The organism is Sorangium sp. So ce295 (assembly GCF_051527405.1).
Classification (GTDB): Bacteria; Myxococcota_A; Polyangia; order Polyangiales; family Polyangiaceae; genus Sorangium; species Sorangium cellulosum_B.
Genome location: NZ_CP150324.1, coordinates 2,760,176 through 2,990,861, shown reverse-complemented (window position 1 = coordinate 2,990,861; position 230,686 = coordinate 2,760,176). Strand labels below are relative to the sequence as shown.

186 protein-coding genes and 2 pseudogenes (2 of these 188 cut by a window edge) are annotated in these 230,686 nt (G+C 71.1%); 110 read left to right on the top strand and 78 right to left on the bottom strand.

Features of this window, described 5'->3' with window-relative positions:
• The 7 genes from WMF11_RS11545 to trxA form a co-directional block, all read left to right on the top strand.
• On the top strand, positions 1-964 hold the 3' portion of the coding sequence (locus WMF11_RS11545; RefSeq protein ID WP_437977484.1) for an FHA domain-containing protein. Its footprint begins 998 nt before the window's first position; only the last 964 of its 1,962 coding nucleotides appear in the window; its start codon lies off the left edge, out of view; the stop codon is at positions 962-964.
• Positions 961-2,763: a Stp1/IreP family PP2C-type Ser/Thr phosphatase gene (locus WMF11_RS11540; protein WP_437908456.1), complete on the top strand. Its 1,803-nt coding sequence runs from the start codon at positions 961-963 to the stop codon at positions 2,761-2,763. The genes WMF11_RS11545 and WMF11_RS11540 overlap by 4 nt, the downstream gene beginning before the upstream one ends.
• Before the next feature lies 1 nt (position 2,764).
• Complete coding sequence (locus WMF11_RS11535) at positions 2,765-3,874, top strand: S1 family peptidase (protein WP_437977483.1); 1,110 nt, start codon at positions 2,765-2,767, stop codon at positions 3,872-3,874.
• On the top strand, positions 3,874-5,493 hold the full coding sequence (locus tag WMF11_RS11530) for a trypsin-like peptidase domain-containing protein (protein WP_437979302.1): 1,620 nt from the start codon (positions 3,874-3,876) through the stop codon (positions 5,491-5,493). The genes WMF11_RS11535 and WMF11_RS11530 overlap by 1 nt, the downstream gene beginning before the upstream one ends.
• 16 nt (positions 5,494-5,509) lie before the next feature.
• Positions 5,510-7,039 carry an ABC transporter permease subunit gene (locus WMF11_RS11525; protein WP_437977482.1) on the top strand — a complete coding sequence of 510 codons (1,530 nt, stop codon included), beginning with the start codon at positions 5,510-5,512 and terminating at the stop codon, positions 7,037-7,039.
• Positions 7,036-8,028, top strand: coding sequence for an ABC transporter permease (locus WMF11_RS11520; RefSeq protein WP_437551859.1), 993 nt, complete (start codon positions 7,036-7,038; stop codon positions 8,026-8,028). The genes WMF11_RS11525 and WMF11_RS11520 overlap by 4 nt, the downstream gene beginning before the upstream one ends.
• Positions 8,029-8,190: 162 nt before the next feature.
• Positions 8,191-8,832 carry a thioredoxin gene (gene trxA, locus WMF11_RS11515; RefSeq protein WP_044964524.1) on the top strand — a complete coding sequence of 214 codons (642 nt, stop codon included), beginning with the start codon at positions 8,191-8,193 and terminating at the stop codon, positions 8,830-8,832.
• A gap of 73 nt (positions 8,833-8,905) precedes the next feature.
• Here trxA and larC read toward each other — a convergent pair whose 3' ends face one another.
• Together larC and larB are read right to left on the bottom strand one after the other, a co-directional pair.
• Complete coding sequence (gene larC / locus WMF11_RS11510) at positions 8,906-10,354, bottom strand: nickel pincer cofactor biosynthesis protein LarC (RefSeq protein ID WP_437977481.1); 1,449 nt, start codon at positions 10,352-10,354, stop codon at positions 8,906-8,908.
• A 67-nt stretch (positions 10,355-10,421) separates the two neighbouring features.
• Positions 10,422-11,174, bottom strand: a complete 753-nt coding sequence (gene larB / locus WMF11_RS11505; protein WP_437551855.1) for a nickel pincer cofactor biosynthesis protein LarB — start codon at positions 11,172-11,174, stop codon at positions 10,422-10,424.
• Positions 11,175-11,339: 165 nt separating this feature from the next.
• Here larB and WMF11_RS11500 point away from each other — a divergent pair, with 165 nt between their 5' ends.
• On the top strand, positions 11,340-12,092 hold the full coding sequence (locus tag WMF11_RS11500; protein ID WP_437551853.1) for a hypothetical protein: 753 nt from the start codon (positions 11,340-11,342) through the stop codon (positions 12,090-12,092).
• A gap of 78 nt (positions 12,093-12,170) precedes the next feature.
• Positions 12,171-13,553: a TldD/PmbA family protein gene (locus WMF11_RS11495; protein WP_437908451.1), complete on the top strand. Its 1,383-nt coding sequence runs from the start codon at positions 12,171-12,173 to the stop codon at positions 13,551-13,553.
• 241 nt (positions 13,554-13,794) lie between these two features.
• On the opposite strand, the gene WMF11_RS11490 is transcribed toward WMF11_RS11495, so the two are convergent.
• Together WMF11_RS11490 and WMF11_RS11485 are read right to left on the bottom strand one after the other, a co-directional pair.
• On the bottom strand, positions 13,795-14,424 hold the full coding sequence (locus WMF11_RS11490) for a helix-turn-helix domain-containing protein (RefSeq protein ID WP_437551849.1): 630 nt from the start codon (positions 14,422-14,424) through the stop codon (positions 13,795-13,797).
• Positions 14,425-14,623: 199 nt separating this feature from the next.
• The gene (locus tag WMF11_RS11485) at positions 14,624-16,234 is read right to left on the bottom strand and encodes a lamin tail domain-containing protein (protein ID WP_437977480.1); all 1,611 of its coding nucleotides are present in this window, start codon (positions 16,232-16,234) and stop codon (positions 14,624-14,626) included.
• A 78-nt stretch (positions 16,235-16,312) separates the two neighbouring features.
• On the opposite strand from WMF11_RS11485, the gene WMF11_RS11480 reads away from it, so the two are divergent.
• The gene (locus WMF11_RS11480; RefSeq protein ID WP_437908449.1) at positions 16,313-16,657 is read left to right on the top strand and encodes a helix-turn-helix domain-containing protein; all 345 of its coding nucleotides are present in this window, start codon (positions 16,313-16,315) and stop codon (positions 16,655-16,657) included.
• A 42-nt stretch (positions 16,658-16,699) separates the two neighbouring features.
• On the opposite strand, the gene scpB is transcribed toward WMF11_RS11480, so the two are convergent.
• Both scpB and WMF11_RS11470 read right to left on the bottom strand, forming a co-directional pair.
• Positions 16,700-17,698, bottom strand: a complete 999-nt coding sequence (scpB, locus tag WMF11_RS11475; RefSeq protein ID WP_437979301.1) for an SMC-Scp complex subunit ScpB — start codon at positions 17,696-17,698, stop codon at positions 16,700-16,702.
• Between the two features lie 547 nt (positions 17,699-18,245).
• On the bottom strand, positions 18,246-19,958 hold the full coding sequence (locus tag WMF11_RS11470) for a segregation/condensation protein A (protein WP_437977479.1): 1,713 nt from the start codon (positions 19,956-19,958) through the stop codon (positions 18,246-18,248).
• 125 nt (positions 19,959-20,083) lie between these two features.
• Here WMF11_RS11470 and WMF11_RS11465 point away from each other — a divergent pair, with 125 nt between their 5' ends.
• From WMF11_RS11465 to WMF11_RS11450, 4 genes are all read left to right on the top strand, one after another.
• Positions 20,084-22,447, top strand: a complete 2,364-nt coding sequence (locus WMF11_RS11465) for a protein kinase domain-containing protein (RefSeq protein ID WP_437977478.1) — start codon at positions 20,084-20,086, stop codon at positions 22,445-22,447.
• Positions 22,448-22,457: 10 nt separating this feature from the next.
• Positions 22,458-23,309 carry a hypothetical protein gene (locus tag WMF11_RS11460; RefSeq protein WP_437977477.1) on the top strand — a complete coding sequence of 284 codons (852 nt, stop codon included), beginning with the start codon at positions 22,458-22,460 and terminating at the stop codon, positions 23,307-23,309.
• Positions 23,310-23,438: 129 nt separating this feature from the next.
• Positions 23,439-24,287, top strand: a complete 849-nt coding sequence (locus tag WMF11_RS11455; protein WP_437908445.1) for a MaoC/PaaZ C-terminal domain-containing protein — start codon at positions 23,439-23,441, stop codon at positions 24,285-24,287.
• A gap of 51 nt (positions 24,288-24,338) precedes the next feature.
• Positions 24,339-25,061 (top strand): peptidylprolyl isomerase, encoded by a 723-nt coding sequence (locus WMF11_RS11450; protein WP_437908444.1) that lies wholly within the window; start codon positions 24,339-24,341, stop codon positions 25,059-25,061.
• 71 nt (positions 25,062-25,132) lie between these two features.
• On the opposite strand, the gene WMF11_RS11445 is transcribed toward WMF11_RS11450, so the two are convergent.
• Positions 25,133-26,239: a DUF6599 family protein gene (locus WMF11_RS11445; RefSeq protein WP_437977476.1), complete on the bottom strand. Its 1,107-nt coding sequence runs from the start codon at positions 26,237-26,239 to the stop codon at positions 25,133-25,135.
• A gap of 65 nt (positions 26,240-26,304) precedes the next feature.
• On the opposite strand from WMF11_RS11445, the gene WMF11_RS11440 reads away from it, so the two are divergent.
• From WMF11_RS11440 to WMF11_RS11395, 10 genes are all read left to right on the top strand, one after another.
• Entirely contained in the window at positions 26,305-27,141 is an 837-nt protein-coding gene (locus tag WMF11_RS11440; RefSeq protein ID WP_437977475.1) for a pilus assembly FimT family protein, read from the top strand.
• Positions 27,138-27,743, top strand: a complete 606-nt coding sequence (locus tag WMF11_RS11435) for a type IV pilus modification PilV family protein (protein ID WP_437977474.1) — start codon at positions 27,138-27,140, stop codon at positions 27,741-27,743. Before WMF11_RS11440 ends, WMF11_RS11435 begins: the two co-directional genes overlap by 4 nt.
• Entirely contained in the window at positions 27,740-29,092 is a 1,353-nt protein-coding gene (locus tag WMF11_RS11430) for a PilW family protein (protein ID WP_437977473.1), read from the top strand. Before WMF11_RS11435 ends, WMF11_RS11430 begins: the two co-directional genes overlap by 4 nt.
• Positions 29,086-29,685, top strand: a complete 600-nt coding sequence (locus WMF11_RS11425; protein ID WP_437977472.1) for a hypothetical protein — start codon at positions 29,086-29,088, stop codon at positions 29,683-29,685. Before WMF11_RS11430 ends, WMF11_RS11425 begins: the two co-directional genes overlap by 7 nt.
• 16 nt (positions 29,686-29,701) lie before the next feature.
• The gene (locus tag WMF11_RS11420) at positions 29,702-33,337 is read left to right on the top strand and encodes a hypothetical protein (RefSeq protein WP_437977471.1); all 3,636 of its coding nucleotides are present in this window, start codon (positions 29,702-29,704) and stop codon (positions 33,335-33,337) included.
• On the top strand, positions 33,334-33,876 hold the full coding sequence (locus WMF11_RS11415) for a hypothetical protein (protein WP_437977470.1): 543 nt from the start codon (positions 33,334-33,336) through the stop codon (positions 33,874-33,876). The genes WMF11_RS11420 and WMF11_RS11415 overlap by 4 nt, the downstream gene beginning before the upstream one ends.
• Before the next feature lie 106 nt (positions 33,877-33,982).
• Positions 33,983-35,104: a glycine cleavage system aminomethyltransferase GcvT gene (gcvT, locus tag WMF11_RS11410; RefSeq protein ID WP_437908436.1), complete on the top strand. Its 1,122-nt coding sequence runs from the start codon at positions 33,983-33,985 to the stop codon at positions 35,102-35,104.
• Between the two features lie 88 nt (positions 35,105-35,192).
• Complete coding sequence (gene gcvH / locus WMF11_RS11405) at positions 35,193-35,594, top strand: glycine cleavage system protein GcvH (protein WP_437551815.1); 402 nt, start codon at positions 35,193-35,195, stop codon at positions 35,592-35,594.
• A 56-nt stretch (positions 35,595-35,650) separates the two neighbouring features.
• Positions 35,651-37,015 carry an aminomethyl-transferring glycine dehydrogenase subunit GcvPA gene (gene gcvPA, locus WMF11_RS11400; RefSeq protein ID WP_437551813.1) on the top strand — a complete coding sequence of 455 codons (1,365 nt, stop codon included), beginning with the start codon at positions 35,651-35,653 and terminating at the stop codon, positions 37,013-37,015.
• Between the two features lie 98 nt (positions 37,016-37,113).
• On the top strand, positions 37,114-41,073 hold the full coding sequence (locus WMF11_RS11395) for a protein kinase domain-containing protein (RefSeq protein WP_437977469.1): 3,960 nt from the start codon (positions 37,114-37,116) through the stop codon (positions 41,071-41,073).
• 58 nt (positions 41,074-41,131) lie between these two features.
• Here WMF11_RS11395 and WMF11_RS11390 read toward each other — a convergent pair whose 3' ends face one another.
• From WMF11_RS11390 to WMF11_RS11380, 3 genes are all read right to left on the bottom strand, one after another.
• Entirely contained in the window at positions 41,132-41,698 is a 567-nt protein-coding gene (locus tag WMF11_RS11390) for a hypothetical protein (RefSeq protein WP_437908431.1), read from the bottom strand.
• 37 nt (positions 41,699-41,735) lie between these two features.
• Positions 41,736-42,509, bottom strand: a complete 774-nt coding sequence (locus WMF11_RS11385) for an esterase/lipase family protein (RefSeq protein WP_437551807.1) — start codon at positions 42,507-42,509, stop codon at positions 41,736-41,738.
• Between the two features lie 107 nt (positions 42,510-42,616).
• Entirely contained in the window at positions 42,617-44,677 is a 2,061-nt protein-coding gene (locus WMF11_RS11380) for a hypothetical protein (protein ID WP_437977468.1), read from the bottom strand.
• Positions 44,678-44,739: 62 nt separating this feature from the next.
• Here WMF11_RS11380 and WMF11_RS11375 point away from each other — a divergent pair, with 62 nt between their 5' ends.
• The 3 genes from WMF11_RS11375 to WMF11_RS11365 all read left to right on the top strand — a co-directional run bounded on the left by WMF11_RS11375 (position 44,740) and on the right by WMF11_RS11365 (position 47,521).
• The gene (locus WMF11_RS11375; RefSeq protein WP_437551803.1) at positions 44,740-45,267 is read left to right on the top strand and encodes a tetratricopeptide repeat protein; all 528 of its coding nucleotides are present in this window, start codon (positions 44,740-44,742) and stop codon (positions 45,265-45,267) included.
• A 50-nt stretch (positions 45,268-45,317) separates the two neighbouring features.
• Positions 45,318-46,715, top strand: a complete 1,398-nt coding sequence (gene sthA / locus WMF11_RS11370) for a Si-specific NAD(P)(+) transhydrogenase (RefSeq protein ID WP_437551801.1) — start codon at positions 45,318-45,320, stop codon at positions 46,713-46,715.
• Between the two features lie 161 nt (positions 46,716-46,876).
• Positions 46,877-47,521 (top strand): Uma2 family endonuclease, encoded by a 645-nt coding sequence (locus WMF11_RS11365; protein ID WP_437908429.1) that lies wholly within the window; start codon positions 46,877-46,879, stop codon positions 47,519-47,521.
• A gap of 56 nt (positions 47,522-47,577) precedes the next feature.
• Here WMF11_RS11365 and WMF11_RS11360 read toward each other — a convergent pair whose 3' ends face one another.
• A complete protein-coding gene (locus WMF11_RS11360; RefSeq protein WP_437977467.1) occupies positions 47,578-48,387 on the bottom strand; it encodes a hypothetical protein in 810 nt (269 codons plus the stop codon).
• Between the two features lie 516 nt (positions 48,388-48,903).
• On the opposite strand from WMF11_RS11360, the gene WMF11_RS11355 reads away from it, so the two are divergent.
• The 13 genes from WMF11_RS11355 to WMF11_RS11295 all read left to right on the top strand — a co-directional run bounded on the left by WMF11_RS11355 (position 48,904) and on the right by WMF11_RS11295 (position 68,237).
• On the top strand, positions 48,904-49,665 hold the full coding sequence (locus WMF11_RS11355) for an SDR family NAD(P)-dependent oxidoreductase (protein ID WP_437908427.1): 762 nt from the start codon (positions 48,904-48,906) through the stop codon (positions 49,663-49,665).
• Positions 49,662-50,093, top strand: coding sequence for a RidA family protein (locus WMF11_RS11350; RefSeq protein WP_437908426.1), 432 nt, complete (start codon positions 49,662-49,664; stop codon positions 50,091-50,093). Before WMF11_RS11355 ends, WMF11_RS11350 begins: the two co-directional genes overlap by 4 nt.
• Positions 50,090-50,668, top strand: a complete 579-nt coding sequence (locus WMF11_RS11345; RefSeq protein ID WP_049876225.1) for a MarR family transcriptional regulator — start codon at positions 50,090-50,092, stop codon at positions 50,666-50,668. The genes WMF11_RS11350 and WMF11_RS11345 overlap by 4 nt, the downstream gene beginning before the upstream one ends.
• Before the next feature lie 40 nt (positions 50,669-50,708).
• Positions 50,709-51,596: an enoyl-CoA hydratase family protein gene (locus tag WMF11_RS11340; RefSeq protein ID WP_437977466.1), complete on the top strand. Its 888-nt coding sequence runs from the start codon at positions 50,709-50,711 to the stop codon at positions 51,594-51,596.
• On the top strand, positions 51,593-52,870 hold the full coding sequence (locus WMF11_RS11335) for an acyl-CoA dehydrogenase family protein (protein WP_437977465.1): 1,278 nt from the start codon (positions 51,593-51,595) through the stop codon (positions 52,868-52,870). Before WMF11_RS11340 ends, WMF11_RS11335 begins: the two co-directional genes overlap by 4 nt.
• 2 nt (positions 52,871-52,872) lie before the next feature.
• Positions 52,873-54,372 (top strand): NADH:flavin oxidoreductase, encoded by a 1,500-nt coding sequence (locus tag WMF11_RS11330; RefSeq protein ID WP_437977464.1) that lies wholly within the window; start codon positions 52,873-52,875, stop codon positions 54,370-54,372.
• Positions 54,350-56,053, top strand: a complete 1,704-nt coding sequence (locus tag WMF11_RS11325; RefSeq protein WP_437977463.1) for a benzoate-CoA ligase family protein — start codon at positions 54,350-54,352, stop codon at positions 56,051-56,053. Before WMF11_RS11330 ends, WMF11_RS11325 begins: the two co-directional genes overlap by 23 nt.
• A gap of 3 nt (positions 56,054-56,056) precedes the next feature.
• Entirely contained in the window at positions 56,057-56,851 is a 795-nt protein-coding gene (locus tag WMF11_RS11320; protein ID WP_437908422.1) for a creatininase family protein, read from the top strand.
• A gap of 605 nt (positions 56,852-57,456) precedes the next feature.
• Complete coding sequence (locus WMF11_RS11315; RefSeq protein WP_437977462.1) at positions 57,457-59,298, top strand: SUMF1/EgtB/PvdO family nonheme iron enzyme; 1,842 nt, start codon at positions 57,457-57,459, stop codon at positions 59,296-59,298.
• Positions 59,299-59,520: 222 nt separating this feature from the next.
• Positions 59,521-61,410, top strand: coding sequence for a L,D-transpeptidase (locus WMF11_RS11310; RefSeq protein ID WP_437977461.1), 1,890 nt, complete (start codon positions 59,521-59,523; stop codon positions 61,408-61,410).
• A 62-nt stretch (positions 61,411-61,472) separates the two neighbouring features.
• Positions 61,473-62,657: an acyl-CoA dehydrogenase family protein gene (locus WMF11_RS11305; protein WP_437977460.1), complete on the top strand. Its 1,185-nt coding sequence runs from the start codon at positions 61,473-61,475 to the stop codon at positions 62,655-62,657.
• A gap of 131 nt (positions 62,658-62,788) precedes the next feature.
• On the top strand, positions 62,789-67,300 hold the full coding sequence (locus WMF11_RS11300) for a HipA N-terminal domain-containing protein (RefSeq protein ID WP_437977459.1): 4,512 nt from the start codon (positions 62,789-62,791) through the stop codon (positions 67,298-67,300).
• Positions 67,301-67,466: 166 nt separating this feature from the next.
• Complete coding sequence (locus WMF11_RS11295; RefSeq protein WP_437977458.1) at positions 67,467-68,237, top strand: type II toxin-antitoxin system HipA family toxin; 771 nt, start codon at positions 67,467-67,469, stop codon at positions 68,235-68,237.
• Positions 68,238-68,656: 419 nt separating this feature from the next.
• On the opposite strand, the gene WMF11_RS11290 is transcribed toward WMF11_RS11295, so the two are convergent.
• Positions 68,657-69,274 (bottom strand): SAM-dependent methyltransferase, encoded by a 618-nt coding sequence (locus WMF11_RS11290; RefSeq protein ID WP_044968202.1) that lies wholly within the window; start codon positions 69,272-69,274, stop codon positions 68,657-68,659.
• Between the two features lie 69 nt (positions 69,275-69,343).
• On the bottom strand, positions 69,344-70,042 hold the full coding sequence (gene rplC, locus WMF11_RS11285) for a 50S ribosomal protein L3 (RefSeq protein WP_437908415.1): 699 nt from the start codon (positions 70,040-70,042) through the stop codon (positions 69,344-69,346).
• Between the two features lie 337 nt (positions 70,043-70,379).
• Between rplC and WMF11_RS11280 the strand changes: the two genes are divergently transcribed.
• A complete protein-coding gene (locus WMF11_RS11280) occupies positions 70,380-70,889 on the top strand; it encodes a hypothetical protein (protein WP_437977457.1) in 510 nt (169 codons plus the stop codon).
• 37 nt (positions 70,890-70,926) lie between these two features.
• On the opposite strand, the gene WMF11_RS11275 is transcribed toward WMF11_RS11280, so the two are convergent.
• Complete coding sequence (locus tag WMF11_RS11275) at positions 70,927-71,322, bottom strand: cupredoxin domain-containing protein (RefSeq protein WP_437977456.1); 396 nt, start codon at positions 71,320-71,322, stop codon at positions 70,927-70,929.
• Between the two features lie 130 nt (positions 71,323-71,452).
• Positions 71,453-72,199, bottom strand: a complete 747-nt coding sequence (locus tag WMF11_RS11270; protein ID WP_437908412.1) for a Bax inhibitor-1/YccA family protein — start codon at positions 72,197-72,199, stop codon at positions 71,453-71,455.
• A 642-nt stretch (positions 72,200-72,841) separates the two neighbouring features.
• On the opposite strand from WMF11_RS11270, the gene WMF11_RS11265 reads away from it, so the two are divergent.
• The 7 genes from WMF11_RS11265 to WMF11_RS11235 all read left to right on the top strand — a co-directional run bounded on the left by WMF11_RS11265 (position 72,842) and on the right by WMF11_RS11235 (position 82,520).
• On the top strand, positions 72,842-73,963 hold the full coding sequence (locus tag WMF11_RS11265) for a DUF4419 domain-containing protein (protein WP_437551773.1): 1,122 nt from the start codon (positions 72,842-72,844) through the stop codon (positions 73,961-73,963).
• Positions 73,964-74,107: 144 nt separating this feature from the next.
• Complete coding sequence (locus WMF11_RS11260; protein ID WP_437977455.1) at positions 74,108-75,361, top strand: hypothetical protein; 1,254 nt, start codon at positions 74,108-74,110, stop codon at positions 75,359-75,361.
• Between the two features lie 45 nt (positions 75,362-75,406).
• Positions 75,407-76,525 carry a hypothetical protein gene (locus tag WMF11_RS11255; RefSeq protein WP_437977454.1) on the top strand — a complete coding sequence of 373 codons (1,119 nt, stop codon included), beginning with the start codon at positions 75,407-75,409 and terminating at the stop codon, positions 76,523-76,525.
• 25 nt (positions 76,526-76,550) lie between these two features.
• Positions 76,551-78,986 carry a DUF2169 domain-containing protein gene (locus WMF11_RS11250; RefSeq protein WP_437977453.1) on the top strand — a complete coding sequence of 812 codons (2,436 nt, stop codon included), beginning with the start codon at positions 76,551-76,553 and terminating at the stop codon, positions 78,984-78,986.
• Positions 78,983-80,722 carry a pentapeptide repeat-containing protein gene (locus tag WMF11_RS11245; protein WP_437908408.1) on the top strand — a complete coding sequence of 580 codons (1,740 nt, stop codon included), beginning with the start codon at positions 78,983-78,985 and terminating at the stop codon, positions 80,720-80,722. The genes WMF11_RS11250 and WMF11_RS11245 overlap by 4 nt, the downstream gene beginning before the upstream one ends.
• Before the next feature lie 10 nt (positions 80,723-80,732).
• A complete protein-coding gene (locus WMF11_RS11240; protein ID WP_437977452.1) occupies positions 80,733-81,440 on the top strand; it encodes a DUF3540 domain-containing protein in 708 nt (235 codons plus the stop codon).
• A 12-nt stretch (positions 81,441-81,452) separates the two neighbouring features.
• Positions 81,453-82,520: a S41 family peptidase gene (locus WMF11_RS11235; RefSeq protein ID WP_437977451.1), complete on the top strand. Its 1,068-nt coding sequence runs from the start codon at positions 81,453-81,455 to the stop codon at positions 82,518-82,520.
• A 215-nt stretch (positions 82,521-82,735) separates the two neighbouring features.
• Here WMF11_RS11235 and WMF11_RS11230 read toward each other — a convergent pair whose 3' ends face one another.
• Complete coding sequence (locus tag WMF11_RS11230) at positions 82,736-84,757, bottom strand: hypothetical protein (protein ID WP_437977450.1); 2,022 nt, start codon at positions 84,755-84,757, stop codon at positions 82,736-82,738.
• 471 nt (positions 84,758-85,228) lie between these two features.
• On the opposite strand from WMF11_RS11230, the gene WMF11_RS11225 reads away from it, so the two are divergent.
• The gene (locus WMF11_RS11225) at positions 85,229-85,657 is read left to right on the top strand and encodes a hypothetical protein (protein ID WP_437908404.1); all 429 of its coding nucleotides are present in this window, start codon (positions 85,229-85,231) and stop codon (positions 85,655-85,657) included.
• A 118-nt stretch (positions 85,658-85,775) separates the two neighbouring features.
• On the opposite strand, the gene WMF11_RS11220 is transcribed toward WMF11_RS11225, so the two are convergent.
• Positions 85,776-87,839 carry a hypothetical protein gene (locus WMF11_RS11220; RefSeq protein ID WP_437977449.1) on the bottom strand — a complete coding sequence of 688 codons (2,064 nt, stop codon included), beginning with the start codon at positions 87,837-87,839 and terminating at the stop codon, positions 85,776-85,778.
• Between the two features lie 124 nt (positions 87,840-87,963).
• On the opposite strand from WMF11_RS11220, the gene WMF11_RS11215 reads away from it, so the two are divergent.
• Positions 87,964-88,758: a sulfite exporter TauE/SafE family protein gene (locus WMF11_RS11215; RefSeq protein ID WP_437977448.1), complete on the top strand. Its 795-nt coding sequence runs from the start codon at positions 87,964-87,966 to the stop codon at positions 88,756-88,758.
• A 21-nt stretch (positions 88,759-88,779) separates the two neighbouring features.
• Here WMF11_RS11215 and WMF11_RS11210 read toward each other — a convergent pair whose 3' ends face one another.
• Together WMF11_RS11210 and WMF11_RS11205 are read right to left on the bottom strand one after the other, a co-directional pair.
• Positions 88,780-89,400 carry an SAM-dependent methyltransferase gene (locus WMF11_RS11210; protein WP_437908401.1) on the bottom strand — a complete coding sequence of 207 codons (621 nt, stop codon included), beginning with the start codon at positions 89,398-89,400 and terminating at the stop codon, positions 88,780-88,782.
• A 15-nt stretch (positions 89,401-89,415) separates the two neighbouring features.
• Entirely contained in the window at positions 89,416-90,549 is a 1,134-nt protein-coding gene (locus WMF11_RS11205) for a lysylphosphatidylglycerol synthase transmembrane domain-containing protein (RefSeq protein ID WP_437908400.1), read from the bottom strand.
• Between the two features lie 113 nt (positions 90,550-90,662).
• On the opposite strand from WMF11_RS11205, the gene rfbF reads away from it, so the two are divergent.
• The 4 genes from rfbF to WMF11_RS11185 are packed head-to-tail and all read left to right on the top strand — an operon-like array spanning position 90,663 to position 94,499.
• Positions 90,663-91,433, top strand: a complete 771-nt coding sequence (rfbF, locus tag WMF11_RS11200) for a glucose-1-phosphate cytidylyltransferase (protein WP_437979300.1) — start codon at positions 90,663-90,665, stop codon at positions 91,431-91,433.
• A complete protein-coding gene (gene rfbG, locus WMF11_RS11195; protein ID WP_437977447.1) occupies positions 91,430-92,506 on the top strand; it encodes a CDP-glucose 4,6-dehydratase in 1,077 nt (358 codons plus the stop codon). Before rfbF ends, rfbG begins: the two co-directional genes overlap by 4 nt.
• Positions 92,503-93,465: an NAD-dependent epimerase/dehydratase family protein gene (locus WMF11_RS11190; RefSeq protein WP_437908398.1), complete on the top strand. Its 963-nt coding sequence runs from the start codon at positions 92,503-92,505 to the stop codon at positions 93,463-93,465. The genes rfbG and WMF11_RS11190 overlap by 4 nt, the downstream gene beginning before the upstream one ends.
• Positions 93,462-94,499, top strand: a complete 1,038-nt coding sequence (locus tag WMF11_RS11185) for a glycosyltransferase family 2 protein (RefSeq protein WP_437908397.1) — start codon at positions 93,462-93,464, stop codon at positions 94,497-94,499. Before WMF11_RS11190 ends, WMF11_RS11185 begins: the two co-directional genes overlap by 4 nt.
• Here the strand turns inward: WMF11_RS11185 and WMF11_RS11180 are convergent.
• Positions 94,457-96,190, bottom strand: a complete 1,734-nt coding sequence (locus tag WMF11_RS11180) for a DUF6798 domain-containing protein (protein WP_437908396.1) — start codon at positions 96,188-96,190, stop codon at positions 94,457-94,459. The two genes, WMF11_RS11185 and WMF11_RS11180, sit on opposite strands and share 43 nt — an antisense overlap.
• Between WMF11_RS11180 and WMF11_RS11175 the strand changes: the two genes are divergently transcribed.
• The gene (locus WMF11_RS11175) at positions 96,189-96,359 is read left to right on the top strand and encodes a hypothetical protein (RefSeq protein ID WP_437977446.1); all 171 of its coding nucleotides are present in this window, start codon (positions 96,189-96,191) and stop codon (positions 96,357-96,359) included. The two genes, WMF11_RS11180 and WMF11_RS11175, sit on opposite strands and share 2 nt — an antisense overlap.
• Here the strand turns inward: WMF11_RS11175 and aqpZ are convergent.
• From aqpZ to WMF11_RS11160, 3 genes are all read right to left on the bottom strand, one after another.
• Positions 96,337-97,068, bottom strand: a complete 732-nt coding sequence (gene aqpZ, locus WMF11_RS11170; RefSeq protein WP_437908394.1) for an aquaporin Z — start codon at positions 97,066-97,068, stop codon at positions 96,337-96,339. The genes WMF11_RS11175 and aqpZ overlap by 23 nt on opposite strands.
• A gap of 350 nt (positions 97,069-97,418) precedes the next feature.
• Positions 97,419-97,808 carry a DUF4156 domain-containing protein gene (locus WMF11_RS11165; protein WP_437908393.1) on the bottom strand — a complete coding sequence of 130 codons (390 nt, stop codon included), beginning with the start codon at positions 97,806-97,808 and terminating at the stop codon, positions 97,419-97,421.
• Positions 97,809-97,951: 143 nt separating this feature from the next.
• A complete protein-coding gene (locus tag WMF11_RS11160) occupies positions 97,952-99,871 on the bottom strand; it encodes a GNAT family N-acetyltransferase (RefSeq protein ID WP_437977445.1) in 1,920 nt (639 codons plus the stop codon).
• 291 nt (positions 99,872-100,162) lie between these two features.
• Here WMF11_RS11160 and WMF11_RS11155 point away from each other — a divergent pair.
• Positions 100,163-100,264 (top strand): annotated as a pseudogene (locus tag WMF11_RS11155) (DUF433 domain-containing protein); the annotation flags it as partial.
• Between the two features lie 29 nt (positions 100,265-100,293).
• On the opposite strand, the gene WMF11_RS11150 reads toward WMF11_RS11155, so the two are convergent.
• Positions 100,294-101,097 (bottom strand): class I SAM-dependent methyltransferase, encoded by an 804-nt coding sequence (locus tag WMF11_RS11150; RefSeq protein WP_437977444.1) that lies wholly within the window; start codon positions 101,095-101,097, stop codon positions 100,294-100,296.
• Between the two features lie 287 nt (positions 101,098-101,384).
• On the opposite strand from WMF11_RS11150, the gene WMF11_RS11145 reads away from it, so the two are divergent.
• The gene (locus WMF11_RS11145; RefSeq protein ID WP_437977443.1) at positions 101,385-101,927 is read left to right on the top strand and encodes a DinB family protein; all 543 of its coding nucleotides are present in this window, start codon (positions 101,385-101,387) and stop codon (positions 101,925-101,927) included.
• Between the two features lie 88 nt (positions 101,928-102,015).
• Here WMF11_RS11145 and WMF11_RS11140 read toward each other — a convergent pair whose 3' ends face one another.
• Positions 102,016-103,533 (bottom strand): hypothetical protein, encoded by a 1,518-nt coding sequence (locus WMF11_RS11140; RefSeq protein WP_437977442.1) that lies wholly within the window; start codon positions 103,531-103,533, stop codon positions 102,016-102,018.
• Between the two features lie 598 nt (positions 103,534-104,131).
• Between WMF11_RS11140 and WMF11_RS11135 the strand changes: the two genes are divergently transcribed.
• Positions 104,132-104,473 (top strand): hypothetical protein, encoded by a 342-nt coding sequence (locus WMF11_RS11135; RefSeq protein ID WP_437908388.1) that lies wholly within the window; start codon positions 104,132-104,134, stop codon positions 104,471-104,473.
• A 69-nt stretch (positions 104,474-104,542) separates the two neighbouring features.
• Here WMF11_RS11135 and WMF11_RS11130 read toward each other — a convergent pair whose 3' ends face one another.
• Positions 104,543-105,499 (bottom strand): LysR family transcriptional regulator, encoded by a 957-nt coding sequence (locus tag WMF11_RS11130; protein WP_437977441.1) that lies wholly within the window; start codon positions 105,497-105,499, stop codon positions 104,543-104,545.
• Positions 105,500-105,708: 209 nt separating this feature from the next.
• Here WMF11_RS11130 and WMF11_RS11125 point away from each other — a divergent pair, with 209 nt between their 5' ends.
• Positions 105,709-106,332 carry an RNA 2'-phosphotransferase gene (locus WMF11_RS11125; protein ID WP_437977440.1) on the top strand — a complete coding sequence of 208 codons (624 nt, stop codon included), beginning with the start codon at positions 105,709-105,711 and terminating at the stop codon, positions 106,330-106,332.
• 234 nt (positions 106,333-106,566) lie between these two features.
• Here the strand turns inward: WMF11_RS11125 and WMF11_RS11120 are convergent, their stop codons facing one another.
• The 3 genes from WMF11_RS11120 to WMF11_RS11110 all read right to left on the bottom strand — a co-directional run bounded on the left by WMF11_RS11120 (position 106,567) and on the right by WMF11_RS11110 (position 109,185).
• Positions 106,567-107,619 carry a LacI family DNA-binding transcriptional regulator gene (locus tag WMF11_RS11120; RefSeq protein WP_437908385.1) on the bottom strand — a complete coding sequence of 351 codons (1,053 nt, stop codon included), beginning with the start codon at positions 107,617-107,619 and terminating at the stop codon, positions 106,567-106,569.
• Positions 107,620-107,938: 319 nt separating this feature from the next.
• Positions 107,939-108,316 (bottom strand): hypothetical protein, encoded by a 378-nt coding sequence (locus WMF11_RS11115; protein WP_437977439.1) that lies wholly within the window; start codon positions 108,314-108,316, stop codon positions 107,939-107,941.
• Between the two features lie 449 nt (positions 108,317-108,765).
• A complete protein-coding gene (locus WMF11_RS11110) occupies positions 108,766-109,185 on the bottom strand; it encodes a hypothetical protein (protein WP_437908383.1) in 420 nt (139 codons plus the stop codon).
• A gap of 582 nt (positions 109,186-109,767) precedes the next feature.
• Between WMF11_RS11110 and WMF11_RS11105 the strand changes: the two genes are divergently transcribed.
• The 6 genes from WMF11_RS11105 (at position 109,768) to WMF11_RS11080 (ending at position 116,649) form a co-directional block, all read left to right on the top strand.
• The gene (locus tag WMF11_RS11105) at positions 109,768-111,429 is read left to right on the top strand and encodes a glycoside hydrolase family 43 protein (RefSeq protein ID WP_437551714.1); all 1,662 of its coding nucleotides are present in this window, start codon (positions 109,768-109,770) and stop codon (positions 111,427-111,429) included.
• Between the two features lie 412 nt (positions 111,430-111,841).
• Positions 111,842-112,744, top strand: coding sequence for a haloalkane dehalogenase (locus WMF11_RS11100; protein WP_437977438.1), 903 nt, complete (start codon positions 111,842-111,844; stop codon positions 112,742-112,744).
• On the top strand, positions 112,741-113,580 hold the full coding sequence (locus WMF11_RS11095) for an RNA polymerase sigma factor (RefSeq protein WP_437977437.1): 840 nt from the start codon (positions 112,741-112,743) through the stop codon (positions 113,578-113,580). The genes WMF11_RS11100 and WMF11_RS11095 overlap by 4 nt, the downstream gene beginning before the upstream one ends.
• 103 nt (positions 113,581-113,683) lie before the next feature.
• Positions 113,684-114,739 carry an AraC family transcriptional regulator gene (locus WMF11_RS11090; protein WP_437977436.1) on the top strand — a complete coding sequence of 352 codons (1,056 nt, stop codon included), beginning with the start codon at positions 113,684-113,686 and terminating at the stop codon, positions 114,737-114,739.
• 75 nt (positions 114,740-114,814) lie between these two features.
• Positions 114,815-115,798 carry an alpha/beta fold hydrolase gene (locus tag WMF11_RS11085; RefSeq protein WP_437977435.1) on the top strand — a complete coding sequence of 328 codons (984 nt, stop codon included), beginning with the start codon at positions 114,815-114,817 and terminating at the stop codon, positions 115,796-115,798.
• 98 nt (positions 115,799-115,896) lie between these two features.
• Positions 115,897-116,649: a hypothetical protein gene (locus WMF11_RS11080; RefSeq protein WP_437977434.1), complete on the top strand. Its 753-nt coding sequence runs from the start codon at positions 115,897-115,899 to the stop codon at positions 116,647-116,649.
• Here the strand turns inward: WMF11_RS11080 and WMF11_RS11075 are convergent.
• The 5 genes from WMF11_RS11075 to WMF11_RS11055 all read right to left on the bottom strand — a co-directional run bounded on the left by WMF11_RS11075 (position 116,553) and on the right by WMF11_RS11055 (position 123,492).
• Positions 116,553-117,098: an RtcB family protein gene (locus WMF11_RS11075; protein WP_437977433.1), complete on the bottom strand. Its 546-nt coding sequence runs from the start codon at positions 117,096-117,098 to the stop codon at positions 116,553-116,555. The genes WMF11_RS11080 and WMF11_RS11075 overlap by 97 nt on opposite strands.
• Positions 117,099-117,295: 197 nt before the next feature.
• Positions 117,296-118,708: a c-type cytochrome gene (locus WMF11_RS11070; protein ID WP_437977432.1), complete on the bottom strand. Its 1,413-nt coding sequence runs from the start codon at positions 118,706-118,708 to the stop codon at positions 117,296-117,298.
• Complete coding sequence (locus tag WMF11_RS11065) at positions 118,705-121,059, bottom strand: PKD domain-containing protein (protein WP_437977431.1); 2,355 nt, start codon at positions 121,057-121,059, stop codon at positions 118,705-118,707. The genes WMF11_RS11070 and WMF11_RS11065 overlap by 4 nt, the downstream gene beginning before the upstream one ends.
• 2 nt (positions 121,060-121,061) lie before the next feature.
• Positions 121,062-122,753 carry an Ig-like domain-containing protein gene (locus WMF11_RS11060; protein WP_437977430.1) on the bottom strand — a complete coding sequence of 564 codons (1,692 nt, stop codon included), beginning with the start codon at positions 122,751-122,753 and terminating at the stop codon, positions 121,062-121,064.
• Positions 122,754-123,273: 520 nt separating this feature from the next.
• Positions 123,274-123,492, bottom strand: coding sequence for a hypothetical protein (locus WMF11_RS11055; RefSeq protein WP_437977429.1), 219 nt, complete (start codon positions 123,490-123,492; stop codon positions 123,274-123,276).
• Positions 123,493-123,598: 106 nt separating this feature from the next.
• On the opposite strand from WMF11_RS11055, the gene WMF11_RS11050 reads away from it, so the two are divergent.
• Positions 123,599-124,681 (top strand): transaldolase family protein, encoded by a 1,083-nt coding sequence (locus WMF11_RS11050; protein WP_437908374.1) that lies wholly within the window; start codon positions 123,599-123,601, stop codon positions 124,679-124,681.
• Positions 124,682-124,806: 125 nt separating this feature from the next.
• Here the strand turns inward: WMF11_RS11050 and WMF11_RS11045 are convergent, their stop codons facing one another.
• The 11 genes from WMF11_RS11045 to WMF11_RS10995 form a co-directional block, all read right to left on the bottom strand.
• Entirely contained in the window at positions 124,807-125,691 is an 885-nt protein-coding gene (locus WMF11_RS11045; protein WP_437908373.1) for a MurR/RpiR family transcriptional regulator, read from the bottom strand.
• A complete protein-coding gene (locus WMF11_RS11040; protein WP_437551696.1) occupies positions 125,692-127,191 on the bottom strand; it encodes a CoA-acylating methylmalonate-semialdehyde dehydrogenase in 1,500 nt (499 codons plus the stop codon).
• A gap of 31 nt (positions 127,192-127,222) precedes the next feature.
• Positions 127,223-127,939: an SDR family NAD(P)-dependent oxidoreductase gene (locus WMF11_RS11035; protein WP_437908371.1), complete on the bottom strand. Its 717-nt coding sequence runs from the start codon at positions 127,937-127,939 to the stop codon at positions 127,223-127,225.
• Between the two features lie 79 nt (positions 127,940-128,018).
• The gene (locus tag WMF11_RS11030) at positions 128,019-128,792 is read right to left on the bottom strand and encodes an SDR family NAD(P)-dependent oxidoreductase (protein WP_437977428.1); all 774 of its coding nucleotides are present in this window, start codon (positions 128,790-128,792) and stop codon (positions 128,019-128,021) included.
• Between the two features lie 9 nt (positions 128,793-128,801).
• Positions 128,802-129,419, bottom strand: a complete 618-nt coding sequence (locus tag WMF11_RS11025; protein WP_437551690.1) for an ATP-binding cassette domain-containing protein — start codon at positions 129,417-129,419, stop codon at positions 128,802-128,804.
• Positions 129,416-130,105, bottom strand: a complete 690-nt coding sequence (locus WMF11_RS11020; RefSeq protein ID WP_437551688.1) for an ABC transporter ATP-binding protein — start codon at positions 130,103-130,105, stop codon at positions 129,416-129,418. The genes WMF11_RS11025 and WMF11_RS11020 overlap by 4 nt, the downstream gene beginning before the upstream one ends.
• The gene (locus WMF11_RS11015) at positions 130,098-130,847 is read right to left on the bottom strand and encodes an ABC transporter ATP-binding protein (RefSeq protein WP_437551686.1); all 750 of its coding nucleotides are present in this window, start codon (positions 130,845-130,847) and stop codon (positions 130,098-130,100) included. Before WMF11_RS11015 ends, WMF11_RS11020 begins: the two co-directional genes overlap by 8 nt.
• The gene (locus WMF11_RS11010) at positions 130,834-131,811 is read right to left on the bottom strand and encodes a branched-chain amino acid ABC transporter permease (RefSeq protein WP_437908369.1); all 978 of its coding nucleotides are present in this window, start codon (positions 131,809-131,811) and stop codon (positions 130,834-130,836) included. Before WMF11_RS11010 ends, WMF11_RS11015 begins: the two co-directional genes overlap by 14 nt.
• Positions 131,812-131,883: 72 nt before the next feature.
• Complete coding sequence (locus tag WMF11_RS11005) at positions 131,884-132,789, bottom strand: branched-chain amino acid ABC transporter permease (RefSeq protein ID WP_437977427.1); 906 nt, start codon at positions 132,787-132,789, stop codon at positions 131,884-131,886.
• Positions 132,790-132,792: 3 nt separating this feature from the next.
• Positions 132,793-134,079: an ABC transporter substrate-binding protein gene (locus tag WMF11_RS11000; RefSeq protein WP_437977426.1), complete on the bottom strand. Its 1,287-nt coding sequence runs from the start codon at positions 134,077-134,079 to the stop codon at positions 132,793-132,795.
• Positions 134,076-134,975: an NAD(P)-dependent oxidoreductase gene (locus WMF11_RS10995; RefSeq protein WP_437977425.1), complete on the bottom strand. Its 900-nt coding sequence runs from the start codon at positions 134,973-134,975 to the stop codon at positions 134,076-134,078. The genes WMF11_RS11000 and WMF11_RS10995 overlap by 4 nt, the downstream gene beginning before the upstream one ends.
• A 607-nt stretch (positions 134,976-135,582) precedes the next feature.
• Between WMF11_RS10995 and WMF11_RS10990 the strand changes: the two genes are divergently transcribed.
• Positions 135,583-136,959 carry a porin gene (locus WMF11_RS10990; RefSeq protein ID WP_437977424.1) on the top strand — a complete coding sequence of 459 codons (1,377 nt, stop codon included), beginning with the start codon at positions 135,583-135,585 and terminating at the stop codon, positions 136,957-136,959.
• 160 nt (positions 136,960-137,119) lie between these two features.
• On the opposite strand, the gene WMF11_RS10985 is transcribed toward WMF11_RS10990, so the two are convergent.
• The 6 genes from WMF11_RS10985 to WMF11_RS10960 form a co-directional block, all read right to left on the bottom strand.
• Positions 137,120-138,682 (bottom strand): RtcB family protein, encoded by a 1,563-nt coding sequence (locus WMF11_RS10985; protein WP_437977423.1) that lies wholly within the window; start codon positions 138,680-138,682, stop codon positions 137,120-137,122.
• A gap of 364 nt (positions 138,683-139,046) precedes the next feature.
• Positions 139,047-139,184 (bottom strand): hypothetical protein, encoded by a 138-nt coding sequence (locus tag WMF11_RS10980; RefSeq protein ID WP_437977422.1) that lies wholly within the window; start codon positions 139,182-139,184, stop codon positions 139,047-139,049.
• A 302-nt stretch (positions 139,185-139,486) separates the two neighbouring features.
• Positions 139,487-139,672, bottom strand: a complete 186-nt coding sequence (locus WMF11_RS10975; protein WP_437908363.1) for a hypothetical protein — start codon at positions 139,670-139,672, stop codon at positions 139,487-139,489.
• 67 nt (positions 139,673-139,739) lie between these two features.
• A complete protein-coding gene (locus WMF11_RS10970) occupies positions 139,740-140,318 on the bottom strand; it encodes a protein kinase domain-containing protein (RefSeq protein ID WP_437908362.1) in 579 nt (192 codons plus the stop codon).
• A 33-nt stretch (positions 140,319-140,351) separates the two neighbouring features.
• Positions 140,352-141,692: a sigma 54-interacting transcriptional regulator gene (locus WMF11_RS10965; protein ID WP_437977421.1), complete on the bottom strand. Its 1,341-nt coding sequence runs from the start codon at positions 141,690-141,692 to the stop codon at positions 140,352-140,354.
• Positions 141,693-141,898: 206 nt separating this feature from the next.
• Positions 141,899-144,229: a 2OG-Fe(II) oxygenase gene (locus WMF11_RS10960; RefSeq protein ID WP_437977420.1), complete on the bottom strand. Its 2,331-nt coding sequence runs from the start codon at positions 144,227-144,229 to the stop codon at positions 141,899-141,901.
• Between the two features lie 541 nt (positions 144,230-144,770).
• Between WMF11_RS10960 and WMF11_RS10955 the strand changes: the two genes are divergently transcribed.
• The 4 genes from WMF11_RS10955 to WMF11_RS10940 all read left to right on the top strand — a co-directional run bounded on the left by WMF11_RS10955 (position 144,771) and on the right by WMF11_RS10940 (position 148,559).
• Positions 144,771-146,024, top strand: a complete 1,254-nt coding sequence (locus WMF11_RS10955) for a hypothetical protein (protein WP_437977419.1) — start codon at positions 144,771-144,773, stop codon at positions 146,022-146,024.
• 118 nt (positions 146,025-146,142) lie between these two features.
• On the top strand, positions 146,143-147,174 hold the full coding sequence (locus tag WMF11_RS10950) for an AraC family transcriptional regulator (protein ID WP_437977418.1): 1,032 nt from the start codon (positions 146,143-146,145) through the stop codon (positions 147,172-147,174).
• 757 nt (positions 147,175-147,931) lie between these two features.
• The gene (locus WMF11_RS10945; RefSeq protein ID WP_437908357.1) at positions 147,932-148,192 is read left to right on the top strand and encodes an AbrB/MazE/SpoVT family DNA-binding domain-containing protein; all 261 of its coding nucleotides are present in this window, start codon (positions 147,932-147,934) and stop codon (positions 148,190-148,192) included.
• Positions 148,179-148,559: a PIN domain-containing protein gene (locus WMF11_RS10940; RefSeq protein WP_437908356.1), complete on the top strand. Its 381-nt coding sequence runs from the start codon at positions 148,179-148,181 to the stop codon at positions 148,557-148,559. Before WMF11_RS10945 ends, WMF11_RS10940 begins: the two co-directional genes overlap by 14 nt.
• A gap of 126 nt (positions 148,560-148,685) precedes the next feature.
• Here the strand turns inward: WMF11_RS10940 and WMF11_RS10935 are convergent, their stop codons facing one another.
• Both WMF11_RS10935 and WMF11_RS10930 read right to left on the bottom strand, forming a co-directional pair.
• Positions 148,686-150,125 (bottom strand): DUF2252 domain-containing protein, encoded by a 1,440-nt coding sequence (locus tag WMF11_RS10935; protein ID WP_437977417.1) that lies wholly within the window; start codon positions 150,123-150,125, stop codon positions 148,686-148,688.
• A gap of 96 nt (positions 150,126-150,221) precedes the next feature.
• Positions 150,222-151,001 (bottom strand): hypothetical protein, encoded by a 780-nt coding sequence (locus WMF11_RS10930; protein WP_437908354.1) that lies wholly within the window; start codon positions 150,999-151,001, stop codon positions 150,222-150,224.
• A gap of 341 nt (positions 151,002-151,342) precedes the next feature.
• Between WMF11_RS10930 and WMF11_RS10925 the strand changes: the two genes are divergently transcribed.
• The gene (locus WMF11_RS10925; RefSeq protein ID WP_437977416.1) at positions 151,343-152,494 is read left to right on the top strand and encodes a hypothetical protein; all 1,152 of its coding nucleotides are present in this window, start codon (positions 151,343-151,345) and stop codon (positions 152,492-152,494) included.
• A 43-nt stretch (positions 152,495-152,537) separates the two neighbouring features.
• Positions 152,538-153,104, top strand: coding sequence for a hypothetical protein (locus WMF11_RS10920; protein WP_437977415.1), 567 nt, complete (start codon positions 152,538-152,540; stop codon positions 153,102-153,104).
• A gap of 98 nt (positions 153,105-153,202) precedes the next feature.
• Here the strand turns inward: WMF11_RS10920 and WMF11_RS10915 are convergent, their stop codons facing one another.
• Positions 153,203-156,007 carry a hypothetical protein gene (locus WMF11_RS10915; protein WP_437977414.1) on the bottom strand — a complete coding sequence of 935 codons (2,805 nt, stop codon included), beginning with the start codon at positions 156,005-156,007 and terminating at the stop codon, positions 153,203-153,205.
• A gap of 445 nt (positions 156,008-156,452) precedes the next feature.
• Here WMF11_RS10915 and WMF11_RS10910 point away from each other — a divergent pair, with 445 nt between their 5' ends.
• The 3 genes from WMF11_RS10910 to WMF11_RS10900 all read left to right on the top strand — a co-directional run bounded on the left by WMF11_RS10910 (position 156,453) and on the right by WMF11_RS10900 (position 162,118).
• Positions 156,453-157,469, top strand: a complete 1,017-nt coding sequence (locus WMF11_RS10910) for an ABC transporter substrate-binding protein (RefSeq protein WP_437977413.1) — start codon at positions 156,453-156,455, stop codon at positions 157,467-157,469.
• A gap of 56 nt (positions 157,470-157,525) precedes the next feature.
• Complete coding sequence (locus WMF11_RS10905) at positions 157,526-160,345, top strand: ATP-binding protein (protein WP_437977412.1); 2,820 nt, start codon at positions 157,526-157,528, stop codon at positions 160,343-160,345.
• 66 nt (positions 160,346-160,411) lie between these two features.
• Positions 160,412-162,118 carry a response regulator gene (locus WMF11_RS10900; protein ID WP_437977411.1) on the top strand — a complete coding sequence of 569 codons (1,707 nt, stop codon included), beginning with the start codon at positions 160,412-160,414 and terminating at the stop codon, positions 162,116-162,118.
• Between the two features lie 3 nt (positions 162,119-162,121).
• Here WMF11_RS10900 and WMF11_RS10895 read toward each other — a convergent pair whose 3' ends face one another.
• Positions 162,122-163,891 (bottom strand): hypothetical protein, encoded by a 1,770-nt coding sequence (locus WMF11_RS10895; RefSeq protein WP_437977410.1) that lies wholly within the window; start codon positions 163,889-163,891, stop codon positions 162,122-162,124.
• A 211-nt stretch (positions 163,892-164,102) separates the two neighbouring features.
• On the opposite strand from WMF11_RS10895, the gene WMF11_RS10890 reads away from it, so the two are divergent.
• From WMF11_RS10890 to WMF11_RS10830, 13 genes are all read left to right on the top strand, one after another.
• A complete protein-coding gene (locus WMF11_RS10890; RefSeq protein WP_437977409.1) occupies positions 164,103-166,391 on the top strand; it encodes a putative monovalent cation/H+ antiporter subunit A in 2,289 nt (762 codons plus the stop codon).
• Between the two features lie 3 nt (positions 166,392-166,394).
• Positions 166,395-166,814, top strand: coding sequence for a Na+/H+ antiporter subunit B (locus tag WMF11_RS10885; RefSeq protein WP_437977408.1), 420 nt, complete (start codon positions 166,395-166,397; stop codon positions 166,812-166,814).
• Positions 166,811-167,158, top strand: a complete 348-nt coding sequence (locus tag WMF11_RS10880) for a Na+/H+ antiporter subunit C (protein WP_437977407.1) — start codon at positions 166,811-166,813, stop codon at positions 167,156-167,158. The genes WMF11_RS10885 and WMF11_RS10880 overlap by 4 nt, the downstream gene beginning before the upstream one ends.
• The gene (locus tag WMF11_RS10875; RefSeq protein WP_437977406.1) at positions 167,155-168,666 is read left to right on the top strand and encodes a proton-conducting transporter transmembrane domain-containing protein; all 1,512 of its coding nucleotides are present in this window, start codon (positions 167,155-167,157) and stop codon (positions 168,664-168,666) included. The genes WMF11_RS10880 and WMF11_RS10875 overlap by 4 nt, the downstream gene beginning before the upstream one ends.
• Positions 168,663-169,136 carry a Na+/H+ antiporter subunit E gene (locus tag WMF11_RS10870; protein ID WP_437551647.1) on the top strand — a complete coding sequence of 158 codons (474 nt, stop codon included), beginning with the start codon at positions 168,663-168,665 and terminating at the stop codon, positions 169,134-169,136. Before WMF11_RS10875 ends, WMF11_RS10870 begins: the two co-directional genes overlap by 4 nt.
• The gene (locus WMF11_RS10865; protein ID WP_437551645.1) at positions 169,133-169,399 is read left to right on the top strand and encodes a monovalent cation/H+ antiporter complex subunit F; all 267 of its coding nucleotides are present in this window, start codon (positions 169,133-169,135) and stop codon (positions 169,397-169,399) included. The genes WMF11_RS10870 and WMF11_RS10865 overlap by 4 nt, the downstream gene beginning before the upstream one ends.
• On the top strand, positions 169,396-169,971 hold the full coding sequence (gene mnhG, locus WMF11_RS10860; RefSeq protein WP_437977405.1) for a monovalent cation/H(+) antiporter subunit G: 576 nt from the start codon (positions 169,396-169,398) through the stop codon (positions 169,969-169,971). Before WMF11_RS10865 ends, mnhG begins: the two co-directional genes overlap by 4 nt.
• Positions 169,972-170,447: 476 nt before the next feature.
• Complete coding sequence (locus WMF11_RS10855; protein ID WP_437977404.1) at positions 170,448-171,098, top strand: superoxide dismutase family protein; 651 nt, start codon at positions 170,448-170,450, stop codon at positions 171,096-171,098.
• A gap of 119 nt (positions 171,099-171,217) precedes the next feature.
• Positions 171,218-171,481, top strand: coding sequence for a cation:proton antiporter (locus WMF11_RS10850; RefSeq protein ID WP_437977403.1), 264 nt, complete (start codon positions 171,218-171,220; stop codon positions 171,479-171,481).
• 136 nt (positions 171,482-171,617) lie between these two features.
• The gene (locus tag WMF11_RS10845) at positions 171,618-172,874 is read left to right on the top strand and encodes a trypsin-like serine peptidase (RefSeq protein WP_437977402.1); all 1,257 of its coding nucleotides are present in this window, start codon (positions 171,618-171,620) and stop codon (positions 172,872-172,874) included.
• Between the two features lie 144 nt (positions 172,875-173,018).
• Positions 173,019-175,460, top strand: a complete 2,442-nt coding sequence (locus WMF11_RS10840; protein WP_437977401.1) for a hypothetical protein — start codon at positions 173,019-173,021, stop codon at positions 175,458-175,460.
• 26 nt (positions 175,461-175,486) lie between these two features.
• Positions 175,487-176,032 carry a hypothetical protein gene (locus tag WMF11_RS10835; protein WP_437908338.1) on the top strand — a complete coding sequence of 182 codons (546 nt, stop codon included), beginning with the start codon at positions 175,487-175,489 and terminating at the stop codon, positions 176,030-176,032.
• Positions 176,029-176,940, top strand: coding sequence for an HTTM domain-containing protein (locus tag WMF11_RS10830; protein WP_437908337.1), 912 nt, complete (start codon positions 176,029-176,031; stop codon positions 176,938-176,940). The genes WMF11_RS10835 and WMF11_RS10830 overlap by 4 nt, the downstream gene beginning before the upstream one ends.
• Positions 176,941-176,994: 54 nt before the next feature.
• Here the strand turns inward: WMF11_RS10830 and WMF11_RS10825 are convergent, their stop codons facing one another.
• The gene (locus WMF11_RS10825; RefSeq protein WP_437977400.1) at positions 176,995-177,216 is read right to left on the bottom strand and encodes a hypothetical protein; all 222 of its coding nucleotides are present in this window, start codon (positions 177,214-177,216) and stop codon (positions 176,995-176,997) included.
• Positions 177,217-177,587: 371 nt separating this feature from the next.
• Between WMF11_RS10825 and WMF11_RS10820 the strand changes: the two genes are divergently transcribed.
• Together WMF11_RS10820 and WMF11_RS10815 are read left to right on the top strand one after the other, a co-directional pair.
• Entirely contained in the window at positions 177,588-177,953 is a 366-nt protein-coding gene (locus WMF11_RS10820) for a hypothetical protein (protein WP_437908336.1), read from the top strand.
• A gap of 127 nt (positions 177,954-178,080) precedes the next feature.
• A complete protein-coding gene (locus tag WMF11_RS10815; RefSeq protein ID WP_437908335.1) occupies positions 178,081-178,494 on the top strand; it encodes a hypothetical protein in 414 nt (137 codons plus the stop codon).
• A gap of 108 nt (positions 178,495-178,602) precedes the next feature.
• On the opposite strand, the gene fbaA is transcribed toward WMF11_RS10815, so the two are convergent.
• The gene (fbaA, locus tag WMF11_RS10810; protein WP_437551623.1) at positions 178,603-179,676 is read right to left on the bottom strand and encodes a class II fructose-bisphosphate aldolase; all 1,074 of its coding nucleotides are present in this window, start codon (positions 179,674-179,676) and stop codon (positions 178,603-178,605) included.
• A gap of 209 nt (positions 179,677-179,885) precedes the next feature.
• On the opposite strand from fbaA, the gene WMF11_RS10805 reads away from it, so the two are divergent.
• On the top strand, positions 179,886-180,296 hold the full coding sequence (locus WMF11_RS10805; protein WP_437977399.1) for a nuclease A inhibitor family protein: 411 nt from the start codon (positions 179,886-179,888) through the stop codon (positions 180,294-180,296).
• 9 nt (positions 180,297-180,305) lie between these two features.
• Here WMF11_RS10805 and WMF11_RS10800 read toward each other — a convergent pair whose 3' ends face one another.
• Positions 180,306-181,268, bottom strand: a complete 963-nt coding sequence (locus WMF11_RS10800) for a DNA/RNA non-specific endonuclease (protein WP_437977398.1) — start codon at positions 181,266-181,268, stop codon at positions 180,306-180,308.
• Positions 181,269-181,458: 190 nt separating this feature from the next.
• Here WMF11_RS10800 and WMF11_RS10795 point away from each other — a divergent pair, with 190 nt between their 5' ends.
• From WMF11_RS10795 to WMF11_RS10760, 8 genes are all read left to right on the top strand, one after another.
• Entirely contained in the window at positions 181,459-183,972 is a 2,514-nt protein-coding gene (locus WMF11_RS10795) for a TonB-dependent receptor plug domain-containing protein (protein WP_437977397.1), read from the top strand.
• Between the two features lie 622 nt (positions 183,973-184,594).
• Positions 184,595-185,596, top strand: a complete 1,002-nt coding sequence (locus tag WMF11_RS10790) for an alpha/beta hydrolase (RefSeq protein WP_437977396.1) — start codon at positions 184,595-184,597, stop codon at positions 185,594-185,596.
• Positions 185,597-185,721: 125 nt separating this feature from the next.
• Positions 185,722-186,018, top strand: a complete 297-nt coding sequence (locus tag WMF11_RS10785) for a DUF2288 domain-containing protein (RefSeq protein WP_437908330.1) — start codon at positions 185,722-185,724, stop codon at positions 186,016-186,018.
• Between the two features lie 36 nt (positions 186,019-186,054).
• Positions 186,055-186,957 (top strand): WGR domain-containing protein, encoded by a 903-nt coding sequence (locus WMF11_RS10780; RefSeq protein ID WP_437977395.1) that lies wholly within the window; start codon positions 186,055-186,057, stop codon positions 186,955-186,957.
• Positions 186,958-187,194: 237 nt separating this feature from the next.
• Positions 187,195-190,020 (top strand): hypothetical protein, encoded by a 2,826-nt coding sequence (locus tag WMF11_RS10775; protein ID WP_437977394.1) that lies wholly within the window; start codon positions 187,195-187,197, stop codon positions 190,018-190,020.
• Positions 190,017-196,916, top strand: a complete 6,900-nt coding sequence (locus WMF11_RS10770; RefSeq protein WP_437977393.1) for a HEAT repeat domain-containing protein — start codon at positions 190,017-190,019, stop codon at positions 196,914-196,916. Before WMF11_RS10775 ends, WMF11_RS10770 begins: the two co-directional genes overlap by 4 nt.
• Positions 196,913-198,802 (top strand): SWIM zinc finger family protein, encoded by a 1,890-nt coding sequence (locus WMF11_RS10765; protein WP_437977392.1) that lies wholly within the window; start codon positions 196,913-196,915, stop codon positions 198,800-198,802. Before WMF11_RS10770 ends, WMF11_RS10765 begins: the two co-directional genes overlap by 4 nt.
• Before the next feature lie 386 nt (positions 198,803-199,188).
• Positions 199,189-200,691 carry a reverse transcriptase family protein gene (locus WMF11_RS10760; RefSeq protein WP_437977391.1) on the top strand — a complete coding sequence of 501 codons (1,503 nt, stop codon included), beginning with the start codon at positions 199,189-199,191 and terminating at the stop codon, positions 200,689-200,691.
• Positions 200,692-200,697: 6 nt separating this feature from the next.
• On the opposite strand, the gene WMF11_RS10755 is transcribed toward WMF11_RS10760, so the two are convergent.
• A complete protein-coding gene (locus WMF11_RS10755; RefSeq protein WP_437977390.1) occupies positions 200,698-201,348 on the bottom strand; it encodes a helix-turn-helix transcriptional regulator in 651 nt (216 codons plus the stop codon).
• A 90-nt stretch (positions 201,349-201,438) separates the two neighbouring features.
• Between WMF11_RS10755 and WMF11_RS10750 the strand changes: the two genes are divergently transcribed.
• Together WMF11_RS10750 and WMF11_RS10745 are read left to right on the top strand one after the other, a co-directional pair.
• Entirely contained in the window at positions 201,439-202,044 is a 606-nt protein-coding gene (locus WMF11_RS10750) for an MBL fold metallo-hydrolase (protein WP_437977389.1), read from the top strand.
• A 77-nt stretch (positions 202,045-202,121) separates the two neighbouring features.
• Positions 202,122-202,859, top strand: a complete 738-nt coding sequence (locus WMF11_RS10745) for a hypothetical protein (protein ID WP_437908323.1) — start codon at positions 202,122-202,124, stop codon at positions 202,857-202,859.
• A gap of 13 nt (positions 202,860-202,872) precedes the next feature.
• On the opposite strand, the gene WMF11_RS10740 is transcribed toward WMF11_RS10745, so the two are convergent.
• Positions 202,873-204,060, bottom strand: coding sequence for a PAS domain-containing protein (locus tag WMF11_RS10740; RefSeq protein ID WP_437977388.1), 1,188 nt, complete (start codon positions 204,058-204,060; stop codon positions 202,873-202,875).
• Positions 204,061-204,399: 339 nt separating this feature from the next.
• Positions 204,400-205,893: a hypothetical protein gene (locus WMF11_RS10735; protein WP_437977387.1), complete on the bottom strand. Its 1,494-nt coding sequence runs from the start codon at positions 205,891-205,893 to the stop codon at positions 204,400-204,402.
• Between the two features lie 249 nt (positions 205,894-206,142).
• Here WMF11_RS10735 and WMF11_RS10730 point away from each other — a divergent pair, with 249 nt between their 5' ends.
• Positions 206,143-207,267: a hypothetical protein gene (locus WMF11_RS10730; protein ID WP_437977386.1), complete on the top strand. Its 1,125-nt coding sequence runs from the start codon at positions 206,143-206,145 to the stop codon at positions 207,265-207,267.
• Positions 207,268-207,489: 222 nt separating this feature from the next.
• Here WMF11_RS10730 and WMF11_RS10725 read toward each other — a convergent pair whose 3' ends face one another.
• Positions 207,490-207,729: a type II toxin-antitoxin system RelE/ParE family toxin gene (locus WMF11_RS10725; RefSeq protein WP_437979299.1), complete on the bottom strand. Its 240-nt coding sequence runs from the start codon at positions 207,727-207,729 to the stop codon at positions 207,490-207,492.
• A gap of 63 nt (positions 207,730-207,792) precedes the next feature.
• Positions 207,793-208,020, bottom strand: a complete 228-nt coding sequence (locus tag WMF11_RS10720; protein ID WP_437977385.1) for an addiction module protein — start codon at positions 208,018-208,020, stop codon at positions 207,793-207,795.
• Between the two features lie 646 nt (positions 208,021-208,666).
• Here WMF11_RS10720 and WMF11_RS10715 point away from each other — a divergent pair.
• The gene (locus WMF11_RS10715; protein WP_437534569.1) at positions 208,667-208,990 is read left to right on the top strand and encodes an H-type lectin domain-containing protein; all 324 of its coding nucleotides are present in this window, start codon (positions 208,667-208,669) and stop codon (positions 208,988-208,990) included.
• A gap of 213 nt (positions 208,991-209,203) precedes the next feature.
• On the opposite strand, the gene WMF11_RS10710 is transcribed toward WMF11_RS10715, so the two are convergent.
• On the bottom strand, positions 209,204-211,444 hold the full coding sequence (locus tag WMF11_RS10710; RefSeq protein WP_437977384.1) for a WD40 repeat domain-containing protein: 2,241 nt from the start codon (positions 211,442-211,444) through the stop codon (positions 209,204-209,206).
• A gap of 536 nt (positions 211,445-211,980) precedes the next feature.
• A pseudogene (locus tag WMF11_RS10705) lies at positions 211,981-212,382 on the bottom strand (helix-turn-helix domain-containing protein); the annotation flags it as partial.
• A 73-nt stretch (positions 212,383-212,455) separates the two neighbouring features.
• On the opposite strand from WMF11_RS10705, the gene WMF11_RS10700 reads away from it, so the two are divergent.
• On the top strand, positions 212,456-213,301 hold the full coding sequence (locus tag WMF11_RS10700) for a class I SAM-dependent methyltransferase (RefSeq protein ID WP_437977383.1): 846 nt from the start codon (positions 212,456-212,458) through the stop codon (positions 213,299-213,301).
• Positions 213,302-213,410: 109 nt separating this feature from the next.
• Here WMF11_RS10700 and WMF11_RS10695 read toward each other — a convergent pair whose 3' ends face one another.
• The 5 genes from WMF11_RS10695 to WMF11_RS10675 all read right to left on the bottom strand — a co-directional run bounded on the left by WMF11_RS10695 (position 213,411) and on the right by WMF11_RS10675 (position 218,565).
• Complete coding sequence (locus WMF11_RS10695; protein WP_437977382.1) at positions 213,411-213,950, bottom strand: hypothetical protein; 540 nt, start codon at positions 213,948-213,950, stop codon at positions 213,411-213,413.
• Positions 213,951-214,088: 138 nt separating this feature from the next.
• Positions 214,089-215,351: a kynureninase gene (gene kynU / locus WMF11_RS10690; RefSeq protein WP_437979298.1), complete on the bottom strand. Its 1,263-nt coding sequence runs from the start codon at positions 215,349-215,351 to the stop codon at positions 214,089-214,091.
• Positions 215,352-215,501: 150 nt separating this feature from the next.
• Positions 215,502-216,686 (bottom strand): ARPP-2 domain-containing protein, encoded by a 1,185-nt coding sequence (locus tag WMF11_RS10685; protein ID WP_437551587.1) that lies wholly within the window; start codon positions 216,684-216,686, stop codon positions 215,502-215,504.
• Positions 216,686-218,317, bottom strand: a complete 1,632-nt coding sequence (locus WMF11_RS10680; RefSeq protein WP_437977381.1) for a hypothetical protein — start codon at positions 218,315-218,317, stop codon at positions 216,686-216,688. The genes WMF11_RS10685 and WMF11_RS10680 overlap by 1 nt, the downstream gene beginning before the upstream one ends.
• Before the next feature lie 32 nt (positions 218,318-218,349).
• Entirely contained in the window at positions 218,350-218,565 is a 216-nt protein-coding gene (locus tag WMF11_RS10675; protein WP_437908314.1) for a hypothetical protein, read from the bottom strand.
• A 416-nt stretch (positions 218,566-218,981) separates the two neighbouring features.
• On the opposite strand from WMF11_RS10675, the gene WMF11_RS10670 reads away from it, so the two are divergent.
• From WMF11_RS10670 to WMF11_RS10660, 3 genes are all read left to right on the top strand, one after another.
• Positions 218,982-219,245: a hypothetical protein gene (locus WMF11_RS10670; protein ID WP_157906582.1), complete on the top strand. Its 264-nt coding sequence runs from the start codon at positions 218,982-218,984 to the stop codon at positions 219,243-219,245.
• A 164-nt stretch (positions 219,246-219,409) separates the two neighbouring features.
• Positions 219,410-219,601: a hypothetical protein gene (locus tag WMF11_RS10665; protein WP_437977380.1), complete on the top strand. Its 192-nt coding sequence runs from the start codon at positions 219,410-219,412 to the stop codon at positions 219,599-219,601.
• 243 nt (positions 219,602-219,844) lie between these two features.
• Positions 219,845-220,915 (top strand): DDE-type integrase/transposase/recombinase, encoded by a 1,071-nt coding sequence (locus WMF11_RS10660; RefSeq protein WP_437977379.1) that lies wholly within the window; start codon positions 219,845-219,847, stop codon positions 220,913-220,915.
• Positions 220,916-221,851: 936 nt separating this feature from the next.
• Here WMF11_RS10660 and WMF11_RS10655 read toward each other — a convergent pair.
• A complete protein-coding gene (locus WMF11_RS10655) occupies positions 221,852-222,007 on the bottom strand; it encodes a recombinase family protein (RefSeq protein ID WP_373372284.1) in 156 nt (51 codons plus the stop codon).
• Between the two features lie 118 nt (positions 222,008-222,125).
• On the opposite strand from WMF11_RS10655, the gene WMF11_RS10650 reads away from it, so the two are divergent.
• On the top strand, positions 222,126-223,355 hold the full coding sequence (locus tag WMF11_RS10650; protein WP_437977378.1) for an alpha/beta hydrolase family esterase: 1,230 nt from the start codon (positions 222,126-222,128) through the stop codon (positions 223,353-223,355).
• A gap of 523 nt (positions 223,356-223,878) precedes the next feature.
• On the opposite strand, the gene WMF11_RS10645 is transcribed toward WMF11_RS10650, so the two are convergent.
• The gene (locus WMF11_RS10645) at positions 223,879-224,427 is read right to left on the bottom strand and encodes a JAB domain-containing protein (protein WP_437979297.1); all 549 of its coding nucleotides are present in this window, start codon (positions 224,425-224,427) and stop codon (positions 223,879-223,881) included.
• Positions 224,428-224,584: 157 nt separating this feature from the next.
• Here WMF11_RS10645 and WMF11_RS10640 point away from each other — a divergent pair, with 157 nt between their 5' ends.
• Entirely contained in the window at positions 224,585-225,169 is a 585-nt protein-coding gene (locus WMF11_RS10640) for a hypothetical protein (RefSeq protein WP_437977377.1), read from the top strand.
• A 233-nt stretch (positions 225,170-225,402) separates the two neighbouring features.
• Here the strand turns inward: WMF11_RS10640 and WMF11_RS10635 are convergent, their stop codons facing one another.
• The 6 genes from WMF11_RS10635 to WMF11_RS10610 all read right to left on the bottom strand — a co-directional run.
• Positions 225,403-226,014 carry a hypothetical protein gene (locus WMF11_RS10635; RefSeq protein WP_437908309.1) on the bottom strand — a complete coding sequence of 204 codons (612 nt, stop codon included), beginning with the start codon at positions 226,012-226,014 and terminating at the stop codon, positions 225,403-225,405.
• Between the two features lie 167 nt (positions 226,015-226,181).
• Entirely contained in the window at positions 226,182-227,204 is a 1,023-nt protein-coding gene (locus tag WMF11_RS10630; RefSeq protein WP_437977376.1) for a TauD/TfdA family dioxygenase, read from the bottom strand.
• An 87-nt stretch (positions 227,205-227,291) separates the two neighbouring features.
• Entirely contained in the window at positions 227,292-228,743 is a 1,452-nt protein-coding gene (locus WMF11_RS10625; protein WP_437977375.1) for a hypothetical protein, read from the bottom strand.
• Positions 228,685-229,725 (bottom strand): hypothetical protein, encoded by a 1,041-nt coding sequence (locus tag WMF11_RS10620; RefSeq protein WP_437908305.1) that lies wholly within the window; start codon positions 229,723-229,725, stop codon positions 228,685-228,687. Before WMF11_RS10620 ends, WMF11_RS10625 begins: the two co-directional genes overlap by 59 nt.
• Positions 229,722-230,468 (bottom strand): nucleotidyltransferase domain-containing protein, encoded by a 747-nt coding sequence (locus WMF11_RS10615; RefSeq protein ID WP_437977374.1) that lies wholly within the window; start codon positions 230,466-230,468, stop codon positions 229,722-229,724. Before WMF11_RS10615 ends, WMF11_RS10620 begins: the two co-directional genes overlap by 4 nt.
• Positions 230,469-230,471: 3 nt before the next feature.
• On the bottom strand, positions 230,472-230,686 hold the 3' portion of the coding sequence (locus tag WMF11_RS10610) for a DUF692 domain-containing protein (RefSeq protein ID WP_437977373.1). The gene runs 1,282 nt beyond the window's last position; only the last 215 of its 1,497 coding nucleotides appear in the window; its start codon lies off the right edge, out of view — the gene reads right to left on this strand; its stop codon occupies positions 230,472-230,474.

Below are 230,686 nucleotides of genomic sequence, written 5' to 3'. Positions count from 1 at the left end.
CTGTCGCGGTCAGTGCCTGGCGGGCACGCGGTTCTGCAAATATTGCGGTGCGCCCCTCGAGGGCGAGCGGCCCGCCTCCGAGCGCCCCTCCAGGGCCGCCTCCGAACGCCCGCAGCCCGCGCCCGCGCTCGCCCCGGACGCCCGGCGCGACCCGCAGCGGCCCCCGCAGACTGCCGAGCCCGCCGGGCCGATCTCGAATGAGGCGAGCAGCGCGCCGCCGGCCTCCCAGCGGCCGCTCGCGCCGCTGCGCGCGTCCCTCTCGGTTCGCCCGCCGGCGTGGGTTCCGGCTGACACCCAGCCGACCCGAGCGCTCGAGGGCAAGCTCATCGTGATCGTCGAAGACGGGACCGAGGGGAAGAGCTTCCCCCTGGCGGGGCCGCAGATCGACATCGGCCGCACCGAGGGGGATATCCTCCTCGAGGACGACCAGTACGTCTCGCCGCGGCACGCGCGGATCATCCCGCAGGAAGGGTCCTGGGTTCTCCGTGACCTGGGCAGCGTCAACCGCATCTACCTCCGCATCCGTAAGACGCACCCCCTCCGAGATGGCGACTTGCTCCTCCTGGGCCTCGAGGTGTTACAGTTTCAGACCGTGAACGACGGCGAGCGAGGCCTCGGCCATGCCATCCAGCATGGAACGTTGCTGTTTGGCTCGCCCGCCATCCACCGCCGGGCGAGACTCTGCCAGCGGACGGTGGAGGGCGTGACGCGGGACGTGTACCACCTCTACCGGGATGAGACGGTGATCGGACGGGAGACGGGAGACATCGTATTCACGGCCGATCCGTTCCTCTCGCGACGCCACGCCGCCATCCGGAGGAACCCGGCCACGGGGGAGTTCACGCTCAGCGACCTGGACTCGTCGAACGGGACCTACGTCGCCATCCGCGAGGACGTCGGCCTCCTCGATCGCGATTTCGTGCGCATCGGGCAGCACCTGTTCCGCGTGGATCTCCCCCGATGAGCGACCAGACCGTCCGCGAAACGCCGACCGAGGCGCTGGAAGTCGAGGGGCTCCCCGGCGCGACGTCCGCAGGAACCGACTCGAGCAGCCACGCCGGCAAGGCGCTTCATGACTCCCCGCACGGCGCCGCGTCGCTCGAGCCCGGCAAGGCGGGGTCTGTGGAAGCAGGCAAGCCCGTGAACTGGAAGCCCCCGCCGCCCAAGACGCGTCCGGCCGCGAACGCCGCGCACAAGGCTGGCATCGCCGTGAAGCCCGTGAAGGCGCCCAGCACATCGAGCCCGGAGAAGGTCGGGCGGAAGCTCCCTCCGCCGCCGCGGGTGCGGCTCACCGCAGGCGGGTCGCGCGAGGAGGAAACGGATGGAAGCGCCGCACGGTCGGACGACCTCGGAGACGCAGTGACCCCCGATGCTCCGCCGGCCGCCGCTCAGGCGCACGCCTCGCTCGCGGCCGCCTCGTACGATGGCGCGCTCGACGAGACCCCTGCTGCGGAGGCCGCCCACGGCGGGCGCTTCGCGGGCGAGGCGCCGGGGGGTGGCGAGCCTGACGAGGGCGGGCAGCGCCCCGACGGCATGGACGGCGCGGCGACACCGCCCGACGAGCCGCGTCGCCCCGAGGTCGTGCTGCGGCTGTTCGGCCGGACCGACGTGGGCCAGGTCCGCGAGCACAACGAGGACAACTTCATCGTCGCGGATCTCACGAAGGCGAGCCGCGGCCTGATGGAGATGGATCGCTACCAGGTCGTCGGCGAGCGGGGCGCCCTGCTCGGCGTGTGCGACGGCATGGGCGGCGCCGCGGCCGGCGAGGTCGCGAGCCAGCTCGCGGTCGACATCATCTACCAGCGGATGAGCGTCGCCGGTCCCCCGGAGAACCACGACGAGCTCGCGGCGCGGCTGGTGCAGGCGATCGAGGCGGCGGGCCTCCGGATCTTCAGCGAGGCGAAGCTCGATCGGACCCGGCGGGGGATGGGGACCACCTCGACCATCGCCGCGCTGATGGACGATCACCTGTTCCTCGGCCAGGTCGGCGACAGCCGCGCGTACGTCCTCCGCGGCGATCGGCTCGTGCAGGTGACGCGCGACCAGTCGCTCGTGAACCAGCTCATCGAGGCGGGCCAGCTCACCGAGGAGGAGGCCGAGACCTTCGAGCACAACAACATCATCCTCCAGGCGCTCGGCACCGCGGACTCGGTGCAGGTCGACCTCACCTTCGTGGAGCTCAAGCGGGGCGACACGCTGATGCTCTGTTCCGACGGGCTCTCGGGCATGGTGCGGAACGAGGAGATCCGCGAGGTGCTGCGGAGCGTCGACGATCCGATCGAGGCCTGCAAGGTGCTGACGGATCGGGCCAACCAGGCCGGCGGGCACGACAACATCACGGTGGTGGTCGCGAAGTTCGACGGCGACGGGCTCGCCGTGCCGGAGCTCGAGGACATCGAGGACCTCCGCTACCAGAAGTACGCGCTGCCCGAGCACCTCCTGGCCCAGAACGCCGCCGCGTCCGAGCCGGCGCGCAAGGTGAAGGAGCTCGACGAGAAGAAGATCTCGCAGCGCCCCCCCTCGCCGAAATCGTGGCTGAGCAGCGCGGACAGCGACATGGACGACGACGGGGACGACTACGACCACGTCGCCTCGCCCCTGCCGCCCGACGACGCGCTGGACGAGCGCAACGCCCGCGCGCCCGTCCAGGGCGACGAGCCGATCATGATCCCGACCGACGGCGCGCCGCAGTGGCTGGTGATCTTGATGATCGTGAGCGCCGTCGCGTGCGTTACCATCGCCGGCTACTACCTGCTTCGTTAGGGTGCGCGTAGCGCACGTGCGCGCGCCCCCCACCGCGATGCTGCGCAGCAACGACAAGCGTGGCCGGCAGACCCCGGCCGCCCCGCAGGAAGAGTGGCCCCCCGGGCGCCCCGACGCGGACGGCCGCGTCGACGTCGAGACCGCGCAGCGCATCGTCAAGGATGCCGTCGTGCAGGCGATGCGGCGCGAGGAGAAGGCGCTCGCGCTCGTGCGCGCCAAGGCGGACGAGGCGAGGCGCAAGGTGTCGCGCCACAACCTGCTCCTCGGGCTAGGCGTCGCCGCGGCGCTCGTCACCGTGGCCGTGGCGTTCGTGGTCACGTACCGGTCGCGCCAGGCGGCCGACGCGCTGGCGCGCGAGGTCGGCCTGGGGATCGCGCCCGCGGCGCGCCCGTCGGGCGCGATCCCGGAGCAGGTGCTCTCGGGGCGCGCCATCTTCGAGCAGAACAGGCTGGCGCTCTACGTGATGGGCTACAAGGTGGACAACCGCATCGGCGGTTGCTGCTCGGCGTTCGCCATCGCGCCCGATCTGCTCGCGACGAACGCTCACTGCGTCCGCGACTGCCGCGCCCGCGGCGGCACCTCGATCGTCACGCAGAACGACTCGATGGGGAAGATCCGCTTCCCCATCGTCGCGATGTCGGCCCACCCGGCGTACAAGCCGGGGCAGGCGGGCGCCGGCTCGCCGGACGTCGCCCTGCTCCGGATCGCCGGCAAGGCGACGCGCACGGTGAAGCTCGCGAACGACGCCGAGCTGCGGGCCATCGGGCCGGGCGACGACGCCTACGTCATCGGCTTCCCCGGTCGCCTGATGGACCCGCTGAGCCCCTCGGCGACGTTCCTGGAGGGCCGCATCGGGCGCGTGACCGGCATCGACGAGGAGGCGACGACGCCGGACCGAGCGGTCCTGATCCAGCACGACGCCGTCACGCGCGGGGGCAACAGCGGGAGCCCCATCTTCAACCAGTACGGGCACGTCATCGGCATCCACGCGGCGCACATCGACGACGAGGACAACGTCACGATCGACGGCCGGAAGGCGACGGTGACGCAGAGCTCGCCGTTCCGCATCGGGATGCGGATCGATCTGCTGCAGGGGGTCCCGGCGCCGTGATGTTACGCGTCGTACATACCTTCGGGCGCAACGCCGGCTCTGTGGAGATCCATGACCGGCGCGCGGTGCGCTTCGGTCGAGCGCCGGACAACGACGTCGTCTTCGACCCGAACCACGATCGCGACGCGAGCAGCCACCACGCCGAGGCCCGCCTCGAGGCGGCGGGCTGGGTGCTCTACGACCTCGACAGCCGCAACGGGACCTACGCGGGCGGGCAGCGGATCAAGCGGCACCCGATCGCGTCGGGCGACGAGATCACGTTCGGCGCCAAGGGCCCGCGGGTGCGGCTCGAGCTCGTCGAGCGCCGCACGTCGGGTCCGCCGCAGGCGCACGCTGTGGCCCATCACCCCTCTCCTGCCGCCGCTTACCCTGCGCCAGTGACGGGCCATCCCGCGCCCGCCGCGTACCCCGTGCCCACTGCGGGCTACTCCGCGCCCGCTGGATACCCGGCGCCCGCCGCGTACCCCGCGCCCGCTGCGTACCCCGCGCCCGCTGGATACCCGGCGCCCGCTGCGTACCCCGCGCCCGCTGGATACCCGGCGCCCGCTGCGTACCCCGCGCCCGCGGCCGCCCCCCCTGGGCACGTCCCGGCGGCGCCGCCGGCCGGAGCTCGGCGGGTCGGCGAGCGGACGATCGCCATGATGATCTCCTCGGCCGTCGCGGCTGCCACGGGGCGCGCGAAGCCCCGCGGCACCGTCGAGATCAACGCCATGCTCCACAAGGAGGTGCACGCCGCGACGGCAGGCCAGCGCCGCACGACCTACATCCTCGCCGCGCTCCTCCTGATCGCGCTCGCCAGCCTCGCCGCGCTCATCGTCTACAACCGCTCCTCCCACGACGAGATCAGCCAGCTGCGGGGGGAGCTCGCGGGCCTCTCGCCGGAGGACCCCCGGCGCAAGGAGATCGAGCGCCGCCTCGGGACGCTCCACCCCTCGAACGCCAACTTCGGGCGCAACCTCCACGACCGCTCCAGGAAGGGGATCTTCATGCTCGCCGCCGGGCGCGAGGGGTTCTGCACGGCGTTCGCGGTGCGGCCCTCCGTCCTCGTGACGAACGCCCACTGCATCACCGCGGCCAAGCGCCGGGGCGGCGCGATCGCGGCGCTCGAGAACGAGGGCCGGGGCCAGATAAGCTTCGCCGTGACCGGCATGCGGACGCACCCGCAGTACCGCGACAGCGCGGATCAGCTCACCCCGGACATCGGCACCGTGACGATCGCGGGGCGCGCGGCCGCCGTGCTCGAGCTCGCGACGCGGGAAGAGCTCGCCGCGGCCGGCGCCGGCGACGACGTGTACCTGATCGGCTTCCCGGAGCGGCTCACGGACACCGCGAACCCCGTCGCAACGTTCCTCGCCGCCAACATCGGCCGGATCACGGGCGCGAACGGCCGGCCCGCGCCCGCGGCGGAGGCCTGGCTGATCCAGCACGACGCCCGCAGCACGAGCGGCATGAGCGGGAGCCCCATCTTCAACGGCCAGGGCAAGGTCATCGGCATCAACGCCGGCGGGTACCTCGAGGGCAACGACGAGACGATCTCTGGCCAGAAGATGGAGGTGGTAAAGGCCTCCCCCTACAAGTTCGGGATGCGCATCGACCTGCTCGACGCCATCCTGCGCTGACTCCGGGCCGAGAGAGATGCTCCGCCACGCGCTCCGCAGGCTCCTCTGGACGCTGCCGACCCTCGTCGGCGTCTCGCTGCTGACCTTCTTCGTGCTCTCCTTCGTCCCGGATCCGACGGACGATCCGCTGCTCGCCAGCTCGCTCTCCAGCGCGGAGCTCGCGCGGCTCCGCCGGGAGCGCTTCCTCGACCTGCCGCGCTTCATCAACCTGGCGCCGCGCGACGTGCGCCTGCGCGCCCTCGCGGCCGCGCAGGCCATCGCGGCGGGCGGCGACGACGCGGCGGCCGCCGCCGACGAGCTGCGGCGCCTCGGCGGCGCCGCGCTGCCGCACATCCTGCCGCTCGACGCGCTCGCGCCCGAGCCGCGCACCCGCGTCGCGCTCGCGCTCGCGCCGGTCGCGGAGCGGATGGGCCTGCCGCGGGCCGACGACGCCGCGGACCCGGCGCACGCGGTCGCGTTCTGGACGCGCTTCTGGGACGACCGCGGCATCGAGTTCCGGAGCGCGTCGGTCCGGAGCGCCGTGCGGCGCCTGGTCCGCTACGGCTCCGCGTCGCGCGCCGCCGAGCTGCTGGAGCTCGACACGTTCGCCCTCCAGGCGGTGATCGCCGCGCTGCCGCCGCCGCGCGACGCCGCCACGCTCGAGCAAGCGCGCGCCCTCGTCGACGTCGCGGCCCACATCGCGGAGATCGACGACCGGATCGCCCCGGGCGACGACCTCGCGGAGGCCCGCGCGTGCGTCACGCGGTGGAGGTCGTTCTGGAACGTGTACCGCAGCGACTTCGAGGTGTTCACCGGCCCGGCGCAGCTCGCGGCGACCGTGCTCGAGACCCGCTACGGCAAGTGGGCGCTCGGCGCGGTCACCCACCGGCTCGGCGTCGCGGCGACCGGAGAGCCGGTGCTCGACGAGCTCGCGCGGCGCGCGCCCGTCACCCTCGCGCTCGTCTTCGGGGCGATCGCGCTGGCCTACGCCGTAGCGATCCCGCTCGGCGCGCTCAGCGCGGCCTCGCAGGGCCGGCGGAGCGACTCCGCGATCGCGGCCGCCGTGCTCACCGCCGCCGTCCTCCCGACCGCCGTCGTGGCCGTGGCCGCCGCGCTCCTCTCGGGCGGCGCGCGATCCCTGCTCCTGCCGACGTGCATGATCGCGCTCTCGCTCGTCGCCGCGCCGACGCGGCAGCAGCGCGCCGCGCTCGTCGCGGTCCTCGCGCAGGACTTCGTCCGGGCCGCGCGGGCGCGCGGCGCCGGCCCCGCGCGCGCCATCGCCGTCCACGGGCTCCGCAACGCCGTGCTCCCGGTCGTGACGCTCGCCATGCTCGAGCCGCCGATGGCGCTCGGCGGCGCCTTCGTCGTCGAGCGCGTCTTCGAGCTCCACGGGCTCGGCGAGCTCACGCTCCTCGCCGTCCAGGCGCGCGACGTGAGCTGGCTCATGGCCATCTCGATCGGCGCCGCGGCCATCGCCGCGCTCGGCGTGATCGCGACCGATCTCGCCTATGTGCTCGTCGATCCGCGGCTCGGCCCGGCGGTGCTCTCGCGGAGGAGCGAGGCGTGACCCACGCGACCGCGTTCCTCCGCCGGATGGTGGGCAGCAAGCGCGTCGCCATCGGCGCCGTGCTGCTCGGCGTCCTCGCCCTGCTCGCCATCTTCGCCGAGCTCCTCGCCGCCCCCGCGCCCATCGCCTGCTTCGGGCCGGGCCGCGCGGAGATCCTGCCCGCGGTCACCGAGGGCGCCGCGCTCGAGTCGCTCACCGAGGCCGAGCTCAGGGTGCGCTTCGAGGGCTTCGCGATCTGGCCGCCCATCCGCTACGGCCCGGAGCAGCGCACCGACGCCGGCCCGAACGCGTCGCCGTCCCTCGACCACCCGCTCGGCACGGACTTCGAGAGCCGCGATCTCGCCGCGCGGCTGATCTACGGCGCGCGCACGGCGCTCGGCCTGTCGCTCAGCGCGGTGCTCGTGGGCATGTTCCTCGGCGTCGTGCTCGGCGGGCTCGCGGGCACGCTGCGCGGCGTCTGGAACGACGGCCTCGTCCGCCTCGTCGAGACGGTCGACACCTTCCCGGCGATCCTCGTCGTGGCCATCGTGCGGGCGATCGAGCGCGAGCCCTCCGCGCTGTCGCTGGTGCTCGCGGTCGCCTTCGTCCGCTGGGCGGAGATCGCGCGCCTCGTGCGCGCCGAGGTGCTGCGCGCGTCGAGCGAGGAGTACGTGGCGGCCGCGCACGCGCTCGGCAGCACCCGGCTGCGCGTCTTCTACCGCCACATCCTCCCGAACGCGCTCGGCCCCGTGATCGTGAGCTCGGTGCTCGGCGTCGCGTCCGTCGTCCTGCTCGAGGCGGCGATCTCCTTCCTCGGGATGGGCGCGCCCGCGCGCGTGGCCTCGTGGGGGGAGACGCTGGGCCAGGCGGCGCGGCACCCGAGCGAGATCCGGCTGCTCGTCTTCCCTTTCGTGCTGCTCCTGGCGACGGTCGGCGGCTCTTACCTGATCGCCGACGCCCTGCGCGACTCCATCGATACACGCACCGTGCGCGCGCGCGTCCCGCGCTGACGGGGCGGGGCGCGGGGGCTGCACGTCCGCAGGCGCCGCCGGCCGTGCAGCGCTCTCGCGCGCCGAAATTGCGCTGAAATCCCGTTCATCTCCGCGATCTCGGCGGCGGAGCCCTCGCGCCGCTCGATCTCGCAAGAAAGGCCCGCTATGAATTCGCCCGCCATGGCCGTTCCCGAGATCAACGAGCAGGAGTTCGAGCGCGAGGTGCTCCGCAGCGAGTTGCCCGTGCTCATCGATTTCACCGCCACCTGGTGCGGACCGTGCAAGACGGTCGCGCCGGAGGTCGACGCCATCGCGCGCGAGCTCGAAGGCAAGGCCAAGGTGGTCAAGGTCGACATCGACCGGTCGAAGCGCATCGCCACCACGCTGCGCATCCAGGCCGTCCCGACGTTCATGGTCTTTCATCGAGGCCGCCCGGTGGCCGCCGAGCAGGGCGTCCTCAACCGGAAGCAGCTCCGCGAGCTGCTCGATCCGTTCCTCCCGCGCGCCGAGGGCGCCATCCGGGCGGCCGAGCTGGCGCAGCTGATCCGGGAGGGTCAAGTGGTCCCCGTGGACACGCGCGAGACCCCCGCCTACGGCCGCGCCCACATCCCGGGCGCTGTGCACATCCCGATCGAGGAGATCGAGGGCCGGCTCGCCGAGCTCCACATGCTGGCCGGCGCGCCCGTCCTCTATTGCCGCTCCGGCGACAAGTCGAAGGACGTCGCCGCGAAGCTCGCCGAGGAGGGCGTGCCCGTCGCGTTCCTCGAGGGCGGCTTCCTCTCGTGGGAGGCCGAGGCGCTCCCGATCCAGCGCCCCGACTGACCGCTACGGCAGGGTGACGCAGCGCCGCTCGGCGAGCTCGGCGCCGCGCGGCAGCACCCTGCGCGGCGCGGCGTCACCCCTTGGCGGCCGACAGCGCCGCCGAGACGACCTCGCGCACCGGCACGCCGTGCGTCCTCGCCGCCGCGGCGCAATCGTCGAACTCCGGCTTGATCTGCGGCGGCCCGAACGGCCCCTCGCTGATCTTCACCCGGATGGCTCCGTACGCCGTCTGCACCGTGATGATCCGCCGCGGCCGCTCGGTGCGCGCGACCGGGATCTTCCGTAGCCCGATGCTGGTCGTCTCGCGGAGCAGCGCCGTCGCGACGGCGTCGGCCTGGGGGGCGGCCGCGAGCGCCGCGATCGTCAGGGCGGGGCGCCCTTTCTTCATGGTGATCGGCGCCGCCCAGGCGTCGAGCGCGCCCGCCGCGAACAGCGCCTCGATCGCGTGCCCTGCCACCTCGCCCGTCAGATCGTCGACGTTCGCCTCGACGATCACGTGCGACGCGCTGCCGAGGCTCTCGTCTCCACCCGTGCGCGTCCCGAGCACGACCCGCAGCAGGTTGGGGCGGTCCGGCAGCTCGCGCTGACCGGCGCCGAAGCCGATCCGATCGGGGGCGAACGTCGGCCAGCGCTCGAACCGGGTCGCCAGCGTGGCGATGATGGCAGCGCCGGTGGGCGTGACCAGCTCGGCGTCGAGCTCGACGCCGTAGGTCGGGACGCCGCGGAGGCACGCGACCGCCGCGGGCGGCGGCAGCGGGAGGATCCCGTGCCGCGCCTTCACGAACCCGCGCCCCATGGGCAGCGGCGATCCGACGACCTCCGCTCCGATGTGCACGATCGCGGCGGCGGCGCCCACGATGTCCACGATCGCGTCGACGGCGCCGACCTCGTGGAAGTGCACGTCTTCCAGGCGGATCCGGTGCACGGCGGCCTCCGCCTCGCCGAGGCGCCGGAAGATCCGGCGCGCCAGCGCGGCGACCGGTGGATCGAGCGGCGCGGCGGCGAGCATGGCGTCGATGGATCCGTAGGTGCGCTCCGGCTGCGGCGCCTCGACGTGCACGTCGAACGAGGTCGCCACGATGCCGCTCCGATGGGCGTGCCCGCGGTGCAGGTGGAACCCATCGAGCGGCAGCGCGGCGACGGCGCGCTCGATGACGAGGAGGGGCACCCCGAGATCGAGCAGCGCGGCGATGGTCATGTCGCCCGCGATCCCGCTGAAGGCGTCGAAGAACAGGACCTTGCCCGTGCCCGCGCCCTCCTCGAGGAGCGGCGCCCGCGGATGGTCGTGCGCGTGCCCGTGGTCGTGATGGCCCCCGTGCGCGTGCACGTGATGGCCCTCGTGCGCGAGCCCGTGATCGTGATGGCCCCCGTGCGCGTGCCCGTGATCGTGATGGCCCTCGTGCCCGTGTCCGTGGTCGTGATGGCTTTCGTGCCCGTGTCCGTGGTCGTGATGGCCCCCGTGGTGGAGCTCGTCTCCGTGCGCATCCCCGTGCGCGTGGTCGTGATCGTGCCCGTGTCCCATCTCTCGCCTTCTCCGTTCCCCGGGCGCCTTCGCGGCGCGGCGCTCCCGCGGTCGCGCTCGCTCCGAGCTACTCCTTCGGCAACATGCGATGCGCCACCATCGCCGCGCCGAAGCCGCTGTCGATGTTGACCACGGCGACTCCGGAGGCACACGACGTGAGCATGGCGAAGAGCGGGGTGAAGCCGCCCAGGGCCGTGCCGTAGCCGACCGACGTCGGCACCGCGATCACCGGCGCCGCCACGAGCCCGCCGACCACGCTGGGCAACGCGCCTTCCATGCCCGCGACCACGATCACGGCCGACGCCTTGCGCAGCTCCTCGACGCGATGGAGAAAGCGGTGCAGCCCCGCGACCCCCACGTCGTACAGCCGCTTCGCCTCGAGGCCCACGGCGCGCAGCGTCTCGATGGCCTCCTCGGCGACCGGCAGATCGCTCGTGCCCGCGGTCACGACGGCGACCGCCCCGGCGGTGCGCTTCGGCGGCGGCGCGACCTCGATGCTGCCGGTCCGCGCGAGGGGCACATAACGGAACGCGGGCAAGAGCGCCGAGACCGCCGCGCCCTTCGCGGCGTCGACCCGGGTCACGAGCACGTTCTGCCCCGCCCCCGAGATCTCCCCGGCGATCAGGGCGATCTGCTCGGGTGTCTTCCCTTCGCCGAAGATCACCTCGGGGACGCCCTGCCTGAGCGCGCGGTGGTGATCGACGGTCGCGACGCCCAGGTCCCGGAAAGGCAGCCCTCGGAGGGCATCGAGCGCCTCCTCGACGGCAAGCTCGCCGGCCCGAACGCGCTCAAGCATCTCCCGGACGAGGCGCGGCTCCATGCGCGCAGCCGCTTAGCGCGGCGGCGTCCCCAGAGCAAACGTTCCGCCCCGCCTGCCCAGCGGCGCCCGGAAGAGCCCTTGTGTGGGCCGCTGGAGCCGTCCTGGTCAGGAAAAGGTCCAGGCACTTTGCTCAGGAGGGGGCGACAGGACTACTTTCGGCGCCGCGTGCCCGCCTTCGTCGCTCCCCTCGTCGGCTTTGCTCTCGGTGCGCTGCTCGCCTGGTTCAGCGCTGCAGCCCCTCACCGCCTGGGCGCGCTGCGCGCGTCGGAGCCTCGGCTGGCGCCGGGCGCGCGCGCTCGGCCGCTCGCGCTCGTCTCCTTGTTCGCCTGCCTCGTCTTCGCGCCGGTTTGCGCGTACTTCCTGGTGTTCGCCCCTGATTGGAGCTTCGCGTACCTCGTCGACACGCGTCGCATCCCGTCCGCCGTCGACCTCGTGCTCGTCCTCGTCAACGCCGCCTCGGTGCCCGCCGGGTTCGCCGCCGCGAATCGCTTCGCCGGGAGCGCTGGCGGCAGGTGGACCGCGCAGCGCGCGGTCCATGCGCTCGCCGTCCTCGCCGGCGCGCCGCTGTCGATCGCCTTGTTCGCCGTCCTGGCCCTGTCCCGGCGGCTCGCGCTCGACGGCACCTACCGGCAGGTCGAGGGCGACTTCGGCGTCCACCCGGTCGCCGGCGGTCCGCTCGGGTATGCGCTCCTCTGGATGTACACCATGCTGGCCGGCGGCTTCGCTGTCACCGTGAGCGCCCTGCTCCGGCGCGAGCCCCCGGGCGGCGCGCCGAAGGTCGAGCCCTCCCCCGGCGCGCGCCCCCGCGCCGTCCCGAGTGAGCCAGCGCCTGAGGTCGTTCCCCCCCGGCCCGCCTCGACACGCCCTCAGCGTCGGCTCGGCGTCGGCAGCGGCGGGCGCTCGAACCGGCCGGGCTGAGACGCCCCTGGTGCGCGCGCGGAGGCGACCGCGTCACCGCGTTGACGGAGCCAGCCCGCTCCACCACCCTGTCGCCCCATGTCCGAACGAGCCCGCGTGGAGCAGCAGGTCGAGGAACTCATGGAGCTCGCCGAGCAGGTGGTGACGCGCGCCAGGAAGGGCGGCGCCGACGTCGCGGAGGCGATCGCCCGCTCCGGCTCCGAGCTCACCACCAAGGTGCGCCTCGGCGAGCCCGAGCTCGTCGAGGAGGCCGTCCACAAGGGCCTCGGCATGCGGATCATCAAGAAGCAGCGCGTCGCGCTGACCTCGACGTCCGACCTCACGCCCCGCGGCATCGATCGCTTCGTGGCGGACGCGCTCGAGCTCGCCGACATCTCCCAGGAGGACGCGTTCGCCGGCCCCGCCGATCCGGAGCTCATCGCCAACGGGCCGTTCCCCGCGCTCGATCTCTACGATCCCTCGGGCGGCGAGGTCACGGCCGCGCAGGCGATCGACATCGCGCGCCGAGGCGAGCAGGCCGCGCGCGACGCCGACCCGCGGATCACGAACAGCGAAGGCGCGACGTTCTCGCGGAGCGCGGGCGCCTTCGCCCTCGTCCTGTCCGGCGGGTTCCGCGGCGGCTTCGCCGGCTCGTACGCGCAGCTCGTGGTCTCCCCGATCGCCGATGACAGCGGCGACAAGAAGCGCCGCGGCTTCTACTTCACCGGCCGGCGCCACCTCGCCGACCTGGACGCCCCGGACGCCGTGGGCCGCGAGGCGGCGCGCCGGACGCTGCGCAAGCTCGGCGCCCGCAAGGTGGCGACCTGCGAGGCGCCCGTCGTCTTCGACCCGGACGTCGCCCGGTCGATGCTCGGGTTGCTCGGCTCCTGCATCATGGGCAGCTCGATCTGGCGCAAGTCGAGCTACCTCGTCGGCCGCGAGGGGACGCGCATCGCCAGCGATCTCATCACGGTCGTCGACGACCCGCTGATCCCGCGCGCGCCCGGCTCGCGTCCGTTCGACGGCGAGGGCCTCCTCGCTCGGCGCAACGTCGTGGTCGAGCAAGGCATCCTGAAGACGTACCTGTGCGACAGCTACAGCGGCCGGAAGCTCAAGCGCCCGCCGACCGCCAGCGCCTCGCGCGGCGCTGGCGGCGGCGTCGGGCCGTCCACGTCGAACTTCCTCCTCCAGCCCACGTCCACGCCGGCGGCGGAGATCGTCCGTTCCACGCCGCGCGGGCTGTACGTCACCGAGATGATGGGCTTCGGCTTCAACGCCGTGACCGGCGACTTTTCCCGGGGTGCGTCCGGCTTCTGGATCGAGAATGGAGAGCTCGCCTATCCGGTGAGCGAGGTAACCATCTCACTCAACCTTGACGAGCTCTTGCAGCGGATCGACGCCGTCGGGGACGATCTGGATCTCCGGACGTCGACGTGCTCACCGACGTTCCGGGTCTCCTCCATGACCATCGCTGGAAGCTGAAGCGCCTCCGTCCGAGGAGCCGTGCTCCTCGGGCGCGTCTTTCTCCAGGAGACTCCGAAGCGGACTCGACAGCAGGGTTGCGAGCGACCCATCAACCGGCCCCTGGTTGTGCTGCAGGAGGGGGTCCTGACCTCAGCGGCTCGCTCTACAGTGCTGCGGCTCCTGGCGGAGCCTCCTCGGGCGCGACCGGCCGTCCTAGCCCAGCCTCTTCTGCTGGGCGTAGGACGGCCGGGGCCCTGGCTCAGCGCGAGGACCCGCCTGCGGCGAGGCTCCGCGGCGGCTCTTCCGACGCCGGACCGCTCGCCGCCTGGAGGGGCGCCGCCGTCTGCGCGGCCGCTTCGGGCACGAGGAAGCCCTTCAGCTGCTGCGCGTCGCTCCGGCCGATCCGGCCGACGAACGACGGCAGGCTGATCGGCTCATCTGATAAGGCGACGAAGGTCCCCTGCGAGTTCGCTCGGTGGAGCGCCTCGAAGAGAGAGGGGACGTCCACGTCGCTGGACACCGCCCGCACGTCGACGATGTACACGTCCGCGGGGTCCGCCCCCGCGAAGATCAGCGCGTCATACGGGTGGCTCGCGTGCCGGATGGGCACGCCTTCCCCGAGGGCTCGCGCCACGTGGGCCATCGTATCCTTGGTGCCGATGGCCATCATCGACTTGGAGGTCGCCTTGGCGAGCTCCCTGGGCACCGAATAGCCCCATGCACGGAGGAACTCGGCCACGTCCGCCGCCTTGAAGCGCAAGTGTCTCCCCGGCGTACGGAAATGGGCAATCCTCCCCCGATCTACCCAGTTATGGATTGTCTTCAAGTCGACCTCGCACAAGGCTGCGAGGTCCGATGCCGTCAACAGCTTTTCACGAACACCAGCCATCGCCGAACTCCACGCGAAAGGCACCTGCCGCACAGCTCGCGTTCACAGCGCGGCAGCGTCTCCTCAGGTGGCGGCCCCCCCACCCGTCTGTCTACTCGATTGAAACCTAGCTCTCATAGACGGGTCCGTCACCCGCTTTGCTCGAATTTTCTCGGCCCCATGGCGAGTTCGCCCCGCGCGGAGGCAAACTCCCCATCCTTCAGGGGATCTCCTTGTTCATTATGTTCACGCGACCGGGCGTCGGCCAGCTGGTCGCGAAGGAGCCAGCCGAGCCGTCTGGAGCGCGCGGAGCGACGCGGGCCAGGCTCATTCCCGGCTTTGGCACGGGCGCGGCGGGCGACCTGGACAAGACAACACCTCCTCGATCCTTCAATTTGAGCGGTTCTCCCGAGTTCGACAGCCCGTGGCTGCCAAGTTTGGGAACGCGGAGAAGAAGCGTCTCGGGAGGAGGCGGAGGGTCGAGCTCATCATCAGAAACGTAGTCCTCGTTGACGACCAGAGCGTACGCGCCGGGCATGAACGAAATAGGGGGCAATTCGGTCTCACCACCCACATCGGCGAGTACAACCCCTGTGAGCTCAGCAGGGACGTCTCCGTCATTGTAGAGCTCGACCCACTCCTGCCCTGGCTCTGGCCCGGCGGGGTTCGCCAGCACCTCGTTGATGATCACATGGGGCATGGGCGCGAGCGTCATGGCCGAGAACGTCCGGCGCTCCACGACCCCGGCGTTGTCGACGGTCGCAATGGCGAGCTCCACGGGGCTCGAGGGCGGCAGGGGAGCGAGGACGAACGGCTCGCCCGGCGGTACCGCGAGGACTTCGTCGAACCCCGCGCCCGCGATCGCCCAGAGCAGCGGCGCATCCGCCGAACGAACGAGGATCCGATCGTCGGCGACCCGAGCACAGCCCGGCCCGAGCGCGAGCTCGTCCGGCGCACACGCCGCCGCGATGGCGGGAAGCGGATCAGATTCCAGCATAAACGGACGCGGGTCGAGGCTCACTGCCGCCGGCTCGCCCGGTAGCGCAACGGGAGGCCCCACGAGGCGCACGCCGTCGGCCTCGGGCGGCGCCGTGGCGGTTGGCTCCCCTTCGAAGCGCAGGCAGCGCGCGCCGATGTCGTCGACAGCGCCGCGGCGCAGCTCGCCCGCCGGTCCGCCAGGCGCGAGTGTCGCTGCGGCGACCACCTCCGGGAGGGGCGCGTCGCCGCACCACACCCCCAGACCGAGGGTCGCGCCGGCGTCGGGCGGTGGCCAGAGCCGTGAGAGCACGGGCGGTGAGCCCTCCGTGGCGATCTGGATGTGGTGCGAGAACACAGGGCTGCCGCTCGCGATGGCGTAGGTCTCCCCGGGAGCGAGCGGGGCGAGCGGCGCCACGGTGAGCGAGAGGTCGCCAGGGGGAGTCCCGTTCAGCCAGGCGATCGAGGGGACGACGCGCTCCGACAGCGCCGTCGACAGCTCGCCTCGCTCTATCTGCCGGAGGTGCGCCGCGCTGAGCTTGCCGCGGACGACCAGCGCACGGGCGGGATCGACGCTCCCGAGAGCGGCGCCGGGGAGGAGCACCCGCGCCCGCAGCACCGGAGGCGCGGCGTCCAGCGGCGCGGCGGGCTCGATCTGGAGCTCGGGGCCCGCGTCTGCGGGGCCGGCGACCTCGGCGTCCTCTTCGTCACCGCCTTCATCGAGTTGCGGGGGAACGACGAGCTCCGGCGCGCAGGACAGGGGTGAGGCCGCGAGCGGCGTGAGCGCGAGCGCAAGCGGCAGCGCGCGGAGCGTGCGGGGAGTCCACGAGGGGCGAATCGGGCAACGATGGGTCATGACGCGGAGTTCGGCGGGAGCTCGCTGCCGGTTGCTCGACGTCGCTTTCTTTTTTCGAGGCCGCTACCCTCGCCCCGCATGGCCCCCGAGGACATCAAGAAGCTCCGGCAGGAGCTCGGCTGCACGGCCCGCGAGCTCGCCGGAGCGCTGGGCATCGAGCAGGAGACCGTGCTCGCGTGGGAGCACGGAGATCTCTTTCCCACGAAGCGCTTCGTGGGAATGATGGAGGAGCTGCGACGAAAAGGTCCGGAGGCGATCCCCCGCAAGAAGAGGAAACAGGTCGCTGCCTCGCCGCTCCAGCTGCTCGCCGATCCCGAGCTCTGGCGGCTCTTCCGCAAGCTCCTCGCCCACCCCGAGCTGAGGAGCGCCGCAACGAAGCTGGCCGAGGCCTATCCGGATCCGACGGATGCTCCACCGCCGTGAGCGACGGGGCGACGCGCTGGACGTTCAGACAAGGGTGAACGTTCAGTCCTCGTCATCTTCGTCGTCCTCCTCGTCTTCGTCGTCCTCATCCTCGTCGTCTTCGTCTTCGTCGTCCTCGTCCTCGTCGTCCCCGTCGTCTTCGTCGTCCTCGTCCTCGTCTTCGTCGTCCTCGTCTTCGTCGTCCTCGTCGTCCTCGTCGTCCTCGTCGTCCTCGTCCTCGTCGTCCTCGTCGTCCTCGTCGTGCGGTTCCTCCGCGACGTCGTTGGCGTGCTGGAAAGCGTCCTTTTCAGCAGGCTCACCAAGCGCTGCGTCCGCTCCCACGACAGAGATCTCCTCAGACATTTCGTCTTCCCTTGCTTCCATCGCGACCTCTCCCTCCCGCGGCGCAGCAGACGACGCGCCGACGTCTTCCGATAGGTTCTCGCTCGCACTGGCGACGCTCGTCCGGAGCGATCCCTCCGCGCCGGCGAAGCTCTCCTGTCCCGGCGTCACCCCCCCCGTCTCGGGCGGCTCTTCGCCGAGCTCACGCTCATAGGCACGGCGCGACTCCTCGGTCAGCTCGGTGAACTCACGCAGGGTGGGCAGCTCGCCGAGCGCCTTCAGGCCGAAGAACTCGAGGAACTGCGCCGTCGTGCCGTACAGCATCGGGCGCCCAGGCTCGTCCTTCTTGCCCAGGATCCTCACGAGATCACGCTCCAGGAGCGACTTGAGCGCCGCGCCGGAATCCACACCGCGGATCTCGTCGATCTCGGGCCTCGTGATCGGTTGCCGGTACGCGACGATCGCGAGCGTCTCGGTCTGGGCGCGAGACATCTTGACCGGCTTCTGCTCTGTCACCTCGCGAACGAAGGGCGCAAATGCGGGGCTCGTTCGAAAGACGTACCCTCCGGCGACCTCGTCCAGCCGAAATCCTCGTCCGTCGTACTCTGCGACGAGCTCGGCCAGCAACTCTCGCACGACGCGGTGCTCTGCGTTCGCCGAACGCGCGAGATCACGCGCCGGCACCGGTCGCTCCGCCACGAAGATGAGCGCTTCCAACACTCCCTTCAGGTGCTTGCGCGCGACGGCAGAGAGCCCGGGCGCCGTGGTTGCGCTCCGGACAGGAACGTCGGCGCGGCGCGCCGGATGACCGAGCTGGTCCCATGCGCCAGCGCGGAAGCGAGCGACCGGATCTTGCCGTGTCCCTTTCGGTGCGCGCGGCTCCTTCTTCCCACCCCTCGGCCGCTTCGTTCCGCCGAGCCATGCGTGCGCCGCCGCCCTCAGCCGCGCCGGCGTGGCCTGCGCGCTCGCCTTGGCCGGCGTGCCCTGCGCTGCCGTCTTCGGTGCACGCGGCTCCTTCTTCCCGCCCCTCGGCCGCTTCGTTCCGCCGAGCCATGCGTGCGCCGCCGCCCTCAGCCGCGCCGGCGTCGCCTGCGCGCTCGCCTTGGCCGGCGTGCCCTGCGCTGCCGTCTTCGGTGCACGCGGCTCCTTCTTCCCGCCCCTCGGCCGCTTCGTTCCGCCGAGCCATGCGTGCGCCGCCGCCCTCAGCCGCGCCGAAGCGCCCTGACCTGTCGTCGTCTTTGCTATGCGCCGCCGCTTCGCCGCGGCATCAGCCACCGTCACGGCCACTCCCCGCGTCTACCTCATCCACCTCTGTCGGCGGCGCTGCGAAGTCCTCAGCGGTCGAGTGCGCGTTCGGGCCCACCACCGCATCGCGCTCCGCCTCATCCGGAGCCGGACCGGCATCGGCTTCCGCCGCGTCCACCGCAGGCTCGCCCCCGGCGACGTCGTGCGCACGACTCGCCTCGTCCGCCATCCCGGGAAGCTCCGTCCCCGATACTTCGCCGCTCGACTCCTCAGCTGGCTCGGCCAGCTCCGGGCCCGTCGGTTCGCCGGTCGGTGACTCCGCGGCCTCTGCCAGGTCCGCGTCACCCGCCTCGACGTTCCTCTCTTCCACGGGCTCCACCAGCTCCGACCACGCCGGTTCGCTGCTCGACGCCTCCGCAGCCTCCGGTTCTACCTCCGCGAGGCTGACGTCCTCCACCCGCTCCACAGGCTCGGCCGGCTCCGACCACGCCGGTTCGCTGCTCGACGCCTCCGCAGGCTCCGGTTCTGCCTCCGCGACGCTGGTGTCCTCCATGTGATCCGCGGGCTCGACCGGCTCCAGGCTCTCCGGTGCGCCGCTCGGCGCCCCCGCGAGCTCCGATTCCGACAGTTCACCGCGCGCCTGCTCGATCGGCTCGACGAGCTCCGGACCAGGCGGCTCGCTTCGCCCTACCTCGACCGCCTCCGCAACCTCGCTCTCGGCGGCAGAAGGCGGCGCTCCTGCCTCCTCGCTCCCCGCCGTCTCGATCCGCTCCGCCGCCGGCGCGACGTCCTCGAATCCGTCATCCGCCACCGGCGCGCCATCGGCTACCGCGAGCTGGATGTGAATGGGCGCCAGCGAGTCCGTCTGATGGACCCGGATGAGCCTCAGCTTGCACATCTCGAGCACGGCCAGGAACGTGATGACGACCTCGAAGCGAGGGATCACTCCCCCCTTCGAGACGCTGTCGAGCAGCAGATCCTCGAACCGCATGGCGCGCCGCGCCGAGAGCTTCTCCGTGAGCTCGACGATGCGATCCGTGATGCTGATGCGATCGAAGACGACCTCATGATCAATCTGGACGTTCGTCCGCTTCAGCACGCGCTCGAAGGCGTCCAGCAGGCTGAAGATGGCCGTCTGCGCGAACGGAGCCGGGCCCTTCGGCACCTCGCTCTCGCTCATGCCGCGCGTGAACACGTCGCGCCCGAGCGTCCCGCGCTCGGCCAGGTCGGCCGCGGCGACCTTGTACTTCTGGTACTCCAGGAGCCGCCGGACGAGCTCCTCCCGTGGATCCTCCTCCTCACCCGGCATCCCGTCGTCGTCCTGCCCCGCAGGCACGCTCGGCAGGAGCATCTTCGACTTGATGTGCGTCAGCGTCGCCGCCATCACGAGGTACTCGCTCGCGAGGTCGATCGAGAGCGAGCGCATGATCTTCAGGTACTCGAGGTATTTTTCCGTGACGAAGCTCACGGGGATGTCGAGGATGTCGAGCTCGTGCTGCTGGATGAGGTGCAGCAGCAGGTCGAGCGGCCCCTCGAACGTGGGGAGCGTGACGACGTACTCGCCCTCGCGCGGCCCTGCATCGGCCCCCGGCGAGGCGACCTCCCGGGGCGGCGAGGCGGCCTCCCGGGCCAGCGAGGCGGCGGCCTGGCGCGCGGCGGGCGCAGGGGCGGCGCCCGCGTTGCCGCGCCCCTTGCCGCTGCGCGCCCGTGCTGCACCCGCCTTGGAACCGCTCACGCCGCGACCGTAGTCGCAAGGCGCCGGTCGGTCCACGTCCGAGCGTCCTCGGGCGCCGCGGCGCGCCGAAACGCCGCTCCGTCCGAGAATTTATGGCGGGAGCGGTGCTAGGATCAGCGCCGTCGATGGAGCCGTCCCCCGCGAAGAGCTGCCCCTCGTGCGGCGAGCGCTACGACGCGGGCGTTCTCTACTGCCCGCGCGACGGCACCCCGCTCGCGAGCTCGCGCAAGAGCCCCAGCTTCGGCGCCGCGGAGCGCGACCCGTACGTGGGCATCACGCTCGGGGGGCAGATCCAGACCCGCCACCTCATCGGCATCGGCTCGATGGGCCGCGTTTACCGCGCTTTCCAGGCCGGGATCGAGCGCGACGTGGCCGTGAAGATCCTCCACCGCGAGCTCAGCAGCAACGCCGAGCTCGTGAGCCGCTTCCACCGCGAGGCCAAGATCTCGAGCCGGCTCGTCCACCCGAACGTCGTCCAGGTCCTCATGACCGGGAGCGTGCCCCCCACGGCCGACCCCCGGATCGGCGGGGAGCTCTACCTCGTCATGGAGCACCTCGACGGCATCTCGCTGCTCTCCGCGCTCGCCGCGGCAGGGGCAGGCGGCGAGAGCGAGGCGCTGCCGCTCCCGAGGGCGCTCCACATCGCCCTCCAGGTGTGCGACGCGGTCGGCGAGGCGCACGCGCAGGGCATCGTCCACCGGGATCTCAAGCCCGAGAACATCATGCTCGTCCGCCGCGGCGAGGACCCGGATTACGTGAAGGTGCTCGACTTCGGCATCGCCCGCCTCGACTGGGCCGACAAGGCGATGACCACCCAGGCGGGGCTCATCTTCGGGACCGCCAAGTACATCTCGCCCGAAGGCGCCGAAGGGCAGCGGGTCGGTCCGCCGGCGGACGTCTACTCCATCGCGACGATCCTGTACCAGTGCCTCGCGGGGCGCGCCCCGTTCGAGGGCGACTCGCCCGTCGCGCTCCTGGTCCAGCACACGCACGCCCCGCCGGCGGACCTGCGCAGCATCGCGCGCTCCAGCTACGTGCCCGAGCCCATCGCGCGGATCGTGATGCAGAACCTCGCCAAGAAGCCGTCGGACCGGGCCCCCGACGCGCGCGCCCTCGGCCGCGACCTCGCCCTCGCCGTCCGGGCGAGCGGGCTCGACCCCGATGAGATCGCCGCCCAGCCCGGGCTCCTGCGCGCCAGCGCGGTCATGAAGCTGGCCTCGAAGTCGCGCACCAAATCGCTCGACCTCTCCCCCGCGCTCGCGGCCCAGATCGGCGGCATCGCCGCGCCGACGCTCGAGAGCGCCCACATCGGCGACCTCGATCCCCGCCTCCCGGGGGGCGAGGCAGCGCGCTACAGCGACCCCGCGTCGCACCGCCGCGAGAGCGACCCCACGTTGCACCGCCGCGAGAGCGACCCCACGTCGCACCGCCGCGAGGAGGAGCGCTCCTCCTCCAGCGGCGTCGAGCGCGCTTCGTCCAGCTCGATGAGCTCGGCGCCCTCCTGGACAACGCCGCTCGCAGCGTCGTCCCAGGCCGAGCGGCCGTCGAGCGGCGCGCGGTTCGGCGGCGCGCTCGCCGAACCGGTGGAGCGGCTCGACGCCGGAGCGCGCGCATCGTGGAGCGCCGCTCACCACGTCGGCGCGGCGGACGAGCCCGCGCGCACGGCGATCGGCCTCGGCATCGATCCCATGCGCGACGCCGCGCCCGTGCCGTCGACCATGCAAGGCGTCGAGTCCGCGGCGCGGCCGCTCCCCCGTCGGGCGATGATCGCGCGCGCGACCGCCCTGCTCGCGTGCGCCAGCGCGGTGGGGTTCGTCGTGTTCCTCGGCGGGCGGCACCTCGGCGCCTTCGGGGGGCCGGCCGCGCGCGACACCCTCGAAGCACACATCGAGCGCGCGCGCGACTGCATGGGCAGGCACGCCTGGGACACCCCGCCCCGCGAGAACGTCAAGGAGATCGTCTCGCAGGCGCTCGCGCGGTGGCCGGGAGACGCGCGCCTCGCCGAGCTCCGCCGCGAGTCGTCCGAGCGCATCGTCGCCGACGCCCTCGGGCGGAAATACGCCGGCGACAAGGCCGGCGCCATCCGGCTGGCGAAGCTCGCGCTCGAGCTGCAGCCGGCCCTCACCACCGCCCAGCACCTCGTCGCCGAGCTCTCCGGCGGCCCGCCGGGCGCCGCCCCGGCGCCGCCACCCCAGGTCGCTCCACAGAGCTCGGGGCCGCAGGCCGCAGGCGCCGACCGCAGGTCTGCGCCGCGCCGCCCCGCGGCGGCCGAGGTCCGCGGCGCTCCCCAGGGCCAGCCGCCGGCGCCCGTCCCCCGGGGCGCGCCGGCCCCGTCCCCGACGCCGGGCGGCGCGGGGTCGCCCCACAGCACAGGCGCCGCCTCGCCGCCGGCCAGCGCCGCACCTGCGCCGGTCCTTCCGCCCTCGCCGCCGCCGCTGCCCACGGACGCCGCCTCGCCGCTCCCCTCGTCGACCGGTCCTTGGTTATAATCCAGAGAAGGTGAGTCCAGGCGGCCGGTACCCGACGTCGCAAGCGCCCGCCAACGCCCGCGCCGGGCAGGGCGGCCGAGCAGCGCTGGTGGGGCGTGGCAGCGCGCGAGCGACGAGCGTGCGCTCGCGCGGCGCCGCGTGCGCCGCCGCGCTCGCCGCGCTCGCCGCGCTCCTGATCTCCGCCCCCGGCCGGGCCGACGAGAGCAGGGCCGCGCGCCGCGCCGTCGCCGCGCGCGAGCGCGGTTTCCCCTACACCATGGTGGAGGTGAGCAGCGGCGTGATGACGCTCCCGGGCGCCGACGTCTGCCCCGTCTCGCTGTCTCCGGGCGCCTGCGAGCAGGGCGAGACGAGCGTCTCCCTCGGCATCCACAACCTCTACCGCTTTCGCGACATCGGCTTCGGCGCAGGCATCTTCTGGGCGGCGACGCTGACCTCCGACGCCGCGCGCGGCGCGCGCGGCCTCGAGCGCGATCACGCGCGCAGCTACTTCATGCTCGACGGGCTGTTTCGCTACTACGCCCTCCGCATCCGCAGCTCGGAGTGGTGGGCCGGCGTGACGGTCGGCGGCGTCGTCGTCAACGACTCGTGGTCGGTCGAGGCCGATCGCAACCCGTACTCGGACACGGCGTACGTCGGGCCCAGGGCGGCGACGATCGGCACCGAGGGTGTCGCCGCGGGGCTCGCGATCGGCGGCGACTGGGCCTTCGCCGACAACTGGAGCGTCGGGAGCCACATCCGCTACTCGAGCTGGTTCCTCCCCGAGCAGCGCAAGGTCTCCCCGACCGGCGATCTCGCCTCGCTCTCCGAGCGCGTCGACATGTTCAACATCGGCGTCCTGATCGCGTACCGCCTGGCGCTCTGACGCCGCGCCAGGCGCCGCCTGCGGCGCCTCACGCCATGACGCCGCGCTCCGCTCGGCGGGCGGCAGTTGACGCGACATCGCCAGGTCGGTACGCCTGCGCGGCCGTTTCCATCCTGCGAGGAGCCCCCGATGCCGCTGAATCTCTCGAAGGTCGGCTACACGACCCAGCCCAGCGCGTTCACCTTCAACTGGAAGACCCTGGCCACCTACGCGCTCGGGATCGGCGCCAAGCGCGAGGAGCTCGAGTACCTGTACGAGGGCGCGCCGGGAGGCATGAAGGTCTACCCCACGTTCGGCGTGATCCCCTCCCAGGGGACCGTGTTCGAGGCGCTCGAGGTGGCCGGGGCCGAGCTGGCGCTCATCGTCCACGGAGGGCAGACGCTCCGGGTGCACCGCCCGCTCCCGACGAGCGGGACGCTGTTCACGACCGCGACGCTGGCGGCCATCTACGACCTCAAGAAGTTCGCGCAGGTGATCGTCGAGACGAAGACCACGCTCAACGACGAGCCGCTCTTCGACACGGTGTGGTCGATCATCGTGCGCGGCGTCGGTGGCTTCGGCGGGCCGCGCCCGCCGCACGCCGAGTCGGAGGCCCCCGTGCCGAAGGACCGCGAGCCCGACTGGGTCGTCGAGCAGGCGACGGCGCCCGAGCAGGCGCTTCTGTACCGGCTCTCGGGCGACGAGAACCCGCTGCACGCCGATCCGGAGGTCGCGGCGAAGGCGAGCTTCACGCAGGGCCCCATCCTGCACGGCCTCTGCACATACGGCTTCGCGGCGCGCGCGATCATCCAGAAGGCGGCGGGCGGCGACGCGAGCCGGCTGCGGGCGTACGGCGCGCAGTTCCGCAAGCCGGTGTGGCCAGGCGACACCCTCATCACGCGGGGCTGGGCGCTGGCCGGCGGCAAGGTCGCGGTGGTCACCTCTGTCAAGGAACGCCCCGATCCGGTGCTCACGAGCGCGTGGGCGGAGATCGGCTGACGGCCGGCGTGGTCGCGTGCTAAGGGCCGAGGCCCGGATCGGGGAAGCGTTATGAGCAAGACGAGCGAGAAGGACAGGGCCAAGGACGACGAGGACCTCGACGACGAGGCCGGGTCGACCGACGAAGGCAACGACGACGGCGAGGAGGAAGAGGCGAAGGCCACCGCGGCCCGCGCCCGTGGACACGGCCACGCGCACGACGACGACGACGACGCGGAGGACGACGGCGCCGAGCCGGAAGATCCGTACTGGTGGGCGCCGCACGCCGTGCTCAGCGCGCTCGTGCTGATCGGGCTCCTCGGCTTCTTCGGCATGTTCAACAAGACGCCGCTCGCCCGCCTCGCGGCCCCCGTCGCCCCGGCGCCCGACGAGCACGAGCACGCCACCGCCGCCGCTCCGCCGCCCGCTCCCACGCCCCGCCCGGCGCAGTCGGCGCAGGCGCCGAGGGAGATGTTCGGCGCGAAGCACCTGCTCGTCATGTACAAGGGGAGCCGCCGAGCGCCCCCGACCATCGAGCGCACGAAGGACGAAGCCAAGGCCCGCGCGACCGAGGCCATGACGAAGGCCAAGGCCGATCCGAGCAAGTTCGCGGACGTCGTGAAGGAGTACTCGGACGAGCCGGGGGCGGACAAGCGCGGCGGGGACCTCGGCAAGTTCCCGAAGGGCGCGATGGTCCCGGAGTTCCAGGCGGGCCTCGAGAAGATCAAGGTCGGCCAGGTGAGCGACCTCGTCGAGACGGCGTTCGGCTACCACGTCATCCTCCGCACGCAGTGAGCGCGCGGCGCCGCCGGGGCCGCGGCGCCGCAGCGTCGCGAGCCCCGGGCGGCTCGACCCCTCCCGCCGTGTCAGCGCGCCGGAGCGCTGACGAGATTCTTCAGCCTCGCCGTCTTCTCTTCCTTGGTCAGCGTCAGCTTGGCGTGCTCGTCGGCCGTCATGCCGTTGCGGAGCACGCGGGCCTCGTCGCCGATGCCGTAGACGGTCTTGTCGGCGCGCGCGAACACCCACTCGGTCGCGGAGCCCTCGCCGTCCTTGTTCATGAGGCGCACCGAGCCGTCGCCGATGCCCTTCTCCCTGGCCGCGCCCGGCAGCTTCGCCAGCGTCGACACCACGTCCTTGGCCTGGTCGACGTCGTCGCGCACGATCGCGACCACCCGGTAGCGCTTGTCGACCTCCTTGTAGTAGCCGAACGCGCCGGGCCCAGCGCCGTCCACCCCGAGCACGTCCTTGGTCTCGTAGCGGATCCCGAGCTGGATCATGTTGTCCCTGGGCAGCGCCGCCGCGGCAGGCGGCAGCGACGGCTCGCCGGGCAGCTTCGCGCCCATCTCCTTCACGAGCCCAGGCAGGACCTTCTCGCTCGACGACTTGAGCGCCGCCTCGGCCAGCGCCTCGTCGTTGTAGGTGATCTCGGCGAGGTACTGCCCGCGCCAGAGGTACGCGTTCCCGACCCCCATCGCGGCCGCGCCGCCCCCCTCGATCAGGCGGGGCGTCGCCTCGTCGGCCGGGTCACCGTCGCCCACGGTGCGCTTCGTGAACATCCCGTAAGCGCCCTCCGTGGACCCGAATTTCGAGAGGTGGACGTCGACGGTCGCGGAGCCGCCCTCGCCGCTCACGTACCGCGCCTCGACCACGCGCCGCACGCCGAATCCCTTGTAGATCTCGCACTCCCCGTCGAACATGTCGCAGATGCTGTCGAGCGGCAGGGGCGCCGATTCGCCGAACGTCTTCTCCCCGCCGTTCGGGTCGAGGCAGAACCCGCCCGTCGTGCGCGGGAAGAACGGCGCGCTCGCCGCGTCGCCGATCGTCCCCCCGCCGCCTGCGCAGGCGGCCGGCTTCGCGGCCGGCGGAGGCGGCGGCGGCGCGCCGAGGGGCTCTTCCTTCTTGCTGCAGCCCGAAGACAGCGCGGCCACGAGCGCGCCGGCGAGCAGCGCGCAGCTCCACGCACGGGAGCGCAACGGCCTCCCGCGGTACGCGCGCGTCGCGCGTGTCGCGCGCGTCGCAGCTGGCACGCTGTGGTCCAATGGGCCTCTCGGTGAACACCTTTCGGGCGGGAATCGCATGGCATGTTCGCCTTGCACCTTTTTTCATAGCGCCGCAATCGTTAGCGCCCGCGGCGAATCGCTTTGAGAGATTCACCATGAAGTTCAATGACTTAGCGCCACCCGTCGAGGGCATGCAGCTTGCCTTTGCCGATCCTTTGGTGCGCCCTCCCTCCTGTTCGCGACCTCCTCCTCGTGATTCCGACCGACCGCGGGCCTGCGCTCCGGGGCAGCGCGCGCTGCGCCGCCGTGGCGCGCGCGGCTTCACCCTGCCGGAGCTGCTCGCGGTGGTGGTCCTCATCGGCATCCTGGCCGCCGCGGCGTCGCCGAGCTTCGTGAGCGGCATGCGCGATCGCCGCGTGAACCGCACCGCGATGGAGATCAGCGGCATCTACCGGCTCGCGCGCTACCAGGCGATCGGGCGCGGGACGGCGGTCCTCGTGCGGTGGACCGCCTCGACAGGCGCGTTCCAGGTGCAGCAGGCGCTGGTCGATAGCACCCCCGCCGGCCCGCTGATCGCGAAGAGCTGCCTCAGCGTCGTCGACTGGATGAACCCGGCCGAGACCGAGCCGGTCACGACGTTCCACACCCAGAGCATCGATCTGGCGGCGATGCAGCTGCTCGATCCCACCGGCGTGGCGCGCGCCAACGCCGACGTCTGCTTCACGCCGCGGGGGCGGACGTTCGTCCGCTTCGACACCGCCGCTGGGTTCGCGCCGCTGCTCGGCGCGCTCCGGGTCGATGTGACCAACACCAGGACCGGCCTCCTGCGCTCGGTCTTCGTCCCGCCGAACGGCGTCGCGAGGCTCGGGCTGTGAGCGCGGCGCGTGCGAGGAGGGCGGCGAGCCGCGGCTACACGCTCATCGAGGTCATGGCGGCGCTCGGCGTGCTCGCGATCGGCGCCACCGGGGTGCTCGCGCTGCAGAAGGCGACGCTCATCAGCAACACGAACGCGCGCAACCTCGCGATCGCCAACAGCATCGCCATGACCTGGGCAGAGCGGCTGCGGGTGGACGCGCTCCAGTGGAACGATCCCATGCGGGTCCCCGACATCAACAGCGACACCGACTGGCTCACGGTCAGCACCACCTCCCCGTTCCCCGCGAGGGTGACGCCCACGGAGATCCCCGCGCTCGGGTCGCCGAGCGCCGACGTGCTCGGGGCCGACATCTACGCGGGCGACACATCGCCGTCCGCGTTCTGCACGCACGTCCGCTTCCGCCAGTTCACCGATCCCGTGTCGGGCGCGCTGATCTGGGACAGCCTCCTCCGCGCCGAGATCCGCGTCATCTGGGAGCGCAACGGGGACCCGATCAACTGCGGGATCGCCCCGCTCGCCGTCGACGCGGCCCCTGGGCGCTTCGGCGCGGTCTACCTGACGACCGGCGTGCTCCGGAACACGAGCGAGGACAGGCGATGACGACGAGCCGACGCACCACCCGCACGCGCGCGCGCGCGTCAGGACAGCGAGCCTTCACGCTCGTGGAGCTGCTCGTGGCGATGGCGGCCGGCCTCGTCGTGTCGCTGGCGGCCTTCCTGCTCTCGAAGAACGCGACGCGCTTCTTCCAGAACGAGGCGAGGGCCTCCGCCTCGCACCTCGCGGCGACGATCGGGATGAACCGGCTGACCGCGGACCTGCAGCGCGCGGGCTACCTCTCGTCGCCCAACATCCTCCAGGACCCGGAGGTCTGTCAGGTCCCGGCCTCGCCGGTCGGCCTGCGGCGCCTCGCCGGGATCTCGATCCTCCGTCAGGGGTCCGAGTTCCTCCATGCGACGGAGCTCAACCAGAGCATCGCCAACGGGCTGCACCCTGACTCCATCATCATCGGCGGCAGCTTGAACAGCACCGAGCTGTTCGAGTTCAGGAAGATCAGCGATGAGTCGGGCGACTGGGTCGTCGAGCTCAACCCGAGCAGCACCGCCGTGCAGCGGACGCTGGAGCGCTCGCGGGGCGGCGGGCAGAGCCTGACCCAGATCTTCGCTCCTCACCGCTTCCTGCGCATCATGGTCCGCGGTCAGGAGAAGTTCCTGTATGGCGTCATCGATCAGGTCAACGTGATCGGCAATCCGCCCATCCAGATCTCCATCACGCTGAAGGCGGATCCCGGCCTGCCGACGCTGGTCGGGCTCGCCGATTGCGGCGTGACCCCCGGCGGCGCCACCGGCGACGGAGGATGGGTGAACGTCGTCTCCCGCGTCCGCTACGACATCCGGAGCCTCGTCGGTAAGGCGACGGCCTACGCCCCTCTCGTGGCGCCCGTCACGCCGTCGCTCACCAACGACCTCACCGGCGACAACGGCCGCACCGAGCTCGTGCGGGTCGAGCTCGACGAAGAGGATCAGGAGCTCCCGGACACGCTCGAGCTCATCGCGGAGTACACCGTCGATCTGAAGTTCGGGATCTCCACCGCAACCGCGGGCACCGTGCCCGGGGTGACCAACCCGCAGATCACGCGGTTTCCGATCACCGCGATCGACAACGCGTCCGTGTACACCAACGCCGCCGCGAACGACCAGCCAGGGGCCATGCCGCAGCGCGTGCGGTCGGTCCAGGTCCGGCTCTCGACCCGGACCCGCGCGCCCGATCGCGACGTCGGCTTCCCCTTGGGCGCCGACGGCCGCAGGCTCAGGTTCCTGATCCCCGGCATCTCCGCCAGCGCCAACACCTTCGGGGACACGGCGCCCTCGGGATCGCCGCCGGTCTATGCCCGGATGCGCACGCTCTACGCCGACATCGCGCTCCCCAACCAGGCCTACGTCCAATGGTGAACGCAAGCATCGCCCGGTCCCGCCGGCGCTCCCGCGAGCGGGGCGCCGCCGTCTTCATCGTCGTGCTGGTCATCACGATGCTCACCGCGATCGGCCTGTTCGCGGCCCACGCGGCCACGCTGTCGACCATCGCCAGCGGCCATGAGCGGCGGATGACGCAGACCCACTATCTCACCGAGTACGCGATGCAGCTCGCGATCGCCGAGATCGAGCAGAAGGGAGGCCTGGAGATGATCCCCAGGTCGACGAGCTGCTCGGTCATCACCGACGCGTGCTGGCCGCTCCTGCCGCACACGTTCAACGCGGCACAAGCGCTCCTGGAGCCGCCCACGGCCGGCCCGCCGGAGACGCCCGGGAGCCTTGGTCGCGCCCCTGTCCAGTGGATCGCCAAGGTGGAGATCACTGATAAGATAAGGCCTGCGATAGGGAACCGCGCCGGCAGCGACATGGGCGGCCCGAACCCGGTGAGCGTCGATTACTGCACGGTCACCATGAACGCGCGGCTCATCGCCTGGCCCGACGGCTCCGCCATCGCGACGGCGGGCAGCCAGGAATCCATGTCCGTCGTTGCCGATATCCTTTGCTCGAAGTGACGAACCGGAGCGCACGATGCGAAACCTGACGAAGGTCCTTGTCACCATGAGCTGCGCGGCGACGCTCGGCCTCGTCGCGGGGCGCGCACGCGCGCAGGCCATGGATGTGGAGCCGCCGCTGCCCAACGTGCTCTTGCTTGTCGACACGTCGGGCTCGATGGAGAAGACGGTGGCGGGCGGGGAGCCGGACTGCAACCCAGGCACTCCCCCCGCCTCCGAGGCCCTGAAGAGCCGCTGGACGAAGCTCGTCGAGTCGCTCACGGGCCCGATCCAGAACTTCAGCTGCGAAGCGCAGTCCCGCACGGACCCCGCGTTCGTCACCGAGTTCAGCGTCGGGGGAGAGCCGCCCTACGACAGGAACTACTACATCCCGTTCCATCGCATGATCTCTACGGGCGACTGCGTCACTGGTCCCGGATCGACCTACAATGAGGTGAAGGGTTATATCCGTGGCAACCCGACCCTTGATTGCACGTTCGCGCAGACCGAAACCGGCCTGCTCGACGTCTACAAGGACCGGATCCGGTTCTCGCTCATGACGTTCGACACACTCCCCGACGCCAGGACGGGGCTCCTCTCCGGGGTTCCCGATCCCGCGGGCGGCATGGCGGGGATGTGGAGCTACTTCCTCGGGTTCCAGAGCGGCACAGGGTACCCGGCGCGGGGCAACCCGCCCGCTTGCGCTCCCGCGGACATGGAGGTCGGCGCCAGGAACCCGGGCGCGCCGCTCTGGGAAGGGCCGCTCATCCCCTTCCCGACCTACACGGCCGACATCACCGAGGTCGGCAACGTCAACACGAAGATCCAGAAAGCGCTCCTCGCGATGCGCCCCTACGGCGCGACGCCGCTCGCCGGGATGCTGTCCGACGCGCGCGACTACATCCTCAACGAGGCCTCGACGTGGGCGGGCCAGCCGCTCGGACCGCGCGACGATCCGTACATCAGCGGCGGCTGCCGCAAGACCTCGATCGTGCTCATCTCCGACGGCGAGCCGAACCTCGATCTGCGCCCGACCTGCGCGAACGGCGCCGGCCCCGGCCCCGAAGGGACGGGCTGTCCGTACGAGGAGCCGCACGTCCTCGCCCACTCGCTCAACTCCCACACCAACCCGAACCGGCGTGTGCCGACCTATACCGTCGGGTTCGGCCTCTCGACGGAGGCGGGCATCGACTGCTCGACGATCTCCTCCGCCGATTTCCTGGCCGGTGGGCGCTGCGACGGCGCGTCCGGCGCGCTCAAGGCGTGCTGCACGCTCTCGCGCATCGCCATCGAGGGCGGGACCGACCGCGGCTATTTTCCGAACGACGCCAACGAGCTCTCCGCGGTGATGTCGCGGATCTTCGCGCAGATCGCTGCGAACTCGACGAGCCGCACCCTCCCCGTCTTCGCCAACGCGACCGCGACCGCGAACAACGGCAGCACCGACGAGGGGGTCGCCTACCAGTTCGGCTCCTCGTTCAGCCCGCCGCCGGACGGCTCGCTGTGGAGCGGCAACCTCGAGCGCAAGCGCTTCGTCTGCGAGCCCGTGAGCGGCGTCATGACGACGCAGCTGAAGGACATCGACCCTGGCAAGGGCGATGACTTCGCGGCCAACGTCAACTCGAACGCCGGGCAGCCGCGGCGGTTCTTCACCGTGATCGGCGAGCTGGACACCACCGCGCAGCGCATCTGGTCGAGCCGGAGCATCCGCCTCCCCAACGTCACCACGGGCGCCGTCGCCACGGACGGCCTGGGCAGCTACACGGGTACGGTGACCGGCAGCGGCGCGCCCGCGCAGGCGACGGTGTTCGCGACCGATCTCTCCAGCGCGTCCCGCGCGCTCGACCTCGATCCCAGCGCGGCCGTCCCGCCGCAGTGCTCGGGCGGGCTGCAGGCGACCAACGCCGCGGACTGCGCCCGGCGCCTCATCGAGTGGGAGGTCGGCGCGCCGATGCCCTCGGGCGTCGCCTCCCGCGAGGGCAACGTGCTCGGCAGCATCTATCACTCCACGCCGGTCGTCGTGGGGCCGCCGAACGACTACATCCCCGACGAGTCCTACCGGGCCTTCGCGGAGCACCCCGATCAGGCGGCCCGACCGCTCGTGCTCTACACGGCGACGACCGACGGGCAGCTGCACGCGTTCCAGGTGACCGCGGCGACCGCGGCGGACCCGCTCAAGGTGGACAAGGTCGAGAACAACGAGCTCTGGTCGTTCATGCCGCCTCACGTGCTCCCCCGGCTGCTCGCGACGTTCAACCAGCAATCGCTGCTGCTCGACGGCGCGCCCGTCGTGAAGAACGTCGTCTTCGAGCGCACGTCGGCGCAGGTGAGCAGCGCCAACGCGACCTGGAACACCGTGCTCCTCGCCAGCGGCGGCGCGGGCGGCAGCTTCTACTACGCGCTCGACGTGACGAACCCGAAGGCGCCGCGGTTCCTCTGGCAGCTCTCCACGGACGATAGCGGCGCCCCGCTGTTCGGCGAGGCGACGCCGACGCCGGCGATCGGCATGGTGGAGATGGAGTCCGGCGGCCAGATCAAGGAGATCGCGGTCGCCATCCTGCCCGGCGGCTCTGCTCCGCTCGATACGAGCCAGCCCGCGTGCAACCGGAAGAACACGGCGCACCCGCTCTTCTATCCGACGGGCACCCTGGCGGTCCGCGACTCGGTCCGGTGCTGGGGCAGCGCGGGCACCGGCGGCCCCGTCGGCCCGTCGCGCTCGCTCACGGTCGTCCGGCTCGACACGGGCGAGATCATCCGCACGTTCCGCGGCCTGCCCTCGGAGGCCCCGGCCGGGATCGCCTCGCGGACCACGGAGGTCGACTTCGACTCGCCGATCACCGGCGTCCCCGTGCCGTTCCCGGCGGGCGTCGGCGAGGTCGCCGAGCGCATCTACGTCGGCGACGCCGACGGGACGCTCTGGCGCGTCAGCCTGACGAGCACCAACCCGGACAACTGGACCGTGGACCTCGCCTGGGACGCGTACTCGTTCCCGACCGACACCGCGGCGAGCAGCCAGCCGATCCAGACGACGCCGATCGTGAGCACCGATCCGCTCGGCAACAAGGTCATCCTGTTCTCCACCGGCGATCAGGAGGCGTTCACGGCGAGCGCCGCCATCGAGACGCGGGTCTGGTCGATCACCGAGCGACCGCACAACACCAGCCTCCGCTTCAGCGAGAACTGGGTCGTCCCCTTCACGGGCGGCCAGCGCGTGACCGGGCCCATCTCCCTCTTCAACGGCTGCGCGTACTTCGCGACGTTCACGCCCGTCGCGCCGGGGACCTACGCGTGCGCGGACGGGCGCGGCGCGATCTGGGGCGTCGACTACCTGCTCGGCAACACGGACACGCCGGCGTACCCGCACGCTTGCCTCGTCGTCGATCCGGCCGCTCCTCCGGAGCACTTCGAGCTGCAGTCGCCAGGCACGATCGTCTTCGGCGTGGCCGTGACCCAGAAGCCGACATGCGTGGATACGACGGAGTACACCGATGCGGTCTTCGGCCCGCAGACGATCGTCCAGCAGTCCACCCCGCCCGAGTACCAGCTCGTGTTCCACACCGGCGCCGCCGGCGACGCGGACGCCCAGGGGGGCGCGACGCGAACGAGCACGAGGACGCTGCAGCGGCCGCGCAAGGTCGTTAAGATCGACTCGTGGGCCACCCTCATCGAATGACGCGAGCCAGCCTGTCGCGCGCCGCCGGCGCGCTCGCCGCGCTCGTCGCGTGCGCTTCGGCCGCGCCCGCCTGCCGCAGCGACGCCAGCGCGCCGGCGCCGGCGCCGCAGGCGAGCGAGGCCGCGGCCCCGAAGCCGCCGGTCGACCAGGCGCTGCCGGGCGAGCTCGCCGAGGGGACCGAGCAGGCGTTCGGCCTGCCCATCCCGCGCCGCATGAAGGTGCGCGCGCGCTTCGCCGATGCCGTCTTCGCCGTCGGAGAAATACCTGCCGAGCGGGTGGCGAACTACGTGCGCACGCGCGTCCTCGCAGGAAATGTCGAGACCGGGCCTGCGAAGACGATCTTCTCGCGCGCCACCGTGAAGAGCGCGCCGCAGCGGATGATCCGGATCGAGGTCGTCTCTCGCGCGCACATCTCAGAGCTCGTCGTCCGCGACGAGACCCGGGCGCCCGCGGAGCAGGGGCTGTCGGTCGAGGAGCGCTGGCGCCGCAGCGGGCTCACGCCGGACGGCAAGGTGATCGATCCCACCCGCCTCGAGTGAGCGCGGCGGCGGCGGCCTCGACCTCCAGCGCCGCGGGGGCCGCTGCGCCAGTCGGCGTCAGTCGGCGCCAGTCGACATCTCCGACCTTTCGAAGTAGATCGCGGCCGTGTCGACCAAGCCGCTCCCCACCGCTCCGCTCCGAAGGACGCCGCTCTACGACGAGCACATCAAGCTCGGCGGCCGCATGGTCCCGTTCGCCGGCTGGGAGATGCCGGTCCAGTACAAAGGCGTCACCGAAGAGCACAAGGCGGTGCGCACCGCCGCCGGGCTGTTCGACGTCTCGCACATGGGCGAGATCATCCTGAGCGGCGAGCACTCCGGACAGGTGGTCGACTACCTCGTCACGAACGACGTGAAGAAGCTGGAGGACGGACACGCGCTCTACACGTGCGCGTGCAACGAGGCCGGCACGATCCTCGACGACCTCATCGTGTACCGGATCGACGCGCGGCAGTGGCTCATCGTCTGCAACGCGTCGAACCGCGACAAGATCGCCGCCCACATCCGGGGCGCGGCGCAGGGCCACTGCAGCTTCGAGGACGCGTCGGATCGCACGGCGATGATGGCGCTCCAGGGGCCGAAGGCGCTCGACATCGTCGCGCTCGCGGGCGGCGACGGCCCCGCGCTGCGCGAGCTCGCGCCGTTCCACTTCCGCGATGCGACGCTCGCCAACGTGCGCTGCACCGTGGCCCGCACCGGCTACACCGGCGAGGACGGCATCGAGATCTTCTGCTCGCCGTCCGACGCGCAGCGGCTCTGGCGCGCGCTCGTCGAGCTCGGCGGTCCGCTCGGGCTCGAGGCGACGGGCCTCGGCGCGCGCGACACGCTCCGCCTGGAGGCGCGCCTGTCGCTGTACGGCAACGACATCGACGAGACGACGAACCCCATCGAGGCGGGCCTCGGCTGGGTGGTGAAGCTCGACAAGGGCGATTTCGTGGGGCGCGCCGCGCTCCAGCGCATCAAGGACGAGGGCCCCGCGCGCAAGCTGGTCGGCTTCGAGATGACGGGGCGCGGCATCGCGCGCCACGGCTACCCGCTGCTCGACCCGAGCGGCGCGAAGGTCGGCGTCTGCACGAGCGGCAGCCCGGGGCCGACCGTCGGCAAGAACATCGGCCTCGGCTACCTGCCCGCGCCGATGGCGGCGGTAGGGACCGCCTTCCAGGTGGACTGCCGCGGGCGCTCGGTCGAGGCGGTCGTGGTCAAGACCCCGTTCTACAAGCGGGCCTGATCCGCGCCGAGGCGCGCCGCGGCGAGCCGATCCGAGCGACCGCACGCGGCGACCAGAGATCCAGGTTGGCAAAGGGAGAAGAAGTCACATGGCGAGCGACAATGTCCGAACGGACCGGCGGTACACGAAGGATCACGAGTGGGCCAAGCAGGAGAACGATCTCGTCGTGATCGGGATCACCGCCTTCGCGGTCGAGCAGCTCGGCGACATCACGCTGGTCAACCTCGACGTGAAGCCGGGCGACACGATCACCGCGGGCACGGCGTTCGGCACGATCGAGAGCGTCAAGACGCTGAGCGATCTGTTCGCGCCGGTGAGCGGCAAGATCCAGCGCGTGAACGCGGATCTCGAGAGCCGCCCCGAGCTGGTCAATGACGACTGCTACGGCAAGGCGTGGATGATCGAGGTCGTCCCCTCGGACCAGGGCGAGCTCGGCACGCTCATGGATCCCGACGCGTACAGCGAGCTCCTGAAGACCGCGGCGCACTGAGCGCCGCTCCCCTCCGCGTTCCGCATCACCCTTCCCGTTTCCCGCTGCACAAGACCATGCGCTACCTGCCCCACACGCCCGAGGAAATCAGCGAGATGCTGCAGGCCGTCGGCCTGTCGTCGCTCGAGGAGCTCTACAGCGCGATCCCGAAGGAGGCGCGCCTCACGCGCCCGCTCTCGATGGAGCCTTCGCTCGACGAGGCCTCGCTCATGCGGCACCTCGAGGAGCTCGCCCAGAAGAACCGCGCAGGGCGCATGCTCTCGTTCCTGGGGGCGGGCGCCTACGAGCACCATTTCCCGCCGGCCGCCGATCAGCTGCTGCTCCGCAGCGAGTTCTACACGGCCTACACGCCGTACCAGCCCGAGGTCTCCCAGGGCACGCTCCAGGTGATCTTCGAGTTCCAGACGATCGTGAGCGAGATCCTCGGGCTGCCGATCGCCAACGCGTCGATGTACGACGGCGCGAGCGCGCTCGCGGAGGCCGTGCTGATGGCCCGCCGGCTGACGGGGCGCGAGCGCACCGTCCTGTCCGGGGGCGTGCACCCCGACTACATCGGCACGGTCGAGACGTACGTGCACGGCATCGGGGCCGGCAAGGCGTCGCTGGTCGGGGTCGACGTCGGCCGCGACGGCACGGCGGACGTCGAGGCGCTGACGCGGGCGATCGACGAGACGACGGCCTGTGTGGTGGTCGGCTATCCGAACTTCTTCGGCGTCGTGGGTGACATCCGGAAGGTGGCCGAGGTGTGCCACCAGAAGGGCGCGCTGCTGATCACGGTCACCCTGGACCCGTACGCGCTCGCGCTGCTCGAGTCGCCGGGCGCGCTCGGCGCCGACATCGCGGTGGCGGAGGGCCAGCCGCTCGGGCTGCCGCCGCAGTACGGCGGCCCCAACGTCGGGCTGTTCGCGTGCCGGAACGACCGCAAGTACCTCCAGCAGGTGCCCGGCCGGCTGGTCGGCGAGACGGTCGACAAGCACGGGACCCGCGGGTACGTGCTGACGCTCGCGACGCGCGAGCAGCACATCCGCCGCGAGCGGGCGACGAGCAACATCTGCACGAACAGCGGCCTCTGCGCGACGGCGGTCACGATGCGGATGTGCATGCTCGGCAAGCGCGGCTTCGTGGAGGCGGCGAAGCAGTGCCTCGCGAAGGCCGAGCACCTGAAGCGGGAGATCGCGCGGCTCGACGGCTACTCGCTGCCGATGTCGGCGCCGACGTTCCACGAGTTCGTCGTGAAGGTCCGCGGCGGGGACGCGGGGAGGCTCACGCGGGCGCTGGCCGAGCAGGGGATCATCGCGGGGCTCGATCTCGGGCGGATCGACGCGCGGCGGCGGGACGAGCTGCTCGTCGCCGTGACCGAGCGGCACAGCCGCGCGGATCTCGATCGGCTCGTCGAGGGGCTCGCGGGGTTCACGGGCTGACGCGGGCGCGGGCCCCCACAAGCTGGCCGGCTGATGCCTAGACGGCCGAGATTTCCTCTGATGCAAGTATTCCTCGATCCGGGGGATACTGCGCCCCCATGCGGGGGGGAGAGGTAATCGCCGGGCGATTCGAAATCGAAAAGCTCGGGGGAATCGGCGGCATGGGGGAAGTCTACCAGGCTCGCGATCGAGCCTCGGGCGAGCCCGTCGCCGTCAAGCTATTGCAGCAGCTCGACCCGAGGAACGTCGAGCGCCTGATGCACGAAGCCGCTGTGCTCGCCGAGCTCGAGCACCCGGGCATCTGCCGCTATGTGGCGCACGGGATGACGGCGCAGGGAGTGCCCTACCTCGCCATGGAGTGGCTCGAGGGCGAGGATCTCTGCGCGAGGCTCGGGCGTCGAGGGCTCAGCGTGGACGAGACGGTCACGCTCGTGACACGCGCCGCCGAGGCGCTCGCGGTCGTGCACGCGCACCGGATAGTGCACCGCGATCTCAAGCCTTCCAATCTGTTCCTCGTGGAGCGCGACGTCGCGCGGGTGAAGCTGCTCGACTTCGGGATCGCCCGGTTCTCCGACGCATCACGAATGACCCAGCCGGGGATGATCCTCGGGACTCCCGCCTACGTCGCGCCCGAGCAGGCCCGGAGCAGGGCGGCGGTCGACGCGCGCGCCGATGTATTCGCGCTCGGCTGCGTGCTGTTCGAATGCCTGACCGGCGTACAGGCCTTCAGGGGCGACAGCTTCATGTCCATCCTGCTGAAGATCGTGCTGGAGGACGTCCAGCGGGCGAGCGAGCTGCGGGCCGATGTGCCGCCGTCCCTCGACGTGCTGTGCACCCGGATGCTCGCCAAGGACCCGGCGGAGCGCCCATGCGACGGCGCCGCGGTGGCCGCGGCGCTCAATGCGGTGAGCCTGGGAGCGACGCTCCCCATTGCGGAGGTGTCGACCCCGGTGGCCTCGGTCCGCTCGCCGCCGTCCTCCTGCTCGCCGTCGCTGACCCACAAGGAACGAAGGGTGACGTGCGTGCTGCTGATGGCCCCGGAGCCACCCATGGCCGGCGGCGCGGGGCGATCGGACGCGGAGACCGAGATCGCGTCCGCCGCGGAGGAGATGACCCGGGAGGTCGCTGCGCTCGGGGCTCAGCTCGACCTCTTGATGGACAGCTCGATCCTCATGACGTTCACCGGGACTGGCCTGGCGACCGATCAGGCCGTGCGAGCGGCCCGCTGCGCGCTCTCGCTGCGCAAGCACGCCGGCGGCCGTCAGCTGGCGCTCGCGACGGGCACCGCAGAGCTGTCGGGGAGGCTGCCTGCCAGCGAGCTTGTCGACCGCGCGACACGGACGCTGGCGCAGTCCGCGCCCTCCGCCGGCGCCGCGCACGCGGCAGGCCAGGCGCGGCCGATCGCGATCGACGAGGTGACCGCCGGGCTGCTCGACGCCCGCTTCGATGTCCTCGAGACGGAGAGCGGCCTGTGGCTCCAGGGCGAACAGGCGCTCGCGAAGGGCGCGCGAACGCTGCTCGGCAGGCCGACCGCATGTGTCGGGCGCGACTGGGTGATCGCGGCCATCGAGGCGCTGCGCACCCAATGCATCGAGGAGTCGAGGGCGCGCGCGGTGCTCGTGACGGGGCCGGCCGGCATGGGCAAATCGCGCGTCGCCTACGAGCTGCTGCTCCGCGTCCGCCAGCGCGACCCCCCCTTCACCTTGTGGGTCGGCCGAGGGGACCCGCTGCGCACGGGCGCCGCGCTCGGTCTGCTCGGTCAGGCGCTGCGGCAGGCCTGCGGCGGCATCCAGGACGGAGAGCCGCTGGAGGAGCGCCGCGAGAAGCTCCGCGCCCACGTGAACAAGCATTTCGACGGGGCCGACGCGCGGCGCGTCTCGGAGTTCCTCGGAGAGCTCCTGAATACGCCGTTTCCCGACGAGGACAGCATTCAGCTGCACGCCGCGCGCCGGGACGTCCGGCTCCTCGGCGATCAGATGCAGCGCGCCTGGGTGGATTTCCTCGAGGCGGTGTCCGGGGAGCGCCCTTTGCTCCTGGTGATAGAGGACCTGCACTGGAGCGACGCGCCGACGGTTCAATACCTCGACGAGGCGCTGCGCCGCGTCCGCGATCGGCCATGGATGCTGCTGGCGCTGGCGCGCCCGGACGTCCACGAGGTGTTCCCCCGGTTGTGGGCCGAGCGGCAGCTCCAGGAGATTCGCCTCGAGCCGCTGACCTCCAGGGCGAGCGCGCGGCTCGTGAGGCAAGTGCTCGGCGACCAGGTGAGCGAAGCGACCCTGGAGCGCATCGTGACGCAGGCCGAAGGCAACGCGTTCTACCTGGAAGAGCTGATCCGCGCGACCTACGAAGGGAACAAGCAGAGCACGCCGGAGACCGTGCTGGCCATGGTGCGGTCCCGCCTCGAAGGGCTGGACGACATGGCGCGCCGGCTGCTGCGCGCCGGGAGCGTGTTCGGCGACGTCTTCTGGCGAGGCGCGATCGACTCGCTGCTGGGTGGCATGGACGACGGGTCGATCGACGATCACCTCGCCCGGCTGGAGGGCCTGGAGTGGATCATCACGCGTTCTGCTTCGAGGTTCCAAGGCGAGCGGGAGATCGCGTTCCGGCACGCGCTCGTGCGCGAGGCGGCCTACGGGATGCTCACCGAGGAGGATCGCGCGCTCGGGCATCGGCTGGCGGGGGCGTGGCTCGAGCGCGCCGCCGAGCCGTCGGCGGCGGTGATCGCCGAGCATTTCGATCGCGCCGGCGAGCTCGCGCGCGCCGCCGAGCTCTACATGGCGGCCGCCGCGCAGGCGTTCGCCGCGAACGACTTCGCCGCGGTGCTGCGGTGGGCCGAGCGCGCCCTCTCCCTCGGGGTCAGCGGCGCGGCGCGGGAGGAGCTGCTCTTGCTGCGCACCGAGGCGCGCCGGTGGCGCGGGGACATCGCGGAGTTCGGTCGGTGCGCCCACGTGGCCTTGCGCGTGCTGCCGAAGGGCACTGCGCCCTGGTATGTAGCGCTGGCCGAGGCCGGGCGGGCGGCGAGGCACCTCGGGCAGCCGGAGGACCTCCTCCTGCTCGACACGATGCTCGCGGACGCCTGGCGGCCCGACGGGCAGGCGACAGCTCCGGCGGTGACGACGGCCGCGTCGATCGCGCTGGACCTCCTGCTCGCGGGTCTCCACGAGCGGGCCGAGGCGATCGATGCGCGCATCAGGTCGGTCGCGGAGCGCTTTCGCGACGACCCGAGCGTGAGCGGGCCGATCTACCGACAGCGCGGGATGCGTGAGCTCTTCGCCGGCCATCTGGAAGAGAGCTGCGCGTTCGCCGCGCGCGCGCTCCGTTGCTACGAGGAGGTGGGCGACCTACGGAGGGCGTGCGTCGAGCGGTGCAACCTCGCATTCCGGGAATCCCTGCTCGGCGCGTACGCGGAAGCGATGACGCGCCTGCGCGCCGCGGTCGCTGAAGCCGAGCAGATGGGGCTGGACTACGTCCTCGGCTTCACGTTGCACGATCTGGGTCGTGTCCTCGGCCGTACTGGCGCCCTCGAGGAGGCGTGCGTGGTGGAGGCGAAGGCCGCCGCCCTGTGCGCCGCGCAGGGCAGCCGGCGGGGGGAGGGCTGGTCTCGCACCTACCTGGCGGGGATCCTGCGAAGCGCGGGCCGGCTCGACGAGGCGGAGGGCGAGGCCCGCCGCGCGGTGGCGCTGCTGGAGACCGCGCAGCAAGCCCAGGTCGCGGCCCGAGCGACGCTGGCTTCTGTGCTGCTCGCGCGCGGCCGGTCGGCCGAGGCGCTCGCGGAGAGCCGCGCGGCCATGGCGCTGCTGGCCACGGTGGAGAAGGTCGAGGAGGGAGAGGCGCTCGCACGCCTCGTGCACGCCGAGGCGCTCTTTGCGGCGGGCGAGCGCGGCGCGGCCCGCGCTGCGATAGCCGACGCGCGCGACCGGCTCCTCGCTGTCGCCATGCAGATCGCAGACCTGCGGACGCGCGACAGCTTCCTCCGCAATGTCGAGGAGAATGCCCGCACGCTCGAGCTCTCGGAGGCGTGGCTCGACGACGGCTCGGGGGGACGCCCCGCCGGGTGAGATCGCCGCCCTGGTCGGGTCGCTCGCGCGACGAACCCGCTCGCCGGGGGCGGCCAGGTCAGCGCGAGGCGACGTCCTGCCCGCGCTGCTGCGCGGGGAACGGGTTCGGCCACAGCGGCAGGAGCGACTGCCGGTAGACGGTGAGGCGCAGCAGGTCGATGCCCGCGATGGCGGCGAACGCCATGGCCTTGTCGGTCCCGTAGCTCCCCTGGAGCGAGAGGCTGATGCCGAGCGGCGCCCCCAGCGTGAGCGCGCCGGCCACGCCCGTGGAACCTGCGCCCCAGAAGCGGCGGTAGCCGCCCGCGTCGAGGGCGAGGCCCAGCTGGCCTGCCTGGAAGCCGCGCGTCGCGACCCGGGCGAGCAGCGCGAGATCGATGCCGCTGTCGAGGATCGGCGTCGCGCGCATCAGGCCGCCGACGATGACGGGCGCGTCGGGCGTGGTCCCGACGCCGACGTCGCACGACAGCGCGCCGTCGAAGACGAGATCGCTTTCGCCCTGCTTCCAGCCGATCGCGCCGGCGCCCACGAAGGTCCACGCGGAGGCGTCCGCGCGCGACGGCGAGGACCAGGCGAGCGGGGCGAGCAAGGCCCCGAGGGCGGCGAGGCAGGCGATGGGCGAGCGCACGCGAGCGAGCTACCACGAAGCGCCGAGCGGGGATAGGTCACCGCGCGGGGCCGCGCCGCTCGACGATGCGCCGCGCCACGAGCGCGGCCACCTCGGGATCGAAGAGGAGCGTGTTGTGCCCCCGCCCCTCCATCACCCGCACCTCGCCGCCCGGCAGCGCGTGCGCGATGGGCGAGCGGACCAGCGTGTCGGCCCCCGCGACGATCGACAGGTGCGGAATGCTCGACCGCGCCGTCCCGAGGAGGACGCGCCGGAGGACCGGGCTCGACGCGTCGAGATCGCGCGCGCCGCCGAAGCCGAGCAGCCCTGCGCGCGGGATGCCGCCGAACGGGCTCGCCATGGAGATGGTCTGCACGACGCGCGGATCGCCGACCTCCTGCGCGAAGAAGCGGCACACGATGCCGCCCATGCTGTGGCCGACGAGGTGCAAGCGCGCCCCGTCCGGGAGCGCCGCGACGAGCGCCGCGAGGCGCGCCGACAGCGCCTCGACGCCGGGCCCCGGCGCGTAGGACATCGTCGCCGTGTGGACCGACCACGACGGCTCGGCGCGCGCCGGGTCCGTCCGACCACGCGCCCGCGAGGCGCGCGACATCGCGGCGTGGCGCTCGATCGCCGTGCGCAACGGCCGGAGGACGCCGGCGGAGGCGAAGAGCCCGTGAAGGATGACCACCACCTCGTCGCCGTCGCGCGCCCCGTCAGGGATCACCGGCGCGAGGGTGTCGTACGGCAGGAGGACGGCCTGCCTCGCGAACGAGGCCACCTCCCTGCCAGCTGTCGCCGCGAAGGCCGACGCACGGAACCACCTCGCCACGTGGTGGCTCTTACCATGGATCCGTCGCGCGACGTCCTCGTGGCTCGCGACGCGCTGTGTCGCGGGCGCGCGCCGCGAGGACGCCGCGCGGGCGGCACGGAGGCCGATCACGGCCGCAGCAGCCAGACATGGAAGCTGCGGAGCGTCCCCCGGAGCGCGCGGATCCGGACAAGGTCCCCCGGCGCGACGTCGCGGAGCGGCACCCGGATCTCGGACCAGCGGTCCAGAGGGCGCTCTGGCACCTCGACGCGCGCCTCGTCCGCGGCGCGCTCGATCGCCACGCCGATCGCGATCGGGCCGCCCCCGTCGGTGCGCAGCGCGAGCACGGCGGGCCCGCGGGCGATGGCGGCGGCCGCGGCGGCCGCTCTGATTGCGAACGACTGCTCGCGCCCCTCGGGGATGATCCTGCCGGCGTCGAACCGCGGCGCACCGCCGCCGTCGCTCCCGTCCCGCAGCACGGCGCCGACGACCCAGCCGCCGCGCGGCGACGGGAACGCGTAGCCGTGCGCGCGCTCGTCGACCAGGTCGGCGATGTCCACCTCGTCGATGGCCCCGTCGCGGCGCTCGCCCGGCGGCGCGAGCGCCGACCAGTCCGCCTCGTAGATCACCTTCTCGTCCGCGGCGCACATCACGTTGTCCTCGATCTTCACCGCGTCGACGCGCCGGCCGAAGACGTCCGCGAGCCCGCCCCACCACGAGGGGTAAAGGGCGAAGACGTCGGGCCGCTCGGCGGCGTCGAGCCGCTCGATGAGCTCGACGACGGCCGGCACCCCGTGCACCGAGGCCCGCGCGAACGGCATCCCCCGGTACCCGCCGAGCCCGAGCCCGTCGATGGCGGGGATCCCCGACAGGTACGGGATCGCGCCCGCGTCGCCGACCAGCACCCGCCGCGGCGCTCGGTGTTGGCGCGCGCGCGCGGCCAGGCGCCGCGCGACCTCGACCTGCTGCCCGGCGATGTTGGCCGAGGAGCGGGCGAAGTGGTCGATCTGCCGCGCGAACCACGCCGAGGGCGCCGCGAGCGCCGCGAGCGCGAGCGCCGCGGCGACGCCGGCCGCGAGCCGCCCCCGCCGCGCGAGCGCCTCGGTCCCGAGGGCCGCGGCGACGAGCAGCATCGCGAGCGCCGGGGCGGCGTAGCGGAGGTTCTGGTAGCGCGCCGTCGCGTTGAGCGCGACGAGGAGCAGCGAGCCGTAGGCGCCGATCAGGAGCGGCACGGCGAGGCGCCGCGTCCGCCGGTCGAGCGCCGCGATCGCGCCGAGCAGCGGCAAGAGGAAGGCGTAGGACGGGCCGCCGAGCGCGCTCTCCAGCGCCTGCACCCGCAGCGCGGCGAGGTTCTTGATCACCTCCAGCGCCTTCTCGAGCGGCGCCGGGTACGGGTTCGAGAGGATGAGCTTGCGCACCGCCCCCGCCGCGCTCCACTCCCCCGTGAGCGCGCGGTTCGCGGCGGCCTGCGCGCCGAGGAGCAGCGCGGTCGGCAGGGACGCGCGCGCGAGCGACGCCGCCGCGCCCAGCGAGCCCGCCGCGTGGGCCACGGCGACCGCGAGCGGCGCCGCGAGCGCGACGGCCTCGGGCCGGGTCGCGACGAGCAGCGCGGCGAGGAGCCCTGCCCGGAGCTGCTCGGCCGGGCGCTGCGCCGGCGGGGCGAGCTCGGCGCGCCGCACCGCGACGAGCGCCCGGCCCATCACCGCGCCGAGCAGCGCGACCTCCATCCCGGAGAACCAGCTCCAGTCGAGCAGCGGCACGGCCACGACGAAGAGCGGCGCGGCCCAGGCGACCCAGCGGGAGGAGGCGGCGCCCGGCCCGCCGCGCGGATCGAGGAGCCACCGGAGCGATCGGCAGAGGTCGAGCAGCGCGGCGCACGCGAGGAGCGCGGCGAAGAGGCCGAGCCACGCGCCGCGAAACCCGAGCAGGTACCCGGGCGCCAGGGCGAGGGGGTACGCCAGGCTGGTCCCGCCCGAGGAGTAGCCGTTGCCCGGGATCCACGAGAACGGGTGGCCCAGGGCCGCGGCGCGGGCGAACCCGAAGTGGATGTAGACGTCGTCGAGGGGCGCCGGCCAGACGCCGCCCGTCCTGGCGAGCGCGGGCCCGTAGAACGCCGCGGCGGCGCCGAGCACCGGGATCGCGGCGCTCGCGTGCCACAAGAGCGGCCGGATCCGCGGCGGGCGCCTCACCGCCCGGCCGGTACCACGAAGGAGCCCAGGACGGCGCGCCGATTCTGGCTAGACTGCGCGCCATGGTGCTCAGAGCCGTGGTGGACGAATCGATCGACGCCGCCCACTGGGAGGCCGTCGAGGAGGCGGCCGAGCTCCTGCAAGAGGAGCAAGTCCAGGAGGCGCTCGTCGCGCTGCGCGACGTGATCAAGGCCTCCCCGTCGAACCCGTACGCGTACAACCTGCTCGGGCACGCGCTCTACGAGCTCGGCCAGCTCGAGCCGGCGCGCGACGCTTACCGCGCCGCCGTGCGGCTCGCGCCGAGCTTCCTCGGGGCGCGGGTCGCCCTGTCGCACGCGCTCCGTCGCCTCGGCGACACGGACGGCGCGACCGCGCAGGCGAAGGAGGCGCTCCGCCGGTTCCCGAAGGACGGCGAGGCGATGCACGCGATGGGGCTGGCGTACGCGGCCCGCGGCAACCGCGCGCTCGCGCGGAAGCACCTCCAGGGCTTCCTGGACGCGGGCCCGGAGGTCGAGGCCGCGATGGAGGTGCGGCAGATCCTCGAGATGCTCGGCGTCGGGGGCGACGACGAGCCGCTCCAGTTCGAGTAGCCTTCTCCCGGCGCACGCGCGCGCTCGGCGCGCCGGAGGCAAGGAACTCGATGGTGACCACCCCGCACTTCGATCTCATCATCCTCGGCACGGGGCCGGGCGGCGAAGGCGCCGCCATGACGGCCGCGAAGCACGGCAAATCGGTCGCGGCGATCGAGCGCTACGCGCGGGTCGGCGGGGGCTGCACCCACTGGGGGACGATCCCCAGCAAGGCGCTGCGCCGCGCGATTTACCACATGAACCTGATCAACCAGAGCCCCATCTACAAGCGGATGGATGTGGTTCCGGAGTACCCGTTCGCCGAGCTCCTCGCGACCGCGAACCGCGTCATCGACGAGCAGGTCGACCTGCGGGAGAGCTTCTACGACCGGAACCGCGTCCAGCTCGTTCCGGGGCAGGCCAGGTTCGTCGATCCGCACACGATCGAGGTGGAGAGCGACGGCGGCCAGCGCCGGCGGTACACGGCCGACAGCTTCGTCATCGCGACCGGCTCGCGCCCGTACCGGCCGGCCGACATCGACTTCAGCCACCCGCGCGTCTTCGACAGCGACACGCTGCTGCGCATGGATCACACCCCCCGGAGCATCACCATCTTCGGGGCCGGCGTCATCGGCTGCGAGTACGCGTCGATGCTGCGCAACATGCAGGTCGCCGTGAACCTCGTGAACACGCGCTCCCATCTCCTGGAGTTCCTCGACGACGAGATCACCGACGCGCTCGGCTACCACTTCTGCGACAAGGGGATCCGCGTCCTGAACGGCGAGGAGCACGAGGCGGTCGAGGCCACGAAGGAGGGCGTCGTGCTCTCCCTGAAGAGCGGGAAGAAGCTCCGGAGCGAGGTCTTCCTCTGGGCCAACGGGAGGTCGGGCAACACGGCCGATCTCGGCCTGGAGAGCGTCGGCATCACGCCGAACAAGCGCGGTCAGCTCGAGGTGAGCGAGACCTTCCAGACGAGCCAGCCGCACATCTACGCGGTCGGCGACGTGGTCGGCTTCCCGGCGCTCGCGAGCGCGAGCTACGACCAGGGCCGGTACGCGGCCAGCCACCTCTGCGGCCACGCCGACGACAAGCTGGTCCGGGACATCCCCACGGGCATCTACACGACGCCCGAGATCTCGTCGCTGGGCAAGAGCGAGCGGGAGCTCACGGCGGAGAAGGTGCCCTACGAGGTGGGGAAGTCGACGTTCAAGACGCTCGCGCGCGCGCAGATCACGGGCCAGCAGGTCGGCATGCTGAAGCTGATCTTCCACCGCGAGACGCTCGCGCTGCTCGGCATCCACTGCTTCGGCGAGAACGCCGCGGAGATCATCCACATCGGGCAGGCGATCATGTCGCAACCTGCGCCGCACAACACGATCCGGTACTTCGTGAACACGACGTTCAACTACCCCACCATGGCCGAGGCCTACCGCGTCGCGGCGCTCGACGGGCTGGGGCGCGTGTTCTGAAGGCGCGGCTCCCGGGCGCACCCGGGCCCGCCCCTGGCAGCGTCCGGCGAGGCCGTGGCGCGCGTCAGGACGGTCGAGCGGGGCAGCGGTGCGCGGGCGCTCGGATCGGCGGTTGCCAGGGTGCGGCCCGGCGGCGATACTCTCCGAAGGAGCACGCTGTCATGGCCGCCGCTGCACCCCTCCTCGCCCCCGCTGCCGGCGCCGCCGACGCTGTCGCGGCGGACGGCTCGGAAGACCAGCTCTTCGTCGTTCATGACGTCTCGTGGGAGCAGTACGAGGCCATCCTGGCCGCCCTCGGCGACCGGGCTGGCGTGCGGGTGACGTACTGCGAGGGAGTGCTGGAGCTGATGAGCCCGGGCGGACCGCACGAGGGGCGGAAGACGATCCTGGCCCGCCTCGTCGAGGCCTACGCGGAGGAGGCGGAGCTGCCGCTCAGCGGGTACGGCAGCATGACCGTCCGCAAGAAGCTCGCGCAGCGGGGGGTCGAGCCGGATGAGTGCTATGTGCTCGGGACGGTCGAGGACGGGGAGATCCCGGAGCTCGCGATCGAGATCATCGAGAAGAGCGGGACGATCAACAAGCTCTCCGTCTATGCGGGTCTCGGCGTTCCCGAGGTCTGGTTTTTGAAGAAGGGAGAGCTCTCCATCCACCTCCTCGGCCCGGACGGCTACGCGGAGGCGGGGCAGAGCCGGCTCCTGCCGGGGCTCGACGTCGCGGGGCTGACGGAGTTCATGCTGCGCAAGGGCGATCAGACGACCGTGGTGCGCGCGTGGCGCGCGAGGCTCCGGGAGCGGGGCGAAAGGTGAGCTCGGTCCGCTGAGCGACGAAGCGCCGTCCACCGAGGCGCTTCGAGGCCAGCCCCCTACCCCCTGCCGCTCGCCCGCGCCGCGCACGCCGCGGCGATCGCTTCAGCCCCCGCCTCCCGCGCCGCGATCTCGCACGCGCGCCACGCCGCGAGCCGCTCCGGCCCCGCGGCGCCCCGCGGCGCCGCCGCGATCCGCGCCTCGACCGAGCGCGCGAAGGCGTCCAGCGCCGCCTCGTCCCCGCGCTCCGACAGGAGCCCGCCCAGCGTGAGCGCCGCGTGCGCGACCTGCCGCTCCGCGCCCGGGTACATCTCCTCCGCGAGCGCCTCGACGAGCGCCGGGACGTCGCGGCGCGCCGCGGCCTCGCGCGCCCGCACCTCGGGCGCCGCGGCCTCGGCCCCTGCGACGCCGAGGCGCCGCTCCAGGTAGCCGACCACCGAGCGGGCGACGCGCTGGAACGAGGCGAGGCCGTCGGTCGGCGCCTCGAGCACGCCGCCCCCGGCGCGCGCGCCCGCGACGTCGAGGTCGAGCACGATGACGAGATCCTCCCGCTCCCCGATGACCAGGAGGTCGCGCGCCCAGTCGAGCGAGCGCTCCTCCGCGAGCCACGCCGTCGCCCGCGCGACGTCGCCACGCGGCAGGATGAGCGTGCCGTCCGGGAGCGCGATGCCGTCCGCCGCCGCGTAGAGCGCCGCGAGATCCGGCGGCTCGGCCAGCGCGAGGGACCACGCGCCCGCCCCTGCCGCCGGGGGCCGCGCCTCGACGCCGGCGCATGCGAGCAGCGCGGCGACGCGCGACGCGAGCACGCCGGCCGCGCTCACGGCGCCCGCCGGCAGCTGCAGCGGCAAGCCCCTCGCCAGGGCATGCATCTCGGTGCCGCGGGGCGGCGCGAACGTGTCGCCGGTGCCAACCGGTTGATGCTCTCGGTCATGTAGATGCTCTTCGGCGCGACGCCGTCGTGGGGCGCGACGAACAGGCGCGCAGCGTAGTGGATCGGTTCGACCACGTCGACGATCGACTGCGCGAGCGAATCGCTGGGTGGAGCTCGTGCTCCGCGCTCCGGTGAGCCCGGAGCAGCCGTCGAGCCGGACCAGGCCGCCCTCGCGGCGCAGACCGTTCGACCATGGCCGCTCTGGTCTTCGTCCATGCTCTCACCCACTACGTTCCAGACGACGACGCGCAGCGTACGCCGCGGCGAGCGCCAGACGAGCGCCAGACGAGCGCCAGACGGGCGAGGAGAGCAAGGAGAGCGAGGAAAGCGAGGCCGATCCGCGCGTTCCGTCGCGACGTGGCCGACTCCGACCTCGGCGAGCGGGCGCCGCAGCGCGCGCCGACCGGGGTGACTTCGGCTTGTGCTTCATATATATATGATTTAGGTGCTCCGGATGTCCCTGGAAGGCAGGATCGCGCTCGTCACGGGTGGGGGTCGCGGCATCGGCCGGGCGATCGCCGAGCGGCTCGCGCAGGGCGGCGCGCGCGTGGCCGTCGCAGGCCGCACGCAGGCCGAGATCGAGGAGACGGCGGCGGCCATCGGGGGCGTCGCCGTCCGGCTCGACGTCGGCGATCGCGAGGGCGCGCCGCCGGCGATCGCCGCGCTCGAAGCCCAGCTCGGGCGCATCGACGTGCTCGTCAACAACGCGGGCGTCGCCGAGAGCGCGCCGTTCGACAGGACGAGCGACGCGCTCTGGGACCGCATGCTCGCGGTCAACGTGACCGGCGCCTTCGCGCTCTGCCGCGCCCTGATCCCGAAGATGATCGCGCGCGGGTTCGGGCGCGTCGTCAACGTCGCCTCGACCGCCGGGCTCGTCGGGTGCGCCTACTCGACCGCGTACTGCGCGTCGAAGCACGCCATGATCGGAATGACCCGCGCCATCGCGCTGGAGATCGCCCGGACGCCGGTGACCATCAACTGCGTCTGCCCCGGGTGGGTGAACACGAGGATGGCGGACGAGGCGATCTCCCGCATCGCGGAGAAGACCGGGCGGGGCGAGGACGCGGCGCGGCGGTCGCTCGAGTCGATGTCGCCTCAGGGCCGGATGGTCGAGCCCGGCGAGGTCGCGCTCGTCGTGGCGATGCTCTGCAGCGACGAGGCGCGCAGCATCCATGGCCAGGCGATCCCGGTCGACGGGGGGCAGGTGATGCGATGAACGGCGATCTCGAGATCGTGCAGCCGACCGGGTGGCCTGCGCCGCGAGGCTACGCCAACGGCGTCGTGACGAGCGGCAGGACGCTGCACATCGCGGGGCAGATCGGGTGGGACCCGGCGTCCGGGCGGTTCCGGAGCGACGATCTGGCCGAGCAGTTCGCCCAGGCGCTCGACAACGTGCTCGCGGTCGTCGCGGCCGCCGGCGGGGAGCCGGGCGACGTCGCCCGCATGACCGTCTACGTGACCGATCTCGAGGCGTACAGGGGCTCGCTCCGCGCGATCGGCGCCGCGTGGCGGGCGCGGTTCGGCAAGCATTTCCCGGCGATGGCCCTCCTCGGCGTCGCGGGGCTCGTCGAGCGGCGCGCGCTCGTGGAGATCGAGGCCGTCGCGGCGCTCGACGCGCGCCGCGGGGGCGAGGGCGGCCCGTGAGGCGCGGGGCGCCGGCGAGGCGGCCGCTCGCCGTGGTCCCCCCGCCGGAGAGCGCGCGCGGCGACCAGGCCGCCGTGCGCGCCTGGGTGCGCATCCTCGCGGTCCACAAGCGCGCGCTCGCGGCCATCCGGGAGGACCTGGAGCACGAGATGACCCTCCCGCGCTTCGACCTCCTGGCGAACCTCGTGCGCAGCGACGGGCAGACGCTCGCGTCGCTCTCCCGCAGCATGCTCGTCACGGCGGGCAACCTCACCGGGCTCGTCGATCGCGCGGCGCGCGACGGCATGGTCGAGCGGCGGGCCGACCCGAGCGACCGCCGCGCGTGGCGGGTGCACCTGACCGCCAAGGGGCAGCGCGCGTTCCGCGACGCCGAGCGGCGGCACGCCGCGCGCGTGGCGAAGGTGTTCTCCGGGCTGAGCCCGGCCGAGCTCTCCACGCTGACGCGCCTGCTCGACAAGCTGCGCACCACGCTCCGCGAGCCGGACATGCCCGTCCCGTCGCGCCCCGGCAGCGCCCGCGCGCACGCCGAGCGAAGCGCGCGGAGCCCCCCGCGGCGCACGCGGACGAAGCCCTGATCGCGCGAGGCTCGCGTCCGGCGCCCGCCGGACCCAGGAGATGCCCATGACCCTCACACCCCGCTCCTTCCATCTCGAGCTCAGCCGCGGCGTCGCGGAGATCACGCTGAGCCGCCCCGACCGCCTGAACGCGCTCACCTTCGAGGTCTACGGCGAGCTCACGGCCACGTTCCGCTCGCTCGAGCGCTCGGCCGCGCGCGCGGTCGTGCTCACGGGAGCGGGGCGCGGCTTCTGCTCGGGCGGCGACGTGGAGGGGATCATCGCCGAGCTGTTCGCGCGCGACGCGCGGGGGCTGCTCGAGTTCACCCGCGCGACCGGCGCGCTGATCCAGAGCATCTGCGAGCTCCGGCGCCCCGTCATCGCCGCCGTCAACGGGGTCGCCGTCGGCGCGGGCGCGGTGATCGCCGCCGCCTGCGACCTGCGCATCGCCGCGGCGAGCGCCCGCTTCGGGTTCATCTTCCCCAAGGTCGGCCTGTCCGGCGCCGACATGGGCGCCTCGTACCTCCTGCCGCGCATCGTCGGCCAGGGGCGCGCCGCCGAGCTGCTCTTCTTCGGCGATCTCATCGGCGCCGACGAGGCGCTCCGCATCGGCCTCGTGAACCGCGTCGTCGCCGACAGCGACGCGCTGGGCGTGGCGCGCGGCTGGGCCGAGCGCCTCGCGCGCGGGCCGGCGTTCGCGCACGCGATCACCAAGCAGATGCTCGAGAGCGAGCGCACGATGCCCCTCGCCGCCGCGATCGAGGCCGAGGCGCAGGCGCAGGCCATCTGCATGGCCCACCCCGACTTCCGCGAGGCCCACGAGGCGACCAGGGCGAAGCGCCCGCCGCGCTTCGAGGGCGCTGACCACGGCGACGCGCCGGCCGCGCCCGGCGACGCCGACGCCCCCCCCACCCCGCGGTCCACCGGCCAGGAGACGCCCCGCGTATGAGCGGGCTCGCGCTCTCCTCCGCCGAGCTCCCCGTCTTCTTCGAGGAGCGCCACGCCGCGCTCGCCGCGCGGCTGACGCCCGAGGCGCTCGCGCCGCTCGCGCGGCTCGCCAGGACGCACGACGCCGCCGCCGTCGCGCGCAGCATGGGCGAGCCGCTCGGGCTCTACGCGCACCTCGTCCCCGAGGCGCTCGGCGGCGCGCCGAGCGGCGGCGGCCTCCCCGCGGACGCGACCGCCGTCGACGTGCGCTCGCTGGTCCTCATCCGCGAGGCGCTCGGCCAGGTCGCCCCGCTCGCCGACGCGATCTTCGCGGTGCAGGGGCTCGGCTCGTACCCGATCGTGCTGGCCGGCTGCGACGCGCAGCGCCGCGCAATCCTGCCCGACGTGATCTCGGGGAGGCGCATCGGGGCCTTCGCGCTCACCGAGCCCGAGGCGGGCAGCGACGTCGCCTCGCTGAGGACCGAGGCCCGCCGCGAGGGCGACGGGTGGGTCCTCGACGGCGAGAAGGTGCTGATCTCGAACGTGCCGCTCGCGCACCACCTCGTGGTCTTCGCCCGCACGGGCGCGTCACCGTCGCGCGGCGGCGCGGCGGGCGAGCGCGGCGGCGGGCGCGCCGCGATCACGGCGTTCCTCGTCGACAGCGGCGCGCAGGGCGTCGCCTCCGAGCCGCTGCCGATGTCGGTCCCGCACCCGATCGGCCGGCTCCGCTTCGAGCGCTGCCGCGTGCCGGACAGCGCACGGCTCGGCGAGGTGGGCGGCGGCTTCAAGCTCGCGATGCAGACGCTCGACGCCTTCCGGATCTCGGTCGGCGCGGCGGCGAACGGGATGGCGGCGCGCGCGCTCCGCGAGGCGATCGCGCACGTCACGCGGCGGAGGCAGTTCGGGGCGCCTCTGTCCGAGCAGCAGATGGTGCGCGCCTACCTCGCCGAGATGGCGACCGAGCTCGACGCGGCCCGCCTGCTCGTCGCCCGCGCGGCCCACAAGCGCGACACGGCTGCAGCCGGGGCGGCGGCGCGCGTCTCGACCGAGGCGGCCATGGCGAAGATGTTCGCCACCGAGGCGGCGCAGCGGATCATCGACCGCGCCGTCCAGCTCCACGGCGGCATGGGGGTCATCGAGGGGACCGAGGTCGAGCGGCTGTACCGCGAGATCCGGCCGCTGCGCATCTACGAGGGGACGACAGAGATCCAGAAGCTCATCATCGCGAAGGGCATCCTCGAGCGCGCCGCCGCGGAGCCCCCGGTCGACGAGCGCGCTCGCGACGAGGCGCGGTAGCCATGTGGAGGCCGCCGGAGAGGATCCGCCACGCGCTGCCCCGCGAGGAGCCTCCCACCGCGGGCGAGGCGGCGCGCGCGCGCCTCTTCTCGCCCCTCCGCCTCGCCTCGGGCCTCGAGCTCGCCGAGCGCTCGTGGGTGCCCGCGATGGTCCCGTGGCGCGCGACCGAGGAGGGCGTCGTCACGCAGGACGTGCTCGACTGGTACGGCCGCTTCGCCGAAGGCCAGCCCGGCGCCCTCGTTGTCGAGGCGACCGGGATCCGCGACGTGCCGAGCGGCCCGCTGCTCCGCGCCGGACACGATCGGTTCGTCCCGGGGCTCCGGGAGCTCGTCCGGACGGTCCGCGCGCGGAGCGCCGGCAGGACGCGCGTGTTCCTGCAGCTCATCGACTTCCTCCGCATCCGCAGGCGCCCGGCGAAGGACAGGTTCCTGCGGGAGTTCCTCGAGATCACCGGCGCGCACCGGCGCGCCCTGTCCGAGGCGCTCGGGGAGCCGCCGCTCCGGGACGCGCCGGAGCGCGAGGTGCGCGAGCGGCTCATCGCGCTCGACAACGCGCGGCTCGAGGCCGTGCTCGCACCCCGTGAGCTCGAGGCGCTGCGCTTCGGCGAGCGCGAGCGCGTCACCGACGTCGCGCTCCCTCACATCCGCGATCTGCCGCGGACGCTGCCAGGCCTCTTCGCCGAGGCCGCCGTCAGGGCGCGCGAGGCGGGCTTCGACGGCGTCGAGCTCCACTACGCGCACGCCTACACCATGGCCTCGTTCCTGTCCGCGCTGAACACCCGCCCGGACGGCTACGGCGGCGATCGCGAGCGCCGCGCGCGCCTCCCGCTCGAGGTCTACGCGGCGGTGCGCGCCGCCGTCTCCGCTCGCTTCACGGTGGGCTGCCGCTTCCTCTGCGACGACGTCATCGCGGGGGGCAGCCGGGTCGACGACGCGACGTTCTTCGCGCTCGCGTTCGCGCGCGCCGGCATGGACTTCCTCTCGCTGTCGACGGGCGGCAAGTTCGAGGACGCGAAGCAGCCCAAGGTCGGCGAGGCCGCGTACCCCTACACCGGCCCGAGCGGGTACGAGTGCATGCCGACCGCGCTCTCGGACGCGGCGGGGCCGTTCGGGCGGCAGGTGCCGAAGCAGGCGCAGATCCGGCGCGCCCTGCGCGAGGCCGGCCTCGGCACGCCGGTCGTCGTGGCGGGGGGGATCTGCACGTTCGCCCAGGCCGAGGCGATCCTCGCGCGCGGCGAGGCCGATCTCATCGGGGCGGCACGGCAGACGCTCGCGGATCCCGACTGGTTCCTGAAGGTGCGGCTCGGGCGCAGCGGGGAGGTCCGACGTTGCATCTATTCCAATTACTGCGAGGCGCTCGATCAGCGCCACCGACCCGTGACGTGCCAGCTCTGGGATCGCGAGGGGCTCGACGAGCCGGGGGTCGCGACCACGGAGGGCGGAAAGCGGCGGCTCACGGCGCCGCGATGGAGGCGTGACGATGACGGCACCGACGTTCCCTGACGAGCTCAACCTCGCCGACTACTTCCTGTTCGATCGGCTGCGCGAGGGGCTCGAAGACAAGGTCGCGCTGCTCTTCGGTGATCAGCGGCACACCTACGCCGACGTCGCCGAGAAGGTCCGGATGCTCCAGGCGCACCTCGCCGTCGAGGGCGTCGCGATCGAGCAGCGGGTGCTCATCGTCCTGCACGACTCGCCGGCGTTCGTCTGGGCCTTCTTCGCGGCGCTGAGCCACGGCGCCGTCGTTGCGATGGGCAACCCCGAGGCGCCCGCGCCCGACCTCGCGCACCTCGTCGAGTACACGCGGGCCGCCGCGGTCGTCACGATCCCGCGCGTGGCCGAGGCGCTCGCGCTTCAAGGCGCGCTCGCGGCCACGGACGTCCGCACCGTCGTGCTGGTGCCCGAGGTCCCGACCGGCGGCGATCTCGAGGCCGATCTCCCGGTCTCGCCGGCCCTCGCGGCGCTGCGGGGCACCTCGCTCCGCGGCGCCCTCGCGCAGGGGCGCGCGGCGCTCGCGGCGAAGCGCGCCCCGGCGGGCCCCCGCCCCACCCGGCGCGACGACATCGCCATCTGGCTCTTCACGTCCGGCTCCACCGGCAGGAGCAAGGCGGCCATGCACACGCACCGCGACTTCGCCTTCAACACCGAGCGCTACGCCAAGGCGACCGTGGGCTACCGCGAGGACGACATCACCGTCTCGGTGCCGCGCCTCTTCTTCGGCTACGCCACGGGCACCAACCTGATGTTCCCCTTCGCCGTCGGCGCGACGTCGGGCCTCTTCGTCGAGCGGCCGACGCCGGAGTCGCTCGCGCGGTACATCGAGCGTTATCGCCCGACGGTGGTCACCAACGTCCCGACGATGATGGGCAAGCTGCTCGATGACGACGACGCCCGCGCGGCGCGCGGCGCCCCGCGCCTCGACCTCTCCAGCGTCCGCTTCCACCTGTCCGCGGGCGAGGCGCTGCCGCCGGCGCTCCTCGAGCGCTTCCGCGCGCGGTTCCACGCCGACGTCTATGACGGCATCGGCTCCGCGGAGATGTTCCACATTTACTGCACGAACCGCCCTGGCGACGTGCGCCCGGGGTCGCTCGGCCGCGTCGTGGAGGGGTACACGATCAAGATCCTCCCCTCGGACGCGGCCGGGGCGGGCGCGCCCGAGCTCCCGCCCGGCGAGACCGGCGTCATGTGGGTGAAGGGCGACTCGGTCGCGCTCGGCTACTTCCAGGATCGCGAGAAGAGCTGGGGCACCTTCCACGGCCACTGGTGCCGCACCGGAGATCTCTTCCGCATGGATGCCGAGGGCTACCTCTGGTTCAGTGGGCGCGCCGACGAGCTGCTCAAGGTGGGCGGCGTCTGGGTCGCGCCGGTCGAGGTGGAGGAGTGCCTGACCGAGCACCCGGCCGTCAGCCTCGCCGCCGTGATCGGCGCCGAGGAGGCGGGCCTCGTGAAGCCGAAGGCGTTCATCGTGGTCCGCGACGACGCGCGCGGCCGCGTCGCCACCGACGAGGGGAGGGCCGAGCTCGCCCAGGAGCTCAAGGTCTTCGTGAAGGACCGGCTGAGCAAGCACAAGTACCCGCGCTGGGTCGCCTTCGTCGATGACGTCCCCAGGAACGATCGCGGCAAGGTCGATCGCAAGGCGCTCCGGCAGCGCGAGGCCGCCGGCGAGAACCCGGCGGGCCTTTAGCCCATGCAGGCCGCGCCGCGCCTCGCGGAGCTCACGACGGAGGAGCTCGCCGCGCTCCTGGCGGGTGGCGCGCCGTGCGTCGCGCTCGTGCCGGTCGGGTCGGTCGAGCCGCACGGCCCGCACCTGCCGCTCGGTACGGACACGCTCATCGGCGAGGCCGCGGCCGAGCAGGCCGGCCGCCGGCTGTGGGCACGCGGCGTCGCCGCGCTCCTCGCCCCGCCCGTCGGGTATGGCGTGACCGACTTCGCGGCGGGCTTCGCCGGCGCGATCTCGATCCCGGCGCCCGCGCTCACCGCCTTTCTGCGCGCCGTCGCCGAGGCCTACCTGTCGGCCGGCCTGTCGCATGTCTGCTTCATCAACAACCACCTCGAGCCGGAGCACGACAGCGCCGTGCGCGCCGCCACCAGCGGCCTGCCCCTGGGCCGCGCCTCGGTCGCGTGCCCGCTCGCGCGCCGCTGGGCGCGGACGCTCTCCGCGGAGTTCCGGAGCGGCGCCTGCCACGCGGGCCGTTACGAGACCTCGCTCGTCCTCGCCGCGGCCTCCGCGCTCGTCCGGAAAGACATCGCCCAGGCCCTGCCGGACCTCGGCCTGAGCCTGTCCGAGGGCATCAAGGCAGGAGCGAAGAGCTTCCGCGCGCTGGGCATGGACGCCGCCTACACTGGATCTCCGCGCGAGGCGTCCGAGGACGAAGGCCGCGCATTGCTCGATCTGCTCGCGACGATGATTGTCACCGAGGTCGAAGAAGGCCTCTCCAGCGCTTCCGGCCACGAGCCCCCGCCAGGAAAAAGCAGCAGGTAGGCCAACGAGCGTTCAGGTAGACAAACGCAGGCATTTCTACTCCAGCACCACCCTCCGCACGCTCGACTGAACGGCAGAATCCGCCATCGACTCACGCGCCCCGGCAAGCTGATCAGGCTGCTCAGGCTGATGGGGCTGCTCATGTCGCGCGGCACGCGCAGAACGTGAGCAAGACGTGAGCAAGACGTGAGCAAGACGTGAGCAAAACGTGAGCAAGACGTGAGCAAGACGTGAGCAAGACGCGAGCTGCATCACAAATGCGCCTCACGGCACTCGACAATCACCAAGGACTCGATCAATAATGATTAGTTTTGCTCTGACATCACAATCAACATCAACAGATTTTTGACAACAAACCTCGCTTCCCAATTGACGTATTCAATTAGAAGCCGTAAAACGGTATCGTTTTCCTCGCGCGCTGTTTGACGCCAGAACGATCCGACGGCTGACCTGATGAAGGTGATGCTTTACGGCGCGCAGGCAGATGGTGGGGTTTTGGCGGGGGCGCTCTCTGGCGTTCCTGCGCGACGGCATCACACGCAGCCTCGCGGGCGGAGCTGGCCCGACGACGCGGATCGGAGAGCATCATGAGGAATCGAACGATCATGAGAGGGTCTCGGCATCTGCTCCTGGCGTCTCTCGCCGCCGCCTCCGGCGCGGCGCTCGCCGGGTGCGTCGGCGTACAAGACGAAGGTGACGAGCTGCTCGGTGAGGCGCAGCAGGCCGCGACGGTCTGTGTGACTCTCCAGCGCACCGGCACGACGGGCGTGGTCAAGGATGCCCTCATCAATTCGACCTACCCCACCTACACCCCCACCGGAGCCGACATGTACGCTGGCGAGAGCTCGGGCTCCCAGCTGCGTGGGCTGATCGCGTTCGATCTCTCGTCGATCCCTGCCAACGCCACCATCGTCTCGGCGGATCTCTACCTCAACATCGGCGCCGTGACCCCCGACGTGATGCGCGTGCACCGGGTCACGACGGCCTGGGACGAGAACACCGTGACGTGGAACTCGCACTCGAGCGCCTGGGATCCCACCGTCCTGGGGTGGCTCACGGCGAGCTCGGGATACACGTACGCTTACCACACGCTCAGCCTCACCAGCACCGTACAGAGCTGGGTGAACCGCACCGTCGCGAACAACGGCGTGTTCTTCGAGCAAACCCTGAATCGCACCCACATCCGAACGAGCGAGGCCTCGCTGGATCGGCGGCCGTATCTCCGCGTCTGCTACGACAGCGAGACAGGGGGCACGACGGCGACGTCGAGCAGCTCCAGCGCCTCGACGACCTCCTCCACGACGTCGAGCTCCAGCGCCTCGACGACCTCCTCCACGACGTCGAGCTCCAGCGCCTCGACGACCTCCTCCACGACGTCGAGCTCCAGCGGCGCGGGCGGCGCGGGGGGTGCCGGCGGCGCGGGTGGCTCGGGGGGCGCGGGCGGCGGAGGCGGGGGCGGCGTGCCTGGCCTGCCGATCAGCTGCAACAGCAGCACGCCTGGCGCAGGTGCCAATTGCGGCGTCGAGGGGGGCGATAACTGCTGCTCGACCCTTCCGGTCCCGGGCGGCACGTTCAACCGGCTCAACAATGCGGGTCTGCCCGCGACGGTCAGCAGCTTCTACCTCGACAAGTACTCGATCACGGTGGGGCGCTTCCGGCGGTACCTCGAGCAGACCGGCGGCCCGACCCAGGCCAACCCGCCGGCCGCAGGCGCGGGTGCGCACCCGAAGATCGCGAACAGCGGCTGGGACCCGTCGTGGAACACGTATCTCGCGGCCAACACGGGCGCGCTCAAGACGGCGCTCATCTGCGATCCCTATGGATGGCCGTCCTGGAGCGACACGCCGGGAGCCAAGGAGAAGAAGCCGATCGTCTGCGCGACGTGGTACGAGCTGTTCGCGTTCTGCGCGTGGGACGGCGGCCGGCTGCCGACCCAGGCGGAGATGAACTACGCCTCTGCCGGCGGCAACGAGCAGCGCATCTTCCCGTGGGGCGGCTCGAACGTCGAGAGCATCATCGGCGTCAACCAGGACGGCTCCACGGATGTCACACGGTATGCCTCCTGGTGCTGCCAGGGCGACGGCACGGTCGCGGGGGATGGAACGAACCGCTGCCTGGGTGAGCCGTACCCGAGCAACTATCCCTGCGCGCACTCGGATCTCACGGACGTCGGCAAGTTCCCCCAGGGCGCCGGGCGGTGGGGGCAGCTCGACCTGGCTGGCAACGCGTACAAGGCCACCCGTGACGGTTCGGATAACTATCAGCTGCTGATGCCCTGCAACGACTGCTCGCGGCTCGACAACAGCTCGAGCGGGCGCTTCATGCACGGCGGCAGCTTCCTGGCCGCCGGGTACAAGCAGACGACGGACTTTCGGGCTTCCTACGCGGGCACCTCGCGGCGCTACTACGTCACGGCGACGTGCGCGCGCGATCTCCCCACGCCGTGACGCCGCTCCGGCCGGCGGCCCGGCGAGGCGAATGCGCGCCGCGCTGGTGAAGCCGGCGGGCGCGGGTCCGCCGCGCACCTCGTGCCAAGGCGCCCGCCGGCCCCGCCGGGCCTCCCGGGCGGGCGCCTCCTGCCGGCGAGCCGCTCGCTCCCTGCCTTCCCGCTCTCCTGGGTGCCCCCCTTGAACTTGGCCCTCGCGGGCGCCCCCTGATACGCGCGCTCCATGCGCGTGAGAGGCACTTTCCTCCTGCCGGCGATGGCGCTCGCGACGCTGAGCGTGAGCTGCCCGCGCCCTGCCTCCGAGCCCTCCGCGACGTCCCCGGCCCCTGCGCCCGCCTCCGCCGTCACCGCGCCGCTCGCCGCAGCCGCGCCGGCCGTCGCTGCCCCGGCGCCCTCCGCCGCCCGCGCGGAGGACGCCGCGCCGCCCGGCGAGGAGGCCGCGACGGCGCCGGGCGCGCTCGCCGCGGCGCCGGGGGGCGACCCGCTCGCGTTGCCGGCGCTGCCGCCGGAGCTCGTCGATGACGGGTCCGACAAGCTGCCCGAGATCGATCCTCCCCCGGCCACCTCGCCGACGGCGGCCGAGGAGGAGGTCCACGAGCTCGCGAGCATCGCCAGGGAAACGTGGGTTTTCGCCGAACCGCGCTGGACCAGCCGGCGCATCGGGTACCTGCGCGCCGGCGCCGTGGTCGCGCGCAGGCCGGAGCCGTCCGGTAGGACGTCGTGCGCCGACGGCTGGTACCACATCGAGCCGAACGGCTACGTCTGCATCGGCGCCAGCGCGACGCTCAACATTCACGACCTCGCGGTCGAGGCATCGTCGCGCCGCCCTGTCCGCAGGTTCGCTTCGCCCACCTTGCCGGTCGTTCGTGGCGAGGCCGCGCCTGCCACGACACAGGCGGGCGAGGTCACACTTGCTGCAACGCAGCCGGGCGAGACCGCACTTGCTGCAACGCAGCCGGGTGCAAACGCACTTGCCGCGACGCAGCCCGGCGCAAACGCACTTGCCGCGACGCAGGCAGGCGACGCGACAGCCCTGCTCGGCGGCCTGCCCTACACATACGTGATGTCTCGCTCCCCCACCCCGCCGCTCTATGCGCGCCTTCCGGACGGGGACGAGCAGCGCGGCGCCGAGCCCGACCTCGCCGGGCACCTGCTCCGCGCCGCGACCGCCGCGCGCGCGCCCGACTTCGTCGCGCCGCCGCCTCCGGACGCGACCCCCTCGGTCCTGCTCTACGGGCGGCCGGCGCCCGGGCTCGCCGGCGATCGCCGCTCGCCGGACGCGCTCGTCCTGGGCCGCGCCCGGACGCGCTCCGGCTTCGCCCTGCTCTCGACGTTCGATCATGACGGGCGCCGCTTCGGCCTGACGACCGACCTCGCCGTCCTGCCGCTCGACCGGACCCGCGTCATCCGGCCGAGCGCCTTCGCCGGGCTGGCGCTCCCTGAGGGCGTCACGTTGCCCGTGGCCTTCGCCAGGCGCCGCCACGCCGCGCGCCTCGTCCCGGGCGAGCGCGGCGGCGCCACCCGCGCTCCGCTCCGCTTCCGCGAGGCGATCCCGCTGTCCGGCGCCTCGCGGCGCCTCGGCGGCATCGACTACCTCGAGGCGCGGGACGGCTCGCTCGTCCGCTCGGACGAGGTCGTGCGCGTCGACCCGCTCCCCAGGACGCCCGCGTGGGCGGTGCGCGGGCGGAAGTGGATCGACGTCTCGATCGACAAGCAGAGCCTCGTCGCTTACGAGGGCACCCGGCCGGTCTACGTGACGCTCGTCTCGACGGGGGCGGATGGCCTCGGCGATCCCAAGACGACGCGCTCCACCATCCAGGGGCTGTTCCGCATCCACACGAAGCACGTCACGGTCACGATGGACGGCGACGAGGAGGACGAGGATCCGTTCGACTTCCGCGACGTGCCTTTCGTCCAGTACTTCACGGAGGGCTTCGCGTTCCACGCGGCCTACTGGCACGACGATTTCGGCACCCCGCGCAGCCACGGCTGTGTGAACCTCTCTCCGCTCGACGCCGCCTGGCTGTTCGAGTGGACGACCCCCGAGGTCCCGGCCGAGTGGCACGGCGCGCTCTCGCTACGGAAGGGCACGCTCGTCTCCATCCGCCCCTGAGCCGGCGGCCCGCCGGCGCTGCCCCTTCCGCGCCGCGCGCAGGCACGCTACACGCTCGCTCCATGGCCATCCAGGAGCCCCTCTCGCTCGATCAGCTCATGGCGATCGATCCGCTGCTCTCCGAGGAAGAGCGCATGATCCGCGATGCCGTCCGTCGCTTCGTGCGCGAGCGGTACCTGCCGCGCGCCGCGGACCTGTTCGCGCGCGAGGAGTTCGCGACCGACCTGATCCCCGAGATCGCCGCGCTCGGCCTGCTCGGCGGCTCGCTGACCGGCTACGGCTGCGCCGGCATGAACTCGGTCGCTTACGGCCTCGCGCTGCAGGAGCTCGAGGTTGGCGACAGCGGCCTGCGCAGCTTCGTGAGCGTCCAGGGCTCGCTGGCGATGTATCCGATCTGGAAGTACGGCTCCGAGGCGCAGAAGCAGCGCTGGCTGCCGAAGATGGCCGCCGCCGAGCTGATCGGGTGTTTCGGCCTGACGGAGCCCGACAGCGGGTCGGATCCGAGCTCGATGAAGACCCGCGCCCGGAAGGACGGGAGCGCGTACGTGCTGACGGGCACGAAGATGTGGATCACGAGCGCGCCCATCGCGGATCTCTGCGTTGTGTGGGCCAAGGTCGATGACGGAGGGGCCGAGTCCATCCGCGGCTTCGTGGTGGAGCGCGGGATGAAGGGGCTGGAGACCCCGCTCATCCACGGCAAGATGAGCCTGCGCGCCAGCCCGACCGGGGAGATCGTGCTCAACGAGGTGCGCGTGCCGGAGGAGAACGTGCTCCCCGGCGTGGTCGGCCTGAAGGGCCCGCTCGGCTGCCTGACCCAGGCGCGCTTCGGCATCGCGTGGGGCGCGCTGGGCGCCGCGCGCGCCTGCTACGAGACGGCGGTCTCCTATGCGCGCGAGCGCATCCAGTTCGGCCAGCCGATCGCGTCGCGGCAGCTCATCCAGTCGGAGCTCGTCGAGATGGCGATGGAGATCGCGAAGGGGCAGCTCATGGCGCTGCACTTCGGGCGGCTGAAGGACACGACCGGCATCAGCCCGGTGCAGGTCTCGCTGTGCAAGCGGAACAACGTGGGCTGGGCGCTCAAGATCGCGCGGACCGCGCGGGGCGTGCTCGGCGCGAACGGCATCCTGCTCGATTACCCCGTCATCCGGCACATGCTCAACCTGGAGAGCGTGTACACGTACGAGGGCACCGACGAGGTGCATTGCCTCATCCTCGGCAACGCGATCACGGGACACAACGCGTTCTGAGGGATATCGGCGGGTGGTCCGCGCCGGCTGGCTACTGTGCGCGACCCGCCGTGCGGCGTGGTAAGGCTCGCCTGTCGGCCAGGCGAGCGAAAGGAGTCGTGGTACGCTCGCGGCCTGGAGGCTAGCGGAGCGTGGTCCATCGGAAGCCTGTCACCCTGCTGCACCTGTCCGATCTGCAGTTCGGCCCGCACCATCGCTTCGAAGGGCCGACCTCGCCGGGCAGCCTCCTCCAGCGCCTCCGCGACGACCTCGAGTGGCTGCGCGAGGAGCAAGGGACGCGTCCGGACCTCGTTCTCCTCACCGGCGACCTCACCGAGTACGGCATGAAGTCGCAGTTCGATCAGCTCCTCTCGTTCGCCCACGGGCTGACCGAGGTCACGGAGCTGGCGCCGCGCCGGGTGGTCGTCGTGCCCGGAAACCACGACGTCAACTGGAAGCTCTGCCAGGCATACTTCGCGGAGCGCGAGGGCAACGAGGAGCGTCCGTTGCTCCCGTACTGGCCAAAGCTGCGGCCTTACGCGGAGTTTTTCGCCCGCTTCTACGAGGGGCAGACGGGGATGCAGTTCACCGAGGCGGAGCCGTGGACCCTGTTCGAGTACCCCGACCTCCGGGTGGTGGTCGCCGGCGTGAACTCTGCGATCGCGGAGAGCCATCGGCCCGAGGACCACTACGGCTTCGTCGGCGAACAGCAGCTCCGGTTCTTCGCAGGCAAGCTGCGGCCTTACAAGGAGCAGGGGTTCCTCAGGATCGCGGCGATGCATCACGATCCGCTGCACCCCGGCGAGGTCGAAGCCGCGAAGCAGGACGCGAAGGACCTGAAGGGGATGCTCCGGCCCTACCTGAACCTCGTGGTGCACGGGCACCTCCACGAGGAGCAGCTCGGGTGGCTCGACAACGACGTGCCGGTCCTCGGGATCGGCAGCGCGGGCGTGAAGGTGCCGGAGCGGCCGCCCGAGGTGCCGAACCAGTATCAGATCGTGCAGGTCTATCCGGATCGGCTGGCGTATGGCACGCGGGCCTATGTCCCTGACCAGAAGCGGTGGATCGGGTGCCTGCGATCCGACCCGGAGGGGCGCGCGTGGCGCGTCGAAAAGAGGGTGGGGTTCGACCGGATCGACGGTCCGTTCTCCAGAAGCGCTGAAGCCGTTGCATCCCCGCTCGCCGAGCTCGCGCAGATGGTCGATGCGTACCGCCGTCACTGGGCAGACTTCTACCGGCGGGAGACGTTGTTCGACCTGGCGACGATGGGCGAGGACGCGGACATCCCGGCAGGGCTCGACCTGCTGCACGTCTTTCTGCCGCAGACCGCGCGTCGCGAACCGCCCCGTCTGGATCTGCCGCGCGATCCCGGCGGCGATCTCGACGACGACGAGCGGCTCGGCAGGCCCCCGCAACGAACCAGCGCGGACGATGCGCGACATCGTACAGCCATCGTCGGTCCACCGCAGCCAATCGATCGCGTCCTCACCTCACTGGGAGAGCCCTGGGTTCTAATTCTAGGCGCCCCCGGGGCAGGCAAGAGCGCCCTCACCCGCTGGTTCGTCCTCAAGCTCTGCACGCCAGGCGAGTCACTCGGCGACCTGCCCGCCGACCTCGTGCCGGTGCGTATCGAGCTCCGGCGGTTCGATCTCCACTATCGTCAGTGCCGGCAGGCGGGCCGGTCGTGCGACTTCTTCGACTATCTCGACGAGATCCACCGGGAGCGCAACCTCTCGCTCCGTGGAGAGCCGTTGCGTCGCCTCGCCGAAGCGGGACGGCTCCTCTGGCTGATCGACGGGCTCGACGAGGTGGCCGACCCGCACGCCCGGCGGGACTACGCCGCTATGATCGTAGGCGTGCGCGACCGCTACGCGGGGCGCGGCGTCGTGACGAGCCGGATCGTCGGCGCTCGCGTGGCGCAGCCGCTCTTCCAGCAAGCCGGGCTCGCGACCTACACGCTCCAGGAATTCGACGAGCGGCAGATCGATGCCTTCCTGGAGCGCTGGCACCGGCTCGCCTTCCCCGGTGCGCCGGATGCCGCGGCGCGACGGCTTGAGCGCCTTCGTCAGACGCTAAAGGAGAGCAGGCCCGTTCGCGAGCTGTGCAGCAACCCTCTGCTGCTCACGCTGATTGCGCTGCTCAACCGCGGCGCGGAGCTGCCCCGGCAGCGGCACCGGCTCTACGAGCGCGCCGTAGACCTCATGGCAGAGCAGTGGGAGGCGAACAAGCACCTGGCCGCGGCCGGTGCGGTTCAGTTCGATCTGCCCAGCAAGAAGCGGTTCTTGCGGAAGCTCGCCTTCCAGATGATGACCGAACTCACGGGCGGCAGCGGTAACGCCGTCCAGCAGCGGGACCTGAGCGCCTTCGCGGCATCCTTCTGCACCGAGGAGTACGGGCTCAGGGCCGAGGAGGCGCAGGCGACGGCCGAACAGCTCATTCAGCACCTGCGGGAGAGGAACTACATCCTCGCATTGATTGGCGGGCAGACCTTCGGATTCGTTCACAAGACGTTCCTTGAGTACCTCGCTGCAGCGGAGATCCATGCGCGGTTCCGGGCTCATGACTGGGGGCTCGACGAGATCAAGGCGGTCTTCCAGACGAATTGGCTGGACCAGGCATGGAACGAGACGCTGACCCTGATCTGCGGGATGATCGAGGAGGAGCGCCCGCAACAGGTGATCGAACTGCTGCAGGGAGTCCTAGAGCGATTGGGCCCCTTCGACGACGGCAATATGAATTCATTCATAACGTTTGCGCTTCGATGCCTGGCCGAGATCCGTCTGCTCGATCAGGAGCCCGTCCGCACCTTCGCGCGCGAGATCACAGACTTCATCCTGGTTCCCGAGTTCCCTTCATGGCCACGTGACGACGAGCAACTCTCGTCCGCCCTCCGGCTTCGCGGTCCGGAGTGGCCGGATGCCGCCCGCTTCACTACTGCTGCCCTTGAAGCGAGCTCGCGCGATGTCAACCCCAACAAGATCGCCTTGCTGAACGAGCTCGCCCTCGCCGTATGCCCCAGGCAAAAGCGAATCAGCCTACTAACACAGAATCTCCTGGACCAACTTGACGACTACCTGCTCGCGAATTTGTTCAAGGAAGCGGGTCATCTGGGAGAATGGACAGAATCCGAAATCATGCAGCTGCACCGCGCCGTAGAGCAGCTCTCGGAGCCCAAGAAGACCAGCGCCTGGCTCGCGATGCTAGACGGCGGCATATCCTCGGCATCTGGACCGATCGCGGCGATCATGCATCACGCTAGGACACATCGCATGCGCTACACCGCGGCCGTCGCACTGCTACGAGTTCCAGAATGGCGACATGAGGCCGTGAGCCTCGTGGTCGACACAATCCGCCGCGGGCTATTGCTCGGCTCCAGCACCGACATCCATGCTCTAATCAAGGCAGCGGACGACTCCACCATGCGCGACCAGGTGCGCTCGCTGCTTCACATAACCAATGCTCGATCCAGGGAGGACATTGCCCGAGAGCTGACGCTGCGCTGGCATGACGAAGAGGCCGCAACGACATGGATGAAAGCGATATTCAACGCTCCAGACACGACGAAATCTACCTACATTAACACTCACAGACTTCAGGAGCTAGCTCGCAACAACACCGCAGCGCGCGAGATAATATCGCACGCATCACACAACATCAACAGTATCGCACGACCCGACGCAAAGATCACTCTCGCCCAATGGATGGTCGCCCACCAGGACCCACGCGGGATGAGCATATTGCACGAGATGGCAATTTCAGCGTCGTCGCCGGCACATATTCGACTTTGGTCTGCATGGGCACTGTTTGATACAATACGGGGCCGAGAACTGGGTGCCGCTGCATTGACACGACTAGCCCAAGAATCCGACCAACTCACAAACAGCCAGTGCATCGAAACTCTGCGACAGTATGCGCTCGTTGTCCCAGCGGCCCATGAAGGTCTCTCGCAGCTAGCGAGCAGCGACCCGCGCGAGCATGTTCGGCTTCGGGCATGCGGGGCGCTCGCTTCCCTGGGTGGCCCAGATCGCCGCAAGGCCCTCCGTCTCCTCGGCCAGCTCGCCACCTCCGCGCACGACGAGAGTGTTCGCGCTCTTGCCGCTGCGCATCTCCACCGCCAGGGTCTCCCGGACCTCGAGTGGCGCCCGGTCCTCACCCACCTCAGCCGGCATGCCAAGCACGGCGCCACCCGCCTCCTCGCTGCGAAGGAACTTCTTGACGAGGCGCGCATCGCTCGCCTCGCCGAGCGCGCCAAGCGCACCGAGGTCCGCGAGGAGGCCTCCGCCGCCCTGAAGCGGCTCCGCATCTACCACAGCCTCCTCCAGGTCGGTCGCCCCCGCCGCGGCATCGTCTCGCTCGATGGTACACGCGCCGGCACCGTCGAGGAAATCCCCGGCGGCTCCCGCTTCATCTACGACCGCGCCTACCTCGCCCGTCCCGACGCCATCCCCCTGTCACCGACCCTCCCTCTCCGCCCCGAGCCGTACGAGAGCCGCGGTCTTCACCCCTTCTTCGAGAACCTCCTCCCCGAGGGCTGGCTCCTCGACCAGACCTGCCGCAAGCTCGGCCTCGACCGCACCGATGCCTTCGGCCTGATGCTCGCCACGTGCGCCGACTGTGCCGGCGCGGTGGAGATCGTTCCGGAGAGGCTCTCGGTGGCCGCGTAGCCGCATGACCGCCTGCCTGATCTGCCTGGGCGAGAGCCCTCCCGACGACTCGGGAGGCCGCTACCACCGCGCCTGCCTGCGCCAGTTGTTCGGCGTCGAGGAGGCTCCGCGGATCGATCTGGATCTCCTCCACCTGCCAGCCCGGATCCAACCCGAGATCGGCAAGATGTCGATCTCCGGCATGCAACGAAAAGCGCTCATACGGCTGTCGAAGGACAGGAGCTGCCTCGAGGTCGCCGACAAGAGCAGCCGTTACATCCTCAAGCCGCAGCTGGAGCGGTACTCCCATGTACCCGAGAACGAGCACGTGAGCATGCGGATCGCCGTCCTCGCCGGGGTGCGGGTGCCCCGCCTCGGTCTGTTCCACCTCGCGGACGGGAGCCTGGCCTACGTCATCAAGCGCTACGACCGCACCGGCAGCAAGGAGCCACGCAAGCTCCATCAGGAGGACTTCTGTCAGCTCGCTGGCCGACCGGCCCACGAGCGCGACAAGGGTACCGCGGCGGAATGCGCGGGCATCGTGGCGCGGTATTGCGGTGAGCCCGAGGTCGAGTTGCGCCGGCTCTACCGGCACATGCTCGTCGCCTACTGGATCGGGAACGGCGACATGCATCTCAAGAACCTGTCTCTCCTGCGCGGAGCGGATGGCATCTACCGACTGGCGCCGGCCTATGACTTGATATGCACCTGGATCTACGGCGACAAGACGCTGGCGCTACCCCTCGGCATCCGCAACAAGGATCTGCGCCGCCATGATTGGCTCGACCTCGCCGAGAAGCACATGCGCCTCCCGCGCGGCGAGGCTTCGGCGGTCATCGACGCGATGCTCAGCTGCACGAGCGAAGCGCTGGCTTTGCTGCGACGTTCGCCGATGCCGGAGGAGATGCGCAAGAGCTATGCGCGCCTTCTGAGGAAGCGAAGCCGCGCGCTAGCATGACGGCAGCGCATTCCACACCCCGCAGCGCCTCTCATCGGGAAACGGTTGATCCATCGGCAGGCGTAGGCTCCCGCCGAGGGTGTTCGCAGGCAGCGCGGGAGACGGATTGCCGTTCGCATGGGGATAAATCAAGACAGCCGTAGGCCCTCGGAGAGGGTGTTCGTGGGGCGGCGTGGGGGACGGACCGTTGTTTGAGCCCAATTGACGTTCTATCTCCGGCGTGCGCAGCGCGCCGGAGATAGAACGTCAATTGGGCGAGTTCGGTGGGGCCCCCGCGCCGCCCCACGAACACCCTCTCCGGGGGCCGGGCAGTCCAGCAAGACCTCCCGTCCGCTCCGCTCCGCCCATCTCCGGGGACCGGGCCGCCCGCGACATCCCCCTTCCGCTCCTGCCCGGAGACGCCCCCGCGCTCCGGTCCCCTACCCCGTCTTCCCCGCCGCCTTCCGCTTCAGCCCCACCAGGAAGATCTCCACGCTGCTCGCCCGAGTCCCCTCGGGCCGGATGCTCCGGACCTCCTCGCAGAGGTTCCTCAGCGCGTCCCGGGCCTTCACGAAGTCCTCGCTCATGAAGATCTTGCCGACGAACGCCCCGCCCGGCGCGAGCAGCGCCTCGGCCACGGCCACGGCGCGCATGAACAGCTCGTAGCTCCGGGCCTGGTCGGCGATCTTGCTGCCGCTCGTCGCGGGCGCCATGTCCGACAGCACAACGTCGTACGGCGCGAACTGCGCGAGCGCCTCGTTCGTGAGCGACAGGGCGTCCCCCTGCACCACCGTCGCCTGCGGCCCGAACGCCGCCGTGATCGGCGACAGATCGACCGCGAGCAGCTTGCCCCCCGCGCCGATCCGCTGCGCCGCGTACATCGACCACGACCCCGGCGCGGCGCCCAGGTCGAGCACCCGCTGGCCGGGGCGGAGCAGCCGCACCCGACGATCGATCTCCTCGAGCTTGAAGACGCTGCGCGCAGGATAGCCCTGCGCCTTCGCCGCCTTCGTGAAGGCGTCAGGGCGCTTGTACGGGTTCTTCGGCTTCTGCGACACGGAGGGACGCTCGGCGGGCACGACCGGCGGGGCGCTCGCTCATGGGAGCTGCCCCGCCGGCGGCCGGGATCAGCCGCCCTTCTTCTTGGTCGGCTGCTGCACCGGCACGATCCCCTTGCCGCCGCGCTTCTTCACGGCGCCGCGGATCGTCACCAGCTGGTTCTTCGGGCCCGGGACCGGGCCCTCGATGAGGATCAGGTTGTCCTCGGGGAGGAGCTTCACGATCTTGAGGTTGAGCGCGCTCACCGTCTCGTCGCCGTAGTGGCCGGGCATCTTCAGGCCGGGCAGCGTGCGGCCGGGGGTCATGTTCGTACCGATCGAGCCGCCGTGGCGGAAGTACTCGTGCGTACCGTGCGAGCTGACCGCGCCGGCGAAGCTCCACCGGCGGATGACGCCGCTGAAGCCGCGGCCGCGCGAGCGGCCCTGTGCGTCCACCCGCTGGCCCACCTCGAAGATCTCGTCGACCTTGAGCGTGCTCCCGATCTCGTACTTCGCCGCGTGCTCGGGGCTGCAGCGCAGCTCGCGCACGATCCGCTTCGGCGTCTGCCCCGACTTCTTGTACGCGCCGGCGACCGGCTTCGTCGTGTGCTTCTCCGCCCGCTCGCCGAGGCCGAGGATGAGGGCGCTGTAGCCGTCCTTCTCGAGCGTGCGCTTGCCGATGACGACGCAGCCCGCCTGCACGACCGTGCAGCGCAGGACCTCGCCCGTCTCGTTGAAGATCTGCGTCATGCCGATCTTCTTGCCGATGATGCCGGGATGCTGATTCATGATGGGATTGCCTTTCGCTCCGTCTGGGGTGGCTGAAACTGGCTCCGCGCGGCGCGCCGCGAGAGCGATCCCCTCGGCGCGCCTCGTCACGAGCCGGTTCGGAGCGAAGAACCGGGGCGGCTTCCCGCCGGGCACGTTGGGGGGCGCAGAGCTTACTCACGGGGCCCCCAAAGGGAAGCGAAAACCACCACCACAAAGGTAGTACAGACCACATCAAACCGAGACGCGCTGCGTCGCGACCGCTCGGACGTTGTCCTTCTGCGCGGACATTTCCTGTCTCTCCCTGGCGTCGAAGTTCGGAGGAGCGGGCCTCACATTGGGTCGTCGGAGGTCAGGGATGACAGACATCATCGCTCACGGTGAGCCGCGCGACGTCGAGCGCCTCATGGATCGATACTGGTTCCTGCTGAGAGGCGAGGCGCACGGCGCCGGCGAGGACAGCGCGAGCGCGGCCCGGACCCGGGTGATCCGCGACGGCGAGTTCATCGTGGTGAGCATCGAGGCGTCGGCGCTCGGCTGGCCCGAGGGGACGCTGCTCTTCAGGTTCCGATCGGAGGTGGCCCCCTGCGCCGAGTGCGTGGAGCGCGCGGCCGCGATCGCGCGCCACCGGACGCGCGGCATGCTCCGCTCGGGCGACGTGCGCGAGATGCTCCGCTTCGCCGTCGCCCGCTGCGCCGCCTCCGGCATCGACCTGGCCCACGCCGGCGCGCGCGCTCGAGGCGACGGGGCGCGCCGGGACGACGCGCCGGACAGCGCGGGGGAGCCCGCCTCCGGGAGGCGCCGCGCGGCGCAGGACGCGGGCGGCGGCGCGAAGCGCTACAACGCCGAGCTCTGGCTCATGCTCTGACGGCGCGCGCGCGCTTCTCGCGACGGGCGCTGCCGCGTCATGAGCCGACCACGTTGATGGTCGCCTTGACCATCGCCATCCAGCACTGAAGCACCATCTTCCCCTCCTTCTGCGGGGTGATGGCCACCTCGACCTGCGTGTTCAGCGGCAGATCCTTCTCGATCTTCAGATCGGGAATCGCGATCGCCTTCAGACACTCGCTCTTCGTCGTCCGCGTGAAGCGCAGCACCACGGGCTCTCCCTTCTTCAGCTCGATCGTCGACGGGGAGAAGCCGCCGTCGTTCACCGCGATGTCGATGCGCTTGACGTTCGCCGGCGCGGCGAGCTCGGCGGCCGCCACCACCGGCGCCTCCTCGGCGGGCTTGTTACAAGCGAGCGATGAGAGCGATGAGAGGGAGAGGGCTAGCGCGGTGACGAGGAGCTGCAGGCTCATGGTCACCGCGTTCTTACCCGGCGCAAATCTCGCGTCAAGCCGCCCTCCAGCCGTCCGCCCCGGGCGAGAGACCGAGGGACGGTCGGGCGCAGACGGGCGCGCGCCGCGACGTGAACGCAGCGCGGCCGGCTCAAACGTGGCGGCCCGAGAGGATCTGCAGAATCGCCGAGAAGAGGTTGATGAAGTTGAGGTAGAGGTCGAGCGCGCCGCCGACCGGGTCCTCTTCGTTCGAGTGGAGCAGGCGCGACGTGTTGTAGAGGACGTATCCCCCGAACACGAGGACGGACACGCTGGCGATCGCGAGGCCGAGGAGCGTGCTCCCGAGCAGGATGTTCAGCAGCATCGCGCCGAGGACGACCATGGCGCCCATCACCAGCCCGCTGGCCATGAACGACAGGTCCTCCCGCGAGAGGAAGACCCCCAGCGTGAGGCTCCCGAACGTGAGGACCGTCAGGATGAAGGTGTCCCGCACCGGGGCCGACGACAGGGTGCCGCCGAGGCCCGCCGCCGCCTGGGCCATGTAGAGCGCAGGCGCCGCGGTGACGCCCAGGATGGCCGCCATCCCGAAGAGCGCGAGGACGTTGACCCCGGGGATCTTGCGCACCGCCCGCGCGCCGAACATCACGCCGAACACGACGCCGATCGAGAGGATCGGGTGCTGCGCGAAGAGCTCGACCAGCGGCGGCATCTCGCGCCCCAGCGTCCCCTCCTCCACGTCCGGCGCCCCGATGTACAGCGCGCACATGGCGCCCAGGGAGGAGACCACCAGGCTCGCCGTGAAGAGCCCGTACACCTTCTTGAGAAAGTCGATCCGCAGCGCCAGCTTCGGGCTGGCCGATACGCTCGCCCCGAGGGGACTCGCCTGGCGTGAGTTCATCTGCTGCGCTCCTCCTTCAGGGCGATTCGCCGCGGCTGCACGAGCGCCTAGTCGTGCACCATTCACCACGGACATGCAACACCGCCAGGCGAAGCCCTCGGGCATCCGCTGTCCACAAAAAAATCACGCTCCAGCGGCATCGTGCGCGCGCGGAGGAACCGGCGCGGCGTGAACGGCGCGCCGACATCGCGCAGCATCCGGCGAAGAGCAGCCCGGATCCAGAGAAAAATGCTCGGCTCCGACGACAATCCGCTCGGCTCTCCGCTCCGCTCTCCGCTCGGCTATCCGCTCGGCGGCAACGCCGGCGCCGACCGACAGCGCCGTCGACCTGGCTGCGCGCGCCGTGGGAAGGAGGAGAACGAACTCCTGTCTTCCGAGGTCCGGAAGAACGACCGCGCACGCCTCCCAGCGGACCCGGAGCACGGCCCATCACCAATCGATGCCTCGGAACAAGCACCTTGCCGGGCCCCTGCGCTCACGCCGGACAGCAGAAATGGGCCGCGCCCGGGCGCGCTCCGCCCCATGCAGCGACGCCGCGGTGGGCGCCTGCGCGCGGCCCGTTGTCGCGCGCCGCACGCTCGTGTACGAAGGACAGCGAAGGATCACGAGCTCGCCGCGCAGCCTTGGGGAGGACGAGGTTTCATGAACGTCACGACGATCGCCGTTGCCGACGTCGAGCCCGCAACGGCGCCGTTGCCGGGGTTCGATAGCGAAGCTGCGGTGCAGAGCCTGCTCGTCTCGAAGATCGAGGCCTCCTACCGCCACCGCCTGCCCCTCGTGGGACGCACGGACCTCCACCCGCTCGTCCAGGCCGCCTATACCGCCTTCACCCAGCGCTATCCCCTCGTGCTCTCGCCCGACGTGGTCTGGCTCTGCCTGGCGCGCGGCTTCACGTTCCACCTCGCCGCGAACGACGAGCATCGACGCCGCTTCCTGCCCGACGATCACGAGTTCTCGCTCGTCGTCGATCGCCCGGACTTCACCCTCGGCGAGGTGAACCCGTGGCCAGCTTTGTTTCCGGACTTTTCCAGGCAGGTTTCGGCGCGGGTCGGCTCGCTGCGGGACCTCGTGACCTCCAATTTCTCCACAACGGGGCCTGTCGAGCGGGTGTCGTCGGAGCTCACGGTCGCGACCCCGCTCGCGCCGCACTACGCGTGGGAGCCGCCGTTCCCGGGCGACATGGTGTTCCCGCAGCGCGGGATCCCGCGCGTGTACCTGCTCGGCACGTCCGACGACTGGCGCTGGGTGCGCCAGCGCGTGGCGATGCTCGGCTCCGTCGGGCAAGATCGGTGGACCCGCGCGCTCCTGCCCGTGCTCGACCAGATCGCCGCCTCGGCGGAGGGGCGCGCCGACACGATGTTCTGGCGCGCGTTCTTCAGGTACGAGAGCTCGGCCGACGAGCTGACCGGGTGGATCCACGTGCTGTTTCCCTACCTGCGCGCGTGGCCCAACGACTACTTCGCCCCGAATCCCTATCTCGAGAGCTGGCACGAGCGATGGTTGACGGCGGAGGCCCGGAGCGACGCGCTCGGGGGCCTCGGCAACCCGCAGGGACCAGGGCTCTCCGAGATGCCGCCCGGCCTGACCAGCGCCCAGCTGCGCTTCATCGACGGGAGCAGGCGCGAGCACCCGATGGAGTTCATCAGCGGTCTCATCGGCGTGACGCAGGATCCGCACTCCCTCGCGCTGCTGCCGGAGTTCGTCTGGGCCATCGCGCACCAAGCCCCCGAGTCGGCGGCGCAGCGCCCCGCCGAGGCCTCGTGAGCCACGCGGCCCCGTGAGCCGCGCGCTCGATCACGGCGATCACGGCGAGCGGTTCGGCGTGGACGGGCGGCTCACGCTGACATAGGATTGTGCGGTCCGCGACACGGCGACGCCTTGCGTCGTCCATCACGCTCGGAGGCTCCAGTGTCCGGAGGCAAGTTTGCGCTCCTCGAAGTACCGGATCTGAATGGTGGGGAACCGTCCTACCTGCGCCTCGGGGCCGCCGCGCCGCTCGGCGAGAGCGCGGGCGACGATCTCGCCGAGCGGATTCAGACGTTCACCGACGACGACCGAAAGCGGGACGGCTCGCCCAATTTCGTGCCTGTGGGCGAGCGAAAGGCCGAGACCGCGAAGCTGCACACGAAGGGCGGCTGGCGCGATCACACCGACGGCAACCGCATCTCGACCACCAAGGGCGACAAGGTCGAGGTGATCGGGGGGAACTACCGCCTGCTCATCCTCGGCCGCGGGGAGCACCAGGCGGGCTGGGACGTGTCGGGAGGGCACGTCACCGAGGTCAGCGAGACCTTCGGCGGCGGCACCACGATCGAGTGGGTGCAGAACTACGGCGGGACGTGGAAGGTCGTCGAGACGACCATCAAGGGCGAGGTGCACACCCTCTACCACGGCGACGTCTACGACCATTACTTCGGGAAGGTCAAGGAGAGCCAGACCGGCACGGACACGTTCCCCACGCTGAATGTCACCGACGACTTCATCGATGACAAGAACCCGCCCTCGCCCCAGGCGATCCCGACGGACAACCCCACGATCGTCGACAGGACGTGGGCCAAGAGCATCTCGTCCTATACCGGCTCGGAGAAGCTGCCGGTGCCGTCGATCTCGGACGAGACCTGGGCGGAAGTGATGGTGACGAAGACGAACGCCACCTCGATGACCGACGAGACGACGGTCAAGGCGGAGTCGAAGTCCACGATGAAGGCCGCGTCGATCACGTCCTCCACCAAGGTCGACGGGACCATGGATGACCACACCGAGGCGGACATCATCAAGAGTTATACGAAGGCGAGCAAGATCATCTCCGAGACCCACGCCGACACCGAGGACGATATGTACGGCGACGCGGACTCGTACACGCAGGGCAACAGCAAGACCGTCGTCGAGGGGATCGAGACGACGATCAACCTCGGCATGGTCAACGAGGTCGTCCTGGGGGGGATGATCGAGGCGACGCTCGGCGCGGAGGTGACCTTCACGGCCGGCGGCATCGTCGACGTGACCGTCGGGCTCAAGGCGGATTTCAGCTTGACCGGGAGCATCGAAGTCTCCGCCGGCCCCACGCACAAGATCAGCCCGGCGGACGTCGAGCTCCACATGAGCAAGACGGAGATCGCGCTCGCCAACAAGATCGTCTCGGCGTTCAACCTCTTCGTTTGAGGGCGCGAGCACAACGCTCCACGCGCCACCGGATACGGAGCTCCCATGGCCGGCGATGGCAAGTACGGTATCCTCCATGTGCCTGATTTCGGCGACGGCATGTCGTCGTACCTGCGCATCGGCGCGGCCGAGGGCGACGAGTACACCTGGCGAGATCACACCGACGGCAACCGGGTCATCACCACGCGGGGCGACAAGGTCGAGGTCATCGGGGGCACGTACAAGATGACCGTCCTCGGCCGCCGCGAGTTCGAGGGCGGCTGGAAGGCGGAGGACGGGCAGATCAACGAGAAGAGCATCACCTTCTACGGGTCGGGCGAGTTCGACTTCATCCAGGGCCCCCGCGGCGAGAAGCGCCTGCGCGAGAAGACCGTGAAGGGCGAGGTGCACACCACCTACCACGGCGATGCCTTCGAGTTCCATTACGGCAGCAAGCTGGAGAGCGTCACAGGACACGACAGCCCGCCGCGCAACCTGGACGAGATCACGGACCCCTGGGGGCTCCCGTCGTCAGGCGTCCTCGGGGAGAACCCCACGATCGTCGACAGGACGTGGGCCAAGAGCATCTCGTCCTATACCGGCTCGGCGAAGCTGCGGGTGCCCTCGATCTCCAACGAGACCTGGGCGGATACGATGGTGTCGAAGACCCACGCCACGTCGATGACCGACGAGACGACCATCGACGGACCGTCGAAGTCGACGATGAAGGCAGGGTCGATCACGACCTCGACAACGGTCACCGGGACCATCGATGACCACACCGAGGCCGACATCATCAAGAGCACCACGAAGGCGAGCAAGATCATCTCCGAGACCCACGCCGATACCGAGGACGACAAGTACGGCGACGCGGACTCCTACACGCAGGGCAACAGCAAGACCGTCGTCGAGGGGATCGAGACGACGATCAACCTCGGCATGGTCAACGAGGTCGTCCTGGGGGGGATGATCGAGGCGACGCTCGGCGCGGAGGTGAGCTTCACGGGCGGCATCTCGGCGAGCGCCACGATCGGCCTGGAGGCGTCCGTCTCCGTCGCCGCGTCGCTCGAGGCCAGCATCGGGCCCACGCTCTCGATGGGGCCGGAGAAAGTGAAGGTCACCCTGGACCGGGGCAAGTTCGTGCCCGTCCGCACGAACATCGCCGCAGTCCACCTCATGACGTGACGCGCAAGCGCGACGACCCTCACGGATGGCGAACAAGAATCTCACCCCGTTCCTCTTCGGCAGCAAGGTCACCTCGCGGAGGCCGCCCCAGCCGGAGATGACCCTGATCGTCCGGGCGAAGTTCATCCTCACGCCCGGAGCGCCGCTCTCCCTGCCCGAGGGCCACCCGGCGCTCGCGCAGGAGACGCTGCGCGGCGACGTGTTCCACGACGACGATCACGAGCAGACCGGCGAGTGCCTGTACCCGAGCGATCTGGCGGACTTCAAGCCCCACGCCGACGTGCTCCTGCTCGGCACGTGCCACACGCCGGGCAAGGCGCGCATGACCGAGTGTCCGGTGCGGTTCGGCGTCGGGTCCTGGTCGAAGATCCTGCGCGTGGTCGGCGAGCGCGTGTGGATGGATGGCCTGATCGGGCCCGCCATGAGCGATCCCGTGCCGTTCGACCGGATGCCGCTCGGCGATCGGCGCAGCTTCGGAGGGCCGGGGCACCCGCTCAACCCGGAGGGCAGGGGCCACGGGACGCGCGAGCTCCCCAACGTCGAGGGCGCGGACGATCTGCTGCTGTCGCGCTCGGATCGGCCGGCGCCCGCGGGGTTCGGGCCCCTGTCGCCGAACCGGCCCGATCGGCGCGCCCGGGTCGGGAAGAACTACGGCAAGGCGTACCGCGAGAAGCGAGCGCCGTATTTCGCCGACGACTTCGACTGGACCTATTTCAACTCGGCCCGGCCCGATCAGTGGCTCCCGTACCTGCGCGGCGACGAGGAGCTCCTGTTCCAGAACCTCCACCCGGACGCGGAGGTCTTCCGATCGCGGCTGCCGGGCCTCCGGATCCGCCTCTTCGCGAACGACGCGGAGCGCGGGTTCCGGGAGGTGCCGATGCACCTCGACACGCTGCTCGCCAACCTGGACGAGGGGGCCCTGTTCCTCACGTGGCGCGGCCTCACGGAGGTGACCGACGACGACCTCTCGCGCGTCACAACGCTCGTCGCCTCCGAGCCGCTCGACGGGCCGGCGCTGCCCGAGGAGCATTACCGGGAGATCCTTGCGCGCTTCGAGGCCGATCCGCTCGAGATCGAGGAGCAGCTCGCCCCGGAGCTCAAGGAGGAGTGGGGGGCGCTGCAGGCGCTGCAGAAGAAGGGCGACGGCGCGGCGCCGCGCGACGGCGGCGACGCGGCGGCGCTCGACCCGCTGTCGACGCTGCTCAAGGCGCGGCTCGGCGACGTCGCGAAGCCGCAGCAGGAGAGGATCGGCCGGGCGATGGCGGGGCTCGCGGGCGTCGCGCTGCCGGGGGGCAAGGTCCTCGGCAGCGTCATCGCGGAGGCGCTGCGCAACCTGCCGAAGGCCTCGCAGGCCCTGCCGCCGATGAGCTCCGCCGCGTCCCCCGTGCTGATGGACGCGGCGCTCCGGACGGCCTTCCGGCGCGTCGCGCGGGCGGTGGAGGAGGCGAAGGCGCTCGCGGCTGCGCGCGGGACCCAGGTCCCGGCGCTCGCGGCGTGGGACAAGCTCGCCGGCGATCCGAAGCTCGCGTCGATGGGCCTCTCCGTGGCCCCGCCGCGGCCGCCCGGGCAGATCGGGCCCGGGAGCGACCTCCGCGACCAGGACCTGAGCGAGCAGGACCTGAGCGGCCGCGACCTGACCGGCGCGGACCTCACAGGCGCCCTCCTCACGGGTGCCAACCTCCGGGGCGCCAGGCTCACGCGCGCCATCCTCAAGCAGGCCGTGCTGTTCGACGCCGACGTGAGGGAGGCCGATTTCACGGGCGCGGACCTGAGCCTCGCCACCCTGCAGAGCGCCTCGGCAGAGCGCGCCGTCTTCCGCGGCGCCACGCTGGAGGGCACCACTTTCGACGGCGCGCGGCTCATGGAGGCCGATCTCTCGGGCACGCAAGGGTCGCAGCTCGTCTTCTCGAGGGCGGACATGACGGGGGCCGTCGCGCGCGGGGCGGCGTGGGCCGTGGCCTTCCTGGAGGACACCGTGCTCGAGCGCGCGGACCTGTCGCAGGCCTCGCTCACGCGGTGCTTCGTGTCCAAGGTCAAGGGCGCCTCCGCCACGTTCGCGGGCGCCACCCTCACCGGCTCGAGCTTCTCCGGGTCCGATCTGACAGGCGCGAGCTTCACGGGCGCGCGGGGCGACGGGAGCGTGTGGATGGGCGCGACCCTCACCGGCGCGGATCTCAGCCTCGCCGTGCTGACGGGCACCCTCTTCAGCGAGGCCACGGCCGAAGGTGCGAGCTTCTTCGGGGCCAACGTGCGAGGCGCCCGGTTCGACCGGGCAAACCTCACGCGCGCCGACTTCACGCGGGCGAACCTCTTCGAGGCCGACCTGCTCAGGGCGCGGGTCCCGGAGGCGAAGTTCGTCGACGCGAACCTCTACGATGCAAAATTCTACGAAACCTCGGGATCCGGCTGTGATTTCAGGGGGGCGAACCTGAAGAAGTCGACGCTGGAGCGAGATCGATGACCCCGGACGAGCTGAGGGCGCTGCTCCAGGCGGGCGAGGCGCTCGAGGGCAGGACGCTCGGCGACATGGATCTGCGGGGGGCCGATCTCCGCAAGGCGCGGCTGCGCGGCGTGAAGCTCGGGCGGGTGCAGCTGGAGGGCGCGGACCTCTCGGGGGCCGATCTCCGCGGCATCAAGATGGCCTGGTGCGCGCTCCGCGGCGCGGACCTGTCGGGCGCTGATCTCCAGGGCGCGGCCGTCGCCCAGAGCGACCTCTCGGGCGCGAACCTCGCCGGGGCGAACCTCACGGGGGCGAGCCTGGTCCGCGGGCAGCTGACCGGGGCGAACCTGCGCGGCGCGCGGCTCCAGGAGGCGAACCTGGCCGAGTCGAAGCTCGCGGGGGCAGAGCTGTCCGGGGCGACCCTGAAGGGCACGCGGCTCGACCTCGCCGACCTGTCGGGCGCGGCGCTCGACGGGGTGACCGTCTCGCAGTCGTCGTTCACCCGGGCGGATCTCTCGGGCGCCTCGCTGTCGCAGGCGCGGATCGAGGGCTCGTCGTTCACCGAGGCGAACCTGACGCGGGCCGATCTGTCGGGCGCCGAGCTCGACACGGTGGTGTTCCTGAAGGCCGATCTCCGGGAGGCCGTGCTCCCGAAGAAGCTCACGAAGACGGTGTTCGACGGCGCGCGCCTCGGCCGGCTCGACCTCTCCGGGGCGGATCTCGCGGGCTCGGCGCTGGAGGGGATGGACTTCGCGGGGGTGAGCTTCGAGAACGCGAACCTCACGCTGTCGTCGCTCCAGGGCACGGACCTCCGGGGCGCGAGCTTCCGGGGCGCGACGCTCGACCAGACGGTGCTCGCGGGCTGCGATCTCACCGGCGCGGACTTCCGGGGCGCGACGCTGAGGTCGTGCATGCTGTACCGGGCGCGGCTGCCGGGCGCGGATCTCTCGGGCAAGGACCTCGAGATGGTGGTCTTCAAGGAGGCCGATCTCTCGGGCGCCGACCTGTCCGGATCGCGGCTCGTGCGCTGCGTGCTGGAGGGGGCCAACCTGACGGGCGCGAACCTGACGCGCGCGCTCGTCTCGCAGACCACGCTGCGGACCGCGGTCGTGGAGGGCATCACCTTCGAGAAGGCGATCTTCGACTGCGTGGACTTCTCCGGCGTGGACCTGACGCGGGCGTCGCTCTCCGGGCTGACCATCTCGCGGTGCTTCTTCGTGCTCGGGAACCTCTCGGGGATGGACCTCTCGGGGTGCAACCTGTCGAACAGCGACTTCACCTCGTGCAACCTGGAGCGGACGCGCCTCGACGGCGCCATCCTGGCGAACGCGAACTTCAAGGGGGCGAACCTGCGGCAGGCCTCGCTGGCGGGCGCGATGGCGAAGGCCGCCTTCTTCGGCGACGGCGTGCTCGCCGGCGCCGGGCTGACGCAGGCGATGCTCCGCAATGCGATCTTCGTGAAGGCCGATCTCTCGGGGGCGAACCTCGCGGGGGCCGACATCCGGGAGACGGTGATGCACGAGGTCCGCGCGGCCGGGGCGCTGTTCGTGGGGGTCAAGGCGCACCACGCCGATCTGTCGCACGCGGACATCTCGGGCGCCGACTTCACCGGCGCGGACCTGCACTGGGCGAACCTGCACCACGTCCGCGACGAGAAGACACGTTATCTCGATGCCAACCTCGCCACGGCGAGGCGCACGGACGTCGATCGGCTCGAGGCCGAAGCATGGATGCCGCCCGAGCGGCGCTCGCAATGAAGGAGGAGCGATGTCGATGGGAGCCATGAAGGAGAGCGATCGCGCGGCGGCCGTGCGGGTGGACGCGGCGGCGGGCGAGGAGCACGCGCCTCGGGCGTACGGCGCGTACGGCGCGCACGGCTCGCGCGGCGCGGACGTGCTTCGGATCGGCCTCCCGCGGGCCGGGGGCGGGGGGGCCGGCGACCCGGGCCAGGAGGGCGCCGCGGCGCTCCCGAGGGAGTACCTGGGCCCGGGCCAGGTCACGGCGGCGGAGGGGGGCGCGATCGCGGTGGAGCTGCCGGGCGGCCAGCCGGTCGCCGTCGAGATGGCGCTCGCGCTGCCCTACGAGCCCGCCGTGGGCGACACGCTGCTCGTCATCGGCAGGGAGGAGCGCTACTACGCCATCGGCGTGCTCCACGGCGCGGGTCGGACGGTGCTGTCGCTCCAGGGGGACGTGGCGGTGCACGCGAGGGATGGAGAGCTCTCGCTGTCCGGGGACAAGGGCGTCGCGATCCGGGGGCCGGAGCTCGAGGTGCAGGCGGGCAAGATCCGGATGGTGGCCGACGCCGTGGTCCAGAGGTTCACCTCGATGGTCCAGCGGGTGAGCGCGCTGCTGAGCGTGCAGGCGAGCGAGTCGCACACGATCGTGGAGAAGACGGCGTTCACGAAGGCGAAGAACGCGACGATCCTGACCGAGGAGACGGTCACGGTGAACGGCAAGCAGATCCTCTTGGGATAGGAGGCCGGCGCGATGCTCCCTGCGAACAACAAGTGTACCGGCATGAGCGCCGGGTACCCCGACGTGTGCCTGTCGCCTGCGCTCGGCCCGTTCCCGTTCCCCAATTTCGACCCGAACGCGGTGAAGTTCCCGTTCTCGTTCAACGTGTGGTTCTCGATGGGGCCTGCGCTGAGCCTCCTGGCGCGCGCGATCCTCACGATGGGCGACTGGCTGGGCACGCTGCACTGGACCTTCATGGGATCAGGCCAGTACACGTTCGGCAACGTGCGGGTCTTCGTCAACTATGCCCCCGCCACGTCGCTGCTCTCTCCGAGGGCCGGCAACAATTACAACTGCTTCATCGGCGTCCAGGTGTTGCCGAGCGTGACCAACGTCTTCATCACGTACAACGGGGGCAGCGCCGGGGGCGCGCGGCCCGCCGGCGCCCCGATGCTGGCCGATCTGGACGCGCTTGTCGCGTCGCTCCACCCGTGCGGCGGCGCGTCGCCTGTCGAGAGCGTCCAGCTCGAGCCGGGGGTCGGGTACGTGAAGATCCGCACCTTCTCGCTGGACGTGCCCGCCCGGGTCCACACGGCGGTGAGGGCGCTCGAGGCCGAAGGGCTGGAGACGCTCGTGCTGGATCTGCGCGACAACCCCGGTGGGGACCTGAGGGCATTCCTCGAGCTCGCGGGCGACTTCCTGGAGCCGGGGAGCGTCCTCGGGAGGGCGATCGACGCGGACGGCGACCAGATCGTGTACCGGTCGAGCCACCGGGATCCGTGCCGCGCGCCGCTGTGGATCCTGGTGAATGGCGGGACGGCGTCGGCGGCGGAGCTCTTCGCCGGCTGCCTCCAGTGGCACGGGAGGGCGGTCGTGGCGGGGGAGCGCACGTACGGGAAGGGGACGGCGCTGAAGGTCGCGGCGGATCCGGAGGATCACGCGCCGGTGCTCGCGGCGGCCGCGAGGATGGTCCTGCCGGGGGGAGAGGCGATCCAGGGGACGGGGATCCGGCCGGATGTCGAGCTGGGGGCGATTGAAGGGGCCGATCGTGGCGGGGAGCGGCGATCGCTGATGGACTTGATCGCCGGCGCGAAGGCCTGAGCGCTACTTCCGCCCGCCAGAGGTCCGGCCAGGGATCGGGAGAGAGATTTCAACGCAAAGTCGCAAAGCCGCAAAGCCGCAAAGCCGCAAAAGAGAACAGATTTGTATGTTTTTGCGTCTTTGCGCTCTTGGCGTCTTTGCGTCGAAATCTCTCTTCGTTTGCGAGACGGATCCCCGGCGGGATTCGTGACACGCGGAACCGGCCGCCGCTCGGCTCAGGGGCGCACCGCGAGGTACACGGTGCTCCATAGCTGCACCGCGTTCGACTCGTCGTGATGCAATCGCTCCGCGCCGAAGGGGACCAGCTTGTAACAGCCGCCCTCGAAGGCCCAGCTCCAGAGCTCCCGCGTGCTCGCCTCGCGCGTCGCCGCGATGACCTCCCAGAGCGCGCTCCGCGCCCGCTCCAGCGCGCCCCGCGCGCGCGCCGGCAGATCGCCGCGGCCGAGCTGCCGCTCGAGGCCCGCGGCCAGCATCGCTTGCTGCCACGACCACGTGACGGTCCCGTGGTAATGGGCCGCCGTGAAATCCCTCTGGATCGCCGGATCCTGCGCGAACGCGGGGTTCGCGACCAGGATCCCCACCGGCGTCCGCAGGCCGGCCGGGAACGGGCGGATCAGGCGGCCCGCGATCTCCTCCAGCGCAGCGGGCGGCGGCTCCGTGAACAGGAGGACGAAGCTGTCGTCGGAGTGCATGATGGGAATCGGCTTCCCCTCGCTGTCGAGCGCGACGGCAGGGAACGAGAGCATCCCCGAGAGCGACGCGAGCGCCGGCGCCGCGTCCAGGCCCAGCGACGCCGCATAGGACGACACCCGCCGCCTGGCCTCGTCCTCCGGCAGCTCCACACGGAAGAACACGCCGGCGTCCTTCCACGCGCGCGCGAGCCGCTCCGCCCGGCCGGCGCGCTCCGCGTCCGCGCCGAGCAGCGGGCTCGCGAGCAGCCGCGCCGACGCGCGGAGCGCGGCCGGAACCAGCGCGGCGTTCACGTCGTAGGGGATCCGGCCGCCCGCCAGGCCCTCCTGGCTGTCACGCCACTCGCCCACCTTCGTGCCCGCCTTGAGCCCGATCAACGTCATCGGATCCCCCGTCTCGGCGAACGGGGCAGCGAGGTGGAGCACGAGCGCCACGTTCCGCGCGAGCGCCTCCGCATACGTGTCGCCCCCCGGCGTCCGGCGCGACAGGAACTCGGCGGCGCGCTCCCTACCGGCCGCGCTGCCGAGGAGATACTCGGCGGCGACCGGCGCGAGGAGGAAGTCGTCGTCGATCATCTTGTAATCGTAGACGGGCTCGCGCAGCGCCCCGGGGATGCCCGAATCGAGGTGCATGAGCGCCGCGTACTCGCCGATCGCCTCCTCGTGCGCGACCTCACCGGCCAGGCTCAGCCGATCGAGGACCGAGCCGAGGCCCGCCTCGACCACCGCCGGCTCGAGGACGGGCAGGAGCATCCTCACCGCGAGCAACGTGTCCCGGCCGAAGTACGTAAGGAAACGCCAGGACCCGGCCAGCAGCTTCTCCCGGTACGCGAGGAAGCCGAGCGCCTGGCGGTGGCGCGGATCGTCGCTGGCGCGCTCCGTCACGAGCTCATCGAGGGGCACCGGCGTGAGCGGCGCCTCGTCCGAGAGCGCCGTCACCCGGACACGGAGGCCGCTCGGCCCTGCCACCAGCTCGATCCGGCCGTCGTCCCCGAGCGCGGCCGTCGTGCCGTCCTGCGGCTCGATGAGCAGCTCGAGGTGATGATCGCCGTCCAGCATCGTCCGCCGCACGGCGATCGCCGCGCCCCGCTGCGAGGCGAACGCCTCGACGTCGTTCCCGAGCCAGGCCGGAACCTCGGCGTCGCGCCCCACGTCGCGGAGCGTACGGACACTCCCTAGGAGCACCCGATGGACACGCAGCACCGGCGCCTCGCTCGCGAGGAGCGCCGACACGCCGCGCATGACGCCGGGCCGCTCCACGCGCTCCACGTCAGAGACGTCCCCCTCCACCGAGAGATCGACCGGCGCGGGCAGAGCATCGAACCACACCGCGATTCCCATGTTGCCTGCCGGAAAAGCGACGATGAGCCGCGGCGACTCGCCCGACGTCGTCAAGAGATGGGCGGCGATATGACCACGACGGAAGAAATGGTTGTCTATCTGGCCTTCTTGCAGATCGAAGGCCAAGAGCTCAGCAGGTGGCGGCGCGGAGGGCGCCTCGCCGTGCGGTGCGCCGGAGACGCAGGAGGCGGCAAGCAGCGTGGACAAGGTGGCTCCCCTCAGGAATCGCTCGATCTTCGTGGGCCTCGTGGGCACCGCGGGACCGTACCCAGCCGGAGCGCGCCTGCCAAGGACCAAGGGTCTTCGGTGGCCGCCAGCTTACGTCTCCGACGCGCTGGCCGTTTATCGCGAGTTTTCAGCGAAATTTACCGAGACAGGGCGGATTCGGCAGGACGCCTGGGAGGGCGTCGCCACGGCCTCACTCCGCGCGGCACGTCTGGCTCCGGGTACGGACGCAACGGACGCAACGGACGCAACGGACGCGACGGACGCAAGATGCAACGAAGCAACGGACGCGACCGACCAGAGCACCAGAGGGCACGATCGCGATGACGAGATGACGAAGAAAGAGTTCACGCCTTTGTTGCCCTGTGATAACCCATCCGAGAACTCAGTTGTTGATAGTGGGTTCGCAGCAGGCGAATGGCCTGCGCGCCATTTTGAGGAAGGGGGTTCGAGATGGACGAGAGCATCTCCGGCCAGGCCGCGGCCGGCAGCAATGGTTCCGAACGCGCGAAGCTCAGCGTTCCGCAAGAGGGCCTGATCACCACCTGGGTTGATGGCAGCCTCGGCGTCGTCGAAGAGGTCGTGCGCGCGGGGTTCGGCTTCCTCGAGGACGTGCGCGTCGAGACGCAGGAGCGGCTCGGCGCCACGCTCGACCTGCTCGAGGGGATCGATCGCAGCATGTTCCGGGTCGCGCGCAAGACGCTGGCCCGCGTGGACGGAATCAGCGAGCGCGCCATTTCGAACAGCCAGCTCGGCTGGTTGGCGCTGCTCGGCACGATCCGCCGCACGTCGCAGGGCGCCGCGGGACTCGCCTCCGAGACGGTGGTCGCCGTCGTGGGCGAGCGCAAGGCGACTCAGCAGCTCATCATGCGATCATCGTGAGCCCGACGAGCCCACAACGCCGTTCCATCCGCCGGCAATAGAACCGCTCTTCATAGCGGGGTGCAGGTTCGTGGGATATGGGCGCAGCCGCCAGGCACGCAAGCGAGGCGTACGCCGGTCAGCGCCCCTCGGCCCCCCGCCCTGGCTTCCGCCGGCGGTAGAGCCCGATGACCAGCGCCAGCACGGCGGCGCCCAGCCCGGCGACGGCGATGAGCCGCGCCGTCGTGCTCCACCGGCCGAACGGCCACCGGCTGGCCTGTCCCGCGCTGTCCGCCTCGCCGCCCGCGCGGGGGAGCGGGACGAGCGCGCGGCGGGCTGCCGCCGCCTCGGCGAGCGCGCGGCGGACGCCGGCGGCGTCGAGCGAGGCGCCCGCCGGGATCAGGGCGCGCAGCGCGGAGCGCGCCCTGAAGAACGGGGCGCCGTCGCTGCTCCACGCGGCGGGCGCGCTGTCGAGCGCCTCGTCGAGCGCGGCCGGGATCACCTCCTTGACGATCGCGTCCACCGCGCCGGGCGACGCCGACCTCGCGAGCGCGATGTAGCCGGCGTCCTGGATCCCGCGGCGAAGGCTCTTCAGGCGCATCGAGGGGAGCACGCCGGGAAAGCCGACGGATCGGGAGGAGAACGCGCCCCGCTGCGTCCCGGGATAGAGCAGCATGCCGTCGCCGAGGCACGCGTCGCCGTCGCGGTTGTGGAAGTTCTCGGCGACCGTGAACGGGTCGATGGGCCCTTTGCCGCCGCGGTTGCCGTCGTGCCAGAACGCCGTCTCCCACAGGAACCAGCGGTCCACCTCGTGGGAGGCGGCGATCCAGCCGTCGGCCATGAGCCCGGTGAGCGGCGCGTCGATCATGAACGTGCCGGTCCGCGGCAGCGCGCCGTTGTACACCCAGAGCCGCTGGCCCGCCTCGCGCGCGGCCCGCGCCCACGTGGAGTCGAAGCGGTTCGCCGGCGTGAGCACGAGGTCGACGTCCTGCTCCACCGGAGGGACCTCGCCGCACGAGTGCCCCACGAGGACGCGCGACGACACGCGCGAGCCGCGGATCAGCCGGCGCCAGCCGGGCCCGCGGGGGCTCTCGCACTGCTCGTCGATCGCATAGAGCATCACGTCGTCGACCGCCGGCGGGAGGAGGTCCGCAACCGCCTCGACGCGGTGGAGGGTCGCTTCCGCCGGATCGCCGAAGCCGCCATAGGCGCCGAGCGCCACCGCCCCGGGCGGCACGCCCGCGCCAGGCCCCCGGTAGCCGCGCGCCTCCGTGAAGAGCGAGCCGTCGATCGCCGCGCGCAGCCGCTCGACCTCGGCGGGGCTCCGGACCGACGCGAAGCCGTCGACGTGGTGCTCGTGGAGCAGCTGCCAGAGCTGCTGCTCGACGGCGGGCCCGTCGCCGACCCGCTCGGCGACGCGATCGGCCTCGTAGAACGCGATGAAGTCGACAGCGCCGTACGGCAGCACCGGCGGGGCGACGTCGAGCTTCAGATCGAGCGACGCGAGCTCGCCGTGCGACGCCGATCCGACCACCACCCTCCCCTCGTAAGCGCCGGGGAGGGCGCCCTCCGGGACGTGGAGATCGATCCAGACCGCCCGGGTCTCGCGGGCGCCGACCTCGAGCGGGTACGGCGCCCAGGGGGGCGCGAGCTCGACCGGGATGAGCGCGTCGGGGAGGAACCCGAGGTGAACGTCGTCGGGCGGCCGCGCCGCAGGGCTCCACCCGAGCGACTCCCGGGGGCGCTGCTCGTTGCGCGAGCGCTGCGTGATCTCGACGTAGTGCTCGACGAAGCGGCGGATCGAGATCGTCTCCGCGGGCGCGGCGCCCTGCCCCTGCGCGGGCTGCTGCGGCGCCGGCGGCGCCTTGGCCGGCGCGCCCGGGCCGGCCGCGGGGCCGAGCGCGGAGAGCTCGACCGTGACGCTGCGCACGGGCTCGGCGCCGGACTCGACGACGACCTGGAAGGCGACGACCTCCGCGCGGAGCGCGCCGAGCCGGATCGGCTCGCCGGGCCGGAAGACCGCGTTTCCTTCGCCGCGCGAGAGCGGCAGGCCGACGTCCTCCCGGCGGACGCGCGTGCCGTCGTCGGCCACCCAGACGCGCGCGCGCTCGGGCTGCCCCTCGCCGGCGGCCGCTTTCGCGAGGGCGGCGCACGCCATGGCGGAGAGCAGCGCGGCGGGGAGGTGCGGGAAGGATCGCGGCATGGCGCTCGGCTCTCCGAGGAGGAGCGACCGCCAGGATCGGCCGCCGTTCCATCCTAGGGGCGCCGCGCCCGCCCCCTCAAGCGCGCCGGTTGACAGGCCGGCGGGGCTCGGGCGATCTCGCGCCGTGGATCTGACCAGAGCGGCACTCCTCGCCGGCGGCGCCGCCGTGGCCGGCGCCATCAACGCGGTGGCCGGGGGCGGCACGCTTGTGTCGTTCCCCGCGGCGATCGCGGCGGGGCTGCCCCCGCTCGCGGCGAACGCGACGAACGCCGTGGCGCTCACGCCGGCGTCGCTCGCGTCGGCGTGGGCGTATCGCCGCGAGCTCTCCCGGGACTACCGGGTCCTCCGCGTCCTGTTCCTGCCTTCGCTGCTCGGCGGCGTCGTGGGCTCGGCGCTCCTGCTCGTGACGCCGCAGCGCGTGTTCGACGCCGCGGTGCCGGGGCTCGTGCTCGTCGCGACGCTGCTCCTGCTCTGGCAGAACCTGCGCCCGGCGAAGCCCTCCGCGAACGGCGGCGCGGCGGATCCCGGCGCGGAGCGCTTCGCGCTGCCCTCCCGGCCGTGGCTCGTGTTCCTGCTCCAGTTCCTCGTGAGCGTCTACGGCGGCTACTTCGGCGCGGGCATCGGCATCATGATGCTCGCGCTGCTCTCCTCGTTCGCGGGCGACGTGGACATCCACCGGCTGAACGGGATCAAGACGGTGCTCGCGAGCCTGATCAACGGCGTGGCGGCGCTCGCGTTCCTGTTCGCGGGCGCGGTCGACGCGGTCGCCACGCCGATCATGATGGCGGCGGCGGTGGTCGGCTCGCTCGCCGGCGCCGTGGTCGCCCGCCGCATCGAGCCCAGGAAGGTGCGGTGGTTCGTCGTCGCGCTCGGCCTCACGCTCACGGCCAAGCTCGCGTGGGACCGGCTCGGCGGCTAGCTCGGCGGCTCGCCCGGAACGCTACGCGACCCGCGGCGCCTCGAGGCTCATCATGAAATGGGAGGCGGGCATCCTGAGGGTGTCGCCCACGAAGCGCTCTTCGATCCGGGCGAAGGACCGGTCGGCGAGCCGCCGGAACGCCTGCGGGGTGCGGATGTAGTCGCCGCGATCGTTCTTCGCGATGAGCCGCGCCAGCGACGACTGGCCCTCCCAGAAGGCGGTGTCGAGCGTGATCACGCGGCCCGAGGGGCGGATCGAGCGCGCGACCAGCGAGAGCAGCGAGCTCGCCACCTCGTCGTCCACGTGGTGCAGGAGGCCCAGCATCAGGACCCGGTCGAAGGGGGCCAGCGCGCGCGCGTGCAGCTCGCCGAACGGCTCGTCGTAGAACCTGGCCCGATCCCCGTGGCGCGCGCGGGCCGCCGCGATGTGGCGGCGGTCGGTGTCGAACCCGTGGTAGTCGACCGCCGGCAGGCGATCGAAGTAGTACGCAGGGCCGCAGCCGATATCGAGCACGCGATCGCCGGGGCGCAGATCGAGCGCCTCGAGGCACGCGCGCCGGGCCAGGTCGGCCCCGACGAGGCGCTGGGAGAGGACGTACAGGGCGGCATGGCCGCGATCGAGCAGGTGGGAGGAGAGCGCCATGAAAGGGCGGCGAGCCTAGCTCGCGCCCGGCGGCGAGGGTAGCCCCTGCGGCCTCACGTCCTCGGCCGGATTTTCCTCGAACGCCTGGCTGAGCGGCGCGCCCTCCACCGCGAGCGCGATCGCGCCGAGCAGCACCACGAGCCCGACCTGCAGCGAGTAGGTCGAGAAGACGAGCGCCGAGCCGGGGCCCATCACGACCTCCGGCGCGAGGTAGAGCGAGAGCCCCGCATAGACCGCCATCTGGAACGTGCCGAAATACCCCGGCGCGTTCGGGAGGAGGACGCCGAGGTGGAGCACGCCGACGAGGACGGCCGCCCGCGGGAAGTCGATGGGCAGAAGGCCGCACCCGAAGGCCACGACCTGCATCGCCCACACGTTCAGGAGGAAGTACCCCGCCGTCGCCAGGAGGAACGGGGCCGTGTACCGGAGCCGGGGCAGGAAGCCGAGGCCCGAGGCGACCCGCTCCACGGCGTCGGCCAGGCGGCCCGCGAGCTTCGGCGAGACGAGCCCGACCACGCGCTCGGTCGCGCGCCGCGCCCAGGCCCTGCGGAAATAGAAGACGCCTATCGCGACGAACGCCGCGCCGAAGACGGCGAGCGCCAGGTAGGCGGCGCGCGGGACGGCGGCGGCGGGGACCGCGAGATCGCCGATCCGATCCGGGAGCGGCTCGCGGGGGCGCGCGAGCGCGAGCCCGGCGAGGAGCAGCGCGCTGAGGAACAGGCCGTCGATGATCCGCTCGGCGGCCACCGTGCCCGCCGCCGCCCACGCGGACAGGCCGCGGCGGCGGATGAGCAGCGGGCGCACCGCCTCCCCGGTGCGGAACGGCATCAGCACGAGCGCGCCATAACCAATGAAGGAGACGGCGACGACGCGCCGGAGCGGCACGGGCTCGATGGGCGCGAGCAACCACGTCCAGCGGTGGGATCGAAGGTAGAGCGCGGCGACATAGAGCGCGCCGTGCAGCGCCAGCGCCCACCACGAAACGCCCGCGAACGCGGCCCTGTCCGGCACGACGGGCAGCCCCCCGACGCGCAGCACCCACGCGCAGCCGAGCGCGACGAGGAGCGACGCCGCGATCGCGAGGCGATGCCTCTGCAGGCTCCGGGACCGGAAGAGGCCTCGCAGCGACGCCGGCTTCGCCATGCTCATGCGGCCGCGTCTACCACGGCCCCGCTGCCCGAGGTAGCGAAGCACCATCGCGCACGGTTCGCGCCGTGTAAGTTCTTTCGTTCTGATCTATCCTCCGGCGCCCCATGGAACCCATGAAGGTCGTCCTGCTCGCCGGAGGCTTCGGAAGCCGGCTCGCCGAGCACACCGAGGCTCGCCCGAAGCCGATGATCGAGATCGGCCCGTATCCGATCCTCTGGCACATCATGCAGATCTACGCGGACCACGGGTTCAACGATTTCGTCGTGGCCTGTGGCTACAAGGGCGAGGTCATCAAGGATTACTTCCACAACTTCTACGTTCGCAGCGCGGACTACGTGGTGAATCTGCGAGACGGCGCCCAGCGCTTCGTCCGGAGCGCCGCGCCGGACTGGACCGTGGCCCTCGTGGACACCGGGCTCAACACGATGACGGGCGGCCGGCTCCGGCGGCTCGACGCGTGGCTCGACGGCCCGCGCTTCATGTGCACCTACGGCGACGGCGTGGGCGACGTGGATATCCGCCGCCTCGTCGAGTTCCACAAGTCCCACGGCAAGCTCGCGACGGTCACGGCCGTCCGCCCGCCGGCGCGCTTCGGCGGGCTCTCTCTCGAGGGCAACCTCGTCCGCGAGTTCTCGGAGAAGCCCCAGTCCGGCGAGGGCTGGATCAACGGCGGCTTCTTCGTGTTCGAGCGGCGCGCGCTCGAGTACATGGCCGACGACACCACCGTGCTCGAGCGCGAGCCGCTCGAGCGGCTCGCCTCGGAGGGCCAGCTCGCGGCGTACCGGCACGACGGCTTCTGGCAGCCGATGGACACGCTGCGGGAGAAGCGGCTCCTCGAGTCGCTGTGGGAGTCCGGCAAGGCGCCGTGGAAGACCTGGGCATGACCGGTCGCGGCGCCTCGTTCTTCGCCGGGCGCGCGGTGCTCGTCACCGGGCACACGGGCTTCAAGGGCAGCTGGCTCTCGCGCTGGCTGACGCTCATGGGCGCGCGCGTGGTGGGCTTCTCGCTGCCGCCGGAGGGGCGGCCGAACCTGTTCGAGCTCGCGGGCATCGCGGGCGACGTCACGTCCGTGACCGGCGACGTGCGGGATCTGCCGGCGCTGCTCTCCGTGGTCGAGGAGCACCGGCCGGAGATCGTGCTGCACCTCGCGGCCCAGCCGCTCGTCCGGCGCTCGTACCGCGAGCCCGCGGAGACGTTCGCGACCAACGTGATGGGGACGGTGAACGTGCTCGAGGCGTGCCGGCGCGTGGGCTCCGCGCGCGCCGTCGTCGTCGTGACCTCGGACAAGTGTTACGAAAACCGCGAGTGGGTCTGGGGCTACCGCGAGGACGAGCCCATGGGCGGGCACGACCCGTACAGCAGCAGCAAGGGCTGCGCCGAGCTCGTCACGGCGGCCTACCGGCGCTCGTTCTTCTCCGGCAGCGGCGCGGCGGTGGCGTCCGCGCGGGCGGGGAACGTCATCGGCGGGGGCGACTTCTCCGAGGATCGGCTGGTGCCCGACATCGTGCGCGGCGTCGCCGCCGGGGAGCCGATCGTCATCCGCAACCCGCTCGCGACCCGGCCCTGGCAGCACGTGCTCGAGCCGCTCGGGGGCTACCTCCTGCTCGCGCGGCGGCTGTGCGAGGCGCCCGCGGCCCACGAGGGCGGGTGGAACTTCGGGCCGCGCGACGGCGACACGTGCGCGGTCGGCGGCGTCGCCGAGCGGCTCATCCAGCAGCTCGGGCGCGGCGAGCTCAGGCTCGTGCCGCCCGAGCACCGCTCCGGCCCGCACGAGGCGCAGCTGCTGCACCTCGACATCAGCAAGGCGCGCGCCCGGCTCGGCTGGACGCCGCGGCTCACGCTCGACGAGACCGTCGCGCTGACGGCGCGCTGGTACCGCGCGTACCTCGACGACCCCGCGTCGAGCCGCGCCGAGCTCGACGCGCAGATCCGCGCGTACGGGGTCGATTTCGCATGAGCGCCGGGCTCGGTGCGGTCCTCGTCACCGGCGCCACGGGGTTCATCGGCGCGGCGCTGGCGGCGCGGCTCGCGGCGACGGGCGCGCGGACGGCGTGCATCGTCCGCGCGGAGAGCCCCCGCCGGGCGCGGCTCGCGGACATCGCCGGGGTGGAGGTCCTGCCCGTCGCGTCGTTCTCGACGCCGGAGCTCGCGCGGGCCGTCGCGGCGATCCGGCCCGAGGTGGTCTTTCACCTGGCCGCGTCCGGGGTGAGCCCGAGCGAGCGGGATCCGGAGCTCGTTGTGGACGGGAACGTGGGGTTGACGACGCGCCTGCTCGCGGCGCTCGCGGAGATCGAGCCGCACCGGCCGGCGCGCTTCCTCCACGCGGGCTCGTGCTCCGAGTACGCCCCGGCCCAGGAGCCCGCGCGCCTCCGCGAGGATCACCCGCTCGATCCGGCGTGCGTCTACGGCGCGGCCAAGGCGGCCGCCTACCTCTGCGGCAAGGCCGTCGCGGCGCGGCTCCGGATCCCCTTCGTCGCGCTGCGGCTCTTCGGCGTCTACGGCCCGGGCGAGGGCCCCTCGCGCCTCATCCCTCACCTCATCGCGCGCTTCCGGGCGGGCGAGGCGCCGGCCCTGACGCCGGGCGCGCAGGCGCGCGACCTCACCTACGTCGACGACGTGGTCGAGGCGCTGATCGCCGCCGCGACGTCGAGAGGCCTCGAGTCCGGCCGCGCGTACAACGTGTGCTCGGGCGCGCCGGTGCGCGTCCGCGAGGTGGCCGAGCGCGTCGCGCGCGCGGCTGGCTGGCCCGGCGACGACCTGGGCCTCGGGCGCCTCCCCTACCGGGACGGCGAGCCCATGTGGATCGTCGGTGATCCATCCCACTTCGCGGAGGCGACCGGGTGGCGGCCCCGGATCGCGCTCGACGAGGGGGTGCGGCGCATGATCGAGGCCGCCGATGCGGAGAGGGCGCCGTGAGCGACGCGGAGAGCGGGCGCAGGCTGATCTCGATCGTCGTGCCGGTCTACAACGAGGAGCGCAACGTGGCCCCGCTGTACGAGGCGGTCGCCGCGGTGATGCGCCGCATCGCGGATCGGTACGACTTCGAGCTCGTCTTCACCGACAACCGGAGCACCGACGGGACCTTCGACGAGCTCGTGAAGCTGGCGGCGCGGGACGAGCGGGTCCGCGTCTTCCGCTTCTCTCGCAACTTCGGCTTCCAGCGCTCCATCTACACGGGGTACATGAAGGCGCGCGGAGACGCGGCCGTGCAGATCGACTGCGACCTGCAGGACCCGCCGGAGCTCATCCTCGATTTCGTGAAGGAATGGGAGGCGGGCGCCCAGGTGGTTTACGGGATCCGCCGCAGCCGCAAGGAGGGTTATCGGATCACCCTGCTCCGGCGGGTGTTCTACCGCCTGATCGATTTCCTCAGCGAGGATCACCTGCCCCACGACGCGGGCGACTTCCGGCTGGTGGATCGCCGGGTGCTCGAGGTGCTGCGCCAGGTCGACGACACGAAGCCCTACCTGCGCGGGATGCTGGCCACGCTCGGGTTCAAGCAGACGGGCATCGCCTACGATCGGGCCGCGCGGGAGCGGGGCGAGAGCAAGTTCCGGATGAAGGATCTCGTCGGGCTGGCGCTCGACGGCATCCTCAGCCACTCGACGGTGCCGCTCCGGGTCGCGACCTACACGGGGCTCGTGGTCTCGGCGCTGACGCTCCTCGCGATCGCGGGCTACGCCGTCGGCAGGGTCATCTATGGCGCGGACTGGCCTGCGGGCTTCGCGACGACGACGCTGCTCATCCTGCTCTCGCTGAGCATCAACGCCCTGTTCCTGGGGGTCATCGGCGAGTACGTGGGCCGCATCTACCAGCAGGTGCGCAGGCGCCCGCTCACGATCATCGACCAGAGCGTGGACCGGGCGCCGCCGCGCGAGGCGGGCGCGGCGCCCCAGGCCGAGATCCGCTATTCGCGGACGTCGAGCACGGTGAACCCGCTGTTGGAATAGACGGTCTTGTAGCGGTCTATCGCCTTGTTCTGGCCGCGGCGCAAGACGACGTAATCCACGCCATAACGCTCCCGCAGCGTCCGGACGCGGGCCTCGTCGAGGCTGTCATAGCCGTCCAGATCCTTCTGGCCGCGGACCTTGCGCCCGGTGACGGCCTCGAGCCGGCGGAGCCACTCGAGCACGTCGGCCGGGACGATGGGGTTCGACTTCCAGTCGACGACGATCGGCCGCTGCCCGTGGAAGCGCATCTTCTCGCTCTCCGGCGGCGTCAGGAAGATCGCGTCGACAGGGGTGCTTGCCTGCATCCAGGCGTACAGGGCGCGCTCGTCGGCGCGCAGGCCGGAGAGGACGCTGGAGTGCCGGCGGATCTCCTTGAGCTTCGGCACGAGAAAGACGAGCAGGACGGCGAGCGCGCCGGCGAGCCCCACGAGCGCGCCGCCGCGCTGCCAGAGCGCGCGGGCGCGCGCGAGGCCGGGTTCGGGCGCGAAGCGCCGGGCGGACTCCGAGGCGAGCCGGGACAGCGCGGCGGCGGCCACGACGCCGACGGCCAGCGCCGGGACACGCGCGGACTTCTCGACGCTGCCGTACAGGGCGAGGACCCCGAGGCCGCCGACGATCAGGGCCATCGCGGTGACGCCGTAGCGACGCCCGGCGGAGGGCTCCAGGAGGACGCGCACCGCTCCCGCGCACCCCAGCGCCGTGAGGAGCAGCTCCGCGTGCGGGGCGACGCGCCACGCGAAGAGCTGCGTGACGGGGCGCAGCCCCGCGAGGGCCGAGAGGCCGACGCACGTCCAGATCACGAGGACGAGCGCGAGGATCAGGGTGACCAGCCTCGCCGCAGGGCTCTTGCGGTTCCTTGTGAGCGGCAGGGCCGCGCCCAGCCCGAGCAGGTGCCACGCGATGAAGCCGAAAAACTCGCGCTCGCGGCCCTGGATGACGAAATGATGAGGGGCCCGGATGGTGGTGTAGATCTCCTGTGCGAGCCTCGCGTCCTTCGCCCCGGCGGTGGCGAGGATCATCGGCGCAAAGAGCGCGAGGACGGCGAGCGGCGGCAGGAGCTGCCGCGAGGCGCGGTGAAAGAGCTCTCTCCGGTCGCGCACGCCGAGCCCGAGGTGCGCGAGCGCGTAGGCGCCGAAGAAGAGGATCAGGTAGTTGGCGTGGAAGAGGCCGCTCGCAGCGAGCGCGATGCCGGAGGCGAGCCACTGGCCCCGCACGAAGAGGGGCACCGAGATCAAGAACGCCGCGGAGCCCAGCGACGAGGGCTGGAGGATGAAATCGAAGACGTAGGTATCGCAGGGACCCCAGGTGCGCGTGAGCGTGGCGAACGCGACGAGCAGGAGGAAGCTGGGCAGCGCGTGGCGGCGATCGACGAGGGCGCGCAGCAGGAAGTAGACGGCTGTCGTGCCGACGCCGATGACCACGGTCTGGGCGATGCCGACGCCCCACCCCTTCTCATTGAGCGCGAGGAGCCCGGCAGCCAGGTACTTGAACGCGGGGTGATAGTGGGTCGTGCTGGTCGCAAACCAGTCCCGCGCGAGGATGTCGGGGTGCACGAGCCGCAGCGACCCGAGCATGTACACGACCTGATTGTTGACGCCGCAATTCCACCCGAACGAGGCCCCGAACAGCAGCGATACCACCGCCGCCAGCGTGACCTCAGCGCGATCCCAGATGCGTTCCAGCACGGACATGGCGGCGCGAGACTACCGCGCGGCCGAGCGCACCGCCAAGGGGCAGCTCGCTCGCTCGCGCGGCGTATCCGCCGGCGCCTTCGTCGGCCTCGTCTGGCTGGTCTGCTTCGTCTGCCTGGTCTTCTTCGTCTGCTTCGTCTGCTTCGTCAGATTGCGGGCGGCGACGTGACGACGGCCCGGCCCGGCCTCGGACCCACGAGCACCGGATAGAGGGCGCCCGCGAGCACGCCGCCGGCGAGCGGGGCGAGCCAGAAGAGCCAGAGCTGAGACAGCGCCCCTCCGCCGACGAACAGGGCAGGACCGGTGGAGCGCGCCGGGTTCACCGACATGTTCGTGACCGGGATCCCGATGAGGTGAACCAGCGTGAGCGCGAGCCCGATGGCGATCGGCGCGAACCCGCGCGGCGCGCCGTGATCGGTCGCGCCGAGGACCACCATCACGAAGCCGAACGTGAGGACGATCTCGGTCAGGAGGCTCGCGAAGAGCGAGTATCCGCCGGGCGAGCGCCCGCCATAGCCGTTCGACGCGAAGCCCGCGTGCACGGCGAACCCGGCGGCGCCGCTGGCGATCGCATAGAGGATCCCGGCGGCGACGATGGCGCCGGCGATCTGGGCGAGGACGTACGGCAGGAGGTCCCGCGCGGGGAAGCGCCCGCCCGCGATCAGGCCGAGCGTCACGGCGGGGTTGAAGTGCGCGCCCGAGATGTGGCCCACCGCGTAGGCCATCGTCAGGACGGAGAGCCCGAACGCGAGCGCCACGCCGAGGAAGCCGATCCCCAGCCTGGGATACGCCGCGGAGAGCACGGCGCTCCCGCAGCCGCCGAGCACGAGCCAGAACGTTCCGAGAAACTCTGCGGCCGTACGCCTGGACAACGACATCTCCATCTCTTCATCTCCCCCTGCGGCAGGCCCCTCGGCGCGGATCGACGCGCGGCAGCGGCCGCGCCCGACCGTGGAGCCATCCCGACGGCTGGCGCAGGCCGTACGGTCGACCGGCGGGCACCCCGCCGAGGCGACGCTCCGCCAGCCCTTCGTCGACATTGGATGAGCCCCGGCCCGCCGCGTTGCGGTCGGACCGCTCCGGATCGGTTCACCTGATCGAGAGCGCCTCCCCGGCGGCGGCCGGACGGGCCGCGCGGCCCAGAGGCCATGAGGCCCCCGCCGGCGGCGCCTTCGGGAGCCTCGCGCCGCGGACCATCGCCGCGGCGACCTCGCGAGATCGGAGCGCCTTACAGGCCGACGAGCTGCGGCGGGCAGCTGTACGCGTTGCCCATGTGGGTGACGTCGGTCTGCTGGCCAGAGATGCTGTCTCGGTCGCCGGAGAGGGTGGTCCCTGCGTTCGTGTTCTCCAGGACCACGTAGTTGCCGCCCAGGTCATGGGCCTTGTTCTTCATGTCGTTGACCGCGCCCTCCTGCAGGTTCGCATTGCTGGTGAACGCTCCAGACACGGAGCCGCCCTGCTCGCCGATCACCGTCCCCAGGAACCGGCACCCCTGCGGGGCCGACTGCTTGGTGACGATGACCTTCTCGGCGCCGGGGTTGAGCCCGACGGCGGCACACGCGGGGAGGGTCAGGCAACACAGGAGGAGAGCAAACGCACCGTGGATCGATGTCTTCATGGCAAGCACCTTGTGTCGATTGCTACGTGCGCGCGCGAGCGCTTCTTCCTCGCTGGACCGCCGGGCCGGCAGGATTCCGACAGGCCTCGTCCTCGGTCGGCCTTGTGTCGTTCTCCCGCGTGACGTCGCGGTACGAGCGCGCCTCACCGGTGGTCGTTCTTCCGCAGCCGGTACGCCCGCGCGTCCCACAGCGAGAACGCCCGCTCGCCGCTCGCGAGGACGTCGAACCCGTGGCGGGCCCCGAGCCGCGCGACGTCGGCCGCGTCGCGCGCGGGGTCGCCGCGGTACGAGTAGCCGAGGACGACGAGCTCCCCGCCCGGCCGCAGCGCCCGGCGCGCCTCCGCGACGAGCCGATCCACGACCTCCGCGCCCGCGGCGACGGCGTACGGGAACGAGTCGACCGCGTACACGAGATCGAAGCGGGCCGACGGAGCGTCGCCCAGATCGACGCCCGACGAGACCGCGAGCACGACGTTCGAGCGCCCCGCGCAGCGACGCCGCGCGGCCTCGATCATGCGCGGCGAGACGTCGAGCCCCCACGCCTCGCGCACCCTCGGCGCGAGCGCCGCCTCGAAGCGGCCGATCCCGCAGCCGATCTGCAGGATCGCGCGGTCTTCCCCGATCGCGCCCCACCGCTCGAGGAGCTCGACCACCTCCCGCGTCGCGCGCTCGAGGATCTCCGGATCGCCGAGCGAGTACGCGGCGACGCTCGCCTCCTCGGAGCGCTCGCAGAGCTCGTCGAACAGCCGCGCGGCGGAGTGGCAGGCCCCCCGCGCGTCCTCCCCGGCGAGGCGCGCGTCCCGGTGCGCGCCCAGCATCGCCGCCACGGTCGCGCACGCGGCGCGCCGCTCGTCCAGGCAGCGGCGCAGCGCCTCGAGGCGCGCCGCCCGCTCCCCCGCCGCCGGCCGCGCGGCGTGCGCGGCGTCGATCGCGCGCGCCGCGGCCGCGAGGTCCCCCGCGGCGCCGAGCAGCCGCACCAGGCCGACCTCCGGCGACGCCTCGCCGGACATCACGGCCTGCACCGCGCCCTCGCCCTCCCCGACCTCTCGCCCGGGCCCGCGCGCGCCCCGGCGCCGCAGCCGCCGGCGGAACGTCCAGTGGTCGACGGCGCCCCAGTCGTACTTGTACGGCTCGCGGCCGCGGAGGAAGTCCACGGTCCGCGCGCCCTCGCGCGCCGCGTGCTCGATCGCGCTGGCGAGCATCACGAGCCCCGGGCTGTACCACGCGAGCTCCGGATCGAAGCCGGTGATGTACGACGCGAGCCCGCCGCGCTCGGCGAACCCGTAGAGCGACGCGATGATCCGCCCGTCGAGCCGCAGGCCGAAGAGCCGCAGCGCGCCCCGCGCGCACAGCGCGCGCGCGGCCTCGCGGTGGAACGGCCGGAGCGCCTCGTCGAGCACGCCCCCCTCGCCGCGCGAGCGCCAGCGCGCCTTGTGGTTCGCGAACAGCGCGTCGAGCAGCTCGTCCACGCTCGCCGCGTCGGCCACGTCGAGGCGCAGGTCTCCGGCCCGCGCGAGCCGCTTCCGCGCTCGGGCGACGCGCGCGCGCATCCCCGGCGGAAACAGCTCGTCCGGCGCGGCGCCCTCGGGGATCATCACCGCCGGACACGCCTCGTGCTTCTCGACCTCGTCCGACCAGCCGGGGGGCGCCTCGGCGAGGAGCAGCGGCGACGACGCGCGCAGGTCGTGGAGATCGGCGACGTCCCACGCGCCGGCGCGCTCTTCGAGGCAAGCGAGCGTTGCGCCCGCGACCGCGCGCTCGTACCCGGACGCGGCCAGGACATCGTTGTAATCGGTGATCCCGGCGCCGAGCAGCGCGACGACGCGCTCGTCGCCGATGCGGTGAACCGCGAGGGGCGCGAGGCCGACGAGCCCCTCGTCCGACCGGAAGACCAGGGCGAGCACCTCCTCGGGCCCGAGCGCGCGGCACCACGGGATCAGCCACTCCGGCCGCTGGAACGCCGTCGCCGCCGGGCAGCGCTGCCACAGCGCGCTCCACGGCTCCCGCAGCGCCTCGAGCTCCTCGCGGCGGCTCAGCACCTCTACGTCGAGTCGTTCGCTCACCTGCCCTCCGAGCGGCGGGCTCGGCGCTCCTCGGCGCTCCTCGGCGCGCATCGGTCCTCGTCGAGCGCGCGCGGTCGCTCACCGGGCTCCCCTCCCCTGCCGGCGCCGTATCCTCGCAGAGGCGCGCGACCACGCAACCGGCGTGCGCTACCTCGGAGAGGGCTCTGGAGAGCTCGCGCCTGCCGGCCCGTCGCCTCTGGCCGCTGGTTGCCGAGCTTGCCAGCCTCCGCCGGCTCAGGCGAGGACGGCGCGTCCCGGCCGGTGTATCCTCCCGCGGGAGATCCTCAGACCATGCGAAATTTTGACCGGATCACCGCGCACCCTGGCCGCATGAACGGGCAGCCGTGCATCAGGGACCTCCGCCTGACGGTGAAGCGGGTGCTGGAAGTGCTGAGATCATCGAACAGGCCCGGCAATCGAAGTCAGCCTTTCGCGCGCGCCACGGCGAAGATCAGGTGACGTTGCAGCCGGATCCCCTCCGGCGCGCGGCGGCGCTCGAGCTCGGCCGCGAGCGCCGCCTTGACCCGCGCGGCCTTCGCCGGATCGAGGTCAGACAGGAAATTGCCGAACGAGCTGGCCAGGTAGAACGCGACAACGTCGTCCGTGTCGGCGAAATGGTCGGTGAAGGAGCGAATCTGGAGCCTCGGATCCTCGAAGCCGGCGAGCAGGAGGGTGCTCGTCAGGTCGTCCGAGGTCACCTTGTAGGTCGTGCTGCCGAGCGTCTCCGCGGTGCCGGTCAGGCCGAGAGACGACAGCACACCCTCGATCACCCGCTCGAACTCGTGCGGGCGCTCCCTGGCGGCCGAGCTGATGCCGAGGCGCCCTCCCCGCCTGAGCACCCGGCGCGCCTCGCGCAGCGGGCCGAGCTTCTCGGGCAGCCAGTGGAGCACGCTGTTCAGGAACACGACATCGAAGCTCCCGGCGGCGAACTGTGAGAGATCCTCGGCCTGGCCGACGCTGGCGCGGAAGTTCGGCCGGCGCTTCCCGTTCGCCAGCTCGACCCGGAGCGGCAGCGGATCGACGCCGGCCACCGCGCCGGAGGCGCCGACCCGATCGGCGACGTAAGCCCCGAGCCGGCCCGTCCCACACCCGACGTCGAGGACCCGCTCGCCCGGGGAAATCTGGAGATCTTCGATGAGCAGCTTTCCGTGGTTGAACTGCCGATCGCTGACGCGATCGTACGTCTCGGCCAGGACAGCTGAATCGAGCGAAAGGCTGACCATCATGGCTCCTTGGGAGAGGAGGTGGAGATCGGCGAAAGACGGGTCCGACTGGAGGGTCTCTCCCGAGCACCACGCGTCTGTTATCGAGGACAATAGTCCGCCATAACGGACCAAGCAAGCGCGATCTCGACGGCTGCGCGCGATGGCGGCGATGCGCCCTAGGCGCGCGGTCCCGGGGGTGGCGCGCCGGCCGTGACGCCGCGGTGATAGCGGCCGTGCTGGCCGGGTTTCGCCGTCGGGAGCGGGCGTGGTAGCGTTCGCGCCTGCTCTCGAACCACGAGGAGTCGCTCATGAGCTGGATCGACCAGTACCGCGCCTTGGCTCGCTACAACCTGTGGATGAACGACAAGCTCTTTGCGCTGGTCGGCAAGCTCGACGACGCGGAGCGCAAGCGCGATCGCGGGGCCTTCTTCCGGTCGATCCACGGCACGTTGAACCATATCCTGCTCGCCGACCGCACGTGGATGGGGCGCTTCACCGGCGGCGCGGAGCGGTTCACCTCCCGCGATCCGAGCGGGAAGGCCATCGAGATCACCGCGCTCTCGCAGGAGCTCTACGCGGACTTCGGCGATCTCTCCCGCGAGCGCGCCAGGACGGACGCAGACATCCTCGCCTGGGTGCACGAGATCGATGACCGGGCGCTCGCGGGCGACCTGACGTACACGCGGAGCGGGACGGTCTACACCTCTCCGCTCTGGTGGTCCCTGGGGCACCTCTTCAATCATCAGACCCATCACCGCGGTCAGGTGACCACCCTGCTCACACAGATGGGAATCGACCCTGGCGCGACCGATCTGATCGCGATGCTGCGGGACGAGAGCCGCGCGTCATGACGCGCGCACGCGCGCCTCGCCCCGCGGCGAGCGCGGCTGTCCGGTGGCCCGATAGCACCTTGGGCAGGCGGGCGAGGCCAACCCGGGATCACCGGGCGGCGCGCCGCCGCCCGTCCTGTCGCGCCTGGCTCGCCGCCCTGACCTCGACGAGCGGATTGCGCGCCTCGGCGGCGCGCAGCCGCTCGAAGCGCTCGATCCGCGCGCGGTTGCCGCTCTGCCGCAGCGTCCGCGCGAGCACAACGCTCTTGGCGAGCCGGATGAACCGCAGGCGGTGGGCCGAGTCCACGTCCTCGACGTCTCTCCTGCCCGCCCGGGGCCCGAACTCGCGATCGTAGGCGGCCCGGAGGCGGTGCTCTCCGTGGAGGCCCAGCGCGTCCGAGAGCCCCTCGAGCGCGGCCCGCTCCGCCGGGGTCGACCACGAGAGGACCCTGGAATAGGGCGTCGCCATGGTCTCGTGATCGGGCTTGTTGACGAAGCGGCGCAGGAACACATCGGACGTCGCGACCGGCACATCGCCCGTCTCCTGGTGGAGGAGGGCGTACGCGAACGCCTCGTTCATGCCCACGAGCTGGTTCCGGTCGTAATCGGCGCCGTCGACGCGCTTCCCGAGGCGATCGACGCCCGAGAGGGCTGCAAAGAAGAAGCTGCTGAAATCGGTGTAATCCGCCTCGTCGATCTCGGGCGTGCAGCCCGACGCCGGGCGGTCCCGGGTCGCCGCGAAGAAGCCGACGATGTCGCGCTCGACCAGCTCGCCGTCGGGCCTGCCGCCCTCGAAGAGGAGGTTCGCGAACGAGCCGGAGTAGCACTGGGCCATGACGAGGACGACGGGAGTGCCGGCGGGCAGCTCCTTCATGCGGGCAGCGAGGTCGCGCACGGACAGCGCTCCGCCGCCCCAGAGGTCGAATACGTTGTTGTCGAGATCGTTCCCGGGATCAGGGCTCCCATGGCCGGCGAAATACAGCAGCAACGGGTCGGCGGGGCGCGCGTGGACGAACCTGCGCCAGATCGCGTCGAACCCCGGGCGTGTGGTCGCCCCGTCGATGCGCGGCAGCCTGGGCGCGCGGTAGCGCGTCTGGTCGCCGTCGAGGAACTGCACGCTCCGCGTGCCCCGGCGCCCGTCGGCGAAGAGGACGCGCCGCTCCGCCCTGGCCGGGAGCAGCGACTGGAAGTACCGAATGTGCCCTTCGATGGCCACCTGGTTCATGGGCGGCCTCGGGCCGCCGCCCACGACGAGCGCGCGCCAGGCCGCGGGCTCGGGAGAAGCCGCGGCAGGCAGGGCCGGCGGGGCGGGCGAAGCCGGGGGCGCCTGCGGGGCGGCCGGCGCGGGCAAGAGGGCCTGCGGGGCGGCCGGCGCAGGGCGCGGCGGGCGCCCCGGCGAGGGGGAAGGCGCACGGCGCGGCGGGCGCACTGGCGAGGCCGCCGGCGCGGGGCGCAGCGGGTGGACCTGCGGGGCGGCCGGCGCGGGGCGCGTCGGGCGCGCGCCCGCCGTCGCGGCGGTCGCCGTGGCGACGGCGATCACAGCGACCCGGAGGAGCAGATGGTGCGCGGCGGTCACGTCCTCGGCCTCGGCAGCGCGCGCATCGCGGCGCTCGATTCTAGGTAGCACGACCGGCTCCCCCGCGTCGACACGCGCTCTCTCGATCTCTCGGCCGCCCAACCGGGTTGGCCCGGCCCACGTGGGTACCATCGAGCGCGAGCTACACTGGGGACGCCTGGTTCCGTGGCGAGCGCCACCGGGGTGCCCTCACGGCGTACACGTGTGCCTCCATGAGGGCGCCGCGCGTCGCGTGTCGGTCTGTTTCTGTTAGTTAGGCAGTCTATCTGTCAGCACTCAAGCAGGCAGTCTTTCGGCCTGTCTGCTTCAGATTCAAGCGGCTCCAGGGGAACGCGATCTCCGACGACGGCCTGCGCCAGCCGGCAGCATTCCGCCGCAGGCGGGGCAAATTGCATCGCCGAGCCCATCCTCGACCACAGCAGAGATCCCCTGCTTTCACCACGGACTCGGCCTGGTGACCTCGACGCGCCGCATGCACGAAGGCACGGTGGTTCGGCAGCGCGACGGGCTCCGCGGCGCGCCGCGCTCGGCCCAGGGAGCCGCGGTATGGCCGAGGTCGGCCATCGCGTGCCCGGATCTTCTCATCGGCCTCTGGCATGCAGATTGCCGTTCCCCGCGCCATCGATGCACGAGCACAGGAGGGAAGACCATGTCGGCCAGCTCATCGAAGACGACCATCGTTCATGACGAGATCCGCCAGTGGGCCGAATCGCGCGGAGGCCGCCCGGCGACGGTGAAGAGCACCGAGGAGGGCGGTGAGCCTGGTATCCTCCGCATCGATTTCCCAGGGTACAGCGGGGAAGACACGCTGGAGGAGATCTCGTGGGAGGACTTCTTCGACAAGTTCGAGGAGTCGAACCTCGCCTTCGTGTACCAGGAGAAGACGGCGGACGGGCAGCCGAGCAACTTCTCCAAGCTGGTGAGCCGCCCGGACGACGCCGGCGGCAAGAAGGCGAAGCAGGGCAAGCAGAAGTCGAGAAAGGCGGCCTGAGCCCGGAAGCCAGAGTCCGGGGAGAGACCGGCAGAGACTGGCAGGCTCCAGGAAGAGCGATGGCGGGGCTCAGCGCCGGCGCGCGGGCGCCGTCGGGGCGGCGTCGGGCGCGCTCGACGCGCCCGACGCGCCCGACGCGTCCGACGCATGGTTTCCCTGCCACGCCGCGGCGTGCGCGAGCAGCGCGCCCCGGAGCTCCGCGGCCGCGCCCTGGAGCTCGCCGCCGCGCCGGCGGACGAGATAGAAGACCTTGCGCGGCAGCTCGGGCAGCGGGCGCGCGACGAGGCCGCGGGGGAGGCGGCAGCAGGCGTTGACCACCGCGATGCCGACGCCGAGCTGGACGAAGTGGAGCATCAGCTCCCAGCCGTTCGCCTCGACCGCCGGCTCCCAGCGGACACCGGCCGAGAGCAGCGCCTGAGCGAGCAGGGCCCGGTGGGGCCGCGACGGGCCGGGGACGACGAGCCGCGCCCCCTCGAGGTCGCGCAGCCGGATGTGGCGCTTCCGGGCGAGCGGGTGGCCGTCGGGGACGACCAGGACCTGCGCCACCTCGGTGAGACGATCGGCGGCGAGCCCGTCCGGCGCCCCCTCGAGCGGCGCGACGCCGAGGTGCGCCTCGCCCGCCGCGACGGCCTCGAGCGTGCCCTCGCGGTCGCGCGTGAGCAGCCGGAGCGGGGCGGCGGCGCGCGCGGAGAAGGCGCGGATCCCCTCGCCGAGCAGGTAGAGGTACGAGCCCTCCCCGGCGCAGAGCACCACCGGCTCCCGGCTCTCGCCGTGGCGGAGCACGTCGAGGAAAGAGCGCGTCCGCTCGCCGACCTCGCGCCCGAACGCGGCGACGCGCTTGCCGTCGGCCGTGAGCTCCAGCCGCTGCCCGCGCCGCTTGTAGAGCGTGACGCCGAGCGCCTCGCCCAGCTTGCCGATCTGGGCGTGGAGCGCCGGCTGCGAGACGTGGAGCGCCTGCGCCGCGCGCGTGAAGTTGAGGTGCTCGGTGAAGACCACGAAGGCGCCGAGCCAGTCGAGGTTGAGCATGGCGGCAAGCTATCGCGAAACGCGATAGCGGCTCCAGAAATACTTCTTCCGGATGATAGCCGGGCGTCTATTCTTTCCTCGTGCCGATTCCCTTCACGGTTTCGGTCCCGGTCCCTGCACCGTCCAGGGACCTCCCGGAGGCGCCTCTGCGTGCCCGCGCGGATCGCGGGCCGCGGCTCCGGCTCACGAGACGAGAATGGAGCTTGACGATGGGCCGCGATCGCTTGACCGACACGAGCAAGAAGCTCTCCTGGCTGCTCCGCCACGCGGCGCCCTCGCAGGGCGTCGCCATGGACGACGCCGGCTGGGTGGCCGTGGACGACGTCCTCAAGGCGCTCCGGATCTCCCGGCCGGTGCTCGACGAGGTGGTGGAGAAGAACACGAAGAACCGCCTCGAGATCCGCGGCGACCGGGTGCGCGCCTCGCAAGGGCACTCGCGCGACGGGATGCCGGTGACGCTCGCGGGCCTCGAGGCGTCGTGGGAGGAGGTCCACGGCGACGCGTCGATCTGGCACGGCACCAGCGTGGACGCCGTGAGGGGCATCGCGCGCGACGGGATCCGGCCGGCGGCGCGCACGCATGTCCACTGCACCGACGCGCTGGGCAGCGCGGTGGGCAAGCGCGCGAAGGTCGACGTGATGCTCGAGATCAGCCCGGCGAGGCTCCGGGCGCGCGGCGTGCGCGTGTTCCGCAGCCAGAACGGGGTGATCCTGGTGCGGGAGGTGCCGGTCGACTGCCTCGTGGGGCTGATGCCCATCGTGGCGCGGGCGCAGCGGGAGGCCGAGGCGCTGCGGGCGATGCTCTTCGGCGACGGGTCGCGCGGGGCGGCGTGATGGCCTTCACCGGATACTCGCGCTCGCGACCTGTCCCGCGCGGTTCATCGCCGACAATCCGTCGCCACGTGGATGGGTTCCCGAGGCGGACAACGACAAGGCCAAAAGCCCTCTATACCCCGACGAGGACAAGCGCCTCACGGCTGCGGTGGATATCCACTGTCTCATCGGATCGATTGCGGGTTTCTGATCCGTGAGGGGATGCGCGCAGACGAAGCTTGCAGGCTGGAGCGCTCATCGGCTCCGGGCGACGGCGGCGGTGCTCTTGCGCAAGACCAGCTCGGCCTCGACAACGACGCGCGAGCAGGAGCGGCGGCCGCTCTCGATCTGCCCGAGCAGCAAGTGGAGGCACCTGCGCCCCAGCTCGGAGAAGTCCTGGCGGACGGTGGTGAGCGGAGGCGTGAAGTAGGCCGCCTCCGGGATGTCGTCGAAGCCGACGATGCTGATGTCCCGCGGCACCGCGCGTCCGATCTCGTGGAGGTAGCGGAGCACGCCCAGCGCCATCTGGTCGTTGGCCACGAACAGGGCGGTGACGCCTGGCGTGCGCGCCAGCTGCGGGGCGAGCTCGTAGCCCGAGCGTGCGCTCCAGTCGCCGCGCAGGAGAGGCGGCGGCTCGACGCCCGCGGCCTCCAGCGTCGAACGCCAGCCGTCGATGCGCTGCTCGGCCTCGAGCGACTCGATCGAACCGGCGATGTGCCACACCGTCCGGTGACCCAGGTCGAGGAGATGGCGCGTGGCGGCCGTCGCGCCGCCGTGCTGGTCGACGGCGACCACCGGGACCGAATCGTCCGGCCCCCCCTCGACGGCGACCACCGGCACGTCCGAGGTGACGTGGCGGAGCGCGTCCACCGCCGACCGCAGCGGGGCGACGACCATGATGCCGTCGACACCCTGATCGCACAGGCCCTTCACCGCATCCACCACCGGCGCGCGGCTGAGCGATTTCAGGCTGACGACGCTGACGCCGTACCCGGCGTCGTGCGCCGCCGTCTCGAGCCCGTGGAGCGTCGACGCCGGGCCGTAGTGCGTCGTGTTGAAGCTGACCACCCCGAACGTCCGCGAGCGCCCGGTGACGAGCGCCTGCGCCACGGAGCTCGGGCGGTAGTCGAGCTGGCGGATCGCGTCGAGCACGCGCTCCCGCGTGTCCCGGTGCACGTTGGGGCTGTCGTGCAGGACCCGAGAGACCGTCTGGTACGAGACGCCGGCGAGCTTGGCCACGTCGACCATGACCGCGGCCCGGCGCCCGCCTCTCTTGACGCGCCGCTCGGGAGGAGAGTTTTCGTCCATCGGCGCCAAGCTTAGTCGGGCGCGGGGGGAATGGTATCGACATCCACCACGACCGCGCCCCGGCGCCCGCCTCTCTCGATGCGCCGCTCGATCGGCGCCTCGCCATTGGCCGGGCCCGATCTCGGCGGCGGAGGGGCGGACCGGCGTGAGCGCCCCCGGTCAAGCCTCGTCCTCCGGCTTTGCCCTGAGTGGGTCGTCAGCCGCCGGTGGTCGCGCCGCTCGCCTCGAGCCGGACACGATCAGCCCCCGCACGCATCGGCGACCCGACTCGCACCTGCCTTTCGCGCGCGCCGCTGCGCCACGACCGCGCCCAGGGCACTCACGGACTGATCGCAGCCCCGACCGTCCCGCTCCCGACGACCCCGGTCGTCGTCTTGACGCCAGGGTGTTGCCGCACGAGCTTCCAGTGGCAATAGCACAGGTACGGCGGATTGATGCGACACTCGAACCTGTCGATGCAGTACTGAGAGAGCCCCCAGCAATCTGACGACAGCGTTCCCCCCTCGCACGTGCAGGTCCCGTCGTCGCCGCACCACCAACCGAGCGAACCAGCGCCGCCTCCGTTGTTCACGAGCGCCTCTGTCACGGCGGTCGTCTCATCCGGAGTGGTCGTTTCGTCGGGGGCCACGACGCAGCCGGCCAGGAGGCCGGAGGCAAGAGACAGGATGGCGAGCGCGGCGCGAATGGTGTTCTTCATCTGAGCAGCTCCTCGTGAAGGTTCGCTGCTCCCTCAGAGCAAGGCCGGTGCCCGCGCATCAACCCCCCGCTTCTTCGGGCCATTCCCGGCGGGCCGGGGCCGCCGCACGCCTGCCGGTGCTTCGTGCCTCGTGGGAACGATACGAGGGCCCTCGGAGCTGCGCGTGGGCATGTTGAGCGAAACCTCGCTCACCTGCGCGCGTAGTTGAGCGAAACCTCGCTCACTTTCGCGCATGGTTGCGCATCGCGGGCGCTCCGCCGGTCCCGGGCTGCGGTCGCGAGCTCAGGCCCCGCGGCATGCGCGTTGTTTGAAGGACCGCGAGCTTCGGAGGCTCAGCACGAGCGTGCCCGCCTCGTGCTGCGCGCGTTCGAGCGCTGGCTCAGGGTGCAAGATCGCGGGAGAGCGAGTGTTGCTGTCGCTCGACAAAGGCGAGAGCAGAGCGCTGCGCCTCAGAAGGCGGCGTCACGGAGCTTCGCCTTGTACTCCGCCTTGTACAGATCATGGCAGACCTTGCAGCTCGCCTTGGCGCCGTCGATATCGCCCTTCTTGGCCTTCTCCGCGCCCTCCTTCGATATCGCGACCCACTTCGACATCCCGGGCGGCGGCTTCGATGCGACATAGTCCAGCGCCGACGCGATCTTCGCGCCGTCGCCGCTCGTGGTCGCCGACTGCATCACCGTCTTCATCCAGCCCTGCATCGGACAGGCCTTCTGTCCTTTTGCGCCGCAGCCGAAATCCTTCCCCTCGGCGACGGACGCGGGGACATCCGCCTTCTCGCTCGCGGCCCATGCCGCGCCCGCAAAACCGCCGGCAGAGCCGATGCCGACGCTCATGATCATGGCCCCCATCAGCTTCCTGCTTATCGACATCTGGCGTCTCCTGATCCGGTGAAAGGGCAAGCTCGACAACCCCATCGCAGCTCGAAATGTGACCGTTCACATCGACAACGTCCATCCAAATCGGCCGATGATGGCGCCAGTGATTGGCCGGAGCGCGCGCTCGAGTCGTCGCGCACAAGAGGCGATACCCAGGGAGCCGACCGCCTGCGGCATCGAGCGCCGGCCGTCCGTGCGCAGGCCGCCATCGAGCGCCAGCCGTCCGTGCGCAGGTCGGCATCGAGCGCATCGAGCCTGCGATCACCGCGGTCCGGCGCCCGCCGGCCCCCCGTGACGCGGCGCGCCGGATGAGCCCGCCAGCGATGTCCTCCCTTCGGGATCGAGGATGCCGCCGGGCCGGTCGATTGGGTTTGACACCAGGAATGTGATCGTTCACATTTCGAAAGGGTATACTTGTTCTTTGCCCTGGAGGGTCGTCCTGCGTGCCTTTGCGCGGGCCATCCTCTCATTGATGGCGCCTCCGTCGAGTCAGCACCAGGGGTGCGGGGCGCCGGCAATTCGCTCGCGAGAGGATTCAACGTGCGCTTAAATACAACGTTCTACCGAGCAAGAAGAATGACCCTGTCGGCGATGGCGCTGGGCCTCGTCGCCGCGATCCCCTCCCCCGCTCGGGCGGACAACCCGATCGTACAGACCTTCTACACGGCCGACCCCGCGCCCATGGTGCACGAAGGCAGGTTGTACCTCTACACGTCCCACGACGAGGACGTCACGGTGAACAACTTCTACACCATGAACGACTGGAGGTTGTACTCCACCACGGACATGGTCAACTGGAGGGACCACGGCTCGGTGGCGGGCTACAAGAGCTTCAAGTGGGGAACCGACAATGCGTGGGCGCCGCAGGGTATCGCCAGGAACGGCAAGTACTATCTGTACGTGCCGCTGAACAACAACAGCGGCGCGAAGATCGGCGTTGGCGTATCGGACAATGTGGCAGGCCCGTTCATGGACCCGCTGGGAAAGGAGCTGGCCGTGGCGCCCGGAGGCGGCAACATCGACCCGACGGTGTTCGTCGACGACGATGGACAGGCCCACATGTACTGGGGGAATGCCAAGCTCCGGCACGTGAAGCTGAACTCGGACATGATCAGCACCTCGGGAAGCATCACCGAGGTGCCGTTGAACGGCTTCACCGAGGGGCCGTGGCTCCACAAGCGAGGGTCGCTGTACTACCTCGTCTACGCCGCCATCGCCGGGACCGAGAAGATCAGCTACGCGACCAGCAACAGCCCGACCGGGCCCTGGACCGTCCGCGGCGACATCATGGGCGCTGGCCGGACCTACACCAACCACGCCGGCATCGTCGACTACAAGGGGCACTCGTACTTCTTCTATCACAACAGCGCATTGCCGGGCGGCAGTGACTTCAAGCGCTCGGTCTGCGTGGAGGAGTTCACCTACGGCGCCGACGGCAGCATTCCGAAGATCATGATGTCCACGAACGGACCGTCCGCCGTCGACACGCTGAATCCGTTCGAGCAAGTCGAGGCCGAGACCATCGCCTTCTCGTCCGGGCTCAAGACCGAGGTGTGCACCGACACCGGCGCCGGCATGAACGTCACGTCCATCAGCAATGGCGACTACATCAAGGTGAAGGACGTCGATTTCCTGGACGGGGTGACCTCTTTCGAGGCGCGGGTATCGTCCGCAGCCGGCGACGCGAAGATCGAGCTCCACCTCGACAGTCAGAACGGCACGCTCCTCGGGACGTGCGACGTCTCGGGCGCGTCGGCCTGGACCACAAAGACCTGCGCGGTCAGCGGGGGCAGCGGGAAACACGACCTGTTCCTGAAGTTCGTCGGTGGCGGCGGCGACCTCTTCAAGTTCAACTGGTGGCGGTTTACCGGACCCACCATGCCGGGTGACGGGGGCGACGGAGGCGGAGGCGGTGCCGGCGGCTCGGACCCGGGAACGGGCGGCAGCGATGCCGCCGGCGCCGGGGGCGCGACCTCGGGCACCGGTGGCAGCGACGCCGCCGGGGGCACGACCTCGGCCAGCGGCGGCTCGGTCACCGCAGGCACCGGCGGAACGACGGGCTCCGCCGTCGCGGGCAGCAGCGGCAGCGCCGGACCCACCGGTGGGAACGACGCGACCGGCGACGACTCAGACGGCTCGTGCGCTTGCCGGGCGGGCGCGAGCACCGGGGGCGGCGGACTCGCCGCCGCTCTCTGGCTGGCCGCTTCTGCGCTCGTTCTTGGGCGTCGGCGCCGGTAGGCGCTCGCGATCCGGTTTACTGATCGCTGCGAACGGCCGGTATCGTTTGCCACGTTGGCGATAACCGTCGCTTCGCCTTGCCCCTGCGGGGCCGAAAACCCAGGAAAAATCGAGGGCGGGGCGATCATCGGTGTACGAGAGCGCTCCGCCCCGCCGTCGGGTCCCCCGGCGGGCGTCGCGCCCTTGCGGTGCAGGTAGCGCAGTTCGTCCTCGTCGGGCTCCCAGATGAGGTTGTGCGGCGCATCGTGCACGAGCGTGCTCGCGACCTCGCGGCCAAGAACCGCCCGCATCGCAGGTTCCGCCCTTCCGCTGCGCCGAGGTCGATTTCCGGTCACACGGACCGGGCTCCCCGTCTCGAACCCGAGTGAAAGGCTGAACGTCGCGTGCGTACGGCCGGGAAGGACGGGATCCTGTGGGTACCAGCTCGAAGAAGAGAGTTTGCATCGAGGGCCACGAGATGGCCTATGTCGACCAGGGGATGGGCGCGCCGGTGGTGTTCCTCCACGGGAACCCGACGTCGTCGTACCTGTGGCGGAACCTCCTTGGGCCAACCTCGGCGCGGCATCGCTGCCTCGCGCCGGACCTCATCGGCATGGGCGACTCGGACAAGCTGCCGGAGATGGGCAGGGAAGCCTACGGGTACGCCACACATGCGAGGTTCCTCGAGGCCTGGTTCGACGCGGTCGTGCCAGAGGAGCCCGTCGTGCTCGTCGTACACGACTGGGGCTCGGCGCTGGGCTTCGACTGGGCCCGGCGGCATCCCGATCGCGTGCGCGGCGTCGCTTACATGGAGGCGATCGTCGGATCGATGCCGCTCGGGAAATGGCCCGCGCCGGCGAGGGAGCTCTTCGAGGCGATCCGCTCCGACGCGGGCGAGATGCTCGTCCTCGAGCAGAATGTCTTCCTGGAGCGGACCCTCTCCGAGGGCAGCATGCTGCGTCCGCTCTCTGACGAAGAGCGCGCCGAGTACCGTCGTCCGTTCCTCGTGCCGGGCGAGGGGCGGCGGCCGACGCTCTCGTGGCCGCGACTGCTGCCCCTCGACGGAGAGCCAAAGGCGATCTGCGCGCTCGCCGACGCTTACGTCGCTTGGCTCACGGCATCGAGCGTGCCCAAGCTGTTCGTGAACGCGGAGCCGGGCCGCATCCTCACGGGGGAGCTCCGCGAAATCTGTCGCAGGTTCCCGAACCAGCGGGAGGTCACGGTGCGCGGTCTGCACAATCCTCAGGAGGACTCGCCGATGGAGATCGCCGACGCGCTTGCAGGCTGGCTCGATACCCTCGCTCCGCCGACGCACGCGCGACCGGTGGCGTCATGAGCGAGGCGGGCCTCGACGCGCTGGCGACCCGCGCCTGCGCGGGCGACCGAGAGGCGCTCGAAGCGCTCGTGCGAGGACTGCAGGATCCGCTGTTCCGCCTCGCGCGCAGGTTCCTCGGCCACCCCGAGAACGCGCGCGACGCGACGCAGGAAATCCTCATCCTCATCGTGACAAAGCTCTCCACGTTCCGAGGCGAGAGCTCGATCTCGACGTGGGCGTATCGCGTCGCGTGCCGACACCTCCTCCGCGCACGCGCGACGTACCGCCGCCTGACCTTCGAGCAGCTCGTCGACGAGGATCTCGCCAGGGCGCCGAACGCCATCGGCGCGGAGGTGCTCGCGAGCGCCGAGGCGCGTCTGCTCGAGGAAGAGGTCTTCCTCTGTTGCACCCAGGCGATGCTCCAGGCGCTCGACAGGCCGCTGCGCATCGCCTACGTGCTCGGCGGCATCTGCGAGCTCGAGTCGACCGACGCGGCCTACGCGCTCGGCATCACGGAAGCTGCCTTCCGCAAACGACTCTCCCGTGCGCGCGCGGCGCTCGACGCGTTCGTGTCGAAGCGCTGCGGTGTCGCGAATCCGGCGAATCCGTGTCGCTGTGCGTTCCAGGTGAACCACAACGTGGCGCTCGGGCGCCTGAACCCGCGCGGCCTGGTTCACGCGAAGCCCACGGAGCGGACCTCTCTCGAGGCGCTGCAGGCCCTCGGCGAGATCCGCGCCGTGCGCCGCTCGCTCGAGCTCTACCGCGCGCAGCCCGCGTTCACCTCCCCCGAGGACCTCGCCGCGCGGGTGCGGTCCATGATCGCAATCGGTCCCGGGAGCAGGCTCTTCGATGCGTGAAGACGGCTGACGTAAACTGACATGGAAGCGGGCAGCACGGGCGAGCAGTTGACGTCGCTCACAGGCCGTGCGACCTTCGGCAGTGTCGCGCAGACCTCGCCCCGTGAGCTCTCGTCCGGGGATCGGCACGCTCGTGAAGCCGGAAGGCGAGCGCACACTGAGCGTCGGCGTGAAGGCGTTGCGGAGTGTGCTCGGAGCCGCAGAGGCCGTTGGGCTCGACGCAAGCGCGCTCGCTCGAGCGCACGGGCTCGCGCCGGAGGAGCTGCGCGACCCGGACTTCCGACTCTCCTATCGCCGGTGGATCGCGCTCTGGGACGACGTCGTCGAGAGGGCCGGCGATCCGGGCGTCGGGCTCCGTGCCGCGGAGGCGCTCACGATCGGACACTGGGATGTGATGGACTACGTCGTCGCGTCGAGCGACACGGTGGGTGACGCCTTCCACAGGTTCTCGCGGCACTTCGCCGTCATCAGCACAGCCGTGCGCCATGTCCTCCAGGTCGACGAGAAAGAGGCCCGGATCGTCCGGGAGCACGTGCCGGGCGCGGCCCCGCACCGGGTCGCGACGGAGTTCGGCTTCGCGAACATCGTCCTTCGCTTCCGCACGCTCGCCGCCACACCGTGGTCTCCTTCCGCGATCCAGTTCCGTCACCCGTGCTGCGCCGAGATCGAGGCATACACCCGGATCTTCGCCTGTCCGATCCAATTTCGAGCGCCCCACGACGCGATCGTCCTCCCGCGGGCGGTGCTCGCGACGCCGATGAGAGGGGCCGCCCCCGAGCTCTGCGCCGTACTCGAGCGCCACGCCGCCCTCATCGCGCAAAAACTCCCCCCCGCCCAGGCGAGCCTCGTGGAGCGCACGCGGCACGCGCTCGCCCTCGAGCTGCACGGCGGTGCTCCCAAGCTGGCGGCGGTCGCGAAGCGCCTCGGGCTGAGCGCGCGCACGCTGCAACGGCGGCTTTCGGAGGACGGCTTCCCCTTTCGAGATCTCCTCGAGAAGACACGCGAAGAGCTCGCCCTCCGCTATCTGGAGGATCCCGCCATCGGGCTCGCCGAGGTCGGCTCCCTGGTGGGCTTCTCTGATGTGAGCGCGTTCTACAAGGCGTTCCGGCGGTGGACAGGGAGCACGCCGGGCCAGCTCCGCGAGCGCTCCGTGTCGTAGCCGCGGGCACCGGCGGACAATCGATTGGCGTGGCGGCACAATGCCGAGGGCGGCCCGGATCCGTACGCTTCGGGCATGAATTGCTTCGCCCGCGGATCTCTTCTCACGTGCCTCTTGCTCGGTTCGGGCTGCCTGGACCCGAGCGAGCCGGGAAACCTCGTCCCGAAGACGGTCGCGGAGGACGACACGCTGCCTCGCTACACCCTCCGCGACGGCGCCCGCATTCACCTTCGCACGCAAGGGGATCCGAAGAACCCGACCCTCATCACGCTTCACGGCGGCCCTGGCGGCGACATGCGCGGCATGCTCGGCCTCGGCGCGCTATCCGAGCGGTACTTCGTCGTCTACTGGGATCAGCGGGGCACCGGCCTCTCGGAGCGTGTCCCCTCATCGGACTTCACCGTCGAGACGTACGCGGAGGATCTCCACGAGCTCGTCCAGCGCTTCTCGCCCGACGCGCCGGTCACGCTGTTCGGGCACTCGTGGGGCGCCATGTACGCGGCGCTCTACATTCAGAGGCATCCCGACCGTGTGGGAGAGGCCGTCCTTAGCGAGCCGGGCTTCCTGAACGCGGCGATCGCGAACGAGACCGAGCTCTTCACGTTCGGCCTCACCGCCGAGGGGCTGAGCGATCTCGGTTGGTCGGAAGGCGCCATGAGCCCCGACGGAGACGCGCGCGCAGACTTCCTCCTCTCCCTGGGACAAGGCTGGTCGCAGCCAGGTTATTACGAGGATCCGGACGACCCCGACAACTTCAAGGCCTTCCGTCTGGGCGCGCGCGCCATGCGGGATCTGCAGAGCTCGGCGAAGGCGGACGGAAAGTGGAGATTCGATTTCTCTTCCGGCCTCGATCGCTTCTGCGAGCCGGTGACGCTGATCGGGACCACGATCAACACCGTCATCGGGTTCGAGCACCAAGCGAGCCGCCACGCCCCTCTCTTCTGCGACGTCGAGCTCGTCCGCGTCGAAGGCGAAGACCACGGCTGGGTGAACAGACACCCCGAGCGTGTCATCGAGGTCCTTCGCGCTCATCTCGGCGCGTACAAGGGGGCGAGGTGAGAGCCGCCGCGATCGCGGCCGCGATCGCCGCCACGGCGGTCCCAGCGGTCGCCTCGGCTGCTCCGATCAGCGGGTATCAAGGCGAGCAAGAGAACGCGATGCGCGCCAATATTGGCTGGAACTCCGCGCCCGATCTGGAGCTCACCTACGGACGAACGATTCCGACGGAGCGCTTCGTGCGCCGCCTCGACGTCGAACTCGGACTGACGCTGCCGGTCTTCCTCGTGAAGGACCTGGACTCCTTCCGCCTGGAGCCGGCGGTGCGCGCGATGCTCTTGCAGCGCGGCGGCTGGGGGCTCGCCGGGCGGCTCGGGCTGCCGCTGCAGGCGGGTGACAACCAGACGTTCCACTTCGTGAGCATGGGCGCGCACCCCGGGCTCGCCGGCGGCTACTGGAAGCGCGGCGGGTTCATCGCGCTGGAGGTGGAGTATACGGCGATCCTGAGCACGTACATCGCCGCGAGCGATCGCGCGCGCGCGATCTACGACGGGATCCGCGACGGCTTTTATGCGCCGATGGGGGGCTACCTCGACGCGAACCTCGCGTTCGGTTTCTCGATCGGGTCGAGCTTCGAGCTCGGACTGCGCGCGGGCTACCGGTCCACCCACGGCCTGCAGCCACCCCCGCTCGTTCCCTTCCGCGCCGAAGTGGGCCTGTCCTACGCGTTCGGGGCGCCGGCCCCGGCGCCGTCCCGAGGGATCGAGCGACGGCCGGCGCCTGCCCCGGCGAGCGGAGCACGCTCGGATCGTGTTCCCTATCCCTTGACCGTGACGAGCGGCCAGAGTCGCGCCACGCGCCGCGCGATCCCCGCCTCCTCGACGGAGCGCACCACCGGCGTGATGGGCTTGTAGGCATACGGCGCCTCCTCCTTCATCCGCTGGTGGTACTTCGCGAGGATGTCGCGCCGCCGCCGCACGTGGGGCGCGTCGGGGTCGAGCGGCGTCACGACGTGCAGCTTCTCGACCGCGCGCCGGTAGACGTCCTCGTCGGTGTGCGCGGAGCGGCCGCGCGTGAGGCTGCGGCCCGCGCCGTGGCACGCGCTCGCGAGCAGCGCCGCGTGCCCTGCGCCCGCCAGCACCCAGCTCGAGTCGCCCATCGAGCCGGGGATGATCACCGGGTCACCCGTGTACGAGAACGCTCCGCCCTCGCCATCGGGTCCCCCGGCGGGCGTCGCGCCCTTGCGGTGCAAGTAGCGCGGCTCGGCCCCGTCGGGCTCCCAGATGAGGTTGTGCGGCGCATCGTACACGAGCGTGCTCGTGACCTCGCGGCCGAGGACCTCCCGCAGCGCCCTCCGTGCCAACGTGAATGAGACATCGGACCGCCGACAGTCTATTGTAGGAGGGCGAGTCCGGATCGCCGCGCACGCTGTCGCTCGAGGAACGCTATATCTGCTCGATCCGCACGATGTGTCGCGTCCTCGCCGAGCATGGCGCTCTGGCACTCGAGCCACGCCGACCAGAAGCGCAGACGGCGCCTGTCAATCGGAAGGAGACAGTGCTACTTGCGCAGCTCTTCGATGGCCGCGGCGAGCTCCGCGGGGGGCAGACTGTCGGCGGCGCGCCACGGCGGCATGCGCAGCGGCGAGGTCGCGGGCTCCTGCAGCCGAAGGATGGCCGCGTCCTTCACTTCTCGCGGCATGGCGTCCAGGTTCTTCACGTTGAACGCGGAGCGCCTCAGCGCCGGGTTCGAGCGGCCGTCATGGCATCGCGAGCAGAGCTGTGTGAGCACGGCGCGCCCGCTCGCTCCCGGCGGCGGCACCAGGCCGAGCTTCACCTTCGCGTCTGCGGAGAAGAGGTCGCGCAGATCGAGCAGGGACTGTCGCGGGGCCGCGCCCGTCACCACGTCGAGGTAGGACCTCGTCCGCTCCGCACGGAGCGCGGGATCCGTCACGTCCACGAGCGGGTAAGGCACCGAAATCGAATCACCCGCCAGCGACACGGTGAACTGCTTCTCCCAGATCGGGCTCGACGGGCCGGCCTTGGCCTCGGCCTCGATGCGCGGGTCGAACGCGTTCGGCTGCGCCGCCTGGCCTTCGGCCACGAGCAACGCCTCGAGCTGCGCCCCGCTGCCCTCGTCGATCGCATTCTGGATGGTCGCGATGGGGATGCCGCCGTACTGCGCGTCGTGCGCGTGGGCTTCCAGGAACTGCGCCGTGAGCACCCGATCGGAGTCCGTGCGCTGCACGAAGCGCTGCGGGAACCAGTGCGTCCAGGGGAACTCCAGCTCCTGCATGCGCAAGATCTTCTTCGCGCCGTAGCCGTCGGGCTGGTGGCACGAGCGACAGTCGAACGAGGTGTTCTCGACGTCTTCCTCGCCGTAAATGCTGAACGCCGTCCAGCCGTGCTCTATCTCTTCGGTGAGCAGGCTCGCGAGATCGCAGCCGCCGTCGTAGTCACACTGTCGCTCGAAGGTCAATAGGTAGAAGTTGTAGTCACCGGTCGAGAGGTCGCGGCTCACGATCTCGACGAAGGGCTCGCCGCGAACGAAGCCGAGCGCGGTCATTTCAGCCGGCCTCTCGCGCATCTCGGTCACGCGCGGAAAGACGATGAGGCGCGGATTGATGGAGGAGACGGCCCTCTTCACGAGCGAGGTGGAGTTGCCGGTGAGCGCGAAGGCGCGATTTTCGTCGAGCTTCGCGACTTTGAGCAAGCTGGCGACGTCGGTGATGCTCGGTCGCGGCGTGGCGCACACCGCCTGGAAGAAGCTGTCGCCGCGCGGCGTGGCGCAGAACGCGCTGTACTGCGCCTCGCGCGTGGGTAGGGCCGACAGCTCCGGGTCGGGAGCGCTCACGGGCGGCAGCGTGCCCCAGTCGGTCGTCGCCTCGTCCGTGGCAATCACCTCGCCGATGTCGCCGACGACGCATGCCGGTAGGAGCAGCGAAACCAGGCACAGGCTCGGAAGGTGCTTCATGACGGCCTCCTGCGGCGAGCGCCGAACGTCATCAAACTGGCCACGAGCGCGAACGCCAGGAGCGGCGCGCGACGGTCCGAAGGCCCGCCCGTCACGCTGCAGCCTAAGCCTAAGAAGCCTCCGTCCTCGCTCGGCGCCTCCGCATCGTCCTCGCTCGGCGCCTCCGCGTCGACGGTGCCGTCCAGCTGCTGCACATAGGCGATGAGCTGCCCGAGCTCGGCCTCGCTGAGCCCGCTGATGAAGGCGTGGCGATCGTCGGGGTTGGCCGTGACGAGGACATCGCGCAGCGTCGGCGCGGAGCCGTCGTGCAGGTACGGCGCCGCCTCCCAGACGCCGTTCAAGGTCGGCGTGTCGATGCCGAACAGCGGCTCACCCGCGCGCATACCCGACGACGCCTTCACGGTGCCGACGTCGTGCAGCTTGCCACCCACGCTGTCGGTCCCGTCGGGACCCGTGTGGCAGAAGCCACAACCCAGGCGCTTGAAGATGGCGCGACCCGCGACGCCGTCCTGGGTGAGCGAGCCGTCGGGGTTGCGAAAGGGGCTCGGCCGGTACGTGTCGAGCGAGCCGAGGAACGCCGCCAGCGCGTCGAGCTCGGGGCTCAGGCCGGCCTTCTTGTCTCCGCGCGGCGTGCCGACCGTCCCCACGGCGAGCTGCTCGGCGGTCAGGAAGCCCTTCCCGCCGAACAGGTGGCGGATGTTGTCGTCCGAGTCCTGGATCTCGTCGAAGCTGCCGCTCCAGTTGACGTTGCCGTGGCCCGTGCCGCGCCGCCCCAGCAGCGAGACGGTGTTGCGGAGCCCCTCCCCCGCGCTGCCGAAATCCCAGACTCGCCCGTCCTCCGCGCCGTCGAAGTGACACGACGCGCAGCTGATGTAGCCCTGGTCGCTCATGCGGATATCGGCCGAGTTGAAGAACAGCTGCTTGCCGCGCAGGACCTGCGGGTCGAGCTTCTCGACGGCGACCGTCGGGATCTCCGTCAGCTTCTTGGTGATGAGGTCGTGCGAGCTGACGATGTCGGCGACGTCGTAGACCGTCACCGTGCGGCTGAGCGACGCGTGCACGAACAGCTTGTTGGTCTCGGTCAGCGCCAGGCCGCGCGGCGCGAAGCCCGCCTCTTTCAGCGCGGTCACGAACTCGCCCGTGTAGGCGTCGCGGACCTCCACCAGGGCCGAGCCGGCGACGCTGATGAACGCGTAGTCGCCGAGCGGCGTGAACACGACCTGGTTCGGCAGGTTGCGATCGTCCAGATCGATGCGCCGCGCGACGTCCTCGGCGCCCTCCGCGAGGTTCAGCAGCGCCACGAGCGGACGTACCGTGTTGTCGTCGGTGAGGTCGAGCCCATCGCGAAATGGACCGCGAAAGATGTTGTCCTTCTTGCCCGGCACCCACGCGAACGAGCCGTCGGGCGAGAGCCCCACCGAGAACAGGTAGTTCGGCAGGCCGCGCCCTTGTTGGTCCGTGTCCTCCGTCGTGGTGTCCGCGGCGAGCGCGAAGCGCGTGCTCACCTGGAAGGTCGCCGCGTCGATGCGCGCCACCTCGCCGTGGCTGTCCTCGGAGAGGAAGCGCGTGACGTAGATCTGCGAGCCGTCGTGCGCCACCGAGACGCCCCGCGGCGTACCGCCGAGCCAAAGCTCGGCCACGACGGCGCCGCTCGCCACGTCGAGCTTCAGCACCTTGCCGACCGCCATCAGCGTCACGTACGCTGCGTCCCCGGTCGGGCTGATCGCGAGGCCCATCGGTTGCGACGCGTACGGCAGCGCGATCTCGCGCTCCAGCGAGAGCGACGCGGTGTCGAGGATGGAGACGGAGTGCGCATCCCGGTGCAGCACCCACAGCGTGCCTTGCGCGGTGAGCGCGAGCCCGACCGGGCCGCGCGCCACCGGCACCTCCGCGACCTTGGTCAGCGCGCTCGCGTCGAGCACGCTCACGCTGTCGTTCTCGTAATTGGCCGTGTAGACCTTCGCGTTCGGCGGGTCGTACACGAGGTCGGTCGAGCCCGCAGCGCTGCCCGTGACGAGCGGCCGGTGCGCCGTGTGCACGAAGGCGACGCTGGTGAACCCGACATCGTCTTTGACCGTCACGAGCACCGGGTAGTGGCCGGGAGCGGCGTAGGTGTGGACCTGCTGCACGTCGTCGACCATGAACTCGGTGCGCGTCTCGTCTCCCATGTCCCAGCGCACCTGAACGGGGCCGACCGCGTCGCCGATCGTCAGGTCGAACGTGACGGCCTCGCCGGCGAGCGAGGGCGCGCGCACGGGGACGCTGGCCGTGACGGCGCGCGCCTCGGCCGGCCAGGCCGCCGCCGCGCAGAGGCCTCCGAGCAGGCCGAGGAGCTTCGGGAGCGAGCGCATGCTCAGGGACCGGTCGTGAACGTCGACTTGAACTCAGCCGCCATGCCGTTGCCGACGAGATCCTTCATGCCGTCCTTCGGCAGGACGATCTCGTAGGTCGTGTTCGGCATCAGGTCCTCGTCGGGATCGAAGCTGACGATGCCCATGTACAGGCCGAAGCTCCCCTTCAACGGCTGCCCGCCCACCGGCCTTACGATGAAGCTGCCGTGGTGAACCGTGGCGATCTCGACGTTGTCGGTGAGGCTGAGGCCGATGCGCGACTTCCTGGACAGCCCCGTCGCTCCGTTCTTCGGCAGCACCGTGTCGACCGCCGGGGGCGTGGTGTCCGGCTCGGTCGAGTGCGCGGCGATGACCATGCCGCGGTAGGGCAGCTCGTCGTCGGCCAGCACCAGCAGGCTGCCGACCGGGATCGAGAACTGGTCGTCGCCGTTCGTGAACTCGAGCCGCCCCCAGACCCGGCTCTTGATCGACATCTTGTGGATGTCGCGCACGTCGATCTTGGAGACGCCGGCGTCCGGCCGCAGGTGACCGAGGAACAGGGTGCCGTCGGAGAAGCTCATGTACTCGGACCCGGCGGGGTAGCCCATGGCCCTGAACGCCGAGTCGGGCAGCGTGGCGATGGGTGAATTGGCCGAGCCGATGTCGGTGGGGTCGGTCAGCACGTCCCACACGCGCAGCGGCGACTGCACGTAGATGTGCTTGCCGTACAGACCGCAGATGTAGCTCTTGCTCGGGGTGATGAAGTCGAGCGCGACCGGGTTCATCGGATCGCTGATGTCCATCGTCGCGATGCCGCCGTTGTCCTTGGGCGTCGTGATGACCAGCGTATTGCCCACGGCCCACAGCGGACCGGCGCTCACGCCGCCGAACTGCGAGATCGGGATCTTCTTGACGAACTTCACGTCCTCGGGATCCGCGGCGTCCAGGATATGCAGGCCCGTGTTGGTGCCGCCGACGTAGATGACGCTGCCCTGCCAGTACATTCCCCAGACGGAGTCGGTGAAGTCCCCGTAGTTGATGCCGTCGAGCTTGACGAGCCTCACGTGACGAGGCGCGCGGGCGTCGGTGACGTCCCAGATGTCGACGCCGGTGCCCGAGGTGGTGACCTGGTAAAACTTGTCGCCATAGCGGCCGAGCGACGTCTGGTGCGACTCCGCCTCGCCGACGCCCTTGGGCCCTCCCTTGGGATCGAAGCCAGGGCTCTGGATGCGCGACAGCATCTTCGGGTTGGTCGGATCGGCGATGTCGTAGAAGACGATCTCGGCGTTGCCGGCGCCCTGAACGTAGCCGTTGATGACGATCGGCTGGTTCTGGTGATGGCCCGCCTCGAGCGTCGGCGACACCAGGCCGTCTCGCCAGCTGTTGCGCGGCAAGTTGATCTTGTTCGCCGGCATGGGCATGTTCGGGATCTTGCCTTCCGGGGCGGTGATCATTTCCGAGCCGATGGGCTCGGAGCCGCCGCTGCCGGTCGTGGCGCCTCCGCCCGAGCCGCTCGTGGAGCTGGAGCTGGAGCTGGAGTTGCCGGTCGTGGCTCCTGTCACAGGCATCGGCGCCCCGCCGCCAGAGCCCGTCACCACGGATGTGGTGACGCCGGAGCTGCCGCCGTCGTTATCTTCCGGCGTCGGGCCGAGCTCGGCGCCGCCGGAACACGCCGCGAGCAGAGCGGCGAACGAAGGAAAGCCCACCCAACGCATCCTTATCGTCTTCGAATGCATTCCTATCCTCTTCTGTAGGCGGAAATCATGACAGATGGTCACCCCGCGGTAGCTTGAAGCCGACAGTGTCCGCCCGCTGCCGCGCGGCCCCACCGACGCACGGACTCGCCGACGCACGGACACACGGACTCGCCGACGCACGGACACACGGACTCGCCGACGCACGGACGCGCGAGGTGACCTGTTGAGGAGCGATTGTGAACGTTCACGTATTGTTCGTCAAGCTCAATCACCGCTCGAGTTCTCGAGAACTTATGCCGTGTGAAGGCGGCGTGACCGTTCACAACAACGCGGGCCAGCATGCCCTCGCCCCGCGGGGGATGACGCACCCCTCATCGCGTTCGCGATGCGTGCCTTCAGGCTGGCCAGCGCCGCTGGCAAGGCAATGCACGGCGCGTGCGGTGCCGAGCGACGAGAGTCCGCGCCCGCGCGACGGATTGCCTGGATCGTCGGGGACACGGAACCACGAGACCGGCCCTTGTCGGATCGATCTCCGTGATCAGGTTGATGCCGAAATCATCGGGATGGTCGACGTCCCATTGCACAGGCCATTTTTGATGAGCATGTAAGTCTTGTAGCTGTCGGGATCGACGAAGACCTGGTTGTCAAAGCCGGTCCCTCGCTCGTACGACATGTCGCTGCCGGGCGGCGTGCAGGGGAAAACATCGACCTTCTTGGGCTCTGACCACGGGCCGTCGAGGCTCGAGTCCCGCTCCATTCGAGGAAGTTACAACCCGGGGCGGGCGCCGTGGTCACGGTGACCGAGCTGCGAAATTCCTATTCCAAGTCTTGCCAATTCATAAAAAATATGTTCCAATATCAAAATGTCCACCGCATTCCTCAGCCCCCTGCACGAAATGGCCTCCACCACCCCCACGGACTTTTGGAGCGACTCGTGCGCGGTAGGCGAGCTCAAGTATGCCATAGAGCACGGCGCGGTCGGCGCCACCAGCAATCCCACCATCATCGCCAGCGTGCTCAAGACCGAGTTCGGCGACTGGAAGGCGCGCGTCGAGGAGCTGTTTCAAGCGCAGCCCACGTGGACGGAGGCGCAGATCGCCTGGAAGCTGATGGAACAGATGTCCGTGAAGGCTGCCGGCCTGCTCATGCCCGTGTTCGAGCGGACGGGAGGCAAGAAGGGCTGGTTGTCGATCCAGACCAATGCGGAATTTCACAAGAGCCCGGATGCGCTCGTGAGCCAGGCGCTGCATTTCGCGTCGCTCGCCCCCAACCTGCAGGTGAAGATTCCGGCGACCGCGGCCGGCATCCAGGCTATCGAGGAAGTGACGGCGCAGGGCGTCAACGTCAACGCCACTGTCTCGTTCACGGCGCCGCAGGCCGTCGCCGTCGCCGAAGCCGTCGAACGAGGGCTCAAGCGCCGTGAGGCAGCGGGTCATTCCACGGCCAACATGGTCCCGGTCTGCACCATCATGGTCGGCCGCCTCGACGACTGGCTCAAGGTCGTGTGCGAACAACAGGGCAAGGTGCCGACTCCCGGCACGTTGGATTGGGCCGGCGTCGCGGTGTTTAAGAACGCGCTCAAGACCTTCAAGCAGTCCGGTTACCGCACGCGCCTGCTCGCCGCCGCCTACCGCCATCACCTGCACTGGTCGGAGCTGGTCGGCGGGGACGTCATCCTCACGATTCCTCCGGAGTGGCAGCGCAAGTTCAACGCCTCCACCGTCCCGGTCATCCCGCGCATCGACAACCCGGTTCCGCCTCAAGCGATGACCGAACTTTCCGAGCAGTTCGAGGACTTCCGGCGCGCCTACGATCCCAAGGGCATGAAGGTGGCCGAGTTCGACGGCTTCGCCGCCACCCGCCGCGCGCTGCGCGCCTTCCTCGATGCGTATTACGGGCTGCTCAGCTTCATCCGCGACCTGCGTATTCCGAATCCAGACAAGTGAGCTGACCAGCGCCGGCCGGCGGCTGGGGCCCGGGGGGCTGCCGCGTCGCAGCCCGCCCCCGCGTCGTCGCACCTCTCCGCGACCGCTTGCCTGACGCCTGACCACGCCTGAAGCCTTCAGGACAATCATTTCGACTTCTTGCCGTTACTGTGGCTGCGCTTGGCCTCCACGGCGCGGCCGACGCCGACGATGAGCGTGACGGCCAACGTAATGGTGACGGCGAGCGAGCGGAACATGCCGACCGAGGCTTGCTGTACTTCCAGGCTGACGTCGGCGTGCTCGGCGAGCGGGCTGAGCGGGCTGTCGGTCATGGCGATGATCTTGACGCCACGCTGCTTGGCTTCACGCACGACCTGCGCCACGTCCGGCGAATACGCCTTGGAGCTGATGGCGAGGATGACGTCGCGATTCGTGGCGTGGCCGACCTGCTGCATGAACATGCCGCCCACGCCGTCCACCAGCACGTTTCGCACGTTCATCTGGCTGAAGGCGTAGGCCAGGTAGCAGGCGATCGGGAAGGAGCGGCGGTGCGCCACCAGGTACACGATCTCCGAGTCCGTGATCAGCTGGTAGGCTCGCTCCAGCAGCGGCCCCATCCGCTTTTGCTGCTGCAACCGGCGCAGGCCGTCGATGTCCGCTTCGATGAACTGGTCGAGCAGCGCGCTGGCGTCGTCCTTGGCTTCTTCGCTCGGGGCGCCATCGGTGCCGTTGAGGGAGCGCAGGCGCTCCTTATAGTCCGGCATGGCGTCGGTCAGCCGCGTGCGGAACACGCGCTGCATGTCGCTGTAACCGGAGAAGCCGAATTCCTTGGCGAAGCGGATGAGGCTGCTGGGTTGCACACCGGCGCGCTGCGAGACCTGCGCGATGGTATCGAGCGCGAGCTCACTGGGGTTGTCGAGAGCGTGGCTGGCGATCTGCTGGAGACGCTTGCTCAGGCTGGGGAATTGCTTGATGATCGCTTTTTCCAGCTGATCGTACGTCTCCGGATGCGGAGGTTCGCGCGGTCTCATTTATTTCACCGTCGGCATGGCGAAGCTCGCCCCGACGCTGGCGCCTCGCGGCCAGCGTGACGTGACGGTCTTCATGCGCGTGAAGAAGCGGACGCCTTCCGGACCGTGCATGTAGTGATCGCCGAACAGCGAGGCCTTCCAGCCGCCGAAGCTGTGGAACGCCATCGGCACGGGGATGGGCACGTTCACGCCCACCATGCCGATCTGGATGCGCTTGGTGAACTCGTCCGCAGCGTCGCCGCTGCTGGTGAAGATGGCGCCGCCGTTGCCATAGCGGTGGGCGTTCACCAGCTGGATGGCGGCGTCGAGCGTCGGCACGCGGACGACGGCGAGCACCGGGCCGAAGATCTCTTCCTGGTAGATCGTCATGGCCGAGGTGACGTGGTCGAACAGGCAGCCACCCAGGAAGAAGCCGTTTTCAGATCCCGGAATCTTGAGGCCGCGCCCGTCGACCAGCAGCTTGGCGCCTTCCTTGACGCCGAGGTCCACGTAGCCGGAAACCTTCTCGAGGTGTTGCTTGGTGACCAGCGGCCCCATGTCCATCCCCGGCTGGTTGCCGGGCCCGATCTTGAGCGCCTTGACCCTGGGGATGAGCGCCTCGACCAGGCGGTCGCCCGTTTCCGGGCCGACCGCGACGGCCACCGAGATGGCCATGCAGCGCTCACCGGCCGAGCCGTAGGCGGCGCCCATCAGCGCGTCGACCGTGTGGCTCAGGTCGGCGTCGGGCATGACGATCATGTGGTTCTTGGCGCCGCCCAGGGCCTGCACCCGCTTACCGGCTCGCGTCGCGCGCTGGTAGACGTTCTCGGCCACGGGCGTGGAGCCGACCAAGCTGATCGCCGCGACGTCTGGATGCTCGATGAAGGCGTCGACGACTTCCTTGTCGCCGCTCACGACGTTGAACACGCCCGGTGGCAGCCCTGCCTGCGCCCACAGCTCCGCGAGGCGCAGCGACAGCGACGGCACCTTCTCCGACGGCTTCATGACGAAGGTGTTGCCGCAGGCGATGGCGATCGGCGCCATCCACAGCGGGATCATGGCCGGGAAGTTGAACGGCCCGATGCCGGCGCAAACGCCGAGCGGCTGGCGAAAGGACCAGCTGTCGACGCCGCGCGCCACGCCCTCCGAGTACTCACCCTTGAGCAGCTGCGGAATACCGGCGGCGAATTCCACGACCTCCATGCCGCGCGTCACGGAGCCGCGCGCGTCCTCCAGCACCTTGCCGTGCTCGGCGGTGACGAGCCCCGCCAGCTCGTCCATGTGCTGGTCGATCAGGCCCTTGAGCTCGAACATGACGCGCGCGCGCCGCACCGGTGGCGTCGCCGACCAGCTCTCGAATGCCTGCTTGGCGACGGCCACGGCGCTCGACACCTCGGCGGCCGTCGACATCGGCACCTTGCTCGTGACGGCGCCGAGCGCCGGGTTGAAGACGTCGCCCCAGCGCTGAGTGGAGCTGTCCGTCATCTTGCCGCCCACGTGGTTCTGCAATTTCTTGATCATGTCTTCGTTACCTATCGAGGCTCGGGCCGCGCTACTGGCAGGCCGTCAGGCCTCCGTCGACGTACAGGATTTGCCCGGTCACGAAGTCGCTGCCTGGGCCGCAGAAGAACAGCGTCGGTCCGACGACGTCCTCCGGCTCCGCGGCGCGACCGAGCGGGATGCGCTCGAGCAGCTTGGCTCGTTGCTCGAGGTTCTTGAGGACGTGTTGCGCCATTTCGCTCTGCACGAAGGTCGGCGCCACGCCGTTCACGTTGATGCGATGCGGCGCGAGCTCCACCGCGTGCTGTCTGACGATCATGGCCAGGCCGCCCTTGCTCGAGGTGTAGGCCGAATAGCCTTTACCCCGCAGGGCCAGCGAGGCGCGCACGGACAGGATCTGCACCTGGCGTCCGCCTTGCCCTTGCTGCACCTGACGCCGCGCGACAGCCTGCCCCAGGAACATGGCCGCCTTCAGGTTGAGGTCGAGCACGCTGTCGAAGCTCTCCTCGGTCGCCTCGAGCACGCTCTGCTCGCGATGAATGCCGACGGCGTTGACGAGGATGTCGCAGCGCCCGAAGTAGTCGCAGACCGCGTCGACCGATCGCCCGATGTCCTTCACCGAGCGGGCGTCGAAGGCGACGGCCTTGGCTTCCGCCCCGGTAGCGAGCACCGAGTCCGTCACCGCGCGCAGCTTGAGCTCGTCGGTGCCGCCCACCACCACCTTGGCGCCGGCTTGGCCCAGGCCGCGCGCGATCGCCGCGCCGAGCACGCCGGTGCCGCCCGGTACGTACGCGACCTTGTCGGGCAAGGTTCTTGAGATGCTGGGCGCGGTGGTCCTCATGATGGCCTCAATCCAGGTGCAAACCGCCGTTGATGTCGAGCAGCTCACCGGTGATGAAGCCGGCCAGGGGCGAGGACAGGAACACCACGGCGTGCGCGATCTCCTCCGGCTCGCAGAAGCGGCCGACGGGGATCTGCTTCAGCGTCTGCTGCCGCTGCTCCTCCGTGAGCTGCTCGGTGATCATCCTGGTCTTCACGTAGGCCGGCGCGATGGCGTTCACGGTCACGCCATGCGGCGCCAGCTCTCGCGCCAGCGAGAACGTGAGCCCGCCGAGCGCGCCTTTGGACGCCGTGTAGGCGGTGCCGGCCGTGAGCCCGCCGGTCTTCATGGCCACCGAGCACATGTTGATGATGCGGCCCCACTTGCGCTCGCGCATAGAAGGCACCCACTCGCGGCTCAGGTGGTACGGTCCGTCCAGGTTGACGGCCATGATCTTGCGCCACTCCTCCGGAGTGGTCTCCGCCAGCTTGTGGTTGGAGAGCACGCCCGCGTTGTTGACCAGGATCTCCACCGCCCCGACGCGCTCGCGCACGTCGGCGCACGCGGCCTCGATCTGCGCCGGGTCGCTCAGATCGAACAGGAGCGGGTAGGAGCCTTCGCCAAGGGAGGCCGTCACCGCATCGAGCGCCGCGCGATCTGCGTCGGCCAGCACCACGCGGTGGCCTTCGGCGTGCAAGAAGCGCGCGATCGCCGCGCCCATGGCGCCGCCGGCGCCCGTCACCATCGCGACGCGGCTCGGGTTGTTGCTCTTGTTCTTCGTTTCGATTCTAGGCGGAGTCATTTTCGTTGCTCAGCAATCTGCGAGCGCGCCCAGGTAGTCGCGCACGCCCGTATGGTCCAGCAGCCTGCCGTACGTCGGCAGCTCCGCGACCTGACCACCGGCCACGAACAGGAAGCGCTCGCAGTGGTCACGCATGATGTCGATGTGAAACGGCTCGTAGGGGTGAACGCACAGCATGACCACGCGGCCGCTCGCGCGGAGCTGCTTGAAGAAGCTCAGCATGAAGCCGATGTAACCGTCTTGCGTGCTGAACTGCGGCTCGTCGAAGATGTGCACCAGCGGGTAGTCGGACCCCGCCGGCTGCAGCATGAAATTGGGCTTGGTCTTCTTGACCGAGCGCACCTGATACGACTGGTGATAGTGAATCACCATGCGGTCACGCTCGCGGTACTTCACTGATTGAATGTCGCGCCCGCCGCACAGGATCTGCCCGCTGGTCGGCACGTTGCTGCCCGACAGCATCTCGAACAAGGTCGTCTTGCCGGCGCCGTTCGGCCCCATCACGCCTATGATCTCCGGCCCTTCGATGGTGAACGAGGCGCTGAGGCTGAACGTCTGCTTCCTGGTGAACAGGCCGCGCGAGTACGTCTTCTTCAGGTTCCGCACCTCGAGGATCGGCGCCGTCATGACAGCTCTCCCAGCAGGTGTTCGTCCTGCAGCAACGCCCTGGCCGGCCCGTGGTGCACGACCCGGCCGCTGCGGATGACGTACGCGCGATCGCACACCGCCAGCACGCTGCGCACGTTTTGTTCCACCACCAGCACGCTGATGCCCTCGTCACGCAGGCGCGCGATGGTCTTCATGACGTCCTGCACCAGCTTGGGCGCGAGGCCTTGCGACGGCTCGTCCAGCAGCACCAGGCCGGGACCGCCCAGCAGCGCCCGGCCGATGGCGACCATCTGCATCTCGCCGCCGGAGAGGTTCTCGCTGTCGCGATCGAGAAGGTACTCCAGCGCGGGGAACAGGCCGAACACGTCCTTCTCGCTCCAGCTGCGGAACGCCGTCTTCTTCTTGCCCAGCTGAAGGTTTGTCCTCACCTTGAGCGCGGGGAAGATGCGGCGATCATCCGGCACCCAGCCGATGCCGGCGCAGGCGATGTCGCTCGTGGCCGCGCGCGTGATCTCGCTGCCGCGGAAGCGGATGGCCCCACGGCGAGCCGGCGTGAGACCGAGGATGGAGCGCAAGACGGTCGTCTTGCCCGCTCCGTTCGGTCCCAGGAGTGCCACGGCCTCGCCCTTGCCGACGCTCAGATCGACGCCGAACAGCGCCTGCGTCTCGCCGTAGAAGGTCTCGATCCCCCGGATCTCAAGCATCGGCCGGCGCTCCCAGCTTCGCTCGGCGCACCCAGGGATCCGAGCGCAGCTCGTCCGGCGTGCCCTGCGCGATCACCTGGCCCCAGTGGATCACCGACACGCGATCGGCCAGGCGGAACAAGAAGTCCATGTCGTGCTCGATCATGACGATGGTGAAGCGGCGCTTGAGCGTGAGGATCAGCTCCAGCAGCCGGTCGCGCCCTTCGGCGCCCATGCCTTGCGTGGGCTCGTCCAAGAAGAGCACGCGCGGCTCCGCCGCGAGCGCCACGGCGATCTCGAGCGCGCGGCGCTGGCCGTAGGACAGGTTGATCGATCTGCTGTCCAGGTGCTGGCCGAGCCCCACCTGCTCGACGATGCGGATCGCCTTGTCCATGGCGGCGGAGTCGGCGGCGACGCTCTTGAACGGGTTCATGCCGGAGCGGCGCATCTCCGGCACGGCGAACAGCACGTTCTCCAGCACCGTGAACCCGTCGAACAAGCTCATGATCTGGAACGAGCGCGCCACACCCCTCTGCGCGATCTGCCGCGGCGACAGGCCGGTGATGTCCTGTCCATCCAGCAGCACCTGCCCGCGATCCGGCGGAAAGTGACCGGTGAGCACGTTGAAGCAGGTCGACTTGCCGGCGCCGTTCGGGCCCATGATGCCCGACAGCTGGCCCTCTTCGAACGACAGCGTGATGTCCTCCAGGACCACCCGATCGCCGAAGCGCTTGCTCAGGTGGATGGCCTCAAACAGAGCCATTCTCCGCCTCCGTGGGCAGCTGCTCGGGTCCGGCCGCGCGAGATCGGCCCAAGAGCTTGGCGCGGTGATGTTGAAACGCGCCGGCGATGCCTTCGGGCTGGAACAGCACCACCGCCATGAAGAGCAGGCCGTACCAGAGCAGCCAGGTCTCGGTCGCGGCGCCGAGCAGGTCGCGCGCGACGATGAACACCAGCGCGCCCAGCACCGGCCCCCAGAAGCTCACGGTGCCGCCGCCGATCAGCACCGCCATGACGATGAAGCCGGAGCTGTGCACGCTCATCACGTCCGGATAGGCGCTCTCTTGTGACACGGCCAGGAGCCCGCCGGCCAGCCCAGCGAACACGCCGGACAGCGCTATCACGGCCCACTTCGTGAGCCACACGTTGTAACCGACGAAGCGCGCGCGAGACTCGTTCATGCGGATGGCTTGCAGCGCCTTGCCGAACGGCGAGTGCACCAGGCGCCACAGCGCCACGATCGCGAGCGCCAGGATGGCGAGCACCACGTAGTAGAGCGTGACGTTGTCCCCCAGATCGAGCCCAGCCAGCGCCGGCCGGCGAACGTTGAGCAAGCCGTCTTCCCCGCCCGTGATCGAGTGCGCCTTCATGGCCACGAACCAGAACACCTGCCCGCAGGCGATCGTGAGGAGGGCAAAGTAGATGCCGCGCCGGTGCGCCACGAGCGCCCCGACCAGCGCGGCACCGACGCCGCCCGCGACCGCGCCGAGCGCCAGGCAAAACAGCGGATTTTGCGACCAGTTCAGGTAACACAGGCCGTAGACGTAGGCGCCGACGCCCAGGAACGCGCCCTGGCCGAACGCGGGCAGGCCCGTGTAGCCCATGAGCAAGTTGTAGCCGAGCGCGTACAGCGTCCAGATCGCGACCTCGATGCCGAGGTACTGATAGAGCCCGACGTGCTCGGCCCAGAGCGGGAAGCTCGCCATCAAGGCCAGCGTGATCAGCATGGGCCTCGTGACCCAGGCTTGGCCGCGAGCCTGACTGTCTCTGGCGGTGATGGGTGTGTAAAGCGACATCGATCAGGCCTCGAGCGCGCTCTTCTTACCCATCAGCCCGCGCGCGCGGACGCTGAGCACCAGGATGAGCAAGAGGTACATGGACATGACCGACCACTCGGCGGCGTATCCACCGGTGATGCCGACCGTGATGCCGACGAGCATCCCGGCGAGCACGGCGCCCCAGAAGCTGCCGACCCCGCCCAGCACGATGATGAGAAACGACGGAATCACCGCGTCGACGCCCACGTGCGGGCGCAGGCCCCAGATCGGCGTCAGGATGATGCCGGCCAGCGCCGCCAGGCCGGCGCCGATGGCGAACACGAACAGCCGCAGCCGACCGATGTTGATCCCGAGCGCGCGCACCATCTCGGCGTCGTGCGCGCCGGCCTTCACGCGGGCTCCGTAGGGCGTCTTCTCCAGGAAGAGCCACACCAGCGCCATCAGCACGATGCCCAGAAGAGCGGCGAAGAACCGGTACTTGGAATAGAGGAGGTCACCGGCCATGAACGCGCCGTTCACGGCCTCCGGCACCGGCAGGTTCTTCTCGCCCGGGCCCCACGCGATGCGAATGCCTTCTTCGAGCACCAGGGAGGCGCCGAAGGTGAGCAGGAGGCCGTACTCGGCCTTCTTGCCGTAGGTGCGGCGGACGCAGCGCTCGAGGCCCATGCCCACGACCCCGAGCACCAGGGGCGCCACGATCAGCGCCAGCGCGTACCTGAGCGCCAGCGGCAGCTCCAGGTACGTGCTGGCCGCCTCACCCATGAACCCGGGATTGATGATCTCCACCGCCAGGTAGGCGCCGAGCGCGAACAGCGAGCCGTGCGCCAGGTTGATCACCTCCATGACGCCGACGATGAGCATGAAGCCGAGCGCCAGCAGCCCGAACAGAATGCCGAGCGAGACGCCGTTGATCAGGTGGGGCAGCACGGCTCACGGCTCGTAGACGGGCGTCGACTCGATCGGCTCCAGCTTGCACTTGGCGTCCGCGTCCCTGTCGACGACCTGGCTGGGGTCGGCGTGGCTGAGGATCTTGAACAGCTCGTCGGGGTTCTGCGACTCGAGGTCGGCGGTGGCCAGGTAGATGGTCTGCTGCAGCTGGTGCGTCGCCGGGTTCATGTAGGCGTCGTGGTGCTGCATGCGGTCTTTGGCTGGAATTTTCAGGCCTTCCAGCTCCTTGATCACCGCGTGGTTCTTGGTGGTCTTGGCGCGCTCGACCGCCTCCAGCAGCGAGCGGGTCGCCCAGTAGCCGTTGTAGAACACGTTGCCCGGCGTCTTGATCTTGGAGTCGGGGTTGGCCTTCGCGTACCTGGCGTTGAACTCCTTGACCCCAGGCAAGTCGAGCCCCTGGTACCAGGTCGTGCCGAACACGCCGAACAGGTCCGTGCGCGGCAAGCCGTAGATGTCCGGCCAGTCTTGCTGGTTGTTGATCCAGGCGTACTTGTCGCCCAGCTTTATCTGCGCGACCTGCGCGCGCAGGGCCTTCAAGTCGTCGCCGCCGACGGCGGCGGCGATAACGCTCGGTGCCTTCTGCTGCACTTTGAGCAGGATGGCGCTGAAGTCACGCGTGCCTTGCGGCACCAGGATCTCGTCGATGATCTCGCCGCCGTTGTCCATGACCACCTTCTTGGTAGCCTTGGCGGTGTCGTGACCCCACACGTAGTCGTTGGTGAGCAAGAGCCACTTCTTGCCGAACTTCTCGATCGCGCCCTTGGTGGAAGCCTGGGTGAAGTTGCTGCCGTTGGCGTCCCACACGAACTTCACGCGGTGGCAGTTCTCGCCGGCTTCCGTGGCGGAGCTGCTGTTGGTGTTGAGGTAGATGACACCGTACTTCTGCGCCACCTGGGATATGGCGTTGGCCACACCGGAGCTGACGCCGCCGACGAGAAAGGCGACCTTGTCCTGCTTGATCATGCGCTCGGCGACGCGCGACCCCGTGGCGGGCGTCGTCTCGGTATCCATGTGAACCCACTTCACGGGGCGACCGAGCACGCCGCCCCTGGCGTTGGCCTCTTCGATGGCCATGATGATGCCGCGCTTGTCGGAATCGCCGCTGTTCGCGTACTGGCCGCTGGCGTCCGCCGTGATGCCGATCAGGATCGGCGGCTTGCCTGACTCCGCTTGCGAGGAAGCTCCCGCGGCGCCAGCCTTCTTGTCGCACGCTGCGGCGAGCGCGCACAGCACGCCCACCCCCACGAGGTTCAGGATGCGAGAGGTCATTTCCTGAGCTCGACGCCGTTTTGCTTGCAGTGGGAGGCGACCATGTGTCCGACCAGCCCGTCGGAGAAGCCGGAGTTGAGCGCGGACACGAGCGAGTTGAGCACCGCCGGCCCCATCGGCGCCGTGAGCGGCACGTCCGCCACCATGCGGTTGTAGTAACGGAGATCTTTCGCGGCGTTGGCGAGCGTGAAGTTGAGCCCGCTGAAGTCTCCGCTCTCCAGGATCTTCGGCACGATGAGCTGGAAGATGCCGCTGTTGGCGCCGCCGCCGCCCACCACCTTGGCGAACTTGCCGAGGTCGACGCCGGTGGCCGCGCACGCGCACAGCGCCTCCGCGATCAGCGCCGCGTGCCCCATCGTGATGAGGTTGTAGATGAGCTTGGTGCGGGCGCCGGCGCCGACGCCGCCCATGTAGAAGACGTTCTCACAGAACGCTTCCAGCACCGGCCGCACCTCACCGAACGTCTGCTCGTCGGCGCCGACCATGGTGTTCAGCCTGCCCGCCTCGGCGTCCTTGGGGCTGCGCGCCAGCGGTGCGTCGGCGTAGGACGCGCCGAGCGCCGCCAGGTCCTTCGCGACGCGCTCGCTCATGGCCGGCTCGCCCGTGGAGCAGTCGAGCAAGATCATGCCCTTCTTGACGGCGCCCAGGATCCCGTTGTCTCCGTACACGACCTGTTCGATTTGCGGGGCGCCGGTCACGCACAGGATGACGACGTCGGAGGCTTCGGCGATGGCGCGCGGCGTCTTGGCTTCGCTCGCGCCTTGCGCGAGCAGGTCCTCGATCGGCTTGCGATTCCTGTGGGCCATCACGGTGACGGGGAAGCCTTTGGCCAGGAGGTTCTTGGCCATGCCGTGCCCCATCAAACCCACGCCGATGAACCCGATCTTCGTTGCCATGATGGACTCCTACCAGGGCGCCGATCGCAGGATCTTCGCCTCCACGCGCTCTGATTTGCTCTCGCCAGCAGCTCCGGCTCAGGAACCCCCTTCGTAGAATATTTGTTCCATTTTGTCAACCGATAGAATTCGGTTCCAGAGCGGCCCGCAGGCGAGCCTGGAACGCCCGAGCTCGCCACACAGAGCTCGTGACACAGGATGTGCTTTGGGGGGCACGCAGGGCCCTACCGCCTCAGGACGAGCGCATCAGGACCTCTAACTATCCGACAATACTACTGATCTTTGTCGCAGATCACGCTGGTCAGACTGCAGTGACGCTGCATGTTTGCACGGTTTGATGCGCTCGCCCCGCCTATGACCGCGACCTGCACCAGCGAATCGTCGAGGCTCACGCCGACGGCGAGGGGAGCCTCCGGGAACTGGCCGAGCGCGTCGCCGTCGCTCCGAGCACCGTGCGGTAGGACTTTTAGAATTTCTATTTCAAAATTTGTTCGCTTGGACTATTCGTTCTGATCGCTGCATGTGTCGCCGGCTTGCGGTCCAGGCCGGCCTTCGTTCGAGATCCAGGCAGAGGAGGTCGGCAAACGTGCTTCGTTCAATGAGAGTCGTGCGAGCCCTCGTGGTCTGCGCGGGCGCCCTGGCCGCACTGCTGTCCTCGTCGTCGGCGCGAGCCGAGATCTTCCTGCTCAAGAAGGAGAAGGTGGACGACTGGGAGGTCTCGACCAACGGCCGCGTCGACGCCTACCTCAACTGGATCGGTGGTGAGACGATCAACGCGGACAACCTGGGCAACAAGGTCGACCCCGATGACCCTGCCTCGACCGATCGGTACATCTTGGTAGGACCGCAGATCGCCATCCGCGGCAACCCGACGCCCGCTGGCGCCGTCGGCAACACCGTCACCGACACGGATCTGAATACGTTCCGCATCCGTGGCGGCTTCGCCAGCACGATCCTCGCGTTCAACGTCTACAAGCAAGTTTCGCCGGACGTGAAGCTCACCATCAAGCTGGCGTTGTGGGCCGGCATTCAGAACGCCCAGACCAACAACGTGCGCCAGTTCAACGATGCGGCCTCGGTGGACTTCCGCGAGCAGTATGTGGACCTGTCCGGCAGCTGGGGCGCAGCGTGGGGCGGTCGCCGCCTCGGCTTGTTCAATCGCGGCGGCACGAGGATGAACTGGGCTCTGATCCACCAGCACGGCGTGGGTCATCCGTGCAACGTGGACTCGTCAGGGGCGGCCACCTGCGGCCACACCGGCGTGGGCTCGATGTTTCCGTCGCGTCACGCGCAGCTCGGCTACGCCACGCCGGAGCTCGCCGGCGTGCAGCTCTCGTTGGCGGCGCTCGACCCGGCCATGATCGACAGCTCCTGGAATCGCACCGTCGCGCCGCGCTTCGAGGGCGAGCTCACCTTTCGCAAGGTGTTGAACGACAAGCCCGTAGTGAAGGACGAGGTCAACGCCTGGGTCAACGGCTTGACGCAGATGGTCGGCCGCACCACGGCGTCACCGTCCGACCCCGCCACGCAGGATCCCGGCATTCCGGCGGACGCGGTGCGCAACGTTTGGGGCGTCGGCGTCGGCGCTTGGGGTCGCTATGTCGGCTTCGGTATCGGCGCCACGGGTTGGCTCGGCCAGGGCCTCGGCACCGCGTGGGCGCTCGGCAACACGGCCATCGACAGCATCGGTGAGCTGCGCACGCACCACGGCTACCTGGCAGCCGCGAACTACCGCGCGGGTAATTTCGAGGTCGCAGTCTCCTATGGCTCCGCCAACGTGACGGAGACGGATTGGGACAAGGCCGCATCGAACCCGGTCAAGATCAGCGTGATCAAGGAGGTGCGCGGCATCGGCGGTAAGATCGCCTACTATATGACCCCTGTGGTGTTCTCGATCGACGGCATGAATCTGAAGCACACCTGGCATCGCGGTGAGACGCAGGACGCCAACGTCGTCAGCGCCGGCGTGCTCGCAGAGTGGTAGCTGGAAGCATTGCCGCGCCTCCGCACACCAGCATGCGGGGCCTCATGAGGCGCTCGGCGTAGCGCATCAACCGGAAGCCAGCGCGGGGAGGATCTCGGCGAGGCGATCGAACGTCTCGCGAGGGCCGCTCGCGGGAGGAGCGCTCGTCCGGGTCGTGCTCCTATCCCTTGACCGTGACGAGCGGCCAGAGTCGCGCCACGCGCCGCGCGATCCCCGCCTCCTCGACGGAGCGCACCACCGGCGTGATGGGCTTGTAGGCATACGGCGCCTCCTCCTTCATCCGCTGGTGGTACTTCGCGAGGATGTCGCGCCGCCGCCGCACCTGGGGCGCGTCGGGGTCGAGCGGCGTCACGACGTGCAGCTTCTCGACCGCGCGCCGGTAGACGTCCTCGTCGGCGTGCGCGGAGCGGCCGCGCGTGAGGCTGCGGCCCGCGCCGTGGCACGCGCTCGCGAGCAGCCCCGCGTGCCCTGCGCCCGCCAGCACCCAGCTCGAGTCGCCCATCGAGCCGGGGATGATCACCGGGTCACCTGTATACGAGAACGCTCCGCCCTCGCCGTCGGGTCCCCCGGCGGGCGTCGCGCCCTTGCGGTGCAGGTAGCGCGGCTCGGCCCCGTCGGGCTCCCAGATGAGGTTGTGCGGCGCATCGTACACGAGCGTGCTCGCGACCTCGCGGCCCAGGACCTCCCGCATCGCGCGCACCACCATAAGGCCCAAGAAGAGGCGGTTCGCGAACGCGAAGTTCGCGGCGTTCCGCATCGCGTCGAGGTAGACGGAGGCCTCGTGGGCGTGGGGGCCCACCGCCGGCAGCACATAGAAGCCGTGCGCCGGATGGGGCACCCCCGCGGGGTACAGCGCGCGGGCGCGCTCGTTGAAATAGCCGCCGACCGCGTGTCCGAGCCCGACGGAGCCCGCATGGGCCATGATCGTGACGGCGTTCTTCGAGAGCCCGAACGAGCGCGCCGTCGCGCCGTCGACCAGCTCGTCGACGGCCTGTATCTCGACGAAATGGTTGCCGCCGCCGACCGTGCCGATCTGGATGTCACGCCCGTCCGCCCGGCCCGACGCCTGGATGTACGCGTCGAACGCGAACGTCCCACGCGCGGGGAGCCCGCCGTGGAAGTGCACGCGATCGAGATCCGCGCGCTGGGCGCGAGGATCGTAGTGGGCCCACAGGCCGGTGCGGGCGTTGTCCGCCGCCGTCTCGTGCAGCCCGGACAGGCCATCACGGAGCATCGCCGCGCGCTGGCGCGGCGACATGGGGATATCGCGCTGGCCCTGGAAGAAGATCGCGCGGAGCCGCTGCTTCAGGGCGCCGATGTGCGGCGCGAGCTCGTCCCGGTCCACGTCCGTCGCGAGCAGGCGCATGCCGCAACAGACGTCGTTGCCGACGGCCTGCGGCACCACGAACCCGCGGGCATCCACGACGGTGCCCACGGGGATGCCCGCGCCCTTGTGAAAGTCGGGCGTGAGCACGATGGAGCGGATCTCGCCGGCTGAGCCGCCCCAGAACGGGGCAATCCTGCCGGCCTTTTCCCAGGTCTGAAGATCGCGGAGCGTGCCTTCAAGCGAGGCGAACCGGAGGAGCTCCTCGATGCCGTCGGCCTCGACGACGACATCTTCCCTCGCCACGAGGGTGATCGGAATACCGAACGGATTGTCGATGCGGGCCGTCGCGCCATCCAGGCGACGCACCACCGCATCGAGATGCAATTTGCCAACCATGCTGCTGTCCAATCCACGAAGACGCACGCGGCCGGCGCGATCACGCGACGGGGCCGCGGCTCACTCTCCCCCGATTTGGACCCGGTGCGCGAACGAGGGGATCGCACACCGCAGCAGCGGGGCTCACTATAAACCAGGAGCGCCGGTCGTCAAGCGGCTCGGGCTGGCTCGGCCTGCCCGCAAGGGCCAGCAGGGCGCCCACCTCTACGAGCCGGAGAGAACTCGGGCGACTGAGACATCTGGGGAGCCACACCCAGCCTCTCGGGTGGGGCCCGGCCCCCTCGACCTTCGCCTCTTCGCGGCCTACCACAGACGGAGGGACTCGAGGGGGTCGTCGAGTTCCCGGCCCGGGTGGCGCTCGGCGTCACCGGGGGCCCTCGTCCGCGGGACGGTAGTTCCCGACCCATGTCTCGCGCGGCTGGTTGAAATGACGGCGATAGGCGCACGGAGGGTCGTCACGGACAAGCCAGTCATGCTCGGTGGGGAAGACCTCCAGGAGCATGGCGTCCTCTTCGGCCACACAACCGTCGAAGATGCAGGCGTCAAAGCGGTGCTCCTTGCGAGGGGCTGAGACATCGACAAGACTGCGCGGCAATAATAGCAAACGCAACGAGCCGCAGCGCTTCTCGGCTTCGGCGCACGATCCCGAATCTCACCCGTCTTCGCCTGCCGAACCATCAGTCGTTCGCTCAACCGAAGCCGCCGGACCAGATCTGTCTCCGCCTTCTGCAGCCTCCCCCCACGGAAAGTCTCATGGATCGGCTCTACGTCGCAAGGTCCACATGCTGTCCAGCGCCATGAGGGTCACTCACCCCCAGGTGCAACATGTGCCGTGCGGGTCTCCGCGCCCACGAGCCCCACGGCTCTCTTGAGAACCGCGGCGCGCGTGGCGCCATCGGGCAGCGTCGCAGCGACCCCGAGCAGGGTCTGCGCGACCACGACATGGAGCTCCGGGCGCTCCGGCGTCAGCCTCTCAAGCAGTTGGTGCACGCGCCGCTCGTTCGCCGTGGAGACATGCCGCTTGGTCTCTTCATGGGTGATCAGCGCGAAAGTCGACTCAAGATACGCCGCGCTCTCCAGCGCGCGGAGCGAGCGCTTCCACGGCGGCGCCCGCGGTCGGGAAGCGCTGGCTCGGCGCGAGCGCCGTCGCGCGGGCGAACCACGCGTCGAACGCGGGCGGCAACGTCACGCCGTACCGCGCGGCGCGCTCGCGCGCAGGCTCCTTGGGGCCCTGCAGCGCGACGAGCGCGAACGCGACGGGGCTGTCGCCAATGCCCGCTTCGTCCTCCCAGTAGGGTTTGCCGACCAGCAGCGTGAACGCGATCATGCCGAGCGCGTGGATATCGGCGGAACGTGTGATCCTGCCGCTCTGGAACTGCTCCGGCGCCATGTAGATCGGCGTCCCGGCCGCGCCGGTCGAGCCGCGGGTCGCGCCCTCGCGCAGCACCTTCGCCACACCGAAATCGAGGATCTTGAGGCGCGGGGCGCCGTGCTCTCGCTGCTCCAGAAACAGGTTGCTCGGCTTCAGGTCGCGGTGGACGATGCCGAGCTGGTGCATCTTGTCGATGGCCGGCGCGCCCGCGCCCAGGCGACGCAGGATGCGATAGCGAGCCGCGATGACCGTCTCCAGCGTCATGCCCGCCTCATCCCACGAGCGTGGCGCAGCACCTCACTGGCGGAAGTCATCGGCGTCGATCTCGTAGCGCTTCAACCAGCGATGGATCTGCATCCTGGCTTTGCCCGTGGCGGGCGCCACGCCAGCGATGTTGCCGCCGTGCACGCGCAGGAGCGTCGTGAGCTCCTCGGGCCGGGTAGGATCGTCTCCCTGGTCCGTGGCATCGGCGCCGTTGCGCCTCAGCGCGCTGTTCAGGTGATCGAGCTCGATCGTGCCCCGCTGCGCCAGCACCACCGCGGTCGTGATGCACTGCTCGAGCTCGCGCACGTTGAGCGGCCAGCCGTACGTGACGAGGGCGCGCGCCGCGCGAGGGTGCAGCTGGATGTGCTCGGCGCGCTCTCCACCGACGCGCCGGAGGATCGTGCCGAGGATGAGGCCGAGGTCCTCCCGGCGAGCCCGGAGTGGCGAGAGCTCGACGGCGTGACCGGAGAGCCGCGCGAGCAGGTCGGAGCGGAAGTCGCCCGACGCCGCCATCCGCTCGATCGGCCGGTGTGTGGCCGCAACGACGCGAAGGTCCACGGGGATCGAGCGCGTGCCGCCCACGGGGCGAACCTCCCGCTCCTGGAGCACGCGGAGCAAGGCCACCTGGGCGGACAAGGGCAGGTCGCCGATCTCGTCGAGGAAGAGCGTCCCGCGATCGGCGCTGCGCACGAGCCCGGGGCGATCCTCGGTGGCCCCGGAGAAGGCGCCCTTCCTGTGCCCGAAGAGCTCGCCCTCGACGAGATCCCGCGGCAGCGCGCCGCAGTTGATCGCCACGAACGCGCCCGGCCTGCCCGAGAGCGAATGGATGGCGCGCGCCATGACCTCCTTGCCGGTGCCCGTTTCGCCCTGGATCAGCACGGGGATGGTGGAGGCCGCCACCACCCTGAGCTGCTCGAACATCTCGAGCTGCGACGGGATGAGGGAGAGCAGCCCAGGGACGTGCGCCGCGAGGCTCGACGCTTCCAGCAGAGTGACCTGCTCGGCGCCGCGAGGAATCGCCGCGCGGTAGAGGAAGAAGGTGCGGCCCAGCTCGAGCACGTCGCCCTCCGCGAGCTCGGCGTGCTTCCTCGGGGCCCCATTGAGGATGCTGCCGTTCTTGGAGCCGCAATCCCCGAAGCACCACCGGCCGAGCACCCGCATGATCCGCGCGTGCCTCGACGAGAGCCATGGGTCGTCGAGGCGGATCTCGACGCGCCGGCGTGAGCCGCCGTCCGCGACCTCCAGCCTCCGGGCATTGCCGCGGCCGATAACGACCTCCTCCACGTCATCGAGGGCGATGCGCGCCGACGACGCGAGCGGCCGATGGCTGTCCTCGATCAGAAACAAGAAGCTGCCGTTGCCTGATTTGTCCACATACCGCTGTCCGCCCGTGGCGGATAGCGTTCGTTGTTCAGGTTCACCAGGCACGAACCCAGTCGTACCCAGTCGGGCAGACGCGGTCAATATGCCAGGGGCGGCATTGCGAGCGGCTGCCGCGCGGGTTGCTGGTCCTCCACGGGCGTGCGCTGCGCCTGGTCGTCCATGTGGTCGCGTGCCGCCGTCATTGCAGGCTCGATCGGTTAACCGAGCGCGCTGCGCTCCTTCTTGAGCCAGGTAAGCAGCGCCTTCTGTTGCGCCCGCAGCGCTGCTTCGCGCTCGAAGAGAGCCTTCTCTTTCGTCAAGACGAGCGTCTGGGGGCTTCCGCGGCGAAGCGTGGTGTGGGTGACGGGCAGGCGGTGAGCATCGATCACACCGTGGATGTGCCGCCGCCGTTCCTTGGCCAGAGGCCACGCGAGCTGGACCTGGGCTCGATCGACGAGGAACGCCGCGAGCACCTTGCACAGCGCACAGGAGCACCCGGGCGGGGGCTCGATCGACCAGTCGTCCGCGCTGCGCGCGTTCGCCGCGACGGCTCGTTCGAGCAAGGCCTCGACGCGGCGGACCAGCGCCTGCAGCCCGAGGGCCCGCACCGCGGCGGGCTTGCGCCCTTCCCGGCACCTCTTCAACAGCGCGCCGGCGGTCATGAGCGGCAGCGCCGACTCGGGCGCCGTGAGGGAGGCGATGAGGTCGTCGCGGATGGAGGGCGCCCGGATCGCGGCGGCGGTCTCCAGCAACGAGAGCAGATCGTCGAGGAGTCGATCGGTGCTGGCCTCCCTGACGGCTTCCGGCAACAGGAGCGCGCCCTTGCAGCCTTCTACGAGCGAGGCCACCTCGCGCGCGAGGACCCACGCGGCGAGCGCCTTGCCGTGCTCTCCGCCGGCCCGGAGCGCCTCGCCGAGGCGGGGGAGCAACGAGAGCCAGGGCGGAGTATTGTAGAGCGCGCGCTCGGCCCACGCGGAGAAGACCCGTTTCGACCACGAGAAGCCGTAGCGTTCGACGAGGGCCACGAAGGCGGGCACCACGCCGGGACTCAACCGATGCGGTCCCGAGGGCGAGACGAGCCCGAGGGCCAGATCGGCGTCGCCGAGCGCCGCCGATACCTCGACCAGCCGCTTGAAGGACGCCTCGCTCAGCTCGTCCGACGCGGCCGGATGCCAGGAGGACAGGAGCCTTTTCGCCTTGTCGCGGGCCTCGTCCGCCCTGCCCGCCTCGACGTGGGAGGCGAGCTCGTCAACGGCCCATGACGGCGAGAGCTTCGCGCGCACCTCGAAGGCCAGATCCCGCGGCCACATCACGACGGCGGCCCGATGATACCAGCGGTCCACGGTGTTGCCGTAGTTGCCCATGTACCCCTCGTGCTCGGACTTGAACGGCGCCATCTCGGTCGAGGCCCTCGTGAAGCAGACATCGTCGCCCGCCCGCATGGTCGCGATGCCCGGCGCGCTCCGCCCATCCGGGCCGACCCAGTGGCGAAGCACGACATCCGTATCGAGGAGATCGATGAGGTCGTGCTCGTCCGCGTCGCTGGCCCCCTCGGGATCGTCGTCGTGACCGCGATCGCCGCGCCAGCGATCACCGTAGTCATCCCAGGCGCCCTCGCACGACCAGCTCTCGTGCACGTCGGCGAGGGCGAGGTACACCTCGCAATCGAGGCGCTCGGCGACCTCTTGCAGCGCCGAGGCGCGCAGCCGATCCGCATTCTTGAGCTGGCCCCATCCGAGGCTCTTCTGCGTGTACTGGTGGTCCAGGAGGTAGATCAAGCGGTCCGGCCGCCGTGGGGGAGACTGGGCGTACGGCCGCGAGATCGGCGTCGAAAGGTAGGCTTTGATGCCCGCCTCGATGCGCTCGATCGCGGCGCGGCAGAGCGGCGCGCGAGCCTCCGCTGCCCCGCGGTAGAGGAGGTGGTACGTGAGGGAGATCCGGTGGCCTGCGTCGACCGGCCTCACCTCGTGGCGACAATCCGCGTAGAAGGCGAGCAGCGATAGATCTTTCGGATCCCGCGCGGCCCCGCGGAAGACCTTCTTCTTCCCGTCGTGCTCGACGACGATGGATCCGCCCTCGTGCCTGGACGGCAGCTCCACCACGAGGGTCCCCACCATGTCGTCGGCGCGCTCCGAGTCCTGGTGCGGCGCGAAGAACTGGCCGGGCCCGTACACGAGCATCTTGTCGAGCTCGGCGTGGAGCTCACCGCCCTCGGGCAGCCCGAGGCGCTGCCGGACGAGCGCCAGCTTCGGAGCGAGGGTGCGCCGCCACCGCTGCGTGTCGATCTTGAGCTGGCGCAGGCCGATCTCCCAGCTGTCGCGCACGCTCGTATCGAGCAAGGTCTTGTCGCGCCGGCCGAACGGGGCCGGACGGGCGACGGAGCACAGCTTTCGCGCGGTGGCGGCGGAGATCGGGAAGCGGATGGGGCCGACCCCCTCGACCTCGATGTGCAGATCCTCGCCGCTGCACCCGAGCTCCGTTGCGAACGTGCCTTCCGGCTCGACGGCGGCGAGCGCCGCGGCGATCTCCTTCAACAGACCAGCTTGCAAGTGGGTGTCTCCTGCCAAGGACGCATACCACGGCCCCAGACGCATCGGATATCCAATTGGGCCGTTCACCGGCGCAATGGGGCGCTGAACCAGAGAAAACGGAGCGAGCGGGCCGCGCGGATTCGCTGAATGACATCAAAAAGCGATCTTTCTTTCGTCGGCATGAGAATTTGCAGCATCCGAAGACAATGCGCTCGGAGCAACGAGGAGGCGCTCGTCATCGCGTATCGCTCCGCGGCCGTCCTCGTCCTGTCCGCGTTCCGGACGCCGGACGCGCTGGCCCCCTCGAGGACGTCGAGAGAGGGCGCAGCGGCGGGGCCTCTCGCGAAGTCGCCGTCGAGAGCCGGAGGGCGTCGCGAGCCGATTCGTTGGCCGATTCGACCAACTCCCTGGCCGGCGCGACCAAGCAGCCCATCAGGCCGTTCGCTACATCTGCCTCATGTCCAGCCGCGGAGGCGCGCGTCGCGCCTCGCCGGACGCGTGGAGGCTCAAAGCCATGATCGGTCGAATGGAACTCTCGCGAAATTCAAGGAGGGGCTCAATGGCCCTCGCGCTCGCCACCACCCTCGCGGTCGCAGGGGGCTGCCCCATGTCGGATGATGATGGCGCCGGCGGCAGCTCGACGAGCGCTGGGCACGGCGGCTCGTCGGCCTCCGGCGAGGGCGGCTCGTCGAGTTCCGGTGAAGGCGGCTCCTCGAGCTCCGGTGAGGGCGGCTCGGTCCGCTGCCCGGTCGCGACGCACAGCGGGATCATCTCGATCCAGGATGTATCGATTCAAGGCGCGCCGCAGGCGGGCCACGGCCTCACGGTGCAAGTCCTGTTCACCCCCTCCAGGCCTCCCGCTTACGAGCAGATGCCCGGGGAGATCGAAGGGTGCAAGGCGTGGGTCTACGACACGCGGGACAATCCGCCGCCGGCGCTGACGGATCAGGGGGTGATCACGATTGCCGGCCTCGAAGGGGGGCCCCTCGCGTGCCGCTTTGCTGGCTCGGGTTATGTGTGCCCGACGTCGATGGGGGCCGGACAGGCGAGCGTCGCTCCGGGGCAGACGGGGACCGCGGCCTACACGATCGAGGGCGCGACCTTCTCCGCAGCGGATGTCGGCCGTTACCTGCGCGTCACCGGCGCGGCGAACGCGAAGAACCAGGGCGCGTTCCCCATCGTCGCCGTGGAGTCGAGCACGACGGCGATCGTGGTCAACCAGGGCGCGGCGGAGGAAGCCTTCGCGGCCGAGTACACCGTGCTCGCCGGGGCGGGGCCCGTTCCGAACAACCCCGTCGACCCGATCGAGGGCGGCGACGAGGTCGTCGTGGGCATCTCGCCCGGCGGCGAGATGGCCTTCGACTTCCCCGACAGCGCGCCGATCGTGGCCGGCGAGGCGTTCACCCCCGACACGGCGTCGGCGGCCGCCCTCGTCGCGGTGCCGCTCGACGGCAGCCCATTGACGCTCGGCTGCGGCGGCCCGGGCGGCAGCTGCGGGCCGGCGCAGGCCACGCTCGTGCGCCTCACCAGCACGGACGGCGACGTCGAGGGCGCGTCGCCGTTCGCGATGCCCCCGCCCGCGCGCAAGCAGGTCGAGATTCAATGCGTCGCGCTGGGGGGTGATGGCACGCTGACCATCCCGGCCGAGGCGATGAAGCTGCTCCAGGAGGCCCACCAGGTCTCCCCGATCTCGCGCATCCGGACGGCGCTGATGCGCGAAGGATGGGCGGGCCCCACGAACGCCCCCTCCCTGCCTCCGAACATCACGACCATCCTCGTCGGCCACGGGCTCCTCGGCTTCACCAGCCCCTGACGCCGCGGTGCGTGCGCCCTGATCGGCGCGTCAGAGCGCGCTCGCCCCACCGCGCTCTCGCGCCGCGGCGAGCACCGGCGAGCGACCGCCGGTGCGGATCCTGCATAATCGCGGGCGCATGCACCGCCCGCTGCCCACCGTGATGACGTCCGTGGCCAGGCTGGTCGTCGACCTCGGGCTCCGCGACGGCATCCGGCTGGGCGCGATGGAGCGCGCCGCGCGCCTGCCGTCGCTCGCCGCCGATCCCGCCCGGCGCATCGAGATCGACCGGCTGCTCGATCTGTGGACCTATCTGGGTCAAACGCTGGACGACCCGTCGCTGCCGATCCGCGTCGCGCAGCGGGCGACGGTGGAGGACCTGCACGTGCTCGGCTTCGCCATCATGAGCGCGCCCTCCATCCGCCATGCGTTCGACACCGCGGCGCGGTACAGCGCGCTCCTGACCGACTCGGGCCGATGGGAGGCGATAGAGAGCGGGAAGCGCGCCGAGGTGCGGTGGCATCGCCTGCGGCCGCTCACGCTGGGGCACCGCCTCTCCAACGAGACAGCGCTGGCGCAGAACCTCGGCTGTCTCCGGCAGATGGCGGGTGACGACCTCACACCGCTGGAGGTGAGCTTCCGCCACGCGGCCCCGCCGCGCCGGACTGCGCACGTGGAGTTCTTCCGTTGCCCCGTGCGGTTCGACGCGCCCTGGGACGGGATGGTGTTCCGCCGCGAGGTCCTCGACATGGTGCCTGTGGGCGCGAACCAGAGGTTATGGGAGTACCTGTGCCGCAGCGTAAGCGCCCTCTGCGAGCAGCTCGCGCCGCCGTCGATCGCGGACGGCGTGCGGCACCAGCTCGTCCGCGCGCTCGCGAGCGCCGAGGGCGGGATACCGACGCTGGACGACGTGGCTCGCTCCCTCGGCACGACGGAGCGGACGCTGCGCCGGCGCCTGCAGAGCGAGCGGACGAGCTTCCGGAAGCTGATCGAGGAGGTGCGCCGCGACCGCGCGGCCGACCTGCTGGCGAGGAGCAGCGTGACCGAGACGGCGCTCCGGCTCGGCTTCTCCGACACGACCGCGTTCAGCCACGCGTTCCGGCGCTGGTTCGGCTGCCCTCCGCGCGAGCTCCGGGGCGCGAGGGGGGCAGCGGGCCATCAAGGGACGTGAGCGGGGGCAAGGCTGGGACGGCGGCCACGGCTGCCTCGCGAGCCACGATGCGACGTGCGTGAACCGCCGCGTCGCCGGGCCGACTCGCAGTTGTCGCTAACGCGCTCGCGTCCGCGAGCTTCGAAGGCTGTGTGGCGATGCCCGCCGCCGGGTAGACGGTCGGCCCGGACCATGGGTTCAGTCTCGTGAACGACCGTGGGGCCACCCCGACCTCGGTCGGGTCGTCCAACCTGGGCCGGGTCACCAACCCGCGTCGAATCACGGCCTGACGTGATCGCCACGGGGTCGCAGGGAAAAATGTCACCGGCGCCCCGCAGCGGCGCACCAGCCGGATGCAACCTTCGAGTTGTTCGTCGCACCGTTCGAGATCACCGGCCCCCTGATCTCATCGCAGTCAGGAAGCGTTGGATGGGCACCGATACAACCGACATCCACATGGTTAGTGTGCTCCCCGGTCCGCCGATCGCAGTGCGCGTGACACCCCGGCACGTCGTGGTCTCGCGGACGCCACCCGCCACCCCGCTCCCGCGTCCCCCCGACACCGCGGAAGGGCTGCTGTCAGCCGAAGACGGCCGCAGCTGAGCCTCAGCACGTTGGGCCGGCGGAGGCCCTGGGGCGGTACGATCGGGGCATCCTAGGAGGCATACCGTCTGCGATGTTCTGTGGGGCGGATGTGGATCGTCGCCTCCGGCTGGGCTCATCGGCGGGCCGAGCGACCTTCCTTGCCTGGGATTCATTACCGTGGTACTGTGCCAGCATGAAGCTCGCGCAATCCAGGGTAACGGCTCAGGGGCAGATCTCGGTTCCCGCCGAGGTGCGCAAGCGCCTCGAACTGGTGCCAGGATCGATCTTGGAATGGGATGCCGAAGGTGATCGAATCACCGTGCGGCGCGTTGGTCGGCACAGTTTCGAAGACCTTCACCGGGCGCTGTTCTCGCAGGAACCCCAGCCGCGAAGCCTTGAGGATCTCAAGGAAGGCATCAGGCAGCGCATGAGGGCCCGCCATGCGCGCCGTTGACACGAATGTCCTCGTTCGCTTGCTGGCGCGCGACGACGCAAAGCAACTCGCTGCGGCCGAGGCCTTCGTGCAAGCAGGAGCATGGATCTCCCATCTCGTGCTCATGGAGGCCGTTTGGGTCCTGGACTCGGTGTACGGCGTCGCGCCGGAGCAGATCGGGGACGGAGTGGAAATGCTGTTGGACCACAACTGCATGGTGGTCCAGGACGCCGACGTGGTAAGGGCGGCAGTCGCGCAGTTCCGCGAGCACCCCGGCCTGGGATTCTCCGATTGTTTGATCCTCGAAGTCGCGCGCGCAGCGGGCCACGTTCCACTTGGAACGTTCGATCGTGGACTCGGGAAACTGCAAGGCGCTCAAAAGCTATGACCAGGTCGCCCATTGGCGAGAACGGGGTAGTCCAACAAGCTGCGGCGAGCGGCGGCGCTTCGCGTCGCGTCAGACCGGCAGGTCGTTGGGCAGACCGGCTGTGGGCGATTGATGAAAACGGATGCTTCACTCGCGTTCACCCCCGGCCTGAATGCGCCCGCTCCTCACCGCGGCCGCCAGCGCCTGGTGGTCGCGCTCCGTCTGATCGGCGTAGGCGTTCGCGAACGCCGCCACCGCCTTGTCGAACGTGTCCGCCTTCCCGAGGTAAGCCGCGATAGCGATCCGATCGCCCGACCTCGCGTGCGCGCGCGCCAGAGTCCAGCCGCAGAGGCCGCCGTACGTCGTCAGGAGGACCCGATCCAGCGCGGCGATGTCCACCGAGAACTTCCAGTCGCGCAGCTGGCGCACGTAGAAGTCGCGCTCGATCCCGTCAACGCCCTTCACGCGCTGCCAGCCGAGGAAGATGTCGCTCGCGGCCTGCATCAGCCGCTGACCCGCCACCACGCGCTGGCCGCTGTTGGGGCACTCGCTCTTGCCGAGGAACCGCTCGAGGACCGACGCTTGCGCCTCCTTTGCCTGCAGGAAGAGCGGGTCCTCCTCGTCACGGCCGAACAGCAGGAGGATCCAGGCGCGCGCGCCGACGCTCCCGACCCCGACGACCTTGTGGGCCATGTCCGCGAAGTTGTACCCCTCCAGCACGTGCCGCCGATCGGGCTGGAGCGTAGCGCGATAGCCGCGCAGGATCTCGCGCACCTGCTGCTCGAGCTGCTCGCGGTCCACCCCCTTCACGAAATCCTCCATCGGGACGATCAGGGGAGGATCGCTGATGATTCGCCGCCGGCCGCCCACCTCGCGGGTCAGCTTCTCGTAGGCCTGAAGGCTGTCCTTCGTCCGCGCCTTCGCGACGTTGCGCTCGGTGACGTTCAGGCGCTCGCGGCCCACCTGCGAGCGGAACCGGTCGAGGATCTGCTGGATGTCGAGGCTCGCGTACCAGACGTCGAGGTTCCGGAGCGCCGCGAAGCTCCGCATCGCCTCGCGGTATGCGCGGACCGTCGTCAGGACGATGTCGGACCGCGCCGCCTTCGAGAAGCCGTTGTCGCGCCCGGCGAGCTCCAGGCTGGCGGCCAGCCGCTTGACGTCCCAGTCCCACGGTCCAGGGAGCGTCTCGTCGAAGTCGTTGATGTCGAACACCATGCGGCGCTCGGGGGATCCGAACACCCCGAAGTTCGAGAGGTGCGCGTCGCCGCAGAGCTGCACCCTCAGGCCCGAGCGCGCCGTGGCGGCCAGATCGGAGGCCATCACGCACGCTGCGCCCCGGTAAAACGTGAACGGGGAGACCAGCATCCGGCCGTATCGGATCGGCACGAGCTCTGGCACGCGGGTCTTCGCTTGCTCCTCCAGAAGCGCGATCGGATCGGGCCGGCCGGGCAGCGCCTCCCAGATCGCGTGCGCGGCACGTGGGATCTCCGCGCGCTCGGCCTTGCCGCGAGCCGCGTGCTCCTCGACGGAGAGGTGCGGCATCGCCCACTCCCCCGTGACCGTGGATGATCCTTCGACTGTGGCCATCTCCGTCTTCGTCCCTCCCTCGGTGTTCGACGTCCCGCGGCCGTGCGGGACGCGCCGTTCAGATCCTCGCACGTCCGCCAGACGCACGAGGGATGCTCAATCACCGATCTTACGCCGCAGATCGTTCATCGCCTGCTGGCTCACCTGCAAAGCCCCCTCCTGCGGGCGGTCAAGATCGGCGGTCAACAGCATGACGACCGAGAGGCTCGTGACCAGCGTCGCGACCGCGGGGGACCGGCGCGTCTTGACCAGACCGGCATGATAACCGACCGCCATCAGGTTCAGGATCGCGACCGCGAAGAGCGCTGCCCACAGGACCCCTGGAATACCGCTCCGGACGGCCACCTTGACGCGCGTCGTGTGGAGTTCGATCGTCCGGTTCAGCGACTCGATGAAGAGCGCCACGACGGGCGAGCTGGGGTGCTCTCGTCCGGCGGTCTCCGCCTCTTTCCAGAGCTCCCGGTGCAGCTCCTCCGAGCGCCGCACCGCGTGGTCGACGTTGTCGGGCCTCACCCCCTCCAGACGCGACGCCACGTAGTCGCGCAGCAGCGCGCGGACCTTCGCGCCGCGGTCGCCGGGGAGCAGGGCGGCGCGCAGGTAGGTCGTCTCGATGGCGTTGGCCTCGTCGACGACCATGTGTTTCCTCGCCTCAAAGCGGGTCGCCGCAAAGCCGAACGTGAACGCCAGGACGAGCGCCAGCAGGCCCATCGTGGTTGTGACCAGGGCGAGCACGTGGGCACCGCCCTCCCCTCCGGAGCGGCGCAGCCGGTACCCTCCCAGCCGATAGCCGCCCTCGACGGCGAGCACCAGGACCACGATCATGATCCCCAGGAGCAACCAGAGCGGAATTCGATCGAGCAGTCCAGGCACGGGCATCGACGCACCTCGCTTCAAACACGGCGCTTCGCCGTCGCGAAGACGGCGCATGTCGCCGCGGCGCCGGCCTGGGCGGTCGCCTCCAGTCCGACAGCCCGGCTGGCGCTGACCTCATGGTCGCGATTCCTGGCGGAAGGTCAACCAACACGTCATCGTTCTGTCAAGCGCTTTCAGCGCGAACGCAGGCCTGCAAGATCCGGAGTTTCTCAGATCGCAGCAGGGGCGGCCTGCTCCCGAGCGCGGCTCACCGGACAGCGAACCTACACCGCCCGCCACCGGGTCTTCCGCATTTCTTCCCGGGGCGCTCGCGCAGACGACGGAGCTGCGGATAGCGTGGAGGGATGAAGAATGCTCTGCAATTTCCCCTGGTGATCGCGCTGTTGCTCGCCGCCTGCGACTCCACGCCGAGCTCCGGCGGCGACGGCGGCGGAGGGCCGGACGCGTCCTCGTCGGGCCCGAGCGGCGGCGGATCGAACGATGGCGGCGGGGGCGGCGGAACGAGCAATGCCGGCGGAGGCGGCGGCGACACGTCGCCGTCCGGCACGCTGAGCGAGCGTTACCCGGACGACGTGGGGATCGCCGGTGACCCCGCCGTGTTCTTCCACGACGACTTCGAGCAGGGCTGGGGGCGCTGGGACGGGCCCACCGCCGACACGCGCTATCTGCACATCGAGGCCAACGCGGCGGCTGCCCACGCCGGGCAGGGCTACCTCCGCTCGACCGTGACGACCGCCGATCTGGCGGAGGAGACGTACATCTCGTCGTCCACGTGGGTCACCCATGAGCGCGTCGACGCGCTCTACTGGCGCTTCCATGTGCGCTTCCCCGAGCTGGCCCCGAACCCGCACCACTGGGTGCGCATGGCGGCGGGCACCGAGAGCTGGGACAGCAGCGGCCTCGCGAACACGGTGCCGTCCGGAGACGACGGCTTCTGGTTCGACTTCGACACGACGACCGACGACGTCTTCAACTTCTACGCCTACTGGTACAAGATGCGCTCCGGGCGCTGCAACGACGGGACCGCCACCCCTGGCTGCGCCGGCGATCAAGGCACGACGTACTACTACGGAAACGTCTTCCAGCCGCCGGATCAAGCGTCGTTCCCGCGCGATCGATGGTTCTGCGTCGAGATGCACGCTCGCGCCAACACCGTCGGCCAGAGCGACGGCGCGCTCGCGTTCTGGATCGACGGCGTGGCGATCGGCGACTACCGCCCCGGCTACCCCGACGGCACCTGGCTCCGCGCCCAGTTCCACACGGGAGGGTGCGACTTCAGCGCGTGCACCCAGCCCGAGCCGTTCGGTGGCTTCGACTTCCGATCGAGCGATGACGTGCGCTTCAAGAAATTCATGCTCGACGCCTATTACGAGCGCGACTCCGACGCTCGCCGGCGGGCGGAGATGGAAGAGCTCGGCATGACCGTCTCCGACACACACACCATCCTCTACGACGATGTCGTCGTCGCGACCGAGCGCATCGGCTGCCGCCGCTGAAGCACGCTCCGCGCTCGGCCCTCTCCATGGTACCCTCCCGCGCATGGGTACCGCGAACGCCCCCGCCCCCCGACGGCGCTCGGCCCTGCGCTGCGCCGCATGCGCGGCCCTCCTGCTGGCCGGGTGCGGCCCCGCGCCCACGCTGGCCGACCCGCGCGCGCCGGAGCCGCCGCCCGCCGCCGAGACGGTCTACATCGTCCTCCAGGATCCGCCCCCGGCGGCGGCGATAACGGCGGCCGACGGCTGGGTGCCGGAGGAATTCCCAGGCGACAACCCGTTCGAGCGGACACGGACCTGGATCGGCGATTACGACTGCCCGCAGGGCACGACCGAGATGACGTTCCGGATCCTGGAGGTCAAGGGCGACAGGATCAAGGCCGTGTTCGGCTTTCATCATGCCGACTCCGGCGCCGCCGGCAAATACCTCATGAGCGGCCGCTACGACGCCGAGACGCGGACGGCATCGTTCTCGCCCGGCGCCTGGCTCGAGCGCCCGCCCAACTACGTCACCGTGGGCATGAAGGGCGACCTCGCGTTCGACGGCTCGCTCTTCGCCGGACGCATCGAACACCCCGACTGCGGCGCATTCCGGCTCCGGCCAGCGGGGTAGCGCCGCCCCTCGCGCTGCTCGTCGCCGGGCCACGCCGAGCGACGAGCAGCGCTTCCGTCATGTGGGCAGTCGCGCGAGCGAGGGGCGCGGCGAGACCCTCAGGGCGTGCTCGACGGGTCTGCCGGGTCGCTGCCCTCGTCTTCCTCGTCGCCGTCGCGGAATCCATCGCCGTCGCGATCCAGGCCGATCCGCACCCCCGAGCCCGGCGGCGCGCACGTGTACGTGAGCTCGCCCCGATTGCGCGAGGCCCGGTGCCGCAGCGCCGCGTCGCGGATCGGCGCGTCGCAGAGCCGGTCGCCGACGAACAGGCCCGCGCCGACGTAGAGGAACCCCGCCGCCTCGTGGTCGTGTGATCCCTTGACCACCAGATCACACTCCCCTGCATCAGCCCGCGCGCGGAGCAGATCGATCCTCGGCCCGACCGCGGCCGCGTTGTGGCGGGTGAGCGTCACCTGCTGCCCGACGATCGGCGCCAGGTTGCTGTCGAACGCGAGCAGGAACTGCTCCAGTTCGCGCCGCATCACGTCCCCCTCCGGCCCCGGCGGGAACCCGCCCGGGGTGAGCGGCGACTGGTTGAACCCCATGTCGGGGGTCGCCGAGCTCACGAAGCGGAAGAGCGTCGGGACGCCCCCTTCGTTGTTGAAGCCGAAGCCGCGGACCTGGTCGCCCAGGTGCGCGTCGCTGCCCGGGAAGAGATCGTTGTTCGCCATCCCGAACATGCCGACCTTCTGGTACAGATTGCGGAAGTGCGGCGATTTGAAGGCCTCGGTCTCCAGGTCGAACGTGTACCGGCCATCGCCGCCGAAGAAGCCCGGCGCATCGACGCCGAACTCCTCGTTCGCGTGGCGGTCGAGCACATGGCACGAGACGCAGGTGCCCTCCTCGCTGAAGTCGGACACGTTGTTGAAGAAGAAGCTGCGGCCGGCCTGCTGCGCCGGGGTGAGCGAGTTGTCGAGCGCCCGGTTCGGGTTGGGCGGATAGGTGACCTGCAGGATGAAATCGGCGAACGCCCGCATGTCGGCCTCGGGGATGAGCTCGCTCCTCCCCAGGAGATCCGGGAACGCGGCCTGGAACTCCAGGAACGCCGTCACCTCGTCGAACGTCCCGCTGTCCGGGTGCGCGCTCGGCTCGTCGTCGCCCCCGGTGCGATCGCCGCGCCAGTGCATGGGCCCGTGGTTCGCCATCCCGCGGAGGCTCTGCGTCGTCATCGGCCCCTTCATCGGGTGGTGGGTGTCGGGTATCCCGAAATCGAGGGGGTGTGACTCGAACGGCCCAGGGATGTCGGCGACCACCCCGTCCGGATTGCCGAGATCCCAGGACAGGCTGTCGAAATCGCCGTAGACATGGCAGCTCGCGCACGACGAGTCGCCGTGGCTCGACTCGAACGACGCGTCGTAGAGGAACCGGCGGCCGGCGACAACGCTCGGCGGCTCCGGGTTGTGCATCGGCACGTGCGCGATCTCGGACCTGGTCGTCGTGCTGAGGATCGAGATCGCGTTGTCGAAGCGCGTGATCGTGTAGAGGCGCCGCCGCGGCTCGTCGAGCAAAAGCCCCGTCGGGCCGCCGCCGGGCACCGGGATCTGCCTGGAGGCGCTCGGCACGAACGTGTCGTTCTCCAGGGCGGCGGTGCTGAACACCCCGATCTTGGACGAGCCTATCGTCGCCACGTACAGCGTCTTGCCGTCGCTCGTGACGGCCATCTGCTGCGGGAGGGCGAGGCTCTTCTGGTTCTCGGCGTTCGGGACCGGGGCGCAGCAGGCGTCATAATCGATGTGTTTGTTGAGGTGCCTCGGCCTGACGCTGCCCGCCGGGCCGAGGACGGTGATCCTGCTCTCGTGCAGGTGGCCTCGTACCGTCTGGCCGGCGAAGATCCCGGGCCCCTCGAAGCGCTTCTCGTTCCCCGCCTCGGTGTTCGACACGTACACCTTCCCGCTGACCGGGTTCACCACCATGTTGTAGAGGATGGTGCCGACGCCGGTGTAGAACCCGGCGGCGCCGGGCAGCTGCCTCGGCGGGCTCGCGTTCGCGTCGATGACGAACACGTCCTTGTCGGGCAGCGAGAGCCGGACGGAGCTGTCCCAGACGCGGTTCAGCTCGTCGACCCAGTGGGAACCATTGAACTTGACGATGAGCCCCGTCTCCGGGTGCGGGATCCCCTCCGCGTTGGTGGCCGGCCCGGGCACGCCCCCCGCCGCCTCTCCGCCGTTCGGGATCAAGCCCTCGTGGATCGCGGTTGTGCGGTTCCCGGAGTGGAAGGCCGCCGCATACACCTTGCTGCCGTCCGGCGTCACCGCCAGCGCCCTCGGGGTATCGCTGAACAGCGTGACGATGGTGAGGGGCACGCCTGCGAGCGTCGGCCCGAGGCGATCGGCGTCGAAGACCCATACGTCGGCCCGGCCCACGCCGGGGGTCGTGAGCTGGGGATCGAACGGGATGTTCTGTCCGCGGTGCGCCGTCGTGATGAACGCGCGGCGCCTTCCAGGACCCGCGAACACGATATCCCGCGGCTCGTCGCCCACGAGCAGCGTCCGCACGACCCGGCCCGAGCGCGCCCCCTGGGTCAGCTCGACGACGCTCACGCTGTCCGACAGGTGGTTGACGACCCAGACCTCGGTATCGCTCCGCGCCGCCACGGCCACCGGCTCGAGGCCGACGGGGATGGAGGCGCGGTGCTCGATACCCTGATCCTTGACCCGATACACCTCGAGGTGGTTGTCGGGCGTGTTCACGGCGAATAGCAGCTTTCCGTCGGGCGAGAGCGCGAGCGGACGCACATGGCCGCTCTCGAAGAGGGTGAAAGACGACGCCGCCTCGGCGGATCGGCCGGCCGCGAGGGCGACGAGCAGCGCCGACGCCGCCACGAGACGGGAGAGGACATCGCGCACGACAAAGTACGAGGCCATGAGTCACCTCCGATGAGTGGGGTTCTCTTCAACTGATTTCGAATGGCAAGCAGACGATAAGGCGCGAAGGTTGAGTTGGAAGGTAGTCGTGGCCGGCTCGCATTGCAATATCGCAATGGGTTTGCTTCAGCAATCGATGCCTTCGGCACACCTGCGCCGAGCTACCTACCGAGGTGTCGCGACGGTGCGAGGCAGTCCAGTCGGGCAGACGGCGCCGGCGACCTCGAGACGGCCCCCCGGATCGCCGTGATCCGGTCGCAGAGCATCGCGGCGCCGCGGCGGTTCATGGTAGGCTGCGCAACATGCAGGGGGGCCTCGCAGTCGGGCCGTCGTCTCGGCGCCGGGAGCGCGGCGCGCGGCGATCGGCGCGCATCGCGCGCTGTCGCGCCGCCGGGCGGCGCGCGCTGCCCGCACGACACGCCCCGGGAAGGAGCCCCGAGAGACCATGAAGACATCGGCTGTGCGGCGCACCATCGCCGGGCTCACGGTCGCCGTGCTGTCCGTCCTCGCCTCGGCGTGCCAGCCGGATCCCTCGCCCGGTGACCGGGGCAAGGAGGCGCGGCCGCCTCTCCGCTTCAGCCACGGCTACTGGCTCGGGTATTTCCCGCTGTCGATCGCCGAGGAGAAGGGCTTCTTCGACCAGCAGGGCGTCGACGTGGAGCTCGTCTTCAACCCGGATCTCTACGGCATGATCTCCGATTTCACCGCGGGCAAGGTCGACGGCTTGCCGTGGACCATGGAGGTCGTCGTGCGCATCCTCGCGAGGGAGCCCGATGCGCGGGTCGTCCTCTACTCCGGCCAGACGGCGGGCGCCGACGTCATCATGGCGCGGCCGGAGATCCAGACGATCTCCGATCTCAAGGGGAAGAAGATCGCGGCCAAGACCGGCGCCATGGGCGAGATGCTGGTCAGCGAGATGCTGGAGAGGAACGGGCTCGCCATCGACGACGTGACGCTTGTCAACGTGGGCGAGACGGACGTCGCCCAGCTCCTGGCGAACAATACGATCCAGGCTGGGCACACCTGGGAGCCCTATGTCACGCAGGCGGCGAAGTCCGGCGCCAAGGCGATCTTCTCGAGCAAGGAGACGCCCGCGCTGTTCGCCGACTTCACGCTCTTCCGCAGCACGGTGCTGCGCGACCGGCCCGACGATGTCCGCGCCTTCATCCGGGCGTGGTTCCAGGCCGTCGAGTTCTGGAAGGCCCACCCGCAGGAGGGCAACGAGATCATCGCGAAGGCGCTCAAGATCCCGGCCTCGGACATCAGCACGGACGGATACGAGCTCTTCTCGCTGGAGGAGGTCCGACGGCGGTTCGCCCCGAACAACGACCCGACGTCGCTGGCCCCGCTCGTCAACAAGCACATCGATTTTCTCGTCCAGGACGGGCAGCTGGGGCGCCGCCCGGACCTCGACAGCATCTTCGATTCGTCCTTCCTGCCGCCTGCCACGAGCCGCGAGTGACCGCCGCGGCCCGCGGAGCGCCTGGAGAGCATCGCCACGGAGGTTCGACGAACGCCATGAGTCGCGCAATGCAGCAGCAGGCCCCGCTCATCACCCTCCGCATGAAGCTGATCGTGGCGCTCTTGACGGTCGCGCTCGCGCCGCTCTCGATCCTCACGCTCCTGAACAAGCGGACGAACGAGATGGTGTTGACCGAGAGCGCCAACCAGGCGCTCGCCGCGGCCGCGTCGCAGGCCGCGACCAGCGTCGACGACTTCATCGAGAGCAACCTGGACGCGGTCCGCGTCGAGGCCCGCCTGCCCGGGCTCACCAGCTACCTGAGCCTCGACGACGAGGCCCGGAGGAGCGGGAATGACGCGCACGCGTTCGCGTCGAGGACGCTGCACGGCCTCATCCGGAAGGACACGATCAACATCCTCTCCTATGCGCTGCTCGACGAGCGCGGGCACAACGTCCTCGACACGGTGCAGACGCCCGCGGAGAGGGACGAATCGAGGAGGGACTACTTCGTCAGCGCGATGGAGACGGGCCTGCCGTACGCGTCGTCGGTCGTGTTCGCCGGCGAGGTGCCCCAGCTCGTCTTCAGCAGCCCCGTCCGCGACGCGCTGAACAAGAAGAAGACGATCGGCGTGCTCCGGTGCACCTACAACCTGTCGGCCGTCCAGCGGATCATCCTCTCCCAGACGCGCCTCCTGGAGGCGTCGGACGCGTTCGCGATCCTCCTCGACGAGCACCACGTCCGCCTGGCGCACGGCCGCTCCCCGGAGCTCGTGTTCAAGTCGCTGGTGCCGCTCGCCCCGGAGCTCGAAGTCCGGCTCAAGGCGGAACGGCGGCTGCCGGACAGGCCGGCCGCGGAGCTGTCGACCGACGTGCAGGCCTTCGACGAGGGGCTGCGCCGGTTCGAGCGCGAGCAGGACCCGACCTCGACGGCGAGCCGCTTCCTGCAGGCCCGCATGGCCGCGCGGGACGCCCCCATGAGCGCGGTGGCCCTCGCGCGCGTGAGCGCCTTCGACGGCATGAAGAAGCCGCCGTGGACCGTGGCGTTCGTGCGGCCGGAGGCGGCGTTCCTCGAGCCCATCGAGGAGAAGACGACGCGCGACGCGCTGCTGCTCGCCTCGCTGATCGCCGCGATCGTCACGGCGGTCGCCGTCCTGATGGCGCAGGTCTTGACGAGGCCGATCACCCGCCTCGCCCAGGCGGCGTCGCAGCTGGCGAGCGGGAAGCTCGACACAGCTGTCGAGGTGCGATCCCACGACGAGATGGGCACGCTGGCGGAGTCGTTCAACCGGATGGCGCGCCAGATCCAGGGGTCGTTCGAGGAGCTCGAGCACCGCGTCGAGCAGCGCACGGCCGAGCTGAAGGAGGCGAAGGTCGCCGCGGACGCCGCCAACAAGGCGAAGAGCGACTTCCTCGCCAACATGAGCCACGAGCTCAGGACGCCGCTCAACGGCATCCTCGGCTACGCGCAGATCCTCCGGCGCTCGCGGGGGCTGAGCGAGCAGGACCTGCGCGGGATCGACGTCATCCATCGCTCCGGCGCCCACCTGCTCACGCTGATCAACGACGTCCTCGATCTGGCGAAGATCGAGGCGCAGGCGATGGAGGCCCACGCGAACGATTTCCACCTGCCCTCGTTCCTGCGCTCGACGGCCGAGATCTGCCGCATCCGCGCCGAGGAGAAGGGCATCACGCTCGTGTATACGCCCGATCCCGAGCTCCCCACCGACGTGGTCGCCGACGAGCGGCGGCTGCGGCAGGTGCTGATCAACCTGCTCGGCAACGCCGTGAAGTTCACCGAGAAGGGCAGCGTCTCCTTCACGATCAAGCGGCTGGGCGACGGGCCGCGCCCGCCGCACGGCTCCGCGCCGGACTCCGCCGCGATCCAGAGCGCGCCGCGCAGGACGCACCGGGTGCGCTTCGAGATCGAGGACACCGGGACGGGCATCAGCCCGGATCAGCTCGACCAGATCTTCCTCCCGTTCAAGCAAGCCAGCGACGGCAAGCGCCGCGTCGACGGGACGGGGCTCGGGCTCGCGATCAGCCAGCGCATCATGAAGCTGCTCGGCAGCTCCATCGAGGTGAGGAGCGAGCCCGGCAAGGGGAGCGTGTTCTGGATGGACGTGATCCTCGCCGAGTCGCCCCGGCGAACCCAGCCCACGGCGCTCCGGCCCGCCTCGGCGGTCGTCGATTACGAGGGCAGGCGGCGCCACGTCCTCGTTGTCGACGACCAGCCCGAGAACCGCGCGGTGCTCGTGAACATGCTGCAGTCCGTCGGGTTCGAGACGTCCGAGGCCGCGGACGGCAAGGAGGGCCTCGCGGCGGCGTCGGAGCGCGAGTTCGACCTGGTGATCACGGACCTCGCGATGCCGGAGATCGACGGCTGGGAGATGATCCGGCTGCTCCGGAAGGCGCCGGATCGAGCAGGATTGAAGATCTTTGCGTCGTCCGCGAGCGTCTTCCTCTCCGATCAGGACAAGAGCCTGGCCGCGGGCGCCGACGATTTCCTCCCGAAGCCGCTGCAGCTGGAGGAGCTCTTCGACAAGATCCAGCGGCACCTCGGGCTCTCGTGGATCTACGAGCAGCAGGGCGATCCTGGCGCAATGGGCGAGGCGCCCGCCGTCGCCCACCGCGACCCGAGCTCACCCGCGCTCCCCGGCGGCGCAGATCTCCCGATGACCGCCCCCGCCGCCGAGGATCTGCGGCTCCTCTTCGATCTCGCGCACAGGGGGCTCTCCCACCAGCTCCAGAAGCACCTCGACAGGCTCGATCGCGCCGATCCGAAGCTCGCGCCGTTTTGCAGGCACCTGCGCCGCCTGATGCAGGATTTCAAGATGGAAGCCGTTGAAGATTTCATCAAGATGCACCTGAGCGATTGACGTTGCTTGGACGGCGTGCGCCTTGGTCGTGGCAATGGGAGCGCGCGCTTCCTGGAGGCTAGAACGATGGATGCCAGTGAAGCCGGAACGATACTCATCGTGGACGACAACCCGAGGAACCTCGGTCTCTTGTCCGATACCCTGACGGGCTCAGGCTTCGAGGTCGCGGTGGCGGTGGACGGCGCGCGCGCCCTCCGGCTCGCCAGGGAGGGGATGCCGGATCTCATCCTGCTCGACGTGAAGATGGATGGGATGGATGGGTTCGAGACGTGCCGCCGGCTGAAGGGAGACCCGGCCACGGCCGCGATCCCCGTCATCTTCATGACGGCGAGCACGGACCTGTCCGCGGACCGGGTGAAGGGCCTGAACCTGGGCGCCGTCGATTACCTCGCCAAGCCGTTCCTGGACGAGGAGCTGCTCGCGCGCGTCCGGGTGCACACAAAGCTCAGGAAGCTGACGATGCGCCTCGCCGCGCAGGTGGAGGAGCGGATCGCGGCGGAGGCGGCCTTGCAGCGGCTCACGCAGGAGCTGGAGAGGCGCGTGGGAGAGCGCACGGTGGCGCTGGAGCGCGCGCTCGAGGGGCTCACGCAGGCGCAGGCGCAGATGGCGACGGTCATCCGCGCGGCGCAGGCGGTCTCGGGCGAGATCGTCCTCGACGACGTGCTCGACCGGCTGATGCGGCTCACGCTGGAGCACGCCGGCGCGCGGAAGTGCGTCCTCGTCCTCTCGCGCGAGTCCGGGCTGGTGATCGAGGCGTCGATCACGAGCGATCCGGACACGGTGGTGCTCGGGCTCTCGACGCCGGTGGGCCCGGGCGCCGATCTCGCGGTGTCGCTCGTGGAGGAGGTCGCGAGCAGCCGTCAATCGGTCTTCGTCTGGGACACGGGCCGCGACGCTCGCCCGGAGGACGCGCGGTACCTCGCCGGGAAGGGGCCGAGGTCGATCCTCTGCCTGGCCATGATGTGCCAGGGCGAGCTGATCGGCGTCCTCTACATCGAGGGCGACGCGGCGCCCGAGCCGCTGCTCGCGACGCAGCTGGAGACGCTCGGGCTCCTGGCCTCCCAGGCGGCGGTGGCCGTGAAGAACGCCCTGCTGTACGGGCACCTGGCGGACATGACGTCCGAGCTCCGCCGCTCGAACGAGCGCCTGGAGACCGAGGTGGCGCGCCAGACGGAGGAGCTCCGCCAGACGAACGAGCGTTTGCAGCGGGAGCTCGTCGAGCGCGCCCGGGCCGAGGAGGAGCGCGCGCGGGCCGAGGAGGAGCGCGCGCGGGCCGAGGAGGAGCGCGCCGCGCTGCAGGCGGAGGTCATCGACGCGCAGAGCGCCCGGCTCGCCGAGCTCTCGACGCCGCTCATCCCGATCACCGATCACATCATGGTGATGCCGCTCATCGGGACGATCGACTCCGCGCGAGCGGAGCAGGCGCTCGAGGCGGCGCTGAACGGCGTCCAGGCGAACCGGGCGAAGGTCGTCATCATCGACGTCACCGGCGTGACGGTGCTCGACTCGGCGGTCGCGAGCACGCTGATGAGCACGGCGACGGCGCTGCGGCTGCTCGGGTCGAAGACGGTGATCACCGGCATCCGCGCCGAGCTGGCGCAGACGCTCATCGATCTGGGCGTCGATCTCGGCGCCGTGGTGACCAAGGGGACGCTCCAGAGCGGCATCGGTTATGCGCTCCGGCAGGCCGGCGACGGCGTTGCGGGCCTGCACGTCAACGGCAACAGCGCCCGCAACGGCGGCGCGGCCGGGCGCAGGAACGGCCATTATTGACGATTAACGACCGGCAGATCGCTGCGATTCGGTCGCCGCGCCGGGGAGCGCCGCCCGGTACCCCAGGTAGCGCCCGAACGCGCGCATCGCCTGGTTCCAGTGCTTGGGCTCCTTCACCAGCATCTCCTTCACGCCGACGTCGGCCAGCGCGTCGCCCACCTCGATCCACCGCGGCTCACGCGTCAGCGCGTAGGCGGCGCCGAACACGGGCACGATCAGCAGGTTGAGGTCGGCGGTCCCGCTGTCGTCGTACGCGTCGGTCTCGCAGCCCCACAGGTACCGGAACGCGCGCCCGTCCGAGGTGATGGCGCGCTCGGCGAGCCAGCCTGCCGCGCGCGCGACCACCTCGCGGACGCGCGGGTCGCCGGTGAGCGCGTGGTAGTCCATCAGCGCGTCGACGAGCAGCGCGGTCATGAACGGCGAGCCGCCGCGCGGGCCGCGCTCGCACTCCGACGGGTCGGCGCGGGTCAGGTCGTGCTCGAACGCGCCCGACGCGCCCTGCCGCTGCCACGCGACCGTGCGGTCCGCCAGCCCGCGCAGCGTCGACAGGAGCTCGGGCCGCGGGTCGAGCGCGTAGTAGCTCGACAGGGTCATCATCACCCAGGCCATGTTGCGCTCGGTCACGCGCAGCACGTCTTCCCTTCCGCCCGTGAGCGCGGCCTGGTTCTGCCGGAGGGCCTCGCCCATGGCGAGGACCGCCTCCCTGGCCGCCGGATCGCCGGTGAGCAGGTAGTCATCGACCATCCCCTGGCCGAGCATGCGCCGGAGGACCGGCCAGGAGAGGGGCGCCGCCGGGCTCCAGTCGTCGCGCTCGCAGACGTGGACAGCGAGGCGGCGATCGGGCGAGAACCTGAGCTCGTGCTGCCGGTACCAGACGGCCTCGGCGCGCGCGCGCCGGTAGCGCGCGGCGTCGCCGTTGCGGAGGAAGCGCTGGTAGAGCGCGTGCGGGCCGTCGTAGTACGTGCGGTACGGGGCCGAGCAGGTGACGCCGTACGCGTCGTAGGCGGGCGTCATGCGGGCGAGCGCGCCCTCGATGCGGGCCTCGAAGCCGGGGAAGCGGCGATCGTCCATGGCCGGCAGCTGCGGCCCGGACACCAGGCTCGCCGCGTACCACGACGGCGGCAGCACCGCCGCGATCGGGCCGTCCGGGTTCGGCAGGAGCGCCTCGTCGAGCACGGCCGCCGGAGGGACCTGGAAGGGCTGCGGGGCCTGGGCGAGCCCGGGGGCCGGGGCGGCCGGGAGGGCTGGGCGGTCGGCGCGCTGCGAAGGTGACGATGGCGAAGGGACGCTGAAATCCAGCGTGTAGATCGCTCGTTCTCCGGGCGCGAGCGCGGCGCCGAAGACGAGGAGCGCGCTGCGGATCGAGCGGTCCCTGGGCCAGACGGCGAGCGGCTTCGCGCGGAGCGGGACCGCCGCGCCGCGCGCGTCGCGCAGGCGGATGAACCGGACGTCGCGCAGCGCGCCCGGCGCGAACGGCACGGCCGCCGACACGACGGCTTCCGGCGCCGGCAGCGCGGCTCCCGGCGGGCGCTTTGCGGGTGCGGGCGCGCTCGGCGCGGCGTCGGCGACGAGCAGCAGCGGGACCGAGTCCGCAGGCGGCGGCGCCGGCAGCGCAGGCGCGCCGTGGGCCTCCAGGACGGCCCGCACGCGCGGCTCCACCCGGCGGGCGGCGGGCGCCCGGCCGCAGCTCGACAGGAGGAGCGGCGCTGCGAGGAGCAGCGCCGCGAGCGGGCGGCAGGCGGCGGGACTCGCCTTGGCGCGCTGCGCATCCATGCCGCATCCGATGCTCCGCGCCCGCCGCGCATCGCGGCAGCGCCATCGAGCGCGCGGCCGCGACGAGGCGGGCCGCTCGGCACGGCGCGCTCGCCCGATCGCGCTCGCCGGCGCCGCGGGAACGAGGGCCAACGGCGCGTCGAGCCCGCTCGGCAGGCCATCGGCCCGAACACCTCGGCCCCTCGCCGGCATCGAAGGGGAACCTGCCGCGATGCTGTGGGCTGTCCTGAGCGTGTTCGTCGGAGCGCTGCTGGCGCCGGCCCTCTACCGCGGGCTCGGGCGCCCGGCCGGCTGGCTCTTCGCGGCGCTCCCGCTCGCGGTGCTCGTGTTCGCCGCGCAGCTCGTCCCGAGGCCCTTCGCCGAGGGGGAGAGCCATCACGCGTCGCTGCCGTGGATCCCGTCGCTCGGCGTGGAGCTCGCGGTGAGGCTGGATGGGCTCTCGCTCGTGTTCCTCGGGCTCATCTGCGGCATCGGCGCGCTGATCTTCGTGTACGCGAGCGAATACCTGCGCTCGCACCCGCGGCTCGGGCGGTTTTACGCCTACCTGCTCCTGTTCACGGGATCCATGGCGGGCCTCGTGCTCGCCGACGACGTCATTCTCCTCTTCGTGTGCTGGGAGCTCACGAGCGTGAGCTCGTATCTGCTCATCGGGTGGGACCACGAGCGGCAGGAGGCGCGCAAAGCGGCCTTGACGGCGCTCCTCGTGACGGGCGGCGGCGGGCTCGCCATGCTCGCGGGCCTCGTCCTCCTCGTCGTGGTCACGGGAGAGACGCAGATCTCGCGGTTCTCGGGCGACGTCGTCCGCGAAGGCCCCCTCTACCTGCCGATCCTGCTCCTCGTCCTCTCGGGGGCTTTCACGAAGTCAGCGCAGGTGCCCTTTCATTTCTGGCTCCCTCGGGCGATGGAGGCGCCCACGCCGGTCAGCGCTTATCTGCATTCGGCCACGATGGTGAAGGCCGGCGTCTATCTGCTCGCGCGCCTGCATCCCACGCTGGGCGCGACGCGACAATGGCACCTCGTCGTGACGGGCTTCGGCGCCGCCACGATGGTGGCGGGCGCGGCGCTCGCGGTCACGCAGAAGGACCTCAAGCGGATCCTCGCCTATTCGACCGTGAGCGTGCTCGGCCTGCTCACGATGCTCCTCGGCATCGGGACGCGGGCGGCCGTCTCCGCGGCGGTGGTCTATCTTGTCGCGCATTCGCTGTACAAGGGCGCGCTCTTCATGACCGCGGGGACCCTGGACCACGAGACCGGGACCCGCGACGTCACCCGCTTGCGGGGCCTCGCGCGGCTCATGCCGATCACCGCGACGGCGGCCGTGCTGGCGGCGATCTCGAGCGCTGGGGCGCCGCCCCTCCTCGGTTTCCTGTCGAAAGAGCTCTTCTACGAGGCCGTCCTCGGGCCGCCCTCGATGACGGCGGTCCTCGCCGGGGCCGCGGTCCTGTCGAGCGCCCTCCTGGTCGTGGTGAGCCTGGTCGTCGGCCATCGCCCCTTCTTCGGGGGTCCTCCGGCGGCGCCCGCGCTCCCCCACGAAGCGCCGCTGTCCTTGTGGCTCGGGCCTGCCACGCTCGCGGCGGCGAGCCTCGTCTTCGGGGTGGCGCCGGCGCTCCTCGGTGACCTCCCGAGCGCGGCGGCGACAGCGATCCTCGGCCGGCCCGCGCCGCTCGAACTGCACCTGTGGCACGGCCTGACCCCCGTGCTCGGGCTCAGCGTCGCGACCCTCCTCGCCGGCCTCGGGCTCTTCCGTGCTCTCTCCGGCCGCGAAGGGCGCCTCCTCGACGCCGCCGCGCGCCTCGGGGCCTGGGGCCCCGCGCGCGTGTACGACGCTGCCTTCGCGGGGCTCCTTCGGTTCGCGGAGTGGCTGACCGCGCGGCTCCAGACGGGGCATTTGCGCCGTTACCTGCTCATCACGGCCCTGACGACGGTCGTGCTCGTCGGGACGCCTCTGCTCCGGAGCCTCCCTTTCACCATCCCATCGCTCACGGTGGAGCTCCCGGAGCTCGTGCTCGCGGGCGTGATCCTCGCGTCCGCGGCCATGGCGACGCGCACGCAATCGCGCCTCGCCGTCGTCGCCGCGCTCGGCGCGATCGGCCTCTGCGTCATGCTCGTCTACGTGATCTTCAGCGCGCTCGATCTCGCGCTGACGCAGATCATGGTCGAGGTGCTGACGGTCGTCATCTTCGTCCTCGTCCTGCACCACCTTCCGCGCTTCGTGCCCCGATCCCCCGCGCGCGTGTGGATCCCGGACGCGATCGTCTCCGTGATCTTCGGGGCCACGGTGACCCTGTTGATCCTCATGTCGTCGACGCTCTCCCCGGAGCCGATCCTGCGCGAGTTCTTCGTGGCGAAGGGATACCCGGAGGCCCACGGTCGGGACATCGTCAACGTGATCCTCGTGGATTTCCGGGCGATGGACACGCTGGGGGAGTCCACCGTCCTCTGCGTGGCCGGGATCGGGGTCTACGCCCTGCTCGCGACCCGCACGCGGAAGGGGGCCTGAGCCATGCCCTCCGTCATCCTGCGCGCCGCAACGCCGGTCCTGATGGTGCTCCTCATCATCGTCTCGATCTATGCGCTCCTCCGCGGTCACAACGAGCCCGGGGGCGGCTTCCTCGGCGGGCTCATCATCGCAGCGGCGTTCTCGCTCCACATCCTCGCTCACGACGTCCCCTCGACGCGGAAGCTGCTCCGCGTCGCGCCTCAGACGCTCATGGGGCTCGGGCTCTCGACGAGCCTGCTCTCGGGCGTCATCGGGCTCGTGGCCGGCGGATCCTTCCTGCAAGGCGTGTGGGCGACCGTCCCTGTGCCGGGGCTCGGCGACGTCTCGGTGGGGACACCGGTGCTGTTCGACGTCGGCGTGTATGCCGCCGTGATGGGCATGGTGCTCATGATCCTCCTTATGGCCGCGGAGATGAGCTCATGACGGTCCTCCTCGCGATCGTCGTCGGCGGGCTCTATGCGTCGGGGCTGTTTCTCATGCTCCGGCGCAGCATCGTGAAGCTCGCCTTCGGCCTCGTGCTGCTCGGGCACGGGACGAACCTCCTCATTCTCACGGCGGCCGGCGTCGTCCGCGGCCGTCCCCCGCTGATCCCCAAGGGCGAGGGGGCCTTCCACGCGCCGCCGGCCGATCCCGTGGCCCAGGCGCTGATCTTGACGGCGATCGTCATCAGCTTCGCGGTCGTCGCGTTCGCCGTCGTCCTCCTTCATCGCGTTCATCGGACGACGGGCAGCGACGACATCGACTCTCTCGAATCGACCCGCCCATGAAGGTGCTCCTCGTCCTGCCCGTCCTCGTCCCCCTGGCCACGGCGGCCCTCTCGCTCCTCTCCTTCCGGCGCGTGGGGAGGCAGCGCGCGCTCGGGCTCGTCGGGAGCGTCCTTCAGCTCACCGTCGGGTTCGCCTTGCTCCGCGCCGTGCACCGGGGAGGCATTCAATCGACCCAGCTCGGGGGCTGGCCCGCGCCGTATGGCATCACCTTCGTGGCCGACCTCTTCTCCGCGCTGATGGTCCTGCTCTCGGGCGTCATCGCGGTCGTCACGTCGATCTACTCCCTGTCGGACATCGACCGCGGACGGCGGGCGCACGGGTTCTACCCGCTCATGCACGTGCTCCTCATGGGGACGAACGGGGTCTTCGTCACAGGCGACCTCTTCAATCTGTACGTCTGGTTCGAGGTGACGCTGATCGCCTCCTTCGTCCTCCTGGTGCTCGGCAACGAGCGGCCGCAGATGCAGGGCGCGATCAAGTACGTCGCGATGAACCTGATCTCGAGCGCCCTGTTCCTCACCGGCCTCGGCATCCTCTACGGGTCCGTGCACGCCCTCAACATGGCCGATCTCTCGCTCAAGCTGCCGAGCCTCGCGCCGCCGATCCGGTTCACCCTCGCGATGATCTTCCTCGTCGCGTTCGGCATCAAGGCCGCTGTCTTCCCCCTCTTCTTCTGGCTGCCGGACTCGTATCACACGCCCCCCGTGACGGTCACCGCGCTGTTCGCGGGGCTCTTGACGAAGGTGGGTGTCTACGCCCTCGTGCGCAGCTTCACCCTCCTCTTCGTGGGCGACGGGGAGGCCACGCACGCGCTCCTCCTCGGGATCGCGGCCTTCACCATGGCCGTCGGCGTGCTCGGCGCGGTGTCCCACCGGGAGGTCCGGCGCATCCTCGCGTTTCACAGCGTGAGCCAGGTCGGCTACATGGTCATGGGCCTCGGCCTGTTCACGCTGTCGTCCCTCGCGGGGGCGATCTTCTTCGTCCTGCACCACGCCATCATCAAGTCGAACCTCTTTCTCATCAGCGGGATCATGCGATCCGGCGGGAAAGACGCCTCCCTCGACCTTCAGGGCGGGCTCCTCGCGCGGAGCCCCGGGCTCTCCGCCTGCTTCCTCGTCACGGCCCTCTCCCTCGCCGGCATACCGCCGCTGTCGGGGTTCTGGGCCAAGCTCATCCTGGTGCGGTCGGGGCTCGAGGTCGGCTCGCGGGGGGCCGCGGCCGTCGTCGCCACGAGCCTCGCCGTCGGCCTCGTCACCCTCATCTCGATGACGAAGATATGGAATGAGGCCTTCTGGAAGCCCGCGCCCGCCGAGGCCGACCTCGCCCCGCGCGAGAGCGGGGCGCGGCGTCGCGCGCTCCTGTACGTGCCGGTCGTCCTCCTGACCGCGCTGGGCGTCACGCTCGGAATGGCGCCCGAGCCGCTCCTCGCCGTCGTCCGGCGGGCCGCCGCGCAGCTCGCCGATCCGACCGACTACGTGCGCGCCGTGCTGGGGGAGGGTCGCCCATGAGAGCCCTCGTCCTCAATCTGTTCCTGGCGATCGTCTGGGTGGGCCTGACCGGCCGCGCCACGGCAGGGGGCCTCGTCTTCGGCTTCCTCCTCGGGTACCTCTTGCTCCTCTGGCTCCGGCGCCTGCTCGGCCCCACGACCTATTTCGAGAAGCTGCCAGGGGTGCTGTCGTTCATGCTCTTCTTCGCGAAAGAGATGGTGCGGGCGAACCTCAGGGTCGCCCGCGACGTCATTTCGATCAGGCGAAAGAGCCGCCCCGGCATCGTCGCGGTCCCCCTGGATCTGACGACCGATCTCGAGATCACCGTGCTGACGATCCTCCTCGCCCTGACGCCAGGCACCTTTGGCCTCGACGTCTCGGGCGACCGCACGGTCCTCTTCGTCCATGCGATGTTCGTGGACAGCGCCGACGCGCTGCGCGCGACCATCAAGAGCGACCTCGAGCGCCGCGTGAAGGAGCTCTTCCGATGACCCCGCTCCTGCTCGTCGCGATCGCCGTCGTCACGGTGGCGTTCGTCGTCGCGTTCATCCGCCTCCTGCTTGGGCCGAGCCTCCCCGACCGCGTTGTCGCCATGGACCTCATGGCGACGGTCGGCAGCGGGGGCATCGCCCTCTACGCGATGGTGACCGATCACGGCGTCCTCCTCGACGCGGTGATGGTGCTGTCGCTCATCTTCTTCCTCGGCACCATCGCGTTCGCGTACTACCTCGAGCGGCAGGGGGAGACGTCGTGATCCTCGAGTTCGTCGAGGGCGCGCTCCTCATCGTCGGATGCATCTTCATGCTGCTCGCGGCCGTGGGCATCCTGCGCATGCCGGACCTGTTCACGCGACTCCAGGTGACATCGAAGGCCTCGGTGTTCGGGATGACGTGCATCATCTCGGCCTCCGCCCTTCATTTCTACGACCCGGCCGTCACGACCCGGGCCATCGTCATCATCGCGTTCGTGGCGCTGACGATGCCCGTGGCGACGCACTTGCTCGCTCGCGCCGGCTACACGACGAGCACGCCCCTCTCGCCGGAGACCGTGGTGAACGAGCTCGCCGCGCATTACGATCCGGCGACCCACACCCTCGCCGGCACGGAGCCGAGGACCCGCACGTTCGAGCTCGCGCCCGGGGCCTCCGTCATCGGCAAGCGTATCGCCGAGCTCGGCCTGCCTGCCGGCGTGCTCATTCGCGCCGTTCACCGCGAGGGCGGGACGGTCGTGCCCCGAGGCCAGACGATCCTCGAGGCCGGCGACAGGCTCGACGTGCTCGTGGAGCCGGCGGAGCTCGGCCGCGTGCGCGACATCTTCGAGGCCTAGCTCGATCCCTGATGAACCGGCTCCGTATCCTCACGCTCAATCTCTGGAACCGCAAGGGCCCCTGGGACGCGCGCCTCTCGCTCATCCGCGAGGGCCTGGGGAGCTGGGATCTCGAGCTCGCCGATCGCATCCGTGCGGGCTGGCCAGACGGCCCTCCCAGGAACCAGGACTTTCTCGCTTGGCTCGCTCGAGACTACGATCGTCTCGCTGCCAGGACAGCCACAGCCTCCTCCACGCGAGCGCTCAGGGCTGGATAGACCCCACCGCGCACGCCGGAGCGCCGAAGCAGGGCAGCGGGGCCACATCTTTCTACGATCGACGGAATTCCGTCGCCGGATAGGCGACCGATGCATGATTTTTGTGACGGAACTGCTTGGACGCTCGCCGTGTTTGGACATACTCGTGCCCTCGATGGCTTGATCGCGTCCGGGGGGCAACTGCCTGCCTGTTCGGGTCACGCCGAGAAAAGGAGACTTATGTCACGGTGGTTGAAGCTCTCGTTGCTCGCCCTTGGGGCCAGCACTCTCTTGGCCGCGTGCGGGGATGACGAGGAATCGCCCGCTGGCACCAGCAGCACGTCGTCCACGGCCGGCTCGGGCGGGGGCGACGCCTCGACGAGCACATCCGCGTCGGGGAGCGGCGGCGGTGACGGCGGAAACGGCGGCGCTGACGGCGGAAACGGCGGCGGTGACGGCGGAAACGGCGGCGGTGACGGCGGAAACGGCGGCGGCGCGTCCCTGCGGGCCGAGGCGGAGATCCAGGGGCTGAACGCGAGCGGCCTGACCGGGAGCGCGGCTTTCGCGCAGACCGGAGAGGAGGTGACGCTCACCATCACGCTGTCAGGCTGCCCTGAAGGCGAGCACTCCGCTCACATCCACGAGAACAAGAGCTGCGGCAGCAACGGTAATGATGCGGGCGCCCACTGGGTGCCCAACGGCGAAGGACTCGGCAGCTTCACGTGCGATGCGAGCGGCAAGGGCACGCACACGGTCAAGCGCGGGACCGACGTCTGGACCGTCGGCGATGACGCGGACACCGACGTGACGAAGTACGCGATCGTCGTGCACGCCGCGGCAGACCCCGACGCGGGCGGCCGCATCGGCTGCGGCCTCATCGAGCAGGAGTAACCCTCCGCGGAGCTCGTCCGTCCGGGCCTCCGGGGGGCGTATCGGCCCCCCGGCTACCATCCCGCGGCGGGTGGCCAGCGAGCGAGACTCGGAAACTTTCTTCGAAGGCATCACTGCGCATGCCGGACCTGTTCACGCGCCTCCAGGTGACATCGAGGGCCTCGGTGTTCGGGATGACGTGCATCATCTCGGCCTCCGCCCTCCATTTCTACGACCCGGCCGTCACCACCCGGGCCATCGTCATCATCGCATTCGTTGCGCTGACGATGCCCGTGGCGACGCACTTGCCGCGAGGCCAGACGATCCTCGAGGCCGGCGACAGGCTCGACGTGCTCGTGGAGCCGGCGGAGCTCGGCCGCGTGCGCGACATCTTCGAGGCCTAGCACCAGAGCCGCACCTCGACGCCCCCGGCGCTCGGCGAGAAGGCGTGTTTGCCAGCCTCGTCACCCTATCCTATCCTATGCGGTTCGTCCGCTTGCGCCGCTTCCATGTGGCGAGCCGGGACGAAGGGGGGTTGTAATGAACAGAATGATGCTGGTCGCTGGGTCGCTCCTCGCTCTCACGGGGTGTGCTGGGAACGTGGACGCTCCCGGCGCAGGCGGAACCGACGACGCAGACGGGTTCGAGACGGCGCCCGGGCCGCTCCGGGCGGGTGACGTCATCGCGTATGCGGCCGAGACGTCCCACCCGTACGCCGGTGGCTGGAAGCAGGCGATCACCTCGCCGGGCGCCACGTTCGTGCGCGTGCACTTCAACGACTTCTCTCTCGCGAAGGGTGATTATGTCACCGTCTCGAGCCCCGACGGCGCGCAGTCGTTCCGGTACGAGGATCGCGGCCCGAACGGGGACGGCGACGTCTGGGCGTTCGCCATCGACGGCGAGACGGCGATCGTCGAGCTGCACAGCCGCACCGGCGGTGGCCACGGGTTCTCGATCGCGGACATCGGCCACGGGACGCTCGCGCTCGCCCCGGATCCTGTGACGTCGGGCGAGGCGACGCCGCACAGCGTCTCCCTCGAGAGGAGGCCCGGCGGAGGCACGCCCGATATCGTGTGCGCCACGGAGGGCCGCGAAGCCATCGCGTGCCACGACCTCAACGCCCAGCAGAGACCTGTGGCGCGGCTGAGCTTCGTGAGAGACGGGGGCATGTACGTGTGCACGGGGTGGCTGATCGCCGGGAAAAACCGCAACACGCTCATCACCAACAACCATTGCATCAGCACCCAGACAGAGGCGACCAGCGTCGAGGCCCGCTTCGGTTACCAGTATATGGACTGCCTTCGCTCGACCATGGCAACCGATCAGCGCTTCGCTGGCAGCACCCTCCTCAAGACGAATAGCCGGACCCGCACCCGTTCCAGAGGTGGCCTCGATTACACGCTGATCCAGCTATCGGGCGACCCCCAGACGACCTGGGGCGTGCTCACCCCGACGACGAAGGCACCCAGCGTCGGCAACCTCATCAACTTCATCCAGCACCCGGGCGGGCGCCCGAAAGAGATCGGCTTCTGGAGGGATGACGCGCATACCCTCCGCTGCCAGATCGACGCGATCGATCAGACCTACTCCGGCACGCTCTCTGGATCGCAGATCGGCTACTCGTGCGACAGCGAAGGCGGATCGAGCGGGTCGCCGATCATCGACGCCGGCACGGGCAGGGCGTTCGGCCTCCACCACCTCGCCAACGTCGCCTGGTTCTCCTGCAGGAACGGAGGAACAGAGATGTCCGCGATCTGCGCGGACGCCGGCGACCTCATCAGCTGCGTCAACAATTGAGTCGGACACAGTTGTGTCGCGCCTCCGCTGCTCCAGGCCAACGGCGCCGGTGTCGAGCGCCTTGAGCCCGCCCGCCCCTCGCGCCGCGATCGGGTAACAGCGGCGATCGTGCGCGCCAGGCGCCGTGTTAAGCGTCGCCGCACCATGCAGGCGCCCGACACCGATCCCCCCCCGCCCTCGGAGCCGCTCCAGGACAGCGCCCCCCCGGCCGAATCCCCCACGCTCGCCAGCCGCGGCGCCGCCTCCCGGCGCCCGCCCGGGCGCCGCTGGGCCGTCGGGCTGCTCAGCGCCCTGCACGCCCCCGTCTTCGCCTGGGCCGCGCTCTCCCTCCCCTTCCGGCCGTGGACGCTCTTCGCCGTGGCCACCGCCGCGCTCGCGCTGCTCCACGCCGCGACCGCCGTCCTCTCGCTCCTCCCCCACCCGCTCGCGCCGCGCGCCTTCCGCGCGACGTCGTTCTGCTCGCTCGGCTACCTCGCCTTCCTGAGCTTCGGGCTCCTCTCCTCCGCCGTCTACGTCGCCTCGCTGAACCGCGGCCTCGGCACCGGCATCGCGGCGGCGCTGCTCGCGGTCTGGGCGGTCGTCGCGCTGCTCACGCTGCCGTTCGCGTGCTGGGGCGTCGCCTCGACCGGCGGCCTCCGCCTGCTCCGCGCGAAGCGCCGGCCCTCGCCCGCGCTCTCCGCGCTCGCCGCGCTGCTCGTCCTGGCCGCCCTCTCGCTGCTCTTCCGTCACCGCGTCGCCAAGGCCGACGTCGTGCCCGTGCCGGGCGGCGCGCCGTCGCGCACCGGGGCGGCGCTGCGCGAGGCGCTCGCTTCCTTCGACGCGCTCCCGCCGCCGCCGGCCAAGGCGCCCTCGCTCATGACCACGGCGCCGGCCGCGTGCGCCGCGCCCCCGGAGCCCGACCGCCCCACCCTCGTCGTCACCCACCTCACCGGCGGCCGCGACCCCGAGCGCGCCGCCGTCGCGACCCGCTGCCTCCAGCCCGCCCCCGGCGAGGACGCCGCGGCGGCGCTGCGCGGCGCGCTCGCCGAGGCCCTGCGCGGCCCGCTCAAGATCGACGTCGTCTCGGCCACGCAGCCGCTCGCCTCCCCCGGCCCGGGCCTCGACGGGCTGTCGCTGCGCCCCGGGCTCGACGGCCTCTGCCTCGCGGAGCGGTGCCTCATGCCGTGGCAGCTCATCGCGCTCGACGCGTTCAACACGAACGCGCCGCTGGCCGGCGTCCCCGACTTCCGCTTCGGCGTGGATCTCGCGGTCCTGCGCCGCGCCCTCGACGAGCCCGAGCCGCCCGGCGGCCCCACCGCCAGCGGCGCCGCGCTGCGGGACGGCCTCGTGCGGATCGAGACGCTCAGCTACGCCGTCGACGCCGACGGCGGGCTCCACCTCCTGTCGCGGATCGGAGAGCCGTCGGTCCCGCTCACCGAGGCGACCGCGCAGCAGGCGGCGGCCGCGGCCCAGCGCTACATCCTCGGGGCGCAGCGGAAGGACGGCATGTTCCGCTACATCGTCGACCCCTTCACCGGGCGCGCCTCGTTCGACGGGTTCTCGATCGCGCGGCAGGCCGGCACGACGCTCGCCCTGTGCGAGCTCGGGGTCGGCGCCGAGGGCATGCCTGCGTCGCCGGAGCTCGCGAAGGTGGTGCAGCGCTCGCTCGGGCTGCTCGCGAAGCTCGAGCGCAGGGCCGGCGAAGGCAACTCCGTCGGCGCGCTCTTCTACCCCAAGGACAGCCCCGGGACGATCGCGGGCCTCAACCCCACGGCGCTCAGCCTTGTCACGTTCCTCTCGTGCCGCGACGCGCACGGAACGCACGACGCGCTCATCGGGCGGCTCGCCCGGATGGTGCTCGCCACGCAGCGGGACGACGGCGGCTTCGCGCCGCAGCTCGACCTCGCGCGCGTCGCGCCCGTCCTCGGCCCGACGCAGCTCTACGAGGGAGGCCAGTCGGTGCTCGCGCTGACGCTGCTCGAGGCGCTCGCCGCCCGCGAGCCGAGCCCCGAGTACCCGCCCGCGACCGCCGTGCGCGCCGCCGTCGATCGCGCCATGGACTACTACGCGAACCGCTACTGGGACCATTTCGCCAGTGATTTCGTGTACATGGAGGAGAACTGGCACTGCCTCGCGGCGCGCGCGGCGCTCGGTCATCACCGCCGCGACGACTACGAGCGGTTCTGCCTCGATTACGTGGCGTTCAAGTCGCGGCTCGTGCTCGACGAGGACAGCAAGGTGACGCCCGATCTCGTGGGCGGGTACGGGTTCGGCAACGTGCTGCCGCCGCACAACACGGCGACGGCGGGGTTCGGCGAGGCGCTGGCCGCGGCGATGGCGGTCAAGGAGGGGCGCGGCGAGGACCTCGCGCCCGACCAGGCGCTGATGCGGCGGGTGCTCGGGTTCCTCGTGCGGCAGCAGTGGTCGCCCGCGACCTGCTTCGCCTGCAGCCGCGACGTGATCATCGAGGGGGGCTTCAGCGAAAGCATGGCGTCTCCGCGGATCCGCATCGACTACGTGCAGCACGCCTGGGCCGCGCTCGGCCACGGGGGCCGGATGCTCGGGCTCGTGCCAGGGCGGAGCGCGCCGGCGGCGGGGCCTCTGTGAGCGCGGGCGGCGAGGGAGAGGCCGTCGTGAGCGCTGGCGCCGGCGGTGGACCGAGCCCGCAGGGCGGCGCCGTGAGCGCCGGGGCCGGCGGTGGATCGAGCCCGCGCGGGGCCGCTCGCTTCGGCGAGCGCCGGGCGTACGCGTACGGCGTGACCGCCGCGTTCCTGCTCCTCATGCTCGCCCCACTGTTCCGCCGCCCTCCGGTCGACAGCTTTCCGCTGTCGACCTACCCGATGTTCTCGTGGGGCCGCCACGACGCGCGGACCGCCGTGGAGCGCGCCGTCGGCGTGGACTCCCGGGGCGGGCGGCGGCCGATCCCGCCGCGCCTCGTGGGCAGCGAGGAGGTGCTGCAGGCCAAGGCCACGCTGGCGCAGAGCATCCGCCAGGGCGCCCGCGCGGCCCGCGCGCTCTGCCGCGGCATCGCGTCGCGCGTCGCGGCGCAGGACGGCTACGCGGATGTCGTCGCGGTCGAGATCCGGACCGACACCTTCGATGCCGTCGCGTTCTTCGAGGGGCAGGAGGCCCCGATTGACGCCAAGCTCCACGCGACGTGCAAGGTGGGCGCGCGATGAGGCGGCTTTTTGCGCGGTTCGACCGCGCCTTCTTCGCGGAGGCGCCCGCCGAGCGGCTCGCGCTCTTGCGGCTCCTGGTCGGCGGCTTCGCCCTCGTGTACCTCTGCGTCCGCGCTGTGCACTTCCAGCGGGTGAGCCACCTGCCCCCGGAGAGCTTCAGGCCCGTCGGCGTGGTCGCGGTGCTGTCCGCGCCGCTCCCCCTCTGGGCGGTACAGAGCCTCCTTGGCGCGGCGATCGCCGCCGGCGCGGCGTTCGTGGCGGGCTACCGGTTCCGCGTCGCCGGGCCCGTCTTCGGCGCGCTCCTGCTCTGGGTGCTGAGCTACCGGAGCTCCTGGGGCATGGTGTTCCACACCGAGAACCTCCTCGCGCTCCACGTCATCGCGCTCGGCCTCGGGGCCGCGGCGGACGCGCACTCGCTCGACGCGCGCGCCGCGCGCGCGTCGTCGGAGCGTGCCCCCGCGCCGGCGCCGGACGGCCGCTATGGCTGGCCGATCCGGCTATTCTGCGCGATCACGGTGATGTCGTATTTCATCGCCGGGGTCACGAAGCTCCGGAACAGCGGCCTCGACTGGGCGACGAGCGACATCCTCCGCAACTACATCGCTTACGACAACGTCCGGAAGATCGCGCTTGGCGACACGCACTCGCCGCTCGGCGGCGCGCTCGTCCGCTATCCGTTCCTGTTCCCGCCGCTCGCGCTCGCCAGCCTGGCCATGGAGCTCGGCGCGCCGCTCGCCCTGTTCAGCCGGCGCGTCGCTGTCGTCTTCTGCGGCGCCGCGTGGCTCTTCCACCTCGGCGTGCTGCTCACGATGGCGATCCTGTTCCCGTACCCGCTGCTCGGCGTGGCGTTCGCGGGGTTCTTCGAGCTGGAGAAGCTGCGCGATCTGAGGCGCCCGCGCCGCGCGTGAACGCAGCCATCGGGGGCGGGAGGTCGTGAGGGGCGCTCCCGGGCTCGCGCGCCGCTACGAGGGCTCGTTCGGCTCCTCGTCGAACGGCTCGCAGACGAGATAGACCTTCTTCCCGCTCGGATGGATCGCGAGCGTCGCGTAGCGCGGGCAGGCGAAGCACTCCCGCGCGTCCACCGTCGCCGCCCGCCGCGGGCAGCGCACCGTCCGTGGCTCGGTGCCACCCCCCTCGACCTCGATCCACACCAGCTTGTCCGATTCCTCCAGATGACAGGCCATGGCGCCCTCCTCCCGCGGCATCCGCCGATGAAAAGAGGTTTGCAATCATCGAGCCGGAAGATGTCGACCCGCGGCGCCGCCGTGGCGAGCCGCCAGGACCGCACCCGGCTCGCGCCTGTTGCCGTCGACTCCCGTGCTTCTTCACGGCTCCTCAGGTCGTCGCTCGGCGGCGGGGCGGGCTGCTGCGCTTCGCCCCGGGCTCCGGGGCGCACGCCCTGCGCCTAGAGGCGCGCGGAATGCATCGACGATGCACGAGGGACGGGCCCTGCCGCGCCGGCCGGGCCCACGCCTCGGCGAAGCGCGTGGCGCACCCCTTGCTGCGTCGTACCTGCTGCGGTGGACGCCGCAGCGCTCTTCACAGGGGGGTCGCGATGGCAGACTGGCTCGTCGTGCTGCTGGCGGCTGCTGGAGGCGTCGTGGGGTTGATCGTCGGGACGAGAAGCCTGCTCGCCCGGCGGCATTACCACACCTCGGAGACCACCCTGGTCTGTCCACGGACCGGGGCTCCCGTGCGGTGCCGACTCGTCGTCGACGGCCGCTCCGAGGAGTCCGTCGAGGTCGCACACTGCTCGCTTCTCCCCGGCGGGCGGCCCACGTGCGAGCAGGACTGTGTGAAGCTCCTCAACCTGGGCATCCGGCTCGCGCCCCTCGAGCCGGCGCGTCCACAACGAACGCACGAGCGCCCTGACGCGGGCGAGCCCGGCGCGGGCGAGGAGCCCGGCCCGCCCTCGCCCTGATGGGACCGGGGGCTCGTGGCGCGCAAGGCGTGCGCCGCCCCGCACTCCCTGCATCACGCAACGCGCCGGCCGCCCGCGGCCGCCTGGGAGCCGTGATGGCACATCGCGTGCTGTCGTGGCCGGAACCATGGCTTTCCAGATACCGAAGATGGCGACCCGCTCCTCGGCCAACCTGCCGATCGCGATGGTCCTCCTGGCGACTGGCTCCCTGCTGTGGATCCGCGCCGCGCTGCGCACGCCGGGCGCGCTGGACATGACCCCCAGCGTCGACGGCTGCCTCACGGTGGGGATCGTCGGCGTGCTGCTCGCGTTGCTTCACGGCGTCACGTACCCGACAGCGCTCCTGTCGATCGCGGCCCCGATCGCCCTCGTGCAGTTCCTTGCCACCGGGGGTTCGGGGTTCGCTTTCCTGCCCGTGCTGGGGATCGAGCTCACCGCGTTCGGCCTCTTCGGCCTGCCGCTCTCCCGGCTGCCTCGCCGCCGCCCTGCCGTCGCGGCGCCGGCGCGCTCGCTGAGCGCGGCGCACCCGTCGCCCTCGTGAGCAGCCAGCCGTTTGCGGGTTGAGCGACGCGCCGCGGTGTCGCCGCGGCGCGGTTCTACAGGCGTCGCTCCGGCCCCGCGCGAGCGGGGCCTTCGCTTTCGCCGCGGATCAGAACTCGAACTTGTCGAACGAGTTGAGGTCCTTGCACGCGTCGACGAGGCGCGCCGCCACGCCCTTCTCGCCGAGGTGGAGCCAGCCGCGCGGGTCGATGTACTTCTTGTTGGGCTTGTCCTCGCCCTCGGGGTTGCCGAGCTGCGACTTCAGGTAGGCGCCCTTGTCGTCCATGTACTTCTTGATGGGCTGCGTGAAGGCCCACTGCGTGTCCGTGTCGATGTTCATCTTGATGACGCCGTAGGACACCGCCTCGCGGATCTCCTCGCGCGACGAGCCGGAGCCGCCGTGGAACACGAAGTCGACAGGCTTCGGGCCCGTCTTGCGCTCCTTCTGGATCGCGTCCTGGGAGTTCTTCAGGATGGGCGGCCGGAGCTGCACGTTGCCCGGCTTGTAGACGCCGTGCGTGTTGCCGAACGACGCGGCGATCGTGAAGTTGCCGATCGGCTTCAGCGCGTCGTACGCGGCGAGCACCTCCGCGGGCTGGGTGTACAGCTTGGAGTTGTCGATGCCGCTGTTGTCGACGCCGTCCTCCTCGCCGCCCGTGACGCCGAGCTCGATCTCGAGCGTCATCTTCAGCGCCGCCATCTGCCGCAGGTACTTCTGGCAGATCTCGAGGTTCTCGTGGAGCGGCTCCTCGGACAGATCGAGCATGTGAGAGGAGAACAGGGGCTCTCCGTTCTTCTCGAAGAACTTCTTGCCGTGCTCCAGCAGGCCGTCGATCCACGGCAGGAGCTTCTTCGCGGCGTGATCGGTGTGCAGGATGACCGGCACGCCGTAGGCCTCGGCCAGGTTCCGCACGTAGTGCGCGCCCGCGACGGCGCCCGCGATGGCGGCTTTCTCACCCTTGTTGTCCAGGAACTTGCCGCCGAAGAAGTGGGCGCCGCCGTTCGAGAACTGGATGATGATGGGGCACTTGGCCTCCCGGGCCGCCTGGAGCGCGGCGGTCGTGCTGTGCGAGCCGATCACGTTCACGGCCGGCAGCGCACACTCGACGCTCTTCATGTACTCGAACAGCTCCTGAAGAGCGGAGCCAGTGATCACGCCGGGCTTGAGCTTCATCTTGGACATGGCACTTGAATCCTTGTTCGTTGCTCGGGTCTCGCCCGAGCATGCAACGCGGCGAAGGAAAGAGGAAGGGTGGATCGGATCCGCAGGGCGGGCGGGTCCGGGTACCATCGCCAAAGCCCAGGGAGCAAGCGGATTCTCCGCTGGCTCCACGGTGGAATGATCACCCCACGGCGAGCTTGCCCTCGCCGAGCAGCCGCCCGGAGATCCGCATGCAGGCCTCATCCATCTCGCCCGAAGAGCTCCTCGCGTCCCTCGCGGAGGCCGCGCAGGGCCTGCTGTTCCCCAGCGAGTCCGATCACGAGCTGCGCCCGTTCCGGTCGCGCGGGGACGCCTCCTCGCCGGCCGCGCTGCTCGCGGCCGAGGGCCTCGACACGGCGACGCCGGTCGAGGTCACGACGGCGGGCGACCTCTTCGCGCCCGTGATCGACGTGCCCGCGGACGCCGGCGACGCGGCGCTGGCCGAGGCGGGGCGGTACCGGCGGCTCGTGGACCTGCTGGAGCGCCACCTGGCCGACGTCCGGGTCTACCGCGTCGGGCGCGTCGCGATCGACGTCTACGTCGTCGGCCGCCATCCGTCCGGCGCGTGGCTCGGCCTCGTGACGAAGGTCGTCGAGACCTGAGCGCGCGGCTCAGCGACCGCCGGCGGGCCCGCCGTCGACGCGCGCCTCCAGCGTGCGCTGCACGGCCTCGGGGAGGGCGGTCATGAGGTCGTAGCCCGCGCGCCGCTCGATCTCGTCCACCGTCGTCCGGTACTGCCCCCAGCCCTGATCGAGGATGCCCGTCTCGTTCGGCATCACCACCGCGATGACCCGCGTCGCCGGGCCGACGTCGCCGGGCCCCTGCCCCGGCTCGAGGACCACGGCGACCTTGAAGAACGCGTCCGGCACGGCGACGTCCTTGCCGATGGTGGCGGCCGGTCGCTCGCGCTCGTCGAAGAGGCCGCCGGCGATCAGGAACAGCGCCCGCCGCTCCTTCTGCGCGAGCTCCTGGCACGCCTCCTCGAGCCTCAGCCACGGACCGGCGTTGAGCTCGTGCCGCTGCGGCAGGATGTTCGTGAGGAGGAACGTCGCCTTGTTGTCGTCGGGGTTCCGCGTCCGCTCCTCGGAGCGGACCATGTGGCCTCGATCGAAGCCGGAGCCCGTGTAGTCGTCGTGCTGCACGCGGTACCAGCCGTCCGGCAGCGCGCTGTCGGCCAGGAACTTGCCACGGTGGCGGGGCGCGTCCCCGAACGACGCGGCGTCGAGCCTCCAGCTGACCCAGTTCGCCACGTTCCTGGAGCGGTTGTAGGAGAGGGCGTACTGGGGCTTGATCATCAGGTGATCGTCGGACGCGTCGACCCGCGCGGCGCGCGCTCCCGTGCGGGCCGGGACGCCGAGCTCGAGATGCGGGCTCGGCGCGGGCGGGCGCGAGGAGGGCGCGTCCTTCGGCGGAGCGCCCTTCGGCGGCGACGCGCTGCCGGATCGGCCGGGCGTCGGCGATGGCCTGGAGGGGCGGTCGCCGCCGAGGTCGAGGCCGAGCTCCTCGAGCACGCGATCGAGGCCGCACTTGACCCCTACCGCGCTGAGCCCGGTCACGAGGAGCGCGACGAGCACGCGCGAACCCCAGGACTTCTGTTGTCGCTTCCTGTTCGAGCCCACGTCGACGCTGCCAGCTATCTACGGCAGGGACGGCGCGGTCGTCCAGCGCGACCTGGGTGAGGCACGCAGCGCTCGGCCCGAAAGGCGCGCCGGTACGTTTTGCTTGAGCGTGCCGCCGCGACTCTCCATGGTTTCCGGAGCGCCGATGGAGGAGCCGGAGCACAGCGATCTGCGACGCCGGAGGACGCGCGGCTCCGCGGCCGTCGCGGTGGCCGCGGCGACCGGCGCCCTCGTGGCCTTCACCGACGGCGAGGCCACGGCGGTTCCCGCGCAGGAGCAGGCCCCTGCGGCGCCCGCGGCGGCCACGCAGGGCGCCCGGGTCACGATGCCGTCGCCGATCGGCCCCACCGAGGCGCCTTACCCGCCCGGCGGCGTCGGTGATGCGACCGTGGTCGCCCGCATCACGGTGTACGCGGACGGCACCGTGGGCGCGGTCGAGGTGGAGGGCGAGGAGCCGTTCGCGAGCGCGGCCGCGCGCGCGGCGCCGTCGTGGCGGTTCGAGCCCGCCCGGCGCGACGGGCGGCCCATCGGGGCGCGCATCCTGTTCCCCGTGAGGTTCCGCGATCCTCGCGCCGCGGCGCCGGCCGCGCCTCCTGCCGCGCCCGCCGCGCCTCCTGCCGCGCCCGCCGCGCCTCCTGCCGCGCCCGCCGGGCCCGCGCCGCCCCGCGGGAGCGTCGCGACGGTGCCGCCCTCACCGCCGGCTGCCGCGCAGGCCATCGACGTGGTGGTGGTGGGCGAACGCGGGGCGCCGATGACGACCTCGATGACGCGCGAGGAGGTTCGCCAGGTGCCCGGCGCGTTCGGCGATCCTTTCCGCGCGATCGAGGCGATGCCCGGCGTGACGCCCATCGCGTCCGGCGTGCCGTACTTCTTCGTGCGCGGCGCGCCGCCGGGCAACGTCGGCTACTTCATCGACGGCGTGCGCGTCCCGCTGCTCTATCACGTGGCGCTCGGCCCCAGCGTGATCCACCCGGCGCTCGTCGAGCGGGTCGATCTCTACCCCGGCGGCTTCCCGGCGCGCTTCGGGCGCTACACCGGCGGCGTCATCGCCGGCGAGACCCGGGAGCCGGCGCGCCTGCTCCACGGCGAGGCCAACCTCCGGCTCTTCGACGCCGGCGCCCTTGTCGAGGCGCCCTGGGCCGACGGCCGCGGCACCGCGCTCGTCGGCGGGCGCTACGCGTACCCGGGCGCGCTGCTCGCGCTCTTCTCGCCCGGCATCGAGCTCGGCTACTGGGACTACCAGGCGCGCGTCACCTACGACGCCTCGCCGTACGACCGGGTCGGCCTCTTCGCCTTCGGGTCGCACGACTACCTCGCCCAGATCGAGGACGACGGCGACAAGGACGTGGTGCTCGCCGGCGACTTCCACCGGCTCGACCTCCGCTACGACAGGTTCTTCGCGCGCGGCGGCCGCCTCCGGCACGCGATCACGCTCGGCCACGAGGAGAGCGAGAACCAGGACGGGGAGCGGGCCGGGCGCGCCCGCCTCGTCGGCGCGCGCGTGGAGCTGTCCGCGCCGGTCTCCGAGCGGCTGACGGCGCGCGCCGGCGCCGACGCGCAGCTGGAGCGGTTCGACATCGACATCCGCGAGAACGACGGCGACTTCCCGACCCGGAACGACAGGGCGCTCGCGCGCCTCTTCACGAGCCGGGAGGACCTCGCCGCGGGGCTCTGGGCCGACGTCGTCGTCCGCGTCGCGCCCGGGTTCGAGGTGGTCCCGGGCCTGCGCGGCGACCTCTTCGCGTCCGGCGGCGCGACGAGGGCCACGGTGGATCCGCGGCTCGCGACGCGGCTGCAAGCGACCCCGCGCGTCGCCCTGCTGAGCGCCTTCGGCGTGACCCACCAGCCGCCGAGCTTCCTCGGCGCGGTGCCCGGCATGCAGGTGGGCGGCCTGCGCGGCGACGTGCAGACGGGGCTCCTGGCGAGCGCCGGCGTCGAGCTCCGCCTCCCCGGGGAGATCAAGGCCACGATCACCGGGTTCCGGAGCGGCTTCCTCGACCTGAGCGACGCCCTCGGCAACCGGCCTCCCGGCACCGACGCTGGCCTCGCGCAGCGGGCCGAGCTGCGCGGCGACGGCAGCGCCCACGGGCTGGAGATCCACGCGCATCGCAGCCTGTCGAAGCGCATCGGAGGGTTCGTGTCCTACACCCTCTCCCGCTCCGTCCGCCATGTCGGCCGGGAGAGCTTCGACTCGGCGTTCGACCGCCGCCATGTGCTCAACATGGCGGGCGCTGTCGACGTGGGCCGCGGCTGGAAGCTCGGGGGCAGGGCGGTGTTCTACAGCGGCATTCCCATGACGGTCGATTACGACCTCTGGGACAACGACGGCGTCGATGGGCAGCGCCCGGATGGCAACGACGACCGCCCCGACACGGAGCAGGACATCCGGCGCCGCGAGCAGCTGCGCGAGCGGATCGCCCAGGTGGTCCGCCGGCTGAGCCTGCCAGAGCGGCTGCCGGCGTTCTTCCGGCTGGACGTGCGGCTCGAGAAGCGGTGGATCCTCCGCGAAGGACGGACCCTCTCGCTCACGGTCGAGGTGCTCAACGCCACCGCTGGAAAAGAGACGCTGCAATACGAGTGCTCGCTCCTGCGCGGATGCGAGCCCGAGACGCTCGGACCCATCATCCTGCCGAGCATCGGCGCCGAAGCGACCTTCTGAGCGGCATTGACGTCATCGCGCCGCGGGCAGCGCTCGCGCTCACCAGGAGCGCCGCGGCTGCGCGCCCGCGCCGCGCCGAGGATCGCCGGGATCACCCGCGGGGGCGCGATCGCCCGTGCCCCCGCGAGCGCAATGCAGCGGAGCCACAAAAATCCCATATCGATTCACCCAACGACTTCCGTGCCGCGATGGCGTCTCCTGGCCATGACATCCGGCAAGAGCGATAAAGCAGGGAGAGATTTGTTCGCCAGCACAGAAGTCGTCGTGATGACGCCTTCCCTGGCACATGTGCCGGGACCGGCAGCCGGCGTCACCCCCGTGCAAATCATTGCGGCATCCCGCAAAGACTCGTGAAGCGTCCACTCCTCACGACGGGCCGCGAGGGCCCGGCGAGCCCGCGGTCAACGCGCTGGAGACCAAACAGCGCTCCGAAATGGCGGCAAATGGCGGCAAACGCCGGCGCGGGCGGAGATCGTGCGCTATCCTGTTGACGTAGACGCTTTCTGGTCCAATGTTTGCGAACATGGCGTGGCGGCGCTGGAGCTGAGAGACCACGGGCTATCGCACCGCGATAGACGTTGCCTCACCTCCAATCACCTGCCGTAACCATGAGGGTCAATTCATGAACTTGTATTATCGCGCACTCAGCACGGTACTCTTCTCGGCGACGCTCGCGGCCGCCGCGCTCTCTCCGGTCGATGCCGAGGCGTCGTCGTCGAGGCAGCCCACCAAGGTCGAGCGCCTCGTGTTCCCGGTGACCCTCTCCGACGGCAACACGTACGACGTCGTCGGATACCTCTACTATCAGGGTCACGCCAAGTACCGCCCCCTTCAGGTGCTCGTCCACGGCCTGACCTACACGCACGAGTACTGGGATCTCCCGTCGTTCGGCGGACACGATTACTCCTATGCCCGGCACATGGCGAAGGAGGGATACGCCGTCCTGGCGCTCGATATGCTCGGGGCCGGAGAGAGCAGCCGGCCCGACGGCGACTCCCTCGACCTGGCCAAGACCGCCGACAGCGTCCATCAGATCATCACCGAGATGCGCACGCCGGGCGGCGTCTACAAGACGCCCTTCACGAAGGTCGCGCTCGTCGGTCACTCGAACGGCGCCATCATCAACACGTTCGTTCAGAGCACCTACAATGACGCCGACGTCCTCGTGAACACCGGCCTCGCCTTCACGCCGCACCCGATCCCGGTCCCCCCGGAGGCGATCTCCGCGCTGCTGCAGACGCCCTATATCGCGATCCCGCCGGACATGCGCACCGCCATCTTCTACGACACCGCGAACGCGAACCCGGCGCTCATCGATTTTGACAACGCCACCGTCGCCGACACGTTCACGCGCGGGCAGTTCCTGAGCCTCCTCGCCGTCTCCGAGGACCCGACGCTCGCCGGCATCGACGAGGTGACGAGCCCGGTGTTCATCCAGTTCGGGGAGACGGACGCGCTGCAGCCGGCGTCGTACGCGGACTCCGACGCGGCGCTCTATGCCAGCGCCGAGAGCGTCACGACCGCGATCGTCCCCGACACGGGCCATATCCTGAACGCCCATTACCGCGCGCGGGTCGGCTGGGAGCAGATCGACTGCTGGGTCCACCACAACATGGGCTGGTAGGGCGCGATCGGCGCCTCGGGCAGCGCCGCCTGCCCGGACCGCCGCGGCCGGCGGCCGCCGCCCTCCCCCGCCCGGGCGGCGGCGCGCAGGCTTGGCGGCCGCTGTCCGGGGCCTATGCTGCCCCCATGCGCGAACAGCTCGCCAAGACGCTCGGGGAGGTCTTCTGGACCGATCTCCGCACCCATACAGCGCGCGACGCGGTCATCGTGGTCGCCGCCGATCTCGACCTCCTGGACGTCGGCGAGGCCATGGCCGCGAACGACACGGCCGCGGTGGAGGCGTGGATCGCGGCCGGCAAGCTGACCAAGCCGACGGCCGCCGATCTCGCGCGCTGGCCGCAGCAGCACGATCTGCGCTTCCTGTCGGTCGTGGTCGCGCCGTTCGTGCTGATCCGCCAGCCGCCCTCGCCGCCGCCCTCTTGAGGCGCGCCGACGGCGCGACGTGATATCGTCGCCCGCATGCGCCGGTTCGAGTTCGTGCAGGGGACGAGCGCCAAGTTCTGGATGGCCGACGTGGACGACACGACCTTCATCGTCGTCTACGGGCGGCTGGGGACCGCCGGGCAACGCAAGGAGAAGGCGTTCCCCACGGCGGAGGCCGCGCAGCGCGAGTGCGACAAGAAGATCGCGGAGAAGCTCAGGGAGGGCTACCAGGAAGTGGCCGCCGCCGGGGGCGGCGCGCCCGCCGGCGGCGCCCCCGCTGCCCCCCCCGGAGCGGCCGCGCCCCCGCAGCCGCCGAAGCTCGATCTGCCGCCGCGCGTCCAGCCCGGCGAGGCCACCGAGGCGCGGCGCAAGGCGGCCGTCCACGCGCTCGCCGCCGTCTCGGCCGCGCGCGGCCGGCGGAGCTGGGTGCTCGGGCGCGCCGTCCGACGCGCCCGCCGGGCGCTCGAGTCGCTCGGCGGGCTCGATCCCGCGACCGACGGGGCGCTGTCCGCCGCCCTGGACGCGCTCCTCGACCGCGTCGTCGCGCCGAGCGCGCGCGATCGCCTGCCGCTCGTGCGCGCGATCGAGCTGCTCTCGGAGCTCGACGCCGCGGCGTTCGCGCGCGCGGTGCGCGACACCTGGAAGGCCCCACCGGCGACCTCTCCTGCCGCTGGAGCGCTCGCCCTCCTGAAGCGGCAGCTCGAGGAGCTCGACGATCCCGAGCTCGGCCTCCGGCTCGGCGCCCTGCTCGTCGATCGGCCACACAACGGCTCGATGAGCGCCGAGGCCGGGTGGGCGCGGCGCTGGAAGGCGCTCTCGCCGCACCTCGAGGCGCACCTCGCCCACCGCGGGCGCTCGCTGAAGGACCTCCTCGCGAGCATCGACGCGGGCGGCGACCCGCACGTCGCCGAGCGGGTCGCGCGGATGCGCGCGGCGTGAGCTGCTCGGCCTGAGCTGCGCCGAGTGAGCTTCGCGGCCCGAGCTGCGCGTCCGGCGCGCGCCTCGAGGCGACGCTCCGGGCGCCGCGCGGCACCCCGGCATCGGCGACCACGCCCCACCCACAGGCGCACACCGGGGGGAAGCGACGACGCTTCCGTCATCGTCAGATCGACTCTGGCTTGACCTGCACCGCGGGGCTCGCGATTCTCCCAGGCCATCCCGCCGCGGGAGGGCGCCTTGACGAGCTCACCGAACCCGATCGACATCGCGAACGTCAAGCAGCTCGCCACGAGCGGCTCACCCACCCTGGCCGAGGTCGTCGAGGCGTACCTCGAGCAGCCGGATCCAAAACCGGAGACGCCGCCGCGCGAGGGGGCGCTCACCTTCGCGGCGTTCCTGCAGCTGCTCTCTCGCGCGCAGGGCATGCGCTCCCCCGAGCAGCGGCGAGAGCAGTCGACCGACGCGTGGAAGCGCTTCCTCGCGCAGGTCGACGCCGCGCCGCCGCCGCGGCTCGAGCTCGCGGACCTGCTCGTGCGCATCTACGACGAGGGCACGGACGCAGGGCGGAGCGCGCTGCGCGACATCGCCACGAGCGCGCCGCTGGTCTTCGGCGCGTGGGGCGGGCTCAAGCGCATCTACAAGCTGGCCGAGGCGCGGCTCGACGCGGAGCTCTTCGGGGCGCTCGCGTTCCGCTTCGACGTCGAGCTCTCCCGCAGCCGGCGGCGCGAGGTCTCCAGGGGGACGTTGATCTACATGCGCCGCCGCGCGTGGCGCTTCCTGCGCGAGCTCGGGCGGAGCACGCCGGAGCTCTACCCGCAGTTCGCGGTCGAGGTCCTCCGCCACTACGCGCCGGGCACGAGCTTCAGCGACCTCTGGGTCGCGAACCACATCTGGGCGCACGGCACGGGCAAGTACGACGGGCGCTCGTTCCACGGCAACGTCCCGCCGAACGACATGGTGAAGCACCGCGCCTTCGACGACGCGTGGAAGCGATCGCCCGATCCGCTGATGCTCCTGCTCACGGCCTGCCAGGCCGATCCGCCGGCCAAGTTCGCGATCCAGGGGCTCAAGAAGGACTTCGCCGACACCCTGCGGAGCGTCACGCCCGCGTGGCTTTCGCGCCTCGCGTACCGGCCGCTCGCGAGCGCGCACGAGTTCTTGATCGAGACGCTGCTCGGCTCGCCGGAGCTCCACCAGAGCAAGCTGCGGGGCCTCGGGCTGCACGACGCGGCGCTCGCGCTGCTCGGCTCCCCGAGCCCGAAGGCGCGCACGTTCGCGATCGAGTACGCCCGCGCGCACGCGACGGACCTCGACCCGGAGCGCCTCGCCGCGCTGCTCGACTCCGAGCACAAGGACACGCGCGCCTTCGCGGCGTCGGCGCTCCAGGGCAAGAGCCCGCGCGCGCTCGGCCACGCGTTCCTGGGGCGGCTGCTCACGCACAGCGAGACCGAGGCGTGGGCCAGCAAGGCCCTGAGCGAGAGCTTCGACCGCGCCGAGCTGCCCGAGGGCTTCCTCATCGACATGCTCTACGGCGAGTCCGAGCAGAAGAAGTGGGCCGCCGCGTACTTCAAGGCCAAGTACCGGCCCGGCGAGCCGGGGGCGGGCTTCTGGGTGCGCGTGCTCGACGACCCGCGCCACGAGGACGACTACCAGGCGACGAAGTCCGCGCTCGACGCGCTCGGCAAGTACCCGATCGCGGCGATCGGGACGCCGTGGCTGCTCGGCGCGCTCACGCGCAAGCGCCTCGGGTCCACGGTCGCGACCTGGCTCCAGAAGGCCGACGCCCTGCCCGACCTGACGGCCGAGGGCGTCGAGCGCCTGAAGGGGCTCGTCTTCAGCGCCGAGACGCGCGCGGTCGCGCTGGAGGTGCTCGGCAACCCGAAGATCGTGTCGCCGCGGCAGCTCACGCTGCCCTGGCTGCTCGCGCTCGCGCGGCGCGCCGATCCGACGCTCAACGGCTTCGCGCGCCGCTACCTCCTCTCGCACATGAAGCCGCAGGACTTCGACGCGGGGCAGGACGCGAGCGGCCGCGGCGACCGCGAGGCGGGCACGGCGAGGCTGTTCGCGCTCGCGCTCGGCGAGAAGGAGCCCGAGCCGATGCGCGCGTTCGCGCAGACGTACCTGCGCTGCCACCACCCCGTCCTCGGGCCCGAGCAGAGCGAGGCCAAGGAGCTCGAGCTGAAGCCGGCGCTCAAGCGAGGCGCGTTCACCGCCGAGCGCATCTGGCCCGCGCTCTCCGACAAGCGGGACGACGTCCGGCGCTTCGCCGCGCTCATCACGCGCGCCGAGCTCCGGGCGTGGGGCTACCAGACGCGCGTTTACGAGCTCGCGCACAGCGACGCGAAGGAGGTGCGCAACATCGCCTTCGACGCGCTCCGCAAGGTCGGCGATCCGTCGGCCGATCCGGCGATCGCGCTCACGCCGGAGGAGCTCGATCCGGCGCAGGTCTTCGCGCTCACGGAGAGCCTGAAGAAGAGCGCGCGCGAGCTCGGCCTCTCGCTCATCCTGAAGCACTACGCGCGGCTCGGCGGCCCGGAGCGCCTCGGCTGGCTGATGCAGAGCGCCGACCGCGAGGTGCGCCTCTTCGCCGTGCGGATGCTCTGGGAGAAGCACCGGCCGCGCCATCTGCCGCCGGGCTGGCGGCCGCGCGGGGCGCGCGGAGACGACGCGCGCCCCGCGGCGGAGCTGCCCGAGGACGCCGGGCGGTTCGCGGACGTCGAGGCGCTCCGGCGCTTCCTGCGGTACGTGCTGTCCGGGATCCCCGCGGGGCGGTCGCCGGAGCCGGGCGACGACGCGGGCTCGCGCAGGCGCCTCTCGGCGAGCGAGGCCAAGCGGCACGTGATCGAGGTCGTGCGCGATCTCGCGGTCGAGGACGCGGCGTTCGCGGCGCTCGTCGCCCCCGTCATCGCCGAGTTCACCGGGTCGATCGCGAAGGGCGAGTGGCAGGCGTGCCTGGCGGCGCTCCTGCGGCTCAAACACGCGCACCCGGGGCTCGAGATCGAAGGCCTGGGAGCCGTCGGCGAAGGCCGGGCGCTCCCCGGCGTCGGACAGGAGACCGCATGAGCCACGCGATCGGCCATTACGAGAAGGTCCGCGCGCTCGCGATCGGCCCGCGGCTCCTCGCGGTCGGCGGCGTGCGCGCGCCGGTGCCGGGCGAGACGCACGGGACGCGCGAGACGCAGACCACGCCATCCCCCGCCAGCGCGAGCCAGGTGACGCTTTTCGATCACGTGGCGAACAAGCCGGTGCGCTCGATCGACGTGCCCGCGCACGTGCTGGGCCTCGCCTTCGCGGGCGACCTGCTCGCGGCGGCGTGCTCCGACGGGGCGCTTCGCCTCGTCGCGGGCGGCGGGACCGACGTGCGGGCGATCGACGCGCACCCGGGCGGCGCCACGGCGATCGCCGCGGGCGTGTCGCAGAACGCCGGCGCGCGCCTCGCGACCGTGGGGGTCGACGGCGCGCTGCGGGTGTTCCGCGTCGGCGAGGCCGCCGGCTCCCCTGCCCCGCAGCCCGGCGCCGCGGTCGAGGTCGCGTCGTTCGCGCTCTCGGCCGCTCCGCTCCGCGCCGTCGCCTTCGATCCTGCCGGCGAGCTCTGCGCGGCGGCAGGCGACGACGGCGTCGTCCGCGTGGTCACGCTGGCGACGGGCGCCGTCCGCGCCATGCCGGGCCACGACGGGCCGGTCACGGCGCTCGCGTTCACGCCGCGCGACGGGCGGCTGGCGTCGGGCGGCGACGACGGCACCGTGCGCCTCTGGTACCTCGTCGGCGACGTCGAGTGCGAGGTGCGCGGCGCGGACGGGAGCGGTCACGCGGGCGGCGTCCGCGCGCTCCTGTGCCTGCCCACCCCGCCGCCGCAGGAAGACGGCAAGGAGAGCGGCGACCGCCTGCTGTCCGCAGGCGCGGACGGCGCGATCCGCATCCACCGGCTCGAGGACAAACGCAAGCCGCGCACGCTGGAGACGAGCGCGCTGGCGCTCCACGCCCTGGCGCTCGCGCCGGCCGCCGCGCGCAAAGGCACGCGCGGGCAGGCCGCCCGCGGCGGCGCGGACGCGAAGGACGGGCTCGGCGCCGTCTTCGCCGCGGGGGACCGGCGCACGGTATGGCGCTTCCCGATCGACGCCGCCGGCGCGCCCGCGGACGGCACCGCCGAGCTCGCGCACGGCTTCGATGTGCTCGCCCAGGCGCTCTCGGGCGCCCGGCCGGCGCGCGAGAGCGCCGTCAAGACGCTCGCCTCGCTCGACGAGCCCGAGGCGCTCGAGGCCGCGCTTCCCGTGCTCCGCTCGGACCGCGACGCCGAGGTGCGCGCGCTCGCCGCCCGCGAGCTCGGGGCGAAGGGGCGCCGGGGCGCGCGCGCGAAGCTGCGCGAGGCGCTCGACGACGAGAGCCCGAACGTCCGCATGGCCGCGCTCGAGGCGCTCCGCGCGATCGAGCGCGACACGCCGCTCGCCCCGCTCCGGGCGGCGCTCAATGCCCGCGCCGCGGACGTCCAGCGCCGGGCGCTCCTCGAGCTCCGGAAGCTCTACGGCAGCTCGCCGCTCATCCCGGGGCTCATCGCCGAGAAGCTCGCCGGCCGCGACGCCTCCGTGCGGCTCACGGCGCTCGACCAGCTCCAGCAGATCTACCCGGACGGCCCGCAGCCGCTCCGCGCCGCCTTCGAGCGCGGCCCGGCCGACCTCCGGGTCGAGGCGCTCATCCGGGCGGCGCTCGCCGGCTGGCTCTCGGCGCCGGAGTTCGCGCCGATCGCGGCGCGCGCGCTCGACGACGAGGACGCCGAGGTGCGCCGCATCGCGTTCGCGGCGAAGGTGATCGAGCGGCGCGCGCTCGCCCACGCGCTCGAGGCGCGCGACGAGGATCTCGGCCGCGCGGCGATCGACATCGCGCGGCGCGCGGCCGAGGTCCTGCGGCGCGCCGGCGCGGGCGGCGCGGGCGGCGCGGAGAAACCCGCGGCGAACGCGAAGGAGGGGGCGAAGGACGCCGCGAAGGCGGCCGACGAGGCGGCCATCAAGGCGGCGCGCGCCCGGATCCCCGGCGTGGGCAGCCCGGGGGCCGAGCCCGCCGAGGCCGACCTCGAGCCGCTGCTCACCGCGATGGCGTGCCGCACCCCGGACACGGCGGTGCGTGGGGCGCGCGGCCTCGCGCAGCTCGGCGACACGCGCGCCCTCGGCGCGCTGCTGCAGCTCACGCGCGAGCAGGACCCGTCACTGCGACGGCAGGCGGCGACCGCGCTCGCCGAGCTCCGGGACACCCGCGCCGAGAAGCGCCTCATCTGGATGCTCGACGACGCGGACGGGGCCGTGCGCGCCGCCGCGCACGACGCCTACGCGCGGCTCCAGCCGTCGGCCCCGCTCACCGTGGCCGAGGCGTCGCTCCGGTCGTCGCAGGAGGATATCCGCGTCCGCGGGCTCGACCGGCTCGTGGCGCTCGCCGGCGAGGGCAAGGGACCGAGGCCGCCCGAGGCCGAGGCGCTGCTCGCCGACGCGATCGAGGACGAGTCGCCCAAGGTCCGCCGCGAGGCGTTCCGGACGCTGTGGTCGTGGCACGCCTCGGATCCGCAGACGGCGCTCGACCGCGCGCAGCTCGCGCGCTTCCCCGACCTGCGCCTGCGCGCCGTCGAGGAGCTCAAGGCGCACGGCGAGCAGCCGTGGGCGGCGGAGCGGCTGCACGCGGCCATCGGCGACCGCGACCCGAGCGTGGCCCAGGCCGCGTACGACGCCGTCGTCAAGCTGCGCGGCAAGGAGGCCGCGGAGCCGCACCTCGCCGCCATGGCGTCGATCCACCCCTCGGTCCGGGAGAGCGGCGCGCGCGGGGCCGCGGGCATGCCGGCGGGCGACGACACGCGCAACTCCCTGCTCCGGCTGCTCGCCACGCGCGTGCCGGTGGGCGAGGCCGCGCGCAGCGCCCTGAGCAAGCTGCTCGAGGACGAGCACGCGGGGCCGCGCATCGCCGCGATCGAGGCGCTCGACAAGCTCCTGCCGGGCGAGGCGGGGCCGCTCCACATCGGCCTCCAGTCGAGCCACCTCGACCTCCGGGTGCGGGCGGCCGAGCTCTGCGCCGTCCGGCGCGACGAGCAGCTGATCAACCCGATGCGGGCGCTCCTCGCCGATCAGTCCCTCTTGAACGCGGGTCGGGGATCCGCGTTCGCGGTCCCCTCCGCGCAGCTGCCGATCCAGGTCCTCGGCCCGCTGCGCGCACGCGCCGCGACCGCGCTGGCGACGCTGGGATCGCCGCGCCTCGTCAAGTACTTCGCCACCGAGCTGCTCAAGGACGAGTACCCCGACGTGCGCGAGCAGGCCGCGCGCGGGCTCGCGATGGCCGCCCGCCGCGGCGAGGAGGGCTACCTGCTCGACGCCATGGGCCACGCCGACGTCGCGGTGCGGTCGTGGGCCGCCGACGGGCTCGCGCGGCTCGGCGACGTGCGGGCGCTGCCGGTGCTCACGGGCACGCTGCGCCACGAGCACCCGCCCATCCGCGTCGCGACGATCATGTCGTTCGCGGCGCTCGGGCCCGAGGGCTACGGCGGCATGCTGCAGGGCCTCGAGGACAGCTCGCGCGAGGTGCAGGAGATCGTCTTCGCGATCGTGCTCGCGCGCGACCTCAGGGCCTTCCGCCGCGGCGACCCGCCGGACCTCCTGACGAGCGCGCTCTCGTCGCAGCGCTCCGACGTGCGCTTCGCCGCGGCGCGCGCGCTGGAGCTCCGCACCGATCCGGAGCTGTACCTCGCCCACCTCATCGAGGCGCTGATGCCCCCGCGCCCCGACACGGCGGAGCAGGGCCGCGCGGCCGACGGCGAGAAGCCCGCCGGCACGAAGGACTGGCCGCCCGAGGTCGCGCGCGGGCGCATCCTCGTCGGCCTCGCCGAGGCGCTCGCCAGCGACGACCCGCAGCAGCGCTACGCGGCCGCGCAGGTGCTCCGCATCCGGCGCAAGCCGGTCGAGTACTTCCGCGAGGCGAAGCGCGTGGCCGCGCTGCGCCCCGCGGGCGCCCACGTCGTGGCGGACACGACCCCGCGCGCCGCGGAGGAGACCGACACGAAGCCCGCGAAGGGGTGGCTCCGCCGCCTCTTCGCGCAGCCCGAGCCGAGCGGGCAGAGCGGCCAGAAGCAGAGCGACAAGCCGGCCGGCGACGCGGTCCCGGAGGGCGAGCAGCGGCGGCTGCGCTGGCTCGCGTTCGGCGCGTACATGGGCCTCCTCCGGCAGGTCTCGGCGGGCGACGACGAGGCGCACCGCACGCGCCGCGACGCCATCGATCGCATCGTCGACGTCTGCGCCAAGGGGCACGTCAGCAGCACGGCCGCCGTCCCGCCGCTCGTCCGGGCGCTCGACGACCCGCACCACCTCGTGCGCAAGGCGGCGTTCGCGGGGCTCAAGGCGCTCTTCCCCGCAGGGGCGGGCGAGCCGCTCGCGCTCGGGCTCGCCTCGGCGTCGGCCGACGTGGCGCGGACCGCGCTCGACGAGATCGCCGCGCGCGGCGGCGACGCCCGCCCCGAGATCGTGCGCGCCCTGAGCTCCGCGCTGCCCGACGTGCGCCGCTACGCCTTCGAGCTCCTGGAGCGGCTCTCTCCGAAGGGCAGCCTCGACCCGCTCCTCGCGGCGCTCGGCAGCGAGCACGCCGACCTCCGCCTCGGCGTGCTCGAGCGCCTCGCGTCGTCGAGCGATCCGCGCATCGTGCCCGCCCTGTGCCGCGCGATGGAGAGCGATCACGACGACCTGCGCCTGCGCGCCGCGGAGCTCCTCGCCCGCAGCCGCGACGATCGCGCGGTCGACGTGCTCTCGGCGTTCCTGCGCGAGGGCGCGGCCGCGCCGGCGGCGCGCGCCCGCAAGGCGCTCGTCGCGCTCGCGAGCGACGCGGCGGTGCGGGCGCTCGCGGCGCGCATGGATGAGGCCGCCACGCCGGCGGACCGCGCCGCGCTGGCAGGCGCGCTCGGGAGCACGCGGAACCCCGCGGCCACCGCCCCGCTCGCGGCGCGCTTCGACGACGAGGCGGCCGAGGTCCGGAGCGCCGCGCTCAAGGCGTGCCTCGAGATCGTCGACAAGGGGCGCGAGCGCGAGAAGCGCGAGACGGCGCTCGCGCTCGCCTTCCTCGCCGCCGCCACGCGCGCGAAGGACCCGGCGCTGCGCCTCGCCGCGGCGCGCGAGCTCGATCTCGGCGACGATCCCGCGCAGAACGACCTCCTTGTCGCGCTCTTCGCGGATCGCGATCTCCCCACGCGCGTCGCGGCCGTGACCTCGTACGCGAAGCGCGTCAAGGGCGATCGACAGGAGCGCGCGCCCTCGGGGCCGCTCGAGGCCGTGCTGCGCGCGGGCGCGCGCGAGCTCGTGCTGCCCGCCGCGGAGGGGGTGGCCGAGCGGGGCCTCGCGTCAGCGCTCCGGCCGCTCCTCCTCGTCGTGCGCGCGGGCGAGCCCGGGGAGCGGGAGCGCGCGCTGCTCGCGCTCGGCACGCTCGGCGACGCCCGCGCCCTGGAGGAGCTCGAGGCGGTGGCCGCCGGCGGCACCAAGGAGGCTCCCATCGAGCCGAGCATGCAGGCCGCCGCCACGGAGGCGCTCGGCCGCATGGCCCCGAAGCTCGGGAGCGCCGAGCTCCGCAAGCGCGCCTCGGAGCGCGTCGAGCAGGCGCTCCACGCGGACTCCATCGATCTCCGCGAGTCGGCGGCGAAGGGCGTGCGCTGGATCGGCGGCGAGCGCGCCCGCGTGCTGCTCGAGGAGCTCGTGCGCGCCGGCGACACGCCCGACAGGCTCCGCGTCGTCGCGGTGAACGAGCTCGGCCTGCTCGGCGACGGCGCGGCCGAGCCCGCGCTCGCCCGCGCGCTCGACTCGCGGAGCAGCGAGGTCCGCAAGAACGCGCGCAAGGCGCTGGAGAAGCTCTTCCCTGGCGAGCGGACGCGCGTCGAGCTCCTCGCGGTCGGGAGCGAGTACGACGACATCGCGGGCCCGGCGGCGAGCTACCTCGCCGCGGAGGCCGACCCGGCCGAGCTCTTGCCGCGGCTCGCGGCGCTCAAGGACGAGGACCTGCGGCAGCGCCTCGCCATGGGCCTGCTCCGCCGCGGCGCGCTGCCTGTGGCCGCGCTGCTGCGCATGCTCGAGGACGAGCGCGCCCCGGCGCGGCAGGAGGCAGCGCGGCTCATCGCCGCAGGCACCGTGGCCGGCGATCGCTCGGCCCTCGCGGGCGCGCTCGCCGCAGCGGCGCAGCGCACCGCGGAGCGCTGGTCGGCCGCGCACGGCGACGAGCGCAGCGCCGAGGCCGCGGCGTGGCGCGAGCTCCTCTGGGCCGCGGGGCGCGCCGGCGCGACCGCGATGGCGCCCGCGCTGCGCGCGCTCCTCTCGAACGACAGCGCCCCCGGCGAGGTCCGCCGCGAGGCCGCGCGCGCCCTCGGCGCGCTCGAGTCGGCCGCGAGGTCCGCAGGGGCCGCGCCGCCGGCGGGCGCCGTGGAGGCGCTCACGGCGGCCCTCAAGGACATGGACGCCGGCGTCCGGGCCTCGGCGTCGGCCGCGCTCGCCGCGCTCGCGCCGGACGGCTCGGCCGCGATCGCCGTGGCGGTGAGGCCGTTCGACCCGGTCGCCTTCGGGCCGACCGCGCGCGTCGCCTCGCCCGAGGCGCTCGCGGCGCTCGCCGCGACCGAGCCGGGCCGGCGCCTCGCGCTGCCGTCGATCCTCGCGCGCCATGACGTCGCCGCGCTCGCCCCGCTGATCTCGCTCGCGCAGGGCAGCGGCGGCGACGCCTCCGCGCGCCTCGACGCCATCGCGGCGCTCGGCCGCGCAGGCGGCGAGCGCGCGCTCGAGGCGCTCGCCGCGCTCGCCTTCGACAAGGAGAAGGCCAAAGAGAAGGCCGACGTCGCCGTCCGCAAGGCCGCGTACCGAGCGTACCGCCGCGCGAAGCGCAAGGCGGCGGATCCCCGCGCGGCGCGGCTCGCGACCGCGCCCTCCCCCGCATCGCCCGAGACCCCCGAAGGAGTCAACGCATGACGGCCGCACTCGCCCGCCCGATCCTCCTCCGGTACGCCGCCCCGAGCGAGCTCGCCGCCGCCCCGCTCCACTCGAGCGTGCGCCTCTCCCTCGACGGCGCCCGCGGCCCGGTCGGCGTGCGCGGCACCGTCCGCGACGCGGCGCTCTTCCGCGACGCGATGGCCGCGCTGGCGACCATCCTGGAGAGCGATCTCCGGTACAAGGGCCGGGATCGGACCGCGTACCTCGCCTACCTGATGAAGCAGGGCAAGAAGGCGACGGCGGCCATCTGGGAGGCGCAGAAGGCGTTCCTGGAGGGCGCCTTCCCCGACGACGCGGCGACCCAGGGCGACGGCTCCGCCGCGAAGCCGCGGGCCTCCGGCGCGCTCGATCCCGTGCTCACGGTGCACCCGGACGAGGTCTCGATCGAGGTCTTCTCGCGCGACGAGAGCGCCTACGCCCGGCTCGCCTTCTCCAGCGACCTCTTCGAGGGCCGCGAGGCGGCCCACGGCACCGCCTTCGTCGATCTCTCGCCGCGCATCGTCGAGCAGATCGATCGCCTGCGCGCCTACGCCAAGGTGGAGCTCGACGCAGGCGTGGCGCGCGGCGACGCCGCGGCAGCCCGCGCGACGCCGATCGAGCGCTCGCTCGAGGTCCCGACGACCTGGCTCCGCGGCTTCCTGCAGGTGCAGTCGGCGGCGACGCTGCCCGCGGTCTCCTGCGAGCTCGCGCCGATCGATCTCTACAACGCGCTGTTCGTGCTCCGCACCCGCAAGGCGAAGAAGCCGCCCCGAGGCCTCCGCTTCGAGCTCGTCCCCGGCAAGCCGCCGCGCCTCATCCTGGAGCCCTGGGAGATCTTGATCGAGGGCCACGGCCCTCCGTACGAGGGCCCGCCGCGCGTGGTCCGGACCTTCGGCCGGCAGCGGCTGCTCGCGCTGTCGCGGCTCCTGCCGCACGTGCAGCGCGTGCGCGCCGAGCTCCGGGGCCCCGGGCTGCCGGTCTTCTGGGTGCTCGATCTGGGCCGCGCGACGCTGACGATCGCGCTCACGGGCTGGACCGACAGCAGCTGGGCCAGCGCCGCCTCGTTCGACGCCCTGATGCCTCGCGAGGGGAAAGGCGGCGACAAGGCGCGCGCGGCGCTCGACGCGCTCGCGGGCAGGCAGATCGCCCTCCTCCGCGAGCGCGGGCCGCTCCCGCTCGCGTCGCTCGCGGCCGGCGGCGGCGCCGAGGACGCCCGCGCGGCGCTCCAGCTCGAGTGCCTGCGCGGCCGGGTGCTCTACGACGTCGCGCGCCGCGTCTACCGCCCGCGCGAGCTGTTCGCCGATCCGGTGGACGAGCGCGACATCCGCTACAGCTCGCCCCGCGAGGCCGCGGCCCACCGCCTGCTCGGCGCGCCCGGCGCGGTGAGGCCGACCAAGGTGCACGAGATCGCCGGCGAGGGCACCGAGATCCACGGAGAGGTCGCGGACCGGGAGGCGCACCGCGACTTCGCGCCGCGGTTCACGATGGATCTCGAGGGCCGCGTCTCCGACGCGTGGTGCAGCTGCCCCACGTTCCGCCGGAGCGGCCTCCGCGAAGGTCCGTGCGAGCACATGATCGCGCTCCGCGTCGCCTACGCCCGCGAGCGCGCCGAGCGGGACGCCCTGCGCCAGACGGCCGAGGGGCGGTCGCTCATCCGCGCCGAGACCCGCACGTACGTGCGGCGCGAGGCCTCGGGCGCGGAGGTCGTCTACCGTGTCTCCCTGGACGACCGCGTAGTACACCTGTCGTGGGGGGCGCGCGCCGAAGCGCCTCGACACCAGCGCATTTGGTTTGACACGGACGGCGAAGCGCGCGACGCGTATTTCAAGAGACTGGATGCATTGACGTCCTCCGGGTTCGTGGACGCCGACGCGTCGTCAGCATGAGAGAGGAAAGGAGGTCAAGAAAAAGAGATTGTTCGTGTTGCCAGGAGAGGTTCTGAACGCACCAGCCTCCACGCCTCGAGCGTAGGAGCGGCGTCGCGCCGCTCTGGAGGAACCGCCAGTCACTCTCCGCAAGGTAGCCTGTTCTTGGTTCTCTTCGGCTAGACGAGCCCTACGGCGTCGGGAGAGCTGAGACAACCTCGCAAACGCCGTTTCTCCCGACGCCGTAGGGCTCGTCTAGCCGGAGAACCGGTGAGGCTACCGTGCACCAAGCGATGAAGGTGATGCGCTTGGAGCCTCTCTTGGCGACATGAGACAGCGATCGACGGTCCGGTGTCCCGAGGACAGATCGCTTCCATCGTGACTCACCACCACGCTCCCACCGAGACATGACCGCGAAGATCGACGCGACCGTTCAAGCCCGAGCCCCCGTCGTTCTCCCCATCACGACGCCGCCTGCCCCCGGCGGCGCGGCGGCGCGCTTCCACGCCGCCGCAGGCGCAGAGGCGCGCCGGCTCGCCCACGAGGAGCGCGTCGCCCGCTGGAAGGCGATCGACGAGGCGGGCGGGATCGACGCGTGGGTGAGCGCGGAGCTCACGTCGAAGGGCGCCCTCGCGACCGGCGATCCCAAGGCGATGTCCGACCGGGAGCGCGCGCAGTGGAAGGAGCGCAAGAAGGTCGAGGCCCGGGAGCGCCGCTCGCTGCGCCGCCTGGCCTGGGAGGCCTACGTCGCCACGCACGTCAACCACCTCGGCGCGGGCGTGCACTGGAGCGACCGTGGCGGGCCGGACAGGCTCGATGTGCCCGGGCTGAGCGAGCGCGCGCGGGCGCACGGCCTCCCCGACCTGCCGGGCGCGGCCGAGCTCGCGAGCGCGCTGGGGCTGTCGATCCCGCGGCTCCGCTGGCTCGCGTACCACCGCGAGGTCGACACGGGCACCCATTACCGGCGGTGGCACATCCCGAAGCGCGACGGCAGCGCGCGCACCATCTCGTCGCCGAAGCGGGATCTGAAGCGCGCGCAGCGCTGGGCGCTCCGCAACCTGTTCGAGAAGCTGCCGGTCCACGCCGCGGCGCACGGCTTCCTGGCGAGCCGATCCATCGTCACGAACGCCGCCGCACACGCGGGCGCCGACACGATCGTCAAGGTGGACATCAAGGACTTCTTCCCGACGATCACGTGGCGCCGGGTGCGCGGCCTGCTCCGCAAGGCTGGCGTGGCCGAGGGTCCCGCGACGCTCGTTGCGCTCCTCTCGACGGAGGCGCCGCGGGACGTCGTGCAGTTCCGAGGGCAGACGCTCTACGTGGCGACGGGCCCGCGCGTGCTCCCGCAGGGCGCGCCCACCTCCCCGGCGATCACGAACGCGATCTGCCTGCGGCTCGATCGGCGTGCGTCCGGCCTCGCGCGCAAGCTGGGGCTTCGTTACACGCGGTATGCCGACGATCTCACGTTCTCCTTCCGCGCGCCCGAGGCGCCGGGCGTCGCCGGCGCCGCGCGGCCGCGCGCGCCGGTGGGCGCGCTGCTCCGCGGGCTCCGGGAGATCCTGAGCTCGGAGGGCTTCCGGCTGCATCCGAGCAAGACCGTGGTGATGCGCAAGGGCAGCCGGCAGAAGGTGACAGGCCTCGTCGTCAACCAGGCGAGCGAGGGGGCGCCGGAGGCGCGGGTCCCGCGCGAGCGGGTGCGCGCGCTGCGGGCGGCGATCCGCAACCGGGAGCTCGGGAGGCCGGGCAAGGGCGAGACGCTCGCGCAGCTCAAGGGGCTCGCGGCGTTCGTGTACATGACGGATCCGGCCAAGGGGCGCGCGTTCCTCGGGCGCATCGAGGCGCTGGAGCGCAGTCAGCCGGCGCCTGCCGGCGAGGCGAGCCCCCACGACGCGCGCCCCGTGCCGACGTAGGGCGGGCTACTCCGCGGCCGACGAGCCCCGGGCCAGCGACGCGGCGCCGGCCGTGCGCCCGCCGCCCCCGCACGTGCGCGTACTCGTGTGATCGCGCGCCGCGCGCCGGTAGGCCGCGGGCGTCGTGGCGAAGTGGCCCCGGAACAGGCGCGTGAAGTGGCTCGTGTCGCGGAAGCCCCAGCGCGCGGCGACCTCGGACACGGCCTCCAGCGGGCGGAGCGAGAGCTCGCTCGCCGCCCGTTCGAGCCGGCGCCGCCGGATGTGCGCGGCCAGCGAGCAGCCCAGCTGCTCGGCCATCACGCCGTCGAGGTAACGGCGGCTCACCCCCTGCGCCCGCGCGATATCCGCCGGCTGGAGCGTCGGATCGCCGAGGCGAACCTCGATATCGGCCAGCGCCCGCTCGACCCTCGCCTGCGGAAGCTCGGGCGCGCGGCCGCACATCCCGATCGCCTCGAGCACCACGCCGACGGCCGCCACGCAATCGCGCTCCGACAGCGACGAGCTCTCGCACAGGATCTGCCGCAAGAGCCCCGCCACGACCCGCTCGCCCGCGTGCTCTTCGCCGCGCGTGACGGCCGTCCGCAGGTCGACAGGGCCGGTCCGCACCGCGCGCTCGAGCATCGACTCCGGAGGTGTCGCCACGTGGGTCAGTTCCATCGTGGACCATCCGCCGCGTCGAATCGGGCCAGGCGAGGGCCGCCTCGACACGCCACCTTGGGGCCAGGCGTTCGACCCCGGAGCAACATCATGTCTGCCGCCCAGATCATTCGCGTGCCCATTCTACGCTTTCGCATGCTCAACGCCCACCTGCTCGTCGGCGCCACGGGTTGCGTGCTTGTCGATGCCGGCGTGACGGACGCGACGCCCAGGGTGGGCGAGGCGCTGGCGCGCGCGGGCCGTGGCTGGTCCGACTTGAAGGCGATCGTGGTCACTCACGCCCACGTCGACCATGCCGGGAGCGCCGCCGAGCTGCGCGAGCGCTCCGGGGCGCTCGTCGTCGCCCACGAGGCCGAGGTCGAGCACCTCAACGGGCGTGCCCCGATGACGTTCTGTCCGACGGGTTGGTTCGGCCGCTTGTTCGTCCGGGCCCCTCTCGTGCACGAGCGCTACGCGCCCGTCGCGCCCGACATCGTGCTGTCCGGCAACGAGACGCTCGACATGCTGGGCGAAGGAAGGAGCGTGGGGCCGCCGACGTATACGCTCCATGGCCAGGTCCCAACAAGGGAGTGGCGAGTCGACCGATCACGGCCGTTGCCTGTTGAAGCAACAGCGCTCCCACGCTGCACGAGGACACTCCACGACAGCGTCGAGCGGGCGTCCCGCTTGCGTGGTTCAAGCGTGAACCCCGCGTGAGGTCATGCCGCTGCGATGCTGCTTTCTCCGCGAGGTGCCTGGACATCGCGAGTGTGGAATGGATAGGATGGTCGGCTATGCGAAAGCCATCTGCTCGTCTCCTTGCGCTTCCGGCCGTCCTGCTCTTCGGCGCCCTGCTCTCGGGCTGCCCCAACCCGAACACCTACGGAACCCCGCGGACCGTGGCGCCCGGCAAGGTCGCGCATTCGGTGTCACTCGAGAGCTTAGGCTACATCGGCGAGAGCACCGAGGACGAGGTGAATCCAGAGACCGGCCAGGCGGAGGCGAGGAGGAGGACGACCAGCGGGTTCGTGCCGACGCTGCCCTCGTATCAGCTCCGTTCCGGCTTGACCGACATCCTCGACGTCGGCGCCCACGTCCATAACCTCAGCTCGTTCGGCGTCGATCTCAAGGTGAACCCGGTCCGCGGCGTCTTTGATCTCGCCGTCGATCCAGGGGTTCAGTACTTCTACCTCGCGTCCGACGAGGCATCGGTCCACATCGTCTACCTTCACGCGCCGGTGATGCTCGGCGTGAACCCGACGGACTGGTTCTCGATCGTGCTGACCCCTGGCGTCACCTACGGCCTCGCCTCGGGCAATATCGTGGACGACGGGGAGGCCGCTGCGACCGCGGATGGCCTCCTCCTCCGAGGCAGCGTCGGGTTCCAGTTCCGGACCTCCGACAACTTCGCGATCCACCCGGAGCTCACGATGATGAAGAGCCTCGAGGGGCCGGGGCTCGTCTACAACTTCGGCATCGGGTTCAACTTCGGCGCGCTGCCGAGCTACAAGGACCTTCAAGAGCCGATGTGACGAGCCCGCCGAACTAGCGGGCTGGGCTGGTCGTCGAGAAGAGGCGGATCGCGTCCTTCGGGGTGCGCATCGTGACCATGCTCGACAGATCGATGCCCAGCGAGGTCATCGTGTGCGCGACCGCCGGCTGGATCCCCGTGATCGCCGCGCGCGCGCCGAGCAGGCCTATCGCGCGGACGATGCCGACCAGCCGGTCGGCGGTGCGCGTGTCGATCGTCTCGAGCGCCGAGAGGTCGAGCACGACGCTGCGCACCTGCCGCGTCGCGATGATGTTGAGAAGGCGCTCGGTGAGCGTCGCCGTCCGCTCCTCATCCATGGCGCCGATGAGCGGCACGCCGACGACGCCATCTGCGACCTCCAGGATGGGCGCGGAGAGCGCCAGGATCTGCCGGTGCTGCGCCTGGATGACGGCGAGCCTCCGGTCGAGCTCCGCCGCGAGCGCCGACTTCTCGTCCGCCTCGCGCCGGGCCGCCGCGGCCATGGCCTCGAGCTCGCGCGCCGAGCTCTGGAGCGCGTCCTGCGCCCGCTGGCGCTCGGTGACATCCACGCAGAAGCAGGCGACCTGCACCTCGCCGCTCCTGCGGAGGATGGGCTTCTTGACCGTCTCGTACCAGTGCACGTCGCCGTTCGGCCGCGTCTCCTTCTCCTCGATGACCACGGGTTGTCCCGTGTCGATGACCTGCCGGTCGACGCTGGTGAAGCCCGAGGCCTCATCCGCGCTCGCGGTGAGCTCGTGCTGGGAAGCGTGGACGACCTGCGCCGGCGTCATCCCGTAGCAGCTCGCGAGGGCGCTGTTCGCCATGACGTAGCGGCTGCGCCGGTCCTTGATGAACATGAGGTTGGGCGCGAGATCGATGAAGTTGCGCAGGAGCTCCAGCTCCTCGGCGAGCGCCTCCTCGCGGCGGCGCTGCGCGGCGTCGTCGGCCGCATGAGCGTGGACGAAGACGAGCGGCTCTCCCTCGGATCTCGAGCACCGCAGGAGCGTCCAGCGCTGCGGGCTCGCCCCGCTGCTCGCCGTGGCGTCGATCTCCGCCCGGCTCTGGACCCCGCCGAGCACCGCGCGAGCGGCCTCCTCCGCCTCGGGCACAAGCAGCGCCGCCTCTCCGAACGCGTTGCGCCAGGCCAGGTTGGCCTCCCGCAACCGGAGGTTCGCGTCGAGCACCGCGAGCGGTTCAGGAAATGCGTCCAAGTTTGCGTGCATCCATACCTCCCCCGCGGCCCGTGCGGCGCAGCAGACGCACCATGCCGCATCGTTGAAGATGCCTGTGCTTCAGCGCCTTGTCTACGGCGCGCGCCGGTGCCCGCGACGAAAGCCACCGTCCCTCACATCGGAGGTTCCGTGAGTGACGGACGGGCGAGCGGCGCTGGATGGACTGGGCCTGGTTCGCGATGTAGAGCGACAGGCCATGAGGGAGCAGGACTCCGCCCGTCCACTGCGTTCCCATCGACGGCTGTAGCGTACGTCGTGGGCGTGGCGTGAGCGTGCTCGCATCTGCGCGAGTCAGGAAAGCGACGCGCGCGCCGGGTTCGCGATGGCTGACTACGGCGCTGTCGGGTGCGGGGCCTGGCTCCCCTTCAGGGGCAGCCGCGCCGCGGGATCGCCGAGGAGCACATAACCCCGCAGATCGTTGCGCAGCATGAACGCGCTGCCGCGCTGCATGGGATCGACCGGGGAGGGCCGTTTCCACACGCGCGCGTCCTCCTCGGCGTGGTAGCCGGCGAGCAGCTCATCGTTGACCTCGCGGTAGGAGCGCATCAGCGCGTCGAGCGCCACGCCGGCGCGGCTGCCGCGGGCCATGGCCTGGATGCTGCTGAAGATCCGGGAGGCGCGGCTCTGGGTCATCCTGTTGGGATCGACGAAGCCAAAGGTCCAGGCCAGATCCAGGTGCGCTATCACCGAGAGCGGCCCCTCTGGATTCCGGAGCGCGGCCTGCGGCAGCGCGGCGAGGAACGAACGCTCGCCGCCCTGAGGCAAGCTCGCCAGCACCCGCTGGACCTGGCCGCCGTAGGCGCCCTCGCGCGCGAGGAGCGAGAGCCAGGGATAGAACGCGCTCTCCTTCGGCGTCCCGGCCCCGAAGCAGGCCAGACAGAACCACAGGCCGCCTGGGAGGAAGGGCGCGTGTTGCAGCATCTCCGCCGTGAGCAGCGGCGCGGAGCTGCCCTGTGCGCCCACGAGCAGCGCCCCCTGGAGCGCGCGCTGCTGCTCGACGGATGCCCACCCGCCGCGGGGCCGCCCGAGGCCGTGGCTCACGGACAGGAGCACGGAAGGCCTCGGCGTGCTCCCCGCGCGGAGGAGAGCGTCTGCGCTGCCGGCGCCTGGGATCTCGACGACGTTCGCGGCCGGGAACGGTCGCCTGCCTTGCCTCTGCGCCATCGCGACGCAAGGCGCGATGAGCAGGCTGCGGCCGAGCTGGGTAGCGGCGGTGCCGTCGTCCGCGACGAAGAACAGCGCATCGGGCCGGTCGTGGCCAGAAGGCTCCTTGGCCCAGCGTACCACCTTGTCTGCATACGCGGCATAGCCGCTGGGATCCGGCTTGCCGTCGGCGCACGCGATGTGGAGGCGGCCGACGAACGCGCCGTTCGCGAGGACGTGCTGGAGCTCGGCGGAGACGGCGTCGAGATCCCCGAGGAGGAGCAGATACCGGGGCCTCTCCTCCTCCGGAATCGACTCGTCGCGCAGCACATCGGTCTTCCAACGGGCCGCTTCGGCCATGTCCATTCCGGGCTCGACGCGGTAGGGTGTCACCGGCGCGCCTTGCTCCGCCTCCCGGAGGCGGAGGAGCGGCGCGATCGCCTGGAGCGCCTCGTCGCCCAGCGCGCCTTCGGGCGCGATCACCGACCAGCGCTGGAGTGCGAGATCGTTGGGATCGGCGTCGGGCATCTCGCGCGTGAGCGCGTCCACACGACGAGACGTCTTGTCCGGCCGCGGCGCAATGCCCGCCGTCACCTCGGGCAGGCCCGCCGCGAGGGTGGGGCGGAGCTCGGTGGCGTCCGCGAGCAGGAGCTCCAGGGTGCTGGGGAGGGCAGCGTTCATGGAGACGGCAGGGTGCCAGGGCCGTGCGGGTGGGTCAACGCGATGCCTGGATGGCATTCCGATGAAGACGCATTCATTGGCCATTCCTCGTCGCCACGCACAGGGGTAGGTCCCAGCGCGGGATGAGCACGCGGGCGCCTCGGCGAGGTGGCGACGCCGCTGTTCCTTTCGACGTCCCCCCGCGGTAGAGTGATCGCCTGATGCGGTCGCGCGCCCAGCGCCTTGAAGCGCTCGTATCGGAGGGGAACGATGCTGGACTGGTTTAAGAAGGGCCTCGGTTTGCAACATCAACCCATTCATCCTCCCTGGAGAGCTGGCCAGTATGTGAGCTATTTCCTCACGCGCGAGGATGGGACGTGGACGGCCATGGCGATTCGCCTCCACGGCCAGATGGAAGACGGATCATGGGCCCTCTCCGCAGACTTCAAGACCCAGCTCGGCGAGTGCACGGCCTGGTTCCGCTCCGATCCGAGGGCCTCGCTGGACACGTTTGACCCTATGCCGGGCCGGGTCGAGCGGATACGAGGCGCCCCGATGAGCGGGAATGCCGACGTGTCGACGCTCGTCCAGCGACCCGAGATGCAGACGTCGATGGCGATGAACCTCCTCATGGTCCGCCGCTGGGGCGCCGCGAAGGAGGCCTTGGGCGGTGCCGCGCGCGAGGTCGGCTATCCGTGCGGGATCGACCGGGCGTACCAGCTCGTCACGCCGGGCCCAGGGGCCGAGGTCCGGAAGCACCATGATCTCAACCCGCGCGTGATGCTGACGGGCGTGGCTTGCTTGTCGATCGATGGCGGCAAGAACCCGATCACCGTGACCTCTTTCGGGTGGAGTGATCCCAACGGGGGCATGCCCGATTCGTACGACGACTTCGTGGATTTCTCACACCCGAAGCGCGTTGATCACGAGGCGTTCTCGCTCACGTACCCGGCGACCTGGTTCCTCCGGTCGGAGGAGATCGAGGAGCCTGGTCTCCGGACCGTCAAGCATTTCGCGCAGCTCGGCGGCAATACCTGTGCGACGACCCTCTCGGTCACCCTGTCCCACGGCAATGCTGCGCAGGTCGCCGCCGAGCGCGACGGCATCGTGAACAAGCTGGAGGCACTCCCCAAGTCCAAGGAGGGCGATGTTCGCCGCCGGACGGCGGATGTTCCCGTGGTATCCGGGGACGCCGCGGGATTCGCGTTCGATTTCATCGGTCCGGAGATCGACGGTTTCTCCGCGAACGGCGTCTTCCGCACCGATGCTGGTGATCGCGTCGCGCAACTCTCCCTGTTTGGCTGCGTCGCGAGGGCGAACCCCCGCCGAGATCAGACGCTCGCCGAAATGCGCGCGGTGTTCCGCGAGATCGTGGAGAGCTTTCAGTTCACCTGAGAGGGGTGCTGCCCTGGAACTCGGCGCGGTTCGTCAAGACAAGCTGAGGCCACTCTCGTGGCGGCCGGGACGCCCACGGCTCGGCCGGGGGAGACGGGGGCGTGGGAGCAGCGGGCGGAGCCGATGGCGGATCGCTCGGGCAGGTCGAGTTCGGAGAGCAGGCCCTCCTGGGCGTCGAGAAGAACGACGGGGACACGCTGCGAGCGGCGGACGCTCGAAGCGTCAGCCCCCGCGGCTGCGCCAGGAGCCCGGTCGGCGCCGGAGGTGCATCACCGCGAGCACCAGGACGTGCTCCGACGCGATCGCGTACAGGACACCGTACGGGAAGCGGTGCAGGAGCATGCGCCGCACGCCTTGCTCGATCTCGGGACCCTGCTCGGGGATCTCCGTGATGCGGTCGAGGGCAGCGAGCAACTCCCCCTCGAAGCGGGAGCCTGCACGCTCGTCCCGCTCCCGTACCAGCGGAAGGCTTCGTGGGCTTCGCGCTCGGCCTCGGGCGCGAAGGACAGGGGGCGTCGAGCCACATCAGCCCCGCGCGAAGATGCGCTTCTGGGCGTCCTCCCAGGCGATCGGCTGGGCGCGTCCTGCGCGGAGATCCTCGATCCGGCGCAGCGCCTCCTCGGTCCACGCGCGCTCGATCTCCTCGGGCGGCTCCTCTCCCACGCTGTCGAGCAGGCGGAGCGCGATGAGGCGCCGCTCGCTCTCGGGGAGCTTCAACGCCTCGTCGAGGAGCTTCTCGGCCGGATTGCTCATGGAACGCAGCGTAGCAGCGCCGGCCACGCTTCGGGAGGTTCAGATCGGCCGAGCTGAGCCCCCGCGGGCGAGGTCGACATGGCGGCGTGCCGCGATCCTGCCGACGAGGAGGGGTGGTTCGACACTGCGCCTGCGGTGCCGTCGATTCCCAGCATGAGCCACAGCCATGGACTTCACGGACGGCCGATCTCCGAATGGCGAGTCCAGGAGCAACAAGCGAAGGATCCTGATCGAGCAGCCAGCTGCGTCCGTCGTCTACCAGCTGACGGCGTCGAACGGAGCGCACGCCAGCCCGACGATGTCGCTGAGCAGGTAGGGAGTCCACAGAGGGTTGGCCGATCCAGGGCCATCTCGCCTCACCATGCGGGTTGACATCGTCAGCCGCCATGCGCCCAGCGACACGCCGGACCCCCTGCGCAAGGAGATCGAGCAGCGCCTCGGCGCGAGCGCTCGATCGCGAGCATGGGCAGGCGCTCATCGCTTGCCGAGCATCCACCGCGGAGCACGACGTGGCGGCGCGCCGGGAGCGCTCACGAGGCGCTCCGGTGATCTCCCGAGTTTCCGTCGCGTGTCGTCCACCGGCTCAGGAGGGGCCTCGTGCAAAGGCGATTGACCCGGCTCGGCGCCTCGACTCCGATGCGCCGCCATGACGACCGCCGTGACCCCTCTGCAGATGCTCGCCGGCACGAACCACTTTGGCAAGGCGCAGCCGCACTGGAACCTGCTCGGACCGCCCAGCGAGGGCATCGATCGGGAGTTCTCGGCACGCGTCGAGTTCGAGCGCGAGTTCAACAGCCCGCCGGTCGTGCACATCGGCATCGCCGGTCTGGACGTGGAAGGCAGCGACGCGGTGCGCGTGCGCGTGCGCGCGCGCCACATCGATCGCGCCGGCTTCACGGTGCTGCTCAGCACCTGGTTCGGCAGCCAGGTGCACGGCGTCGACGTCAACTGGATCGCGCTCGGCACCTGAGCCGATGCCCCTCCTCTGGACCGCACGATGTGGCGCGCTCTCCCAGGGGCTGTCACCGACGCGAGCGCGCTGTAGAAGATGGCATCCCGTCGTAGGCGTGCTTCCCGACGAGCCCGTCCCCGCGTCCTTCTACGACCGGCGAGCCCCGCAGCTGCCCGATTCGCTGCCGGGCGGCCGGCCGGTCGTTCGATGTCGAGCAGGCACCTTTGCGGCTCACGGCAGGTCAACGTCTGCGTCGAACGGGACCCGACCGTACGAGCGCTCGCAGGACTCGTAGCCCCGGCGGGCGTCTTCGTCGCTCTCGTCGAGGTAGGTCCGGCGCATCTCAGGAGAGATGCAGTCGCTGGTGGCGGCGCGAAGGGCCTGCCGAAGCGCGTCGGTAGAGATGGCCCACACCCGCGCCGTCTTGTCCGACGTGGTGACCACGCGCTGCCCGTCGGCGCTGAACGCCGCCGAGAGAAGCGAGCCCTCATGGCCGCGGAGCACGATGGCCGTGCCGCTGCCATCCGCGTTCCACACACGCGCCGTCCTGTCGTGTGAGGCCGTCACCACCCGCTGCCCGTCGGCGCTGAACGCCGCGAAGCTGACCCCTGCCTCGTGGCCTCGGAGCACGACGGGCGCGCCGCTGCCATCCGCGTTCCACACCCGTGCCGTCTTGTCGTGCGAGGCCGTCACCACCCGCTGCCCATCGGCGCTGAACGCCGCGGAGAGCAGCGAGCTCTCATGGCCCCGGAGCACGACGGGCGTGCCGCTGCCGTCCGCGTTCCACACACGCGCCGTCCTGTCGTGCGAGGCCGTCACCACCCGCTGCCCGTCGGCGCTGAGGGCCGCGGACCAGACGGGGGCCTCGTGCCCCCGGAGCACGACGGGCGTGCCGCTGCCATCTGCGTTCCACACACGCGCCGTCCTGTCGTGCGAGACCGTGACCACCCGCTGCCCATCGGCGCTGAACGCCGCAACTCTGACCCAGTCCTCGTGCCCCCGGAGCACGACGGGCGCGCCGCTGCCGTCTGCATTCCACACACGCGCCGTCCTGTCGTTCGAGGCCGTCACCACCCGCCGCCCATCGGCGCTGAACGCCGCGTACCCGACCCCTGCCTCGTGGCCGCGGAGCACGACGGACACGCCGCTGCCGTCCGCGCTCCAGACACGCGCCGTCCTGTCGTGCGAGGCCGTCACCACCCGCCGCCCATCGACGCTGAACGCCGCCGACCACACCGGGGCCTCATGCCCCCGGAGCACGACAGGCATGCTGCTGCCATCCGCGCTCCACACACGCGCCATCTTGTCGTTCGAGGCCGTGACCACCCGCTGCCCATCGATGCAGAACGCCGCCGACCACACCGGGGCCTCATGCCCTCGGAGCACGACAGGCATGCTGCTGCCGTCCGCGCTCCACACACGCACCGTCGTGTCGTTCGAGGCCGTGACCACGCGCCGCCCGTCAGGGCTGAACGCCGCGGAGCTCGCGTCGCCCTCGTGGCAACGGAGCACGATGGGCACGCCGCTGCCGTCCGCGTTCCACACACGCGCCGTCCTGTCGAACCCGGTGGTGACTACCCGCTGCCCATCGGCGCTGAACGCCGCGTACCCGACGCCTGCCTCATGGCCGCGGAGCACGACAGGCGCGCCTCCGTCCTCCGCGTGGTCGTGGTCGCAACCGGTCTGCGCGTGCTCGGACTCATCCGCGTGAACAGGGCCATTCCGGGCACTCCCCGCGCTCCACACCCGCGCCGTCTTGTCGTTCGAGGCCGTGACAACACGCTGCCCGTCAGCGCTGAACTCCGCAGAGCTCACCTCGCCTTCGTGGCCCCGGAGCACCACCGGCGCTCCACTGCCATTGCCATCCGCGCTCCACACCCGCGCCGTCTTGTCGTTCGAGGCCGTGACCACACGCTGCCCATCAGCGCTGAACTCCGCGGAGATCACCGCAGCCGCGTGGCCCCGGAGCACCACGGCCGTGCCGCTGCCATCCGCGTTCCACACCCGCGCCGTCCTGTCGTGGGAGGCCGTGACCACACGCTTCCCATCCGCGCTGAACTCCGCGGAGCTCACCTCGCCTTCGTGGCCCCGGAGCACCACGGCCGTGCCGCTGCCATCCGCGTTCCACACGCGCGCCGTCCTGTCGTGGGAGGCCGTGACCACACGCCGCCCATCCGCGCTGAACGCCGCGAACACAACCGCGCCCTTGTGGCCCCCGAGCACCACAGCCGTGCCGCTGCCATCCGCGCTCCACACCCGCGCCGTCCCGTCGTCCGAGGCCGTGACCACACGCCGCCCATCGGCGCTGAACGCCGCGAACATGACGGCGCCCTCGTGGCCCCGGAGCACCACGGTCGTGCCGCTGCCGTCCGCGTTCCACACCCGCGCCGTCCTGTCGCCCGAGGCCGAGACGATGCGCTTCCCATCGGGGCTGAAGTCAGCACGCAGCACGTTGCCCCGATGGCCGCGCATCGTGAGCATCAAAGGAGCCGAGGCGAGCACATCACGTGTCAGCTCGGTCCAGCCACGTACGTTTTCCGCCTCTCTCACCTCGAGCAGCAGCTGCACCGCTGACTCTGGCCGATCTCGCGCCAGCAGCTCACGAGCGCCGGCCATCAGCGAGGATGCTCGCATCAGCGCCGCCTGGGTCGCCGCCTCCCGCTGCGCCTCCTCCGCCCTCCGCGCGGCAGCCTCCGCATTCCGTGCCGCGGCCCGCTGCTCCAGCGCCCGGACGACGATGACCGCCACCACCACGGCCACCGCGGCGGCAACGGCCGCACTCGCCACCAGCCTCGGTCGCGGCGCACGCTCCCGGGCCGCCCGCCGCTCCTCTTCCTCTTCCTGCTTCAACGTCGCCCGCTCCCGTTCCTGCCCTCGCTCGCCTCGCGCGCGACGGTAGCAGGCCGCAACCGGGTACGTGCCCCGGTCCCGCCAGCCCGGGAGCGCGCCACGCTCCGCCGGGCAGGGTTGCCGCCCTCCTGCGCACGCGCCGCGCTGGGACCGGAAGGGGGATCGAGACGGCCGGCGGCGGCGAGCCGGACGATGCTGCGAAAGCGCGGACACTCCATGTGGCTCGGCGCGGTACACGCCGCCGCGTGGCGCAGGCCGTCGCGCAGGGCGACCAGGCGCTGGATGGTCCGGTCCAGCTCCTCGGCCTTGGCCGTCAGCCGCTCTCGCTCGATGCGCGGCTGGCCGTCGGGCGAGAACATCCGGGCGATCTCGTCCAGCGAGAACCCCGCCACCTGGCCGAGCGCGATCAGCGCCAGGCGCTCCAGCACCCCGGGGTCGAACAGGCGCCGCAAGCCCCGCCGCCCGGTGGACGCGATCAGCCCCTTCTCCTCGTAAAACCGCAGGGTCGAGGCGGGCACGCCGGAGCGCCGGGCCACCTCCGCGATGTCCAGCTGTTTCACGCTTGACCTCAAGTTGACTTGAACTTGCAGACTACGGCACATGAGTTCCGACTGCAAACCGAAGGAGACGCCGATGTCCGAAGCCCATCAACCGAATCGCGACCAGGCCACGCTGTGGAACGAGGCCAGCGGGCGCACCTGGGTGGAATTGCAGGAAGTGCTCGACGGCATGATGGCCCCGCTCGTGGCGCCGCTCATCGACGAGGGCTTCCCCGGCGAGGGCGGGCGGGTCCTCGACGTCGGCTGCGGCGCGGGCGCCACGTCCCTCGTGATGGCGCGGCGCCTCGGGCCAGCGGGCCTCTGCCTCGGCGTGGATATCTCCGGGCCGCTCGTGGCGGCCGCCAGGGCACGCGCCGCCGCCGAGGGGCTGGCGTCCGCCGCGTTCGTCCAGGCGGACGCGCAGACCCATGCGTTCGAGCAGGGCACGTTCGACGCGGTGATCTCGCGCTTCGGCGTGATGTTCTTCGACGATCCCGCGGCGGCGTTCGCCAACATCCGGCGCGCCGCCCGGCGGGAGGCGAAGCTCTCGTTCGTGGCATGGCGCAGCGCGGACGAGAATCCGTTCATGACCGAGGCCGCGCGCGCTGCGGCCCCGCCCCTGCCGAGCTTGCGCGTCCCGGACCCCGACGCACCCGGCCCATTCGCCTTCGCGGACAGAGAGCGGGTGCAGCGGATCCTGGACGCGAGCGGCTGGGCCGACGTCGACATTCGCCCGATCGACGTGCCGATCGGCGTCGCGGAGAAGGACCTGCTCGCCTACCTCACCCGGCTCGGACCGGTGGGTCAGGCGCTGCGGGACGCGGACGAGCCGACGCGCGCCCGGACGGCCCAGGCGGTTCGCGCTGCCTTCGACGCGTACGTCCAGGAGGGCGCGGCCCGCTTCACGGCCGCCTGCTGGCTCGTGAGCGCGCGCGCCTAGAGAAATCCTGCCAGAACAGCCGGTCGATGACGAGCCGTCGCCCGGCGCGCCGTGCCCGGCGCCGGGCCGAGACCGACATGCCGCGCGTCGCGAGGCGCCGGGCCGCACCTCAACCAAGGTCGCCTGTGAAGCGGATCGGCACGCGAAACGCCGCGAACATGGCCTTCACATGCCTGGGCGAGAAGAGCGCGCCGAGCGTCGTGTCCTCGACCCCGCGGCTCCGCACCAGGTCGTGGAGTTCGAGCAGCGAGTACGCGCAGAAGAGCTCGAGGCGCTTTCCGATGTGCTTCAGGATCCTGCCGCGACTCCTGTAATACGGCGCGTAGTCGCCCTTGTACCGGAGATCGAGCGCGTCGATGCGGACCTCGTACTGCACGTAGGAGCGCTCCCCGAGCGCACGATTGCAGAGGAGCTCGGCTTCGACGTGCGCGCCTGTGTCGTCCACCACAACGCCGGGCCCATCCCCGAAGACCCAGAGCCCGTCGAAATGGGGAGCTTCGGCCTCTCGCGCCTCCTCGTGCGTCTTCGGGTGTCCGGGCGACACGGAGAAGCACGCTCGAAACTCGTCGCGTATCTCGGCGCTGCGCGCGCAGAGCGCCTCCATCTGCCGCTCTTTCGGGACCGAAAACAGTTTGGCCGTCTTGCCCATGAGCCGTGCTCCTCAGCGATGTCTCGCCCGCAGCCCGAGAGTGCCCGAGTCAGAACCTCCCATGTTACCCGATCGCAGCGGGCTGCGAGCGCCGGGCCAGCGCGTCCCCGGCGGCTTCCCGTCCAGGCTACGGGCGGATCAGGTCACCGCGCCGCGCTGGTGGAATTCCGGCTTGTCCCAGGCGCCGCTCTCCAGAAGGTCGCGCAGCGCTTCCACCGCATCCCAGACGTCGACGAAGCGGGTATACAGCGGGGTGAAGCCGAAGCGCATGATGCGCGGCTCGCGGTAGTCGCCGATCACGCCACGGGCGATCAGCGCCTGCATCACCGCGTAGCCCTGCGGGTGCTCGAAGCTGACCTGGCTGCCGCGGCGGGCGGCGTCGCGCGGGGTGACCAGGATCAGCGGATGCTGGCCGCAGCGGGCTTCCACCAGCTGGATGAACAGCTCCGTCAGCGCCAGCGACTTGGCGCGCAGCGCGGCCATGTCGGTATGGCGGAAGATGGCAAGCCCGCATTCCACCAGCGAAAGCGCGGTGATCGGCTGGGTGCCGCACAGGAAGCGGCCGATGCCGTCGGCGGGGGTGTAGGCGGGTTCCATCGCGAACTGCCGGGCATGGCCGAACCAGCCCGACAGCGGCTGCCCGAAGCGGCTCTGATGACGCGGCGCCACCCACAGGAAGGCCGGCGCGCCGGGTCCGCCGTTCAGGTATTTATAGGTGCAGCCGACGGCGAAGTCGGCGCGGGCGCCGTGGAGGTCCACCGGCACGGCGCCCGCGGAATGCGCCAGGTCCCACACGGTCAGCACGCCGGCTTCGCGCGCGAGCGCCGTGACGGCGGCCATGTCGTGCATGGTGCCGGTCTTGTAGTTGACATGGGTGAGCATCAGCACCGCCACGTCGTCGCGGATCGCCTGCGGCAATTCCCTGGGCGAGTCGATCAGGCGTAACTCGTAGGCTGCGCCGCCCATCTTCAGCAGCTCGGTCAGGCCCTCGGCGATGTACAGGTCGGTGGGGAAGTTGTCGCGCTCCGACACGAGCACCCGGCGCTCGGGCGCGGTGGTCTGCTGCTGGCGCAGCGCCGTGGCCAGCACCTTGAACAGGTTGATGGACGTCGTGTCGGTGACCACCACTTCGCCGCTGCCGGCGCCGATCAGCGGAGCCAGGAGGTCGCCCAGGCGGCGGGACAGGTGCACCCAGCCGGCCGTGTTCCAGCTACGGATCAAGCCGTCGCCCCATTCCGCTTCGATCACTTCCCTGGCGCGGGCCAGCGACGCCTTGGGGAGGGCGCCCAGCGAGTTGCCGTCCAGGTAGATCACACCGTCCGGTAGCGCGAACTCGTCGCGCAGGTGGCGCAGCGGGTCGCTCGCGTCGCGGGCAAGGCAGGTGTCGCGGGTGGTCTGCAGGCTCATGTAAAGCGTCCTTCGGTTCCGCAGCGCAGGGTGCGCAGCATGGCACGGACCGGCCTCGCGCCCAGGGGGGTCGTCGTCGATGCGTACGGGAGCAGCGCGACCACAGCCGCGCGCCCGCACGTGAATGAGCCGGGAACGGCGCGCTCACCTCGTCCGCTTCAGCGCCGCCTTGAGCACGTGCTCCGCGATGAGGTAGCCGAACCCCTCGCCCTCGATCCGCCGGATCAGCTGGTCGCGCGTGGTCCGGAGCGCCGCCGCCGTGGCGTTCAGGTTCCACCCGTGCGCCGCGAGCTGCTGGAGGAGCCTGGCGCGCCTCACCTGCCCCGCCGCGAGCCGGTACGTCTTCGCGTACTCCAGCGTGCCGTCCTCGCGCACGATCGCCTCGCCGATGTGGTTGTCCAGCGACGGATCGAGCTCGGTCATGAACCGCTGCAGCGAGAACGGCCCCGCCCGGTACACGCGCTCCGCCGCGATCGGCCGGCCGAGGAGCCCCGCGGCCGTGTCCACGTGCAGCGCGCCGGCCTCCGCCCGCGCCCGGCCGAGCGCGGCCCGCAGGTCGTCGAGCGAGCCGATCTGCGCGGCGTCGAAGGTGTGCTCGAGCGCCTGACTGTCGCCGTTGTGGCGGGCCGCGTAGAGCAGCGTCTGCTCGTAGAAGTCCTCGATCAGCGTGCGGTGCAGCGCGCGGTAGTCGTCGGGGTGCGACACGACGAACACCGACGCGAGCAGCTCGCCGACGAAGAGCAGGACGCCGCACTGGCCCTCGTGGATCTCGAAGACGCGCAGCGCGTCCTCCAGGCTCGGGATCGCCCGGCCGGAGAGCGATACCTCGGTGCGCGGGTCGAGGCCGCGGGAGATGGCCCGCCGCGAGTACTCGGACCAGGCGATCTCGGGGGCGTTGAAGTGCAGCGCGAGGAAGCCCTCCATCGCGAGGTGCAGCGGCAGGAGGCGCAGGCGGTTCCGCTCGGCCGGGTCCTCGCCGCGCGCCTCGCGCCGGGCCATGCGGTGGAGCAGCTGGACGCCGCAGCCCCACTTGCTGAGCGGGTTCCGGACCTCCGGCCCCGCGAGCGCCGCGCCGAAGGACGCGACCGGCGAGCCGTCCTCGGTCCACCCGATCACGAGCGCGTGCGGCACGTAGGAGCAGTAGGCCGTGCCGTCGCCGAGATCGACGATCGACCAGGCGTCCTCGTGTCTGCGGCCGGCGATGCGCAGGTCGTCCCGCGGCGCGTCCCGGAGGAGCGGGACCAGGCGCACGCCCGCGAAGACCTGGGCGTGCGTCGCGGAGAGGCCCCGGAGCGAGAGCGACCGGAGCAGGGCCGGCGCCTTGGCCATCAGGGCACCTCGAGCGCCGCGGCGGGCGCCTCTTCTGCGGGCTCGGCGGCTGCTGCCAGCTCCAAGGCGTCTGCCGGATCCATTGCGTCTGCCAGCTCCATTGCGTCAGCCGGCTCCATTGCGTCTGCCAGCTCCACGGCGTCTGCCGGCCCCGCGTCCGCAGCTGGCTCCGCGGCGCCCGGCGTCCGGGCGTGCCGCGAGAGCAGCGCGGCCGCGCGCTGCGCGAGGTAGCGCTCGAGCTCCGCGAGCGGCGCCGTGCCCTCGGCAAAGCGGGCGAAGCCGAGGACCGTCGGCAGGTCCTCGGCGTCGCGCAGGCCGACCGTCGGGATCGACGGGCCGAGCGCGCGGGGCGCGTAGCGCTCGCTGTCGAACACGGGGTTGATGTGGACGATCGACGTGCGCTGCCCCGGATCGAGCCGCGCCCGGAAGCAGCGGGCGACCTCGGCGGCGGCGCCGGGCGGGTCGTTCTCGAAGCCGTCCGAGAGGACGACCACGACGTCGGGTCGCCAGGCGAGCGCGTCGAGCAGCGGCGTCGCGAGATCGGTCTGGCCGCGCGCGCCGACGAGGATCTCGTCGGGCGTGGGCGCGGTCCAGAAGGCGCGGTACTCGCGGGCGGCGGCGCGGAGCAGGTAGCTCACGCCGAGCGCGACGGCGAGCGGGCGGCGGCGCTTCTCGCTCGATCCGGACGCCGAGTAGCTCCTGTCGAGCACGGCGGCGACGCGCCCGAGCGCGGCTGGGCTCTTCCTGAGCGCGCGGGCGGCGGCGCGCTCGAGCGCCGCGTGGAGCTCGTCGCGGCGCTCGCGCCGCACCTTCTCGGGCAGCGAGAGCGCATAGAGCGCGACGCGCGTGAGCGGGGCGCGGCCGAGGTCGACGGCGAGGTCCACGTCCTCTCGCCCGGCGGCGCGCTGGAGCCGGAGGCGCTCGCCCTCGGTCATGCGCGGCGCGGCGCGACGCAGGAGCTCTTCGCGAGAGACGCCGCGGGCGGCGGCGAGCCCCTCGGCGACGGTCAGCGGCAGGTCGAAGATCGCCTCTTTCGCATAACGCGCCTGCCGCGCGCGCTCGAGGAGCGGCGTCTCGAACGGCGCACGCCGCTTGGGCTCGAACAGGAAGGGCCCGATCTCGCCGGGGAGCTGGAGGTGGGCGTGCACCGCGAGCGCGCGGAGGTGGGCGCGGTACTTGACGGCGTCGAACGCCGGGTCGGGCCGGCCGGCGAGGTAGCCGCGGATGACGGCGCGCGCGCGGCGGTTGTTCACGCGGCGCTCCCGGAGCTCGCGCAGCGCCCGGAGCGCGCGCTGCGGGGGGAGCTCCCGGAGGGCCGCCGCGATGAGCGAGCCCTCCTCGCGCCGGTCGGGAGCGGGCGTCTCTGCGCCGGTCGCGAGGAGGTTCACGGCGATGCGCGCCTGGTTGAAGTGGTTGATGCCGGCGGCGAGCGTGCGCGCGTAGAGGCGGCGGTAATTGCCGAGGATGTACTCGTGGAGGAACTCGATGGAGACGGCCTGGCCTCCGGAGGTGCCATAGAACTCGGCCTGCCCGGTGCACGCGAAGCAGGCGTTGATGAACATGACGAGGTCCTCGCGCTCGACGCGCTCGGTGTGGAAGCGTGCGGGGGGCGCGGGAGGGACGGGGGGCATGGCAAAGAGCCGCCCGGGGAATGGTGGGGCGATCAACCTACGACAGTTTCCAGACTGGGATCGGAAATCGCCCCGAAGTCCCACGGGCGGCGACCGGCAGCATACACCTGGAGGGGCGCCTCGCGGAACGGGCCGAGCATGTTTGCTTCGCCGGCGCACCGCGGGGGATAGCTGCCTGGATCGGGGCGGCGCGAGCCCACCTGGGTGCGCTGCGCGTTGCGCGCCCGGAGACGCACCTTGTCTTTCATGCAGGACCATCCGACAACCCGTCGATCGCTCGCGGTGGGGGGCGTCGCTACTGCAGCGCGATCAGGATCGGGCACGGCATAGCCGGCGTCCACCTTGCAATAAGACTTTTGCAATAGACTTTTCCGAGAGGGCACGATGCCTGTGGTTGCGACCTTGATGTCCCGCGGCCCCCTCGTCCCTTGACCGCTTTCCCCGAGGGAGGCAACGCGGCGTGTGGGGCGCGAGCCGCCCCTGGCACGCGTGCCCGCACGGATGAGTTGTTGGTACAGCGTCACTTTTCCAGGGGGAGCGGCAGGACGCGATGGGGCGGGTTTCAGCGGATTTCGAGGGGGTCGAAGCCGGCGTCGACTCGGCGATCGTGGGCGCTAACCCCGCGATCTCTGGTCGGCCGGACGATTCCGTGACGCTTCCGGCGATGCCCTCAGCGGTTGTGAAGCAGACCGCGCTGACGACCCCTCCCCGACCCGAAGCAGCCCCGATCACGCCCCCGGCGAGCAGCCCGCGCCAGGTGCTCGTCACGACCCTCACGCAGACCATCGCCGCTGCCCACGTAGCGGGCGACCTCGCGACCGCGCAGATCGCCGCTCGCACCCTCTCGGCGCTCCTCAGCGCCCCGCAGCAGCCCAACCACGTTGCGCCTGTCGTCGACCTCGCCAGCGCGCGCCGCGCGCGATCCTGAGCCCATCCTGAACGCCACCGCGGCCGGCTGAACGCCGTCGCCGTCCACCAGGCCGCAAGTCCCACGACGGGGTCTGCCGCCTGGAGGTCGCCGTTCCGCTGATCTACGTCGCCGGTCGGTAGCGGGCGCCGTCTCCCTACGGCGAGGCAGAGGTTCGCGCCATCGTGGACCTGCTCTGGGAGGTGCATCAGTGGGAGCGCTGGGTGTTGATCCTCGTCGGCGGCGGTGAGCAGGTGAGCGAGATCGCCCGGAGCCTCGGGATGCCGATCGGGACCGCCCTCTCGCAGCTCCGCCGAGGGCGCAGCCACCTTGCCGCCATGCTCAAGCAGCGGCGTCGCGTAGCTCGCGCTCGCTGAGAAGCTCATCGATCTCCCCAAAAAAGTCTCTGCCATTCTGGGCATCAACCTCACGAGCGACGAAGAGCGCTGATGGACGTTATCGAAGAGCTCGATGACCCGCACGTCCCCATCGCGCAGGCGTGCGCGACACTCGGCGTCAGCCGCGTTACGCTCTACCGGCAGACCCAGCCCGCGAGGCCACCCGCGCTGCGGGGGCCCGTTCCGAGCCCACGCCGTCTCAGTGACCCCGAGCGGCAAACCGTGCTCGATGTGTTGCACAGCGACGAGTTCGTCGACCAGCCCCCGCCGGAGGTCTACGCGACGCTGCTGTCGCGCGGCGTCTACCTTGCCTCCATCCGTACGATGTACCGCCTGCTCGCGGCGTCCGGCGAGAGCGGCGAGCGACGCGCGCAGCGTGGGCCGACGAAGCATGCCAAGCCGACGCTCACCGCCACAGCCCCCAACCAGATCTGGACGTGGGATATCACCAAGCTGCGCGGGCCGCTGCCCGGGGTCTTCTACTGCCTGTACGTCGTCCTCGACCTGTTCAGTCGCATGACCGTCGGCTGGCTGCTCGCCGAGCGCGAGAGCGCGGAGCTCGCCGAGCACCTCTTCGCAGAGACGGTCGCCCGCCACGGCGTCGAGCCCGGTTCGCTCACGGTGCACGCCGACCGCGGCTCCGCGATGAGGTCGGAGGGGCTCGCTCAGCTCCTCGGCTCGCTCGGCGTCGTTCGAAGCTTCAGCCGGCCTCACGTCAGCGATGACAACGCCTTCTCCGAGTCGCAGTTCAAGACGCTCAAGTACCAGCCCGACTATCCGGACCGCTTTGCCTCGCTGGCTCATGCGCGGTTCGAGGCGAAGCGCCGTCGGCCGCTCACGGTGGAGCTCGATGGTTTCAACGTCGAGGCGGCGGTGCGCATCGAGGGCTACGACGACGAGGGGCGCGAGCGGCTCGTCCGGTATTGCGCGCGTCCCTGCTTCGCTTTGGAGCGGCTCAGCATCCTCCGCGACGGTCGGGTGGCCTATCAGGTGAAATACCCGCGGCGAGAAGGAACGCATCGGGTGATGACGCCGATTGTGTTTTTCGCGAGGCTCGCCGCGCTGGTGCCGCCGCCGCGCCATCCGCTGGTGCGCTACCACGGTGTGCTCGCGCCGCATGCGAAGCAACGCAGCCTCGTGGTGCCGAAGGCGACGGGGAAGGCGCGTAAGGGCGAGCAGCGCGCCGGAGCTGATAGCGCGGGCAGCGATGACAAGAAGAAGACGACGACGATCACGCCCTTGCCGGCGAGGCAGGCGCCGAAGGGGCCGGCGAGAGGCATGGAGACGCCGTAGCGCAGAGGAGACGAGCGAAGCGAGGCGGCGCCGTCGGCAGTGTCGGAGCGAGGCGCTCGGGACGTGGCGGTTGGGGCGCTGCTGACGATGGTGCATGGCGCGGTCGAGCGCGAGCGGGTGTCGACTGCGCTGGGCGCTGTACTGCCGTGGGCTGATGTTGGATTCGTGTCGGAGGGGATCTCGGTCCGGCATCTTGATCGGCTGCTGGATGGGCTCCTTCTGGCGACGTCGCCTCGCGTCGAATGGGCGAAGCTTTTGCGGCGGACTTACGCAGTAGATGTTCTCGCGTGCCCGCGATGCAGCGGGCGGATGCGACTCATGGCCGCGATCACGGACAAGGCGACGGCGAGGAAGATCTTGAGCCACCTCGGTCTGTTCGCCGAGCCGCTGGAGTGCCGCGCGCGGTACCCGGCGGACCCCGCGTGACGAAACTGAAAGGGGAGGGACGCTGCTCGACGACCTGGCCGGGGGGAGGTCTGCCCTGAGGTGCGTGCGCCGGCCATCACGACGCGCCGCGAAACGCGACGGCGGCCGTTTGGACGAGCTCAGTAGTGTACAGCTATACGGTAGGATGCCTTCCGCTTGGTGCCAGTAGTGTACAGCTATACGGTAGGATGCCTTCCGCTTGGTGCGACGTCGCGGTAATCGCAGGCGTTTCACGAGTGGAAGGCCTGTCTGATCGCATAAGGCCCGTTCTGTCGATAAGCTCGTACAGTCGGACTGCACGAGCCAGGAACGGCTCCGAGAATTTTGACTTTGCGGAACGCGTTTGCTTGTCCTATCCGCACGGAGACAGCTGATGGACCTGGTGGAAGACTTCGCCGAGCCTGGGGTCTCGGTGGTCGCCGCGTGCGCCGCGCTGGGAGTGAGCCGTGCGACGTTGTACCGAGGTACGAGCCCGCCGCGGCCACCGGCGATACGAGAGCGCGTGCCGAGTTAGGATTCTCGTGACCGCTGTCTCATCCGCGTTGACAAATTCCACCTCCGTCGACCGAACGAGAATTCGCCGACGTACTTTGGGTTTCGCAGCATCTCGCGAATGGCGGAGTGCATCCAGCCCGCGCCAGCTCGGCGTCGCCCACGAGCGCCCACGTGCTCACCCGCGGATCGGACCGAGGGAGCGAACAGCGAAGGAATAAATTTCTAGACCGTGACTACGGTACTTACAAGCGGTAGGTAAACCCGTACGTCCCCTTTATGGAGAGGCCTAATGAACCGCGCTTCCCTCGTCGTCATTCTCACCTCGTTCGCGTGTGCCTCGGCGCTCGTCGGTTGCTCGTCCGATTCGGGCGACACGCAGGGCTCTGGAGGTAGCGCTCCCAATGGTTCCGCAGGCACCGGTGCCGTGGGCACGGGCGGCTCGGCCACGGGCGGCTCGGCCACGGGCGGCTCGGCCACGGGCGGCTCGGCCACGGGCGGCTCGGCCACGGGCGGCTCGGCCACGGGCGGCTCGGCCACGGGCGGCTCGGGCACGGGCGGCTCGGACACGGGCGGCTCGGGCACGGGCGGCTCGGACACGGGCGGGGCTGCTGGCTCAGGTGGTAGCGGAGCCGGCGGGGCCGGGTCCGGTGGTAGCGGTGGTGGAGGCTCGGACACGGGTACGTTGTCCGCCGGGTGCGGCAAAACGCCGACCATTGACGCCAGCATGTACAATAACGGCAACCCGATCTCGATTACGGCGGCGAATCGGCAACGTCGATACATCCTGAGCGTGCCGGCCAACTACGACAATAAGAAGCCGTACAGATTGGTCATCGCTTGGCATCAGCTCGATGGAAACGACAAGCAGATGTATCAGCAGAACTACTACTGGCTGAAGGACATCGCCGACGCCGCCAGCAGCACGATCTTCGTGGCTCCCAATGGGGAGAAAAACGGAACGCCGTGCACCGGGAATGGCAACGGGGAAAGCGGCTGCGGGTGGCCCGACTCAAGCGGCTCGAACGTGGCACTCGCGGACGCCGTGGTAGAGCAGGTCGAGCAAAATTTCTGTATCGACAAGAGCAAGATCTTCGCAAACGGCTGGAGTTACGGCGGCAGCATGTCCTACCGGACGGCTTGCTCGCGTCCACTCGATGGAACCGGCACTTGGGGTGTCCGCGCCGTCGCCGTCTACAACGGAATGGCGCAGCTCAGTGCCGGCAACTGCAAGCCGAGCGAAGCGGTCGCCTTCTACGCATCCCATGGAACCAACGACAACGTCCTTCAGTACAGTGCCGGTGTCTCGATGGCGCAGACGTACGCCGGGCTGAACGGTTGCACCTGGAAGGAGCCGACAAGGGCCACCGGAAACCACGTGTGCACCAACTTCATGGGCTGCACGACGGGTTATCCGGTCGAGTTCTGCTCCTTCGTGGGACCGCACACGCCTGATCCGCCGCGAGAGGGTGGTCAACGTTGGCAACCGCAAGAGGTTTGGAAGTTCTTCAGTCAGTTCTAGGCTGCCAAGAGTCGAGCCTAAAACCTCTTGAAAGGTCGGATCGAGCGTGAGCTACAGCGCTTTGTGGAAGCCAAGTTTGCCGACGTGCCCGACGCTCTGTTAGCACCGGGCTCGGAGAGCGATCTCCGGGGCCGTCGCGCTTCTCCCCCACGTTTCCGCGACCTTCGGCGCTCGGCGAGCACCACGCACGCGTGGACAGCGCTCGCGCAGAGAGCCAGTAGTGTACAGCTATACGGTAGGATGCCTTCCGCTTGGTGCGACGTCGCGGTAATCGCAGGCGTTTCACGAGTGGAAGGCCTGTCTGATCGCATAAGGCCCGTTCTGTCGATAAGCTCGTACAGTCGGACTGCACGAGCCAGGAACGGCTCCGAGAATCTTGACTTTGCGGAACGCGTTTGCTTGTCCTATCCGCCGCGTGCCGCTGCCCGAGGGCTTGCGGGGCTGCCGGCCTGGGCGGTGCGCCGGCGTCTGGATGCGCAGGGATGGGGCGCCCCGCCGCAGGGGCGCTGCGCCGCGCGGGGGCCTACTCGTGGACGGCGGCGTAGCGGCCGCTGGGCGTGACGATGACGTGGGCGGTGAGCGGGACGTGCAGTTCCTCGGAGAGGTGGCGCAGCTCCAGGGTCATGTCTTCGTCCTCGCGGGTCGGCGTCGGGTCGCCGCTGGGGTGGTTATGGGCCAGGACGAAGCTGTGGGCTGCCATGTCGAGCGCCGTGCGCAGAACGGTGGAGCGGCCGACGTAGAGGCCGTCGTCGATGCCGCGGGCGAGCATGCGCGTCTCGCGGACGCGGCCGTGGGTGTCGAGCGCGGCGATCCAGAGCTCCTCGTGGACCAGGGAGGCGAGCCTCGGGCCGAAGTAGCGCGCCACGCGGGCGGCGTCGGTGAGGAGCGCGCCCCGGCGCGCGCGGGCGGCGTGGGTGCGGCGGCCGAGCTCGAAGGCGGCGGCGAGGCGGGTCGCGTCACCGAGCGCGATCTGGGTGCGCTCGGCGAGGGCGGCGGGCGAGAGGCGACCGAGCGAGGGGAGAGCGGCCGTGCCGAGGATGCGCGGGCCGACGCCGGGCAGGCCGAGCACCATCTCGAGGAGGGCGGCCTCGGTCGCGGTCGGCAGCTCGGCCGCCGTCGGCGGGGGGCAGACCTTCAACTTCGGGTTCCCCAACACCGATGTCTTCCATTACATCGGACCGTACTCGGCTGCGCCCGATACCCAGCAGCCAAGTCAGACCATCAAGGATGTGGCTGCGGTCAAGAACAACGTGAAGCTCATCTTCATCTCTTGCGGCAGCGCAGACAACCTGATCAACAATAGCAGGAATTATCACGACTTCCTGGATCAGAACAACATCGACCATATTTGCCAGATCGAGGCGAACGAAGGTCATACCAAGACCGTCTGGAACCGCAGCTTCTACAACTTCGCCCAGCGCATTTTCCTCGAGGAGAGCGCGACGAGCGGCGGTGGGGCGGGTGGAGCCGGTGGGGCCAGTGGGGCGGGCGGGGCCGGTGAGACCGCGGGCAACGGCGGTAGCGCAGGGGAAGGAAGCGGAAACGGCGGTAGCGCAGGGGAGGGAAGCGGAAACGGCGGGGGCGTGCCCGGAAGTGGTGCCGTCACGACAGGCGGTTCTGCGACGACTGGCGGGCAGGTTTCGAGCAGCGCGAGCGGCGGCACCGACGAGGATACGCCCGTGACGGAGGACTCTGGCTGCAGCGTCTCGGTCCCCGGGTCCGAACCCGGAACGCCGCCTTGGCGCTTCGGAATCCATCTTGCGGCGATCGGAGCCCTGCTCTTCGGAGCGCGAGCGAGACGGAATCGCGGCTGAGCGACCGAGCGTCGCCCCGAAATCCCCGCTTTTCAGGCAACTTCAACCCGTCTGTCGCTCTACAGCGGTTCCCGCCCCCTCTGCGCCACGCAGAGCAGAGCGACGGTCTCCCGCACAGGAGACGGGCCCAGATCGGCGTTTTCGGCGCGGAAGCGCACTCCTGTGCGCTGAGCACCGAAAACGTCGAGGTGGGCCCGTATCCGAAGCGGGTGACCGTCGCTCCGAGCAGGCGTCTACTCGGGCCAGACCTCGATCCAGACGAACAGCACCTGTCCGGCGGCCTGGTTGTCGACCGCCACCGGATAGACCGTGCGCGCTCGGAGCGCCTCGACGAGGTGACCGTGGTGGATCGCGAACCGCCCGATGAAGTCGTCGTTCACGAGGTCCCTGTCGATGAGCTCACCGCTCAGATGGACATCCGGCGTGAGCGGCACGCGGTACCAGGTCGGCGGTCCGTTCCATCCGGGCGTGCAGGTGTCGCGTTGCCCCGGGCGATCCAGCGCGCGCCTCCCCAGCGATCGGCCGCCCACGAACAGCTCCGCCGAGCCGAAGGGCTCCGGCGGCTCGGTCCCCGCCCCTGCCGCCTCCGCCGCGAAGCCGGCCACGCTGGCGGCCGCGGCGACAGGGTGCTTCGTGCGGAGCAGGCCGCCGATGGCGGTGAGCGCCTCCGCCGGGACCGCGCCCATGCCGTCCCATTGACGGCCGTCCGCCTTGGCCGGGCTGATGACGGCGCCGTCGATGGAGATGCGGACATGCGCCGGCAGCGGCGGCGCCGCCGGCTTGCACGCCGCGCAGCCAAGGGCGATCCCGCACAGCGCGGCCGCTCCGAGAGGACGTGACGCCATGCCTCGGGAATCTATCCGGGCGGCCGCGCCGCACCAACGTCCTTGGCCAGCGCAGCCGCGACCGCATCGACCCGGCGGACGTCCACAGCGCCGTCCACGCAGCTTCCGCCCGATGGACACAGCTCTCCTCCGCACAGCATCCGGGTGCCGCCCGCCGCAAGCGCGGCTCACCCCCGGCTCATCCGCACGATCGCCTCGCCCAGCGCGCCGTCGTCCGCGCCCTCCGCGTCGCCCGAGAACGCCTCCTCCGCGGCGGCGAGCGCCGCGTCGCGCAGGCGGTAGAGCTCCGGCTCGGGGATGCGCTCGCGCGCGGCGAGGACGCCCGGCGGGACGCCACGCAGCATCTCCAGGACCAGGCCCAGGCGGCGGCGGGCCTCGGGAAGCGGCGGCGCGCCCAGGCCGAGCCGCCGCCGCGTGGCCCGCGGCGCTCCGGCGAGGCGGCGCGCGGCAGCCTCGGCGACCTCCGCGGCGAGCGCGTTGTACGCGGGCGGCGACGGGAGCCGCGCCTCCGTCCAGACGAGCAGCCGCACGAACTCGCGCGCCCCCTCGAACGCCCGCCGCCCGTGCAGCATGCGCCGGTTGTCGACGACCAGGATGTCCGCCGGGCCGAGCGACAGCTCGATCACCTCGCGTCGCGACGCCTCGATGAACCGCGCGAGGCGCGCGGCGAGCGCGTCTCCAGGCGGCACGACCGGCGCGTGCGTGAGCGCGAGCGCGCCGCCGCGGAGCGACACCGTGGGCCCGAAGAAGTCGCCGAAGACGAACGGGATGCGCCTGTACACCGTGAAGAGCGCGCGGAAGAGCCCGGGATCGGCGCGCTCGATCGCCGAGAGCAGCGGCCAGCCGTCGAGCAGGAGGCAGCCGCCGCCGCGCTCCGCCGGCCTGACGCAGGCCATGATCTGCACCGCCGGAGGCGCGCCCGCGAAGCACTGGCTGTCGGTGTGGAGCGGCGCCGCCGCGGAGCTCGCGGCGAACGACCTGCCGCCAGGCACGGCCTTGATCGGCTGCCGCTCCACAAGGAGCGGCCTTGCCCCGAGGAGCCGCTCGGCGAAGCTCCACGGCGCCCGCGCGGCCTCCTCCGACGCCAGCGCCGCGTCGCCGCGGAGGACCGAGAAGCCGCGCGCCGCGAGCTCGTCGAAGAGCCTCGCCGGACCGCCCTCCGGCCCGGGCCAGATCCATCGCTCGCTCATGGGCGCGCTCCGCGAGGGGGCTCGAAGGGGAAAATCATCCTGTTTATCCACCACAACCAGGCCCGCTGGCCGCACCGTCCACCCCGTTCACGCATCGAGAAAGCGCGCCTCCCGGAAGCCGGCCCGGAGCAGGTCGCGCGGGATGGGCACGATCCGGAGCAACGGCGCGCCCTCGGGCACCTCGATCGGCGCCCCGAGCCGGCGCACGTGGAACACCGCCGGGGTCGCGAAGAACGCGTCGGTCGCGACCACGCCGCGCATCACGTCGTAGCCGTCGCCGTTGACGCCGTCGAGCAGGCTGGACCAGCCCGGCGGCGTCCGGGTGAAGGCCCACGGCTTCACGAAGAAGTGAGGCTCGCCCGGCGGATGCGGCGTGAAGTACTTCGTCAGGTACCAGAGCGCCCCGCGGTTCGCGGCGATGAAATCGTCGCCGAAGGCCTGCGCGAACGCGCGCTCCACCGCGGCCGCCCCGTCGGCGAGGCGCGGCGCCTCCGGCGCGACGGCCAGCGTGTGCCCGTCGAACGTCGCGCGGAACGGGACGGCGTTCCTCACCACGATCGACGCGAGCCGCCGAGCACCCCCGCGCCAGGGGACCGGATCCGGCCCGGCCGCGGTCGTGACCTCGGTCACCTCGGTGATCTCCGGCGCCGCCGGCCCGGCGACGACCAGCCGCACGCGCGCCGGCCCTGCGCTCCCCTCGCCCGTGCTCTCCCCGCCCGCGCTCCCCTCGCCCGCGCTCCCCTCGCCCGCGCTCGCGTTCCGCCCACCCGCCGTGCCCCCGACGAGCCGCCGGTACTTGCGGGTCACCTGGCCCTTCTTCACCGCGAAGTACTTCGCGTCGTAGAACTCCGCGTGCGCCCGCCCCACCTCGGGCGCGTCCGCGAGCGAGCACGCCTCGATCTGCACGTCGGGGAGCACGGGCGCGATGCAGCCGATCTCCCCCTCGAGCTGCAGCCGCTGCGGGGCCTCGTCGCGGACGCGCAGCTCGACCACCAGCGGGACGAACGCGCCGTCGTCGGCGAGGTACGCCTCGCTCACCTCGATGAGCGCGTTCCGGCGGTTGGCTGCCCCCGCGACGCGCAGCCACAGGCCCGGGTCGGGGCGCACCAGGAGCCCGGTCCACAGGCGCAGGCGGGGCGGCCCCAGCCCCTTCCGGCACGTCCAGGCGAGGCCGCCGCGCAGCGCCCGGTGCCATGCCCCTTCCGGCGCCAGGAACCCCTGCGAGACCAGCCGCGTCAGCGCGGCGCGGTGCGCGCGGGCGAGCGCCTCGCGGTGCTCTCCCGCCGGCTCGGCGCGGAGCGACCCGAGGCGCCGCCGCACCTCGATCGGCCGCGCCAGCGTGATCTGGAGCCCGAACGCGTTGCCCTCGAGCAGCGGCACACACGCCTTCGCCACCCGGAGCGGCACCGCGCCGTCGAGATCGCCGGTGCGCCGGGTGAGCCGGCACAGGCCGAGGGCGTCGAGCACCTCGAAGCGGGCGTCACCCGCCGCAGCCACCACCACCGCCGCAGCCGCCGCCGCCGCCGCAGCCGCCGCCACCACCGCAGCTCGACGAGCTGCAGCTCGATCCGCCGGACGAGCCGCCCCCCGTCGAGACCGGGGGGGGCGGGGTCATCGCGTAGACCATCGGCCCGAAGAGCGGCGACATCGCGAGCGCCGCCGTGCCGCTCGCGGCGACCGTCAAGCCGATGTCCACCGCCTGCCGGCGGCGGCCGCTCGCGACGTCCGAGCGGAGCGAGACGGTCGAGTCGTCGAGCCACCTGAGGTAGTCCGACTTCATGGTGCTGTAGGCGCTCGCGGTCCGCGCGACGATCCACGTGGCGACGAGCAGCGCGATCATCTCCACCACCAGGAACGCGTAGGGCCGGTCGAGCTCCTCCGCGCGGATGGCGCGGATCAGCCCCACGCCGAGCAGGCCGACGCCGACCGCCCACACCACGGCCGAGAGGGCCGTCATCGTCCCCCGCGGGCGCAGCATCCCCGCGGCGGTGAGCTCGAGGCGGAGCTCCTGCTCGAAGCGGGCCGCGATCTGGTCGGCGGAGGCGCGCACCTGATCGAGCGAGAGCGTCACCGTCTGCTGGCCGTGCGCGCCCCTCGACGAGAGCGAGCTGAAGAACGCCGCGAGCACCCGGTCCGGCGGGGGCGAGCCGACCAGGAGGTGGAGCGCCTGCGGCGCGTCCTTCGCGTCCCCCGCGGGCACGAGCCAGCCCGCGCCCATCGCGACCGCGATCAGCGTGGCGGCGACGCCCTTGTTCCCGTCGCGGAGGTACGCGATCGCCCAGTACTCGTCCGGCTGCGGGATCCAGCCCGCCGAGAGCCGCTGCCGCCACGCCGGTGAGCGGTACGGCGCGCCCCCCGCGGGGACGCTCGCCTGCCCCGCTCGATCCAGGGAGGCGCCGACGGCGCTGCGCACCAGGATGGCGACGACGAGGCCAGAGACCGAGAGCGCCAGATAGAAGAGCAGGAACGCCGGCCCCGACGCCATGTCGAACGGGAAGAAGTCGAAGATCTCGTGGATCATCGCGCCGCCTCCGGGTGCTCCAGCCGGTCGACGTCGTCGACCGCGCGCGCGAGCAGCTCCGCCAGCGCCGCGTAGGCCGGGCCCGGCGCCTCGTGGACGCGCTTCAGCGGGGCCACGTCGACGCCGAGGAGCTTGCCCGCTCCGGCGAGCACCGCGCCCAGATCGTCGCCGCCCTCGATCCCGTGCAGGCCGAGCAGGGCGTGGAGCGCCCCGCGGATCTGCTTCACCTTGCGGGAGACCGCGCCCTTCAGGGCGTCGTCCGCGCCCATCCCGTCCACCACCGCGCGCCGGAGGCGGATCTGCGCCTCGCGCAGCTCCTGCTCGACCCGCAGGCGGCGGTTCTTGCCGTCGATCACGAGCGCCGAGAACGGGTCGCTGCCGGAGAGGAGCACGTGGCACCGGCGGATGTCGTCGTAGAGCAGCGGGAACACGTCCGCGGCCCGCGGGATCTCGGCGGCGGTGAGGATCATCGCCTCGATGCGGGCCGCGTAGCGCGCGATCTGGAGCGCGTTGGCGATCGCGTCGAGGCTCTGGCGGGAGGCCTCCTTGAGCACCACCATCAGATCGACGTCGCTCTGCCCGTCGCGGTAGCCGCCCCGCGCCGCGCTCCCGTACACGAGCAGGCACGAAAGCTCGTCGCCGAGCGTCCGCTCCAGGCTCTCCTTGAGCTCGACGAGCCGCGCCTGCACCGGCGCCGGCAACCTGGAGACGGCGCTCCCCGTGGCCATGGATCCCTCGTTCATGGTCTACCTTCGCGGCTCGACGAGCCGGACCTCGGCGCTCGAGCCAATCCCCTTGATCGCCCAGACTACCCGACCTCCCGGCAGCCGCTCTCGCCGAATGAACGGCAGGAGCCTGGGCCTGACGCTCCCGTCGCCCGAGGGCCCGACGAAGCGGGCGCGGAGCAGCAGGCGGTCGACGATCGCCTCGGGCGCGAGCCGGGCGTCGTCCGCCGCCGCCG

What these genes read in the sequence shown, in the direction of transcription:
- WMF11_RS10750 (WP_437977389.1), top strand. Translation starts at nt 201,439, where the DNA reads ATGTCTGCCGCCCAGATCATTCGCGTGCCCATTCTACGCTTTCGCATG.
- WMF11_RS11250 (WP_437977453.1), top strand. Translation starts at nt 76,551, where the DNA reads ATGGCGAACAAGAATCTCACCCCGTTCCTCTTCGGCAGCAAGGTCACC.
- WMF11_RS10780 (WP_437977395.1), top strand. Translation starts at nt 186,055, where the DNA reads ATGCGCCGGTTCGAGTTCGTGCAGGGGACGAGCGCCAAGTTCTGGATG.
- WMF11_RS11265 (WP_437551773.1), top strand. Translation starts at nt 72,842, where the DNA reads ATGAACGTCACGACGATCGCCGTTGCCGACGTCGAGCCCGCAACGGCG.
- WMF11_RS10765 (WP_437977392.1), top strand. Translation starts at nt 196,913, where the DNA reads ATGACGGCCGCACTCGCCCGCCCGATCCTCCTCCGGTACGCCGCCCCG.
- WMF11_RS10790 (WP_437977396.1), top strand. Translation starts at nt 184,595, where the DNA reads ATGAACTTGTATTATCGCGCACTCAGCACGGTACTCTTCTCGGCGACG.
- WMF11_RS10650 (WP_437977378.1), top strand. Translation starts at nt 222,126, where the DNA reads ATGAACCGCGCTTCCCTCGTCGTCATTCTCACCTCGTTCGCGTGTGCC.
- fbaA (WP_437551623.1), bottom strand. Translation starts at nt 179,676, where the DNA reads ATGTCCAAGATGAAGCTCAAGCCCGGCGTGATCACTGGCTCCGCTCTT.
- WMF11_RS11480 (WP_437908449.1), top strand. Translation starts at nt 16,313, where the DNA reads ATGGCCCCCGAGGACATCAAGAAGCTCCGGCAGGAGCTCGGCTGCACG.
- WMF11_RS10855 (WP_437977404.1), top strand. Translation starts at nt 170,448, where the DNA reads ATGTCACGGTGGTTGAAGCTCTCGTTGCTCGCCCTTGGGGCCAGCACT.
- WMF11_RS11025 (WP_437551690.1), bottom strand. Translation starts at nt 129,419, where the DNA reads ATGACGGCGCCGATCCTCGAGGTGCGGAACCTGAAGAAGACGTACTCG.
- WMF11_RS10895 (WP_437977410.1), bottom strand. Translation starts at nt 163,891, where the DNA reads ATGGATGCGCAGCGCGCCAAGGCGAGTCCCGCCGCCTGCCGCCCGCTC.
- WMF11_RS10970 (WP_437908362.1), bottom strand. Translation starts at nt 140,318, where the DNA reads ATGACGCTGGAGACGGTCATCGCGGCTCGCTATCGCATCCTGCGTCGC.
- WMF11_RS11490 (WP_437551849.1), bottom strand. Translation starts at nt 14,424, where the DNA reads ATGGCTGGTGTTCGTGAAAAGCTGTTGACGGCATCGGACCTCGCAGCC.
- WMF11_RS10635 (WP_437908309.1), bottom strand. Translation starts at nt 226,014, where the DNA reads ATGGCGTCACGTCCTCTCGGAGCGGCCGCGCTGTGCGGGATCGCCCTT.
- WMF11_RS10710 (WP_437977384.1), bottom strand. Translation starts at nt 211,444, where the DNA reads ATGCGCGGCCATCGGGGCAACGTGCTGCGTGCTGACTTCAGCCCCGAT.
- WMF11_RS11175 (WP_437977446.1), top strand. Translation starts at nt 96,189, where the DNA reads ATGGCGGCGCGAGACTACCGCGCGGCCGAGCGCACCGCCAAGGGGCAG.
- WMF11_RS11065 (WP_437977431.1), bottom strand. Translation starts at nt 121,059, where the DNA reads ATGCGCTCGCTCCCGAAGCTCCTCGGCCTGCTCGGAGGCCTCTGCGCG.
- WMF11_RS10740 (WP_437977388.1), bottom strand. Translation starts at nt 204,060, where the DNA reads ATGCACGCAAACTTGGACGCATTTCCTGAACCGCTCGCGGTGCTCGAC.
- WMF11_RS11450 (WP_437908444.1), top strand. Translation starts at nt 24,339, where the DNA reads ATGAGCAAGACGAGCGAGAAGGACAGGGCCAAGGACGACGAGGACCTC.
- WMF11_RS10865 (WP_437551645.1), top strand. Translation starts at nt 169,133, where the DNA reads ATGACCCCGCTCCTGCTCGTCGCGATCGCCGTCGTCACGGTGGCGTTC.
- WMF11_RS10875 (WP_437977406.1), top strand. Translation starts at nt 167,155, where the DNA reads ATGAAGGTGCTCCTCGTCCTGCCCGTCCTCGTCCCCCTGGCCACGGCG.
- WMF11_RS11210 (WP_437908401.1), bottom strand. Translation starts at nt 89,400, where the DNA reads ATGGCGCTCTCCTCCCACCTGCTCGATCGCGGCCATGCCGCCCTGTAC.
- WMF11_RS11105 (WP_437551714.1), top strand. Translation starts at nt 109,768, where the DNA reads ATGACCCTGTCGGCGATGGCGCTGGGCCTCGTCGCCGCGATCCCCTCC.
- WMF11_RS11000 (WP_437977426.1), bottom strand. Translation starts at nt 134,079, where the DNA reads ATGACCTCTCGCATCCTGAACCTCGTGGGGGTGGGCGTGCTGTGCGCG.
- WMF11_RS10950 (WP_437977418.1), top strand. Translation starts at nt 146,143, where the DNA reads ATGCACCGCCCGCTGCCCACCGTGATGACGTCCGTGGCCAGGCTGGTC.
- WMF11_RS10925 (WP_437977416.1), top strand. Translation starts at nt 151,343, where the DNA reads ATGAAGAATGCTCTGCAATTTCCCCTGGTGATCGCGCTGTTGCTCGCC.
- WMF11_RS11205 (WP_437908400.1), bottom strand. Translation starts at nt 90,549, where the DNA reads ATGAGCATGGCGAAGCCGGCGTCGCTGCGAGGCCTCTTCCGGTCCCGG.
- gcvH (WP_437551815.1), top strand. Translation starts at nt 35,193, where the DNA reads ATGGCGAGCGACAATGTCCGAACGGACCGGCGGTACACGAAGGATCAC.
- WMF11_RS11085 (WP_437977435.1), top strand. Translation starts at nt 114,815, where the DNA reads ATGAATTGCTTCGCCCGCGGATCTCTTCTCACGTGCCTCTTGCTCGGT.
- WMF11_RS11115 (WP_437977439.1), bottom strand. Translation starts at nt 108,316, where the DNA reads ATGAAGAACACCATTCGCGCCGCGCTCGCCATCCTGTCTCTTGCCTCC.
- WMF11_RS10730 (WP_437977386.1), top strand. Translation starts at nt 206,143, where the DNA reads ATGCTGGACTGGTTTAAGAAGGGCCTCGGTTTGCAACATCAACCCATT.
- WMF11_RS11280 (WP_437977457.1), top strand. Translation starts at nt 70,380, where the DNA reads ATGACAGACATCATCGCTCACGGTGAGCCGCGCGACGTCGAGCGCCTC.
- WMF11_RS11420 (WP_437977471.1), top strand. Translation starts at nt 29,702, where the DNA reads ATGCGAAACCTGACGAAGGTCCTTGTCACCATGAGCTGCGCGGCGACG.
- WMF11_RS11165 (WP_437908393.1), bottom strand. Translation starts at nt 97,808, where the DNA reads ATGAAGACATCGATCCACGGTGCGTTTGCTCTCCTCCTGTGTTGCCTG.
- WMF11_RS10920 (WP_437977415.1), top strand. Translation starts at nt 152,538, where the DNA reads ATGGGTACCGCGAACGCCCCCGCCCCCCGACGGCGCTCGGCCCTGCGC.
- WMF11_RS11235 (WP_437977451.1), top strand. Translation starts at nt 81,453, where the DNA reads ATGCTCCCTGCGAACAACAAGTGTACCGGCATGAGCGCCGGGTACCCC.
- WMF11_RS10885 (WP_437977408.1), top strand. Translation starts at nt 166,395, where the DNA reads ATGCCCTCCGTCATCCTGCGCGCCGCAACGCCGGTCCTGATGGTGCTC.
- WMF11_RS10695 (WP_437977382.1), bottom strand. Translation starts at nt 213,950, where the DNA reads ATGGGCAAGACGGCCAAACTGTTTTCGGTCCCGAAAGAGCGGCAGATG.
- WMF11_RS10900 (WP_437977411.1), top strand. Translation starts at nt 160,412, where the DNA reads ATGGATGCCAGTGAAGCCGGAACGATACTCATCGTGGACGACAACCCG.
- WMF11_RS11145 (WP_437977443.1), top strand. Translation starts at nt 101,385, where the DNA reads ATGAGCTGGATCGACCAGTACCGCGCCTTGGCTCGCTACAACCTGTGG.
- WMF11_RS11070 (WP_437977432.1), bottom strand. Translation starts at nt 118,708, where the DNA reads ATGAAGCACCTTCCGAGCCTGTGCCTGGTTTCGCTGCTCCTACCGGCA.
- WMF11_RS11295 (WP_437977458.1), top strand. Translation starts at nt 67,467, where the DNA reads ATGTCGATCTCCGGCATGCAACGAAAAGCGCTCATACGGCTGTCGAAG.
- WMF11_RS11315 (WP_437977462.1), top strand. Translation starts at nt 57,457, where the DNA reads ATGAGAGGGTCTCGGCATCTGCTCCTGGCGTCTCTCGCCGCCGCCTCC.
- WMF11_RS10675 (WP_437908314.1), bottom strand. Translation starts at nt 218,565, where the DNA reads ATGAAAGACAAGGTGCGTCTCCGGGCGCGCAACGCGCAGCGCACCCAG.
- gcvPA (WP_437551813.1), top strand. Translation starts at nt 35,651, where the DNA reads ATGCGCTACCTGCCCCACACGCCCGAGGAAATCAGCGAGATGCTGCAG.
- WMF11_RS10930 (WP_437908354.1), bottom strand. Translation starts at nt 151,001, where the DNA reads ATGCCCGTGCCTGGACTGCTCGATCGAATTCCGCTCTGGTTGCTCCTG.
- WMF11_RS11110 (WP_437908383.1), bottom strand. Translation starts at nt 109,185, where the DNA reads ATGTCGATAAGCAGGAAGCTGATGGGGGCCATGATCATGAGCGTCGGC.
- WMF11_RS11325 (WP_437977463.1), top strand. Translation starts at nt 54,350, where the DNA reads ATGACGGCACCGACGTTCCCTGACGAGCTCAACCTCGCCGACTACTTC.
- WMF11_RS11150 (WP_437977444.1), bottom strand. Translation starts at nt 101,097, where the DNA reads ATGATGGTCAGCCTTTCGCTCGATTCAGCTGTCCTGGCCGAGACGTAC.
- WMF11_RS10820 (WP_437908336.1), top strand. Translation starts at nt 177,588, where the DNA reads ATGGCAGACTGGCTCGTCGTGCTGCTGGCGGCTGCTGGAGGCGTCGTG.
- WMF11_RS11455 (WP_437908445.1), top strand. Translation starts at nt 23,439, where the DNA reads ATGCCGCTGAATCTCTCGAAGGTCGGCTACACGACCCAGCCCAGCGCG.
- WMF11_RS10880 (WP_437977407.1), top strand. Translation starts at nt 166,811, where the DNA reads ATGACGGTCCTCCTCGCGATCGTCGTCGGCGGGCTCTATGCGTCGGGG.
- WMF11_RS11010 (WP_437908369.1), bottom strand. Translation starts at nt 131,811, where the DNA reads ATGCTGATCACGCTGGCCTTGATGGCGAGCTTCCCGCTCTGGGCCGAG.
- WMF11_RS11430 (WP_437977473.1), top strand. Translation starts at nt 27,740, where the DNA reads ATGACGACGAGCCGACGCACCACCCGCACGCGCGCGCGCGCGTCAGGA.
- sthA (WP_437551801.1), top strand. Translation starts at nt 45,318, where the DNA reads ATGGTGACCACCCCGCACTTCGATCTCATCATCCTCGGCACGGGGCCG.
- WMF11_RS10685 (WP_437551587.1), bottom strand. Translation starts at nt 216,686, where the DNA reads ATGGCCAAGGCGCCGGCCCTGCTCCGGTCGCTCTCGCTCCGGGGCCTC.
- WMF11_RS10980 (WP_437977422.1), bottom strand. Translation starts at nt 139,184, where the DNA reads ATGCTCCTGGAGGTCTTCCCCACCGAGCATGACTGGCTTGTCCGTGAC.
- WMF11_RS10795 (WP_437977397.1), top strand. Translation starts at nt 181,459, where the DNA reads ATGGAGGAGCCGGAGCACAGCGATCTGCGACGCCGGAGGACGCGCGGC.
- WMF11_RS10830 (WP_437908337.1), top strand. Translation starts at nt 176,029, where the DNA reads ATGAGGCGGCTTTTTGCGCGGTTCGACCGCGCCTTCTTCGCGGAGGCG.
- WMF11_RS11020 (WP_437551688.1), bottom strand. Translation starts at nt 130,105, where the DNA reads ATGCTTGAGATCCGGGGGATCGAGACCTTCTACGGCGAGACGCAGGCG.
- WMF11_RS11255 (WP_437977454.1), top strand. Translation starts at nt 75,407, where the DNA reads ATGGCCGGCGATGGCAAGTACGGTATCCTCCATGTGCCTGATTTCGGC.
- WMF11_RS10910 (WP_437977413.1), top strand. Translation starts at nt 156,453, where the DNA reads ATGAAGACATCGGCTGTGCGGCGCACCATCGCCGGGCTCACGGTCGCC.
- WMF11_RS11045 (WP_437908373.1), bottom strand. Translation starts at nt 125,691, where the DNA reads ATGAGACCGCGCGAACCTCCGCATCCGGAGACGTACGATCAGCTGGAA.
- WMF11_RS10870 (WP_437551647.1), top strand. Translation starts at nt 168,663, where the DNA reads ATGAGAGCCCTCGTCCTCAATCTGTTCCTGGCGATCGTCTGGGTGGGC.
- WMF11_RS10715 (WP_437534569.1), top strand. Translation starts at nt 208,667, where the DNA reads ATGACGACCGCCGTGACCCCTCTGCAGATGCTCGCCGGCACGAACCAC.
- WMF11_RS11415 (WP_437977470.1), top strand. Translation starts at nt 33,334, where the DNA reads ATGACGCGAGCCAGCCTGTCGCGCGCCGCCGGCGCGCTCGCCGCGCTC.
- WMF11_RS11360 (WP_437977467.1), bottom strand. Translation starts at nt 48,387, where the DNA reads ATGCATGCCCTGGCGAGGGGCTTGCCGCTGCAGCTGCCGGCGGGCGCC.
- WMF11_RS10720 (WP_437977385.1), bottom strand. Translation starts at nt 208,020, where the DNA reads ATGAGCAATCCGGCCGAGAAGCTCCTCGACGAGGCGTTGAAGCTCCCC.
- WMF11_RS11440 (WP_437977475.1), top strand. Translation starts at nt 26,305, where the DNA reads ATGGGCCTCTCGGTGAACACCTTTCGGGCGGGAATCGCATGGCATGTT.
- WMF11_RS11030 (WP_437977428.1), bottom strand. Translation starts at nt 128,792, where the DNA reads ATGACTCCGCCTAGAATCGAAACGAAGAACAAGAGCAACAACCCGAGC.
- WMF11_RS10995 (WP_437977425.1), bottom strand. Translation starts at nt 134,975, where the DNA reads ATGGCAACGAAGATCGGGTTCATCGGCGTGGGTTTGATGGGGCACGGC.
- WMF11_RS10915 (WP_437977414.1), bottom strand. Translation starts at nt 156,007, where the DNA reads ATGGCCTCGTACTTTGTCGTGCGCGATGTCCTCTCCCGTCTCGTGGCG.
- WMF11_RS11130 (WP_437977441.1), bottom strand. Translation starts at nt 105,499, where the DNA reads ATGCTCAACCTCGACTGGCTCGGCGCCTTCGTGGTCTTCACCGAGCAC.
- WMF11_RS11485 (WP_437977480.1), bottom strand. Translation starts at nt 16,234, where the DNA reads ATGACCCATCGTTGCCCGATTCGCCCCTCGTGGACTCCCCGCACGCTC.
- rfbF (WP_437979300.1), top strand. Translation starts at nt 90,663, where the DNA reads ATGAAGGTCGTCCTGCTCGCCGGAGGCTTCGGAAGCCGGCTCGCCGAG.
- WMF11_RS10670 (WP_157906582.1), top strand. Translation starts at nt 218,982, where the DNA reads ATGCCCTCAGCGGTTGTGAAGCAGACCGCGCTGACGACCCCTCCCCGA.
- WMF11_RS11530 (WP_437979302.1), top strand. Translation starts at nt 3,874, where the DNA reads ATGTTACGCGTCGTACATACCTTCGGGCGCAACGCCGGCTCTGTGGAG.
- WMF11_RS11350 (WP_437908426.1), top strand. Translation starts at nt 49,662, where the DNA reads ATGAACGGCGATCTCGAGATCGTGCAGCCGACCGGGTGGCCTGCGCCG.
- WMF11_RS10615 (WP_437977374.1), bottom strand. Translation starts at nt 230,468, where the DNA reads ATGAACGAGGGATCCATGGCCACGGGGAGCGCCGTCTCCAGGTTGCCG.
- WMF11_RS10785 (WP_437908330.1), top strand. Translation starts at nt 185,722, where the DNA reads ATGCGCGAACAGCTCGCCAAGACGCTCGGGGAGGTCTTCTGGACCGAT.
- WMF11_RS11050 (WP_437908374.1), top strand. Translation starts at nt 123,599, where the DNA reads ATGTCCACCGCATTCCTCAGCCCCCTGCACGAAATGGCCTCCACCACC.
- WMF11_RS11355 (WP_437908427.1), top strand. Translation starts at nt 48,904, where the DNA reads ATGTCCCTGGAAGGCAGGATCGCGCTCGTCACGGGTGGGGGTCGCGGC.
- WMF11_RS11525 (WP_437977482.1), top strand. Translation starts at nt 5,510, where the DNA reads ATGCTCCGCCACGCGCTCCGCAGGCTCCTCTGGACGCTGCCGACCCTC.
- WMF11_RS11465 (WP_437977478.1), top strand. Translation starts at nt 20,084, where the DNA reads ATGGAGCCGTCCCCCGCGAAGAGCTGCCCCTCGTGCGGCGAGCGCTAC.
- WMF11_RS11340 (WP_437977466.1), top strand. Translation starts at nt 50,709, where the DNA reads ATGCCCATGACCCTCACACCCCGCTCCTTCCATCTCGAGCTCAGCCGC.
- WMF11_RS11305 (WP_437977460.1), top strand. Translation starts at nt 61,473, where the DNA reads ATGGCCATCCAGGAGCCCCTCTCGCTCGATCAGCTCATGGCGATCGAT.
- WMF11_RS10940 (WP_437908356.1), top strand. Translation starts at nt 148,179, where the DNA reads ATGCGCGCCGTTGACACGAATGTCCTCGTTCGCTTGCTGGCGCGCGAC.
- WMF11_RS10770 (WP_437977393.1), top strand. Translation starts at nt 190,017, where the DNA reads ATGAGCCACGCGATCGGCCATTACGAGAAGGTCCGCGCGCTCGCGATC.
- WMF11_RS11180 (WP_437908396.1), bottom strand. Translation starts at nt 96,190, where the DNA reads ATGTCCGTGCTGGAACGCATCTGGGATCGCGCTGAGGTCACGCTGGCG.
- WMF11_RS11365 (WP_437908429.1), top strand. Translation starts at nt 46,877, where the DNA reads ATGGCCGCCGCTGCACCCCTCCTCGCCCCCGCTGCCGGCGCCGCCGAC.
- WMF11_RS10905 (WP_437977412.1), top strand. Translation starts at nt 157,526, where the DNA reads ATGAGTCGCGCAATGCAGCAGCAGGCCCCGCTCATCACCCTCCGCATG.
- rplC (WP_437908415.1), bottom strand. Translation starts at nt 70,042, where the DNA reads ATGAATCAGCATCCCGGCATCATCGGCAAGAAGATCGGCATGACGCAG.
- WMF11_RS11270 (WP_437908412.1), bottom strand. Translation starts at nt 72,199, where the DNA reads ATGAACTCACGCCAGGCGAGTCCCCTCGGGGCGAGCGTATCGGCCAGC.
- WMF11_RS10805 (WP_437977399.1), top strand. Translation starts at nt 179,886, where the DNA reads ATGCAGGCCTCATCCATCTCGCCCGAAGAGCTCCTCGCGTCCCTCGCG.
- WMF11_RS10620 (WP_437908305.1), bottom strand. Translation starts at nt 229,725, where the DNA reads ATGATCCACGAGATCTTCGACTTCTTCCCGTTCGACATGGCGTCGGGG.
- WMF11_RS10700 (WP_437977383.1), top strand. Translation starts at nt 212,456, where the DNA reads ATGTCCGAAGCCCATCAACCGAATCGCGACCAGGCCACGCTGTGGAAC.
- WMF11_RS11310 (WP_437977461.1), top strand. Translation starts at nt 59,521, where the DNA reads ATGCGCGTGAGAGGCACTTTCCTCCTGCCGGCGATGGCGCTCGCGACG.
- WMF11_RS10760 (WP_437977391.1), top strand. Translation starts at nt 199,189, where the DNA reads ATGACCGCGAAGATCGACGCGACCGTTCAAGCCCGAGCCCCCGTCGTT.
- WMF11_RS10745 (WP_437908323.1), top strand. Translation starts at nt 202,122, where the DNA reads ATGCGAAAGCCATCTGCTCGTCTCCTTGCGCTTCCGGCCGTCCTGCTC.
- WMF11_RS11335 (WP_437977465.1), top strand. Translation starts at nt 51,593, where the DNA reads ATGAGCGGGCTCGCGCTCTCCTCCGCCGAGCTCCCCGTCTTCTTCGAG.
- WMF11_RS11055 (WP_437977429.1), bottom strand. Translation starts at nt 123,492, where the DNA reads ATGGAGCGGGACTCGAGCCTCGACGGCCCGTGGTCAGAGCCCAAGAAG.
- WMF11_RS11320 (WP_437908422.1), top strand. Translation starts at nt 56,057, where the DNA reads ATGCAGGCCGCGCCGCGCCTCGCGGAGCTCACGACGGAGGAGCTCGCC.
- WMF11_RS11330 (WP_437977464.1), top strand. Translation starts at nt 52,873, where the DNA reads ATGTGGAGGCCGCCGGAGAGGATCCGCCACGCGCTGCCCCGCGAGGAG.
- WMF11_RS11375 (WP_437551803.1), top strand. Translation starts at nt 44,740, where the DNA reads ATGGTGCTCAGAGCCGTGGTGGACGAATCGATCGACGCCGCCCACTGG.
- WMF11_RS11125 (WP_437977440.1), top strand. Translation starts at nt 105,709, where the DNA reads ATGGGCCGCGATCGCTTGACCGACACGAGCAAGAAGCTCTCCTGGCTG.
- WMF11_RS11135 (WP_437908388.1), top strand. Translation starts at nt 104,132, where the DNA reads ATGTCGGCCAGCTCATCGAAGACGACCATCGTTCATGACGAGATCCGC.
- WMF11_RS11060 (WP_437977430.1), bottom strand. Translation starts at nt 122,753, where the DNA reads ATGCGTTGGGTGGGCTTTCCTTCGTTCGCCGCTCTGCTCGCGGCGTGT.
- WMF11_RS11040 (WP_437551696.1), bottom strand. Translation starts at nt 127,191, where the DNA reads ATGATCAAGAAATTGCAGAACCACGTGGGCGGCAAGATGACGGACAGC.
- WMF11_RS10935 (WP_437977417.1), bottom strand. Translation starts at nt 150,125, where the DNA reads ATGGCCACAGTCGAAGGATCATCCACGGTCACGGGGGAGTGGGCGATG.
- WMF11_RS10815 (WP_437908335.1), top strand. Translation starts at nt 178,081, where the DNA reads ATGGCTTTCCAGATACCGAAGATGGCGACCCGCTCCTCGGCCAACCTG.
- WMF11_RS11240 (WP_437977452.1), top strand. Translation starts at nt 80,733, where the DNA reads ATGTCGATGGGAGCCATGAAGGAGAGCGATCGCGCGGCGGCCGTGCGG.
- WMF11_RS10735 (WP_437977387.1), bottom strand. Translation starts at nt 205,893, where the DNA reads ATGAACGCTGCCCTCCCCAGCACCCTGGAGCTCCTGCTCGCGGACGCC.
- WMF11_RS11015 (WP_437551686.1), bottom strand. Translation starts at nt 130,847, where the DNA reads ATGGCTCTGTTTGAGGCCATCCACCTGAGCAAGCGCTTCGGCGATCGG.
- WMF11_RS11120 (WP_437908385.1), bottom strand. Translation starts at nt 107,619, where the DNA reads ATGGACGAAAACTCTCCTCCCGAGCGGCGCGTCAAGAGAGGCGGGCGC.
- WMF11_RS11245 (WP_437908408.1), top strand. Translation starts at nt 78,983, where the DNA reads ATGACCCCGGACGAGCTGAGGGCGCTGCTCCAGGCGGGCGAGGCGCTC.
- WMF11_RS11425 (WP_437977472.1), top strand. Translation starts at nt 29,086, where the DNA reads ATGGTGAACGCAAGCATCGCCCGGTCCCGCCGGCGCTCCCGCGAGCGG.
- WMF11_RS10680 (WP_437977381.1), bottom strand. Translation starts at nt 218,317, where the DNA reads ATGCCCCCCGTCCCTCCCGCGCCCCCCGCACGCTTCCACACCGAGCGC.
- WMF11_RS10845 (WP_437977402.1), top strand. Translation starts at nt 171,618, where the DNA reads ATGAACAGAATGATGCTGGTCGCTGGGTCGCTCCTCGCTCTCACGGGG.
- larC (WP_437977481.1), bottom strand. Translation starts at nt 10,354, where the DNA reads ATGGGACACGGGCACGATCACGACCACGCGCACGGGGATGCGCACGGA.
- WMF11_RS10890 (WP_437977409.1), top strand. Translation starts at nt 164,103, where the DNA reads ATGCTGTGGGCTGTCCTGAGCGTGTTCGTCGGAGCGCTGCTGGCGCCG.
- WMF11_RS11080 (WP_437977434.1), top strand. Translation starts at nt 115,897, where the DNA reads ATGCGCGCCAATATTGGCTGGAACTCCGCGCCCGATCTGGAGCTCACC.
- WMF11_RS11190 (WP_437908398.1), top strand. Translation starts at nt 92,503, where the DNA reads ATGAGCGCCGGGCTCGGTGCGGTCCTCGTCACCGGCGCCACGGGGTTC.
- WMF11_RS10955 (WP_437977419.1), top strand. Translation starts at nt 144,771, where the DNA reads ATGGCCCTCGCGCTCGCCACCACCCTCGCGGTCGCAGGGGGCTGCCCC.
- WMF11_RS10630 (WP_437977376.1), bottom strand. Translation starts at nt 227,204, where the DNA reads ATGAGCGAGCGATGGATCTGGCCCGGGCCGGAGGGCGGTCCGGCGAGG.
- aqpZ (WP_437908394.1), bottom strand. Translation starts at nt 97,068, where the DNA reads ATGTCGTTGTCCAGGCGTACGGCCGCAGAGTTTCTCGGAACGTTCTGG.
- rfbG (WP_437977447.1), top strand. Translation starts at nt 91,430, where the DNA reads ATGACCGGTCGCGGCGCCTCGTTCTTCGCCGGGCGCGCGGTGCTCGTC.
- WMF11_RS11495 (WP_437908451.1), top strand. Translation starts at nt 12,171, where the DNA reads ATGTCCGAACGAGCCCGCGTGGAGCAGCAGGTCGAGGAACTCATGGAG.
- larB (WP_437551855.1), bottom strand. Translation starts at nt 11,174, where the DNA reads ATGGAGCCGCGCCTCGTCCGGGAGATGCTTGAGCGCGTTCGGGCCGGC.
- WMF11_RS10755 (WP_437977390.1), bottom strand. Translation starts at nt 201,348, where the DNA reads ATGGAACTGACCCACGTGGCGACACCTCCGGAGTCGATGCTCGAGCGC.
- trxA (WP_044964524.1), top strand. Translation starts at nt 8,191, where the DNA reads ATGGCCGTTCCCGAGATCAACGAGCAGGAGTTCGAGCGCGAGGTGCTC.
- WMF11_RS10850 (WP_437977403.1), top strand. Translation starts at nt 171,218, where the DNA reads ATGCCGGACCTGTTCACGCGCCTCCAGGTGACATCGAGGGCCTCGGTG.
- WMF11_RS10945 (WP_437908357.1), top strand. Translation starts at nt 147,932, where the DNA reads ATGAAGCTCGCGCAATCCAGGGTAACGGCTCAGGGGCAGATCTCGGTT.
- WMF11_RS10985 (WP_437977423.1), bottom strand. Translation starts at nt 138,682, where the DNA reads ATGGTTGGCAAATTGCATCTCGATGCGGTGGTGCGTCGCCTGGATGGC.
- WMF11_RS11540 (WP_437908456.1), top strand. Translation starts at nt 961, where the DNA reads ATGAGCGACCAGACCGTCCGCGAAACGCCGACCGAGGCGCTGGAAGTC.
- WMF11_RS10840 (WP_437977401.1), top strand. Translation starts at nt 173,019, where the DNA reads ATGCAGGCGCCCGACACCGATCCCCCCCCGCCCTCGGAGCCGCTCCAG.
- WMF11_RS11225 (WP_437908404.1), top strand. Translation starts at nt 85,229, where the DNA reads ATGGACGAGAGCATCTCCGGCCAGGCCGCGGCCGGCAGCAATGGTTCC.
- WMF11_RS11275 (WP_437977456.1), bottom strand. Translation starts at nt 71,322, where the DNA reads ATGAGCCTGCAGCTCCTCGTCACCGCGCTAGCCCTCTCCCTCTCATCG.
- WMF11_RS10825 (WP_437977400.1), bottom strand. Translation starts at nt 177,216, where the DNA reads ATGGCCTGTCATCTGGAGGAATCGGACAAGCTGGTGTGGATCGAGGTC.
- WMF11_RS11095 (WP_437977437.1), top strand. Translation starts at nt 112,741, where the DNA reads ATGAGCGAGGCGGGCCTCGACGCGCTGGCGACCCGCGCCTGCGCGGGC.
- WMF11_RS11395 (WP_437977469.1), top strand. Translation starts at nt 37,114, where the DNA reads ATGCGGGGGGGAGAGGTAATCGCCGGGCGATTCGAAATCGAAAAGCTC.
- WMF11_RS11220 (WP_437977449.1), bottom strand. Translation starts at nt 87,839, where the DNA reads ATGCCGCGATCCTTCCCGCACCTCCCCGCCGCGCTGCTCTCCGCCATG.
- WMF11_RS10645 (WP_437979297.1), bottom strand. Translation starts at nt 224,427, where the DNA reads ATGGTGCTCGGCCTGCCCGGCGTCGGCCCGCGCATCCTCGGCACGGCC.